221 protein-coding genes and 3 tRNA genes (1 of these 224 running past the window's edge) are annotated in these 222110 nt (G+C 73.3%); 70 read left to right on the plus strand and 154 right to left on the minus strand.

The window, feature by feature from the left end; all coding sequences use genetic code 11:
* Positions 1-703: IS481 family transposase (locus L6241_RS12120; protein WP_368246424.1), on the plus strand; the 703-nt coding region annotated here is incomplete at its 5' end.
* 13 nt (positions 704-716) lie between these two features.
* On the opposite strand, the gene pcrA is transcribed toward L6241_RS12120, so the two are convergent.
* The 4 genes from pcrA to L6241_RS12140 form a co-directional block, all read right to left on the minus strand.
* Positions 717-3137 (minus strand): DNA helicase PcrA, encoded by a 2421-nt coding sequence (gene pcrA, locus L6241_RS12125; RefSeq protein WP_368246425.1) that lies wholly within the window; start codon positions 3135-3137, stop codon positions 717-719.
* 71 nt (positions 3138-3208) lie between these two features.
* The gene (locus L6241_RS12130) at positions 3209-3601 is read right to left on the minus strand and encodes a rhodanese-like domain-containing protein (RefSeq protein ID WP_068274254.1); all 393 of its coding nucleotides are present in this window, start codon (positions 3599-3601) and stop codon (positions 3209-3211) included.
* Entirely contained in the window at positions 3598-4095 is a 498-nt protein-coding gene (locus L6241_RS12135) for a cysteine dioxygenase (protein ID WP_368246426.1), read from the minus strand. The genes L6241_RS12130 and L6241_RS12135 overlap by 4 nt, the downstream gene beginning before the upstream one ends.
* Entirely contained in the window at positions 4070-4210 is a 141-nt protein-coding gene (locus L6241_RS12140) for a putative leader peptide (protein ID WP_368246427.1), read from the minus strand. Before L6241_RS12140 ends, L6241_RS12135 begins: the two co-directional genes overlap by 26 nt.
* Positions 4211-4313: 103 nt before the next feature.
* Between L6241_RS12140 and ligD (L6241_RS12145) the strand changes: the two genes are divergently transcribed.
* The 3 genes from ligD (L6241_RS12145) to L6241_RS12155 are packed head-to-tail and all read left to right on the plus strand — an operon-like array spanning position 4314 to position 7116.
* The gene (gene ligD, locus L6241_RS12145) at positions 4314-5291 is read left to right on the plus strand and encodes a non-homologous end-joining DNA ligase (protein WP_368246429.1); all 978 of its coding nucleotides are present in this window, start codon (positions 4314-4316) and stop codon (positions 5289-5291) included.
* The gene (locus L6241_RS12150; RefSeq protein WP_368246430.1) at positions 5288-6112 is read left to right on the plus strand and encodes a uracil-DNA glycosylase; all 825 of its coding nucleotides are present in this window, start codon (positions 5288-5290) and stop codon (positions 6110-6112) included. The genes ligD (L6241_RS12145) and L6241_RS12150 overlap by 4 nt, the downstream gene beginning before the upstream one ends.
* A 5-nt stretch (positions 6113-6117) precedes the next feature.
* On the plus strand, positions 6118-7116 hold the full coding sequence (locus L6241_RS12155) for a quinone oxidoreductase (protein WP_368246431.1): 999 nt from the start codon (positions 6118-6120) through the stop codon (positions 7114-7116).
* 54 nt (positions 7117-7170) lie between these two features.
* On the opposite strand, the gene L6241_RS12160 is transcribed toward L6241_RS12155, so the two are convergent.
* From L6241_RS12160 to L6241_RS12170, 3 genes are read right to left on the minus strand one after another with little or no spacing between them, the layout of a single operon-like run.
* The gene (locus L6241_RS12160; protein ID WP_068273328.1) at positions 7171-7506 is read right to left on the minus strand and encodes a hypothetical protein; all 336 of its coding nucleotides are present in this window, start codon (positions 7504-7506) and stop codon (positions 7171-7173) included.
* 10 nt (positions 7507-7516) lie between these two features.
* The gene (locus tag L6241_RS12165; protein ID WP_368246432.1) at positions 7517-8254 is read right to left on the minus strand and encodes an NUDIX hydrolase; all 738 of its coding nucleotides are present in this window, start codon (positions 8252-8254) and stop codon (positions 7517-7519) included.
* Positions 8251-9435, minus strand: a complete 1185-nt coding sequence (locus L6241_RS12170; protein ID WP_368246433.1) for a glycosyltransferase family 4 protein — start codon at positions 9433-9435, stop codon at positions 8251-8253. Before L6241_RS12170 ends, L6241_RS12165 begins: the two co-directional genes overlap by 4 nt.
* A gap of 42 nt (positions 9436-9477) precedes the next feature.
* Between L6241_RS12170 and L6241_RS12175 the strand changes: the two genes are divergently transcribed.
* Both L6241_RS12175 and L6241_RS12180 read left to right on the plus strand, forming a co-directional pair.
* Entirely contained in the window at positions 9478-10353 is an 876-nt protein-coding gene (locus tag L6241_RS12175; protein WP_368246435.1) for a PIG-L deacetylase family protein, read from the plus strand.
* Positions 10350-11405, plus strand: a complete 1056-nt coding sequence (locus L6241_RS12180) for a YbhN family protein (RefSeq protein WP_368246436.1) — start codon at positions 10350-10352, stop codon at positions 11403-11405. The genes L6241_RS12175 and L6241_RS12180 overlap by 4 nt, the downstream gene beginning before the upstream one ends.
* Here L6241_RS12180 and L6241_RS12185 read toward each other — a convergent pair.
* The 3 genes from L6241_RS12185 to L6241_RS12195 form a co-directional block, all read right to left on the minus strand.
* Positions 11402-12196: a type 1 glutamine amidotransferase gene (locus L6241_RS12185; protein ID WP_285838004.1), complete on the minus strand. Its 795-nt coding sequence runs from the start codon at positions 12194-12196 to the stop codon at positions 11402-11404. The genes L6241_RS12180 and L6241_RS12185 overlap by 4 nt on opposite strands.
* The gene (locus tag L6241_RS12190; RefSeq protein WP_368246438.1) at positions 12193-13530 is read right to left on the minus strand and encodes a MurT ligase domain-containing protein; all 1338 of its coding nucleotides are present in this window, start codon (positions 13528-13530) and stop codon (positions 12193-12195) included. Before L6241_RS12190 ends, L6241_RS12185 begins: the two co-directional genes overlap by 4 nt.
* Before the next feature lie 92 nt (positions 13531-13622).
* Positions 13623-14318 (minus strand): 1-acyl-sn-glycerol-3-phosphate acyltransferase, encoded by a 696-nt coding sequence (locus L6241_RS12195; RefSeq protein ID WP_068273315.1) that lies wholly within the window; start codon positions 14316-14318, stop codon positions 13623-13625.
* Between the two features lie 49 nt (positions 14319-14367).
* On the opposite strand from L6241_RS12195, the gene L6241_RS12200 reads away from it, so the two are divergent.
* On the plus strand, positions 14368-14916 hold the full coding sequence (locus L6241_RS12200; protein ID WP_368246440.1) for a hypothetical protein: 549 nt from the start codon (positions 14368-14370) through the stop codon (positions 14914-14916).
* Between the two features lie 127 nt (positions 14917-15043).
* On the opposite strand, the gene guaA is transcribed toward L6241_RS12200, so the two are convergent.
* The 6 genes from guaA to L6241_RS12230 form a co-directional block, all read right to left on the minus strand.
* On the minus strand, positions 15044-16621 hold the full coding sequence (gene guaA, locus L6241_RS12205; protein WP_068273307.1) for a glutamine-hydrolyzing GMP synthase: 1578 nt from the start codon (positions 16619-16621) through the stop codon (positions 15044-15046).
* A 78-nt stretch (positions 16622-16699) separates the two neighbouring features.
* Positions 16700-17041, minus strand: a complete 342-nt coding sequence (locus L6241_RS12210; protein ID WP_068273305.1) for a DUF3817 domain-containing protein — start codon at positions 17039-17041, stop codon at positions 16700-16702.
* The gene (locus L6241_RS12215; RefSeq protein WP_368246441.1) at positions 17038-17808 is read right to left on the minus strand and encodes an SURF1 family protein; all 771 of its coding nucleotides are present in this window, start codon (positions 17806-17808) and stop codon (positions 17038-17040) included. The genes L6241_RS12210 and L6241_RS12215 overlap by 4 nt, the downstream gene beginning before the upstream one ends.
* A gap of 43 nt (positions 17809-17851) precedes the next feature.
* Positions 17852-19684, minus strand: a complete 1833-nt coding sequence (locus L6241_RS12220) for a GMC oxidoreductase (protein ID WP_368246442.1) — start codon at positions 19682-19684, stop codon at positions 17852-17854.
* Entirely contained in the window at positions 19681-21273 is a 1593-nt protein-coding gene (locus L6241_RS12225) for a succinic semialdehyde dehydrogenase (protein WP_368246443.1), read from the minus strand. Before L6241_RS12225 ends, L6241_RS12220 begins: the two co-directional genes overlap by 4 nt.
* Before the next feature lie 186 nt (positions 21274-21459).
* Positions 21460-22581, minus strand: a complete 1122-nt coding sequence (locus L6241_RS12230; protein ID WP_068273296.1) for a GuaB3 family IMP dehydrogenase-related protein — start codon at positions 22579-22581, stop codon at positions 21460-21462.
* A gap of 104 nt (positions 22582-22685) precedes the next feature.
* On the opposite strand from L6241_RS12230, the gene L6241_RS12235 reads away from it, so the two are divergent.
* Positions 22686-22967: an antitoxin gene (locus tag L6241_RS12235; RefSeq protein ID WP_068273294.1), complete on the plus strand. Its 282-nt coding sequence runs from the start codon at positions 22686-22688 to the stop codon at positions 22965-22967.
* A gap of 178 nt (positions 22968-23145) precedes the next feature.
* On the opposite strand, the gene L6241_RS12240 is transcribed toward L6241_RS12235, so the two are convergent.
* The gene (locus L6241_RS12240; RefSeq protein ID WP_368246445.1) at positions 23146-24171 is read right to left on the minus strand and encodes a dipeptidase; all 1026 of its coding nucleotides are present in this window, start codon (positions 24169-24171) and stop codon (positions 23146-23148) included.
* Between the two features lie 37 nt (positions 24172-24208).
* Here L6241_RS12240 and L6241_RS12245 point away from each other — a divergent pair, with 37 nt between their 5' ends.
* On the plus strand, positions 24209-25249 hold the full coding sequence (locus tag L6241_RS12245) for a P1 family peptidase (RefSeq protein ID WP_368246446.1): 1041 nt from the start codon (positions 24209-24211) through the stop codon (positions 25247-25249).
* Between the two features lie 21 nt (positions 25250-25270).
* Here the strand turns inward: L6241_RS12245 and guaB are convergent, their stop codons facing one another.
* Positions 25271-26827, minus strand: coding sequence for an IMP dehydrogenase (gene guaB, locus L6241_RS12250; protein WP_368246448.1), 1557 nt, complete (start codon positions 26825-26827; stop codon positions 25271-25273).
* Positions 26828-27128: 301 nt separating this feature from the next.
* Between guaB and L6241_RS12255 the strand changes: the two genes are divergently transcribed.
* Positions 27129-27416 (plus strand): WhiB family transcriptional regulator, encoded by a 288-nt coding sequence (locus L6241_RS12255; RefSeq protein WP_068273287.1) that lies wholly within the window; start codon positions 27129-27131, stop codon positions 27414-27416.
* A gap of 46 nt (positions 27417-27462) precedes the next feature.
* Entirely contained in the window at positions 27463-27708 is a 246-nt protein-coding gene (locus L6241_RS12260) for an RNA-binding S4 domain-containing protein (protein WP_368246449.1), read from the plus strand.
* Between the two features lie 71 nt (positions 27709-27779).
* Here the strand turns inward: L6241_RS12260 and L6241_RS12265 are convergent, their stop codons facing one another.
* Entirely contained in the window at positions 27780-28475 is a 696-nt protein-coding gene (locus tag L6241_RS12265) for an aspartate/glutamate racemase family protein (protein WP_123091201.1), read from the minus strand.
* 95 nt (positions 28476-28570) lie between these two features.
* On the opposite strand from L6241_RS12265, the gene serA reads away from it, so the two are divergent.
* Positions 28571-29770, plus strand: coding sequence for a phosphoglycerate dehydrogenase (gene serA, locus L6241_RS12270; RefSeq protein ID WP_368246452.1), 1200 nt, complete (start codon positions 28571-28573; stop codon positions 29768-29770).
* 107 nt (positions 29771-29877) lie between these two features.
* Here serA and L6241_RS12275 read toward each other — a convergent pair whose 3' ends face one another.
* Positions 29878-30774 (minus strand): EamA family transporter, encoded by an 897-nt coding sequence (locus L6241_RS12275; protein WP_368246454.1) that lies wholly within the window; start codon positions 30772-30774, stop codon positions 29878-29880.
* 73 nt (positions 30775-30847) lie between these two features.
* Between L6241_RS12275 and L6241_RS12280 the strand changes: the two genes are divergently transcribed.
* Complete coding sequence (locus L6241_RS12280; protein WP_191565022.1) at positions 30848-31735, plus strand: LysR family transcriptional regulator; 888 nt, start codon at positions 30848-30850, stop codon at positions 31733-31735.
* A gap of 104 nt (positions 31736-31839) precedes the next feature.
* Entirely contained in the window at positions 31840-32682 is an 843-nt protein-coding gene (locus tag L6241_RS12285; RefSeq protein ID WP_368246456.1) for a YgcG family protein, read from the plus strand.
* 209 nt (positions 32683-32891) lie between these two features.
* Here L6241_RS12285 and groL read toward each other — a convergent pair whose 3' ends face one another.
* The 3 genes from groL to L6241_RS12300 form a co-directional block, all read right to left on the minus strand.
* Entirely contained in the window at positions 32892-34502 is a 1611-nt protein-coding gene (groL, locus tag L6241_RS12290) for a chaperonin GroEL (RefSeq protein ID WP_251718682.1), read from the minus strand.
* Positions 34503-34600: 98 nt separating this feature from the next.
* Positions 34601-34894 (minus strand): co-chaperone GroES, encoded by a 294-nt coding sequence (gene groES / locus L6241_RS12295; RefSeq protein ID WP_068273266.1) that lies wholly within the window; start codon positions 34892-34894, stop codon positions 34601-34603.
* 164 nt (positions 34895-35058) lie between these two features.
* The gene (locus L6241_RS12300) at positions 35059-36045 is read right to left on the minus strand and encodes an ArsR/SmtB family transcription factor (RefSeq protein WP_368246459.1); all 987 of its coding nucleotides are present in this window, start codon (positions 36043-36045) and stop codon (positions 35059-35061) included.
* A gap of 426 nt (positions 36046-36471) precedes the next feature.
* Here L6241_RS12300 and L6241_RS12305 point away from each other — a divergent pair, with 426 nt between their 5' ends.
* Complete coding sequence (locus L6241_RS12305) at positions 36472-37713, plus strand: class I SAM-dependent methyltransferase (RefSeq protein WP_123091207.1); 1242 nt, start codon at positions 36472-36474, stop codon at positions 37711-37713.
* Between the two features lie 21 nt (positions 37714-37734).
* Here the strand turns inward: L6241_RS12305 and L6241_RS12310 are convergent, their stop codons facing one another.
* On the minus strand, positions 37735-38022 hold the full coding sequence (locus L6241_RS12310; protein ID WP_368246461.1) for a hypothetical protein: 288 nt from the start codon (positions 38020-38022) through the stop codon (positions 37735-37737).
* Here L6241_RS12310 and L6241_RS12315 point away from each other — a divergent pair.
* Positions 37988-39007, plus strand: coding sequence for a glycoside hydrolase family 3 N-terminal domain-containing protein (locus L6241_RS12315; RefSeq protein WP_368246463.1), 1020 nt, complete (start codon positions 37988-37990; stop codon positions 39005-39007). The genes L6241_RS12310 and L6241_RS12315 overlap by 35 nt on opposite strands.
* 162 nt (positions 39008-39169) lie before the next feature.
* On the opposite strand, the gene tsaD is transcribed toward L6241_RS12315, so the two are convergent.
* The 9 genes from tsaD to glmS all read right to left on the minus strand — a co-directional run bounded on the left by tsaD (position 39170) and on the right by glmS (position 48635).
* On the minus strand, positions 39170-40261 hold the full coding sequence (tsaD, locus tag L6241_RS12320) for a tRNA (adenosine(37)-N6)-threonylcarbamoyltransferase complex transferase subunit TsaD (protein WP_068273258.1): 1092 nt from the start codon (positions 40259-40261) through the stop codon (positions 39170-39172).
* Complete coding sequence (gene rimI / locus L6241_RS12325) at positions 40258-40752, minus strand: ribosomal protein S18-alanine N-acetyltransferase (protein ID WP_368246465.1); 495 nt, start codon at positions 40750-40752, stop codon at positions 40258-40260. The genes tsaD and rimI overlap by 4 nt, the downstream gene beginning before the upstream one ends.
* A complete protein-coding gene (gene tsaB / locus L6241_RS12330; protein WP_368246467.1) occupies positions 40749-41492 on the minus strand; it encodes a tRNA (adenosine(37)-N6)-threonylcarbamoyltransferase complex dimerization subunit type 1 TsaB in 744 nt (247 codons plus the stop codon). Before tsaB ends, rimI begins: the two co-directional genes overlap by 4 nt.
* A complete protein-coding gene (gene tsaE / locus L6241_RS12335; protein WP_368246469.1) occupies positions 41492-41974 on the minus strand; it encodes a tRNA (adenosine(37)-N6)-threonylcarbamoyltransferase complex ATPase subunit type 1 TsaE in 483 nt (160 codons plus the stop codon). The genes tsaB and tsaE overlap by 1 nt, the downstream gene beginning before the upstream one ends.
* Positions 41971-43098 carry an alpha/beta fold hydrolase gene (locus L6241_RS12340; protein ID WP_368246470.1) on the minus strand — a complete coding sequence of 376 codons (1128 nt, stop codon included), beginning with the start codon at positions 43096-43098 and terminating at the stop codon, positions 41971-41973. The genes tsaE and L6241_RS12340 overlap by 4 nt, the downstream gene beginning before the upstream one ends.
* Positions 43098-44291 carry an alanine racemase gene (gene alr, locus L6241_RS12345; protein WP_368246471.1) on the minus strand — a complete coding sequence of 398 codons (1194 nt, stop codon included), beginning with the start codon at positions 44289-44291 and terminating at the stop codon, positions 43098-43100. Before alr ends, L6241_RS12340 begins: the two co-directional genes overlap by 1 nt.
* A gap of 47 nt (positions 44292-44338) precedes the next feature.
* Positions 44339-45169, minus strand: coding sequence for a GNAT family N-acetyltransferase (locus L6241_RS12350; RefSeq protein ID WP_368246472.1), 831 nt, complete (start codon positions 45167-45169; stop codon positions 44339-44341).
* Positions 45166-46635 (minus strand): bifunctional ADP-dependent NAD(P)H-hydrate dehydratase/NAD(P)H-hydrate epimerase, encoded by a 1470-nt coding sequence (locus L6241_RS12355; RefSeq protein WP_368246473.1) that lies wholly within the window; start codon positions 46633-46635, stop codon positions 45166-45168. The genes L6241_RS12350 and L6241_RS12355 overlap by 4 nt, the downstream gene beginning before the upstream one ends.
* 140 nt (positions 46636-46775) lie before the next feature.
* Positions 46776-48635, minus strand: coding sequence for a glutamine--fructose-6-phosphate transaminase (isomerizing) (gene glmS, locus L6241_RS12360; protein WP_368246474.1), 1860 nt, complete (start codon positions 48633-48635; stop codon positions 46776-46778).
* 121 nt (positions 48636-48756) lie between these two features.
* On the opposite strand from glmS, the gene coaA reads away from it, so the two are divergent.
* Entirely contained in the window at positions 48757-49704 is a 948-nt protein-coding gene (gene coaA / locus L6241_RS12365; RefSeq protein ID WP_224766887.1) for a type I pantothenate kinase, read from the plus strand.
* A 113-nt stretch (positions 49705-49817) separates the two neighbouring features.
* Here coaA and L6241_RS12370 read toward each other — a convergent pair whose 3' ends face one another.
* The gene (locus L6241_RS12370) at positions 49818-50705 is read right to left on the minus strand and encodes a LysR family transcriptional regulator (protein WP_240341619.1); all 888 of its coding nucleotides are present in this window, start codon (positions 50703-50705) and stop codon (positions 49818-49820) included.
* Between the two features lie 95 nt (positions 50706-50800).
* On the opposite strand from L6241_RS12370, the gene L6241_RS12375 reads away from it, so the two are divergent.
* Entirely contained in the window at positions 50801-51820 is a 1020-nt protein-coding gene (locus tag L6241_RS12375; protein WP_368246475.1) for a YeiH family protein, read from the plus strand.
* A gap of 94 nt (positions 51821-51914) precedes the next feature.
* Here the strand turns inward: L6241_RS12375 and L6241_RS12380 are convergent, their stop codons facing one another.
* From L6241_RS12380 to L6241_RS12390, 3 genes are all read right to left on the minus strand, one after another.
* A complete protein-coding gene (locus L6241_RS12380) occupies positions 51915-52667 on the minus strand; it encodes a hypothetical protein (protein WP_368246476.1) in 753 nt (250 codons plus the stop codon).
* Positions 52668-52802: 135 nt separating this feature from the next.
* Entirely contained in the window at positions 52803-54161 is a 1359-nt protein-coding gene (locus L6241_RS12385; protein ID WP_368246667.1) for a PhoH family protein, read from the minus strand.
* A gap of 326 nt (positions 54162-54487) precedes the next feature.
* Complete coding sequence (locus L6241_RS12390; protein ID WP_068273231.1) at positions 54488-55243, minus strand: isoprenyl transferase; 756 nt, start codon at positions 55241-55243, stop codon at positions 54488-54490.
* A gap of 193 nt (positions 55244-55436) precedes the next feature.
* Between L6241_RS12390 and L6241_RS12395 the strand changes: the two genes are divergently transcribed.
* Positions 55437-56123 (plus strand): hemolysin III family protein, encoded by a 687-nt coding sequence (locus L6241_RS12395; RefSeq protein WP_068274242.1) that lies wholly within the window; start codon positions 55437-55439, stop codon positions 56121-56123.
* Between the two features lie 173 nt (positions 56124-56296).
* On the opposite strand, the gene mca is transcribed toward L6241_RS12395, so the two are convergent.
* The gene (gene mca, locus L6241_RS12400; protein WP_368246478.1) at positions 56297-57220 is read right to left on the minus strand and encodes a mycothiol conjugate amidase Mca; all 924 of its coding nucleotides are present in this window, start codon (positions 57218-57220) and stop codon (positions 56297-56299) included.
* A gap of 77 nt (positions 57221-57297) precedes the next feature.
* On the opposite strand from mca, the gene L6241_RS12405 reads away from it, so the two are divergent.
* Entirely contained in the window at positions 57298-57678 is a 381-nt protein-coding gene (locus tag L6241_RS12405; RefSeq protein ID WP_068273226.1) for a DUF4307 domain-containing protein, read from the plus strand.
* Positions 57679-57840: 162 nt separating this feature from the next.
* On the plus strand, positions 57841-58329 hold the full coding sequence (gene greA / locus L6241_RS12410; protein ID WP_368246480.1) for a transcription elongation factor GreA: 489 nt from the start codon (positions 57841-57843) through the stop codon (positions 58327-58329).
* A gap of 78 nt (positions 58330-58407) precedes the next feature.
* Here the strand turns inward: greA and L6241_RS12415 are convergent, their stop codons facing one another.
* Positions 58408-59217, minus strand: a complete 810-nt coding sequence (locus tag L6241_RS12415; RefSeq protein WP_368246482.1) for a hypothetical protein — start codon at positions 59215-59217, stop codon at positions 58408-58410.
* 146 nt (positions 59218-59363) lie between these two features.
* Here L6241_RS12415 and msrA point away from each other — a divergent pair, with 146 nt between their 5' ends.
* Both msrA and L6241_RS12425 read left to right on the plus strand, forming a co-directional pair.
* Positions 59364-60038: a peptide-methionine (S)-S-oxide reductase MsrA gene (gene msrA / locus L6241_RS12420; RefSeq protein ID WP_368246483.1), complete on the plus strand. Its 675-nt coding sequence runs from the start codon at positions 59364-59366 to the stop codon at positions 60036-60038.
* 76 nt (positions 60039-60114) lie between these two features.
* Positions 60115-60486 (plus strand): VOC family protein, encoded by a 372-nt coding sequence (locus L6241_RS12425; RefSeq protein WP_368246485.1) that lies wholly within the window; start codon positions 60115-60117, stop codon positions 60484-60486.
* 19 nt (positions 60487-60505) lie between these two features.
* Here L6241_RS12425 and L6241_RS12430 read toward each other — a convergent pair whose 3' ends face one another.
* Positions 60506-60982 carry a DUF1992 domain-containing protein gene (locus tag L6241_RS12430; RefSeq protein ID WP_251718702.1) on the minus strand — a complete coding sequence of 159 codons (477 nt, stop codon included), beginning with the start codon at positions 60980-60982 and terminating at the stop codon, positions 60506-60508.
* 36 nt (positions 60983-61018) lie between these two features.
* Positions 61019-63031: an FAD-dependent oxidoreductase gene (locus L6241_RS12435; protein WP_368246487.1), complete on the minus strand. Its 2013-nt coding sequence runs from the start codon at positions 63029-63031 to the stop codon at positions 61019-61021.
* A gap of 130 nt (positions 63032-63161) precedes the next feature.
* Between L6241_RS12435 and L6241_RS12440 the strand changes: the two genes are divergently transcribed.
* Both L6241_RS12440 and L6241_RS12445 read left to right on the plus strand, forming a co-directional pair.
* Positions 63162-64163: an SGNH/GDSL hydrolase family protein gene (locus tag L6241_RS12440; RefSeq protein ID WP_068273214.1), complete on the plus strand. Its 1002-nt coding sequence runs from the start codon at positions 63162-63164 to the stop codon at positions 64161-64163.
* A gap of 142 nt (positions 64164-64305) precedes the next feature.
* On the plus strand, positions 64306-65526 hold the full coding sequence (locus L6241_RS12445; protein ID WP_368246489.1) for an acetyl-CoA C-acetyltransferase: 1221 nt from the start codon (positions 64306-64308) through the stop codon (positions 65524-65526).
* 169 nt (positions 65527-65695) lie between these two features.
* On the opposite strand, the gene L6241_RS12450 is transcribed toward L6241_RS12445, so the two are convergent.
* Together L6241_RS12450 and L6241_RS12455 are read right to left on the minus strand one after the other, a co-directional pair.
* Complete coding sequence (locus tag L6241_RS12450) at positions 65696-65938, minus strand: hypothetical protein (RefSeq protein WP_368246490.1); 243 nt, start codon at positions 65936-65938, stop codon at positions 65696-65698.
* Between the two features lie 35 nt (positions 65939-65973).
* Positions 65974-66903: a Bax inhibitor-1/YccA family protein gene (locus L6241_RS12455; RefSeq protein WP_368246492.1), complete on the minus strand. Its 930-nt coding sequence runs from the start codon at positions 66901-66903 to the stop codon at positions 65974-65976.
* Between the two features lie 189 nt (positions 66904-67092).
* On the opposite strand from L6241_RS12455, the gene L6241_RS12460 reads away from it, so the two are divergent.
* Positions 67093-67401 (plus strand): hypothetical protein, encoded by a 309-nt coding sequence (locus L6241_RS12460; RefSeq protein WP_368246493.1) that lies wholly within the window; start codon positions 67093-67095, stop codon positions 67399-67401.
* 106 nt (positions 67402-67507) lie between these two features.
* On the opposite strand, the gene L6241_RS12465 is transcribed toward L6241_RS12460, so the two are convergent.
* The 10 genes from L6241_RS12465 to mfd all read right to left on the minus strand — a co-directional run bounded on the left by L6241_RS12465 (position 67508) and on the right by mfd (position 78879).
* A complete protein-coding gene (locus L6241_RS12465) occupies positions 67508-68686 on the minus strand; it encodes a cystathionine gamma-synthase (RefSeq protein ID WP_368246494.1) in 1179 nt (392 codons plus the stop codon).
* A 2-nt stretch (positions 68687-68688) separates the two neighbouring features.
* A complete protein-coding gene (locus tag L6241_RS12470) occupies positions 68689-70065 on the minus strand; it encodes a cystathionine beta-synthase (RefSeq protein WP_229300591.1) in 1377 nt (458 codons plus the stop codon).
* A 35-nt stretch (positions 70066-70100) separates the two neighbouring features.
* Positions 70101-70175: transfer RNA gene (locus L6241_RS12475), tRNA-Leu, on the minus strand.
* 136 nt (positions 70176-70311) lie between these two features.
* A complete protein-coding gene (locus tag L6241_RS12480; protein ID WP_368246495.1) occupies positions 70312-71286 on the minus strand; it encodes an exopolyphosphatase in 975 nt (324 codons plus the stop codon).
* Positions 71283-71864: a DUF501 domain-containing protein gene (locus L6241_RS12485; RefSeq protein WP_368246497.1), complete on the minus strand. Its 582-nt coding sequence runs from the start codon at positions 71862-71864 to the stop codon at positions 71283-71285. The genes L6241_RS12480 and L6241_RS12485 overlap by 4 nt, the downstream gene beginning before the upstream one ends.
* Positions 71865-72416, minus strand: coding sequence for a septum formation initiator family protein (locus L6241_RS12490; RefSeq protein WP_368246498.1), 552 nt, complete (start codon positions 72414-72416; stop codon positions 71865-71867). It lies immediately after the preceding gene.
* A gap of 3 nt (positions 72417-72419) precedes the next feature.
* The gene (gene eno / locus L6241_RS12495) at positions 72420-73700 is read right to left on the minus strand and encodes a phosphopyruvate hydratase (protein ID WP_252975060.1); all 1281 of its coding nucleotides are present in this window, start codon (positions 73698-73700) and stop codon (positions 72420-72422) included.
* 156 nt (positions 73701-73856) lie between these two features.
* Positions 73857-74645 (minus strand): MazG nucleotide pyrophosphohydrolase domain-containing protein, encoded by a 789-nt coding sequence (locus tag L6241_RS12500; protein ID WP_368246499.1) that lies wholly within the window; start codon positions 74643-74645, stop codon positions 73857-73859.
* Positions 74646-74647: 2 nt separating this feature from the next.
* Entirely contained in the window at positions 74648-75250 is a 603-nt protein-coding gene (locus tag L6241_RS12505; protein WP_354587579.1) for a hypothetical protein, read from the minus strand.
* Entirely contained in the window at positions 75247-78879 is a 3633-nt protein-coding gene (gene mfd / locus L6241_RS12510) for a transcription-repair coupling factor (RefSeq protein WP_068273190.1), read from the minus strand. The genes L6241_RS12505 and mfd overlap by 4 nt, the downstream gene beginning before the upstream one ends.
* A 64-nt stretch (positions 78880-78943) precedes the next feature.
* Here mfd and L6241_RS12515 point away from each other — a divergent pair, with 64 nt between their 5' ends.
* Both L6241_RS12515 and L6241_RS12520 read left to right on the plus strand, forming a co-directional pair.
* Positions 78944-80986 carry a TPM domain-containing protein gene (locus L6241_RS12515; RefSeq protein WP_368246501.1) on the plus strand — a complete coding sequence of 681 codons (2043 nt, stop codon included), beginning with the start codon at positions 78944-78946 and terminating at the stop codon, positions 80984-80986.
* 130 nt (positions 80987-81116) lie between these two features.
* Positions 81117-81833, plus strand: a complete 717-nt coding sequence (locus L6241_RS12520) for a PspA/IM30 family protein (protein ID WP_123091238.1) — start codon at positions 81117-81119, stop codon at positions 81831-81833.
* A 36-nt stretch (positions 81834-81869) separates the two neighbouring features.
* On the opposite strand, the gene pth is transcribed toward L6241_RS12520, so the two are convergent.
* The 3 genes from pth to L6241_RS12535 all read right to left on the minus strand — a co-directional run bounded on the left by pth (position 81870) and on the right by L6241_RS12535 (position 84452).
* Positions 81870-82490 (minus strand): aminoacyl-tRNA hydrolase, encoded by a 621-nt coding sequence (pth, locus tag L6241_RS12525; protein ID WP_368246503.1) that lies wholly within the window; start codon positions 82488-82490, stop codon positions 81870-81872.
* Positions 82491-82554: 64 nt separating this feature from the next.
* Positions 82555-83259: a 50S ribosomal protein L25/general stress protein Ctc gene (locus L6241_RS12530; protein ID WP_368246505.1), complete on the minus strand. Its 705-nt coding sequence runs from the start codon at positions 83257-83259 to the stop codon at positions 82555-82557.
* Positions 83260-83429: 170 nt separating this feature from the next.
* Positions 83430-84452 carry a DMT family transporter gene (locus L6241_RS12535; protein WP_368246507.1) on the minus strand — a complete coding sequence of 341 codons (1023 nt, stop codon included), beginning with the start codon at positions 84450-84452 and terminating at the stop codon, positions 83430-83432.
* An 80-nt stretch (positions 84453-84532) separates the two neighbouring features.
* Between L6241_RS12535 and L6241_RS12540 the strand changes: the two genes are divergently transcribed.
* Both L6241_RS12540 and L6241_RS12545 read left to right on the plus strand, forming a co-directional pair.
* Positions 84533-85090, plus strand: coding sequence for a CGNR zinc finger domain-containing protein (locus L6241_RS12540; protein WP_123091242.1), 558 nt, complete (start codon positions 84533-84535; stop codon positions 85088-85090).
* A gap of 165 nt (positions 85091-85255) precedes the next feature.
* On the plus strand, positions 85256-86137 hold the full coding sequence (locus tag L6241_RS12545) for an endonuclease domain-containing protein (RefSeq protein WP_368246509.1): 882 nt from the start codon (positions 85256-85258) through the stop codon (positions 86135-86137).
* An 84-nt stretch (positions 86138-86221) separates the two neighbouring features.
* Here the strand turns inward: L6241_RS12545 and L6241_RS12550 are convergent, their stop codons facing one another.
* From L6241_RS12550 to L6241_RS12560, 3 genes are all read right to left on the minus strand, one after another.
* Positions 86222-87202, minus strand: a complete 981-nt coding sequence (locus L6241_RS12550; RefSeq protein ID WP_123091244.1) for a ribose-phosphate diphosphokinase — start codon at positions 87200-87202, stop codon at positions 86222-86224.
* A 53-nt stretch (positions 87203-87255) separates the two neighbouring features.
* Positions 87256-88710, minus strand: coding sequence for a bifunctional UDP-N-acetylglucosamine diphosphorylase/glucosamine-1-phosphate N-acetyltransferase GlmU (gene glmU, locus L6241_RS12555; protein WP_201465609.1), 1455 nt, complete (start codon positions 88708-88710; stop codon positions 87256-87258).
* Positions 88711-88821: 111 nt separating this feature from the next.
* The gene (locus tag L6241_RS12560; protein ID WP_251718721.1) at positions 88822-89391 is read right to left on the minus strand and encodes a dienelactone hydrolase family protein; all 570 of its coding nucleotides are present in this window, start codon (positions 89389-89391) and stop codon (positions 88822-88824) included.
* Positions 89392-89456: 65 nt separating this feature from the next.
* Here L6241_RS12560 and L6241_RS12565 point away from each other — a divergent pair, with 65 nt between their 5' ends.
* Positions 89457-90017: an ArsR/SmtB family transcription factor gene (locus L6241_RS12565; RefSeq protein WP_368246512.1), complete on the plus strand. Its 561-nt coding sequence runs from the start codon at positions 89457-89459 to the stop codon at positions 90015-90017.
* 54 nt (positions 90018-90071) lie between these two features.
* Here L6241_RS12565 and L6241_RS12570 read toward each other — a convergent pair.
* From L6241_RS12570 to L6241_RS12580, 3 genes are all read right to left on the minus strand, one after another.
* A tRNA-Gln gene (locus tag L6241_RS12570) sits at positions 90072-90150 on the minus strand.
* A 50-nt stretch (positions 90151-90200) separates the two neighbouring features.
* Positions 90201-90560 (minus strand): glyoxalase, encoded by a 360-nt coding sequence (locus tag L6241_RS12575; protein ID WP_368246514.1) that lies wholly within the window; start codon positions 90558-90560, stop codon positions 90201-90203.
* On the minus strand, positions 90560-91360 hold the full coding sequence (locus tag L6241_RS12580) for a methyltransferase domain-containing protein (protein WP_368246516.1): 801 nt from the start codon (positions 91358-91360) through the stop codon (positions 90560-90562). The genes L6241_RS12575 and L6241_RS12580 overlap by 1 nt, the downstream gene beginning before the upstream one ends.
* An 84-nt stretch (positions 91361-91444) precedes the next feature.
* Here L6241_RS12580 and L6241_RS12585 point away from each other — a divergent pair, with 84 nt between their 5' ends.
* Entirely contained in the window at positions 91445-91951 is a 507-nt protein-coding gene (locus L6241_RS12585; protein WP_275898487.1) for a MarR family winged helix-turn-helix transcriptional regulator, read from the plus strand.
* Between the two features lie 28 nt (positions 91952-91979).
* Here the strand turns inward: L6241_RS12585 and L6241_RS12590 are convergent, their stop codons facing one another.
* From L6241_RS12590 to metG, 6 genes are all read right to left on the minus strand, one after another.
* Positions 91980-93797, minus strand: coding sequence for an ABC-F family ATP-binding cassette domain-containing protein (locus L6241_RS12590; RefSeq protein WP_368246519.1), 1818 nt, complete (start codon positions 93795-93797; stop codon positions 91980-91982).
* Positions 93797-94732: a 4-(cytidine 5'-diphospho)-2-C-methyl-D-erythritol kinase gene (locus L6241_RS12595; protein WP_252975072.1), complete on the minus strand. Its 936-nt coding sequence runs from the start codon at positions 94730-94732 to the stop codon at positions 93797-93799. Before L6241_RS12595 ends, L6241_RS12590 begins: the two co-directional genes overlap by 1 nt.
* Entirely contained in the window at positions 94729-95595 is an 867-nt protein-coding gene (gene rsmA / locus L6241_RS12600) for a 16S rRNA (adenine(1518)-N(6)/adenine(1519)-N(6))-dimethyltransferase RsmA (RefSeq protein WP_251718727.1), read from the minus strand. Before rsmA ends, L6241_RS12595 begins: the two co-directional genes overlap by 4 nt.
* Positions 95596-95735: 140 nt before the next feature.
* Positions 95736-96959 carry a resuscitation-promoting factor gene (locus tag L6241_RS12605; RefSeq protein ID WP_290125459.1) on the minus strand — a complete coding sequence of 408 codons (1224 nt, stop codon included), beginning with the start codon at positions 96957-96959 and terminating at the stop codon, positions 95736-95738.
* Between the two features lie 196 nt (positions 96960-97155).
* Positions 97156-98028 (minus strand): TatD family hydrolase, encoded by an 873-nt coding sequence (locus L6241_RS12610; protein ID WP_368246520.1) that lies wholly within the window; start codon positions 98026-98028, stop codon positions 97156-97158.
* 5 nt (positions 98029-98033) lie between these two features.
* On the minus strand, positions 98034-99848 hold the full coding sequence (gene metG / locus L6241_RS12615; protein ID WP_368246521.1) for a methionine--tRNA ligase: 1815 nt from the start codon (positions 99846-99848) through the stop codon (positions 98034-98036).
* A gap of 109 nt (positions 99849-99957) precedes the next feature.
* Between metG and L6241_RS12620 the strand changes: the two genes are divergently transcribed.
* Positions 99958-100557 carry a DUF4126 domain-containing protein gene (locus L6241_RS12620; RefSeq protein ID WP_368246523.1) on the plus strand — a complete coding sequence of 200 codons (600 nt, stop codon included), beginning with the start codon at positions 99958-99960 and terminating at the stop codon, positions 100555-100557.
* 15 nt (positions 100558-100572) lie between these two features.
* On the opposite strand, the gene L6241_RS12625 is transcribed toward L6241_RS12620, so the two are convergent.
* The 18 genes from L6241_RS12625 to L6241_RS12710 form a co-directional block, all read right to left on the minus strand.
* The gene (locus L6241_RS12625; protein WP_368246525.1) at positions 100573-101199 is read right to left on the minus strand and encodes a TetR/AcrR family transcriptional regulator; all 627 of its coding nucleotides are present in this window, start codon (positions 101197-101199) and stop codon (positions 100573-100575) included.
* Positions 101200-101303: 104 nt separating this feature from the next.
* Positions 101304-102146: a hypothetical protein gene (locus L6241_RS12630; protein ID WP_368246526.1), complete on the minus strand. Its 843-nt coding sequence runs from the start codon at positions 102144-102146 to the stop codon at positions 101304-101306.
* Positions 102147-102151: 5 nt separating this feature from the next.
* Positions 102152-102895, minus strand: a complete 744-nt coding sequence (locus L6241_RS12635; RefSeq protein ID WP_123091257.1) for a succinate dehydrogenase/fumarate reductase iron-sulfur subunit — start codon at positions 102893-102895, stop codon at positions 102152-102154.
* Positions 102895-104901, minus strand: coding sequence for a fumarate reductase/succinate dehydrogenase flavoprotein subunit (locus L6241_RS12640; RefSeq protein WP_123091258.1), 2007 nt, complete (start codon positions 104899-104901; stop codon positions 102895-102897). The genes L6241_RS12635 and L6241_RS12640 overlap by 1 nt, the downstream gene beginning before the upstream one ends.
* 22 nt (positions 104902-104923) lie before the next feature.
* Positions 104924-105640, minus strand: coding sequence for a succinate dehydrogenase cytochrome b subunit (locus L6241_RS12645; RefSeq protein WP_354587561.1), 717 nt, complete (start codon positions 105638-105640; stop codon positions 104924-104926).
* A 118-nt stretch (positions 105641-105758) separates the two neighbouring features.
* A complete protein-coding gene (gene hemL, locus L6241_RS12650; RefSeq protein WP_201465587.1) occupies positions 105759-107087 on the minus strand; it encodes a glutamate-1-semialdehyde 2,1-aminomutase in 1329 nt (442 codons plus the stop codon).
* Between the two features lie 52 nt (positions 107088-107139).
* Complete coding sequence (locus L6241_RS12655) at positions 107140-107622, minus strand: MarR family winged helix-turn-helix transcriptional regulator (protein WP_123091261.1); 483 nt, start codon at positions 107620-107622, stop codon at positions 107140-107142.
* Between the two features lie 7 nt (positions 107623-107629).
* Positions 107630-108649 (minus strand): porphobilinogen synthase, encoded by a 1020-nt coding sequence (hemB, locus tag L6241_RS12660; RefSeq protein WP_251718735.1) that lies wholly within the window; start codon positions 108647-108649, stop codon positions 107630-107632.
* Positions 108646-110295: a uroporphyrinogen-III synthase gene (locus L6241_RS12665; RefSeq protein ID WP_368246528.1), complete on the minus strand. Its 1650-nt coding sequence runs from the start codon at positions 110293-110295 to the stop codon at positions 108646-108648. The genes hemB and L6241_RS12665 overlap by 4 nt, the downstream gene beginning before the upstream one ends.
* The gene (gene hemC, locus L6241_RS12670) at positions 110292-111257 is read right to left on the minus strand and encodes a hydroxymethylbilane synthase (protein WP_368246529.1); all 966 of its coding nucleotides are present in this window, start codon (positions 111255-111257) and stop codon (positions 110292-110294) included. The genes L6241_RS12665 and hemC overlap by 4 nt, the downstream gene beginning before the upstream one ends.
* The gene (locus L6241_RS12675; RefSeq protein ID WP_368246531.1) at positions 111254-112525 is read right to left on the minus strand and encodes a glutamyl-tRNA reductase; all 1272 of its coding nucleotides are present in this window, start codon (positions 112523-112525) and stop codon (positions 111254-111256) included. The genes hemC and L6241_RS12675 overlap by 4 nt, the downstream gene beginning before the upstream one ends.
* Positions 112522-113196, minus strand: coding sequence for a redox-sensing transcriptional repressor Rex (locus tag L6241_RS12680; RefSeq protein ID WP_354587558.1), 675 nt, complete (start codon positions 113194-113196; stop codon positions 112522-112524). Before L6241_RS12680 ends, L6241_RS12675 begins: the two co-directional genes overlap by 4 nt.
* Before the next feature lie 152 nt (positions 113197-113348).
* Positions 113349-113603 carry a glutaredoxin family protein gene (locus tag L6241_RS12685; RefSeq protein WP_068273119.1) on the minus strand — a complete coding sequence of 85 codons (255 nt, stop codon included), beginning with the start codon at positions 113601-113603 and terminating at the stop codon, positions 113349-113351.
* Positions 113603-115189, minus strand: coding sequence for a 1-acyl-sn-glycerol-3-phosphate acyltransferase (locus L6241_RS12690; protein ID WP_368246535.1), 1587 nt, complete (start codon positions 115187-115189; stop codon positions 113603-113605). The genes L6241_RS12685 and L6241_RS12690 overlap by 1 nt, the downstream gene beginning before the upstream one ends.
* Entirely contained in the window at positions 115189-116238 is a 1050-nt protein-coding gene (locus L6241_RS12695; RefSeq protein WP_123091269.1) for an NAD-dependent epimerase/dehydratase family protein, read from the minus strand. Before L6241_RS12695 ends, L6241_RS12690 begins: the two co-directional genes overlap by 1 nt.
* 145 nt (positions 116239-116383) lie before the next feature.
* Positions 116384-116482, minus strand: coding sequence for an AURKAIP1/COX24 domain-containing protein (locus tag L6241_RS12700; protein ID WP_003792170.1), 99 nt, complete (start codon positions 116480-116482; stop codon positions 116384-116386).
* Positions 116483-116667: 185 nt separating this feature from the next.
* Positions 116668-116865, minus strand: a complete 198-nt coding sequence (locus L6241_RS12705; RefSeq protein WP_068273117.1) for a helix-turn-helix domain-containing protein — start codon at positions 116863-116865, stop codon at positions 116668-116670.
* A 183-nt stretch (positions 116866-117048) separates the two neighbouring features.
* Positions 117049-118239: an acetoin utilization protein AcuC gene (locus tag L6241_RS12710; RefSeq protein WP_368246569.1), complete on the minus strand. Its 1191-nt coding sequence runs from the start codon at positions 118237-118239 to the stop codon at positions 117049-117051.
* 45 nt (positions 118240-118284) lie between these two features.
* On the opposite strand from L6241_RS12710, the gene L6241_RS12715 reads away from it, so the two are divergent.
* The gene (locus tag L6241_RS12715) at positions 118285-118971 is read left to right on the plus strand and encodes a TrkA family potassium uptake protein (protein WP_191681011.1); all 687 of its coding nucleotides are present in this window, start codon (positions 118285-118287) and stop codon (positions 118969-118971) included.
* A gap of 45 nt (positions 118972-119016) precedes the next feature.
* Here L6241_RS12715 and L6241_RS12720 read toward each other — a convergent pair whose 3' ends face one another.
* The 10 genes from L6241_RS12720 to L6241_RS12765 form a co-directional block, all read right to left on the minus strand.
* The gene (locus tag L6241_RS12720; RefSeq protein ID WP_123091270.1) at positions 119017-119526 is read right to left on the minus strand and encodes a GNAT family N-acetyltransferase; all 510 of its coding nucleotides are present in this window, start codon (positions 119524-119526) and stop codon (positions 119017-119019) included.
* 53 nt (positions 119527-119579) lie between these two features.
* Positions 119580-120086, minus strand: coding sequence for an N-acetyltransferase (locus tag L6241_RS12725; protein WP_191563141.1), 507 nt, complete (start codon positions 120084-120086; stop codon positions 119580-119582).
* Positions 120083-120886 (minus strand): pyrroline-5-carboxylate reductase, encoded by an 804-nt coding sequence (gene proC / locus L6241_RS12730; RefSeq protein ID WP_368246572.1) that lies wholly within the window; start codon positions 120884-120886, stop codon positions 120083-120085. The genes L6241_RS12725 and proC overlap by 4 nt, the downstream gene beginning before the upstream one ends.
* 24 nt (positions 120887-120910) lie before the next feature.
* Positions 120911-121870, minus strand: a complete 960-nt coding sequence (locus tag L6241_RS12735; protein WP_368246574.1) for a hypothetical protein — start codon at positions 121868-121870, stop codon at positions 120911-120913.
* On the minus strand, positions 121867-122829 hold the full coding sequence (locus tag L6241_RS12740; protein WP_368246576.1) for a diacylglycerol kinase family protein: 963 nt from the start codon (positions 122827-122829) through the stop codon (positions 121867-121869). Before L6241_RS12740 ends, L6241_RS12735 begins: the two co-directional genes overlap by 4 nt.
* A 141-nt stretch (positions 122830-122970) precedes the next feature.
* A complete protein-coding gene (locus L6241_RS12745) occupies positions 122971-123705 on the minus strand; it encodes an ABC transporter permease (RefSeq protein WP_368246577.1) in 735 nt (244 codons plus the stop codon).
* A complete protein-coding gene (locus L6241_RS12750) occupies positions 123702-124427 on the minus strand; it encodes an ABC transporter ATP-binding protein (protein WP_368246579.1) in 726 nt (241 codons plus the stop codon). Before L6241_RS12750 ends, L6241_RS12745 begins: the two co-directional genes overlap by 4 nt.
* A gap of 32 nt (positions 124428-124459) precedes the next feature.
* Positions 124460-125074: a TetR family transcriptional regulator gene (locus L6241_RS12755; protein WP_354587551.1), complete on the minus strand. Its 615-nt coding sequence runs from the start codon at positions 125072-125074 to the stop codon at positions 124460-124462.
* On the minus strand, positions 125071-125862 hold the full coding sequence (locus L6241_RS12760; protein ID WP_068273099.1) for a sugar phosphate isomerase/epimerase: 792 nt from the start codon (positions 125860-125862) through the stop codon (positions 125071-125073). The genes L6241_RS12755 and L6241_RS12760 overlap by 4 nt, the downstream gene beginning before the upstream one ends.
* A gap of 29 nt (positions 125863-125891) precedes the next feature.
* Complete coding sequence (locus L6241_RS12765; RefSeq protein ID WP_123091278.1) at positions 125892-126821, minus strand: Ppx/GppA phosphatase family protein; 930 nt, start codon at positions 126819-126821, stop codon at positions 125892-125894.
* A 35-nt stretch (positions 126822-126856) separates the two neighbouring features.
* Between L6241_RS12765 and L6241_RS12770 the strand changes: the two genes are divergently transcribed.
* From L6241_RS12770 to L6241_RS12785, 4 genes are read left to right on the plus strand one after another with little or no spacing between them, the layout of a single operon-like run.
* Complete coding sequence (locus tag L6241_RS12770) at positions 126857-127678, plus strand: hypothetical protein (RefSeq protein ID WP_368246582.1); 822 nt, start codon at positions 126857-126859, stop codon at positions 127676-127678.
* Positions 127679-127735: 57 nt separating this feature from the next.
* On the plus strand, positions 127736-129121 hold the full coding sequence (gene radA, locus L6241_RS12775; protein ID WP_068273092.1) for a DNA repair protein RadA: 1386 nt from the start codon (positions 127736-127738) through the stop codon (positions 129119-129121).
* Between the two features lie 10 nt (positions 129122-129131).
* Positions 129132-130208 (plus strand): DNA integrity scanning diadenylate cyclase DisA, encoded by a 1077-nt coding sequence (gene disA, locus L6241_RS12780; RefSeq protein WP_123091281.1) that lies wholly within the window; start codon positions 129132-129134, stop codon positions 130206-130208.
* 23 nt (positions 130209-130231) lie between these two features.
* Complete coding sequence (locus L6241_RS12785; protein WP_368246585.1) at positions 130232-131122, plus strand: A/G-specific adenine glycosylase; 891 nt, start codon at positions 130232-130234, stop codon at positions 131120-131122.
* On the opposite strand, the gene L6241_RS12790 is transcribed toward L6241_RS12785, so the two are convergent.
* From L6241_RS12790 to L6241_RS12800, 3 genes are all read right to left on the minus strand, one after another.
* Entirely contained in the window at positions 131104-131652 is a 549-nt protein-coding gene (locus tag L6241_RS12790; RefSeq protein ID WP_229300563.1) for a gluconokinase, read from the minus strand. The two genes, L6241_RS12785 and L6241_RS12790, sit on opposite strands and share 19 nt — an antisense overlap.
* 21 nt (positions 131653-131673) lie before the next feature.
* Positions 131674-132177 carry an amino-acid N-acetyltransferase gene (locus L6241_RS12795; RefSeq protein WP_368246587.1) on the minus strand — a complete coding sequence of 168 codons (504 nt, stop codon included), beginning with the start codon at positions 132175-132177 and terminating at the stop codon, positions 131674-131676.
* A 119-nt stretch (positions 132178-132296) separates the two neighbouring features.
* Positions 132297-133715 (minus strand): LVIVD repeat-containing protein, encoded by a 1419-nt coding sequence (locus tag L6241_RS12800; protein ID WP_191563150.1) that lies wholly within the window; start codon positions 133713-133715, stop codon positions 132297-132299.
* Positions 133716-133921: 206 nt separating this feature from the next.
* Here L6241_RS12800 and L6241_RS12805 point away from each other — a divergent pair, with 206 nt between their 5' ends.
* Both L6241_RS12805 and L6241_RS12810 read left to right on the plus strand, forming a co-directional pair.
* Positions 133922-134596 (plus strand): DUF305 domain-containing protein, encoded by a 675-nt coding sequence (locus L6241_RS12805; RefSeq protein ID WP_368246589.1) that lies wholly within the window; start codon positions 133922-133924, stop codon positions 134594-134596.
* Between the two features lie 27 nt (positions 134597-134623).
* Positions 134624-135190, plus strand: coding sequence for a maleylpyruvate isomerase family mycothiol-dependent enzyme (locus L6241_RS12810; RefSeq protein WP_368246591.1), 567 nt, complete (start codon positions 134624-134626; stop codon positions 135188-135190).
* Between the two features lie 166 nt (positions 135191-135356).
* Here L6241_RS12810 and L6241_RS12815 read toward each other — a convergent pair whose 3' ends face one another.
* Both L6241_RS12815 and L6241_RS12820 read right to left on the minus strand, forming a co-directional pair.
* The gene (locus L6241_RS12815; RefSeq protein WP_368246592.1) at positions 135357-137885 is read right to left on the minus strand and encodes an ATP-dependent Clp protease ATP-binding subunit; all 2529 of its coding nucleotides are present in this window, start codon (positions 137883-137885) and stop codon (positions 135357-135359) included.
* A gap of 161 nt (positions 137886-138046) precedes the next feature.
* Complete coding sequence (locus L6241_RS12820; RefSeq protein WP_368246593.1) at positions 138047-138733, minus strand: DUF4328 domain-containing protein; 687 nt, start codon at positions 138731-138733, stop codon at positions 138047-138049.
* Between the two features lie 70 nt (positions 138734-138803).
* Between L6241_RS12820 and L6241_RS12825 the strand changes: the two genes are divergently transcribed.
* Complete coding sequence (locus L6241_RS12825; protein ID WP_354587544.1) at positions 138804-139391, plus strand: flavin reductase family protein; 588 nt, start codon at positions 138804-138806, stop codon at positions 139389-139391.
* A gap of 6 nt (positions 139392-139397) precedes the next feature.
* Here L6241_RS12825 and L6241_RS12830 read toward each other — a convergent pair whose 3' ends face one another.
* Both L6241_RS12830 and L6241_RS12835 read right to left on the minus strand, forming a co-directional pair.
* The gene (locus tag L6241_RS12830; protein ID WP_368246594.1) at positions 139398-140237 is read right to left on the minus strand and encodes an Fpg/Nei family DNA glycosylase; all 840 of its coding nucleotides are present in this window, start codon (positions 140235-140237) and stop codon (positions 139398-139400) included.
* Position 140238: 1 nt separating this feature from the next.
* Positions 140239-141231 (minus strand): Ku protein, encoded by a 993-nt coding sequence (locus tag L6241_RS12835; RefSeq protein WP_123091291.1) that lies wholly within the window; start codon positions 141229-141231, stop codon positions 140239-140241.
* Positions 141232-141373: 142 nt separating this feature from the next.
* Between L6241_RS12835 and L6241_RS12840 the strand changes: the two genes are divergently transcribed.
* Positions 141374-142261 (plus strand): hypothetical protein, encoded by an 888-nt coding sequence (locus tag L6241_RS12840; protein WP_368246595.1) that lies wholly within the window; start codon positions 141374-141376, stop codon positions 142259-142261.
* 77 nt (positions 142262-142338) lie between these two features.
* Here L6241_RS12840 and L6241_RS12845 read toward each other — a convergent pair whose 3' ends face one another.
* The 4 genes from L6241_RS12845 to L6241_RS12860 are packed head-to-tail and all read right to left on the minus strand — an operon-like array spanning position 142339 to position 147891.
* The gene (locus L6241_RS12845; RefSeq protein ID WP_368246596.1) at positions 142339-143466 is read right to left on the minus strand and encodes a CaiB/BaiF CoA transferase family protein; all 1128 of its coding nucleotides are present in this window, start codon (positions 143464-143466) and stop codon (positions 142339-142341) included.
* Positions 143463-144638, minus strand: a complete 1176-nt coding sequence (locus tag L6241_RS12850; RefSeq protein WP_368246597.1) for an acyl-CoA dehydrogenase family protein — start codon at positions 144636-144638, stop codon at positions 143463-143465. The genes L6241_RS12845 and L6241_RS12850 overlap by 4 nt, the downstream gene beginning before the upstream one ends.
* Before the next feature lie 31 nt (positions 144639-144669).
* Complete coding sequence (locus L6241_RS12855) at positions 144670-145653, minus strand: TAXI family TRAP transporter solute-binding subunit (RefSeq protein WP_368246598.1); 984 nt, start codon at positions 145651-145653, stop codon at positions 144670-144672.
* A 51-nt stretch (positions 145654-145704) separates the two neighbouring features.
* Positions 145705-147891, minus strand: coding sequence for a TRAP transporter permease (locus L6241_RS12860; RefSeq protein WP_368246599.1), 2187 nt, complete (start codon positions 147889-147891; stop codon positions 145705-145707).
* A 128-nt stretch (positions 147892-148019) separates the two neighbouring features.
* Here L6241_RS12860 and L6241_RS12865 point away from each other — a divergent pair, with 128 nt between their 5' ends.
* The 3 genes from L6241_RS12865 to L6241_RS12875 are packed head-to-tail and all read left to right on the plus strand — an operon-like array spanning position 148020 to position 150037.
* Complete coding sequence (locus L6241_RS12865; protein WP_368246600.1) at positions 148020-148679, plus strand: response regulator transcription factor; 660 nt, start codon at positions 148020-148022, stop codon at positions 148677-148679.
* 3 nt (positions 148680-148682) lie between these two features.
* A complete protein-coding gene (locus tag L6241_RS12870; protein ID WP_368246601.1) occupies positions 148683-149162 on the plus strand; it encodes a hypothetical protein in 480 nt (159 codons plus the stop codon).
* Entirely contained in the window at positions 149135-150037 is a 903-nt protein-coding gene (locus tag L6241_RS12875; protein WP_368246602.1) for a sensor histidine kinase, read from the plus strand. The genes L6241_RS12870 and L6241_RS12875 overlap by 28 nt, the downstream gene beginning before the upstream one ends.
* On the opposite strand, the gene L6241_RS12880 is transcribed toward L6241_RS12875, so the two are convergent.
* Complete coding sequence (locus L6241_RS12880; protein WP_368246603.1) at positions 150034-150975, minus strand: TAXI family TRAP transporter solute-binding subunit; 942 nt, start codon at positions 150973-150975, stop codon at positions 150034-150036. The two genes, L6241_RS12875 and L6241_RS12880, sit on opposite strands and share 4 nt — an antisense overlap.
* A 90-nt stretch (positions 150976-151065) precedes the next feature.
* On the opposite strand from L6241_RS12880, the gene ligD (L6241_RS12885) reads away from it, so the two are divergent.
* Positions 151066-151992 carry a non-homologous end-joining DNA ligase gene (ligD, locus tag L6241_RS12885; RefSeq protein ID WP_368246604.1) on the plus strand — a complete coding sequence of 309 codons (927 nt, stop codon included), beginning with the start codon at positions 151066-151068 and terminating at the stop codon, positions 151990-151992.
* Positions 151985-152860, plus strand: a complete 876-nt coding sequence (ligD, locus tag L6241_RS12890) for a non-homologous end-joining DNA ligase (RefSeq protein WP_252975104.1) — start codon at positions 151985-151987, stop codon at positions 152858-152860. The genes ligD (L6241_RS12885) and ligD (L6241_RS12890) overlap by 8 nt, the downstream gene beginning before the upstream one ends.
* A 148-nt stretch (positions 152861-153008) precedes the next feature.
* On the opposite strand, the gene L6241_RS12895 is transcribed toward ligD (L6241_RS12890), so the two are convergent.
* From L6241_RS12895 to L6241_RS12925, 7 genes are all read right to left on the minus strand, one after another.
* On the minus strand, positions 153009-153599 hold the full coding sequence (locus L6241_RS12895) for a (2Fe-2S)-binding protein (protein ID WP_368246605.1): 591 nt from the start codon (positions 153597-153599) through the stop codon (positions 153009-153011).
* 56 nt (positions 153600-153655) lie between these two features.
* Positions 153656-153991, minus strand: coding sequence for an Lsr2 family protein (locus L6241_RS12900; protein ID WP_252975106.1), 336 nt, complete (start codon positions 153989-153991; stop codon positions 153656-153658).
* A 127-nt stretch (positions 153992-154118) separates the two neighbouring features.
* Positions 154119-154430, minus strand: coding sequence for a hypothetical protein (locus tag L6241_RS12905; RefSeq protein ID WP_252975107.1), 312 nt, complete (start codon positions 154428-154430; stop codon positions 154119-154121).
* Positions 154430-155881 carry a lysine--tRNA ligase gene (gene lysS, locus L6241_RS12910; protein ID WP_368246668.1) on the minus strand — a complete coding sequence of 484 codons (1452 nt, stop codon included), beginning with the start codon at positions 155879-155881 and terminating at the stop codon, positions 154430-154432. Before lysS ends, L6241_RS12905 begins: the two co-directional genes overlap by 1 nt.
* Positions 155882-155983: 102 nt before the next feature.
* Positions 155984-156430: an aspartate 1-decarboxylase gene (panD, locus tag L6241_RS12915; RefSeq protein ID WP_123091303.1), complete on the minus strand. Its 447-nt coding sequence runs from the start codon at positions 156428-156430 to the stop codon at positions 155984-155986.
* Positions 156431-156480: 50 nt separating this feature from the next.
* Entirely contained in the window at positions 156481-157386 is a 906-nt protein-coding gene (gene panC / locus L6241_RS12920; protein WP_068273034.1) for a pantoate--beta-alanine ligase, read from the minus strand.
* Positions 157383-158306 carry a Rossmann-like and DUF2520 domain-containing protein gene (locus L6241_RS12925; protein WP_368246669.1) on the minus strand — a complete coding sequence of 308 codons (924 nt, stop codon included), beginning with the start codon at positions 158304-158306 and terminating at the stop codon, positions 157383-157385. The genes panC and L6241_RS12925 overlap by 4 nt, the downstream gene beginning before the upstream one ends.
* Before the next feature lie 45 nt (positions 158307-158351).
* Between L6241_RS12925 and L6241_RS12930 the strand changes: the two genes are divergently transcribed.
* The gene (locus L6241_RS12930; RefSeq protein WP_368246606.1) at positions 158352-159302 is read left to right on the plus strand and encodes an SAM-dependent methyltransferase; all 951 of its coding nucleotides are present in this window, start codon (positions 158352-158354) and stop codon (positions 159300-159302) included.
* Between the two features lie 98 nt (positions 159303-159400).
* Here L6241_RS12930 and L6241_RS12935 read toward each other — a convergent pair whose 3' ends face one another.
* On the minus strand, positions 159401-160297 hold the full coding sequence (locus L6241_RS12935) for a DMT family transporter (protein WP_368246607.1): 897 nt from the start codon (positions 160295-160297) through the stop codon (positions 159401-159403).
* Between the two features lie 84 nt (positions 160298-160381).
* Between L6241_RS12935 and L6241_RS12940 the strand changes: the two genes are divergently transcribed.
* Positions 160382-161269, plus strand: a complete 888-nt coding sequence (locus L6241_RS12940; protein ID WP_251720702.1) for a LysR family transcriptional regulator — start codon at positions 160382-160384, stop codon at positions 161267-161269.
* 48 nt (positions 161270-161317) lie between these two features.
* Here L6241_RS12940 and L6241_RS12945 read toward each other — a convergent pair whose 3' ends face one another.
* Both L6241_RS12945 and L6241_RS12950 read right to left on the minus strand, forming a co-directional pair.
* Positions 161318-162499 carry a cytochrome P450 gene (locus tag L6241_RS12945; protein WP_368246608.1) on the minus strand — a complete coding sequence of 394 codons (1182 nt, stop codon included), beginning with the start codon at positions 162497-162499 and terminating at the stop codon, positions 161318-161320.
* Between the two features lie 240 nt (positions 162500-162739).
* The gene (locus tag L6241_RS12950) at positions 162740-163933 is read right to left on the minus strand and encodes an SGNH/GDSL hydrolase family protein (protein WP_368246609.1); all 1194 of its coding nucleotides are present in this window, start codon (positions 163931-163933) and stop codon (positions 162740-162742) included.
* An 89-nt stretch (positions 163934-164022) separates the two neighbouring features.
* Between L6241_RS12950 and L6241_RS12955 the strand changes: the two genes are divergently transcribed.
* The 3 genes from L6241_RS12955 (at position 164023) to L6241_RS12965 (ending at position 167219) form a co-directional block, all read left to right on the plus strand.
* Positions 164023-165198, plus strand: coding sequence for an NADH-quinone oxidoreductase subunit D (locus L6241_RS12955; RefSeq protein WP_368246610.1), 1176 nt, complete (start codon positions 164023-164025; stop codon positions 165196-165198).
* Between the two features lie 101 nt (positions 165199-165299).
* A complete protein-coding gene (locus L6241_RS12960; protein ID WP_368246611.1) occupies positions 165300-166262 on the plus strand; it encodes a hypothetical protein in 963 nt (320 codons plus the stop codon).
* Between the two features lie 192 nt (positions 166263-166454).
* The gene (locus L6241_RS12965) at positions 166455-167219 is read left to right on the plus strand and encodes a class F sortase (RefSeq protein ID WP_201465509.1); all 765 of its coding nucleotides are present in this window, start codon (positions 166455-166457) and stop codon (positions 167217-167219) included.
* Positions 167220-167234: 15 nt separating this feature from the next.
* On the opposite strand, the gene L6241_RS12970 is transcribed toward L6241_RS12965, so the two are convergent.
* The 7 genes from L6241_RS12970 to tilS all read right to left on the minus strand — a co-directional run bounded on the left by L6241_RS12970 (position 167235) and on the right by tilS (position 173934).
* Complete coding sequence (locus L6241_RS12970; protein WP_368246612.1) at positions 167235-167717, minus strand: DUF3180 family protein; 483 nt, start codon at positions 167715-167717, stop codon at positions 167235-167237.
* Positions 167714-168583, minus strand: coding sequence for a 2-amino-4-hydroxy-6-hydroxymethyldihydropteridine diphosphokinase (gene folK / locus L6241_RS12975; protein WP_368246613.1), 870 nt, complete (start codon positions 168581-168583; stop codon positions 167714-167716). Before folK ends, L6241_RS12970 begins: the two co-directional genes overlap by 4 nt.
* Positions 168576-169406 (minus strand): dihydropteroate synthase, encoded by an 831-nt coding sequence (gene folP, locus L6241_RS12980; protein WP_368246614.1) that lies wholly within the window; start codon positions 169404-169406, stop codon positions 168576-168578. The genes folK and folP overlap by 8 nt, the downstream gene beginning before the upstream one ends.
* 2 nt (positions 169407-169408) lie before the next feature.
* A complete protein-coding gene (gene folE, locus L6241_RS12985) occupies positions 169409-169972 on the minus strand; it encodes a GTP cyclohydrolase I FolE (protein WP_224767024.1) in 564 nt (187 codons plus the stop codon).
* Between the two features lie 70 nt (positions 169973-170042).
* A complete protein-coding gene (gene ftsH, locus L6241_RS12990) occupies positions 170043-172178 on the minus strand; it encodes an ATP-dependent zinc metalloprotease FtsH (protein WP_368246615.1) in 2136 nt (711 codons plus the stop codon).
* A 171-nt stretch (positions 172179-172349) separates the two neighbouring features.
* Positions 172350-172901 carry a hypoxanthine phosphoribosyltransferase gene (gene hpt, locus L6241_RS12995; RefSeq protein ID WP_368246616.1) on the minus strand — a complete coding sequence of 184 codons (552 nt, stop codon included), beginning with the start codon at positions 172899-172901 and terminating at the stop codon, positions 172350-172352.
* 7 nt (positions 172902-172908) lie between these two features.
* Positions 172909-173934 (minus strand): tRNA lysidine(34) synthetase TilS, encoded by a 1026-nt coding sequence (gene tilS / locus L6241_RS13000; RefSeq protein WP_368246617.1) that lies wholly within the window; start codon positions 173932-173934, stop codon positions 172909-172911.
* A 36-nt stretch (positions 173935-173970) separates the two neighbouring features.
* Between tilS and L6241_RS13005 the strand changes: the two genes are divergently transcribed.
* Positions 173971-174462, plus strand: a complete 492-nt coding sequence (locus L6241_RS13005) for a hypothetical protein (protein ID WP_368246618.1) — start codon at positions 173971-173973, stop codon at positions 174460-174462.
* A 120-nt stretch (positions 174463-174582) separates the two neighbouring features.
* On the opposite strand, the gene L6241_RS13010 is transcribed toward L6241_RS13005, so the two are convergent.
* Positions 174583-175626, minus strand: a complete 1044-nt coding sequence (locus L6241_RS13010) for a zinc-dependent metalloprotease (protein ID WP_368246619.1) — start codon at positions 175624-175626, stop codon at positions 174583-174585.
* Positions 175627-175668: 42 nt separating this feature from the next.
* Positions 175669-177084, minus strand: a complete 1416-nt coding sequence (gene dacB / locus L6241_RS13015; protein WP_368246620.1) for a D-alanyl-D-alanine carboxypeptidase/D-alanyl-D-alanine-endopeptidase — start codon at positions 177082-177084, stop codon at positions 175669-175671.
* Positions 177085-177168: 84 nt separating this feature from the next.
* On the opposite strand from dacB, the gene L6241_RS13020 reads away from it, so the two are divergent.
* Entirely contained in the window at positions 177169-177789 is a 621-nt protein-coding gene (locus tag L6241_RS13020) for an inorganic diphosphatase (protein ID WP_068272998.1), read from the plus strand.
* 87 nt (positions 177790-177876) lie between these two features.
* Here the strand turns inward: L6241_RS13020 and L6241_RS13025 are convergent, their stop codons facing one another.
* Positions 177877-178326: an SRPBCC family protein gene (locus tag L6241_RS13025; RefSeq protein WP_368246621.1), complete on the minus strand. Its 450-nt coding sequence runs from the start codon at positions 178324-178326 to the stop codon at positions 177877-177879.
* Positions 178327-178372: 46 nt separating this feature from the next.
* On the opposite strand from L6241_RS13025, the gene L6241_RS13030 reads away from it, so the two are divergent.
* On the plus strand, positions 178373-179299 hold the full coding sequence (locus tag L6241_RS13030; protein WP_368246622.1) for an alpha/beta fold hydrolase: 927 nt from the start codon (positions 178373-178375) through the stop codon (positions 179297-179299).
* 43 nt (positions 179300-179342) lie between these two features.
* Positions 179343-180848, plus strand: coding sequence for a fatty acyl-CoA synthetase (locus L6241_RS13035; RefSeq protein ID WP_368246623.1), 1506 nt, complete (start codon positions 179343-179345; stop codon positions 180846-180848).
* Between the two features lie 95 nt (positions 180849-180943).
* On the opposite strand, the gene L6241_RS13040 is transcribed toward L6241_RS13035, so the two are convergent.
* Positions 180944-182158, minus strand: a complete 1215-nt coding sequence (locus tag L6241_RS13040; RefSeq protein ID WP_368246624.1) for an MFS transporter — start codon at positions 182156-182158, stop codon at positions 180944-180946.
* Between the two features lie 53 nt (positions 182159-182211).
* Between L6241_RS13040 and L6241_RS13045 the strand changes: the two genes are divergently transcribed.
* Positions 182212-182976 carry a DeoR/GlpR family DNA-binding transcription regulator gene (locus tag L6241_RS13045; RefSeq protein ID WP_368246625.1) on the plus strand — a complete coding sequence of 255 codons (765 nt, stop codon included), beginning with the start codon at positions 182212-182214 and terminating at the stop codon, positions 182974-182976.
* 182 nt (positions 182977-183158) lie between these two features.
* On the opposite strand, the gene L6241_RS13050 is transcribed toward L6241_RS13045, so the two are convergent.
* The 4 genes from L6241_RS13050 to tmk form a co-directional block, all read right to left on the minus strand.
* Positions 183159-183235, minus strand: a tRNA-Thr gene (locus L6241_RS13050).
* A gap of 64 nt (positions 183236-183299) precedes the next feature.
* Positions 183300-184829 (minus strand): alpha/beta hydrolase, encoded by a 1530-nt coding sequence (locus L6241_RS13055; protein WP_368246626.1) that lies wholly within the window; start codon positions 184827-184829, stop codon positions 183300-183302.
* Between the two features lie 13 nt (positions 184830-184842).
* Entirely contained in the window at positions 184843-186003 is a 1161-nt protein-coding gene (locus L6241_RS13060; RefSeq protein WP_229300520.1) for a DNA polymerase III subunit delta', read from the minus strand.
* Positions 186000-186644, minus strand: a complete 645-nt coding sequence (tmk, locus tag L6241_RS13065; protein ID WP_123091325.1) for a dTMP kinase — start codon at positions 186642-186644, stop codon at positions 186000-186002. The genes L6241_RS13060 and tmk overlap by 4 nt, the downstream gene beginning before the upstream one ends.
* Positions 186645-186694: 50 nt before the next feature.
* On the opposite strand from tmk, the gene L6241_RS13070 reads away from it, so the two are divergent.
* Entirely contained in the window at positions 186695-187642 is a 948-nt protein-coding gene (locus tag L6241_RS13070; RefSeq protein ID WP_368246627.1) for a serine hydrolase domain-containing protein, read from the plus strand.
* Positions 187555-188034, plus strand: a complete 480-nt coding sequence (locus L6241_RS13075) for a hypothetical protein (protein ID WP_368246628.1) — start codon at positions 187555-187557, stop codon at positions 188032-188034. The genes L6241_RS13070 and L6241_RS13075 overlap by 88 nt, the downstream gene beginning before the upstream one ends.
* A gap of 63 nt (positions 188035-188097) precedes the next feature.
* Here L6241_RS13075 and L6241_RS13080 read toward each other — a convergent pair whose 3' ends face one another.
* Positions 188098-189666 carry an AMP-binding protein gene (locus tag L6241_RS13080; protein ID WP_368246629.1) on the minus strand — a complete coding sequence of 523 codons (1569 nt, stop codon included), beginning with the start codon at positions 189664-189666 and terminating at the stop codon, positions 188098-188100.
* 74 nt (positions 189667-189740) lie between these two features.
* A complete protein-coding gene (gene topA, locus L6241_RS13085) occupies positions 189741-192554 on the minus strand; it encodes a type I DNA topoisomerase (RefSeq protein ID WP_368246631.1) in 2814 nt (937 codons plus the stop codon).
* Positions 192555-192716: 162 nt separating this feature from the next.
* Between topA and L6241_RS13090 the strand changes: the two genes are divergently transcribed.
* Positions 192717-193499, plus strand: a complete 783-nt coding sequence (locus L6241_RS13090) for a dioxygenase (protein WP_368246632.1) — start codon at positions 192717-192719, stop codon at positions 193497-193499.
* Positions 193500-193568: 69 nt separating this feature from the next.
* On the opposite strand, the gene L6241_RS13095 is transcribed toward L6241_RS13090, so the two are convergent.
* Positions 193569-193865 (minus strand): hypothetical protein, encoded by a 297-nt coding sequence (locus L6241_RS13095; protein ID WP_252975134.1) that lies wholly within the window; start codon positions 193863-193865, stop codon positions 193569-193571.
* A gap of 15 nt (positions 193866-193880) precedes the next feature.
* Positions 193881-195641 (minus strand): sodium:solute symporter family protein, encoded by a 1761-nt coding sequence (locus L6241_RS13100; protein WP_229300508.1) that lies wholly within the window; start codon positions 195639-195641, stop codon positions 193881-193883.
* A 158-nt stretch (positions 195642-195799) separates the two neighbouring features.
* On the opposite strand from L6241_RS13100, the gene L6241_RS13105 reads away from it, so the two are divergent.
* Positions 195800-196207: a DUF4878 domain-containing protein gene (locus L6241_RS13105; RefSeq protein WP_368246633.1), complete on the plus strand. Its 408-nt coding sequence runs from the start codon at positions 195800-195802 to the stop codon at positions 196205-196207.
* 27 nt (positions 196208-196234) lie between these two features.
* On the opposite strand, the gene L6241_RS13110 is transcribed toward L6241_RS13105, so the two are convergent.
* From L6241_RS13110 to L6241_RS13135, 6 genes are all read right to left on the minus strand, one after another.
* Positions 196235-198247 (minus strand): ABC transporter ATP-binding protein, encoded by a 2013-nt coding sequence (locus L6241_RS13110; RefSeq protein WP_368246634.1) that lies wholly within the window; start codon positions 198245-198247, stop codon positions 196235-196237.
* Positions 198244-199980, minus strand: a complete 1737-nt coding sequence (locus L6241_RS13115; protein ID WP_368246635.1) for an ABC transporter ATP-binding protein — start codon at positions 199978-199980, stop codon at positions 198244-198246. Before L6241_RS13115 ends, L6241_RS13110 begins: the two co-directional genes overlap by 4 nt.
* Positions 199977-200555 (minus strand): TetR/AcrR family transcriptional regulator, encoded by a 579-nt coding sequence (locus tag L6241_RS13120; RefSeq protein ID WP_191680662.1) that lies wholly within the window; start codon positions 200553-200555, stop codon positions 199977-199979. Before L6241_RS13120 ends, L6241_RS13115 begins: the two co-directional genes overlap by 4 nt.
* Before the next feature lie 54 nt (positions 200556-200609).
* A complete protein-coding gene (locus L6241_RS13125; RefSeq protein WP_368246636.1) occupies positions 200610-202151 on the minus strand; it encodes a methyltransferase in 1542 nt (513 codons plus the stop codon).
* A 69-nt stretch (positions 202152-202220) separates the two neighbouring features.
* Positions 202221-204623 carry a sodium-translocating pyrophosphatase gene (locus tag L6241_RS13130; protein ID WP_368246637.1) on the minus strand — a complete coding sequence of 801 codons (2403 nt, stop codon included), beginning with the start codon at positions 204621-204623 and terminating at the stop codon, positions 202221-202223.
* A gap of 77 nt (positions 204624-204700) precedes the next feature.
* Positions 204701-205054 (minus strand): STAS domain-containing protein, encoded by a 354-nt coding sequence (locus tag L6241_RS13135; protein ID WP_068272960.1) that lies wholly within the window; start codon positions 205052-205054, stop codon positions 204701-204703.
* A 113-nt stretch (positions 205055-205167) separates the two neighbouring features.
* Here L6241_RS13135 and L6241_RS13140 point away from each other — a divergent pair, with 113 nt between their 5' ends.
* Entirely contained in the window at positions 205168-207552 is a 2385-nt protein-coding gene (locus tag L6241_RS13140) for a DEAD/DEAH box helicase (RefSeq protein ID WP_368246638.1), read from the plus strand.
* Positions 207553-207627: 75 nt separating this feature from the next.
* The gene (locus tag L6241_RS13145; protein WP_368246639.1) at positions 207628-208077 is read left to right on the plus strand and encodes a hypothetical protein; all 450 of its coding nucleotides are present in this window, start codon (positions 207628-207630) and stop codon (positions 208075-208077) included.
* Between the two features lie 20 nt (positions 208078-208097).
* On the opposite strand, the gene L6241_RS13150 is transcribed toward L6241_RS13145, so the two are convergent.
* The 8 genes from L6241_RS13150 to L6241_RS13185 all read right to left on the minus strand — a co-directional run bounded on the left by L6241_RS13150 (position 208098) and on the right by L6241_RS13185 (position 213371).
* On the minus strand, positions 208098-208481 hold the full coding sequence (locus tag L6241_RS13150) for an Rv3654c family TadE-like protein (protein ID WP_368246640.1): 384 nt from the start codon (positions 208479-208481) through the stop codon (positions 208098-208100).
* On the minus strand, positions 208481-208864 hold the full coding sequence (locus L6241_RS13155) for a TadE family type IV pilus minor pilin (RefSeq protein WP_354587499.1): 384 nt from the start codon (positions 208862-208864) through the stop codon (positions 208481-208483). The genes L6241_RS13150 and L6241_RS13155 overlap by 1 nt, the downstream gene beginning before the upstream one ends.
* Positions 208833-209024: a DUF4244 domain-containing protein gene (locus L6241_RS13160; RefSeq protein WP_368246641.1), complete on the minus strand. Its 192-nt coding sequence runs from the start codon at positions 209022-209024 to the stop codon at positions 208833-208835. Before L6241_RS13160 ends, L6241_RS13155 begins: the two co-directional genes overlap by 32 nt.
* A 249-nt stretch (positions 209025-209273) precedes the next feature.
* The gene (locus L6241_RS13165; RefSeq protein ID WP_368246642.1) at positions 209274-209810 is read right to left on the minus strand and encodes a type II secretion system F family protein; all 537 of its coding nucleotides are present in this window, start codon (positions 209808-209810) and stop codon (positions 209274-209276) included.
* Entirely contained in the window at positions 209807-210466 is a 660-nt protein-coding gene (locus L6241_RS13170) for a hypothetical protein (protein WP_368246643.1), read from the minus strand. Before L6241_RS13170 ends, L6241_RS13165 begins: the two co-directional genes overlap by 4 nt.
* Positions 210463-211521, minus strand: coding sequence for a TadA family conjugal transfer-associated ATPase (locus L6241_RS13175; protein ID WP_368246644.1), 1059 nt, complete (start codon positions 211519-211521; stop codon positions 210463-210465). The genes L6241_RS13170 and L6241_RS13175 overlap by 4 nt, the downstream gene beginning before the upstream one ends.
* Positions 211500-212207 carry a hypothetical protein gene (locus L6241_RS13180; RefSeq protein WP_368246645.1) on the minus strand — a complete coding sequence of 236 codons (708 nt, stop codon included), beginning with the start codon at positions 212205-212207 and terminating at the stop codon, positions 211500-211502. The genes L6241_RS13175 and L6241_RS13180 overlap by 22 nt, the downstream gene beginning before the upstream one ends.
* A gap of 318 nt (positions 212208-212525) precedes the next feature.
* Positions 212526-213371 (minus strand): Fic family protein, encoded by an 846-nt coding sequence (locus L6241_RS13185; protein WP_368246646.1) that lies wholly within the window; start codon positions 213369-213371, stop codon positions 212526-212528.
* A 42-nt stretch (positions 213372-213413) separates the two neighbouring features.
* Here L6241_RS13185 and L6241_RS13190 point away from each other — a divergent pair, with 42 nt between their 5' ends.
* From L6241_RS13190 to L6241_RS13215, 6 genes are all read left to right on the plus strand, one after another.
* The gene (locus L6241_RS13190) at positions 213414-214607 is read left to right on the plus strand and encodes a sensor histidine kinase (protein ID WP_368246647.1); all 1194 of its coding nucleotides are present in this window, start codon (positions 213414-213416) and stop codon (positions 214605-214607) included.
* A gap of 10 nt (positions 214608-214617) precedes the next feature.
* The gene (locus tag L6241_RS13195; protein WP_368246648.1) at positions 214618-215376 is read left to right on the plus strand and encodes a LytR/AlgR family response regulator transcription factor; all 759 of its coding nucleotides are present in this window, start codon (positions 214618-214620) and stop codon (positions 215374-215376) included.
* Positions 215373-215744, plus strand: coding sequence for a hypothetical protein (locus tag L6241_RS13200; RefSeq protein WP_368246649.1), 372 nt, complete (start codon positions 215373-215375; stop codon positions 215742-215744). The genes L6241_RS13195 and L6241_RS13200 overlap by 4 nt, the downstream gene beginning before the upstream one ends.
* A gap of 22 nt (positions 215745-215766) precedes the next feature.
* The gene (locus L6241_RS13205; RefSeq protein WP_368246650.1) at positions 215767-217299 is read left to right on the plus strand and encodes a cation acetate symporter; all 1533 of its coding nucleotides are present in this window, start codon (positions 215767-215769) and stop codon (positions 217297-217299) included.
* A gap of 172 nt (positions 217300-217471) precedes the next feature.
* Positions 217472-217891: a DUF485 domain-containing protein gene (locus L6241_RS13210; RefSeq protein WP_191563064.1), complete on the plus strand. Its 420-nt coding sequence runs from the start codon at positions 217472-217474 to the stop codon at positions 217889-217891.
* 5 nt (positions 217892-217896) lie between these two features.
* Positions 217897-219534: a cation acetate symporter gene (locus L6241_RS13215; protein ID WP_368246670.1), complete on the plus strand. Its 1638-nt coding sequence runs from the start codon at positions 217897-217899 to the stop codon at positions 219532-219534.
* A 74-nt stretch (positions 219535-219608) separates the two neighbouring features.
* Here the strand turns inward: L6241_RS13215 and L6241_RS13220 are convergent, their stop codons facing one another.
* The 3 genes from L6241_RS13220 to L6241_RS13230 are packed head-to-tail and all read right to left on the minus strand — an operon-like array spanning position 219609 to position 221499.
* Positions 219609-220220 carry a CbiQ family ECF transporter T component gene (locus L6241_RS13220; protein ID WP_224766761.1) on the minus strand — a complete coding sequence of 204 codons (612 nt, stop codon included), beginning with the start codon at positions 220218-220220 and terminating at the stop codon, positions 219609-219611.
* Positions 220217-220906: an energy-coupling factor ABC transporter ATP-binding protein gene (locus L6241_RS13225; RefSeq protein ID WP_368246651.1), complete on the minus strand. Its 690-nt coding sequence runs from the start codon at positions 220904-220906 to the stop codon at positions 220217-220219. Before L6241_RS13225 ends, L6241_RS13220 begins: the two co-directional genes overlap by 4 nt.
* On the minus strand, positions 220906-221499 hold the full coding sequence (locus tag L6241_RS13230; RefSeq protein ID WP_123091347.1) for a biotin transporter BioY: 594 nt from the start codon (positions 221497-221499) through the stop codon (positions 220906-220908). The genes L6241_RS13225 and L6241_RS13230 overlap by 1 nt, the downstream gene beginning before the upstream one ends.
* A 120-nt stretch (positions 221500-221619) precedes the next feature.
* On the opposite strand from L6241_RS13230, the gene L6241_RS13235 reads away from it, so the two are divergent.
* Positions 221620-222110 carry the 5' portion of a TetR/AcrR family transcriptional regulator C-terminal domain-containing protein gene (locus tag L6241_RS13235; RefSeq protein ID WP_251720591.1) on the plus strand. 112 nt of this gene lie beyond the right edge of the window, so 491 of the gene's 603 nt are visible here — the first part of the coding sequence; the start codon lies at positions 221620-221622; its stop codon lies beyond the right edge, outside the window.

The following is a 222110-nucleotide window of genomic DNA, read 5'->3' on the forward strand; positions in this document are numbered from 1 at the left end:
GATCGGTCCCGAGCTGGGCGTGCCCGCGCGCACCGTCAGCCGGGTTCTGCGGCGCCACGGCGTGCCGTACCTGCGTGAGTGCGACCCGCTGACCGGCGAAGTGATCCGCGCGTCGAAGACCACCGCGGTGCGCTACGAACGCGACCGTCCCGGCGAGCTGGTCCACGTCGACGTCAAGAAGGTCGGCAAGATCCCCGACGGCGGCGGGTGGAAGGCCCACGGTCGAGCGATGGGATCGACCTCGGCGAAGAAGAAGGCCCGGATCGGCTACGACTACGTGCACTCCATGGTCGAGGACCACTCCCGACTGGCCTACAGCGAGATCCTGTCCGACGAGAAGGGCACCTCCTGCGCCGGGTTCATCCGCCGCGCCGCGGCCTACTTCGCCGACCACGGGATCACCCGGATCGAGCGAGTGATGACCGACAACCACTTCTCCTACAAGAACTCCCACGACGTGCGCGAGGTCCTCGACCAGCTCGGTGCCAAGCACAAGTTCATCAAGCCCCACTGCCCCTGGCAGAACGGCAAGGTCGAACGCTTCAACCGCACCCTGCAAACCGAGTGGGCCTACCGGCAGGTCTTCACCAGCAACCAGCAACGAGCAGACGCCCTTGCACCCTGGCTCGAGCACTACAACACTGAACGCCGCCACACCGCACTCGGCGGCCTCGCCCCGACCAGTCGACTGTCAACAACCTGACGGCCGAGTACATCTAGAGCTTGGTGAGCGGCGCGTAGCGCAGGAGCAGGCGCTTGACGCCGGTCTCGCCCCCGAAGTCGACGTGCGCCATGGACTTCTCGCCCTCGCCCTCGACGCGCACGACGGTGCCGAGCCCGAAGGCGTCGTGCGTCACCCGGTCTCCGGCGTCGAGCGCGATGACCGGGCGGTTGCCGGGCGAGCGCACCCCGGGACGGGCGGCGAGCCGGGCCACGGCGGGCTCGCCGCGCCGCGCGACCGGCGAGGTCGGCCCCGTGCGCTCCCACTCGAGCAGCTCCTCGGGGATCTCGGCGAGGAATCGAGAGGCGGGGTTGTACTGCGGGGTGCCGAAGGCCGACCGCACGCTCGCCCGCGACAGGTGGAGCCGCTCACGGGCGCGGGTGATGCCGACGTAGGCCAGGCGCCGCTCCTCCTCGAGCTCGCTCGCCTTGCCCAGGCTGCGCATGTGCGGGAAGGTCCCGTCCTCCATGCCGGTGAGGAAGACGACGGGGAACTCGAGCCCCTTCGCCGTGTGGAGGGTCATGAGGGTGATGACCCCTCGGTCCTCGACCTCGCCGTCGGGCTGGTCGGGGATCTCGTCGGCGTCGGCGACGAGGCTCACCTGCTCGAGGAAGTCGTCGAGGCTGATCTCCTCGCCGGTGGCGACCCGGGTCGCGTCGAACTCGCGGGCGACGGCGACGAGCTCGGCGAGGTTCTCCAGCCGGGTCTCGTCCTGCGGGTCTCGGCTGGCGCGCAGCTCGTCGACGTAGCCGGAGCGCTCGAGGACCTCGGTCAGCAGGTCGCCGACCCCCTCGCCGCTCTCGCGCACGCCCTGCAGCCCCTCGAGCAGCGAGGTGAAGCCACGGATGGCGGTGAGCGAGCGGGTGACGAGCCCCGGCGCGTCCTCGGCGCGGCCGAGGGCGGCGACGAAGGGGATCCGCTCGCGCTCGGCGAGCTGGGAGACGGCCGCCTCGGCCCGGTCGCCGATGCCGCGCTTGGGCACGTTGAGGATGCGCCGCAGGTTGACGGTGTCGGTCGGGTTGGCGATGACGCGCAGGTAGGCGAGCGCGTCCTTGATCTCGCGCCGCTCGTAGAAGCGCGTGCCGCCGACGACCTTGTAGGGCAGCCCGACGCGGACGAAGACCTCCTCGATGGCACGGGACTGCGCGTTGGTGCGGTAGAAGACGGCGACGTCGCCGGGCTTGACCCCGTGCTCGTCGGAGAGGGTGTCGATCCGCGTCGCGATGAAGGACGCCTCGTCGTGCTCGTTGTCCGCGACGTAGCCGACAATCGCGTCGCCCGCGCCGGACTCGGTCCACAGCCGCTTGGGGCGGCGCGACTCGTTGCGCTCGATGACGGCGTTCGCCGCGCGCAGGATCGTCTCGGTCGAGCGGTAGTTCTGCTCGAGCAGGATCGTGCGGGCGTCGGGGTAGTCCTGCTCGAACTCGGCGATGTTGCGGATCGTCGCGCCGCGGAAGGCGTAGATGGACTGGTCGGCGTCGCCGACGACGACGAGCTCGCTCGGGCCGACCGCGTGCTCGGCCGGCTCGTGGTCGGGGCTGCCGCCGACGAGGGTGCGGATGAGCATGTACTGCGCGTGGTTGGTGTCCTGGTACTCGTCGACCATGACGTGGCGGAAACGACGCCGGTAGTGCTCGGCGACGTCGGGGAAGGCCTGGAGGATGCCGACCGTCGTCATGATGATGTCGTCGAAGTCGAGCGCGTTGGCCTCGCGCAGGCGTCGCTGGTAGGCGGTGTAGACCTCGGAGAGCACCTGCTCCTGGTGCGTGCCGCCCGGCGCCTCGTCGTGCTCGCTGCCGACCCGACGGGCGAAGTCCTCCTCGTCGACGAGCTCGTTCTTGAGGTTGCTGATCTGGTGGCCGAAGGAGCGCGGCGGGTAGCGCTTGGAGTCGAGGTCGAGGTCGCGCATGACGAGCGCGATGAGGCGCTGGCTGTCGGCGGCGTCGTAGATCGAGAAGCTGCTGCGCATCCCGACCTTCGTCGCCTCGCGGCGCAGGATGCGCACGCACGCCGAGTGGAAGGTCATGACCCACATCGCCTTGGCACGCGGGCCGACGAGGTCCTCGACCCGCTCGCGCATCTCGGCGGCGGCCTTGTTGGTGAAGGTAATGGCGAGGACCTGGCCCGGCTGGACCCCGCGGGCTGCCAGCAGGTGGGCGATGCGGTGCGTGAGCACACGGGTCTTGCCCGAGCCGGCGCCGGCGATGATGAGCAGCGGGGAGCCCTCGTGGAGCACGGCCTCGCGCTGCTGCGGGTTGAGCCCCTCGAGCAGCTCGTCGGGGTCGCGCCCGCCGGGGTGGGCGGGGTGCGTCCCCGCCCGGGCCGGGCCCTCGTCGGTCATCGCCCAGGTGGGCACGCCGGAGTCGGTCACGGCGGTGGACCAGTCGTCGGGGAGGTCGTCGAAGAGGCTGCTCATCTCGGGTCCAACCCTACGTCGCGGCGCGGACAGCCCCGCCCACCGCGGGCGGGCGGGGCTCCCCCTTCGCCCTAGGGCCTGCGGACGGGCAGGCCCGCCTCGAGCCACGCGTCGAAGCCGCCGACGACGTCGGCCGCACGGTGGATGCCGACCTCGCGCAGGGTCTGCGCGGCCAGCGACGACGCGTAGCCCTGCTGGCACAGGACGAGCACCCGCAGGTCGGTCGACGCGATCGGCAGGCTGGCGCCCGAGGTGGGGTCGAGACGCCACTCGAGGACGTTGCGGTCGATGACGACCGATCCCGGCCCCTCCGGCAGCTCGCCGGTGGTCTCGCGCTGCGAGACCGGTCGGATGTCGACGACGACGGCGCCGTCCTCGACCTCGCGCCAGGCCTCCTCGGGAGTCACCCGGTCGATCTGGGCCCGGGCGGCCTCGAGCCGCCCCTCGATGCCGGGGGTGCTCACCACGCCTCCCGGCGCTCGACACCGGCCGGGCGCAGCTGGCCGTCGACGAGGTCGTAGTGGGTCATCTGCTCCAAGGACGGCGAGTACGCGTGGATGCTCACGGCCTCATCCTCGCCGAGGTTGACGACGTCGTGGACGTGGGAGGCCCCGAAGGCGCGCCCGTCTCCCGCGCCGAGGCGCTCCTCCTGCACCTGGGCGACGCGGGTGCGCTCGGTGAGCGCGCCCCGCACGACGGTGAAGGCGCCGACCGCGCGGCCGTGGTCGTGCCAGCCGGTCGAGGTGCCGGGTGGCCAGCGGATGAGCCAGACCTGCAGGTGCGGGGCGCCCGCGAGCTGGAGCCAGGTGCGCTCGTGGGGGTCGGCGTCGGGGCGGGCGGTCGCCTCATCGGCGATGCCGGGGCGGCCGGCGAAGAGCCGCGCGAGGCGCAGCAGCTGGACGGGGGTGAGGTCGCGGGCGTCGGCCGCGAGATCAGCGGTGGTGCTGTGGACGGGCATGGTCTCTCCTGGGGTGCGAGGTGTGCGGGCGGGGGCGAGGCCCCGGACACATCGCGGCGGAGAGGCGCATGAGGTCGACGTGCCGGCGTCGGTGCAGCGGCGTCGGCGAGGTCATGTCCCGATCCCACCACCCATCTCCTACAAGTTCAGTAGGCGTTCCGCATCGTGGACGCCCCCTTCGCCGCCACCGAGCACGCCGCGGCTCCTACGCTGCCCCCATGGCCAAGGGAGAGCACGGCGAGGACGTCCATCTCGAGGTCGGCGGGCGCGACGTGCGCATCTCCTCGCCGCAGCGGGTGTACTTCCCCGAGACGGGCGCGACGAAGCTCGACCTCGCGCAGTACTACGTCGCGGTCGGAGACGGCATCCTGCGGGCGCTGCGCGAGCGGCCGACGATGCTCCACCGCTTCCCGAAGGGGGTGTCGGGCGCGAAGGTGCACCAGAAGCGGCTGCCCCAGGGGGCGCCACCGTGGGTGGAGACCGTGCGCCTGCACTTCCCGCGCTACGGCCTGCACGCCGACGAGCTGTGCCCCACCGAGCTCGCGCAGATCGTCTGGGCCGTGCAGATGAGCACCGTCGAGCTGCACCCGTGGAACGTGCGTCGCAGCGACGTGGATCGCCCCGACGAGTGGCGCATCGACCTCGACCCGATGCCCGAGGCCGGGCTGGACCGGGTGCGTGAGGTGGCCGGCGTCGTCCACGAGGTGCTCGACGAGCTCGGCATCGTCGGCTACCCGAAGACCTCGGGCGGCGGCGGGCTGCACGTCTACGTGCGCGTCGAGCCGCGGTGGGAGTTCGGCGAGGTGCGGCGCGCGGCGCTCGCCTTCGCCCGCGAGGTCGAGCGGCGCGCGCCCGAGCTCGTGACGACGACGTGGTGGCGCAAGGACCGCGACCCCTCCGCCGTCTTCGTCGACTACAACCAGAACGCACGGGACCACACGATCGCCGCTGCGTACTCGGTGCGCGGCAACGCACGGGCGACGGTCTCGACCCCGATCACGTGGGACGAGATCACCGACGTGGAGCCGCAGGAGTGCACCATCGCGACCGTGCCGGCCCGCTTCGCCGAGCTCGGCGACCTCCACGCCGGCATCGACGACGTCGCCCACGACCTCACCCCGCTGCTCGAGTGGGCCGAGCGCGACGAGGCCGCGGGCGAGCAGGTGCCGCCCGACCCGGACGAGGACGACGCGTGACCCTCCTCCCCCACCCGGTGACGGGTGCCCCCTTCGCCAGCCCGGTCCCGCCGGGCACCGGCTGGCCCGGCGACCCGGCGACCGCGCAGACACCCGTCGCGCGCACGGCGGCCGGCGTGCGCCGGCTCGCGGCGACGCCCGACCCGGCCGAGCTGGCTGCCCGGATCACCGTGTGCCGTGCGTGCCCCCGGCTCGTCGACTGGCGCGAGGAGGTCGCGACGACCAAGCGCGCCGCCTTCGCCGACCAGCCGTACTGGGGCCGCCCGGTGCCCGGGCTCGGCCCGCTCGACGCCCGGGTGCTCGTCGTCGGGCTCGCGCCCGCGGCGCACGGCGCCAACCGCACGGGGCGCAACTTCACCGGGGACCGCTCCGGCGACTGGCTCTACGCGGCGCTGCACCGCGCGGGCTACGCGAGCCAGCCGCAGTCGTGGGCCGCCGGGGACGGCCTCGAGCTCACCGGCGTGCGCATCGTCGCGCCGGTGCGCTGCGCCCCGCCGGCGAACAAGCCGACCGGCGAGGAGCGGGCGACCTGCGCGCCGTGGTTCGAGGCCAGCCTGCGCATCAGCGAGCCGCACGTCGAGGCGATCCTGTGCCTCGGCTCGATCGGCTGGGACGCGACCGTCACCGCCCTGCGCGGCGCCGGGTGGCAGGTGCCGCGGCCCAAGCCACGCTTCGGGCACGGCGCGCGCGCGGCCGTCGCGACGCCGTCCGGCCGACCCGTCGAGCTCGTCGGCTGCTACCACGTGAGCCAGCAGAACACCTTCACCGGGAGGCTGACGCAGGACATGCTCGACGACATCCTCGCGTCTCTGCCAGGGTGAGCCGCATGACCGACATCCGTGCCCTCGTCGCCACGTCCACCGGTGGGGGCGCCGTCCTCGCCGTCGAGTCCCGGCTCGAGCCCTCCCCCGGACCCGGCGAGGTCGCGGTGCAGGTCGCGGCCGTCGGGGTGAACTTCATCGACGTCTACCAGCGCGAAGGGGTCTACCCGACGCAGACCCCCTTCGTCATCGGCAACGAGGGGGCGGGAGTCGTGCGCTCCGTCGGCGAGGGGGTCCACGACCTCACCCCCGGCGACCGGGTGGCGTGGCCCTTCACCCTCGGCTCGGCCGCCGAGGTCACCGTGCTCCCGGCGGCGCGGGTCGTCCCGGTGCCCGACGGCGTCGACCTCGAGATCGCCGCCGCCGCCCTGCTCCAAGGGCTCACCGCGCACTTCCTCACCCGCTCGACCTACGAGGTCCGGCCGGGCACGCTCGCTCTCGTGCACGCCGCGGCCGGCGGCGTCGGCCGCCTCCTCGTGCAGATGATCACCGACCTCGGCGGCACGGTCATCGCCACCGCGGGCGGCCCGGAGAAGTGCGAGATCGCCCGCGACCTCGGCGCACAGGAGGTCGTCGACTACCGCGAGGCGAAGGGGGACGACCTCGCCTCCGAGATCGAGGGCGCCGCCCACCGCCTCGGTCGGGAGGACGGCGTCGACGTCGCCTACGACGGGGTCGGGGCCGCGACCTTCGACGCCTCGCTGGCCTCGCTGCGACCGCGAGGGCTCATGGTGCTCTTCGGCGGGGCGAGCGGCCAGGTGCCCCCCTTCGACATCCAGCGCCTCAACTCCGGCGGCTCGCTCTTCCTCACCCGCCCGACGCTCGCCCACCACATCGCGACGACCGAGGAGCTGCGCGGCCGCGCCGCCGAGCTGCTCGGCGCCGTCGCCGAGGGCCGGCTCGACGTGCACGTCGGCGGCCGCTACTCCTGGGACGACGCCGCGAGCGCCTACGCCGACCTCGAGGGCCGGCGCAGCACCGGCAAGCTGCTCCTGCTCCCCTGAGTCTCAGCAGCACGCGCGTCGGACGGCACGGCGGTCACCGCCCGACGCGCGGGGTCACCAGAGGAAGGCGACGAGCGCGTTGACCACGGTGAGACCAGCCGCGGCGAGCATGAGCGGGCGGTGGCTCTCGCCACGGCGGGCGCGCGCGTTCGCGATCTCGGCGCAGGCGACGACGGCGAGCGCCACGAGCAGCTTCACGCCGATCTTCGTGTGGTTCAGGCTCGCGTCCTGCATCTCGAGGACGCCGACGAGCAGGAGCCCGATGAGCAGCTGGACCCGGGCAGCCCACACCTGGGTCGTGCGCCCGAGGGCCGCGACGAAGGGGGAGAGCACGATCGCCACCATCGCGATCATGTGCAGGACGTAGAGGACGAGGCGCAGGGCTTCCATGCCGCGGAGTTTACGGGCCGGGGGTATCGCCGAGGCGCCCGGCCTCGCGCAGCAGGAGCACGGTCGGCACGAGGCGCAAGGCGTCGATCTCGTCGAGCGGCACCCACCGGGCGTCAGCCGTCGAGCCGCCCACGTCGTGCACGACCGGGGCGCTCGGCGCGGCGACCCGGGCCCGGTAGACCAGGCGCACGGCGTGGAAGTCGTCGAGCGCACCGCTCGGCGCCCGCCCCACCCAGTGCTGCGTCTGCACGTCGAGCAGCCCGCCGATCTCGGCGTCCTGGCCGCTCTCCTCCCACACCTCGCGCACGAGCCCGGCGACCGGGTCCTCGCCGGGGTCGAGCCCGCCGCCGGGCAGGGTCCAGCGGCCGGGGGCGGCGTGCACCCGCGACGAGAGCTGGGTGAGCAGGAGCGCGCCCCCCTCGACGACGACGGCGTAGGCGGCGACCCGCTGGTGCGGCACGACCTCCTCGCCCGGTGCGAGGTCGAGACCGGCGTCGAGCGGTGCGACCGCCGGCACGAAGGGGGTGACCTCGCCACGACGGGCGGCCACCTCGATCTCGACGGTCTCGGGCTCGCCCGCCGGTCGGCTCGCGCCGAGCCAGCGCGGGTCGTGCCACCCCACCGCTGCGAGCGCGGCCCGCGGGTCCTCGCCGTGGCGAAGGGGGACGAGCGCGGTCGGGTCGCACTCGTCGAGCAGACCGGCCGCTCCCCCGGCGTCGGCGCAGACCCGCAGCAGCACCCTGCTCATCGCGCCCCCGCCCGCTCGTACTCCGCGAGCACCTCGGGCAGGACGTGCGACCACACCTGCCGCGGCGGGACGGTCCGGTTGTGCGCCGCCATCCGTGCGCGCAGGGCGTCGTCGGTGACGAAGCGGGCGACGGCACGCGTCAGCCCCGCGTCGTCGGGCACGAGCAGACCGGACACGCCGTCGTCGACGACGTCGTCCACCCCCGAGCCACCCATGGCGACGACGGGCAGCCCGGCGGCGCGGGCCTCGAGCACCGCGATGCCGAAGGCCTCGAGCCGGGTCGGCGCGAGGTAGCCGTCGGCGTCGGCGTAGAGCGCGCGCAGGTCCTCGCGGGGCAGCCGCCCGCGCACGACGACCTGCCCGGTGGGCAGCTCCGCGACCCGGTGCTCGAGCCGGGCGCGCAGCGGGCCGTCACCGACGACCTCGAGCCGCGCCCGGTCCCCCAGCCCCGCGGCGACGAAGGCGTCGACGAGCTCGAGGGGCCGCTTGCGCGGGGCCAGCCGCATCGTCGAGACGAGCCGGACCGGCCCCCCGTCGTCCGCCGTCGACCCCCCGTCGCCCGGCGTCGACCCCCCTTCGCCGCCGGCTACCACGCAGTACTGGTCGTCATCGCGACCAGTACTGCGTGGTAGGTGGGGGCGCCACCGGTCGAGGTCGATCGCGTTGGGGAGCACCGCCACCTGCGTGCCCGCGGGTGCGGCCGCGCGCACCTGGCCCGCGGCGAAGGTCGACACCGCCGACAGCACCGCTCCCCGCCCGGTCCACCGTGCGAGCACGCCCGACGCGCGGTACAGCGCCGTCGCCCGGTGCAGCACGCAGTGCCACGTGATCGCCGTCGGCAGCCCGAGACCCGTGCTCACCCGAGCCGCGTCCCACGCGAAGGGGCTGACCACCCCCACGTGCACGTGCGCCACGTCGAAGCTCCCCGCCGCCAGCCGGCGGCGCAGCTCGGGCACCGCGAAGGGGTTGACCGGCACCCGCAGCAGCGGCTCGGCGAGGCGGTGCACCCGCACCGGGCCCTCCTCGACGTCGCCGCGGGACTGACCCGCCGCGCCCGTCGTCGCCGTGAAGACCTCGACCTCGTGACCGTCGTCGACGAGATGCGCGGCGAGGTCGGCGACCTGCGACTCGATGCCCCCGACACGCGGGGGGTAGCAGTCGGTGAGCAGGGCGACCTTCACGGGTGCCAGGGTGCCACGGCCGGGTGTGGGAGGGTGTGGCCGATGACCTCGCAGCCCGCAGGCGGGGGCGGCCGCACGATCGTCGCCCTCCACGCCCATCCCGACGACGAGGCCCTCCTCACCGCCGGCACGATGGCCCGCGCGGCCGCCGAGGGCCACCGCGTCGTCCTCGTCGTCGCCACCGACGGGGCGCAGGGGCTGGCCGACGCCTCGGCCTACGGCGCGAAGGGGGACCACCTCGCCGCCACCCGGAGCCGCGAGCTCGCCGCGAGCGCCCGCGCGCTGGGCGTCGCCCGTGTCGTCGAGCTCGGCTACGCCGACTCCGGCAGCGACCCGCAGATGGAGCCCGACCCCGCGGGGGCCACCCGCTTCGCCCGGGTGCCCGTCGAGGAGGCCGCCGGGCGTGTGGCCGAGGTGCTGCTCGAGGAGCGCGCCGACGTCCTGCTCACCTACGACCGTCACGGCGGCTACGGCCACCGCGACCACGTCCACGTCCACGCCGTCGGCGCCGCCGCGGCGCAGCGCCACCGCGAGGCGAGCGGGCTCCCCCTTCGCGTCCTCGAGGCGACGGTCCCCCGCGACACGATCTGCCGGGCCCTCGACCTCGTCGGGCGCGTCTACCGCTTCCCCGACGCCTTCGACCGCGCGTCCTTCGACCGGGCCTACTCGGCGCGCTCCGAGATCACCCACCGCATCTCCGTGCGCTCCCACATCCGCGCGAAGCGGGCCTCCATGCGCGCCCACGCGAGCCAGACGAGCGACTCCGCCGGCGACGCCCGCACGCTCGGGATGCTGCTGCGCATCCCCCGCCCGCTCTACGACCTCGTCTTCGGCCGCGAGTGGTACCGCGACCCGGCCCTGCCCGCGGGCTCCCCCGTGCGCCGCGACCTCCTCGCCGACGTCGAGGCCGGCTCATGACGACCCAGGCCCCCGACCGCCGCCGCGTCCTCGTGCGCCGCGGGCTGCAGGTCACCCTCGGTCTCGGGCTCGCCGCCGTCATGCTCGTGTGGGGCCTGCCCTACTTCGCCAAGACGAGCTGGTCGGAGGTCTTCTCGGTGCTCGGCACCGTGCCGGCGACCTCCGCCCTGCTCTACATCGCCCTCGTCCTCGCCGGCCTGTACTGCTACACCTTCGTCATGGTCGGCGCCATGCCCGGCCTGAGCCACGGGCGAGCGCTCGTGCTCAACCTGTGCGGCTCGTCGGTGAGCAACCTCCTGCCCGGCGGCGGCGCCGTCGGCCTCGCCGCGACGTACACGATCGCGAAGTCGTGGGGCTTCTCCGCCGCCCGCGTCACGACGATGGCCGTCGTCACGGGCGTCTGGAACGTCCTCACCCGCGCCGCCCTGCCCGTCGTCGCGATCGCCGGGCTGTCCGTCGGCGCCACCGACCTGCCCACCTCGATGCGCGAGGCGTCGTGGGCGGCGATCGTCACCGGCGTCGTCGTGCTCGCGGTCTTCGCCCTCGCCGTCGCGACCGACCGAGGGGCCGCGCTCGTCGGCTCGGCCGTCGACCGCGCCATCCGCGTCGTGCGGCGTCGGCACGCCGACCAGGTCGAGCGGGCCGCGCGCGACCTGCGCTCGCGCATCGCCGAGACCTTGCGCACGGGCTGGCTGTCGATGACCCTCGGCATGGTCGGCTTCTTCGGGCTGTACTACGCGCTCTTCCTGCTCGTCACGCGCGCGACGGGCGTCGACCTGCCCTTCGGCCAGCTCTTCGCCGCGTACGCCATCGGGCGTCTGCTCACGGCCGTCGGCGTCACCCCCGGCGGCCTCGGGGTCACCGAGACCGGCACGGCCGCCGCCCTCGTCGCGTGGGGCGCCGACCCCGCCGCCGCGATGGCCGGCGTCGTGCTCTTCTCCGTCTTCACCCACCTCATGGAGGTGCCGCTCGGGGTTATCGGGTGGCTCGCGTGGACGGTCATGCCGCGCCGGGCGAGCACCGCCGACGACGACCTCGAGCCGGTCGCCTAGCCGACGAGGCGACGGACCTGGCGCTGCTGGGCCTCGCGCGCCGTCGAGTCGTCGAGCGTCTCTGGCACGAAGGGGGACCCCGTCGCGTGCTCGGCGGCCCACCCGACGAGCGTGTCAGCGAGGACCGGGTTCGCGGGCAGGATCGGCCCGTGGAGGTAGGAGCCGATGACGTGACCGGTGATCGCGCCCTCGGTGCCGTCGGAGCCGTTGTTGCCCAGACCGCTGCGCACCCGCCCGAAGGGGGCCTGCCCGGGCCCGAGGGTCGTCGAGCCGGAGTGGTTCTCGTAGCCGACGACGTCGCCGTGATCGGTGCTCAGCACGACGGGGCCGATCATCCGCTTCGCGTTGCCCTGGGTCGTGACGTCGAGGATGCCCAGCCCGGGCAGGCGCTGCCCGTCCACGGTGATGAAGGCGTTGCCGAAGAGCTGGTACATGCCGCAGATCATGAGCATCGGCACGCCCTGGTCGGCGAGCTCGCGCAGCCGGTCGGCGATCCGCTCGAGGTCGTCCTCGACGGTCACCTGGCCGGAGTCCTGCCCCCCGCCGCCGACGACGAGGTCGACGCGCTCCGGGAAGGGCTGGCCCGGGTGGTGCTGGTGGACGACCGGCACGTAGCCGTGCCGCCGGATCCGGGCGGCGAGGCAGCGGGTGTTGCCGAGGTCGCCGTAGATGCTCATCTCGCGCGGGTAGAGGTGGACGAGGTGGATCTCTCCCTTGCCCTCCCCGCCGGGGTCCGCCGGCAGCGACGAGCCGAGGGGCTCGCCGAGGATGGTGACGTCAAGATCGCTCATGCCTGACCTGCCTCGGGTGCGTCGGTGCCCATCTCGGGCACGTCGTAGCGCTCGCCGAGCATCCGGCGCAGGGCGAGCATCGCCGTGTACGTGCAGAAGACCCGCTTGGGCTCGTCGCGGTGCTCGGCGAGGAAGGTGCTCAGCCCCGCCTCGAGATCCGTGAGGGTGCGGCCCACCTCGACGTCGTCGTACTCGAGCCGCAGGGCCATGTCCCAGCCGCGCACGCCCGAGGTGAGGGCCACCCCCTTCGCCCGCAGCGGGGTGAAGTCGACGTCGTAGAGCCACGAGACGTCGCGGCCGTCGGCGTAGTCGTCGTTGATCGCGATCATCGACGCGACGGGCGTCGACCCGTACGTGCCGAGCGCGACGGTGAAGCCCGCGGGGTTCTTGACGAGCACGAGCTCGAGCGGCTGGCCGTCGGCGTCGATGACCTCGCCGCGGCCGAAGGGGGGAGCCACGGTGCGCAGCGCGTGCAGGGTCGCGTCCTCGCGGAAGTCCTCGCCGAGGAGCATCCGGGCGGTCGTCGTCGCGGCGGTCGCGTTGATCATCGCGGCGAGCCCGCGCTGCTTGAGGGTGACCGGCCCGAGGACGCCGCCCTCGTGCTCCTCGCCCCAGCGCACGAGCAGCTGCTGCTCGTCGATCGGGGCGAGCAGGCCGTCGACCGGCCCGGCCAGCGGCGGGGTGTAGGCGTCCTGGGCCCGGACGTCCTGCTCCTGCAGCTCGCCGAGCCGCGCGGCGATGCTCTCGTCGAGCCCGAACCACCTCACCTGCACGCCGTCGGCGAGCTCGGCGGCGATCCGGTTGACGTAGGAGTCGTCGCGGTTGAGCACGACGCCGGTCGTCGTCATGCCGGCGAGCTCGGTGAGCAGCCGCGCGGTGTGGTCGATCTCGGCGAAGCGGTCGAGCTGGTCGCGGGCGACGTTGAGCAGCAGGGCGTGGCTCGGGGCGACCGCCCGCGCGAAGTGCAGCGCGTGGGCCTCGTCGAGCTCGAGCACGGCGAGGTCGGCCTCGAGCCGGCCGCGCAGGGGCAGCTCCTCGAGCATCGCCGAGATGACGCCGCGGGTGAAGTTCGAGCCGGTGGGGTTGGTGAAGACGGTGCGCCCGTGGGCCCGCAGGAGCGCGACGAGCATCTTCGTCGTCGTCGTCTTGCCGTTCGTCCCGCTGACGACGACGACGCCGTCGCGCACCCCGGCGAGGGCGTGGGCGAGGAAGCCGGGGTCGACCCGCTCGGCGACGAGGCCGGGCAGCGCCGAGCCCCCGGACCCACCGCCCCTGATGCGGGCGGCGGTACGCGCGGCCTTGCCGGCGATGACGGCGGCGGTCGTCCTCAGCACGCGGTCAGTCTAGGAGGCGGGCCGGACGCCCGTGCGGCGCACCGGGGTCCGCGCGCCAGTGTCGCGCCCGGCAGGGTCAGGACGCACTGCGGTCAGGAGGCACTGCGGTCGGAGAAGCCGTCGGAGCGCTCCTGCGGCGAGCGCTGCGCGATCTCCTCCATCACCGCGTCGGTGATCGCCCGGTAGAGCCGGGTCTTCACGTGCTGGCGCTTGAGGCTCGCGACGTCGACCGGCGGGCCGAAGCGGACCGTCACCCGGTGCGGTCGCAGCCCGCGCGCGCCGACCGGCTGCACGCGGTCGGTCCCGACGAGGGTGCACGGCACGACGACGGCGTCAGTCGCGTCCGCGAGCCGGCCGACCCCGGTCTTGCCCTTGTGCAGGCGGCCGTCGCGGCTGCGCGTGCCCTCGGGGTAGATGCCGAAGGCACCGCCGGAGCGCAGGTGCTCCTCGGCGACCTCGAGCGACCGGGCGGCAGCTCGGGGGTCGTCGCGGTCGACCGGGATCATCCCGGCGAACTCGCCGAACCACAGCCGCTTGAGCCACCCCTTCGCCCCGGTGCCCTCGACGTACTCGGCCTTGCCGAGGAAGCCGACCTTGCGGCCCGCGGCGAGCGGGATGACCATCGAGTCGACGAAGCTGAGGTGGTTGCTCGCGATGATGACGGCGCCGGTGGCGGGCACGTGCTCGCGCCCCTCGACACGCATCCGCAGGTACGCCTTGAGCGGAGGCCCGACGAGCACCTTGCGCAGGATCACCTCGGCGACGTGGGTCGGCAGGTTGGCGGGCATGCGGCCAGGGTAGTCACCTAGGGTCGGGCCCATGTCGAGCCTTCCGCCCGTGGGACCGCCTCCGCCGCAGCAGCCCCCGCACCACCACCCCGGACCGCCCGCCCCGCCGCCCCAGCACCACCAGGCCCCGCACCACCCGTCCGGCCCTCCCGCTCCCCAGCCGCCGCAGGGCGGCGCGGTCATGCCGGTGCACGGCGAGCACGCCCGGACCATGGCGCCCCCACCCGGCTACGGCGCGCTCCTCGTCACCCTCCAGGGCAACGCGCTGACGACCGGTCTCACCCCGGCGGTCCACGTCGACGGGCACCGCGTGAGCGGCGCCTTCGGGGCGACGCTGTACCCCCTTCGCCCGGGCCGTCACCGCGTCGACGTGCACACCCAGTGGCTGCGCCGCTACGGCCAGGCCGGCATGGAGGTCGACGTCCGCGAGGGCCAGGTCGTCCCCGTCTTCTACGCCGTGCCGTGGCACCAGTTCACGACCGGCTCCATCGGGCACGAGACCCAGAAGCGCAAGGGCGTCGGCGTCCTCGTCGCGATGCTCGCCCTCGTCGTCCTCGTCGTCGCGCTCTGCGTCGGCGGCCCGATCCTGCTCAGCTGAGCGAAGGGGGACCCGCCTCGCCCTTGGCGTCGACGGGTCGCCGGGCGGTGGTGACGAACGACGCGACGGCGGTCGTGGTCGTCTTCGTGCGCGGTGGCGGCCCTCGTGCGCGGTGGCGGCGCCACGCTCACTCCCACTCGATGGTGCCCGGGGGCTTGCTCGTGACGTCGAGGACGACCCGGTTGACCTCTTCGACCTCGTTGGTGATCCGGGTGGAGATCTGGGCGAGCACGTCGTAGGGGACGCGGGTCCAGTCGGCGGTCATCGCGTCCTCGGAGGAGACGGGACGGAGGACGACCGGGTGGCCGTAGGTCCGGCCGTCGCCCTGGACGCCGACGGAGCGCACGTCGGCGAGCAGCACTACGGGGCACTGCCAGATCTCCTTGTCGAGACCGGCCTGCGTGAGCTCCTCGCGGGCGATCGCGTCGGCGCGACGCAGGATGTCGAGGTTGGTCTCGGTGACCTCGCCGATGATGCGGATGCCCAGCCCGGGCCCGGGGAAGGGCTGGCGGTCGACGATGGGGTCGGGGACGCCGAGCTCGCGGCCCACCTGGCGCACCTCGTCCTTGAAGAGCGCGCGCAGCGGCTCGACGAGGCTGAACTGCAGGTCGTCGGGCAGCCCGCCGACGTTGTGGTGGCTCTTGATGTTCGCCGCGCCCGAGCCGCCGCCGGACTCGACGACGTCGGGGTAGAGCGTGCCTTGGACGAGCCACTTCACGGGGTGCTCGGCGTCCCCACGATCCTCGACGACGTCGCGGGCGGCCTGCTCGAAGACCCGGATGAACTCTCGGCCGATGATCTTGCGCTTCGCCTCGGGCTCGGTGACCCCGGCGAGGGCACCGAGGAACTGCTCCTTGGCGTCGACGACGACGAGGTCGACCCCCGTCGCCGCGACGAACTCCTGCTCGACCTGCTCGGCCTCGCCCTGGCGCAGCAGGCCGTGGTCGACGAAGACGCACGTCAGCTGGTCGCCGACTGCGCGCTGGACGAGCGCGGCCGCGACGGAGGAGTCGACACCACCGGAGAGCGCGCACAGCACGCGGTCCTCGCCGACCTGCTCGCGGATCGCCGCGACCTGGTCGTCGACGACGTTGCTGGCGGTCCAGTCGGCGGAGAGACCGGCGCCGCGCAGGAGGAAGTTCTCGAGGACTCGCTGCCCGAAGGTCGAGTGCATGACCTCGGGGTGCCACTGCACGCCGTAGAGACGGCGCTCGTCGTCCTCGAAGGCGGCGACGGGGGCGCCGGAGGTCGTCGCGGTGACCCGCATGCCCTCGGGCGCCTCGATGACCGAGTCGCCGTGGCTCATCCACACCGACTGGTCCTCGGGCTGGCCGTTGAAGAGGGTGGACTCGCGGTCGGCGATGCGTGCGCGGGTGCTGCCGTACTCGCGCAGCCCGGTGCGCTCGACGGTCCCGCCGAGGGCCTGGACCATCGACTGGAAGCCGTAGCACATGCCGAAGACGGGGACCCCGGCCTCGAGCAGCTCGGCCTGCAGCTCGGGCGCGCCCTCCTCGTACACCGAGCTCGGGCCGCCCGAGAGGATGATCGCGGCCGGCTCCTTCGCGAGCAGGTCGGCGGCGCTCGTCTCGTGGGGGACGACCTCGCTGTAGACCTTCGCCTCACGCACCCGACGGGCGATGAGCTGGGCGTACTGGGCGCCGAAGTCGACGACGAGGACAGGGTGCTGCTTCAGCGATTCCGTCACGCGCCCAGGTTACCGGGGCGAGAGGGTGCGTCTCGCGCCCCCTTCGCCCGCTCGTCCACCCGCCCGAAGGGGGTGCGCTCAGCTGGTGAGCGGCGCGACCTCGCGCACGACGCGGCGCTCCTCGACGAAGGCGACGAAGGGGATGCACGCGAGGAGGAGGATCGCGACCATCCGGCCGATCCCCCAGCCCACCTTGAGACCGAGGTTGGCCGTCGCCGCGGCGAAGACCATGAAGATCAGGCCGTGGACGGGGCTCCACCACGTGAGCACGTCGTTGCCCATGCCGTACTTGAGGACCATCTCGAGGATGAGGACGAACATCGCCAGACCGGCGACGATCGCGCTCACCCGGAAGAAGGACAGCGCGCTCGCGACCTGGCGGGGGCTCGCCCCGGTGCCGGTCCTGCTCGTCTGGGTCATGACTCTCCTGTCTGCACGACCGCGCGCTCCTGCGCGGGCGTCTCGTCGCGTCGGGCCTCCTGACGCATCATCCGCCACCACATCCAGATCACGAAGGCGGCGATGACGTACCACTGGGCCGCGTAGCTGGCGTTGCGCCAGTCCAGCGAGGTGTCGGGCAGGGGCGGGGGCACCCGCTCCAGCCCGTCGGGCGGGGTGGCGCCGGACCCGCCGCGCTCGTCGACGACGAAGCCGAAGCCGTTGTACAGCTCGCCCGGCCAGTCGTTGACGAGGGCGGCGAGGTCGATGGTCGAGGCGGTGCCCGGGGCGAGCCCGGTCGCGGTGTCGGGGGCCTCGCCAGGAGCGAGCGAGGCGACGACGTCGACGGTGCCGGTCGGGGGCGAGGGGGGCTCCTCCCCCTTCGGCAGCCAGCCGCGCACGACGGGCAGGTTGGCCCCGGTCTGCTCGACGACGAGCCGCTCGACGGCCCAGCCGCCCTCGCGCCCGTCGAGCAGCCGGCCGACGACGACGAAGCCGCTGCCGGGCTCGTACTCGCCGGTGACGTCGACGCGCTGGCCGGACCCGTCGTCGGGGAAGCCCTCGTGGGGCGCGATGACGTCGGCGATCGGCTCGACGGGACGCTCCTGCACCTCGCGCACGGCCTCCTCGCGGGCCCGGTCGTGGGCGACGGCCCACTGCCAGCGCCCGGCGGTCACGGCGAGCGCGGCACCGAGGAGCGCGAGGACCAGCAGACCCAGCCACTTCGGGCGGGTCGCGGTCCTGAGCACCCGCCCAGGTTACGTCCCGCCCCTGAGGGCTCCCTGCACGGGCTCAGACGCTCGCGGTGCGCCAGTCGTCGGCGGGGCCGACGACGTCGACCTCCTCCGGCGGGGGCGCGACCCGGGGCATGCCGAGGTCGACCTGGCGCGACTCGACGTGGGTGAAGGCGGTGACGGCCGGGGTGCGCGCGGGCACCGGGTCGAGCCGGCGGTAGCCCTCGCCCTGGGCCGGTCGTGGGTCGTCCTCGCCGCGGTTGGGCCACAGCGCGAAGGCCCGCTCGGCCTGCGCCGTGATCGTCAGCGAGGGGTTGACCCCGAGGTTGGCGCTCACGGCGGAGCCGTCGACGACGCTGATCCCGGGGTAGCCCCACAGCCGGTGGTAGGGGTCGAGGACGCCCGACGCCGCCGTGTCGCCGATCGGTGCCCCGCCGAGGAAGTGCGCGGTGAGCGGGATGTCGAAGGCCTCGCTCCACGTGCCGCCCGGGTAGAAGGGGATGCCGATGCGCTCGGAGAGGCGGTGCGCCAGCGCCCGGATGCCGCGATGCCCGGCCTCGATGTACGTCGGGTTGGGCTCGCCGTGACCCTGCGTCGAGGTGAGCCTGCGACGGCCCCCCTTCGTCGTCAGCGAGGTCGTCAGCGAGTTGTCGAGCGACTGCATGACGAGACCGATGACCGTCGAGTCGGCGAAGTGGGTGCCGGGCGGCGCCCACGCCCTCAGCGCGGGCAGGTTGCGGGGCAGCTCGGCGAGCAGCCGCAGCCACCGGGGCGTGCGCCCGGTGCGCGGCGGGGCGAGGAGGGTCGTCAGCAGACCCATCGCGTCCGAGCCGCGGCCGTACCGGCAGTTCTCGACGTGCGTGTCCGCGTCGGGGTGGAAGGAGCTCGTGATCGCGACGCCGCGGGTGAGGTCGTGCTCGCCGGTCGGCGGGGTCGCCGCGAGCGCGCCGACGAGGGCCTCGGAGTTCGTGCGAGTCAGCTCGCCGACCCGGTCGCTCGTCGCGCTCAGCTCGCCCTCGGCGCGCATCTCGTGCAGGAGGTGCTGGGTGCCCCACGTGCCCGCGGCGAGGACGACGTGGCGGGCGGTGGTGACCCGTGCCGAGCGGTCGCCCCGGTCGTCGGTCGCCTCGTGGCGCACGCGGTAGGTGGGGGTCCCCCCTTCGCCGCCGGGCACGAGACCGAGCCGGGTCACCGTGCGAAGGGGGGTGACCCGCGCCCCGAGGCCCTCGGCGAGGGCGAGGTAGTTCTTCACGAGCGTGTTCTTCGCGCCCACCCGGCAGCCCACCATGCAGTTGCCGCACTCGGTGCACGTCGTGCGCTGCGGCCCGGCCCCGCCGAAGTACGGGTCGGGGATCGTGCGGCCCTGCTCCTCGGGGCGGTTGCCCTCTCCGAAGAGGACGCCGACGGGGGTCTTGCGGAAGGTGTCGCCCACCCCGAGGTCGTGCGCGGCGTCGCGCATCGCCTGCTCGACCGGGCCGTCGCACGGGTTGGTGACGACCCCGAGCATGCTCTGGCCGGTCGCGTAGTGCGGCGCGAGCTCGGCCTCCCAGTCGGTGATGTGCCCCCACTGCCGGTCCTCGAAGAAGGCCCGCGGCGGCACGTAGAGGGTGTTGGCGTAGTTGAGCGAGCCGCCCCCGACGCCTGCCCCGGCGAGGATCATCACGTCCTTGAGCAGGTGGATGCGCTGCACCCCGTAGCACCCGAGGCGGGGCGCCCAGAGGAAGTTCTTCAGGTCCCAGCTCGTGCGGGCGAAGTCCTCGTCGGCGAAGCGGCGACCGGCCTCGAGGACGAGGACGGAGTAACCCTTCTCGGCGAGACGCAGCGCGGCGACGGAGCCGCCGAAGCCGGACCCGACGACGAGGACGTCGACGTCGGGCTCGATCGCGCTCATGACAGCCCCACCGACTTCAGCGCGCGCAGCCCGAGCGTCATGACCTTCGCGTACCGGCGCTGGTCCAGCCCCATCGACGGCGCGATCGGCAGGACGTGCTGGGCCGTGACGTTCTGGCTCTCGGTGTACTTGAGGATCCCCTCGGCGCCGTGCCGGCGGCCGACACCGGAGTCCTTCATGCCGCCCATCGGGGCACCCATCGACGCCCAGGCGGCGGCGTAGGCCTCGTTGACGTTGACCGTGCCGGTGCGGATCCGCGCGGCGACCGCGCGCCCGCGGCGCACGTCACGCGTCCACACCGAGGCGTTGAGCCCGTAGTCGGTGTCGTTGGCGAGCGCGACCGCCGCGTCGTCGTCGGCCACGCGGTAGAGCGAGACGAGCGGCCCGAAGGTCTCCTCGTCGCGGCAGGTCATCGCCGAGGTCACCCCGTCGAGGACGGTGGGCTCGAAGACGAAGGGGCCGACGTCAGGCCGGGCGGACCCGCCCGCGAGGACGCGGGCCCCCTTCGCCACGGCGTCGCGCACGTGCTCGGTGACGGTGTCGAGCTGGGCCTGCGAGACGAGGCTGCCCATGTCGTAGCCGTACTCGAGCGAGGTGCCGAGGCGCAGCGCGCGGACGGCCTCGACGAAGGCGGGCACGAAGCGGTCGTAGATGCGGTCGTGGACGAGGACGCGCTCGGCCGAGATGCACAGCTGGCCGGCGGAGGAGAAGCACGCCCGCACCGCTCCCTCGACGGCCCGGTCGAGATCGGCGTCGTCGGCGACGTAGACGGAGTTCTTGCCGCCCAGCTCGAGGCTGTAGGACACGAGGCGCTCGGCGGCCGAGCGCGCGACGGAGCGACCGGTCGCCGTCGACCCGGTGAAGCAGACGTAGTCGCCGGCGTCGACGACGGCCTGCCCGGTCGACCCGCCCGGCCCGAGGACGACCTGGAGGACGCCGTCGGGCAGCCCGGCCTCGCGGAGCAGCTCGACGCCTGCGAGCGCGGTGAGCGAGCCCTGCTCGTCGGGGCGCAGCACGACGGCGTTGCCCGCCATGAGGGCGGGGATCGCGTCGGTGACGGCCAGGCTCAGCGGGTAGTTCCACGGCGAGACGATGCCGACGACGCCCTTCGGGTGGTGCAGGGTGCGCGCCTGGCTGAGCAGCGGCAGGGCGCCGAGGTGGCGGGTCGGCGCGAGGTAGCTCTCCGCCCGCGCGGCGTAGTGACGGGCGGCGATCGCGCAGTCGAGGACCTCCTCGAAGGCGTGCAGGCGCGCCTTGCCCGCCTCGAGCTGGACGAGGTCGAGCAGCTCGACCTGACGCTCGAGGACGAGGTCGTGGAAGCGGCGCATCACCCGCCGGCGGTCGTCGTGCGTCGTCGCCGCCCACCGCGGCTGGGCCGCGCGCGCGGACGCGAAGGCCCGGGCGACGTCCTCCGGGGTCGAGATCGGCAGGGCCGCCAGCGGCGCACCGGTCATCGGCGAGGTCCGCGTGAAGGTCTGCGCGCGCGGCGCCGCGACGACGCGGGCGGAGAGGCGGCGGGCTCGTGCCGGGTCGACGGCGTAGGCCGCGGTGGGGTCGAGCTCGGGATCGGCGATGATCTCGGACGTCATTACTCCACGGTAATGCTGTCGTCGCCCTTGCGCCTGTGGCTCTGCTCACCCGCACCGGCCCGAGGACGACAAAACCCTGCTGGCTGCCTCTTGATGTGCCAGGACCCTGTCGAAAGGGTCCTGGCACGTCGAAGGGCAGCCAGCAGGGTCTTGTCCGCCGGCCGGCACGGGCCGGGGCGAAGGGGGTCAGCTCGGCTGGTGCGGGGCGACGACGACGCCGATCCGCTGCAGCTCCTTGACGTCGGTGTACCCGGTCGTCGCCATCGCGCGGCGCAGGGCGCCCATGAGGTTCGTCGTGCCGTCGGAGTGGCGGCTCGGCCCGAAGAGGACCTCCTCGAGGTTCGCGACGGAGCCGACCTCGACCCGCGAGCCGCGGGGCAGCTCACCGTGGTGAGCCTCGGCGCCCCAGTGGTAGCCGCGGCCGGGGGCGTCGGTCGCGCGCGCCAGCGCGGCGCCGAGCATGACGGCGTCGGCGCCCACGGCGATCGCCTTGACGATGTCGCCGCTCGTGCCCAGGCCGCCGTCGGCGATGACGTGCACGTACCGGCCGCCGGACTCGTCGAGGTAGTCGCGGCGGGCAGCAGCGACGTCGGCGACCGCGCTGGCCATCGGCGCGTGGATGCCGAGGGTCTGCCGGGTCGTGTGGGCCGCTCCCCCGCCGAAGCCGACGAGCACGCCGGCCGCACCGGTGCGCATGAGGTGCAGGGCCGCCGTGTAGCTGCCCGCGCCGCCGACGATGACGGGGACGTCGAGCTCGTAGATGAAGCGCTTGAGGTTGAGCGGCTCGGCCCGGCTGCTCACGTGCTCGGCCGAGACGGTCGTGCCGCGGATGACGAAGAGGTCGACGCCGGCCTCGACGACGGTGCGCCAGTGCTGCTGGGTGCGCTGCGGGCTGAGCGCGCCGGCGACGGTCACGCCGGCCTCGCGGATCTCGCGCAACCGCTCGGTGATGAGCTCGGGGACGATCTCGGCGGAGTAGATCTCCTGCATCCGCGCCGTCGCGACGGCGGGGTCGAGGGTGGCGATCTCGGCGAGGACCGGCTCCGGGTCCTCGTAGCGGGTCCACACCCCTTCGAGGTCGAGGACGGGCAGCCCGCCGTGCTTGCCGAGGGCGATCGCGGTGGCCGGCGACATCACCGAGTCCATCGGCGCGGCGATGACCGGCATCTCGAAGTGGTAGGCGTCGATCTGCCAGTCCAGCGAGACCTCCTCCGGGTCGCGCGTGCGCCGCGTGGGGGTCACCGCGATGTCGTCGAAGGAGTAGGCCCGACGGCCGCGCTTGCCTCGCCCGATCTCGATCTCGTTCACCCGGTCAGCGTACGGGTAGCCCGATGGGCGGGTGCGCGGGGAGCAATCGGGCGCACCGCTGCGTTAGACATGGACGAAGCGTCCTCGACCCGAAGGAGAAGACCATGGCCAGGCTCGGCAGGATCACAGTGCTCGCCACGGCGGCGGAGGCCGCCCGTCAGTGGGCGAAGAACAACCCCGACAAGGCCGGCGCCTACATCGACAAGGCGGGCGCCGCCGTCGACAAGGGCACCAAGGGCAAGTACTCGCGCCAGATCACCTCGGCGACCGGCAAGGCGAAGGGCGCGGTCGGCGGCGGGCACCGCGGTGGCACCACCACCGCACCTCCCGCCCCGGGCACGACGCCCCCGCCCTCCTCGCAGACGCCGCCGCCCCCGGTGAGCTGACGCCACGTCCGACGAAGGGGCGACGCACCACGGTGCGTGGCCCCTTCGTCGTGCGTGGTGACCCGTCAGCAACGGGACCCGTGGAGGCCTGGCCCTCCACATGCCGGGGCAACCGCACCAGGAGTCCCGTTACTGCCGAGTAGCTGCGTCAGGTCCGCGCGCACGACCGCGCCCCGCGTCAGACCTCGGTGTCACGCAGGACGCGCAGGGCGTTGCCGTGGGCGAGCGCCTCGAGGTCGGCCCGTGACCAGCCACGCTCGGCGAGCGCGCCGAGCAGGTGGGGGTAGCGCGAGACGTCGCCGAGATCGGCGGGCAGCACGTCGACGCCGTCGAAGTCGCCGCCGAGACCGACGTGCTCGATGCCGACGACCTCGCGCAGGTGCTCGAGGTGCGCGACGACGTCCGTCGCGGTCGCCGGCGCCGGCGCCTCGCCCTTGAAGCCCCCGAGCCGCCACTGCGCCCAGTCCTCGCGCAGGAAGTACGGCACGAAGTTCGCCATGACGACCCCGCCGTTGTCGGGCATCCGCTCGAGGACGTCGTCGGGCACGTTGCGCGGGTGGGAGCACAGCGCGAGCGCGTTGCTGTGGCTGAAGAGCACCGGCCGGCTCGTCTCGTCGAGCGCGTGGTGCATGGTCTCGGCGCTCACGTGGCTGAGGTCGACGGCCACGCCGAGGGCGTTCATCGTGCGCACGACCTCGCGCCCGAAGTCGGTGAGGCCGCCGTGGACGCGCTCGTCGGTCGCGGAGTCGGCCCACGCGGTGTTGTCGTTGTGCGTGAGGGTCATGTACCGCACGCCCCGGGCGGCGAAGGCTGCGAGGTGCTCGAGCGAGCCGTCGATGCTGTGCCCGCCCTCCATGCCGAGCAGCGCCGCGTGACGCCCCTGCTCCCACACCCGCTCGACGTCGGCGGCCGTGCGGGCGAGCTCCATCTCCTCGTAGCGCGCGCACATGGCCTCGACGAAGTCGACCTGCTCGTGGGTCGCGGTCACCGCGGCCTCGCCCGGCAGCTCGCAGGGCACCCAGACCGACCACAGCTGGGCCGCGAGCCCGCCCGCGCGCATCCGCGGCAGGTCGGTGTGCAGCTCGGGCTGCTCGAGCGCGATGTCGCAGCGGTCGAGGTCGTACCCGGCGATCTCGCGGTGGTGCCACGGGAGGTCGTTGTGACCGTCGAGGACGCGGATGCCGGTGATGTCGGGGCTCGCCATGCCCGGCAGTCAACCAGCCGTCGAGCATGCTGGGCGCATGGACCTCGCCCCCGCCGGCCCGCTCGACGCCATCACCGACGTGCCCGGCGTGCGCGTCGGCCACGCGACCCGTGACGAGCCGGGCTGGCTCACCGGCACGACCGTCGTCGTGCCCCCCGTCGGCACCGTCGGCGGGGTCGACGTGCGCGGCGGCGGCCCCGGCACCCGTGAGACCGACCTGCTCGACCCCCGCCACACCGTCGACCTCGTCGACGCGGTCGTCCTCGGCGGGGGCAGCGCCCTCGGCCTGGCCGCCTGCGACGGCGTGAGCGCCGGCTTGCTCGCCGACGGGCGGGGGTGGCCGGCGGGCCCGGGCCCCGGCGAGGTCGTGCCGATCGTGCCCGGCGCCATCGTCTTCGACCTCGGCCGCGGGGGCGTGTGGGGTCATCACCCGGGGGCAGCAGAGGGCCGGGCCGCGTACGACGCGGCGACCACCGGCCCGGTGGACGAAGGGGTCGTCGGCGCCGGCACCGGGGCCCGCGCCGGGGGCCTCAAGGGCGGGGTGGGCACGGCGAGCGCCGTCCTCGCCGACGGCTCGACCGTCGCCGCTGTCGTCGTGGTCAACGCCGTCGGCTCCCCCGTCGCGCCCGACGGCAGGCTCCTCGGGGCTCACCTGCTCGGTCCGCAGGACGCGGCCGAGCTGCCCGTGCCCGACCCCGAGCGGGTCAGCGCCTACTGGTCCGCGCTCGAGCAGGAGCAGGCAGCCCTGCGGGCCGGCACCGCGACGACGATCGCGGTCGTCGCGACGGACGCGAGGCTCACCAAGCCCGCGACGTCGATGCTCGCCCGGGTCGCCCACGACGGCATGGCCCGGGCGATCTCACCGGTGCACACCGCCTTCGACGGCGACACGGTCTTCGCCCTCGCCACCGGCGAGGGGCCCACCCCCTCGCCGCTCGACCTCGTCGTCCTGCAGACCGAGGCGGCCCGTTGCGTGACCCGGGCGATCGTGTCCGCGATGCTCGCGGCGACCTCGGTCGACCGCAGCGCCGACGGCGGCGCGGTCCTGCGCTCCTACCGGGACGCCCTCGTCGGCTGAGCCGCGCTCAGCGCGCCCGGCTCAGCGGGCGGAGTAGTTCGGCGCCTCGACGATGCCCTGGAGGTTGTGCGGGTGGCTCTCCTTGAGCGAGGCGGAGGTGATCCGGACGAACTTCCCCTTCGCCTGCAGCTCGGAGACCGTGCGGGCGCCGACGTAGAACATCGACTGGCGCAGCCCGCCGAGCATCTGGTGGGTGACCGCCGAGACGGCGCCGCGGTAGGCGACACGCCCCTCGACACCCTCGGGGACGAGCTTGTCGTCGCTGTCGACCTCGGCCTGAAAGTACCGGTCCTTGGAGAAGGACTTCTTGCCGCGGCTGCTCATCGCGCCCAGGCTGCCCATGCCGCGGTAGGACTTGTACTGCTTGCCGTTGACGAAGATCAGCTCGCCGGGGCTCTCCTCGCAGCCAGCGAGCATCGAGCCCACCATGACCGAGTCGGCGCCGGCGACGATCGCCTTGGCGATCTCGCCGCTGTGCTGCATGCCGCCGTCGGCGATGACCGGCACGCCGGCCGGCTTGCACGCGAGCGAGGCGTCGTAGACCGCGGTGATCTGCGGGGCGCCGACACCGGTGACGATGCGGGTGGTGCAGATCGAGCCCGGACCGACGCCGACCTTGACCGCGTCGACGCCCGCGTCGACGAAGGCCTGGGCGCCCTCGCGGGTCGCGACGTTGCCGCCGATGACCTGCACGTGACGGGTCGCCGGGTCGGACTTCAGGCGGCCGACCATCTCGAGGAGCATCCGCACGTGGCCGTGGGCGGTGTCGGCGACGAGCACGTCGGCCCCGGCCTCGATGAGCGTCGTCGCGCGCTCCCACGCGTCGCCGAAGTAGCCGATGGCGGCGCCGACGAGCAGACGGCCGTCGGCGTCCTTGCTCGCGAGGGGGAACTGCTCGCTCTTGACGAAGTCCTTGACGGTGATGAGACCGGCGAGACGACCCTCGTCGTCGACGATCGGCAGGCGCTCGCGCTTGTGCTGGCGCAGCAGCGTCGTCGCGTCCTCCTGCGAGATGCCGACGGGGGCGGTGATGAGCGGCATCTTCGTCATGACGTCGCGTACGAGCGTCGTGGCCCACTCGGCGACGGGGGTGAAGCGCAGGTCGCGGTTGGTGATGATGCCGATGAGGTGCTCGCCCTCGTCGACGACCGGCAGCCCGGAGACACGGTACTCGCCGCAGCGCTGGTCGAGCTCCTCGAGCGTCGCGTCGGGCCCGATGACGACGGGGTTGGAGATCATCCCGGTCTGGGTGCGCTTGACGAGGTCGACCTGGTAGGCCTGGTCCTCGATGGAGAGGTTGCGGTGCAGCACGCCGATGCCGCCCTGCCGCGCCATCGCGATCGCCATCCGCGACTCGGTGACGGTGTCCATCGCGGCGGAGAGCAGCGGCGCGTTGAGCGAGAGCTCACGGGTCAGCCGCGTCGTCGTGTCGAGCTCGTCGGGCGCCAGGTCGCTGAAGCCGGGCAGGAGGAGCACGTCGTCGTAGGTGAGCCCCACCTTGGCGAAGGGGTCCGCCTGCGCCGCCGCCTGGGCGGCGAAGTCGTCGTGGCGAGGGTCGCAGGAGGAGCCGAGAGCCATTGGACAAGTCTAGGCCGCGTCGGCAGGTGGTCCGGACACCCCCACGACCGGGCTCGACCACGTCCGCGGGGCGGTCCCGTGACGTCCGCGAGGCGGTCGCCCCTAGCGCGATCGCGCCGACCCGCAACCCGGCATGACCATCTCTTGACGAAGACCCCCGATTTCTTGGGCGAATCCTGACGTCTAGGGGTGTTGGACCTGGGCGCCCTCTCCGTAGCGTTCCGTGCCACGAGGGCAGCCCGCCCAGGGGTCGACATGACCAGGGCCGCCCTAGATCAGCAGAGCAGAACGGGGTACCGCGATGGCCGACCTAGGACACCTGCCAGGACCGGTGGCGGACCTGTGGGAGTGGCAGTACGAGGGCCGCTGCCGCAGCATCGACACCGACGTCTTCTACCACCCGGAGGGCGAGCGAGGGGCTGCCCGCCGGCTGCGCGAGACGGCGGCCAAGGAGATCTGCGCGACCTGCCCGGTCATCGCGGCCTGCCGCGCGCATGCCCTCGCCACCCGCGAGACCTTCGGCGTGTGGGGCGGCATGACCGAGGACGAGCGCGAGCACCAGCTCGCCCGCGCCGCCCTCGCCGGCTGACCCGGCGGCGACCGCGGCACGCGCCGACCCGCCTACGCTGGTCCGCGTGAGCACGCACGAGTCCGTCTACATCCGCGACGACGTCATCCGGCTCGGCCAGCTGCTCAAGCTCGCCGGGCTCGTCGACGACGGCGCCACCGCCCGCGAAGTCATCAGCGAGGGCCGGGTGAGCGTCGACGGCGAGGTCGACATGCGACGCGGCGCCCAGATCCGCCCCGGCCAGGTCGTCACGCTCGACGGCCAGGAGGTCACCGTCGTCCAGGGCGAGCCGGAGATCGACGTCCCCTGGTGACGCCACCGACCCGGTCGAGGTGATGGGGCGAGCCCTGGCTCATGGGATCACCTCGACGCGGTGCGGGTCGCTCAGGAGCCGGCGAGCATCCAGTCGAGCGCGTCCGCGACGTGGATCTCCGTCGTGTCGTGCAGGGGCACCGGGCAGTCGTCGGGCTCGATGAGCAGCCCGAGCTCGGTGCCGGCGAGGACGACGGCCTCGGCGCCGCGGTCGACCATGCCCTCCATCACCTGACGCACCCGCTTGCGCGAGGCGTCCTTGATGACGCCGTGCACGAGCTCGTCGTAGATGAGCGCGTCGACCTCGGGGCGCTCGCTCTCCTCGGGGAGGATCACCTCGAGCCCGCGGGCCGACAGCGGCCCCGTGTAGAAGTCGGCGCCCATCGTCGTCGCCGTGGCGAGCAGGCCCACGCGGCTCTGGCGCTGCTCCTCGACCCGCCGGGCGGCGGACTCGGCGATGTGGAGCAGCGGGATGTCGACCGCGGCCGAGACCCGGTCGGCGACGGCGTGCATCGTGTTCGCCGCGATGAGCAGACCCTCCGCTCCCCCGCGCTCGAGCGAGCGGGCCGCGTCGACGAGGACCTCGGCCATGCCGTCCCAGTCGCCGGCGTGCTCGAAGTCCGTCACCGGCGCGAAGTCGACGCTGTGCAGGAGCACCCGCGCGCTGTGCAGACCACCCAGGCGCGCCTCCACCCCTTCGTTGAGCAGCCGGTAGTACTCAGCCGTCGCGGACCAACCCATGCCGCCGATGACACCCAGGAGCCTCATGGCACTCACCCTAACCACGGGGGGCCGGGGTGCGCGCGTCCGAGTGGCGTACACCCTGCGCACCGTCCTCCCCGGGCGATCTAGGCTCGTGCGACGTGAAGGTCCTGCTCCTCGAGAACATCCACGAGTGCGCCACCGCCGCGCTCACCGACGCCGGCTTCGAGGTCGAGACGCGCTCCGGCGCCCTCGACGAGGCCGAGCTGATCTCCGCGCTGGAGGGCGTGGAGATGCTCGGCATCCGCAGCAAGACGCAGGTCACCCGGGAGGTGCTCCAGGCCCGGCCGGAGCTGCGGGCCATCGGCGCCTTCTGCATCGGCACCAACCAGGTCGACCTCGACGCGGCCGCCGCGCACGGCACCGTCGTCTTCAACGCGCCCTTCTCCAACACGCGCAGCGTCGTCGAGCTCGCCATGGCGGAGATCATCGCGATGGCCCGTCACCTCACCGACAAGAACTCCGCGCTCCACGCGGGCGTCTGGGACAAGTCGGCGAAGGGGGCGCACGAGGTCCGCGGGCGCAGCCTGGGGATCGTCGGCTACGGCAACATCGGCAGCCAGCTCTCCGTCATCGCCGAGGCCTTCGGCATGCACGTCAGCTACTACGACGTCGACGACAAGCTGCCGCTCGGAAACGCGCGTCGCTGCGACAGCCTCGAGGAGCTGCTCGAGACCTGCGAGACGGTCTCGCTCCACGTCGACGGACGCGACGGCAACGCCGGGGTCTTCGGCGCCGAGCAGTTCGCCCAGATGCGACCGCGCAGCCTCTTCCTCAACCTGTGCCGCGGCTTCGTCGTCGACCTCGAGGCCCTGCGCGAGCACCTCGTGAGCGGTCACATCGCCGGCGCGGCGGTCGACGTCTTCCCCGAGGAGCCGAAGAAGGCGGGCGACCCCTTCGTCTCGATCCTTCAGGGTCTGCCGAACGTCATCCTCACCCCGCACGTCGGCGGGTCCACCGAGGAGGCGCAGTACGACATCGGGCGCTACGTCAGCGGCAAGCTGCGCGACTACGCCCACACCGGTGCGACGACGATGTCGGTCAACGTGCCGTCCGTCGCGCTCACGCAGTCGCCCGGAGACACCCGCATCCTCCACCTGCACCGCAACGTCCCCGGCGTCCTCGCCCGGGTCAACACGCTGCTCTCCGAGGGCGGGGCGAACATCGACAGCCAGCAGCTCTCGACGCGGGGCGAGTACGGCTACGCCGTCACCGACCTCGCCGGCTCCCTGCCCGGCGACGTCGAGCAGCGGCTGCGCGAGCTCGACGAGACCGTCGAGGTCCGCGTCATCACCTCCTGAGGCCTGCCCGTCCGGCGCGTCGGACGGCACCTCGGGCGGGCGAAGGGGGACGACCCGCCAGGGCTCGTCCGGTCGCCGGCGACCCGCCGTCCGACACGCAGGGCGGGTCAGCGGGCCGGGACGACCTCGGGCAGCACCGGGGCACGGCGCGCGCGGGCCTGGAGCAGCTGGGCCGCGGCCAGGCCGGTCATCGCGATGCCGGCACCGACGAGGTCGGTCGCCGAGGGCTGGTCGCCCTGCAGCACCCAGGCGAGCAGGATCGCTAGCGGCGGCACCGCGAGCACCCACGAGACGACGGTCGCGCTGGGGTTGCGGTGGAGCAGCGAGTAGAAGATCCCGTAGCCGACGAGCGTCGAGACGACCGCCGTCCATGCCGTCGACAGCAGCGGGCGCCAGCCGAGCCCGGAGAGGGCGTCGACGACGGTCGCCGGGCCGTCGACGAGCAGGGACAGCGCGAGCAGCGGCAGCGGCACGACGAGCGAGGACCAGACCGTCAGACCGAGGCCACCGGGCACCCCCTTCGCCCGCACGACGACGTTGCCGACCGCCCAGGACAGTCCGGCGAGCAGGGTGACGGCGAAGGGGAGCAGGCCGGCCGCTCCCCGGCCGAGGGCGACGACGGCGAGTCCGACGACGGCCACGCCCACACCGATCCCCACCGCCGGGGCGACCCGCTCGTGGAGGACGACGGCCGCGATGACGATGGTGAGGGGCACCTGGACCTGCAGGACGAGCGCGGACATCCCGCTCGGCATCCCGAGGTGCAGCGCGAGGTAGAGCATCGAGAACTGGCCCAGGCTCACGGTGAGCCCGACCGTGGCGAGCACCCGCCACGACACCGCCGGGCGCGGGACGAGGAAGATCGCCGGCAGCAGCACGAGGACGAAGCGCATCGCGGCGAAGAGCAGCGGCGGGACGTCCTGCAGACCCCACTCGATGACGACGAAGTTGCTCCCCCAGATGAGGGCCATGAGGGCGGCGAGCCCGGTGTCACGAGGGGTCATGGGTGCCAGTCTGCGCGCGACGACCTCGTAGCACCAGCAAATGATCTGCGTGCCGACCGTGTACCTTCGCTGCATGATCGATCTCGACGCCGTCCGCGCGCTGCGCGCCGTCCAGGACCACGGCACCGTCGTCGCCGCGGCGGAGGCGACCGGCTACACGACGAGTGCGGTCTCGCAGCAGGTCAAGCGGCTCGAGCGGGCCGTCGGCCTGCCGCTCCTCGAGCGCGTGGGGCGCGGCGTCATCCTCACCGAGCACGGCCGGCGGCTCTGCGACTCCGGTGGCGAGGTCCTGCGCGCCGTCGAGCAGGTCGAGGCCGGGCTGCAGGCCGCCGCCGACCGCGTCGTCGGCGAGCTGAGCGTCGCGGCCTTCTCGACGGCGCTGCGCGGGCTCGTGGCCCCGGTCGTCCGCGACGTCCTGCAGACCTGGCCCGACCTGCGCCTGCGCCTCAGCGAGAGCGAGCCGTGGCAGACCGTCGAGCTCGTCGCCGCCGGTCGGGTCGACCTCGGCATCACCCACTCGTGGGGGACGGTGCCGCTGTCGATCCCCGAGCACGTCGACGTCCGCCCGCTTCGCGAGGACCGGGCCGACCTCGTCGTCCCGGCGGGTCATCCCCTCGCCACGGCCCATGAGGTCCGCGCCGCCGACCTCGTCGACGAGAGCTGGGTGGCGACGCCCGAGGGGACGATCTGCCGCGAGTGGCTCGTCCACATGCATGCGCTGCACCGGTCTCGGCCGCGGGTCGTGCACGAGTCGGCCGAGTTCGACGCCCAGCTGGCGCTCGTGCGCGCCGGTCTCGGGGTCGCCCTCGTGCCGCGCATGGGCCGCTCCGAGCTCACGGCGGACCTCGTCGCGGTGCCCGTCGTCGACCCCGTGCCGACCCGCGAGGTGCTCGCGCTCTCGCGGGTGTCGATGCGCGAGTCCCCCGCCGTCCGCGTGCTCCTCGACGCCCTGACCTGCTGAGCCGGGCTCTCCTGCCCGCTGCGCGGCGACGAGCGGGGAGGTGCGGGAGCCGGTAGGTTCCGCACACGCGGGTGCAGGGCCCGCGATGTCGGCAGGGGGTCGTCATGAGCAGGTCCGTCCGTGCGCTGCAGGTGCTGCTTGCCGCGCTGCTGCCCCTGCTCGTGCTGGCGCCCGCCGCCGCGGCCGAGCGCGTGCCGGTGCCGCCGGCGCCCTCCTCGGCCACCCGCTTCGCCGACCCGGACGACGTGCTGACCTCGGGTCAGCGCAGCCGGCTCGCACGCTCGCTGCGCGAGACCGCCCGCTCCGAGCCCCGGGTCGTCGTCCGGGCGCTCGTCGTGCGCACGACCGGTGACGAGGACGTCGAGGCCTACGCCCGGCGGGTGGGGACGAGCTGGCGGGCCGGCGTCGGACGCGGGGTCCTCGTCGTCGTCGCGACCCAGGACCGCCGCATCCGGGTCCAGGTCGGCAGCCGCGAGCGGGCCCGGCTCACCGACCGCGAGGCGGCGCGCATCATCGGGCAGGTCCGACCTGCTCTGCGTGACGGGCGCTGGGAGACCGCGGTGGCCCGGGCCGTCGAGCTCGCCGCGGCCGAGGCCGGCAGCCCCGCCCAGCGCACCGGCGCCGACACCGAGAGCGACTGGGTCGAGCACGACGAGATGCTCGGCGGGCCGTGGGACGTCGGCGACGACGGGGTCGCGACGGGGCAGGACCTCTTCGGCGTCCCCTTCGCCGTCGTCGGGGGCCTCGTCGTCGTCCTCGGGCTCGTGGCCGTGGTGACAGGCGGTCGCGGGTCCTCGCGCCACCGCTCGAGCGCGGCCGGCGTCGCGCTCGGCATGTCGCACCACCATCACCATCACGGCGGGCACATGGGTGGCGGCTTCGACAGCGGGAGCGGCTTCGGCGGGGGCGGCGGAGGGGGCGACGGCGGGTCCTCGGGGTCCTTCTGACGAGGCGGGAGGGCCCGAACCCTCCCCGCCGTCTTGGCCCCAGAGATCCCGGCTCTCCCCCTTAGCTACCCAGCAGTAACGGGACCCCTGGTGCGGTTGACCCCGTATATGCGGGCCAGCACCCCCACGGGTCCCGTTGCTGCCGGGTCACCGGGACGACGACGGGGCGACGCACCGTGGTGCGTCGCCCCGTCGTGGGTGAGGTCGGGTCAGTGGTGGTGACCGTGGCCCGCGGCAGCGGGCTCCTCGTCCTCGGGCTTCTCGACGACGAGCGTGTCGGTGGTGAGGACCATCGACGCGATCGACGCGGCGTTGACGAGCGCGGAGCGGGTGACCTTGACCGGGTCGATGACGCCGGCGCCGACGAGGTCGCCGTACTCACCGGTCGCGGCGTTGAGGCCCTGACCCGGCTCGAGCTCGGAGACCTTCGAGACCGCGACGTAACCCTGGAGGCCGGCGTTCTCGGCGATCCAGCGCAGCGGCTCGACGGCGGCCTTGCGCACGATGCTCGCGCCGGTCGCCTCGTCGCCCTCGAGGGTGAGGGTGTCGATGACGGAGACGGCGTGCACGAGGGCGGAGCCGCCACCGGCGACGATGCCCTCCTCGATCGCGGCGCGCGTCGCGGAGATCGCGTCCTCGATCCGGTGCTTCTTCTCCTTGAGCTCGACCTCGGTGTGGGCACCGACCTGGATGACGCAGACGCCACCGGCGAGCTTGGCGAGGCGCTCCTGGAGCTTCTCGCGGTCCCAGTCGGAGTCGGTGCGCTCGATCTCGGCCTTGATCTGGTTGACCCGGCCCTCGACCTGCGAGCTCTCGCCCTGGCCGTCGATGATCGTCGTGGCGTCCTTGGTGATGACGACGCGACGGGCCTGGCCGAGGTCCTCGAGACCGGCCTGGTCGAGCTTGAGGCCGACCTCCTCGGCGATGACCTGGGCACCCGTGAGGATGGCCATGTCCTGCAGCATCGCCTTGCGGCGGTCGCCGAAGCCGGGGGCCTTGACGGCCGCGACGTTGAAGGTGCCGCGCATCTTGTTGACGACGAGCGTCGACAGCGCCTCGCCCTCGATGTCCTCGGCGATGATGAGCAGCGGCTTGCCCGACTGCACGACCTTCTCGAGGACGGGGAGGATGTCGGCGACCGTGGAGATCTTGCCCTGGTTGATGAGGACGTAGGCGTCCTCGAGGACGGCCTCCATGCGCTCGGCGTCGGAGACGAAGTAGGGGCTGATGTAGCCCTTGTCGAACTGCATGCCCTCGGTGAAGTCGAGCGAGGTCTCGGCGGTCGAGGACTCCTCGACCGTGATGACGCCGTCCTTGCCGACCTTGTCGAAGGCCTCGGCGATGATCCCGCCGATGGTCTGGTCCTGCGCGGAGAGCGAGGCGACCTGGGCGATCTCGTCCTTGCCCTCGACCTCGCGGGCGGTCTCGAGCAGACGCCCGGAGACGGCCTCGACGGCCTTGTCGATGCCGCGCTTGAGGCCGGACGGGGCGGCGCCCGCGGCGACGTTGCGCAGGCCCTCCTTGACCATGGCCTGGGCGAGGACGGTCGCGGTCGTCGTGCCGTCACCGGCGACGTCGTTGGTCTTGGTCGCGACCTCCTTCGCGAGCTGCGCGCCGAGGTTCTCGTAGGGGTCCTCGAGCTCGATCTCGCGGGCGATGGTCACGCCGTCGTTGGTGATCGTGGGGGCGCCCCACGCCTTGTTGATGACGACGTTGCGACCCTTGGGGCCGAGCGTCACCTTCACCGCGTTGGCGAGCTGGTCGACGCCGCGCTGGAGGGCGTCACGGGCGGAGTCGTTGAACTCCAGTTCCTTGGCCATGTCAGTCCTTTGTGTTGATCGAAGGGGGGAGGTCAGCGCGACGCCCCGGGGAGCCCGGGCGGGCCCGCACCCGGGGCGTCAGCGTGCTGAGAGGTGGGTCAGCCGACGATCGCGAGGACGTCGCGCGCCGAGAGGATGAGGTACTCGGTCCCGCCGTGCTTGACCTCGGTGCCGCCGTACTTGCTGTAGATGACGCGGTCGCCGACGGAGATGTCCATGGCGACGCGCTCACCGGCGTCGGACACGCGGCCCGGACCGACGGCGACGACCTCGCCCTCCTGGGGCTTCTCCTTGGCGGTGTCCGGGATGACCAGGCCGGAGGCCGTGGTCTGCTCGGCCTCGAGCGACTTGACGATGATGCGGTCCTCGAGCGGCTTGAGCGAAACCGACACGTTGGCTCCTTCGATGGAAGTTACTTCGCTTGTCTTCGGTGGTCAGAGCCGCTCGCCGTCGCGGGGGTCGACCGGCTCTGGTCCTGGCACTCACCAGTGGAGAGTGCCAAGCAGAAATCTAGGCCGCTCGTTAGCACTCGGTCAACCTGAGTGCCAGCAGGCGGTCAGCGCGGGCCGTGGTGGTGGGATCTGAGGACCTGGCGGCCCGTCGCGGTCGGTGCGTAGTAGACGCTGCTCCCCCGCCGGCTCGGCTCGAGCAGGCCGGCCCTCGTAAGCCACCGCAGGTGCTGGCCGGCGGCCGAGGTGGAGACGCCCAGGTGGCGACCGAGGGCGGTGCTCGTCGTCTCCAGGCCCACCGAGGACAGCGCCGCCGCTCGGGCCGGCCCGAGCAGGGCGGAGAGGTCGGGGCGGTGCGGTGCGGCCCCGAGCGGCACCGGACGCGCCGGGTAGAGGACGTAGGGCTGCGCCCCCTCGTGCACCGGGCAGGCCGGGAAGGGCGCGAAGAGGGTCGGCACGAAGACGAGCCCTCGCCCGTCGACGTCGGCCTCGAAGTTCGGCCCGTTGGGGTTGCGGCAGACGACCTGCGTCGCCGTGACCTCGAGATGGGGACTCAGCTGGTCGAGAGCCGGCAGCAGCCCCGCGGTCACCGCGACGTCGGAGCGCACGGCGATGTCCTCGCGCAGCGCGGCGCTGATCCGCTCCCACCACGGCGCGAAGCTGTGGGTCCAGTACGCCTGCATCGCGGCGACGACCTGGCGGTGCACGGCGACGTCCGAGCCCTGCAGCGCCACGGGGCGACGGTCGGGGAAGAGCACGTCGAGCTCGGCCCCGACGACCGCTGGGTCCATGCGGGCCAGCTCGCGCATCTCGGCGGTGAAGTCCGGTGCACCCGCGTGCGGCCGCGGGTTGAGGAACTCCGGGGTCGACATGTCGTCGGAGACGAGCGCGGCGAGGGTCTGCAGCACGGGCAGCGGCGTCGTCGCGAGCACGTGCCGACGCCACTCGCGCAGGTGCGGGTAGTCCTCCGGCCGACGGATGACGCGCAGCGAGAGGCAGGCCTCGGTGAGGGCGGAGATGCCGAAGCGCGACGTCATGAGCTCGGTCGGCGTGAGCCGGTACACGAGCTCGTCGGGCGCGGGCAAGGCCTTCAAGCGATTCACTTCATCTCTGCACGAAGGGGTGTGCTCCGTCAGAGCATGTCACCTGGACGAATCGCACCGAGACCACAGCCAGATCCGGGCGTGACCACATCATGACGTCACGCCGGTCTGCGCGGAAGGAGCCTCCCGAGCTGAGCTCGACCGCGTGACCCCGCTGGTGCGGGCGCGCGCAGGAGATCAGCCACCCGTCTGCCCGGCGCAGGGACCGTTGGCAGCCCCCGGAGGGACGAAGGGGGACCTCACTGGCGAAGGGGCCAGAGGGGTCCCCCTTCGCATGGGGTCTGGCCGATCGGAGGAGGTCCCAGGGGGCCGCGCCGACGACGGGTCCCCTTCGCGCAGCGCGCACGACGCCGGCACGGCCTGGGGAGGCCGGGCCGAGCGACGCACCGCGCGAAGGGGGGGTGAGAGGGTGGGGCGGTGGACGTCACGACGGTCAAGGCCCTCGCGGGTCCCCAGGGGCACGAGCTGCTGAGCTCGCTCCCCCCGTACGACGAGTCGCAGGTGCTCGCGGTGCAGGGCCGGCTGCGGGCGCAGGGGCACTCCCCCGAGCTCGTCGCGGCGGCCCTCACCCAGCACCGGCTGCGCCACCGCGCCCGGGACAAGTTCGGCGAGTTCGCCGACGGCATGCTCTTCACCCCCGACGGGCTCGAGCAGGCCACCCGGCTCGAGGTGGCCGCCACTCACGCCGCCCGCTTCGCCGCCGCCTCGCTCGCGACCGTCCACGACCTCGGCTGCGGCATCGGCTCGGACGCGATGGCGATGAGCTCTCTTGGCGTCACCGTCCAGGGCCTGGACCGGGACCCCGTGACCGCCGCCGTCGCCGACAGCAACCTGCGGCCGTGGCCGGACAGCCGCGCACGCGTCGGCCTGGCCGAGGACCTCCAGCCCCCGGCGGACCCGATCCACGCCCGGGTCGGCATCTGGCTCGACCCCGCGCGGCGCACCCCCGGGGTCGCCGACGCGCAGGGGCGCACCCGTCGGGTCTTCCGGCTCGAGGAGCTCTCGCCGTCGTGGGACCTCGTCCTCGAGCTGGCCACCGCCGTGCCGGCGACCGGGGTGAAGATGTCGCCCTCTCTGCCGCACGACGTGCCCCCGCTGGGCACCGAGGCGCAGTGGGTCTCCTACGACGGCACGGTCCTCGAGTGCTCTGTGTGGTGGGGCCCCCTCGTGCGCACCGCCGGGCGCAGCGCGCTCGTCATGCGGCACGGGGCGCCGAGCGTGCGGGTCGACCAGTCGCACGCCGACGAGGACCCGCCCGCCGTCGCCTCGCTCGGGGGGCTCGGCGCGCACCTCTACGAGGCCGACCGCGCGGTGGTGCGGGCCGGTCTCGTCGGCGCGCTGACCCGAGAGGTCGGCGGGGCGGAGGTCGAGCCCGGTCTGGGGCTCGTGACGAGCGAGAGCGCGCACGACGTCCCCTTCGCCCGCGGCTACCGGGTCGTCGAGGCGATGCCCTACAACGTGAAGGTGCTGCGCGCCTGGCTGCGCGAGCGCGGCATCACCGGGCTGACCATCAAGAAGCGCGGGATCCGGGTCGACGACGAGCAGCTGCGCCGCGGGCTGCGCATCGGCCGCGGGGCCGGCGACGGGGCCCAGGCGGTCGTCGTGCTGACGCGGGTGGCCGGAGAGAGCGCGGCGGTCGTCGTCGAGCCGCTCGCGTAGCGTGACCCGGGTGACGCACCGCTACCTCCTCGCCCCCGCGACCCTGGCGGTCCTCGCCCTCGCCGCGTGCTCGGGGGACTCCCCCGTCTCGAGCAGCACCGGCACGAGCAGCACGTCCTCCAGCAGCGCATCCTCCAGCGGCACCTCGAGCAGCACCTCCCCCAGCAGCGCCTCGAGCCCGAGCAGCAGCACCACCTCGAGCCCCTCGAGCGCCACGAGCAGCACGCCGAGCACCCCGGTCGTCTCGTCCTGCGTGAGGAGCACCGTCGCGGCGATGACGCCGACCCAGCACGCCGGCCAGCTGCTCATGGTCGCGCTCACCCCCCAGATGGGCACGAACGGTCTCGACGCCCAGCTCGCCGACGGGCTCGGCAGCATGCTCTACCTCGGCGGCTGGACCGGCCGGTCGAGCGTCGCCGCGACGAGCGAGCACCTGCAGGACTCCGCGGTGCGCGTCGGCGGCACCCGTGTCGGTGTCCTCGTCGCGGCCGACCAGGAGGGCGGCGAGGTCCAGCAGCTCACCGGCGAGGGCTTCTCGACCATCCCCTCAGGGCGTGAGCAGGGTGCCCTCGCACCGGCCGAGCTCACCCGGCAGGCGAAGGGGTGGGGAGCCGAGCTCGAGCAGGCGGGGGTCAACGTCAACCTCGCCCCGACGACCGACACCGTCCCCGCCGAGATCGGCCGGGGCAACGCCCCCATCGGGCAGTACGGGCGCGAGTACGGCTCGACCCCCGCGGCCGTGACGCGGGGCGCCACGGCCTTCGCGAAGGGGATGCACGCGGCGGGTGTCATGCCGACGACCAAGCACTTCCCCGGCATCGGCCGGATCACCGGCAACACCGACGCGACGGCCTCGGGCATCACCGACTCCACGGCGACGACCTCGGACCCGCACCTCGCCCCCTTCGCCGCCGCGATGCGGGCCACGCCGACGCTCGTCATGGTCGGGTCGGCCCGCTACCCGAAGATCGACGCCGACAACCAGGCGCCCTTCAGCCGGGCGGTCGTCACCGACCTGCTCCGCGAGCAGATGGGCTTCGACGGCGTCGTCGTCACCGACGACGTCGGGGTGGCCAGGGCGGTCGCGGACGTGCCCGTCGGCCAGCGCGCGACCCGCTTCATCGCCGCCGGCGGCGACGTCGTCCTCACCGCCGACGCGACCCAGACGCAGACGATGACCTCCGCGATCGTGCGCCGGGCGGCGTCCGACGAGGACTTCGCCGAGCAGGTGCAGGCCTCGGTGACGCGCGTCCTCACGCTCAAGGAGGACATGGGCCTGCTGCGCTGCGGCTGACCCCGTCCGCGCTCGCCCCTCCGCCGGCCCCCCCTTTCGCCGCCGGCTGCCGACCCGGCTACCACGCCGTACTGGTCGTGATCGCCCCACCTACGGCGTGGTAGGTGGAGGCGTAGCCGAGCACGAAGGGGAGCGCGGCGGGGCGCGAAGGGGGTGGCGGCCTCAGTGGGCGTGGTCGTGGTCGACGTGCACCGGCAGCCCGGACTGCACGTCGGTCACCGGCATCGAGGAGTCCGCGGGGAGCGACAGGTCGCTCGCCGGGCGGCCCTTGATCATCATCTGCGCGCCGAGGCTGGCGACCATCGCGCCGTTGTCGGTGCACAGCCCCGGGCGCGGGATGCGCAGCTCGATGCCGGCCGCGTCGCAGCGCTCCTGGGCCATCGCCCGCAGCCGCGAGTTGGCGGCGACACCTCCGCCGACCTGCAGCGCGGCGACGTCGTGCTCGGTGCACGCGAGGACCGCCTTGCGGGTGAGCACGTCGACGACCGCCTCCTGGAAGGACGCGGCGACGTCGGGCACGGAGATCGCGACGCCGTCGGCGCGCTGGTGCTCGACCCACCGCGAGACGGCGGTCTTGAGCCCCGAGAAGGAGAAGTCGAAGCGGTGGCGCTGCATGTCGCGACCGGTTGTCAGCCCTCGGGGGAAGTCGATGACGACCTGCCCGTCGCGCGCGGCCCGGTCGACGTGCGGCCCGCCGGGGAAGGGCAGCCCGAGCACCCGTGCGACCTTGTCGAAGGCCTCGCCGGCCGCGTCGTCGATCGTCGACCCGAGGCTGCGGATGTCGTGCGTGACGTCGGGGACGAGCAGCAACGAGGAGTGCCCGCCCGACACGAGCATCGCGAGGGTCGGCTCGGGCAGCGGCCCGTGCTCGACGATGTCGACGGCGACGTGGCTGGCGAGGTGGTTGACCCCGTACAGCGGGATGCCGAGGGCGACGGACAGGGCCTTCGCCGAGGCGACTCCGACCATGAGCGCGCCGGCCAGGCCGGGCCCGGAGGTCACGGAGATGCCGTCGAGGTCCTGCAGGCGCACACCGGCCTGGGCGCACGCACGCTCGAGCGTCGGGACCATCGCCTCGAGATGGGCGCGGCTGGCGACCTCGGGCACGACGCCGCCGAAACGGGCATGCTCCTCGACCGAGCTGGCGATCGCGTCGACGAGCAGCTCCTCGCCGCAGACGATCCCGATGCCGGTCTCGTCGCACGAGGTCTCGATGCCGAGGACGAGCGGGGTGGAGGTGGTGGGCGGGGTCATCGGCTCTCCGGTCCGTCGGGCGGCGAAGGGGTGTCGAGGTCGAGCCCGAGGACGAGCGCGTCGACTCCCCCGGGGTAGTAGCCGCGTCGGGTGCTCAGCAGCCTCATCCCGGCGGCCTCGTACATGGCACGGGCCGCGACGTTGTCGGCGCGCACCTCGAGCAGCAGGCGGGCGGCGCCCCCGGCCCGCGCACGGGCGACGAGCTCGTCGAGCAGTGCCCGACCGAGGCCGCGGCGGCGGCCGCGCGGCGCGACGGCGATCGTCATGACGTCACCCACCTCGCCGCCGTGGTCGAGACCGGCGTAGCCGAGCACGCCCTCGTCGTCCTCGACGATGACGTAGTCGCGGCGCGGACGCGCGGCGAGCTCGCCCCACCAGGACTGCTCGGACCACGCGTCGTCGGGGTAGATCTGCTGCTCGAGCGCGGCGAGCGCGGGGATGTCTCGCCACCCGACCGCGCGCCACGTCGGCGTCGTCGCGGTCGCGCTCACTGCTGGGTCGCCCCCGCGGGCCCGGCGGAGGCGGGGCCGGGCGTCTGCTCGTCCTGGCGCTGGGCGCCGATCGCCGAGCGTGGCACCGACGGGGTGGCGTCGGGGCGGCGCAGGTACAGCGGGTCGGTGGGCTGGTCGAGTCCGAGGCGGTGCCGGGCCAGGGCGACCCCGCCGAGCGCGGCGGCGGAGACGTCGAGCGGGCCGTCGGCGTTCGTCAGCGCCTCGGGGTAGAGCGAGGGACCACGCCCGGCGGTGGGCAGGACGCGCTCCGACTCGGGCAGGTCGACGGCGCGGCTCACGAGCGGACCGCGTGTCACCTGCCACGGCAGCGCGCTCTCGTCGCCCGCGGCCTGCGCGTAGACGCTCACGTAGACCTCTTTGCGGCGGGCGTCGGTCGCGACGAGCAGCGGGCCCCGACCTCCCGCGAGGTACCACTCGTGGGCGATCGCGTCGTGCGAGGGGACCCCGAGGACGGGCACCGAGCGGGCGAGGGCGAAGGTCCGCGCGGTGACGATGCCGACGCGCAGGCTGGTGAAGGGCCCGGGCCCGGTGCCGACCGCGACGAGCTCGACGTCGGCCGGCGTCGCACCGGCGGCGGCGAGCGCCCGCTGCACGAGCGGCGCGAGGAGCTCGGTCGTGCCCCGGGGGTCGACGACGTGCTCCTGCGCCAGCGGGCCGCCGTCGAGGTCGAGCAGGGCGACGGCGACGGCCGAGGTCGAGGTGTCGAGCGCGAGGAGCATCAGACCTCCGCGGTGAGGGATCGGACGAGCGCGTCGGCGGGCGCGCCGGCCCACCGGCCACGGCCGGTGAGGGTCAGCGTGCGCGCCTCCGTCTCGGGGTCGGCGGCGAGGGTGATCTCGAGACGGTCCTCGCTGAGGTCCTCGACGAGCCCGCTGCCCCACTCGACGACGGTGACGCTGTCGGTGAGGTCGGTGTCGAGGTCGAGGTCGTCGAGCTCGGCGGCGCCCCCGAGCCGGTAGGCGTCGACGTGCACGAGAGCCGGCCCGCCGACGAGGCTCGGGTGCACCCGGGCGATGACGAAGGTGGGCGAGGTGATCGGCCCGCGCACGCCCACCCCGTCGGCCAGGCCCTGGGTCATCGTCGTCTTGCCGGCGCCGAGGCCGCCGGTGAGCACGACGAGGTCGCCGGCACGCAGCGCCTCGCCGAGACGTCGGCCGGCCTCTCGGGTGCTCTGCGGGGTCGGCAGCAAGATCGAGGTCATGCGCTCGCCCCGACGCCCGCCCCGGTGTCGCGCACCTCGGCCCCCGCGGCGGAGCGGCCGCTGCGGGCCCGCGCGGCGACGCCGCGCTCGACGAGCGCGAGCAGCTCGCTCGTCACGACGTCGGGCCGCTCCATCGGCAGGAGGTGACCCGCGCCGGGCACGACGACGTGCACGCTCCGCGGCACGAGGTCGACGATGGCCTCGCTGTGCGAGGGAGGAGTCAGCTGGTCACGGCTGCCGCCGAGCACGAGCACCTCGGTGCGCGCCAGCCCGGGGAGCGCGTCGCGGACGTCGAGCTCGTCGAGCTGGGGCAGGAAGGCCGCGATCGTCGCCAGCGGGGTCGAGAAGATGACGTCGGAGAAGTACGACAGCGTCTCGTCGTCGGCCCGCTCGCCGAAGCCGTAGCGCTGGACCGCCGTGCGCTCGGCGTCACGACCGACGCGTCGCAGACCGCCCCAGACGCCGTCGCGCGAGCCGAGGCGGCGCAGCAGGCCCGGGCCGAGGCGCACGACGAGGCCGTCGAGCAGGGGCCCGAAGCCGACGCTCACGAGTCCGCCGCCGCCCGCGCTCGTCGACACCAGCCCGACCGCGCGCACCCGCTCCTCGACGAGCGCGGGCTGCTGCTGGGCCAGGCTCATGATCGTCATGCCGCCCATGGAGTGGCCGACGAGCACGACCGGGCCGCTCGGCACGACGGCCTCGAGCACGCTGCGCAGGTCCCGGCCGAGCTGCTCGATCGTGCAGTCCGAGAGGTCGCCCTGCCCGGACAGCCCGTGGTTGCGCTGGTCGTAGGTGACGACGCGGTAGCCCTCGAGCACGAGGCGCCGGCGCTGGTGCGCCCACGTCGTGAGGTCGATCGTGAAGCCGTGGACGAGGACTACGGTGGGACGACCGCGGCGGGTCGACCCCTTCGGCTCGTCGACCTCGACGTGCAGGACGGTTCCGTCGGTCGCGAGGACCGACTCCACCCGACCGGGGGTGAAGCCCCACGGGTGGGTGCCGTCGGGGTGCGAGGTGCGGACCGGGCCGTGACCGCGGCGAGCGGCGATCGCCCCGGCGCCCGCGGCGATGACGCCGGCGCCCAGCGAGGCCCCGAGCGCGGTCTTCGTGCGTCGCGAGGCCATCACGACCGCTCCCCCGAGCCGGCCCCGCCGAGGTAGACCCGCGGCACGCGGGCCCCGATGCGGGTGACCACCTCGTAGTTGATCGTGCCGGCCGCCTCCGCCCAGTCCTGCGCGGTCGGCTCGCCGTCGACGCCGCGACCGAGGAGCACGACCTCGTCACCGGGCTGCGCGTCGCTGCCCGGGCCGAGGTCGACGACAACCTGGTCCATGCACACGCGTCCGGCGATGCGCAGCCGGTCTCCCCCGACCTGGATCGGGCCGGCGTTGCCCGCGTGGCGCGGGATGCCGTCGGAGTAGCCGAGCGGCACGAGGCCGAGGCGGGTCGCCCGCGAGGTCGCGTACTCGTGGCCGTAGGAGACGCCCTGGCCGGCCGGGGCGTCCTTGACCGACACGAGGCGGGCGGTCAGCCGCATCGCCTCGCGCAGCCCGAGGTCCTCGGGCGACCCGAGGTCGGGCACCGGCGACAGCCCGTAGACCGCCAGACCAGGACGGACGAGGTCGAAGGCGGCGGAGGGGTTGGTGAGGGTCGCCGCGGAGTTCGCGAGATGACGAAGGGGGATCCGCAGCCCGAGCCGCTCGGCCCGCGCGCACGTCGTCTCGAAGACCTCCTGCTGCGCGCGCACCGTCGGGTGCTCGGGGGCGTCGGCCCAGGCGAAGTGCGACCAGATGCCCTCGACCTCGACGACCTGCTCGGTCGCGAGCTCGGCCGCCCGGCGCAGGACGTGCTCGAGGTCCTCGCCCCACGACCCGCCACGGCCCAGGCCGGTGTCGACCTTGAGGTGGGTGCGGGCGGTCAGGCCGGTCTCGCGAGCGGCACCGGCGATCGCCTCGAGCGCCCACGGGGAGCCGGCGGACAGGGTGATGCCCGCCCGGACCGCCTCGGTGAGGTCGTCGCCCGGGGCGAAGAGCCAGGTGAGCAGCGGCGCGTCGACACCGGCGCGGCGCAGCCCGAGGGCCTCCGCGAGCTGGGCGACGGCGAGGTAGCGCGCCCCGCCGGCGAGCGCGGCCCGGGCCGAGGGGACGAGGCCGTGGCCGTAGGCGTCGGCCTTGACGACGGCCATGACGCCGGCCTGACCGGCCCGGCGGTCGAGCTCGACGACGTTGTCGCGGATCGCGTCGAGGTCGACGCTCACGCGGCTCGTGCCGAGGTAGGGCGGGGCTGACGAGGTGGGCTCGAGCGAGGCGGTGGACATGGTCGTCCCATCCTAGGTCGGCCGCCCCGGGCGACCGCGCAGGCTGCTCAGCGGGTCCGGCGCCACTCGTAGGGGGTCGTCGTCGTCACCCGCACGAGGCCCGAGCGCTCGAGGATGGGCCGGGACCCCTCGGTCGAGTCCGAGTGGATCCAGCGCACCCCGCGCCGCATCGCCGAGCGGGCCCGCTCGGCGGTGAGCGCCCGGTAGACGCCCTGACGGCGCCACTGCGGCAGGGTGGCCCCGCCCCAGATGCCGGCGACCCCGCAGTCGCCCACCGGCTCGAGCCGGCCGCACGAGATCACCTGGCCGTCGTGCTCGGCGACCCACATCTCGAGGTCGTCGCGCCCCGACATCACCCGTCGCACGATCTCGTCGGCGATCCGGCGCGCGTCCTGCGGCGAGCTGTCGAAGACGGCAGCCGCGCACGCCTCGGCCGCGCGCAGCCCCCCTTCGTCCTCGACCCGACGGATGGTCACGCCGTGCGGCAGCGGCAGGGCGAGCGCGAGCGCGCTCGCCGCGCCGATCATCACCGACTCGACCTCCTGCGGCTGCAGGCCGTGCGCGCGCAGCGCCTCGTCGAGGCCCGGGGCCTCGTCGTGGCCGCGTGTCTTCCACTCGACGACGTCGACCGCCGGGTCGTCGAGGAGCGGACGCACGACCCGCGCGACGAGGTCGGCGACGCCGTCGGCGTCGAGACCGCCGAGGTCGCGGTAGGTGACGAAGCCTCGCTCGGCGCCGTAGCGCCCGACGAGGACCGGGCCGACCCGCTCGACGCGGTCGGCGGAGGGCACCTCGCCCTCGGCACGCAGGTGCTCGTCGTAGAGCGCGAGGAGCGCGGCCCGGTCGGGGGTGGCGGCGGCGAAGGGGGTGTCGGTCACCCCGGCGATGCTGCCAGGAGGCGCGCGAGGGTTCGACCGATTTCTTCGGCGACGGCGAGGGCCCGGACGGGCCCGCCGCCGCTCGCGTCGTGCGCGGCCTCGCCGTGGACGAGCGCGCCGAGGGCGCCGGCAGTTGCGGGGTCGAGCCCGCCGGCGAGCAGGGTGCCGACGAGCCCGGTGAGGACGTCGCCGGAGCCGGCGGTCGCGAGCCAGGCCGGGGCGCTGGACTGGACGAGGACCGGACCGCTCGGGGGCACGACGAGGGTGCTCGCGCCCTTGAGCAGGACCGTGGCGCCGGTGAGCTCGCCGATCCGCCGGGCGTGCGTCACCGGGTCGGCCTCGACGTCGGCACGCTCGACCTCGGGGCCCCCGAGCCGCGAGAGCAGCCGCGCGGCCTCGCCGGCGTGCGGCGTGAGCAGGGTCGGGGCGTCGCGGACCCCGGTGACGAGATCGAGACCGCCGGCGTCGAGGAGGACCGGCAGATCGGAGTCGAGGGCCTCTCGCGCGACGTCGAGCTGCGCCTTGGCCCCCTTCGCCCGGGACGCGACGTCGAGACCGGGGCCGATCGCCCAGGCCTGCACCCGTCCGGGCCCGTGGGTGGCCTCGGGCACGGCGGCGCGCACGAGCGCCTCGGGCTCGGGGGTGCCGACGTAGCGCAGCATCCCCACGCCCGCGGTGACCGCCGCCGTCGCGGAGAGCACCGCCGCCCCGGTGTAGGACTCGCCGCCGGCGACGAGCCCGAGGACGCCGCGGGAGTACTTGTCGTCTCCGCGCTGCGGGACCGGCCACAGGGCCGCGACGTCGTCGGGGTCGAGCGAGGTGACGGCCGGCTCGCCGGGCGCCCGGACACCGATGTCGATGACCGTGAGCAGGCCGGTCGTCGACTCGGTGGGCGGCAGCACGTGCACCGGCTTGGGCGCGACGAAGGTCACCGTCTCGTCGGCGAAGACCGCGTCGGGCACGACTGGTCCGCCGTCGACGGGCTGCCCGGAGGGGGCGTCGACGGCGATGACGTAGGCGCCGGGGTAGATCGCGTCGACCCAGTGCCTGGCGAAGAGCGGGACCCCCGGGCGCCCCCCGAGGCCCGTGATGCCGTCGAGGACGACGTGCGCGGCGGAGATCGTCGCGAGCGCCTCGGGACCGTCACCCGCGTGGAGCTGTGCGCCGGCGGCGGCCGCGGCCTCGGCGGCCTCCTGCTGGGCCGGCACCGCGGTGGTGTCGTGGACGACCGCGGCGACGTCGAGCCCCTTCTTCGCGAGCCGGTGCACGGCCCACAGGGCGTCGGCGCCGTTGTTGCCGGGGCCGACGAGCGCGACGACGCGCTGGCCGCCCTGCTCGCGCAGCCGGTGGCGGGCCACCTTCGCCAGCGCCTTCGCGGCGCGCCGCATGAGCTCGCCGGACTCGAGGAGCTCGGGCTCCCCCTGCTCGGCGGTGCGGACCTGGTCGGCTCGGTATCCGTGGATCACCCCGCCGACGCTATCCCCCTTCGCGCCGTGCGACCGCCCCCCGCCCCGACGCGACCGGCCCCCGCTGCGACGCGAGCTACCACGCAGTACTGGTCGTCATCGTGACCAGTACTGCGTGGTAGCTCGCGGCAGAGCCCGCGTCACTCGACGGTGACGGACTTCGCGAGGTTGCGCGGCTGGTCGACGTCGAGGCCCTTGGCCGTCGACAGGTGCAGGGCGAAGACCTGCAGCGGGATGACCGTGAGCAGCGGCTGGAGCAGCGGCGAGGTCTTCGGCACCCGGATCACCTCGTCGGCGAAGGGCACGACGTCCTCGTCGCCCTCCTCCGCGATGACGAGCGTGCGCGCCCCGCGCGCCCGGATCTCCTGGATGTTGGAGACGACCTTCTTGTGCAGGCCGTGGGGGGTGTCCGGGCCGGGCACGACGACGAAGACCGGCTGGCCGGGCTCGATGAGCGCGATCGGGCCGTGCTTGAGCTCACCGGCCGCGAAGCCCTCGGCGTGGATGTAGGCGAGCTCCTTGAGCTTGAGCGCGCCCTCCATGGCGATCGGGTAGCCGACGTGGCGCCCGAGGAAGAGCACCGAGCGGGAGTCGGCCATGAAGCGCGCGATCTCCTCGACGCGGTCGGTCGACGCGAGCAGGGTCTCGATGTGCTCGGGCATCTCGTGCAGCTCGGCCATGACCTGCTTCGCGTCGTCCGCGTAGGTCTGTCCGCGCAGCTGGGCGAGGTAGAGGCCGAGGACGTAGCAGGCGGTGATCTGGGCGACGAAGGCCTTCGTCGACGCCACGGCGATCTCCGGGCCGGCGTGCGTGTAGAGCACGGCGTCGGAGCCGCGCGGGATCGTGCTGCCGTGGGTGTTGCAGATCGAGATCGTGCGGGCCCCGAGGTCCTTGGCGTGCTTGACCGCCATGAGGGTGTCCATCGTCTCGCCGGACTGGCTGATCGACACGACGAGGGTGCGGGCGTCGACGATCGGGTCGCAGTAGCGGAACTCGTGGGCCAGCGAGACCTCGACCGGGATCCGGGTCCAGTGCTCGATGGCGTACTTCGCGACCATGCCCGCGTAGGCGGCGGTGCCGCAGGCGACGACGTAGATCCGGTTGACCTCGCGCAGCTCGTCCTCGGAGATGCGCAGCTCGTCGAGGACGAGCCGGCCGTCCTCGTCGGTGCGACCGAGCAGCGTGTCGCGCACGGCGGCCGGCTGGTCGTGGATCTCCTTCTCCATGAAGGTCTCGTACCCGCCCTTCTCGGCGGCCGCGGCGTCCCACGTGACCTCGTAGTCCGCGCCCTGCGCGGGCGTGCCGTCGAAGCCGACGATCGAGTAGCCCTGCGGGGTGATCGTGACGATCTGGTCCTGCTCGAGCTCGACGGCGTGCTTCGTGTAGCCGATGAAGGCCGCGACGTCGGAGCCGAGGAAGTTCTCGCCCTCGCCGACGCCGACGACGAGCGGGCTGTTGCGGCGGGCGGCGACGACCGTGTCGGCGTCGTCGGCGTGCACGGCGAGGAGGGTGAAGGCGCCCTCGAGCCGGTTGACCACGTCACGCATGGCCTCGGTGAGGTCACCGGTGGCGGCGAAGGCACGGGCCAGGAGGTGGGCGGAGACCTCGGTGTCGGTCTCGGAGGTGAAGGTGACGCCCTCGGCGAGCAGCTCGTTCTTCAGCGCGTGGAAGTTCTCGATGATGCCGTTGTGCACGACGGCGAGCTTGCCGTCGGGGCCGCCGCGGTGCGGGTGCGCGTTGGCGTCGGTCGGGCCGCCGTGCGTGGCCCAGCGGGTGTGCCCGATCGCGGTGCGCGACGTCGGCACCGTCGCGCCCTCGAGGGCGGCGGTGAGGTTGGCGAGCTTGCCGGCGCGCTTGGCGGTGAAGACCTCGTCCTGCGACACGAGCGCCACGCCCGCGGAGTCGTACCCGCGGTACTCGAGGCGCGCGAGCCCCTCCATGACGACGCCGAGCGCCTTGCCGTCGGTGTCCGGGCCGACATATCCCACGATTCCACACATGGGCCGAAGCGTATCTGCCACGGCCCGAAGGGGTCTCATCACGACGCGCGGGGGGGGACGCGCCGCCGTGCCGACGCGGCCGGTCAGCCGTCCCGGCCCGCCGGTGGGGCACACTGACCGCGTGTCACCGGCGCCCGTCCCCTCCCCGTATGTCGAGCTCGACCGACGCGACTGGGCGCGACTTCGCGAGAACCACCCGCTGAGCCTCGACGAGGCCGACCTCGCCCGGCTGCGCGGGCTCGGCGACCCGATCGACCTCGAGGAGGTCGAGGAGGTCTACCTCCCCCTGTCGCGGCTGCTCACCTTCTACGTCTCGGCGACGACCCGGCTGCACCGCATCACCTCGACCTTCCTCGGCGAGCGCCCCCCGCAGTCCCCCTTCGTCATCGGCGTCGCCGGCTCGGTCGCCGTCGGCAAGTCGACGACCGCCCGCATCCTGCGGGAGCTCATGCGCCGCTGGCCCGACACCCCGCACGTCGAGCTCATCACGACCGACGGCTTCCTGCTGCCCAACGCCGAGCTCGAGCGACGGGGCCTGCTGCAGCGCAAGGGCTTCCCCGAGTCCTACGACCGGCGCGCGCTGCTGCGCTTCATGGCCTCGGTCAAGGCCGGCCACCGCGAGGTCCGCGCCCCCGTCTACTCGCACCTCACCTACGACATCGTCCCCGGCGAGCACGTCGTCGTGCGCCAGCCCGAGGTGCTCGTCGTCGAGGGGCTCAACGTCCTGCAGCCCCCCATGGCGCGCGGCGACGGCCGGCCCGGCATGGCCGTCTCGGACTACTTCGACTTCTCGGTCTACGTCGACGCGCACGTCGAGGACATCCGGGCCTGGTACGTCGAGCGCTTCCTGCACCTGCGCGAGACCGCCTTCGCCGACCCGGCGAGCTACTTCCACCGCTACGCGGCCCTGTCCGACGACGAGGCCCGCGAGCGCGCGCTGCAGATCTTCCGCGACATCAACGAGCCCAACCTCGTCGACAACGTCCTGCCGACGCGCAGCCGAGCCACCCTCGTGCTGTCCAAGGACCGCGAGCACCAGGTCCGTCGGATCCGCCTGCGCAAGCTCTGAGGGCGGGCGAAGGGGGACCCGGCCCCGTCGGATCCGCCTGCGCAAGCTCTGAGGGCGGGCGAAGGGGGACCCGGCCCCGTCGGGTCCGCGTCCGCCGGCCGGCCGGTCGCGGGCTAGACCGCGGCCGCGAGGACCGAGGCGACCATGCCCGTCGGGCGGCGCGAGCCGGTCCACACGGCGCGCAGCTCGCGGGTGAGGTCGACGCCGTCGACGCGCACCTCGACGAGCTCGCCGCTCGCGAGCAGCCCGGCGACCGCGAGCTCGCTGAGCACCGCGGGCGACTGCGCCGACAGGGCGGCGATGCGCACGGCCGTGCTCGTCGTCAGCTCGAGCGCGGGCCGCACCGCGAGGCCGTGCTGCTCGAGGGCGTCCTCGAGCGCGACCCGCGTGCCCGACCCGGCCTCGCGGACGAGCAGCGCGGTGGCGGCGAGCTCCGACGCCGTGACCGGGAGGCGACGTCGTCGCGCCCACGGGTGCCCCGGCGCCACGACGACGACGAGCCGGTCGCTCGCGACGACCGTGCTGTGCAGCCCGCTCGGCACCCGCCCGTCCTCGACGAAGCCGATGTCGGCCTCGCCGCCGCGGACCGCACGGGCCACCTCCGTGGAGTTCGCCGCGACGAGGGCGACCTCGACGTCGGGATGGGCGGTGCGCAGCGGCACGAGCCACCGCGGCAGGAGGTACTCCGCGATCGTCATGCTCGCGGCGACGGTGACGGCGCTGCGGCCCGACACGAGGGTGCGCTGGGCGTCGGAGAAGCGGGCCGCCGCGGCGAGCAGGTCACGTGCCCAGTCGACGACGAGAGCACCCTGCGCGGTGAGCACCGTCCCCGACGGCGTGCGCTGCAGCAGGGTGACCCCGGTCCGGCGCTCGAGGCGCAGCAGCGAGCGGCTCGCGCTCGGCTGACCGGTGCCCACCGCGGCGGCGGCCGCGCCGATGCTGCCCGTCTCCGCGACGGCGACGAGCAGCTCGAGCACGGCGAGGTCGGGCCAGGTGGTCACGCGGCCACCGTATCCCTCGCCCATGCCCCGTAGGCATGGGTCCATGGCGGACGGGGGTCTGGCGCACCCCCGGCCACGAGACGAGCGTGGGGTGCATGACCCAGGCAGTGCTCGTCCCGGACCGCGCGCCGACCGCCACCCGTCACCGCACCGGCGCCGGTCCCGGCCTCCTGCTGGCCCTGTCGGTCGCGCTCCTCGCGCACGGCCTGCACGCCACGGTGCCGGCGGCGCACCCGTCTCTCGTGGCCGTCGCCGTCGGCGGGGCCGCCGGGCTCGCCGGTCTCGTCCCCCGCGTCGCCGCCCCCGGGGTGGCCGTCGCGGGCCGCACGGTGCTGCGCTGGGCGGTCGTGCTCCTCGGGCTCCAGCTCTCGCTCGCCGAGGTCGCCGGCCTGGGCCCCGGCGTGCTCGTCCTCGCCGTCGTCGTCGTGACCGGCGGCGTGGTGGGCACCCTCGCGATGGGTCGCGCGCTCGGGGTGCCGCCGGCGATGCGCCTGCTCCTCGCGTGCGGGTTCTCCATCTGCGGCGCGGCCGCCGTCGCCGGCGCGCGCGACCTCGCCGACGCCGACGACGAGGAGGTCTCGGCGGCCGTCGCGCTCGTCGTCGTCCTCGGCACCACGACGATGCTGCTCCTCCCCTTCGGCCTCGCCCTCACCCCGCTCGACGTCCACACCCGGAGCGTCGTCGTCGGCGCATCGGTCCACGAGGTCGCCCAGGTCGTCGTCGCCGGGGGCCTCGTCGGCGGCGCCGGCCTCGGGGCCGCCGTGGTCGCCAAGCTCGCCCGGGTCGTCCTCCTCGCGCCGACGCTGCTCGCCCTGCGACTGACGACCGCACGGCGGGGCGCTGCGGACGCGGCCCGCCCGCCGCTGCTGCCGTGGTTCGTCGCCGGCTTCCTCGCCCTGGCCGCCGGGCGCAGCCTCCTCGACGTGCCCCCGCCCGCGCTGGCCGTCGGCGAAGAGGTCCAGGGCATGGCCATGGCGGCCGCGATGTTCGCCCTCGGCTGCGGCCTGCGGCGCGAGACCCTGCGCCGGGTCGGGGCCCGTCCGGTCCTCCTCGCCGTCCTCGCGACGCTCCTCGTCCTCGCCCTCGCGCTCACCGGCGCCCTGCTCCTGGGGTGACACCCGGCGCCCCCCGGGCACGACGAAGGGGGACCGCTCGGCGGTCCCCCTTCGTCAGCTGCGAGCCGAGCTCGGTGCCGGCTGCGAGCCGGTCTCAGTACCAGTGCGGGTCGTTGTTGCTCCAGAACTGGTAGGCCGCGCAGGGCGAGCCGTAGGCGTCCTTGATGTACTTCATGCCCCAGCGCATCTGCGTCTCGGGGTTCGTGCGCCAGTCCGGGCCGGCGGTCGCCATCTTCTCGGCGGGCAGGGACTGCGGGATGCCGTAGGCGCCCGAGCTCGCGTTCGTCGCGTCCCACTCGAAGTCGCTCTCGCCGATCCACAGCGACTGCAGGCAGCCCCACTGGTCGTCGGAGAAGCCGTGGTCGCGCATGATCTCGATCGCGTACGGCTTGGGATTGGCCTGGACCGCCTTGAGCCGGTCGGTCTTGGCCTTCGCGGCGGCCTTGCGCTTGGCGAGCGCCTTCTGCGCGGCGGCCTTCTTCTTCGCGGCTGCCTGCTCCTTGGCCTTCTTCGCCTTGGCGATCCGCTCCTGCTCGCGGCTCTCGCTGCGGCTGGCGGCCGCGGAGCGGCGCTCGTCGGCGAGGCGCTGGGCGTCGGCCGACCCGGTGCTGTCGGTGAGCGCGGTGAAGGCGTCGCCCACGGGGGCGGCGCGCCCGGTGAGGGCGACGTCGGACTGCGGCGCGGCGGTGGCCGGTGTCTCACCGGTGCCGACGGCTGCGCCGACCGAGGCGATGAGGGCGACGGCGATGCCCGACCCGACGACGGGCCGCTTCATCGCGGCGGCCGACGGCATGCGCCGACCGCGGGTGCGCGTCACTCCGTGCCGCGGGGTGTAGTCCGTGCTCAACAGGTCCTCCCTCATGCAGCGACCACCCGCGCTCGCGGGTGATCGGCTGCCGTGCCGGTGGGCGTCCTCGTCGTGCAGGACGCTCCGTTACCGTTTCGAGACCTTACCGTCAGCCCCGGGGGGGACTCAAATCGGCTAGAGCTCGCCCCCTTCGAGCAGGTCCGTCACGAGCGCGGCGATCGGGCTGCGCTCGCTGCGGGTGAGGGTGACGTGCGCGAAGAGGGGGTGGCCCTTGAGCCGCTCGATGACCGCGGCGACCCCGTCGTGACGCCCGACCCGCAGGTTGTCGCGCTGGGCGACGTCGTGGGTGAGGACGATCTTGCTGTTCTGACCGATGCGCGACATCACGGTGAGCAGGACGTTGCGCTCGAGGCTCTGCGCCTCGTCGACGACGACGAAGGCGTCGTGGAGCGAGCGCCCCCGGATGTGCGTGAGCGGCAGGACCTCGAGCATCTCGCGGTCGATGATCTCCTCGACGACCTCGCGCGAGACGAGCGCGCCGAGGGTATCGTAGACCGCCTGGGCCCACGGACCCATCTTCTCGTCGCCGGAGCCGGGCAGGTAGCCCAGGTCCTGGCCCCCGACGGCGTACAGCGGGCGGAAGACGACGACCCTGCGGTGCTGACGGCGCTCCATGACCGCCTCGAGGCCCGCGCACAGCGCGAGCGCGCTCTTGCCGGTGCCGGCCCTCCCGCCGAGGCTGACGATGCCGACGTCGGGGTCGAGGAGGAGGTCGAGGGCGATCCGCTGCTCCGCGCTGCGGCCGTGCAGCCCGAAGGCGTCCCGGTCGCCGCGCACGAGGCGGACCTGGCGGTCGGCGGTGACCCGCCCGAGCGCTCCCCCGCGCGGCGAGATGAGCCGCAGGCCGGTGTGGCACGGCAGGTCGCCGAGGTCGTCGTGGCTCATCCGGCCGTGCTCGAAGAGCTCGTCGACCTGCTCGACCGTCACGTCGAGGTCGGTGATGCCGGTGAAGCCCGAGTCGATGACCGACTGCTCGGCGCGGTACTCCTGGGCGTCGAGCCCGAGGGCCGAGGCCTTGACCCGCATCGGCAGGTCCTTGCTGACGACGGTGACGCGACCGCCGTGCACCGACAGGTCCTGCGCGACGGCGAGGATGCGCGTGTCGTTGTCACCGAGGCGGAAGCCCGCGGGCAGCACCCCCGGGTCGGCGTCGCCGAGCTCGACCCGCAGCGTGCCGCCGTCGTCGCCGACGGGGATCGGTGCGTCGAGACCGCCGGCCTCGACCCGCAGGTCGTCGAGCAGGCGCAGCGCGGTGCGGGCGAAGTAGCCGAGCTCGGGGTGGTGGCGCTTGGCCTCGAGCTCGGTGATGACGACGACCGGGAGGACGACGTCGTGCTCCTTGAAGCGCAGCAGCGCCCGCGGGTCGGACAGGAGCACGGAGGTGTCGAGCACGTAGGTGCGGGTGGCCTCGTCCTGGTCGGGGAGCGGGACCGGGTCAGCCGCGAGGCGCTCGGACGGGGCGAGGTGGGTCATCATGGCCACTGCGATCTCCTCCGCACGCTCGCGCCGACCGGCGCCAGCGCGCCGTCAGTATCGGTGCGAGTGCCGGGACCGGGCCGCGGGCTGGAGCCGGGGCCGGGTCCGGCCCCGTCCTCGAAGCGAGTGCTCCATCGAAGGCCTCCCGGACGGGTCCCGCGGGAGTGCGGTGCCCGTCAGTCGTGACAGTAGGTCGACGACCTCGGCGACCGACCCCACGACACGGGCGTGTCGCGAAGTTCACCGGGTGCTGACGCGGGGTTCACGAAGGGGGTCGCCCCACCCGTCCCACGGGGCTCACGCGCCCCGTGCGCACCACCGGGTCAGGACCCGAAGCGGCGCTGGCGCTCCCCGTAGGCGCGCAGCGCGCGCAGGAAGTCGACCTTGCGGAAGTCGGGCCAGTAGGCCTCGCAGAAGTAGAACTCGCTGTGGGCGCTCTGCCACAGCAGGAAGCCCGAGAGCCGCTGCTCCCCGGACGTGCGGATGACGAGGTCGGGGTCGGGCTGACCGGCCGTGTAGAGGTGGTCGGCGATCGTCTCGGTCGTCACCGAGCGGGCGACGTCCTCGAGGCTCTCGCCGCGCTCGGCGGCTCGGCGCAGCATCTCGCGGACCGCGTCGGCGATCTCCTGGCGACCGCCGTAGCCGACGGCGACGTTGACGTGCAGGCCCTCGACGTCGGCGGTCTGCTCGGCGGCCCGGCGCAGGGCCGCGGCGGTCTCGACGGGCAGGAGGTCGAGCGCGCCGGCCGGGTGGACCCGCCAGCGGGCGCTCGCGGCGATGTCGCCGACGACCCCCTCGATGATCCGCAGCAGCGGCTGCAGCTCGTCCTGCGAGCGCGTGAGGTTGTCGGTGGAGAGCAGCCACAGCGTGACGACCTCGACACCGGCCTCCTCGCACCACTGGAGGAAGTTGGCGATGTTCGCCGCCCCCGCCCGGTGGCCGTCGTCGGTGCGGGCCCCGCGGGCCCGGGCGAAGCGACGGTTGCCGTCGACGATCATCCCGACGTGGCGGGGCACCCCGACACGGGCGACCTCCTTGGCGAGGCGGGCCTCGTAGGCGGCGTAGAGGGGATTGCGCACCCGCTCTCGCCTCCCTTCGTGGTCGATGACGCGAGCCTCGCGCGGACCGGGTCAACCTATCGCGCGGGTCTTCGACGACGCCGCCTCCCCTAGCCGGACGTCCGACCGTCGCGCGGGCCAGCCGTCTCACAGCCAGGTCCGATACCGTCTCCCCATGACCTTCGACGGCGAGCTGCGCGGACGCGCCCAGGAGATGGCCCGTGACGTCTCCGAGCACGTCGACGAGATCGTCGACGCGGTCAAGCCGCACCTGCGCGGCTGGCTCCACCTCGTCATGGCGCCGCTGGCGCTCGTCGGCGGGATGATCCTCATGACGACCGCCCCGACGATGCAGGGCCGGGTCGCGGCCTTCGTCTTCACCATCACCGCGGGCCTGCTCTTCACGACCTCCGCGGTCTACCACCGCGGTCGCTGGTCGACGAAGGTCGGCGCCGTGCTGCGCCGCTGGGACCACGCGAACATCTTCCTCATCATCGCGGGCAGCTACACGCCCTTCGCGATGCTGCTCCCCCGCGAGCAGGCGATCACGCTGCTGAGCATCGTGTGGTCCGGCGCGATCCTCGGCGTGCTCTTCCGCGTCTTCTGGATCGGCGCCCCTCGCTGGCTCTACGTGCCGGTCTACATGGCGCTGGGGTGGGTCGCCGTCTTCTACATCGGCCCGCTGCTCACCCACGGCGGGGTGCTCATCATGAGCCTCATCATCACCGGCGGGCTGCTCTACACCCTCGGTGCCGTCGTGTACGGCCTCAAGCGGCCCAACCCGTCACCGCGGTGGTTCGGGTTCCACGAGATCTTCCACGCCTTCACCATCCTCGCCTTCGTCGCCCACTTCGCGGCGGCGGCGCTGGCCCTCTACGGGCCGGTCGCCCAGGGCGCCTGAGACCTCCCTCTCGGCGCGACGCCCGCGCTCCTGGGCCTGACGGTCCGCCTCGGCCAGCCGCATCCGGCGCAGCCGCGTGAACATGCTGCGCATGAGCAGCCACAGCCCGACGGCGAGGAAGAAGAAGGCCACGAAGGCCCACCAGCCGGGGCCGACCTCGGTGCTCGGAGAGCTCATCGCCAGTCCTTCACGGTCGGCTCCGCGCGGTCGTCGCGCAGGAGGGTCGGACGGCCCGTCGCGAGCTCGTCGGCGCGCTGCGGGTCGATGCCCGCGAAGAGGTCGTCCTCGGTGTCGTCGGTCGGCACGTACGACATCGCGAGCTCGAAGTCGTCGGTCGGCCACACCTCGGCCTGGATGTCGTTGGTCACCGCGAAGAAGCTGCCCCCGGGGTCGACCTGCGTCGCGTGGGCGCGAAGGGCGTCGTCGCGCACGTCGAAGTACTCCGACGCGGGGACGCGCGTGGTGATCCGCCGGTCGGGGCGGTCCTCCCAGCGTGCGAGCCAGTCGGCGAAGGGGGACTCCATCCCCCGGTCGAGCAGCGCGCGGTGGTAGGTCTGCAGGCGCTCGCGGTGGAAGCCGGCGTTGTAGTACATCTTCAGCGGCTGCCACGGCTCGCCCGCGTGCGGGTAGCGCTCGGGGTCGCCGGCGGCGAGGAAGGCCTCGACGGAGACCCGGTTGGTCATGATGTGGTCCGGGTGCGGGTAGCCGCCGTTCTCGTCGTACGTCGTCAGCACGTGCGGGCGGAAGCGACGGATCTCGCGCACGAGCGCCTCGACCGGGGCGTCGAGCTCCTCGAGCGCGAAGCAGCCGGCGGGCAGCGGAGGACGCGGGTCGCCCTCGGGCAGACCGGAGTCGACGAAGCCCAGCCACGTGTGCTCGCAGCCGAGGATCGCCTGGGCACGGGCCATCTCGTCGCGACGCACCTGGGCGAGGTCACGGATGATGTGGGGGTTGTCCTTGAGCGCGGGGTTGAGCACGTCGCCGCGCTCTCCGCCGGTGCACGACACGACGAGCACGCGGTGCCCCTCGGCGACGTACTTCGCAGTGGTCGCGGCACCCTTGCTCGACTCGTCGTCGGGGTGGGCGTGCACGGCCATCAGGCGCAGTGGTTCCACTCTTCACTTCCTCGGTTTGGGACGATGGTCTCGATTCTCTCACCACCAGGAGCCCCCGCATGAGCACCGCCCCCGTCGACACCCCCGCCCAGCAGGGGCGCTCGCCCCGCTTCTGGTGGGTGCTCGGCAGCGTCCTCGTCGCGGCGAGCGTCGCCCTCGTCGTGTGGTTCGGCCTGTCGGGGACCAAGGGGGCGGTGACCGCCACCGACGTCGCCTTCACCCGCGAGCCGCGCGAGGTGACGATGGTCTTCGACGTCGACCGCCCCGTCGGCACCGTCGTCACCTGCCACGTCAAGGCGCTCGACTCCGACTACGCCACCGTCGGGTCCACCGACGTCGAGATCCCGGCGAGCCAGGAGCGCTCGACCCGTGAGAGCGTCGTCGTGCGCACGACGACGCAGGCGGTCACCGCGACCGTCGACGGCTGCCGACCCCTCTGAGCAGGCCCGACGGGCCGGGGGTACACCCCTTCGTGGCTGGGGTTGTCACCCCCGACGGGGTAAACTCGTGCGAATACCGAAGACGAGGTCTGGACCACGCGGTCCAGGCCTTCGTGCATACGGCCCCGGTGAGCGGGGTCATCGTGAGTGAGGAGCGAGACCGTGAGCGAGACCACCACGGCGTCATACCTGACCAAGGACGCGTACGAGCGTCTCCAGGCCGAGCTGCGCGAGCTCTCCGGCCCGGGCCGGACCGAGATCGCCAAGCGCATCGAGGCGGCCCGCGAGGAGGGTGACCTCAAGGAGAACGGCGGCTACCACGCCGCCAAGGAGGAGCAGGGCAAGATGGAGGCCCGCATCCGCCAGCTCACCCAGATCCTCAACACCTCGGTCGTCGGCGAGGCCCCGGCGGACGACGGCGTCGTCGAGCCCGGCATGGTCGTCACCGTGCGCATGTTCGGCGACGAGGAGAAGTTCCTCCTCGGCTCGCGCGAGATCGCCGGCGACAGCGACCTCGACGTCTACTCCGAGCAGTCGCCGCTCGGCGCGGCCATCAACGGCAAGAAGGCCGGCGACACGGCGACCTACGAGGCGCCGAACGGCAAGAGCGTCGACGTGGAGATCGTGTCGGCCACGCCCTACGCGGGCTGAGACGAGCCCGGCTGCGCCGGGAGCGACGAAGGGGTGGCCCCATCAGCTGGCGGGGCCACCCCTTCGTCGTGCCCTCGGCTAGCGCGGGCCGAGCCAGTCGCCGGTCGCGAGCCACGTCGGGTCGCCGACGACGTCGTCCCACCGGGTGATCTCGAGGGGGTCCCACGCCACGAGGTCCATGACCGGACGGCCGGGACCGGTCCACGAGATGTCACCTGTGCGCACGTCGTCCCAGAAGCCCTCGCCGGTGTCGGCGATCACGGGCATCGTCTCGAGCTGGCCGAAGGGGGGACGGCCGATGTCTGCGGGCTCCCACTCGCCGATGCCGACGACGGGGACGTCACCGACGAGGTGGGCCTCGTGCGCCGGGGCCCAGTGCGCCTCGCCGGCACGGCCGATCTCGGTGACCGGCTCGCCGTGGTCGCGACCGCCGCCGTCACGAGCCCGGCCGATCTCGGTGACCGGTCCCCCGTGGTCGCGCCCGCTGGCGTCGTGACCACCGCCGTCGGTGGGGCGGTCACCGCCCTGGACCGGTCCACCGTGGTCGCGGCCACCGCCGCTGCCGCTGCCCCCGCCGCCGCGGTGCCCGAGGTCGCCGGTGCCGCCGGACGGGCTGCTCGAGGAGCGGCGCTGGTCGTCGGACTCCATCGACAGCAGCTTCGCGTAGGCGCGGATGCCCTGCGCGGCCTCGTCGACCTGGCGGTGCGCCCGGCGCCAGCGCTTGGCGAACTCCTCGAAGTCCGGGCCGTCCCAGGCCGCTCGCAGCTTCTCCAGGTGCGCCGACCCACGGCCCCCGACGTCGTCGATGAGGTCGCCCTGGCGCCGCAGCGCCACGGCGACGTCGTCGAGCACCTCGGCATCTGCACCGTGACTCACCCGCTGGCCCATCGCACCTCCCTGACGTGACTGCCCTCAGGGTAGGCCGCGGTGCCGACAGGGTCGATGGGGAGCACTGCCCACCCCCCTTCGCCCAGGTCGGGTCCAGGCGCGGGTGAGATGATGGGGGCATGTTCGGTTTCCGATCGACTCCCGCCATGCCCACCTCCGAGACCGCCCTGCCGGGCCGGGCCGAGTACGGCTACCCCCTCCCCACCACCCACCGCGTCCTCGACGTCAGCCCGACCGGCCCGTGGCCCGAGGGCACCGAGGTCATGTACATCGCGATGGGCTGCTTCTGGGGCGCGGAGCGGATCATGTGGCGTCTGCCCGGGGTGCTCACCACCGCCGCCGGGTACATGGGCGGCTTCACCCCCCACCCGACCTACGAGGAGACGTGCACCGGCCAGACCGGGCACACCGAGAGCGTCCTCGTCGCCTACGACCCCGCGACGATCGCCCCCGAGCAGGTCCTTAAGGCCTTCTGGGAGAACCACGACCCGACGACGGCCAACCGTCAGGGCAACGACGTCGGCACCCAGTACCGCTCGGCGATCTACTGGACGACGCCGGCGCAGCAGGCCGCCGTCGAGACGACCCACGCGTCCTTCCAGCGCGAGCTCACCGAGCACGGCCACGGCGAGATCACGACCGAGGAGCGCCCGGCGAGCGAGGTCGGCACCTTCTACTACGCCGAGCCCTACCACCAGCAGTACCTCGACGCGAACCCCGGCGGCTACTGCAACCACGGGCCCAACGGGCTGACCTGCCAGGTCGGCCTCGTGCGCCAGGACCAGGTGCCCGCGCAGGTCGACGTCGAGCCGCCCGCCTGACCGGCCCTGGTGGGCTGTCGGTGCAGGGCCCTAGGTTGACCGGGGTCAGCGACGACCCGAGTCAGGAGTGCCCGTCATGCCCCACGGAGACATCACCCACATCGACATCCCGGTGAGCGACCTGGCCCGGGCCAGCGAGTTCTACAGCGGCCTCTTCGGCTGGCAGATCGCCGAGGTCCCCGGCTACGAGGGCTACCCGATGTGGCAGGCGCCGAACAAGATCAGCGGCGGTGGTCTCGCCCCGCGCGGCGAGGGCTTCACCCAGCCCCGCAGCTACGTCGAGGTCGACTCCATAGAGGAGACCCTCGCGAAGGTCCGCGAGAGCGGCGGCGCGGTGGTCATGGAGAAGTCCCCGATCAGCGAGACGAGCTGGTGGGCGGCCTTCACCGACCCCGACGGCAACGTCGTCGGCGTCTACGAGGGCGCCACGGACACCAGCGCGGGCTGACCGCCGGGCGCGACCCCGCTCAGCCCCGACGCCACCACCGGCGCCGGGGCGCGGGGGCCACGGCCTCCGCCGCGCCCTCGGTGGCGCCCGAGGGTGCCGCGGCCCGCCGGTCGCGCAGCTCCCGCCACTGCCCCACGACCTCGTCGACGTCGACGGTCGGGGCGAGCACCGGCGGGATCGGGCCCACGACGGGTCGCCGACGCTCGTCGACGACCCGCGCGTTGTAGTCGCGCAGCACCGCGCGGACCGCGTCCTCGCTGGTCAGGTCGAGCAGGCTCTCGGGGTACCCAGCGCGCTCGCGGCGCAGCTGCAGCGCCGGCGGGAGCACGTCGGCGGTGTCGAGCCCCTCGGCGGCCATCTTCCGCTTCGCCCACCAGTCGGGATCCGGGTCGTCCAGACCCGTCAGCGGGCGACCGGCCCCCGGCAGGTCGTCGAAATCGCCCCGTTCGGTGGCCTCGCGGATCTGCTTCTCCACCCACGACTCGTAGCGCTGCATCCCTCGATGATGCGCCGGTCGAGGCCCCGACGGGGCTCAGAGCGCAGCTGCGACCTCGGTGCCCTGCTTGATCGCCCGCTTCGCGTCGAGCTCGGCGGCGACGTCCGCGCCGCCGATGACGGTGACGTGGACCCCCTTCGCCCGCAACGGCTCGACGAGGTCGGTCACCGACTCCTGCCCGGCGCACACGACGACGTGGTCGACCTCGAGCACGCGTGGCTCGCCGTCGACGACGAGGTGCAGACCGGCGTCGTCGACCCGCTCGTAGGTGGCCCCGACCACCTGGTGCACCCCCTTCGTCTTCAGCGCCGCCCGGTGCACCCAGCCGGTGGTCTTGCCCAGACCGGCGCCGATCTTCGAGGTCTTGCGCTGCACGAGGTAGACCTCGCGCACCGGGACCTCGGGCACGGGGTCGACGAGACCGCCGCGGGTGCCGGACTGCGCGTCGATGCCCCACTCGCGCTGCCAGGCGTCGAGGTCGAGGGTCGTCGACTCCCCCGTCGTCAGGTACTCGGTGACGTCGACGCCGATGCCGCCGGCGCCGATGACGGCGACCCGTCGGCCGACCTCGACCTCGCCGCGCACGACCTGGGGGTACGTGAGCACCTTCGGGTGGTCCATGCCCTCGATCTGCGGCACGCGCGGCTCGACACCGGTCGCGAGGACCACCTCGTCGAAGTCGGCGAGGGTGTCCGCGTCGGCGCGGGTGCCGAGGTGCACCTTGACCCCCGCGAGGTCGAGCTGGGTGCGGTAGTAGCGGATCGTCTCGGCGAACTCCTCCTTGCCCGGGATGCGCATCGCGAGGGCGAACTGCCCGCCGATGTCGTCGCCGGCCTCGAAGAGCTCGACGCGGTGACCGCGCTGCGCCGCGGTGACGGCGCTCGCCAGCCCGGCCGGGCCCGCGCCGACGACGGCGACGTGCTTGACGGTGCGGGTCGGGCCGATGACGAGCTCGGTCTCGTGCGCGGCGCGCGGGTTGACCAGGCAGCTGGCCGTCTTGCGCTCGAAGGTGTGGTCGAGGCAGGCCTGGTTGCAGCCGATGCACGTGTTGATCTCCTGGGCACGACCCTCCTGGGCCTTGATCGCCCACTCGGCGTCGGCGAGGAAGGGCCGGGCCATCTGCACGAGGTCGGCCTTGCCCGCGGCGAGCACCGACTCGGCGACGTCGGGCATGTTGATCCGGTTCGAGGTGACGACCGGCACCCGTACGTGCTCGCGCAGGCGCGCGGCGACGTCGACGAAGGCGGCCCGCGGCACCGAGGTCGCGATCGTCGGGACCCGCGCCTCGTGCCAGCCGATGCCCGTCGAGATGATCGTCGCGCCGGCCGCCTCGATCTCCTGGGCGAGCGCCACGACCTCCTCCCACGTCTGGCCGTCGGGCACGAGGTCGAGCACGGAGAGGCGGTAGAGGATGACGAAGTCGTCGCCCACCGCGGCCCGAGCCGTCCGCACGATCTCGACGGCGATCCGCCGCCTGTTCTCTGCCGACCCTCCCCAGCCGTCCTCACGGTGGTTGGTGCGCGGCGCGAGGAACTGGTTGATGAAGTAGCCCTCGGAGCCCATGATCTCGATGCCGTCGTACCCGGCCTCCCGGGCCAGCTCCGCGGCCCGGCCGTAGGACCGGATCTGCCGGCGCACCCCGCGCTCGGAGAGCGCCCGCGGCACGAAGGGGGTGATCGGGCTCTTGATCGCCGACGGGGCGACCTTGAGCGGGGAGTAGGCGTAGCGGCCCGCGTGGAGCAGCTGCAGCGCGATCTTGCCGCCCTCCTTGTGCACCGCCTGCGTGATCTGGCGGTGCCGGCGCGCCTCGCGGTGCGTCGTCAGCTTCGACGCCCCGGGGTAGAAGGAGCCCTCGACGTTGGGCGAGAAGCCGCCGGTGACGATGAGGCCGGCTCCCCCCTTCGCCCGCTCGGCGTAGAAGGCCGCGAGCCGCTCGAAGTCCCGCCCCCGGTCCTCCAGACCGGTGTGCATCGACCCCATGATCGTGCGGTTGCGCAGGGTCGTGAAGCCGAGGTCGAGCGGCTCGAAGAGGTGCGGGTAGTCAGTCATGGGCCCTTCTCGTCAGGCGTGCCGGAGGTCATGAAGAGCGGAACGCCGTGCAGCAGCAGTTCGTTGGCATCATCGACCTCGAGGATGTCAGCGTGCCTACTCTGGCCGGACCAGCCCCGAAAGGAAACCGATGACCAGCGTGACCCGTCTCGCAGCGCGCACCGCGACGGTGTCCGGCGCGACCGCCGCCGGGCTCGCCACGCTCGCCGGGCTCGGGTACGCCCTCATCCAGGTCGAGGCGAGGATCGCGCGCAAGATCGTCGGCCAGCCCTTCGAGGGGGCCCCGGACGACGACGGCCTCTACGGCGCCGCCCCCGGCGAGCCGGTCGAGCTGCTCGTGCTCGGTGACTCCACGGCTGCGGGCATGGGTGCCGACCACCGCTTCCAGACGATCGGCGGCATCCTCGCGACCGGTCTCGCGGCGATCATGGGCCGCCCGGTGCGGCTGACCAACGAGGCCGTCATCGGCGCCGAGTCCAGCGACCTCACCGGTCAGCTGTCGAAGGCGCTCGGCCGGGTCGACTCCCCCGACGTCGCCGTCGTGCTCGTCGGCGCCAACGACGTCACCCACCGCATCGACCGGAGTACCTCGGTCGGCCACCTCGAGCGCACCGTGCGCTACCTGCGCACCCTCGACGTGCCCGTCGTCGTCGCGACCTGCCCCGACCTCGGGACCGTCGAGCCCATCCCCTTCCCGCTGAGCGCGCTGCTGCGGCGCTGGAGCCGTGAGCTCGCCGCCGCGCAGACCGTCGCCGTCGTCGAGGCGGGGGCGCGCAGCGTGTCCGTCGGTGGCCTGCTCGGCGCGGAGTTCGAGGCGAGCCCGGCCGTGATGTTCAGCCAGGACCGCTTCCACCCCTCGCCGGCCGGGTACGCCCGGGTGGCGAGCGCGCTGCTGCCCTCGGTCGCGGCCGCCGTCGGTGCGTGGCCGGCCGGCGCGAGCGGCGACACCGAGCCGGAGGCGGCCCGGGGCGAAGGGGTCGGCACGATCGACGACGCCGCCGGGCGGGCCGTGCACCGGCCCGGCACCGAGGTGAGCGCGGCGACCGTCGACGGCCGTCAGGCCGGGCCCCGCGGCCGCTGGGCGATGCTGCGCCGTCGTCTGCCCGGCCCCGTGCACGACGGCGCGATCTGAGCGCAACACTCGTCGGCGGCGCGAGGTCGGGTGCCCCCGCGGGTGAGCGTGCCCACGGCCCCCTCGTCAGGGGCTGAGCGGGCGCTTAGTATCGGTGGGGCCGCGGCGCGACCGCCCGGCTCCGCTGACACCTGGAGGACCAGTGACCGACGCCGTCATCGTCTCGACCGCCCGCTCCCCCATCGGACGCGCCTTCAAGGGCTCCCTCAAGGACGTGCGACCCGACGACCTCTCCGCGCAGGTCGTCGCCGCGGCGCTCGACGGCGCCGGGATCGACGCCTCGCACATCGAGGACCTGCACTGGGGCTGCGCCGAGCCCAGCCACAAGCACGGCTCGAACATGGCCCGCGTCGTCGCCGTCCTCGGCGGGCACGACCACCTGCCCGGCACGACGGTCAACCGCTTCTGCGCCTCGTCGGTGCAGACGACGCGGATGGCCTTCCACGCGATCAAGGCCGGCGAGGCCGACGCGATCATCTCCGGCGGCGTCGAGTGCGTCTCGCAGTACCAGAGCTTCTCCGGGGCCGGTGGCTCCGACGAGGAGGCGATGAACCCGCTCTTCGCCGACGCCCGGGCCCGCACCGCGCGCATCGCGGCGGAGAACTCCCCGTGGACCGACCCGCGTGAGGAGGGCCTCGTCCCCGACATCTACATCGCCATGGGTCAGACGGCCGAGAACGTCGCGACCCTGCGCGGCATGGACCGCCTGCGGATGGACGAGTGGGGCGTGCGCAGCCAGAACCGCGCCGAGCAGGCCATCGCCGACGGCTTCTTCGCCCGTGAGATCGCCCCCGTCACCCTCGCCGACGGCACGGTCGTCTCGACCGACGACGGCCCGCGCGCCGGCGTCACGCTCGAGGCCGTGCAGTCCCTCAAGCCGGTCTTCCGCGAGGACGGCGTCATCACCGCCGGCAACTGCTGCGCCCTCAACGACGGCGCGGCCGCGCTCGTCGTCATGAGCGACACGAAGGCCGCCGAGCTCGGCCTGACCCCCCTCGCCCGCGTCGTCTCCACCGGCGTCTCGGCGCTCTCGCCCGAGATCATGGGCATGGGCCCGGTCGAGGCCAGCCGGCGCGCGCTCGCCAAGGCCGGCATGTCGATCTCGGACATGGACCTCTACGAGATCAACGAGGCCTTCGCCGTGCAGGTGCTCGCCAGCGCCGACGACCTCGGCATGGACGAGGACAAGCTCAACGTCCACGGCGGGGCGATCGCGCTGGGTCACCCCTTCGGCGCCACCGGTGCCCGCATCACGGCGACCCTGCTCAACGGGCTGCGCGAGACCGACGGCACCTTCGGTCTCGAGACGATGTGCGTCGGCGGCGGTCAGGGCATGGCGATCGTCTACGAGCGCCTCTCCTGAGCCCACCCGCAGGCACGACGAAGGGCCCGGATCCGATCGGATCCGGGCCCTTCGTCGTCGTGGTCGAGGTGCGACGGCCCTGCTCTCGCTGGTCGAGGTGCGACGGCCCCGCTCTCGCTGGTCGAGGTGCGACGGCCCCCTGGGGCCGGAGCCTCGAGACCACCGGACCTTAAGCCGACCACCCGAGCCGCAGCGCGCCGAGCCGCTCCGCGAGACCCGGCACCTCCCCTTCGTCGCACCGGTCGTGCACGACGACCCGCAGCTGGTCCATGAGGACAGCAGGACCGAGATCCGGCGGGATGTCGCCGGCGAGCTCGCCGAGCAGCTCGCGCACGCCCGCAGACGCAGCGACCGCGCGGTCCAACGGCAGCTGGTGCCACCGTCGGACCGCGCGGTCGAGCTCGGCTGCCACGTCGTCCGGGATGGGCGAACGGGGCAGCACCGAGGTCACTCCGAGCGCAGGCGGCCGAGGAGCCGCAGGATCTCGAGGTAGAGCCACACGAGCGTGGCGAGCAGACCCAGCGCGAGGGTCCAGGAGTAGGACTCCGGGGCGTTGGTGCGCAGGGCGGTCTCGATGCTGTCGAAGTCGAGCATGAGCGTCACCGACGCCAGGCCGACGGCGAAGACCGAGATCGCGATGCCGATCGGGCCGGAGCCACCGATGCCGAACGGGGTGTCGGTGATCATCGCGAAGCCCAGGTTGATGAGCGCGAAGACGAAGTAGCCGAGCACCATCATCGAGACGACGGCGCGGAACTTCTGGGTCACCTTGACCAGACCGCTGCGGTAGAGGAAGAGCATCGCGCCGAAGACGCAGACGGTCGCCAGGACGGCCTGGAAGACGATGCCCTGGTGGATCGGCACGTTGGTCGCGCCGGTCACCTGGTAGTCGAAGATGCGGGAGTAGCTCTGGCTGATCGCGCCGACGAAGAGGCCCTGGAAGGCGGCGTACGCCACGGCGACGGCCGGGTGCACGGCCTTCTTCGAGAACATGAGGTAGAGCGCGATGCCGAGCCCGCCGACCAGGCCGACGCCCCAGATCATCGGGCCGAAGGTCGGGGAGAGGAACCACGCGGGGACCGCGACGGCGATCATGACGGCGAAGAGCGCGCCGGTCTTCATGATGACGTCGTCGATGGTCAGCGCACGACCGCCGCCGCCACCGCCCCAGCCACCGCCCTGCGCCGGGGGCTCCTGGGGAAAGCCAGGCTGCGCCTGGCCGTAGCCGCCCTGCTGGGGGTAGCCCTGCTGCGGGTATTCCTGCTGGGGGTACTGGGTCTGCTGGTAGCCGCCCTGCTGGGCCCGGGCGTCGTCGCGGAATCCGACGTACCCGTTGCGAGCGTCCTGCTCGACGCGGCCGAGGATGGGGTTGGACATGGGTCGGGCCTTCCTGTAGGTCCGTGAGGTCTTACCAAGACTAAGGGTCGCCGTACCCGCGGCATTCCGCGGGACGGCAGGTGTTGCGGTGCCGTGACCAGGCCCAGCCCTGGACAGACCTCGGCCGACGCCGCAGCCGAGCTGGCCGGCCGTGCCACGCTCGACGCACCCGACAGAGACGAGGACGTCATGACCACTCCCCCTAAGGGTGTGCAGGAGGCGGCGCAGCGTGCCGTGCGATGGATCGAGGACGGCAAGGCCGGCCAGGGCTTCACCGACACCGGCCGGGACCGGGCCCACCAGCTGGCGACGGGAGATGACGTGCCCGAGGCCGACCTGAAGAAGATGCACGCGTACTTCGAGCGGCACGCGGGCGACGCCGACGCGGAGGGCTGGTCGCAGGGCGAGGACGGATTCCCCTCCCCCGGCCGCGTCGCGTGGGACGCCTGGGGCGGCGACGAGGGCCGCCGCTGGGCCGCGAAGGAGGTCGGGGACTGACTCCCCCTTCGCCCGCCCCTGCCCGCTCCCCTCCGATGCGAGCTACCACGCAGTACTGGTCGCGATCGCGACCAGTACTGCGTGGTAGCCGGCGGGGTAGCGGGCGTCAGACGCCGTCGAGCGCCTGGACGAGGTCGGCGAGCAGGTCGGCCTCGTCCTCGATGCCGACGGACAGGCGCACGAGGTCGTCCGGCACTTCGAGCATCGAGCCCGCGGTCGACGCGTGGGTCATCGCGCCCGGGTGCTCGATGAGCGACTCGATGCCGCCGAGCGACTCCGCGAGGGTGAAGATCTCCGTCCGCGCGCACAGCCGCTGCGCGGCCTCGGGCCCACCGGCCATGCGCACCGAGATCATGCCGCCGAAGCGGCGCATCTGCCGGGCCGCGACCTCGTGGGCCGGGTGCTCCCGGAGCCCCGGGTAGAGGATCGAGGAGATCTCCGGGCGCGACGAGAGCAGGTCGACGACGGCCTCGGCGTTGTCGCAGTGCCGCTCCATGCGCACGCCGAGCGTCTTGATGCCCCGCATCGTCAGGTACGCGTCGAAGGGCCCGGGCACGCCGCCCGAGCCGTTCTGGATGAAGGCGATGTCGCTGTCGAGCTGCTCGTCGTCGGTGACGAGCAGCCCGCCGACGACGTCGCTGTGCCCACCCATGTACTTCGTGCTCGAGTGGAGCACGACGTCTGCCCCGAGCGAGAGCGGCTGCTGCAGGTACGGGCTGGCGAAGGTGTTGTCGACGACGAGCCGCGCCCCTGCCTCGTGGGCCAGCTCCGCGCTCGCGGCGATGTCGCCGATGGTGAGCAGCGGGTTGGTCGGGGTCTCGAGCCACAGGAGCTTGGTCGTCGGGCGGATCGCCGCGCGGATGGCGTCGAGGTCGCCCACCGGTGCGGGCGTGTGCTCGACGCCCCACTGCGAGAAGACCTTGTCGATGAGGCGGAAGGTGCCGCCGTACGCGTCGTCGGGGATGACGAGGTGGTCGCCCGGGCGCAGCGTGGCGCGCAGGAGCGCGTCGGTCGCCGCCATGCCCGAGGCGAAGGCGCGCCCGTGGCGTCCCCCTTCGATCGAGGCGGCGTTGGCCTCGAGCGCCTGACGGGTCGGGTTGCCCGTGCGGGCGTACTCGAAGCCGCCGCGCAGCCCGCCGACGCCGTCCTGGGCGAAGGTGGAGCTCGCGTAGATCGGGACGTTGACCGCCCCCGTCAGCGGGTCCGGGGAGTACCCGGCGTGGATGGCCCGGGTCGAGAAGCCCTGGCTCGCGTGCGCGTCGAGCGCGCTCTCGTGCTCTCCCATGATCAGCCCTTCGTCCGCGCGGAGATGTGCCCGAGGAGGTCGGCGCGGGTCACGACCCCGATCGGCTTGCCGCCGTCGACGACGAGCAGGGCGTCGTCGTGCTCGAGCGCCTCGACCGCGGACGCGGCGCTCTCGCCGGTCCCGATCTGCGCCAGCTTGCGGCTCATGTGCTTGCTCACCGGGTCGGCGAGCGTGGCGCGCCCCTCGAAGACGGCGTCGAGCAGCTCGCGCTCGGTCACCGCGCCGGCGACCTCGCCGAGGACGACGGGCGGCTCGGCGTTGACCACGGGCATCTGCGAGACGCCGTACTCGCGCAGGATCTCGATCGCGTCGCGGACGGTCTCGGTGGGGTGCGTGTGGACGAGGGCCGGCATGTCGCCGCTCTTGACGCGCAGGACGTCGCCGACGGTCGTCGTGTCCTCCTCGCCGCTGGTGAAGCCGTAGCTCGCCATCCACTCGTCGTCGAAGATCTTGCCGAGGTAGCCGCGGCCGCCGTCGGGGAGGATGACGACGATCTTCGCGTCGGGCTCGCGCTCGGCGACGCGCAGCGCGCCGACGACGGCCATGCCGCAGGACCCGCCGACGAGCAGGCCCTCCTCGAGGGCGAGACGGCGGGTCATCGCGAAGGACTCGGCGTCGCTCACGGCGATGACCTCGTCCGGGACGGACGGGTCGTAGGCGCCGGGCCACATGTCCTCGCCGACGCCCTCGACGAGGTAGGGGCGGCCGCTGCCGCCGGAGTAGACCGAGCCCTCGGGGTCGACGCCGACGACCTTGACGCGGCCCTGCGAGATCTCCTTGAGGTAGCGCCCGGTGCCGGTGATCGTGCCACCGGTGCCGATGCCCGCGACGAGATGGGTGATCTCGCCGTCGGTCTGCGCCCAGATCTCCGGGCCGGTGCTCTCGTAGTGGCTCGCCGGGCCGTTGGGGTTCTCGTACTGGTTCGGCTTCCAGCCGCCGGGGGTCTCGGCGGCGAGCCGGTCGGAGACGGAGTAGTAGCTGTCCGGGTGCTCGGGGGCGACGGCCGTCGGGGTCACCCGCACCTCGGCGCCGTACGCGCGCAGGACGTCGATCTTGTCCTGGCCGACCTTGTCGGGGCACACGAAGATGCACTTGTACCCGCGCTGCTGCGCGACGAGGGCCAGGCCGACCCCGGTGTTGCCCGACGTCGGCTCGACGATCGTGCCGCCGGGCTTGAGCAGCCCCTCGGCCTCCGCCGCGTCGACCATCTTCTTGGCGATCCGGTCCTTGATGCTGCCGCCGGGGTTGAGGTACTCGACCTTGGCGGCGACGAGGGCGGACCCGGACGGGACGACGGCGTTGAGCCTGACCAGCGGGGTGTTGCCGATGAGCTCGGAGATGTGGTCTGCGATCTGCATGTCCACATCGTGGCACGAGCCCCTACCGGCCCTCGCACCCCCGACGGGACTCGAACCCGCACCCGGGGCGATTTTAAGTCGCTTGCCTCTGCCAGTTGGGCCACGGGGGCGAGACCCAGCCTAGATGGAAGGGCTCTAAGCCACTTTCCCGCCCAAGGCGGGAAGATTCGACCTCGGGCAAGAACGTTTCCTTCCCGAGGTCGAGCTTTCCCGCCCTGGGCGGGAAAGCTGAGGCGGGGCGGGGGGTCAGGCAGGGCCGCTGGCGGCGGAGAGGGCGATCCCGTCGAGGATGTCCTTCTCGCTGGTGACGACCGGGATGCTCGGGCCGGTCACCTCGACGACGCGGGCGACGAGGTCGTGCCAGATGAGAGCGCCCGCACCGATGACGTCGACCCGGCCGGGGTGCATGTACGGCATGGCGGCCCGGGTGTCGCGGTCGGCCGAGACGATCTCCGCGGCGGCGACGAGCACCTGCTCCGGGGTGAGCCGGGCGAGGTGGATCCGGGCGGAGTCGTAGCGCTCGAGGCGAAGGGCGTGCGCCGTCACCGTGGTGATCGTGCCGGCGAGCCCGATGATCGCGCCGAGACCGCCGACGCCGACGCGGGTCTCGGCCCGGTCGAGCGCCTCGGCGATGTCCCAGCGGGCCGCCTCGACCTCGCTGGGCTGGGGCGGGTCGGAGAAGAAGTGCCGCTCGGACAGGCGCACCGAGCCGATGTCGAGGGAGATCTCCTCGTAGACCGCGTCCGTGCCGCGGACGAGCTCGGTCGAGCCGCCGCCCAGGTCGACGACGAGGTAGGGCCCCTCGACCCCGGCCTCGGCGAGCCCCGCCGTCGCACCGGCGAAGGACAGCTGCGCCTCCTCGGTGCCGGAGACGACCTCCGGGCTCACCTCGAGGCCGTGCGCGGCGAAGGCCTGCTGCACGCCCACGACGAAGTCCGCCGCGTTGCTCGCGTCCCGCGACGCCGAGGTGGCGACGAAGCGCATCGCCTCGACGCCGAGCTCGGCGCAGGTCCTCCCGTACTCGTCGGTGACCGCCAGGGTGCGGCGCAGCGCCTCGGGGTCGAGCGTGCCGGTGCGGTCCACGCCCTGGCCCAGCCGGACGACCTCGGTGCGTCGCCCGACGTCGACGAGGGCGCAGCGGCCGTCCTCGTCCGGCTCCCCCACGTCGGCGACGAGCAGACGGATCGAGTTCGTGCCGCAGTCGACGGCGCCGACCCTCATCGTGACTCCTCGGTGGTGTGCTCGGCGGCATCGGGGCCGGTCACCCCGGCGGCACCCGGCACGACGCCGCAGCAGCCGTTCTCCCACCACGGCGGCAGCATGGCGAGCGCCTCGTCGCCGGGGAGGTTCACCCCTTCGCCCACCGCCATCGAGTGCGCGACGACGACATGGAGGCACTTGACGCGGGTCGGCATGCCGCCCGCGGAGATGCCGGCGACCTCGGGCACGTCGCCGAGCTCGCCGCGGCGGGCGAGGTAGTCCTCATGGGCGGCCCGGTACGAGGCCGCGTAGTCCTCGTCCTCGAGCAGCCGGGCGCTCATCCGCGCCATGACGCCCTGGCTCTCCAGCGTCGAGATGGCGCCGGTGAGCCGGGGGCAGGTCGCGTAGAAGGACGTCGGGAAGGGCGTGCCGCCGGGCAGACGGGGCGCCGTGCGCACCACTGCGGGGCAGCCGCAGGGGCAGCGGGCCGCGATCTCGACGACCGCGCGCGCCTGTCGCCCGAGCTGGGCGGTCACGGCGTCGAGGTCGGCCTGGGTCACGCGGTCGAGGTCGTTGCCGTGCTCGTCGTAGGTCGCCATCTAGCGGCCGGCCCCCGAGCGTGCGTCGGCGGCCTCGACGGAGGTGCCGAGCCGCTCGTACCAGGGGCCGTGGTCCTCGCCGGTGGCGGTGCCCGTCTCCGGGTCGACGTCGCTGGCGGCGGGGTCGGCGTCGATGACGGTGTAGGACTTCTCGCCGACCTTGACGAACTTGAGCCGCTCACGGGCCTGCGCCTCGACGTACTCGTCGGTCGACCACAGCTCCTTCTGGCGCTGCAGCGCGGCGACGTCGCGCTCCTGGGTGGCGACCTGGGTCTCGAGCGCGTCCATCCGCGAGCGCTGGTCGAGATAGCTCTTCGCCGTGGGCAGCAGCATCATCGTCATGAGGAAGCCCACGGAGACGAGCGCGACCCATCGGCGCGGGGTGAGGGCGACGCGGCGACGCGGGCCCTGGGTGGTCGAGGTGACCCGACCGCGACCGGACGCACGAGCGCCCGCCCCGCCCTGGCCGCGGCCACGGGGGCGGGTCGGGCGCGGGGTGCGGCCGGCGGGCCCCGAGGAGCCCGCCGGACGGCGACCGGTCGGTCGAGCCACGCGTCAGCCCTGGAAGCGCGGGAAGGCGCCGGCGCCGGCGTAGACGGCGGCGTCGTCGAGCTCTTCCTCGATGCGCAGGAGCTGGTTGTACTTCGCGACGCGCTCGGAGCGCGCGGGCGCCCCGGTCTTGATCTGGCCGCAGTTCGTCGCGACCGCGAGGTCGGCGATCGTGACGTCCTCGGTCTCGCCGGAGCGGTGGCTCATCATGCAGCGGTAGCCGCTGCGGTGCGCCAGGGCGACGGCGTCGAAGGTCTCGGTCAGCGTGCCGATCTGGTTGACCTTGACGAGCAGGGCGTTGCCCGCGCCCTCGGCGATGCCGCGGCCGAGGCGCTCGGGGTTCGTGACGAAGAGGTCGTCGCCGACGAGCTGCACGAGCGACCCGAGGCGCTCGGTGATGGCCACCCAGCCCTCCCAGTCGTCCTCGTCCAGCGGGTCCTCGATGGACACGAGCGGGTAGGCGTCGACGAGCTCGGCGTAGTACTCGACCATGTCCTTCGCGGAGCGCTTCTTGCCCTCGAAGGTGTACTTGCCCTTCTCGCAGAACTCGCTGGCCGCGACGTCCAGCGCGAGCGCGATGTCCTTGCCGGGCGTGAAGCCGGCCTTCGTGATGGCCTCGACGATGAGGTCTAGCGCGTCGCGGTTGCTGCCGAGGTTCGGCGCGAAACCGCCCTCGTCGCCGAGACCGGTCGACAGGCCCTTGTCCTTGAGCACGGCCTTGAGCTGGTGGTAGACCTCCGTGCCCCAGCGCAGCGCCTCGCGGAAGGAGGGGGCGCCGATCGGCGCGATCATGAACTCCTGGATGTCGACGTTGGAGTCCGCGTGGCTGCCGCCGTTGAGGATGTTCATCATCGGCACGGGCAGGACGTGCGCGTTCGGACCGCCGAGGTAGCGGAAGAGCGGGAGCTCGCTGGACTGCGCCGCGGCGTGGGCGAGGGCCATGGAGACGCCGAGGATGGCGTTGGCGCCGAGGGTGCCCTTGTTGTCGGTGCCGTCGATGGCGAGCATCTCGTTGTCGACGATGCGCTGGTCGCTGGCCTCGTAGCCGAGGAGCTGGGGCATGAGCTCCTCCTCGACCGCGCGGACCGCGTCCTGGACGCCCTTGCCGAGGTAGCGCTTCTTGTCGCCGTCGCGGCGCTCGACCGCCTCGAAGGCGCCGGTGGAGGCACCGCTGGGCACGGCCGCACGGCCGATGCTGCCGTCGTCGAGGGCGACCTCGACCTCGACGGTCGGGTTGCCGCGCGAGTCGAGGATCTCGCGGGCGCCGATGGCTTCGATGGTGGCCACGTCTGTCACTCCTGTCGGATGGGCGAAGGGGGCAGGTGCTCCCCCTGCGAGCCTAGGGCCGAGGGTATCGAGCGGCCCAGCCGGTCTCGGGCGCACACGCCGGACGGCCCCCTCCCGATCCCGCGTGCCACGCGCGCCGGGTGGCGCGGACGGCGGTTAGGCCTCGCGGCGGGCGGCGCGGTCGGCGCGCTCCTGGGCCTTGATCTGGGCCCACTGCTCCTCGACCTCGGCGGGGGTGCTCGCCGTCGAGTCGCCGAAGACGTGGGGGTGGCGGCGGACCATCTTCGCGACGAGGGTCGCGGCGACGTCGTCGATGTCGAAGGGGGCGTCGGCCGCCGTCGGCCCCGGCTCGGCCTCGGTCGCGACCCGGGCGTGGAAGAGCACCTGAAGCAGCAGGTCCCCGAGCTCGTCGCGCAGGTCCTCGTAGCGGTGGCTGCCGTCGGCGAGGCCGGCGACCGCCTCGGCGACCTCCTCGGCCTCCTCGAGCGCGTACGGCACGAGCGACTCGTGGGTCTGCTCGGCGTCCCACGGGCACCCGCCCGGGCTGCGCAGGCGGTCCATGACGGCGACGGCGTCGAGCAGCCGCGCGCCCGGCACGTCCCACGACCCGACGAGCACCTCGATCTCCGGCGGGTCAGCCAGCGCCGACAGCTCTGCGGCGAGCGCGTCGGACAGCCCGGGGTCGCCGTCGGCCGACCCGACCCAGACGACCTCGCGCCCGCCCTGCGTCGCCGCGACGAGCCGGCGGGCGAGGACGGGAGGGGTCACCCCTTCGTCGACGCTCTCGACGGGCAGACCGGCCGAGCGCACTGCGCCGGCGAGCGCCTCGTCGTCCGAGCGGCACCACCGCGAGGACGCGCCCTCGAGGCAGCGCCACGCATCACGGCTGAGCAGGCCCGGGGCGACCCGGGGGCTGCTCGACAGGAGGACGACGCGGGCGGTCACGCTCAGGGAGCGGGCGTGGGCTCGGGGGCCCCGGGCGCCTGCTGCTGCGGTGCCTGCTGCTGGGCGTCCTGCTCGGGCAGCGGCTCGAGCCAGTCCGGCGAGCCCTGGGTGAGGCCCTGGTCGGCGCTGAAGGTGCCGTAGCGCGGGTTGACCCTGACGTCGGCGTCGCCGAGCAGCTCCGCGACCTGCTGCGACTGCTCGGGGGTGAGCTGCTCGCGCACGCTCTGCGCCCGGATGAACTCGACGGTGCCCGCCGACGGCTCGATGCCGAGGTCGCGCAGGACGCGCTCGACGGTCGCCCTCGTCGGCACCTGCGCCTGGGCACCCTGGGCCGCCTCGATGATCTGCGGTGCGAACATCAGCGTCGAGAGCACGTCGCGCGTCGTCAGCTGCTGCTGACCGCCCTGCTCGCGGATGAAGGCGTTCGTCCCCTTCGTCGCCTCCTGGACGTCGCCGACGGTGACCGTGTGGTCGCCCACCGTCGCGGCGGCCTCGGACGGCCAGGTCTGACCGACCTCCTCGACCTGCTCGGAGCCGCAGCCGGCCAGGCCGACGGCGAGGGCCAGCGCGAGGGGCGCGAGGGCGAGACGGGGGCGTCGGGTCACGACGAGGTCCTTTCGGGTGCTGCGCGTCGGGGGCTCTGCGCCCCAGTGTCCATCACATCATCGAGCATCACCGTACGGATCAGCTCGGCGGCCCAGTCGAGCACCGCCTGGTCGCGAAGGGGGGACCCCCCGATCCGCGCCGTCGTCGGGCGGGGCACGAGGACCGTGCCGGTGCCCTCCTTGTACAGCGACTTCGGGTAGACCCGGGCCAGGCGCAGCTGCTGGGACTCCCGCAGCCGGACCGGCGCGAGCCGGACGTTCTGCCCCTGGGCGACGACGTCGGTGAGGCCCGCGCGACGCACGACGACGCGCAGCCGGGCGACCGCGACGAGGTTGCGCACCGGCTCGGGCAGCGGCCCGTAGCGGTCGACGACCTCCTCGACGATCTCGTCGATGTCGGTCTCGGTCTGGGCGCCGGCGAGCTTCGCGTAGGCCTCGAGCCGCAGCCGCTCCCCCGGGATGTAGTCGTGCGGCAGGTGGGCGTCGACGGGCAGCTCGATGCGCACCTCGGCCGGGGCGGCCTCGCCCTCGCCCTTGAAGTCGGCGACGGCCTCGCCGACCATCCGCACGTAGAGGTCGAAGCCGACGCCGGCGATGTGCCCGGACTGCTCGCCGCCGAGCAGGTTGCCCGCGCCGCGGATCTCGAGGTCCTTCATCGCGACCTGCATGCCGGCCCCGAGATCGGTGTTGGCCGCGATGGTCTGCAGCCGGTCGTGCGCCGTCTCCGTCAGCGGCGCCTCGCTCGGGTAGAGGAAGTACGCGTAGGCCCGCTCGCGGCCTCGACCGACGCGGCCGCGCAGCTGGTGCAGCTGGCTCAGGCCCAGGCGGTCGGCCCGGTCGAGGATGAGGGTGTTGGCGTTGGAGATGTCCAGGCCGGTCTCGACGATCGTCGTGCACACGAGGACGTCGAAGCGGCGCTCCCAGAAGTCGAGGACGACCTGCTCGAGCCGGTGCTCGCCCATCTTGCCGTGGGCGGTCTCGACCCGGGCCTCCGGCACGAGCTCGCGGATGTGCGCGGCCGTGCGCTCGATCGAGCTCGTGTTGTTGTGGACGTAGAAGACCTGGCCCTCGCGCATGAGCTCGCGCCGGATCGCGGCGGCGACCTGCTTGTCCTCGTGCGGCCCGACGAAGGTGAGCACCGGGTGGCGCTCCTCGGGCGGCGTGGCCAGGGTCGACATCTCGCGGATGCCGGTGACCGCCATCTCCAGCGTGCGCGGGATCGGCGTCGCCGACATCGCGAGGACGTCGACGGCGGTGCGCATCGCCTTGAGCTGCTCCTTGTGCTCGACGCCGAAGCGCTGCTCCTCGTCGACGACGACGAGGCCGAGGTCCTTGAACTTCACCTCGGAGCCGAGGAGGCGGTGGGTGCCGATGACGAGGTCGACGGACCCGTCGGCGAGCCCGGCGATGACCTCCTTCGCCTGCTTGTCGCTCTGGAAGCGGCTCAGCGAGCGCACGACGACGGGGAATCCGGCGTACCGCTCGGAGAAGGTGTTGAGGTGCTGCTGGACGAGCAGGGTCGTCGGCACGAGCACGGCGACCTGCTTGCCGTCCTGGATCGCCTTGAAGGCGGCGCGCACGGCGATCTCGGTCTTGCCGTAGCCGACGTCGCCGCAGATGAGGCGGTCCATCGGGACCGCCCGCTCCATGTCGGTCTTGACCTCCTCGATCGTCCCGAGCTGGTCGGGCGTCTCGACGTGGGCGAAGGCCTCCTCGAGCTCGCGCTGCCACGGGGTGTCGGGACCGAAGGCGTGCCCCTTCGTCGCCATCCGCGCGCTGTAGAGGCGGATGAGCTCACCGGCGATCTGCTTGACGTACTTGCGCGCCTTGGACTTCGTCGCCTTCCAGTCGCTGCCACCCATCTTGTTGACCGTCGGGGTCTCGCCGCCGACGTAGCGGGTGATCTGGTCGAGCTGGTCGGTCGGCACGAAGAGCCGGTCGCCGGGCTGACCGCGCTTGCTCGGTGCGTACTCGAGCACGAGGTACTCGCGGGTCGCGCCCTGCACGGTGCGCTGGATCATCTCGACGAATGCGCCGACGCCGTGCTGCTCGTGCACGACGTAGTCGCCGGGCTGCAGCTCGAGGGGGTCGACCTGCTTGCGCCGCTTCGAGGGCATGCGCCGCATGTCGCGCGTCGATCCGGTCGACCCGCTCGAGCCGAGCAGGTCGGCCTCGGTGAGCATCGCGAGGCGGTCCTCCTCGGCGACGAAGCCGGTCCCGAGCGAGGCGACCGCGACCGCGACGACGCCGGGCTCGAGCGAGGTGCCCTCACGGGTGGGGATGTCGTGGTCGCGCAGGACCTCGCGGACGCGGTCGGCCAGGCCGGTGCCGTCGGTCGCGACGAGCACCCGCCAGCCCGCGTCGTGCCAGGTGCGCAGCTGCTCGACCGCGGCGTCGGTGTTGCCGCGGAAGCGCGGCGGCTCCACCGCGGGCACGTGGAGGGCGACGTGCTCGTGCTCGACGGCGTCAGCCATCTGGTCGGCGAGCTCGGTGTCGGCGGCGAAGGGGGTGAGCGTCCACCAGCCGAGCCCGAGGTCGACCGCGTGGTCGCGAGCCTGGGCGAGGGTCCAGTGCGAGGCGGTGCCGAGGACCCCTTCGAGGTCGACGGGGACGGCGTTGCCGCTCGCGGCGTTCGCCCACGAGGCCTGGAGGAACTCCTCGCTCGTCGAGACGAGGTCGTGGGCACGGGTGCGCACGCGCTCGGGGTCGCTGACGACGACCCGTGCGCCCTCGGGCAGCACGTCGAGGACGGACTCCATGCCCTCGACGAGAGCGGGCGCGAGGGACTCCATGCCCTCGACGGCGATGCCCTCGGCGACCTTGTGGAGCATGTCGGCGACGCCGGGCAGCTGCTCGGCGAGCTCGGCCGCCCGGGCCCGCACGGCCGGCGTGAGCAGCAGCTCGCGGCACGGCGGGGCCCACACGGCCGGGGCCTCGCCGAGGCTGCGCTGGTCGGCGACCTTGAAGTGCCGGATGGACTCGACCGTGTCGCCGAAGAGCTCGACCCGGACGGGGTGCTCCTCCGTCGGGGGGAAGAGGTCGAGGATCCCGCCGCGTACCGCGAAGTCGCCGCGCCGCTGCACGAGGTCGGTGCGGGTGTACGCCGCGGCGGCCAGCGCGTCGACGAGCTGGGCGAGGGGGCGCTCGTCGCCGACGGCGATGCGCACGGGCTCGAGGTCGCCGAGCCCCTTCGCGATCGGCTGCAGGACGGCTCGCACGGACGCGACGACGACCTGCACCGGGCCGTGCTCGGCGTCGTCCGGCGAGGGGTGGGCCAGCCGGCGCAGCACGGCGAGGCGACGTCCGACCGTGTCGCTGCGCGGGCTGAGCCGCTCGTGCGGCAGCGTCTCCCAGCTGGGGAAGGTGAGGACGGAGGGCTCGTCGAGCAGGCAGCGCAGGGCGCTCGCGAGGTCGTCGGCCTCACGAGCGGTGGCCGTGACGACGAGGAGGGGGGCCACCCCCGTCGCCCCGGGGTCGACCGGACGGCTCAGGAGGGACACGACCGGGGCCCGCAGGCCCGGGGGCACGGAGAGGTCGACCTCGTCGGTGCGGTGTGCGTGGGACAGCAGCTCGGTCACGACCGGGAGGTCGGCGACGGCTGCGCGAAGGGGAGTCAGGGTCTCGCTCATACCGGGGTCCAGTCTGCCGCACGCCCGGCCCTGCAGCGCCCGTGCGGTGTGGCAGGGTCAGGGCATGGGGTGCCGGGCACGCACAGGGACGACCGAGAGCACGGCGGGCGGCGTGCGCCGCTGGCCGGCCGCAGCCGCCGTGATGATCGCCCTCGGGGCGGGCCCGGCGTGCGCCGCGGCCGCCGCCGCTCCCCCACCCGTGAGCGCCGCACCCGCCGCCCCGACGACCGAGCCGATGGACCTGCGCGAGCAGGTCACCGACGAGGCCGGCGTCCTCGGGGACCTCGGCCAGTACGACGAGGCCCTGCAGCGGGCCCGTGACGCGGGCATCCAGCTCTTCGTCGTCTACGTCGACTCCTTCGACGGCACCGAGGGCTCGGCCTGGGCGCAGCAGACCTACGAGCGCTCGGGCATGGGCGGCGACGACGTGCTCCTCGCCGTGGCCGTCGAGGACCGGCGCTACGGCACGTGGGCGAGCGAGGAGTCGGGTCTGTCCGAGAGCGACGACCAGCAGGTCCGCTCGCAGGACATCGAGCCGGCCCTCGGCCGCGACGACTGGGGCGGGGCGGTCGTCGCGGCCGCCGACGGGTACGCCGACGCCCTCACCGGCAGCAGCATCCCGGGCTGGCTGCCCTTCGCCGGGATCGCGGGCGCCGCGGGCGTGGGCGGGCTGCTGCTCAGCCGCCGCCGCTCGCGGACCGGCGCCACCGGGGGCCCGGGCGTCGACGCCCCGCCGGAGCAGGCCGAGCCGCTCGAGTCGGTCCGCTCACGGGCGGGGACCGCGCTCGTCGACCTCGACAACGCCCTGCGTGCCTCGTCCGAGGAGCTGACCTTCGCGCAGGCGCAGTTCGGCACCCAGGCCACCCTGCGCTTCGAGCAGACCCTCGCCGCGGCCCGGGCCCAGGCGAGCGAGGCCTTCGGCGTGCAGCGCGAGCTCGACGACGCGCAGCGTCAGGGCACGCTCGACCCCGCTCGCGCCCGGGCCGGCTACGAGCGCATCCTCGCCCTGGCCGCCGACGCCGACGCCCGGCTCGACGCCGAGGAGGAGGAGTTCGTCCGGCTGCGCGACCTGCAGTCGCGGGTGCCCGAGGTGCTCGCCGACCTCGACGTGCGCGCCGGTGAGGTCGAGCAGCGCATCCCCGTCGCCGAGCAGGAGCTCGCCGGGCTGCGCGCCACCCACCCGCCCGAGGCCCTCGTCTCGGTCGGGCACGACGTCGAGCAGGCTCGTGGCCTCGTCGCCTCGGCCCGCGAGCTCGTCGCCACCGGACGCGAGCACCTCGCCCAGGGCGACAACCGACCCGCCGCCGTCGCTGCCGCCCGAGCGGCGGAGGACGCCCTCGGGCAGGCGGTGGCCGCTCTTGACGCCGTCTCCGGCGCGCAGGGCGTGCTCGCCGACGCGGCGGGGCACCTCGACCGGGCGCTCGCCTCGATCACCTCCGACGTCGCCGACGCCGAGCGCCTCGGCGCGCACGACCAGCTGACGACCACCGCGCTCGCCGCGGCCCGCACGGCGATCGACGACGGGGTGCGCGCCCGCTCCGGCGGCGACCCCCTCGCCGCCCTCAGCGCGCTGACGAGCGCCGAGCGCGACCTCGACGCCGCGCTCGCCCCGCACCGCGAGGCCGACGAGGTGCGCCGGCGCGCCGCGGACCTCGTCGCACGCCGGGCGCAGACCGTGCGCGCGCGGCTCGACTCGATCCAGGCGACGATCTCGCGCACCCGGGGCGCCGTGTCCGTCGAGGCCCGCACCGACATCGACCAGGCCTACCAGCTCCTCGCGCAGGCAGAGCAGGCCACCGCCACGGACGCCGACCGTGCGGACGACCTCCTCGGCCAGGCCGAGCGCCTCGGCGAGCGGGCCCTGTCCACCGCCCGGAGCGACGTCGACGACTGGCGCAGCGGCGGCCGGGGCGGCTACGGCGGGGGCTTCGGGGGCGGCAGCCGTGGGCTCGACCCCACCTCGATCATCCTCGGCGGCATCCTCTCCGGGGGCTTCGGAGGCGGCAGCCGCGGGGGCGGCTGGGGCGGCAGCTCCGGCGGCTTCGGAGGAGGCTTCGGCGGCGGGGGTGGCGGAGGCGGCGGCTTCGGCGGGGGTGGTCGCTTCTGACCCGCTCCCCCGGCCCGCCGGCGCGGCACCCCCTTCGCCGGACGACCACGACGACCCACCACCTCGACCGCACCACACCCATCCGCAGCACCACCACCGGCGCGACCGCGCCGAGACAGGAAGGCCAACGATGACCCAGAAGCAGACCCTCCTCGGCCGCGTCGCCCAGCTGGCGAAGGCGAACATCAACTCGATGCTCGACCGGGCCGAGGACCCCGAGAAGATGCTCGACCAGCTCGTGCGCGACTACACGAGCTCGATCGCCGAGGCCGAGGAGGCCGTCGCGCAGACCATCGCCGGGGTGCGCCTGGCCGAGGCCGACCTCGAGGAGGACCGCGCCGCGGCCACCGAGTGGGGCCGCAAGGCCGGCGCCGCGTCGAGCAAGGCCGACCAGCTGCGCGGGGCGGGCGACACCGCCGGCGCCGACAAGTTCGACGGGCTGGCCCGGGTCGCCCTGCAGCGCCAGATCCAGTTCGAGGGAGAGGTCACCGAGGCCGAGCCGCGCATCCAGGCGCAGAACGCGACGGTCGAGCAGCTCAAGGGTGGGCTGACCCAGATGCGCACGAAGCTCGAGGACCTCAAGGGCCGTCGCGACCAGCTCGTCGCGCGGGCCCGCTCGGCCGAGGCCCAGGAGCGGGTGCAGGGCGCGATCCGCTCGATCGACGTCATGGACCCCACGAGCGAGCTGTCCCGCTTCGAGGACAAGATCAAGCACCAGGAGGCGATGGTCGCCGGCCGCGCCGAGGCCCAGTCGACGAGCATCGAGGACCAGTTCGCCGAGCTCGAGGACCACTCGCACGACGCGGAGATCGAGGCGCGCCTCCAGCAGCTCAAGGGCGGCGCCTGAGCCACCCCTGCTGCGGGCCTGCCGTCGCGGACGAGGTCAGGGGCGCGGGGCGTGGACGACCTGCTGGGCGTCGGTGAGCCCGCGGTGCACGAGCAGCTCGACCGCGTCGGCGGCGTCGTCGAGCAGGAAGGGCAGCTCGGGGCGCTCGGTGCTCGAGAAGTCCTTGAGGACGAAGCTCGCCGGGTCCATGCGGCCCGGCGGGCGGCCGATCCCGACCCGCACCCGTAGGTAGTCCTTCGTCCCGAAGGAGCTCGTGATCGAGCGCAGGCCGTTGTGGCCCCCTTCGCCGCCGCCCTGCTTGAGCCGCACCTCGCCGAAGGGGATGTCGAGCTCGTCGTGGACGACGACGAGGTGGTCGACGTCGGCGGAGAAGAAGCTGACGAGCGCCTTCGTCGGGCCTCCGGAGACGTTCATGTACGCCGTCGGCACGCCGAGCACGACGCGCGGCCCGAGACCGCCGCCGGGCGGCGCGAGGCGGGTGGACTCGGCGCGGGCCCCGGCCTTGTGGGCCCGCAGGCTCGTCCCCGCCCGCCGGGCCAGCTCCTCGACGACCATCGCCCCGACGTTGTGGCGGTTGCCCGCGTACTTCTCCCCGGGGTTGCCCAGGCCGACCACCAGCCACGTCTGCTCGCTCACGAGGCGCAAGCGTAGACACATGACGAAGGGGGAGCCGAACCCGCTCGGGCTCGGCTCCCCCGTCGTCGAGGTGCGTGTCGGAGGATCAGGCCTCCGGGTTGCCGTCCTCGGGGGACTCCATGGGGGCGTCGCCCTCGGCGAGCTGCTTGTCGCTCGGCGAGCCCTCGGTCTCGTCCTCGGACTCGTCGCGCTCGACACCGGCCTCGGCCTCGGCCTCGGCGAGCTCGGCCTCGAGGGCCTCGGCGGAGATCTGCTCGGTGATGTTGACGACGAGCGTCTCGGGGTCGGTGACGAGGGTGGAGCCCTTGGGGACCTCGACCTCGGAGGCGAGGACCTGGGTGCCGGCCTCGAGGCCCTCGACGGAGACGATGATCGACTCGGGGATGCTCGTGACGTCGGCCTCGACCTCGAGGGTCTGGGCGTCGACGGTGACGATGGTCTCCGGACCGGCCTCGCCCTCGACGTGCACGGGGACCTCGACGGTGACCTTCTCGCCCTTCTTGACGACGACGAGGTCGACGTGCTCGATCCACGGCTTGAGGACGTGGCGCTGCACGTCCTTGGCCAGGGCGTACTCCTGCTGGCCGTCGACGACGATCGTGAGCAGCGCGTTGGCGTTGTACTTCAGCGCCATCATCGTGTCGTGACCCGGGAGGGTGATGTGGCGGGGCTCCCCGCCGTGGCCATACATGACGGCGGGGATCTTGTCGGCGCGGCGGATGCGGCGGGCCGCGCCCTTGCCGAACTCGGTGCGGATCTCGGCGTCGATGCGGATCTCGTCGCTGGACATGCGGGGCTCCTTCAGCTGGGGGACGACCCGTGTCAGCGGGTCGCGTCATATCGGGCGGTGGGCCTCGACGTGGGGCGCAGCACGGACGGCAGCAGGACACGGAGGTCCACCGCGTCGATCACGGATCGCTGCGACTGTGCAACGTCCCTCGCCGAGGCAACCCGGTGATCCTAGTGGACCTGCGCGGAGGGGCCAAAACCGGCCGGCTGGTCTTGCGCCGTCCCGTCGGCCTCGCTCACGGCGACGTCGGTCGCACCGGCCTCGCTCGCGGGAGCCGGCGGCTCCCCCTCGCCGAGCTTGACCGCGGCGACCCCGGCGAGGATGGCCAGGCCGCCGAGGACCTGGATCGGCGCCATGGCCTGACCGACGAGCACCCAGGCGAAGACGATGGCGAAGAGCACCTCGCTGAGGCCGACGAAGGAGGCGATCGTCGCCCCGAGCATCCGGGCGGCCGCGATGCCGCTGACGTAGGCGACCGCGCCCGCGACGACGGCGAGCTCGGCGATGGCGACCCACCACGGGGCCGACCAGCCGGCGAGGTCGACCCAGCCGGTCGGGGCGGCGAGCGGCAGCACGCCGACGAGGGCCGCGGCCCCCAGGCTCAGCGCACCGATGACGAGTCCGGCGCCGGCGTAGGTCATCGGGGGCAGCGCGTCCTCCTCGTCGGAGGAGAGGAGGAAGAAGACGACGAGCCCGACGGCGGCGAGCAGGCCCCACATGACGCCGACGAGGTCGACGCGCGCCCCCGAGAAGACGTCGAGGACGAGCACGAGACCGAGCACCGCGGCGGCGACGCCGGCGATGGTCAGCCGGCTCGGGCGGCGGCCGTGGCGCAGCCACATCCAGCCGACGATGAGGACAGGCGCCAGGTACTCGAGCAGCAGCGCGACGCCGACCGAGAGGTGGTCGACGGCGTTGAAGTAGGCGAGCTGGCAGCCGGCGACGGCGACGACGCCGTACGCGGCGACCTTGGGCAGGTTGCGGCGCAGCAGGGCCCAGCGGCCGCGCAGGGCGACGAGCGCCGGCACGAGCATGAGCAGCGCGGCACCGGTGATGCGCGCGGTGACGATCGCCCCGGGCGTCCAGCCGGCCTGCATGAGCGAGGCGCCGAAGGTGCCGGACGAGCCGAAGGTCGCTGCGGAGAAGAGGGCCACCGCGAGACCGGCGACGAAGGGGGTGGAGCGCTGGGTCACGGGGACCTCCTCGAGGGATCGTCATGAGTGACATAGACTGATGGTGATGACGATATGCGTCCCCGACGTCAGGAGTCAAGATGTCTTTTGGTCATGACACCAACGATGCGCTGCGCGGCACCGCGGCCCTGGTCAACACCGCCGTCGGGGCCTTCCCCGACGCCGACGGCGACACGCTCTCGAGCGTCGCGCAGCTCGAGGACTTCTTCGGGCACTGGGGCTGGACCGGGCGGCGGGTCGGCGACGAGGCCGAGCTCGAGCAGGTGCGGGCGCTGCGGCCCCGGCTGCGCGAGGTGTGGCTGGCCGCCGACGACCCGGAGCGGGTCGTCGACCTCGTCAACGCGCTGCTGCGCGACGGCCAGGCCCTCCCCCAGCTCGTCGACCACGACGGCTACGGCTTCCACATCCACGCGACCTCGCCCGACGCGCCGCTCGCCCGACGCATGCAGGTCGAGGCGGCGATGGCCTTCGTCGACGTCATCCGGGCCGACGAGCTCGGCCGGCTGCGCATCTGCGCGGCCGACGACTGCGACGACGTCGTCGTCGACCTCTCGCGCAACCGCTCGAAGCGCTACTGCGAAGGGGGCTGCGGCAACCGCCTAGCCGCCGCCGCCTACCGCTCCCGCCAGGGCGACTGACTCCCCCTTCGCCCGGGCACCCCCACCCCGGCTCGCCCGCCCCACCCTCCCGAGGGTGAGCACGAATCGCCGCTACGACGAGTGCGTAGCGGCGATTCGCGCTCACCGGCCGTTGCTGTGGACAGCCCGTCGGCGCCCACCGGGCTTCTCGGCACCATCGAGGGCATGCCCCGCGCACCGCGGCCGCTCCCCAGGTCACTGGGACGGGCCTTCACGAGCGCTGATGCCGGCGTCGCCGGCGTCGCCGACCAGAGGCTGCGCCGAGGTGACCTCGTCGCGGTGACCCACGGGGTCCACAGCCTCGATCGCCTCGACGGCGACGCCCGGCTGGCTGCCGTCGCGCTCGGGATGCCCGCCCCCTTCGCCTACTCGCACCTCACCGCCGCACGGATCTGGGCTCTGCCCCTCCCGACCTGGACCGACGCCGACGAGCGGCTCCACGTCATCAGGCCCACGGCGCAGGCTCAGGTGCGCCGACCCGGCATCACCGGGCACCGTGGTCTCGAGACGCGGGCCACGACGTCAGTGCGCGGGCTGCCCGTCACGACCCGTGCTGAGACGTGGGCGGACCTGGGTGCCGTGGGCCTGACCCGCGACGACCTGGTCGCCATCGGCGACTGCGTCGTGCGCGGTCGGCCCGAGCTGCTCGCTGGCTTGCACCGGGTCGCCCGCACGCGGCGTCTCGGATCGGCTCGTCTGCGCGACGCGGCTGCGCTCGTCCGCGTCGGGTCACGCTCGGTGATGGAGACGAGGACGCGGCTCGCGCTCGCTCAGGCGGGCCTGCCGGAGCCGCTCCTCAACGCACGGATCTGCACCGACGACGGCGAGGAGGTGGCCTGCTGCGACCTGGTCTGGCCGGATGCGAAGGTCGTGGTCGAGTACGAGGGCGACCACCACCGGACAGATCGGGCCCAGTGGCGGCTGGACATCACCCGGGTACGACGGCTCGAGTCCCTCGGCTGGCGCGTCCTGCGGATCACTGCGGACGACCTCCGGGGGTCTCGCCTCGCAGACCTCGTGTCGCTGCTGCGGGGCCTGCTCGGCTGAGCGGCCGGGTGAGCGCGAATCGCCGCTACGTCCTGGCCGTAGCGGCGATTCGTGCTCACCTCTGCGAGGTGGGGCGAAGGGAGGTCAGGCGCGGCCCTCGAAGAGGGAGGTCACCGACCCGTCCTCGAAGACCTCACGGATCGCGGCCGAGATGAGCGGCGCGATCGACAGGACGGTCAGCCCCTCGAAGTGCTGCTCGGGCGTCAGCGGGAGGGTGTTGGTCACGATGATCTCCTCGGCCGAGCACGCGGTCATCCGCTCGACGGCCGGTGGGGAGAAGATCGGGTGGGTCGCGGCGATGACGACGCCCGCGGCGCCCTCGGCCATGATCGCGTCGGCGGCCTTGGTGATCGTGCCGGCGGTGTCGATCATGTCGTCGACGAGCACGCACAGACGGCCCTCGACCTCGCCGACGACGCGGTTGGCGACGGTCTCGTTCGGGCGCGAGATGTCACGCGTCTTGTGGATGAAGGCCAGCGGCGCCCCGCCGAGCTGGCGCGACCACTGCTCGGCGACCTTGATCCGGCCGGCGTCCGGGGAGACGACGGCGAGCTGGCGGTCGCCGTACTTCTCGCGGACGTGGCGGGCGAGGATCGGCATCGCCATGAGGTGGTCGACGGGGCCGTCGAAGAAGCCCTGGATCTGGTCGGTGTGCAGGTCGACCGAGATGAGCCGGTCGGCGCCGGCGGTCTTGAAGAGGTCGGCCATGAGCCGGCCGCTGATCGGCTCGCGCCCCTTGTGCTTCTTGTCCTGGCGCCCGTAGCCGTAGAAGGGCTGCACCACGGTGATCCGCTTCGCGCTCGCGCGCTTGAGGGCGTCGACCATGATGAGCTGCTCCATGATCGCCTCGTTGATCGGCGTCGCGTGGCTCTGGATGACGAAGGCGTCGCAGCCACGCACCGACTCCTCGTAGCGCACGTAGATCTCGCCGTTGGCGAACTCGTAGGCGCTCGTGGGCACGAGGTCGGTGCCCAGGGAGGCCGCGACCTCTTCGGCGAGCGCGGTGTGGGTGCGCCCGGAGAAGACCATGAGGTTCTTCTCGGGGGTCTTCTGGATGCCGGTCACGGTGCCTCGACTTTCGTGCGGTGCTGCAGGGGGTGTGCGGAGGGCGGAGGGGGTCAGCTGGTGTGCGGGGCAGACTGCGCCGCCTGCGCGGCCTGGGCGGTCGCGGTGCCGGCGCGGCGACGCTCGACCCAGCCGTCGACGTTGCGCTGCTGGCCGCGGGCGATGGCGATCTGGCCGGGCTCGACGGCCCCGGTGATCGCGGACCCGGCGGCGACGTAGGCGCCGTCGGCGATGTCGAGCGGTGCGACGAGGACGGAGTTGCTGCCGACGAAGGAGTGGGCCCCGACGTTCGTGCGGCCCTTGCTCACCCCGTCGTAGTTGGCGAAGATCGTGCCGGCGCCGATGTTGGCCCCGTCTCCGATGACCGCGTCGCCGCAGTAGGTGAGGTGCGGGACCTTCGCCCCGGCGCCGATCTTCGCGTTCTTCGTCTCGACAAAGCCGCCGATCTTGCCCTTCGCACCGAGCTCGGTGCCGGGGCGCAGGTAGCTGTACGGGCCGACGGTCGCGCCGGCGCCGATGACGGCGAGGTGGGCCTCGGCACGCTTGACCTCCGCGCCGTCGTGGACCTCGGTGTCGACGAGTGTGACGTCGGGGCCGACGACGACGTCCTCGCCGATGCTCGTCGCGCCGAGCAGCTGGGTGCCCGGGCGGATCACGGTGTCAGCGCCGATCGTCACGTCGACGTCGATCCACGTCGTCGCGGGGTCGACGATCGTCACGCCGGCCCGCATGTGCCGCTCGCAGACCCGGTCGTTGAGCACCCGGCCGAGCTGGGCGAGCTGGGTGCGGTCGTTGACGCCCTCGGTCTGCCACAGGTCCTCGAGGACGTGCGCGATGACGTGGCCGCCCTCCTCGCGGGCGAGCGCGATGACGTCGGTGATGTACTTCTCGCCCTGCGCGTTGTCGGTGCCGACGCGCGGCAGCTGACGACGCAGCACGTCGAGGTCGAAGGCGTAGATGCCGGAGTTGATCTCGCGGACCGCGCGCTCGGGCTCCGTCGCGTCCTTGAACTCGACGATCCGCTCGACCGAGCCGTCGGCGCCGCGGATGATCCGGCCGTACATCTTCGCGTCCTCGAGGACGGAGGTCATGACGGTCGCGACGGCGCCGGCCTCGACGTGAGCGGCGGTGAGGGCGGAGATCGTCTCGGCGGTGAGCAGCGGGACGTCGCCCATCGTCACGACGACGGTGCCCGTGAGGTCCGCCGGCAGGGCGTCGAGACCGCACTCGGCGGCGCGGCCGGTGCCCTTGACCTCGTCCTGGTCCGCGACGATCACCGGCGTGCCCGACGAGGCGTTGCGCTCCTCGACGTAGGCCGCGACCCGGTCGCGCTGGTGGCGGATGACGACGACGGTCGAGTCGGCGCCGGCACCGCTGGCCGCCCGCATCGCGTGCCCGAGGAGGGTGTCGCCGCCGATCGGGTGGAGGACCTTCGGGGTCTTGCTCTTCATCCTCGTGCCCTCGCCGGCGGCGAGGATGATGACGGCGGACGGGCGGGCGTCACTCACGTGCTGCTCCCAGCTGCTCGGGTCAGGGATGTCCCGTCGGGACCTCGACACTCTACCCAGGGGCGAAGGGGGCGGCCGAACCGACGATGCCAGGCGGCCCCCCTTCGCCCCTCAGAGCGGGGCGAGGAAGGCGCGGACCCGCTCGAGCAGCAGCGCGGCCGCGTCGGGGTCGTAGGCGTCGAGCGAGGAGTCGGCGAAGAGGTGCTCGTCGCCGGGGTAGACGAAGAGCTCGGCCCGCTCGCTCGACGCGACGAGCTCGCGGGCGGCGGGCAGGTCCTCGTCGAAGAACTCGTCCCCCTCCTTGCCGTGCACCTGCACGGGTACGTCCTGCGGCCACCGCTCCCCGTACTCGGCCACGGGCATGCACGAGCAGAGCAGCAGGGCGCCGCGGGCGCCGGGTCGCGTCTGGGCCAGCTGCTGGGCGATCGTCACGCCGAAGGAGAACCCGGCGTAGACGAGCGCCTCCCCCAGCCCGTCGACGGCGTCGGCACCCCGTCGGCGCACGACGTCGAGCCCGACCTCGCGGGCGTACCCGAAGCCCTCCTCGATGCTCGCGAAGGTCCGTCCCTCGAAGAGGTCGGGCGTGTGCACGGTGTGCCCCGCCTCGCGCAGGGCGTCGGCGAAGGCGACGACGCCCGGCGTCAGCCCCTGGATGTGGTGGTAGAGCAGCACCTCGGCCATGTGACGTCCTCCTCGACGAATGATCCACTGATGTGGAACGTTCGACGACGGTAGTCTCGTGCGGCATGGAGGACAACCCCCCGGGCCGCGAGCTCGCCGACCGGATGGCGCTCACGCAGCCCGCCCAGGTGCGTGCGCTCGCCCACCCCCTGCGCACGACGATCCTCCAGCTGCTCCTCGAGCGCGCGGCGTCGGTGACCGAGCTGGCGAGCGCCCTGGACCGCCCGAAGAGCACCGTCGCCCACCACGTCGCCGTCCTCGTGCGCGCCGACCTGCTCCGGGTCGTGAGCACCCGGCGCGTCCGGGCCGTCGAGGAGCGCCTCTACGGGCGGACAGCACGGCTCTTCTACGTCGCCCCCCAGGGCTCGTCGGGCGAGGAGATGCCGCGGGACTTCAACGACTTCGAGGTGGCGGCCGCCGAGTCGGGGCCGGCCTTCGAGCGTGGCGAGCTGTGGGGCTTCGTCCGGCACGCGCGCATCGCGCCCGAGCAGGCATCGGCCTTCTGGCAGCGGATGAGCGAGCTCGTCGACGACTTCGACCGCCTCCCGCGCTCCGGCGAGACGACGTACGGCTTCGCGGTCGGGATCTACCCCACCGACCACCCGCGGCTGCCCCCGCTGACCTGACCGGGACCCCGGGCGAAGGGGTGACGCCCCGGGCGCGACGCGCCCGCACCTGCGCTCCCCGGGCAGGAGTCGAACCTGCGTCGCTTGTCCTGATTCAAAGTCAGGCGGGCCCTGCCGGCAGACCAACCGGGGAACGCCGCCGTGCGGCGGCGCCCCCAGGGTAGTTGACGGGTCGCCGACCCCTCAGACCTGCTGGATCTCGACGCGGTTGCCCACCGGGTCGTCGGTGTGGAAGCGCCGGACACCGGGGATCGCCTCGTCCCACCGCACGGGCCTGCCGGCTGCGTCGACGGCTGCGGCCACCTCGTCGACGGCCTCGACGAGCAGGCACGGGTGCGCCTTGCGGGCGGGTGCGAAGCCTTCCTCGACACCGCAGTGCAGCTGCTGGTCGCCGACGGCGAACCAGACCCCTCCGCGGGCGGCGAGGACGGGCGGCTTGGGGACCTCGGGCAGACCGAGCACGGAGCCGTAGAAGGCGCGCAGGTCGTCCTCGCTGCCCCGCGGGCAGGCGATCTGCACGTGGTGGAGGCCGACGGCGACCATCAGGCGACCTTGTGGCCGACGGCGAAGACCCGTCGGAAGGGCAGGAGCACCCCGGCCGGGGTGCGGGGGTAGGCCTGGGCGACGCGCTCGCCGTACTCGGCGAGGAAGGCCGAGCGCTCCTCGTCGTCGGTGAGGACGTCGAGGATCGGGCGCAGCCCGGTCCCGCTCACCCAGTCCAGGACAGGGTTGTCCTGCTCACCGGCCGGGTCGAGGACGTGCGTGTACGTGGTCTCCCACGCGTCGACCTCGAGACCGCGCCCGGTGAGGATCTGCAGGTAGGTGCTCGGCTCCCCCGCACCGAAGCGCTTCGTCGCGGCCTCGAGCTCGGCCGCCCGTGGGTGCGCGACCGCCATCTCGCGCATGATCGCGTGCGTCGGCGAGGCGAAGTTGCCCGGCACCTGCAGCGCGAGCCAGCCGTCGGGGGCGAGGGCGTCGGCCCAGCCCTCGACGACGCGCAGGTGGCCCGGCACCCACTGCAGCGTCGCGTTGCTCACGACGACGTCGGGCGCCTGGCCCAGCGACTCGAGCGTCCACGTCGACAGATCGCCCTCGACCCACTCGACGCGGCCGTCGAGGTCCTTCGCCCGGGCCGACTCGAGCATCGAGGTGCTGCTGTCGACCCCGACGACGCGGGCCTGGGGCCAGCGCTGCGCGAGGGTGAGGGTCGCGATCCCGTTGCCGCACCCGAGGTCGGCGACGAGCCGCGGCTCGCGCGCGCCCACCCGGGCGGTGAGATCGGCGAAGGGTCGTGCCCGCTCGCTCGCGAACTTCTCGTACAGCGTGGGGTCCCAGCTCGGCATCGTCGGCCTCCTGCGTCGAATGCCCCGATCCTAGGAGAGATGTCTCTCGACGTGAAGATACTTGGCAGGCCGTATTCTTGACGGGTGCCCGAACGTCACCCCATCCACGACGACGTCGACGAGATCGTCGACGCCTGGCGTCGTGAGCGTCCCGACCTCGACCCCGAGCCGATGCACGTCATGTCGCGCATCTCGCGGCTGGCCCGCCGGCTCGACCTCGACCGGTCCAGCGCCTTCGCCCGCCACGGGATGGACGGCTGGGAGTTCGACGTCCTGTCGACGCTGCGCCGCGCCGGCCCGCCCTACGAGCTCTCCCCCGGTGACCTCGTGCGGGCCACCCTCGTCACGAGCGGCACGATGACCAACCGGATCGACCGGCTCACCGCCCGCGGCTGGGTCGAGCGCGCACCGTCTCCGCGGGACCGTCGCAGCGTCATCGTCCGGCTCACCGACGACGGGCGCACCGCCGTCGACGCCGCCCTGGCCGACCTGCTCGAGCGTGAGCGCGACATCCTCGCCGACCTCGGTCCGGGCGACCAGGCCGACCTCGTGGCGCAGCTGCGCCGCCTCCTCGCCCCCTTCGAGGGCTAGGACGAACGAGGGGTAGGACGAAGGGGGGTCAGCCGACGACGTCGGCGGCCTCCAGCCACTCGAGCTCGAGGCTCTCGCGCTCCTGGGCGGCCACCCGCAGGGTCTCGTGCAGCTCGCGCAGGCGCTGGTGGTCCTCGGCCTGCTCGGCCATCTGCGCGTGGACCTTCGCCTCGCGCTCCTCGATCTTCGCCAGCTGCTTCTCGACCCGCGCCATGACCTTGCGCGCCTCTCGCACCTCGGCCGGGCTCGGCCCGTCGACCACCGGGCTCCCCGCAGCGGCCGGTGCGGGCGCCGCGGACCCGCGCATCGCGGCGGCCGGTCCGGCGGCACCGCGCAGCTGCAGGTACTCCTCGACCCCGCCGGGCAGCTGACGCACCCGCCCGTCGCCGAGCAGCGCGACCTGGTGGTCCGCGACGCGCTCGAGGAGGTAGCGGTCGTGACTGACGACGACGAGCGTGCCGGCCCAGCCGTCGAGCAGGTCCTCGAGCTGGGTGAGCGTCTCGATGTCGAGGTCGTTGGTCGGCTCGTCGAGGAGCAGGACGTTCGGCTCGGACATGAGCAGGCGCAGGATCTGCAGGCGGCGTCGTTCGCCACCGGAGAGGTCGCCGACACGCGTCTGCTGACGCCCGCCGCTGAAGCCCAGGCGCTTGGCGAGCTGAGAGGCCGAGACCTCCTTGCCGTCGAGCATCGTCACCTTGCGGATCTCCTCGACCGCCTCGATGACGCGGTGCTCGCGCAACCGGTCGAGCTCGCGCACCTCCTGCGAGAGGTGGGCGACCTGGACGGTGACGCCCTCCTTCCGCTTACCGGAGTCGAGCGGGATCTCTCCGCCGATGACGCGCAGCAGCGTCGACTTGCCCGCCCCGTTGACGCCGACGACGCCGACGCGCTCCCCCGGCGCGAGATGCCAGGTGACCCGGTCGAGCAGGGTGCGCTCGCCGACGGTGACGGTGACGTCGAGCAGGTCGACGACGTCCTTGCCCAGACGGGTCGACGCGAAGCGCACGAGCTCGACGTCGTCGCGCGGCGGCGGCTCGTCGGCGATGAGCGCGTTCGCGGCGTCGATGCGGAACTTCGGCTTCGAGGTGCGAGCGGGCGGGCCGCGGCGCAGCCAGGCGAGCTCCTTGCGCAGGAGGTTGTCGCGCCGCTCGGCGGTCACCGCCGCGATCCGCTGGCGCTCGGCCTTGGCGAGCACGTACGCGGCGTACCCGCCCTCGTACTGCTCGACCCGCCCGTCGATGACCTCCCACGTCCGGTCGGCGACGGCGTCGAGGAACCACCGGTCGTGGGTGATCGTCACGAGCGCCTTGCCGCGCGCGGTGCGCTGGCGGGTCAGGTGGTCGGCGAGCCAGGCGACCCCCTCGACGTCGAGGTGGTTGGTCGGCTCGTCGAGCATGAGGACGTCGGGGTCTTCGACGAGGGCCGCGGCGAGCGCGACGCGGCGGCGCTCGCCGCCGGACATCGGGCCGATCGTCGCGTCGAGGCCGCCGACCCCTTCGCCCTCGTGACCACCGAGGAGGCCGTCGAGGACGTCACGCACCCGGGGGTCGCCCGCCCACTCGTGCTCCGCGAGACCGCCGAGGACGACCTCGCGCACCGTGGCGGAGGGCGAGAGGACGTCGGCCTGCGACAGCAGGCGGACCGTCGTCACCGAGTTGCGCGTCAGCCGGCCGTCGTCGAGCTCGAGCTCACCGGCGAGGACGCGCAGAAGGGTCGACTTGCCGCCGCCGTTGCGCCCGACGACGCCGATGCGGGCGCCCTCGTTGATGCCCAGCGTGATCCCGTCGAGCAGCTGCGCCGTCCCGAGCGCCAGACGGCCGCGCTCGAGGGAGAGGAGGTTGGCCATCAGGTGAGTCGTGGGGCGGGGATGACGTGAGCGCCGGCGACCGGGCCGATCGCCCGGATGACGTCGGCGGCCGCGCCCGAGGCGGTGAGCGAGACGGCGAGGTCGATCGCCCCCTCCTGCCCGGCGGCGAGCAGCGCGACGGTCGGGCCGGACCCGGAGACGATCGCGCCCAGGGCGCCGAAGGACATCGCGGCGTCCATGACGTCGCCGATCTGGGGCTGCAGGCGCACGGCGGCGGCCTGGAGGTCGTTGGACAGCACGGCGCCGAGCGCCTCGGGCTCGCCCTGGCGCAGCGCGGCCATCATCGCCGGGCTCGGCTCCGGGTCGGGCACGTCGTGACCGGCGGAGAGCTCGTCGAAGGCCGCGTAGACCTCGGGCGTCGACAGCCCCGAGGCCGGCGTCGGCACGAAGACCCAGTGGTAGCTGCCCCGCGCGAGCACGGGGGTGACGAGCTCGCCGCGCCCGGAGCCCACGGCCGTGCCGCCGTGCAGGAGGAAGGGGACGTCGCTGCCGAGCTCGGCGGCGATCGGGTCCAGGCCCGAGCGGCCGAGGCCGAGGTCCCACAGGGCGTCGCAGGCGACGAGGGTGGCGGCCGCGTCGGCGGAGCCGCCGGCCATCCCGCCCGCGACGGGGATGTCCTTGTGGATCGAAACATGCACCGGCTCGACGGCGGCGCGCTCGGCGAGGAGCATCGCAGCGCGCAGCGCGAGGTTGCTCTCGTCGGTGGGCACGAGCTCGGCGTCGCGACCGCGCACGCTCACGCCCCACTCGTCGGCGGTCGCGACCGTGACCTCATCGAAGACGCCGACGGCCTGGTAGACGGTCGACAGGGTGTGGAAGCCGTCGGGGCGCAGCGCCCCCACGCCGAGCTCGAGGTTGACCTTCGCGGGCGCCCGAGCGGTGACGGCGGAGGCCGTCTCGAGCACCGAGGTCATGCGGTCACCCTAGTGCGGGCGGCGGCCAGGGCCGCGAACTGCTCGACGTCGAGCTGCTCGCCACGGGTCCGGGGGTCGATGCCCGCCTCGACGAGGGCGGCCTCGGCGGCGTCGGCCGAGCCGGCCCAGCCCTTGAGTGCCGCGCGCAGGGTCTTGCGGCGCTGGGCGAAGGCGGCGTCGACGCACGCGAAGACCTCGGCGCGGCTCACCTCGACCGCCGGTGGCTCGCGCCGGTCGATGCGCACGAGACCGGAGTCGACGTTGGGCACCGGCCAGAAGATGCTCCGCGAGACGGTGCCGGCCAGCCGCACGTCGCCGTACCAGGCGGCCTTGACGCTCGGCACGCCGTACGTGCGCGACCCGGGCCGGGCGGCCAGCCGCTCGGCGACCTCGAGCTGGACCATGACGAGCACCCGCTCGATGCTCGGGAAGGTCGCGAGCAGGTGGAGCACGACGGGCACGGAGACGTTGTAGGGCAGGTTCGCCACGAGAGCGGTCGGCGCCGGTCCGGGCAGCTCGGCGACCCTCAGGGCGTCGCCGTGGACGACCTCGAGGTCGTCGGCCCGCGACGGGGCCATCGCCGCGACGGTCTCGGGCAGTGCCTGGGCCAGGCGGGGGTCGATCTCGATGGCGACGACCCGGTGCGCCTGCTCGAGCAGGGCGAGGGTGAGGGAGCCCAGACCGGGCCCCACCTCGACGACGACGTCCTGCGGGCCGACGTCACCGGCGCGCACGATGCGGCGCACGGTGTTGGCGTCGACGACGAAGTTCTGCCCCCACTGCTTGGTGGGGGCCACCCCGAGCCGCCCGGCGAGCTCGCGGATCGCCGCGGCGCCGAGGAGCTGCACGTCCGAGCCGGTCATGCCCCGAACCCTACGGCCTGCGCGGGCGTGGGCCGTCCTGCGTCGTCCGAGGCTGCTGCGTCGCGACCGGAGCGGCGGCGGGGACGCGGCGACCCCCGCCGACCGGGTGGTCGACGGGGGTCGCTGCGGTGGTGCTGCGGTCAGGCCGCGTGGGCGCAGCCCCAGGGCTGCAGGCCACGGTCGGCGTAGACACGGTTGGCCACGGTGATCTGCTGCTCGCGGCTGGCGAGATCGGCGCGCTGGGCGAAGTCGCCACCGCCGGCACCGAGCCAGGTCTGGATGTCGAACTGCAGGCCGCCGTAGTAGCCGTTGCCCGAGTTGATCGACCAGTTGCCGGTCGACTCGCACTGGGCGATCCGGTCCCACATCGCGGCGTTCGAGGTGTCGAGACCCGCGCCGCTGCTCTTCGTCGTCGTCGGCGCCGGGCTCGGCGTCGAGGACTTCGGGGCGGGCGTGCTCGGGGTCGAGGGCTTCGGCGCGGGTGCGGGCTCGGGGGCCGGCGCCGGCTTGGGCTGCGGCTTGGGCTTGGGCTTGGGCTTGGTGCCCTGGAGCACGACGCGGTCGACCGGGTTGGCGGTGACCGTGCTGCCCGTGCGCTTGGTGAAGACGGGTTTGCCGTTCTTGTAGGTCACCGTGTAGCGGTTGGTGCGCGACCCGGCGCTGCCCTCGGTCTTGACCTTCGTCGTGCCGACCGTGAGCGAGGAGTCCTTCTGGACGACCGTGTCGAAGGGGATGGCCACGGTGCGGCTCGTGCCCTTGCGGTCGACCTTGTCGACGCGGATGGTCATGCCGTCGGTGACGTCGGCCCACTTGCCGGGCTTGATCTGGTCGTTGCCGTCGACGGCGACCTCCATGCCGCGCAGCGCCTGGCTGACGTTCTGGCCGGTGGTCGTCTTGGCGGACTTCTTGCCGCCGACGACGAGGGTGACGTCCTTCGGCGTGGCCATGGAGAAGGCGAGGCCGTCACGGCCGACGCTCTTGCTGCGCGAGGCGGACAGGATCGCGCCGTCGCCGCGCAGACCGAGCTGGTCCATCGCCTCGCCGACGGTGCTCGCCGTCGTCCAGTAGGTCTTCTTCTCGCCGTCGACGGTGATCGTCAGCTGCCGGGCGTACCGCACGACGATCTCCTGGCCGTCCGCGACGGGGGTGTCGAGCGACGGGGTGACCTGGTCGCGCTCGCCGAGGTCGACGCCCTGCTTGTCCAGGACGTCGGCGACCGTGCCGCCGAAGGCGTGGGCCGAGCTCTGCTGGCCGTCGACGTCGAGCGCGACGGACTTGTCCATGACGGCGACTCCGGAGACGCCGAGCACGAGAGCGCCGACGACGCCGGCCTGGGTGATACGGCGAACCGCGGTTGAAGACAAGAGAGATCCTTCGTCGTGCGTCCCGGGCACCGGTGCAGCGCCTCCCGCACGAGCACGCCCGTGCTGAGCACGGGCGTGGATCGACGGTGGTCGAGGCGCTGTCAGGGGAACCGGCCCCGGCCATCAGTCATCTACGGTGCACTGCGAGCCGGTCGAAGGTCAAGTTTTGATAACGGGCGCGCGACGAACGGCCACCTCACCAGGGTCCGTAGACCGTCTCCGAGGTGTCCGAGAGGGTCGCGCAGAGGGTCGCGACGTCCACCGAGAGCAGGTCGGCCATCCGCCGCACGGTGTGCGGCACGAGATAGCTGGCGTTGGCCGACCCGCGGTAGGGCGACGGGCTGAGGTAGGGCGCGTCGGTCTCGACGAGGAGCCGGTGGAGCGGGGTGATCGCGACCGCGTCGCGCAGACCCCGCGCGTTCTTGAAGGTCACGGTCCCGGCGACGGAGAGGTAGTAGCCCCGCTCCGCGCACTCGCGGGCCATCGCGACGTCACCGCTGAAGCAGTGCAGGACGGTGCGCTCGGGCGCGCCCTCCTCGGCGAGGATGCGCAGGACGTCGTCGTGGCTGTCGCGGTCGTGGATCTGCAGGGCCTTGCCGGTGCGCTTGGCCAGGTCGATGTGCCAGCGGAAGGAGTCGTGCTGCGCGGCCACCCCGTCCTCGCCGGTGCGGAAGTAGTCGAGCCCGGTCTCGCCGATCGCCCGGACGCGGGGGTGGGCGGCGAGCGCCTCGATCTCGGCCTGGGCCTCGGCGAGCGCGCCCTGGGCCGCGAGGCGAGGAGCCTCGTTGGGGTGCAGGGCGACGGCGCCGAGCATCGCCGGGTGGTCGTCGAGGACCGACACCGTCCAGCGGGCGCTCTCGAGGTCGCACCCCACCTGCACGACGCGGTCCACGCCGACGCTCGCCGCGAGCGCGAGCGCCCCGGCGACGCGCTCGTGCCCGCCGGCCACGAGCGGCTCCGGCAGGTCGTCGCGGACGATGTCGAGGTGCGTGTGGTTGTCGACGACGGGCACCGGGAGCGGGTCGGGGACGGGCGCGGGCTCGCCGTGCGAGCGGTCGTGAGGGGCCATCGGGCTCAGGCGCCCTCGACCTCGGCGAGCTCCTCGCTGACCACCGACTCGTCGAGCTTGGTGAAGACCGGGGTCGGCTTGGCGACCGGGGCTCCCACGCGCACCGGCCGCGACTCCCACGCGGGGGTCGAGCTGTACTCACCCGTGATGACCGGGTAGGTGCGACCCTCGTCGCCGGCGTCGAGACCCGTGACCTCGCGCAGCTCGGGCATCGGCATGAAGGCGCCCTCGCCGCCGATGACGCCGTGGACGACGTTCGACGAGTGCGGCAGGACCGGCGCGAGCATCGTGTTGAGGTCGCTCACGCACTGCACGAGCGTGTGCAGCACCGTCGCGAGCCGCTCGCGCTGGTCCTCGCCCTTGAGCCGGAAGGGTTCGGTGTCCGTGACGTACTTGTTGACCTCGCCCACGGCGCGCATCGCGGCGGCGACCGCGGCCTTGATCCGCTGGCGCGCGAGCAGCGAGCCGACCTCGTCGAAGGCGGCGAGCGTGCGCTCGCGGATCGCCTCGTCGACCGGCTCGAGGGTGCCCGGCGCAGGGATCTCGCCGAAGCTCTTGGCGATCATCGACGCGGTGCGGTTGACGAGGTTGCCCCAGCCGGCGACGAGCTCGGAGTTGTTGCGCTGGACGAAGTCGGCCCAGGTGAAGTTCGCGTCCTGGCTCTCCGGGCCGGCCGCGCAGATGTAGTACCGGATCGCGTCCGGGCCGTACTTCTCAAGGACGTCGCGGATGTAGATGACGTACCCGCGAGAGGTGGAGAACTGCTTGCCCTCCATCGTCAGGTACTCGCTCGAGACGACCTCCGTCGGCAGGTTGAGCACGCCGAAATCGCCGGGCTCTCCCCCCTTCGTCCCCCGGCCGGCGTACGCGAGGAGCTCGGCGGGCCAGATCTGGGAGTGGAAGGTGATGTTGTCCTTGCCCATGAAGTAGTACGACTCCTGGGCGTCGGGGACCGCGCCGTCGACCCACCACTCACGCCACCGCTCGGGCTCGCCGATGCGGCGGGCCCACTCCACCGACGCCGAGAGGTAGCCGACGACCGCGTCGAACCACACGTAGAGCCGCTTGCTCGGGTTGTCGCGCCAGCCCTCGAGCGGCACCGGGATGCCCCAGTCGATGTCACGCGTCATCGCGCGCGGACGGATGTCCTCGAGGATGTTGAGGCTGAACTTGATGACGTTCGGGCGCCACGTGCCCGATGCCTCGCGCTCCTCGAGCCAGGCCCGCAGGGAGTCGGCGAGCGCGGGGAGGTCGAGGAAGAAGTGCTGCGTCTCGACGAACTGCGGGGTCTCGCCGTCGATCTTGCTGCGCGGCGAGATGAGGTCCTCGGGCTCGAGCTGGTTGCCGCAGTTGTCGCACTGGTCGCCGCGGGCGTCCTCGTAGCCGCAGATCGGGCAGGTGCCCTCGATGTATCGGTCGGGCAGGGTGCGCCCGGTCGACGGCGAGATCGCGCCCTTCTGGGTCTGCTCGACCATGTAGCCGTTCTCCCAGCAGCGCTCGAAGAGCTCCTGGGCGACCGCGGTGTGGTTGACCGTCGTCGTGCGGGTGTACAGGTCGTAGGAGCAGCCGAGGTCGGTGAGCTCGCCGGCGATGATCGCGTGGTTGCGGTCGACGAGGTCGTGGGCCGTCGTGCCCTCCTTGTCGGCGAGGACGAGGATCGGGGTGCCGTGCTCGTCGGAGCCGCTCACCATGAGCACGTCGTGCCCCGCCATGCGCATGTACCTGCTGAAGACGTCGGACGGGACGGCGAAACCGGCGACGTGGCCGAGGTGCCGGGGGCCGTTCGCGTAGGGCCAGGCGACAGCGGAGAGGACCTTCATGACGGCAATCCTAGGCGGCGCCCCTCCCCCGGGATGACGCCGTCTGCGCGTAGCGTTCTGGCACCAGACGCGGGACCGCACCGGTGCCGCCCGACCTCGAGGTGACCTCGTGATCGCTGCTCTCACCGGCATGGGGCTGTCCGCGGCCGCCGGGCTCAACGCCTACGTCCCCTTCCTCGTCATGGCCCTGCTCGCGCGCTTCACCGACGTCGTCACTCTCCCGGCGGGCTGGGAGTGGATGCAGTCGTGGTGGGCGATCGGCATCGGCGCGGTGCTCCTGCTCACCGAGATGACGCTCGACAAGATCCCTGCGGTGGACTCGCTCAACGACGCCGTCCAGACCGCCATCCGCCCCGGGATGGGCGGGCTCATGGGTGCCGCGGCCGCGAGCGCCCAGGACCTCGACGGCTCGGCCTTCATGCAGGAGAACCCCTGGGTCGGCGTCGTCCTGGGCATCGTCGTCGCCGCCGTCGTGCACGGCACGAAGGCGGCCGCCCGCCCCGTCGTCAACGCCGGCACCGCGGGCCTGGGAGCCCCTGTGGTCTCGACCGCCGAGGACGGCGCCGCGATCACCGTGAGCCTGCTCGCGGTCTTCGCGCCGGTGCTCGTCGTCGTCGTGCTCGTCGTGCTCGCCGTGATGGTCTGGTGGGTCGCCCGGGCCTGGCTGCGGCTGCGCCGCCGGCGGGCCGGGCGGCGGGTGGCCGTCTAGGCGAAGGGGGGCGGCTCAGACCGCGCGCAGCGAGCGCTCGGTCGTCGCGAAGGCCTCGACGATCGTGCGCATGACGGTGCGGGCGTAGTCGCCGCGGATGTCCTCGGGGTAGGACATCGCCGCGCTGAGCACCCCTTCGCCCGCGGCCAGGACGGCCCGCGCGCGGACCTCGGGCTGCGGGGCGCCGAGCCGCTCGAGCATGACGGCGATGAGCTCTTCGGTCGTGTCCCGCGCCAGGCACACGACTCGGGCGACCTCGGGGTGCCGGTTGGCCTCGGCGGCGAGCTCCTGGCGGGCGAGGAGGAGCGCGGGATGGGCCAGCCAGCTGGCGAAGAGCTCGATGACCTCGCCGACGACCTGCTCGTCGGTGGGAGGACGCGCGTCGAGACGGTGGGCCAGGCCGGTGACGCTCTCGTCGAAGATCGCCATGACCCGATTGGTGACCGCCACGGTGAGGGCGAGCCGGGTGCGCAGGTAGCTCGACGTGCTGCCCGGTGGCAGGCCCGCCTCCGCGTCGACGGCTCGGTGCGTCAGGCCGCGCAGACCACCGCGCGCGGTGACCTCGATCCCGGCGTCGACGATCTCGCGCATGCGCGGTGACAGCGCCGCGTGGCGCGCGGAGGAGATGTCTGTCGGGGTCACGGGGCCGCCCTCCTGCCTCAGGTGCTCGACCTCGTGACGATACGTGGACCTGTCGGCCTGCGTCCCGCGATTGTCCAGACTCACCCCTGAGGGTGGTCGACATCTCACAGGTCGGAGAAGTCGACCTTCTTCGCGCCCTGGGGACGCTCCGAGGGCAGTGGGGTCGTGCCCCACTTCGAGAAGACGATGCTCGTGCGCGTCTGCACGTCTCCGGTCTCGTAGCGCAAGAAGCGGTAGGGGTCGTCATTCGTCACCCACACCGTGCGGACGACGTCCTTGGTCTCGTCCGTCGCAGGGCGGACGAGGACGCCGTACACCTGCTCGCCGTCGAGCTCGCGCTGGTCGAGGATGGCGTAGCGCATGTCCTGCTTCTCGAGCTCGCCGGCGAAGAAGCTGTTCCGGATGATGCGGTACGGGGTGTAGTCCTCGACGTATCGCTTCTGGCTGTACGTCCGCACCCACCGGCCCTCGTTGCGCACGAGCTGCGACTGGAGGTCGATGTCGAAGGGCTTGCGGACGTCGCCGTCCTCGAGGCGCAGGTAGAGCTCGCCGTTGCCCAGGTCGCGCTGCTCGAGCGAGGAGCCGTCGGGCATCGAGATCGTCAGCTCGCTCCTGTTGCCGGCCGTGCTGCCGCTGCTGCGGACCGTCATCGGACCCTCGACGCCGAGGTCCTCCGCGAGAGGGTAGACGGCGGAGATCGTCACCGACCTCGCCCCTCCCTCCAGGGCGTTGCTCTTCGCGCTCTCGAGGACCTGGCTGGCCAGGGGCAGGGTCGCGGGCTGCTGGCCGACCGGCGCCGTGTCCGCGCTCGGGGCCGTCGTCGTCGTCGACGGGGCGACGTAGGTCGGCTCGGCCTGGGGGCCCCCGCCGCCGAGGACGGAGCACGCAGAGAGCACGACGGTGGTGGCGCCCGCCGCAGCGAGCACCACCACCGTGCGTCGGCTCATCGTCGTCAGCGACGCGCGCGCGACGCGACCCGCAGGTCCTTGTTGAGCTGCGAGATGACGTCGAGCGGGATCTCCTTGGGGCAGGAGGCCGCGCACTCGCCGATGTTCGTGCACCCGCCGAAGCCCTCGTGGTCGTGCTGGGCGACCATGTCGACGACGCGCGCGCTGCGCTCGGCCTGGCCCTGCGGCAGCTCGCCGAGGTGGGTGATCTTCGAGCCGAGGAAGAGCATCCCCGACGCGTTGGGGCAGGCGGCGACGCAGGCGCCGCAGCCGATGCAGGTCGCGGAGTCGAAGGCCCGGTCGGCCTGGACCTTCGGGACCTGGGTCGCGGCGGCGTCGGGAGCCGCGCCGGTGTCGACGGAGATGAAGCCGCCGGCCTGGATGATGCGGTCGAAGGCCCCGCGGTCGACGACGAGGTCGCGGATCACCGGGAAGGCCGAGGCCCGCCACGGCTCGACGGTGATCTCCTCGCCGTCGCGGAAGCTGCGCATGTGCAGCTGGCAGGTCGTCGTGACCTCCGGCCCGTGCGCCTGGCCCGAGATCATCAGGCCGCACATGCCGCAGATGCCCTCACGGCAGTCGCTGTCGAAGGCCACCGGCTCCTGGCCGGCGTCCTGCAGCTGCTCGTTGAGCTCGTCGAGCATCTCGAGGAAGCTCATGTCCTCGGAGATCTCGTCGACCGTGTAGGTCTCGAAGCCGCCCTTGTCCTGCGGGCCGGCCTGGCGCCAGATCTTCAGTGTCAGTCGCATTACTTGTAGCTCCGCTGCTTCATCTCGATGAACTCGTAGACGAGGTCCTCCTTGTGCAGGACCGGCTCGAGATCGGTGTCGTCGCCCCGGGTGGCGTACTCCCACGCCGCCACGTAGGCGTACTCGTCGTCATGACGCAGGGCCTCGCCGTCCTCCGTCTGCGACTCGGCGCGGAAGTGACCGCCGCAGGACTCGCGGCGGTGCAGCGCGTCGATGCACATGAGCTCGCCGAGCTCGAGGAAGTCGGCGACGCGGCCGGCCTTCTCGAGGCTCTGGTTGAGCTGCTCGTTGGTGCCCAGGACCTTGACGTTGGTCCAGAACTGGTGCTTGAGGTCCCGGATGAGGCCGATCGCCTTCTTCAGGCCCTCCTCCGTGCGCTCCATGCCGCAGTACTCCCACATGATCGCGCCGAGCTCGCGGTGGATCGAGTCCACGGTGCGCTCGCCGTCGCAGCTGAGGAAGTGCTGGATGCGTCGCTCGACGTCGGCCCGGGCCTCGACGACCTCCGGGGAGTCCTCGGTGATCGGCTGGTAGGGCCCGTCGGCGAGGTAGTTGCGGATGGTGTTCGGCAGGACGAAGTAGCCGTCGGCCAGCCCCTGCATGAGCGCGGAGGCGCCGAGACGGTTCGCACCGTGGTCGGAGAAGTTGGCCTCGCCGGTGACGAAGAGACCGGGGATCGTCGACTCGAGGTCGTAGTCGACCCACAGCCCGCCCATGACGTAGTGGACGGCCGGGTAGATCCGCATCGGGGTCTCGTACGGGTCCTCGCCGGTGATCCGGGCGTACATGTCGAAGAGGTTGCCGTACTTGCTCTCGACCGCGTCACGGCCCAGCCGCGAGATGGCCTCGGCGAAGTCGAGGTAGACGCCGCGGCGGACCTGGCGCTCCTCGCCGTCCGGGCCGACCTCGGTGACCGACGGGCCGACGCCGCGGCCCTCGTCGCACATGTTCTTGGCCTGGCGCGAGGCGATGTCGCGGGGCACGAGGTTGCCGAAGGAGGGGTAGATCCGCTCGAGGTAGTAGTCGCGGTCCTCCTCGGGGATGTCGCGGGGGTCCTTGTCGCAGTCCGCCGCGTCCTTGGGGACCCAGATCCGGCCGTCGTTGCGCAGCGACTCCGACATGAGGGTCAGCTTCGACTGCTTCGTGCCGTGCTGCGGGATGCACGTCGGGTGGATCTGCGTGTAGCAGGGGTTGGCCATGTGGGCGCCCTTGCGGTGGGCGCGCCATGCGGCGGTGACGTTGGAGCCCATGGCGTTGGTCGAGAGGTAGAAGACGTTGCCGTAGCCGCCGCTGGCCAGGACGACCGCGTCGGCGAGGTGGGTCTCGATCTCGCCGGTGACCATGTCGCGCGCGATGATGCCGCGGGCCTTGCCGTCGACGACGACGAGCTCGAGCATCTCGTGGCGGTTGTACATCTCCACGGTGCCCTTGGCGATCTGGCGCTCGAGGGCCTGGTAGGCCCCGATGAGCAGCTGCTGACCGGTCTGGCCGCGGGCGTAGAAGGTGCGGGAGACCTGGACGCCGCCGAAGGAGCGGTTGTCGAGCAGACCGCCGTACTCGCGGGCGAAGGGGACGCCCTGGGCGACGCACTGGTCGATGATGTTCGGGCTGACCTCGGCCAGGCGGTAGACGTTGTTCTCGCGGGCGCGGTAGTCACCGCCCTTGACCGTGTCGTAGAAGAGCCGGTAGACGGAGTCGCCGTCGCCCTTGTAGTTCTTCGCCGCGTTGATCCCGCCCTGGGCCGCGATCGAGTGCGCGCGGCGCGGGGAGTCCTGGTAGCAGAAGGACTTCACGTGGTAGCCGGCCTCGCCGAGGGTCGCCCCGGCGGACGCGCCGGCCAGACCGGTGCCGACGATGATGACGGAGAGCTTGCGGCGGTTGGCCGGGTTGACGAGCTTGTTGCTGAACTGGTGACGCTCCCACCGGGTCTCGATGGGACCGTCGGGGGCCTTCGTGTCGGCGATGGGCTCGCCGGTGCGGTACAGGCCGTCGATGAGGTCAGTCATGGTGTGTGGGTCTCTCCCCCGGTCAGAGGTTCGTGAAGTAGAGGTAGAAGGGCGGGATGAGGAACCCGACGACGACGAGCGCGGCCAGCGCGGCGGCGATCGTCTTGGCCCGGGCCCGCGCCGCGACGCTGCTCGTGAGGCCGAGCGTCTGCTGGGCGCTCCACACCCCGTGGAAGAGGTGCATGCCGAGCGCGATCATCGCCAGCGTGTAGATCGCGACGACCCACAGCAGCGAGAAGCTCGCGGACACCATGACGAAGGGGCTGTCCTTGATCGCCGCCGCGTCGGCCGAGCTGTTGAAGTTCGGCTTGACGAGCGTGAAGTGGATGAGGTGGAAGACGACGAAGAGCAGCAGCGCCACCCCGCCCCAGCGCATCGTGCGGCTGGCCAGCGAGGAGCTGACGGCCTTGCGGACCGCGTAGCGCTGCGGCCGTGCGGCGCTCGCGCGCTTCCACAGCGCGAAGGCGGAGTAGGCGTGGGCGACGAGGGCGACGATCAGCACGACGCGCACGAGCCACAGCAGACCGCCGTAGGGGAGCATCGGCTCGCCGAAGGTGCGCAGGTGGTGCGCGTACTCGTCGAAGGCCTGCTGCCCGGCGAGCACCTTGAGGTTGCCGTACATGTGCAGGAGGACGTACAGCACGAAGACAATCCCCGAGACCGCCATCATGATCTTCAGGCCGATGGTGGAGCGGGTCACCCCCCGCTGCGCCGGCGCGTGCGTTGTCGAAGATGCCACGGCGTCAAGATACCCCGACGTGAGCGGGCTCACGGACCCGGTGACGCCCGTCGCGGTGTGACAAATCCCCGGTTACCGACGTGTAATGAGCAACGCCGGTGGCGCGTAATTCGCCGGCTCAGCCCGCTGCCGCGGCCCGTGCCGCCCCGGGGAGGGCGGCGAGGACGGTCTCGACGGCCTCGTCGTCGTGGGCGCCGCTGACGAACCACGACTCGTAGGCGCTCGGGGGCAGGTGCACCCCGGCGTCGAGCATCGCGTGGAAGAAGCGCCCGAAGGCGGCCGTGTCCTGGCCCTGCGCGTCGGAGTACCGCTCGACCGGGCCGTCGGTGAAGAAGATCGAGAACATCGACGAGGCCCGCTGGAGGGTGTGGGGCACGCCCGCCTGCGTCAGGGCGTCGGACGCGGCCGCCCCGATCGTCTGCGACACCTCGGCGAGGTGGTCGTAGAGCGACGGGGTGCACCCGCGCAGGGTCGCCAGGCCGGCAGCCGTCGCGACGGGGTTCCCCGACAGGGTGCCCGCCTGGTAGACCGGGCCGTCGGGCGCGAGGTGGGCCATGAGGTCGGCCCGGCCGCCGAAGGCCGCTGCGGGGAAGCCGCCGCCCATGACCTTGCCGAAGGTGAAGAGGTCGGGGGCGCCGGACGGGTAGCCGCCGGGGTGCTCTCCCCCGGCGCGGGTCTCGTGGCCGTACCAGCCCGACGGGCTGCAGCGGAAGCCGGTCATCACCTCGTCGCTGATGAGCAGCGCGCCGTGCGCGGCGGTGATCCGACGCAGGCCCTCGGTGAAGCCGGGAGCGGGGGGCACGACCCCCATGTTGCCGGCGGCGGCCTCGGTGATGACCGCCGCGATCTCCTCGCCGCGCTCGGCGAAGGCGGCCTCGACGGCGGCGAGGTCGTTGTACGGCAGGACGATGGTCTCCCCCGCCGCGCTCGCCGGCACCCCGGCGGAGTCCGGCAGGGCGAAGGTGGCCACCCCCGAGCCCGCGTGGGCGAGGAGGGCGTCGACGTGCCCGTGGTAGCAGCCGGCGAACTTCACGACCGCGCTGCGACCGGTGGCCCCGCGCGCGAGGCGCAGCGCCGACATCGTCGCCTCGGTGCCGCTGCTCACGAGACGCACCTGCTCCAGCGGCTCGACCCGCGCGACGATCTCCTCGGCGAGGGCGACCTCGTTCTCGCTCGGCGTGCCGAAGGAAAAACCACGGGACGCGGTCTGCGCGACGGCGTCGAGGACGTCCGGGTGCGCGTGGCCGAGGATCATCGGCCCCCAGCTGCTGATGAGGTCGACGTAGCGCGTGCCGTCGACGTCGGTGAGCCAGGCCCCCTTCGCCGAGGCGACGAAGCGCGGGGTGCCGCCGACGCCGCGGAAGGCGCGCACGGGAGAGTTGACCCCGCCCGGCGTCACCGCCCGGGCGCGCTCGAAGAGTGCGGCGGACTGGCTCGTGTCGCTCATGCACCCAGTCTCGCCCACGGATGACGACGCACGGCTGCGGGGTGCCGCTCGCTCAGTCGTCGATGCCGATCTCGTGGTGGTCCGGCGCGAGGTGGTCACGGATCGCGGCCATCGCCTCGCCGAGCACCATGAGCTGCTCGTGGTCGAGGACGTCGACGAGGCGCGCGCGCACCGAGGCGGCATGCCTCGGGGCGAGCTCGAGGAGGGCACGCATGCCCGCGTCGGTGAGCATGATGTCGACACCGCGGCCGTCGTCGTGCGAGCGCTCGCGCCGCACCCACCCTCGGCGCTCGAGACGGCTGGCGGTGTGGGTGACGCGGCTGCGCGACTGGATGATCGTGTCGGCGAGCTCGGACATCCGCATCCGGCGCCCGGGCGCCTCGGAGAGCATGGAGATGAGCTCGTACTCGGTGAGCTGACAGGTGCCGCCGAGGTCGTCGTCGAGCGCCTCCTCGAGCAGCCGCGACCCGCGCAGGTAGGCCCGCCACGCCAGCTGCTCGTCGTGGCGCAGCCAGGGGTCTCGGGCCGGGCTCATCTGCGCATCATGCCAAGTCGCGACGCAACACGTCCGCCACCTCGAGGGCGAAGTACGTGAGCACGATGCCCGCGCCCGCCCGTCGGATGTGCATGACGGACTCCATGATGCTGCGCTCGCGCTCGATCCAGCCGCGCTCGGCCGCGGCGACGAGCTGGCTGTACTCGCCGGAGATCTGGTAGGCCGCGACGGGCACGGGCGACATCGCCGCGGCGGCGGCGATGACGTCGAGGTGCGGGCCGGCCGGCTTGACCATGACGATGTCGGCGCCCTCGGCGATGTCGAGCTCGAGCTCGCGCACCGACTCCGTCGCGTTCGCCGGGTCCTGCTGGTAGGTCGCCCGGTCACCGGTGAGCGAGGACTGCACGGCCTCGCGGAAGGGCCCGTAGAGCGCGGAGGTGTACTTCGCCGAGTACGCGAGGATCGACACGGAGGTCAGGCCCTCGCGGTCCAGGACCCCGCGCACGAAGCCGACCTGGCCGTCCATCATCCCGGACATGCCGAGGACGTGGCTGCCGGCGCGGGCCTGGGCGAGGGCCATGTCGGCGTAGCGCTCGAGGGTCGCGTCGTTGTCGACGACGACGGAGCCGTCCGGGCCCTGGGCGAGCACCCCGCAGTGGCCGTGGTCGGTGAACTCGTCGAGGCAGAGGTCGGTCATGACGACGAGGGAGTCGCCGACCGCGTCGACGACCGCGCGGGTCGCGACGTTGAGGATGCCCTCGGGGTCGTCGGCGCCCGAACCCCGGGCGTCCTTGTGCTCGGGCACGCCGAAGAGCATGATCCCGCCGATGCCGGCGGCGACGCACTCGCGGGCGAGCTCGACGAGGCTGTCGACCGTGTGCTGCTGCACCCCGGGCATGCTCGAGATCTCGACCGGGGCGTCGATGCCCTCGCGCACGAAGGCGGGCAGGACGAGGTCGGCCGGGTGCAGCCGGTGCTCGGCGACGAGGCGGCGCATCGGCACCGACACGCGCAGCCGGCGCGGCCGCACGAGGATCGGGTCGACCTCCCCGGAGGGGGCGCTCATCCCTTCGCCTTGGCCCGGCGCCGCGACGTGGACTGCACGCGCTCGCTCGGACGGCGCACGGGCTCGCCGTCGGCGACAGCCGCCGCGAGGAGGCCGCGGGCGTGCTCGGCGAGGTCGTCGACGAGGGTGATGGCGCTGGCCTCGCTCGCGACGACGTCGACGCGCAGCCCGAGCTCCTCGGCGGTCTTCGCGGTCGCGGGGCCGATGCACGCGACGACCGTGCTCGGGTGCGGCTTGCCGGCGATGCCGATGAGGTTGCGCACCGTCGACGACGACGTGAAGGCGACGGCGTCGAAGGCTCCGGCCTTGATCGCGTCGCGGATCGGCGCGGGCGGCGGGGCGGCGCGCACGGTGCGGTAGGCCGTGACGTCGTCGACCTCCCAGCCCATGTCCTGCAGCCCGGCGACGAGCGTGTCGGTCGCGATGTCGGCGCGGGGCAGGAAGACCCGGTTGATCGGGTCGAGCACCTCGTCGTACGGCGGCCACTCGGCGAGCAGACCGGCCGCGGACATCTCGCCCTCGGGGACGAGGTCGGCGACGAGACCCCAGTCGAGCAAGGCCTGGGCGGTCGTGCCGCCGACGGCTGCGATCTTCAGACCGGAGAAGGCGCGGGCGTCGAGCCCGATCTCCTCGAACTTCTCGCGCACGGCGCGCACGGCGTTGACCGAGGTGAAGCCGACCCACTCGTAGCGGCCGGTGACCATGCCGCGCACGGCGCGCTCCATGGCCTGCGGGGTGCGCGGCGGCTCGACGGAGATCGTCGGCACGACCTCGCTCGTCGCGCCGTAGTCGCACAGGCGCTCCTGCATCGAGCCGGACTGCTCCTTCGTGCGCGGCACGAGCACCTGCCAGCCGAAGAGCGGCTTGGTCTCGAACCACGACAGCTGCTCGCGCAGGTCGACGGGCGGGCCGACGATGGCCAGCGCCGGCACCTCGAGACCGGCGAGCAGACCGGGCGCGTCGGCGAGGGTGCCGGTGACGGTGGCCTGACGGGTCGTCGTGCCGCGCTCGGTGACGGCGACCGACGTCGTCTCGGGGCGACCGCTCTCGCGCAGCGCGACGAGGGCGGCGCCGAGGTTGTCGGGGGTGCCGAGCAGCACGACGGTGACGTCGGGCGCGACGGAGCCGGACAGGTCGGGGACCCGGCCGCTCGTCACCGAGACGACGTGGATGCTCGTCGCCGCACCGGTGGTGAGAGGGACGCCGGCGTAGGTGGGCACGGCGCTGACCGCGGAGACGCCCGGCACGACCTCGTAGTCGATGCCGGCCTTGGCCAGGGCCTTGGCCTCCTCGGCGAGGCCGTTGAAGGTCGCGGGGTCGCCGTCCATGAGCCGCACGACGTGGCCGCCCTTGTGGGCCTTCGCGGTCCGCACGACGAGCTTGGCGCGGGAGGCGTGGGTCAGCTGCTGGCCGTGCTCGCCGTGACCGGCGTCGACGACCTCGACGCCCTCGGGCAGGTGCGCGGCGACGAGGTCGTCGTGGGCGGAGGTGTCGATGATCACCGCGTCGGCCCGACCGAGGTGACGCACCGCGGCGAGGGTGAGCAGCGAGGGGTCGCCGGGCCCGGCCCCGACGAAGGTGACGCTCGCGGGGCGTCGCGACGCGGCGCTGGCGGGGTCGGGCGGCTGGGTTGCGCGGGGGCTCACTGTGCACTCTCCGTGGAGCTGGTGGGGTGGTCGGTGGACGAAGGGGTGGTCGGCCCGACGTCGGCGATGTCGCCGGCGCCGTCCGCCAGGAAGATCTCGGCGAGCTCGCGCCCGATGCGCTCGGCCTCGTCGGCCGGTCCGGTCAGCGAGCGCCGCAGGTCGTGCTCGCCGTCGAGCGAGGCGACGACCGCGCGCATCGAGATCACCGCGCCGTCGACGTCGTCGACGACCTCGGCCAGGGCCCCGACCGGCGCGGCGCAGCCGGCCTCGAGACGGGCGAGGAGGGCGCGCTCGGCGGTGACCGCCGCGCGGGTGTCCGGGTCGTCGAGCGGCGCGAGGGCCGCGATCGTCGTCTCGTCGTCCTCGCGGCACTCGACGGCGAGGGCGCCCTGCCCCGGGGCAGGGAGCATCTGGATGGGGTCGAGGTGCTCGGTGACGACGTCGGTCATGCCCAGACGGGTGAGCCCGGCGGCGGCGAGGACGACCGCGTCGACCTCGCGCCCGACCATGTCGAGGCGCCGCCCGACGTTGCCCCGGATGTCGCGGAAGTCGAGACCGAGGCCGAGGGCCGCGAGCTGGGCCCGGCGACGGGGCGAGCCGGTGCCGACGACCGAGCCCTCCGGCAGCTCGCCGAGGGTGAGCCCGTCGCGGGCGACGAGGCTGTCGCGGGGGTCGACCCGGGGCGGGATCGCGGCGATGGTCAGGCCCTGCTCGGGTGCGGTCGGCAGGTCCTTGAGGGAGTGCACGGCGACGTCGACCCGGCCGTCGCGCAGGGCGTGGCGCAGCGCAGAGGCGAAGACCCCGGTGCCGCCGAGCAGGCTCAGCGGAGCGCTCGTGACGTCACCCTCCGTCGTGATCTCGACGATCTCGACGTCGTGCCCGGCCGCTCGCAGGGCGTCGGCGACGTGGCCGGTCTGCGTCGTCGCGAGGGCACTGCGACGGGTCCCGATCCGCAAGGTCACGACAGCTCGCTCCCGTGCAGGTCGAAGAGGGCCCGGATCGCGTCCTCGTACTCGACGATGCGCCCGTCGATGGCCATCTCCTTGACGCGCACCGTCGGGCGGTGGAGGAGCTTCTCGACGACCCGGTGGATGGCGAGGTGGACCTCGGCGCGCTCGGCGTCGGTGAGGTCGGGCGTGCGCTGGTCGACCCGCTCGAGCTCACGGGTGACGACCTCGGCGGCCGCGGCGCGGATCGCGGTGACCGTCGGGGCGGCGACCTGCGCGGCGCGGTCGCTGAGGTGGCGGTGCACGGCGTCGGCGACGACACCGCGCGCGGCGCTCACCTCGGGCAGCTCGGTGCCGCGGCCGAGGGCCTGGCCGAGCTCGGCGAGCCCGAGACGGGTGACGCCGCGCAGCCCGCCGACCTCGACGGCCACGTCGTGGGGCATCGCGAGGTCGAGGTAGACCTGGGCGCGACCGGAGCGGGCGACCTGGGCGTCGGCGGCGGCGGCGAGGTCGACGACGAGACCGGTCGAGCCGGTGCACGAGATGACGACATCGGCCTGGGCGAGGGCGGCCTCGATCTCGGCGATCGGGCGCGCCTGCGCGTCGAGCCGGGTGGCGAGCGCGACGGCCCGCTCGTGCGTGCGGTTGACGACGGTGATCGAGCCGGCGCCGAGGCGCGAGGCGGTCGACGCGGCGAGCGAGCTCATCGAGCCCGCCCCGACGACGAGCACGTCGAGCCCCTCGACCGCGCCGAGCAGGTCGCGGGCGAGCTCGAGACCGACCTCGACGAGGGAGCGCGAGACGCGGTCCAGGCCGGTCTCGGTGCGCACGCGCTTGCCGGTGCGCAGGGCCTGCTGGAGCAGGTGGTTCAGAGCCGGGCCGGCCGCGCCGCTGTCCTGCCCGACGGCGAGCGCGTCGCGCAGCTGCGCGACGATCTGGGCCTCGCCGACGGCCATGGAGTCCAGCCCGGCGGCGACGTTGAAGACGTGGGCGACGGCGGCCTCGCCGTACTGGAGCTCGAGGTGCTCGACGAGGTCGTCCTGGGTGACCCCGGTGACACCGGTGAGGGCGGTGGTGAGATCGGCGACGGCGCCGTGGAAGGCGCTGACCTCCGCGTACACCTCGGTGCGGTTGCACGTCGAGACGACGACGACCTCGCTGATGTCCGGGCTCTCGAGGGCCGACTCCGTGAGCCGGGCCGCGACGTCCTGGCCGAGCGAGACCCGCTCGAGCAGCTGGATGGGCGTGCGGTGGTGGTTGAGACCGAAGACGACGGTGCTCATCGGGCGACCTCCAGGTCCGCACCGGGGCCGGTGCGGCGCTGCTCGTGGTAGGCGAGGATCTGCAGCTCGGTCGCGAGGTCGACCTTGCGGACCTGCACGTGGTCGGGCACCGAGATCACGCCGGGGGCGAAGTTGAGGATCGAGGAGAAGCCGGCGGCGACGAGCTGGTCGGCGACGTCCTGCGAGGAGGCGGCGGGGGCGGCGATGACGCCGATCGCGGCCTGGCCGCCCTCGGTGAGGCTCGGCAGCACCTCCATCGGCTGCACGACGAGGTCGCCCACCCGCTGGCCGACGAGCGCGGGGTCGCGGTCGAGGACGGCGACGACGGTGAAGCCCTGGGGCGCGAAGCCGCCGTACGAGGCGAGCGCGCGGCCGAGGTTGCCCATGCCGATGATGGCGACCGGCCAGTCCTGGGTGAGGCCGAGGGCCCGCGAGATCTGGTAGCGCAGGTGGCCGACGTCGTAGCCGACGCCGCGCACGCCGTAGGAGCCGAGGTGGCTGAGGTCCTTGCGCAGCTTCGCGCTGCTCACCCCCGAGCTCGTCGCGAGCTCCTCCGAGGAGACCGAGCCGACGCCCTGCGCCACGAGCCCGTCGAGTGCCCTGAGGTACCCGGGCAGGCGCGCCACGGTCGCGTCGGGGATCCCGCGCTTGGCTGCGCTGGTGGCGGTCACGATCGACTCGCTGCTCCTCTCTGCGCCGCGAGCACAGGTGGCGCGAGCGGCGACCAACTCAGGCTAACGGCTTGTGAACATTTGCACAAAGTCACGACGACCCGTGGTCGTGGCCACGCCCGAAGGGGTGGGCGGGCTCCCCCTTCGGCCCGTCAGGACCGCTCGAGGGCCGCCCGGAGGCGGGTCTCGTCGACCCGCCAGTAGTCGTGCTGCGCCCCGTCGACGAAGGTCACCGGGACCTCCTCCGAGTACCGTGCGAGCAGCTCGGGGTCGCGGTCGACGTCGACGACCTCGACGTCGAGGTCGTGCTCGGCGGCGACCCGGCGCACGGTCTCGAGCGCGACGACGCACAGGTGGCACCCCTCACGGGTGACGACGGCCAGGCGACCGGCAGGAGCCCAGGCCATCAGAAGAAGACCGAGCGACGGGTCATGAGCACGGAGTACAGCGTCTGCTGGATCGTCTCGCGCACCTGGTCGGTGAGGTCGAAGACGAGCGCGGGGTCGTCGGCGGCCGTCGGGCCCAGGCTCGCGGTGTCGACGGGCGGGCTGAACTCGATGATCCACTTGCTCGGCAGCGGCACGAGGCCGAGCGGGCCGAGGAGCGGGAAGGTCGGCGTGATCGGTGCGTACGGCGCGCCGAGCAGCCGGGCGAGGGTCTTGGCGTTGCCGACCATCGGGTAGATCTCCTCGGCCCCGACGACCGAGCACGGGATGATCGGCACCTCGCTGCGGATCGCCGCTGCGACGAAGCCGCCCCGGCCGAAGCGCTGCAGCTTGTAGCGCTCGCGGAAGGGCTTGCCGACACCCTTGAAGCCCTCGGGCCACACCCCGACGAGCTCGCCGGAGGTCATGAGGCGCTCCGCGTCCGGGTTCGTCGCCAGCGTCGCGCCGGTCTTGCGCGCGAAGTCGCCGACGACGGGCAGCGCGAAGACGAGGTCGGCCCCGAGCATGCGCAGGAAGCGGTGCTGCGGGTGCGCGTCGTGGATCGCCAGCTGGGTCATCACCGAGTCGAGGGCGATGGTGCCGGAGTGGTTGGAGACGACGAGCGCGCCGCCGGTGGCCGGGATGTTCTCGATGCCGCGGACCTCGACGCGGAACCACCGGTCCTTGAGCAGGCGCAGCACCGGGAAGGCGGTGTGCAGGGTGAAGTCCTCGTCGAAGCCGAAGTCGTCGACGCTGTAGTCGCCCTGGACCCGGCGGCGCAGGAAGGACAGGACCTCGCCGAGTCGGCGCTCCCACTCCTCGCCCGCCGCGTTGCTCACCGCCCCGCCGATGGTGCGCGACGCGACCTGGCCGGCCGAGAGCGCGACGGAGAGCAGCTCGGCGACGCCCGGGGCGAGCGCGGTGCCGCTGCTCGGGGTGCCCTCGGCGGGTGCCGACGCGGGCGAAGGGGTCGTCGGCGCGGTGGCCACGCGCGGCCTCGGGGTGGTCGCCCGCCGGGGGCGACGGGTGCCCGTGCCCTCGCCGTCGACGACGCGCAGGGCCGGGGCGCCCGCGGCGCGGGTGGTGCGCGTCGTGCGGGCCGGTCGCGACGCCCCCTTCGTCGTCCCTGACGTCGGGGCGGAGCCGCCGACCGCGGCGGCCGGGCGGCTCGCCCGGCGGGAGGCGGTCGGGCGCGAGGCCGACGACGCGGTGGTCTTCTTCGTCGGGGGCGCCGTCGTCTCGCTGCCGGCGAGCAGGGGGGTCGAGCGGCGTCGGGCCCGCTCGCCGCCGGCGCGCTCGGCCGCCGCGGCGACCGCGGAGCGCGGGGCGGCGGTCTTCGTGGTCGACGCCTTCTTCGCGGTGGGCTTGGGGGCCGTGGTCTTCTTCGCGGCGGCGGTCTTCTGCGTGGTGGCCTTCGTCGCGGCAGCGGTCTTCCGCGTGGTGGTCTTCTTCGCGGCGACAGTCTTGCGCGTGGTGGCCTTCGTCGCCGCCGTCTTCTTCGCGCTCTTCGCGGGCGTCGCAGCCCGCGCGGTCTTCTTCGTCGTGCTCGACGGTGTGCGCTGCGCCATCAGTCCTTCTTCCCGGGGCGGTCGATCACGGACATGGCGCGCTCGGCGGCCTCGGCGGCCCGCCAGCTCGAGCGGGTGCCCCCGCCGGGCAGCACCATCCGGTGCCGCAGGGTCTGCGCGAAGGACTCGAAGGCCTCTCGCGTCGTGTACCGCGGCTCGAAGTGCAGCTCGCGGCGCATCTTCGTCGTGTCGAGACCGCGCCCGAAGGCGAGCAGGTCGAGCTGGTCGACGCTCGCGTCGACGACCCCGGCGCGCTGGAGCGCCCCCGCGACGAGACCGGTGCCGATGCGGGGCACGGGGACGAAGGGGCGACCGGCGATGTTCGCGGCCTGGCTGGCGGTGATGATCCCGTCGCCGGCGATGTTGACGCTGCCGACGGCGGGTGCGGTCACGGCGTGCGCGAGGGCGTCGGTGACGTCGTCCTCGTGGACGAACTGCAGACGCGCGTCGTAGCCCAGCGGCAGCGGGACGACCGGCAGCGAGAAGTGGTCGGTCATCGCCGTGCGCACCCGGGGCCCGATGACGTTGGCGAAGCGCAGCATGGTGATCTCGACGTCGGGGCGGCGGCGGGCGAAGCCCCGCACGTAGCCCTCAACCTCGACCGAGTCACGGCCCCAGCCCCCGGAGGGCAGCCGGCGTGCCGAGTACTCCTCGCGGAACATCGCGGGGTCCTTCGGGCTCGACCCGTAGATCGCCGCCGTCGACTTCACGACGAGACGACGCAGCGCGGGCGCCTTCTGGCAGGCCGCGAGGAGCTGCATCGTCCCGATGACGTTGATCTCCTTCTGCGTCGTGCGCCCGCCGCTCGCCGCCGGGGTGGCGATGACCGCCATGTGCACGACCGTGTCGACGTCGTGGTCGGCGATGATCCGCGCGATGAGCGGGCTGCGGATGTCGGCCCGGACGAACTCGGCCCGGCCGATGCCGTGGCGCGGGGGCACGACGTCGACGCCGATGATCCGCCCCACGGACTCCTCCGCGCTCAGCCGGCGGGCGTAGGCGCCTCCGAGGTGGCGGGACACCCCGGTGATGAGCACGGTGCTCGCCACGGATCACTCCTTCTGGTCGACGTCGCGTCGAGCGTAACCAGCGGCACGCCGCGATGTGCGCCGCGCGCGGGCACGGGCTGGGTGAGTCGTCCCACCCCAGGTGCGCGAAGGGGCCCCGACCGGCGGTCGGGGCCCCTTCGGGCGCTCACTTCTTGTTGCGGCGCTGGTGACGCGTCTTGCGCAGCAGCTTGCGGTGCTTCTTCTTCGCCATCCGCTTGCGGCGCTTCTTGATGACAGAACCCATGCAACGTCCTTCGTGGTCGGTCGGCCGCCGTGAGGCGACCTCTGGTGCTCCTCGGCCGGCGGCGGTGCAGGCGCGCGATGTGCTGCAGCACGCCGTGCCGACCGGTAGTCGTGAGAGTCGGTCGCCAAGCCTATCCGGCCCCGCTCCGTGCCCCAAACGTGGGGCCGCGACCGCTCCCCCTTCGCTCAGGCGGTCTCGACGAAGGAGGAGTCGAGGTAGTCGTTGACCGCGTCCTGCGGGACGCGGAAGGAGCGACCGACGCGCACGGCGGGCAGCTCGCCGTTGTGGACCATCCGGTAGACGGTCATCTTCGAGACCCGCATGATCGAGGCCACCTCGGCAACAGTGAGGAATCGGACCTCACTGAGTCGGTCGTCGGACATCTGGCCACCTCGGTCTCTGCACGGTCGTAGCGTTGGCGCACGTCACCAACGGACGGCTACGTCCTGTGCAGGGTAACCATAGGGGCACATGTGACGGCTGGGAAGTGGGTGTGAGAAATCGGTGGGCCCACGTCCACCCGACACGCCGTGGAGCGCCGAGAAAGTCCCGGTGGGATCGGGCGGTCAGTCGACCCAGACGTCGAGACCGTGCGCGGGGAAGACCGCCTCGCGGGTCGCCATGATCGCCCGGTCGACGTCGCTGTGCGGGTTGTAGCCCATCGACCACGGCTGCACCCAGATGGGCAGCTCGCCCGCGGGCAGGTCACCCATCGTGCGCGGCGGCTCCGAGCCGGCGACCTGCAGCACGTGCTCCGCGTACTCCTGCGGGACGCTCGTCGCGGGGTCGACCGGGGCGTGGGCCGCGATGGCCGTGAGGTGCGTCCAGGCCCGGGGAACGACGCCGACGAGGTCGTAGCCCCCGCCGCCGAGCGAGATCCACCGCCCCTCGCTCACCTCGTGCGAGAGACGGTGCATGAGGACCATCGCGTGCCGCTGCGCGTCGAGCGAGAGCGCCATGTTCGACAGCGGGTCCGCCTCGTGGGTGTCGCAGCCGTGCTGGGTGATGAGCACCTGGGGCTGGAAGGCCCGCACGACGGGGATGATCGCCGACGAGATCGCCCTCAGCCGCGGGGAGTCGCGCACGCCGGGCGGGAGCGCGACGTTGACCGCGCTCCCCTCGGCGGCGGGGCCACCGGTGTCGGCCGGCCAGCCGGTGCCCGGGAAGAGGGTGCGACCGGACTCGTGCACCGAGCAGGTGAGCACGCGCGGGTCGTCGTAGAAGATCTCCTGCACGCCGTCGCCGTGGTGCACGTCGACGTCGACGTAGGCGACCCGCTCGACGCCCTCGTCGAGCAGCCACTGGATGGCGACGGCGATGTCGTTGTAGACGCAGAAGCCCGAGGCCCGGTCTCGCATCGCGTGGTGCATGCCGCCGGTGAAGTTCACCCCGTGCTCGGCCTCTCCGCGCCACACCCGCTGCGTGACCGCGAGCGTGCCGGCGACGATCCGGGCGCTCGCCTCGTGCATCCCGGCGAAGGCCGGCACGTCGTCGGTGCCGATGCCGAAGGTGGTGTCGGCGAGCGAGGGGTCGGCCGCGAGCTGCTCGACCCGGCGCACGTAGGCGGGGTCGTGGACCGTCAGCAGGGTCTCGTCGTCGGCGACGCCGGGGTCGATGACCTCGACGTCGTCGAGCACGCCGAGGGAGCGGGCCAGCCGCGCCGTGAGGTCGATGCGCAGGGGCGCCATCGGGTGACCGACGCCGAAGTCGTACCGCGTGAAGTCCTGCCCCCAGACCACGCACGCCTGTGTGCTCATGCGTGGCACGCTACCCGCACTAGGCTCGGCCCGGATCACGCACCTATGGAAGCGGAGGACGCCGTGGGCAGGCTGCGGCTGCACAACGAGGACATCCTCGTCATCGGGCTGGGTCGCTTCGGCGGCGCTGTCGCCACCGAGCTGCACCGGCTCGGCAACAGGGTGACCGCCGTCGAGCTCGACCACGAGCTCGCCGAGTCCTACCTCGGACGGGTCGGCAAGATCGTCCAGGGCGACGCGACGTCGGTGACCTTCGTCGAGGAGCTGCGCCCGCAGGACTTCTCCGCCGCCGTCCTCGGTGTGGGGTCCTCGGTCGAGACCTCGGTGCTCGCCGCGGTCAACCTCATCGACGCGGGCTGCCCGAAGGTGTGGGCGAAGGCGGTGAGCCCCGAGCACGCGCGCATCCTCGACCGGATCGGCGTGCAGCAGGTCCTCTCCCCCGAGATCGAGTCGGGGCGCCGGACGGCTCACCTCATCGGCGGCAAGCTCATCGACTACATCGAGTTCGACGACGGCTTCGCCATCGTCAAGATGCTCCCGCCGCAGGAGACCATCGGCTTCACCCTCGAGCAGTCGGCGATCCGCAGCAAGTACGGCGTGACCGTCGTCGGCGTGAAGTCGCCGGGCGAGGACTTCACCTACGCCAAGCCCGACACGAAGGTGCACTCCGGCGACACGCTCATCGTCAGCGGCCCGACGACCCTCATCGACCGGATGGCCGCACGGCCGTAGCGGTCCCGCGTCAGCCGACGCGGGACGACGAGGGCGAAGGGGGCGTCAGCCCCGGTCCTCGCCGAGCGGGAGGACCATGGCGATCTCCTCCTCGCTGTCGCCCTGGACGCGCATCGGACGACGCTTGTCGGAGGGGCGGAAGCCGAAGCTGCTCGCGAAGGCGACGGCGCGGGCGTTGTCCGTGCCGACCCAGTAGAAGACGTGGGTGAGACCGCGGCCGGTGGCCTCCTTCGCGGCCTCGCGCACGAGCGAGGCGGCGACGCTGCGACCGCGCCAGTCGGGGTCGACCCACAGGCCGAAGAGCTGGCCGACCTCGTCGGAGCCGGACTCCGGGGCGGCGCCCAGGCTCACGACGCCGACGGCGTCGCCGTCGACCTCGGCCAGCAGCCGCTGACTGCGGGTCATCCGCTCGCGCCAGAAGTCCTCCGGCTCGTCGGACTCCTCGGCGTGCGTCGCGACGAAGGCATCCGGAGATTCTTCGAGCGCGGCCAGACGGACCTGACGGTAGGTCTCCCACTCGTCCTCGGTCAGCGCGCGCACGGTGATCTCGCTCATGGGCCCTACTCTGTCATGCCGCGACGAAGGGGGCCTGGGCAGTCACCGGAAGTTCACATGGCGGGCGGCGAGAGCCGGTGCGCCATGGTGATCTCGCAGATGTGCGGGTGCGTGCGCGACGCCCCGCTCTCCCCCGTCGGCTCGAAGCCCAGGCGCGAGTACGCCCGCGCCGCACGGGCGTTCGCCTCCGCCACCTCGAGGAGCACCCGCTGCAGACCGGCACGCCGCGCGTGCTCGAGGAGGGCGCCGACGAGCTCGTCGGCGACCCCGCGCCCCCGGGCGTGCGGTGCCACCCACATGCCGACGAGCCAGCTCTCGTCCGGCGCCTGGTCGGGGGCGTGCCACAGGGTCACCAGACCCACGGGCAGGACGTCGCCGGTCGCCCCGGTCTCGTGCGCGACCCACGTCGTGCCGGCCGCACGCTCGCGCCACAGCGACTCCGGGTAGTCGCGCTCGCGGGCGTAGGTGCTGCCGAAGGCGAGGGGCGTGTCGAGCAGCATCGCCAGGCGCAGCGCGCGCAGGTCGGCCCAGTCCTCCTCGCGGGTGCGCCGGACCGTCATCGTCCGGCGGAGCGGTCGGTGCAGGCGCGCACGGCCCGGGCGAAGGTCTCGCGCAGGCCGCCCGCCTCGAGCTCGCGCAGGGCGGCTGCGGTCGACCCGCCCGGCGAGGTCACCTGGGCGCGCAGGAGCACCGGCTCGAGGTCGCTCTCGCGCATCATCGACCCGGCGCCGAGCGCGGCCTGGACGGCGAGGTCGGTCGCGGTCGCCCGCGGCAGGCCGCCCGCGACGCCGGCGTCGACGAGCGCCTCGACGACGAGGTAGAAGTAGGCCGGCGCCGAGCCGGAGAGCGCGGTCGCGACGTCCTGCTGGGCCTCGGGCAGCACGACCGAGCGACCCGTCGGGGCGAGCAGCGTGCGCACCGTGTCGAGCTGGTCGTCCGAGACGTCGTCGCCCACGGACAGCACGGTCATCCCCTGCCCGACGCGGGCCGGGGTGCTCGGCATGCCGCGCACCGCGGCCACGCCGTCGGGGAGCGCGCCGCGCAGGTCCGCGAGGCTGATGCCCAGCGCGAGGCTCACGACGACCGACCCCGGGCGCAGCGCGTCGTGCAGCGGGCGCAGCAGGTCGAGGACGTCGTAGGGCTTGACGGTGACGAGGTGCACGTCAGCCTCCGCCGCGGCCTCCTCGGCGCCGACCGCGCGGACGCCGTCCCGGGAGTCGAGCTCGGCCGCCTGGTCCGCACGCCGGACGACGGCGAGGACCTCGGGGTCGTGCGGCTCCCGGGCGGACAGCAGCCCGTCGAGGATCGCGCCCCCCATCGAGCCGACGCCGTAGATGGCCGCACTTCGCTGCTCAGTCACCCGGGCAGCGTAGTGGCGGCCCGCTCACCCCTGCCCGCCGAGCACCCCGACGAGCCGGCGCAGCGTCGCGGGGCGCTCCGCGAGGTCGGCGAGGTAGTCGTACCACTCGCGCCCGTAGGGCACGAGCACGCGCACGGTCTGCCCGGCGTCGGCGGCGAGGACCTGCCGCTCGGGCTGGGCGCCGAGGTACATCTGGTACTCGATGTCGTGCGCCCGGCCGCGGTGCTCGGCGAGCGCGTCGGTCACCTCGAGCAGCGCCGGGTCGTGCGTGGCGACCATGGGGCGCGGGCCGGCGGCGATGAGCGTGCTGAGGCAGCGCACGTAGGCCAGGTCGGCTTCGTGACGGTCCGACCAGGCTGTCCGGGCGCTCTCGCGCGGTCCGCCGCGCACGAGCCGTACGGGGATGCCGAGGTCGCTGAGCCGGGCGCAGTCGTGCTCGCCACGATGACGGCGGGCGAGCACCGAGACCCGCAGCGGGAGCGGCTGGGAGCTCGCGGCCCACATCGCCTGGACGCACCCGTGCAGGTCGTCCTCGTGCTCGGTCGCGGCGGTCCGCAGGGTGACGCCGACCCCGCCGTCCGCAGCCCGTCCGACGACCTCCTCGAGCGCGGAGCGCACGGTGCTCGTCGGGTGCGACCCGAGGCCGAGGGCGGCGGGCACGAGGACGACGCCGAGCGGAGAGGTGGCGCGGGGGTCCCCCTTCGCCGCGGTGGCCGCACCGACCGCCTCGAGCGCCATTGCGAGCGCCTCGCGGCGCGTGGCCTCGTCGACGACCGGGCGGCACAACGGCTGGATCGAGGCGCGCCGACCGGTCGTGCCGAGGCCGAGGGCGACCTCGACCGCCTGGTCGACCTCCGGGCCGGCGACGAAGCGGTCGCGGGCGGCGACGAGCGGCGCCGAGCGCTCGAGCCGACGACGCACGGGCGCGGTGGTGAGGACGTCGAGCACGGCGCCGCGGGCCGGGTCGAAGCCCACGGGCGTCACGCCGGCGGCTCCGTGTCGGGCACCGTCGGCTCGACGCCGGCCGGCACGTGCAGGCGGTAGGCCGCGGCCTGCACGCGCCACGTCGTGCGCAGCACCGGGTCGAGCAGCTCGCCGTCGGCGTTGACCCCGAAGTGGCGACCGGTCATCGACTCGACGCGCACCTCCGACCCGCGCAGCCGGCGCACGCCCTTGAGGCTCCCGTGCCGTCCGGACTTCAGGCGCAGCGCGTAGCGCAGCCGCTCGGCGCGGGTGCGCGCCTCGGCGATGACGACGTCGCCCAGGCCGTCGCCCGGCGCCGCCGCGGGGGCGAGCTCGGCTCCCCCGCCGATGCTCGTGCCGTTCGCCATGCCGACCTGCATGAGTCGCGTCTGCCCGTCGCTGACGACCGTGCCGTCGACGGTGACCCGCAGCTTCCACCCGCCCTTGCGGGCGCCCGCCATGACGCTGCCGACGACGTACCCGAGGGGGCCGAGGCCGACCCGGCCGAGGCGCTCCTTCCACGGCTTGGCGAGCCGCCCGGCCTCGTCACCGGCGCCGACGTGCACCGCGTTGACGATCACGCGGTCGGCGTCGTCGCGGATGACGTCGATGGGGCGCAGCGGCCCGTCGAGGACGATGCCCGCCGCCGCCCGCACGTCGGTGGGGATCGAGACCGCCCGGGAGAAGTCGTTGCCCGTGCCGAGGGGCACGAGGCCGACGACGGGAGCGGTGTCGTCCTCGGGGTCGAGCCGGTCCTCGAGGCACAGGGCGGTGAGCACCGCGTGCAGCGACCCGTCGCCCCCGCAGACGACGACCTCGGAGTCCTCGCGCGCGGCGAGGGCGCTCGTGAGGTCGTCCATCGACGAGGTCCGCACGACGTCGACGTGCGCCCGCTCGGCGAGCACCTGCCGCGCCGTCTCGACGACGTCGTCCTGGCTCGTGCCCGCGGCGTCGTTGACGATCATGAGGAGTCGGCGCATGAGCGCAGCCTAGGGGCGCCGCCGGTACAGGCCCATGGCACCTCGACCCCGACCATGGGAAGGAAGCGTCGACCTCGGGAAGGAACCTTTCTTGCCCGAGGTCGAGCTTTCCCGCCCTGGGCGGGAAAGCTGGGGCTGGGGTCAGGCGGTGCGGCGGCGCAGGGTGAGCGCGCCGACGACGAGCGCCGCGACGACCCACCCGAGCATGACGACGACGGGCTCGGCGAGGTCGGACCAGGGCTGCGGCTGCGTGGCGATGACCCGTCCGGCGTCGACCGCGTACGACAGCGGCAGGACGTCCGAGACGAGCTCCAGCACCCGCGGCAGCTGCGCCCTCGGCACGAGCAGCCCGCACAGGAGCAGCTGCGGCAGCACGAGCGCTGGCATGAGCTGCACCGCCTGGAACTCCGTGCGGGCGAAGGCGCTGGCGAGCAGGCCCAGCGCCGTGCCGAGCAGGGCGGAGAGGACGACGAGGCCGACGAGGGCCCACGCCGGCCCCGCGACGTCGAGCCCGCAGACCCACAGCGCGAAGGCGGTGACGACGACCCCCTGGACGAGCGCCATGAGCCCGAAGGCGAGCGCGTACCCGGTCATCAGCTCGGCCTTGCCGAGCGGGGTGGTGAGCAGGCGCTCGAGCGTGCCGGAGGTGCGTTCGCGCAGTGTCGTCACCGAGGTGACGACGAACATGACGACGAAGGGGAAGATCCCGACGAGCATCGGGCCGACCCGGTCGAAGAGCGGGCCGCCCTCGTAGACCCAGGCGAGCAGCCCGATGAGCACGCACGGCACGAGGAGCATGAGGGCCACGGTGCGGTGGTCGCCGCGCAGCTGGGCGAGCACCCGGGCCGCCGTGACGACCGCGCGCCGGGGGCTCATCGTGCGCTCCCCTGCTCGACGAGGGCGAGGAAGGCGCCCTCGGCGTCGTGGGCACCGGTGCGCTCGAGCAGCCCGGCCGGGGTGTCGTCGGCGAGGAGCGCGCCGTCGCGCAGCAGGAGCAGGCGGTCGCAGCGGGCCGCCTCGTCCATGACGTGGCTCGAGACGAGCAGCGCGGCGCCGTCGGCGGCGAGCCGGTGGAAGAGCTCCCACAGGTCGCGGCGCAGCACCGGGTCGAGGCCGACCGTCGGCTCGTCGAGCAGGAGCAGCTGCGGGTCGCCGACGAGCGCGCCGGCGAGCGAGGCCCGGCTGCGCTGGCCGCCGGAGAGGGTCGCGACGAGCCGGTCGGCGTGCGAGCCGAGGTCGACCTGGGCGATCGCGCGCTCGGCGGCCCCGGCGGGGTCGCTCACGCCGAGCAGCCGGGCGAGGTGCACGACGTTGGCCCGGACCGTGAGGTCCGGGTAGACGCTGGGCGCCTGGGTCACGTAGGCCACCCGGTCGCGCAGGTCCGGCGACCCGGCGGGTCGGCCGAGCACCTCGACCTCTCCCCCGGCGACCCGCTGCACCCCCGCGACGGCACGGATGACCGTCGACTTGCCCCCGCCGCTCGGCCCGAGGAGACCGACGACCTCGCCGCGGCCGACGGCGAAGGACAGGTCGGCCAGGACGGTGCGCCCGCCCCGGGCGACGCGGAGGTGGCGCACCTCCACCGCGCTTTTCATCATGTGATGAAAAGTAGCACCGCCCCCGGTCGCTGTCAGCCCCCGACGAGGTGCCGCTGCAGCACCGGGGCGAGCCGGGCGACGAGCTCGTCGACCTCGACGTCGACGAGGGCCGGCACCTCGAGGACGTAGCGCAGCAGCCCGACGCCGACGACCTGCGCGGCGGCCAGACCGGCGCCCAGGGCAGCGTCGTCGGCGCCTCGCCCCGTGCGCGCGGCGAGCTCGCCGGCGACCCGTCCGAAGATCTCGCGCACGACGAACTCCTGCACCATCCGCGACGCCCCCTCGAAGCCCACGGCCGCACGGATGACCCCCTGGAAGCGCATCCGCCCCTCGGGCGGGTCCCACACGGAGAAGAAGGTCCGGGCGAGCGCCTCGCCGACGTGCTCCTGCGGGCCGGCGAGGACGTGCGAGACGAGCGCCGCGGGGTCGGCCGGCATGCCGATGACCTCGGCGAAGAGGGCGCTCTTGCCCTCGAAGTAGTGGTGCACGAGCGCCGGGTCGACCCCGGCCTCGCGCGCGATGCCGCGAAGGGAGGTCGCGTCGTACCCCTTCGCCGCGAAGTGCTCGAGGGCGACGGCGAGGATCTCGGCGCGGGTGTCGGCGTCACCGCCGCGGCGGCCGCGCCGCGCGGGCGGTCGCGCGCTCATCCGACGAGCTGGCCGAGGTGCTCCCGGGCGAAGCGCAGGGACTCGGCGAGATCGCTCTCGCGCTCGGACTGCGGGCGACGACGGGTGCCGACCTCGAGGACGACCGCCCCCTCGAAGCCGCTCGTCGTGAGCTCGCCGAGGACCTCCGCGCACGGCTGCCCGCCGCGCCCCGGCACGAGGTGCTCGTCGCGGATCGTCTCGCCGCTGCCGTCCGCGAGATGCAGGTGCGACAGGCGAGGGCCGAGGTCACGGACCATCTGCAGGGCGTCCGAGCCGGCCGAGGCCGTGTGGGAGAGGTCGAGCGTCACGTGGTCGTAGGGCTGGGGCACGGGGTCCCAGTGGGGCAGGTAGGCCTCGACCTGGCGGCCGCGGGCCGTCCACGGGTACATGTTCTCGACGGCGAGGACGATGTCGCGGTCGTGCTCGCGCTCGGCGACCCCGTCGGCGAACGCGCGCGCGTACTCCTTCTGCCACCGGAAGGGCGGGTGGAGCACGACGACGGGCGCCCCGACGTCGTGCGCGAGGTCGATGGACCGGTCGACCTTCGTCCACGCGTCCGGCCCCCACACCCGCTGCGTGAGGAGCAGGGTCGGTGCGTGGACGGACACGACGGGCATCTCGTGGTGCTCGGACAGACCGCGCAGCGCGGCCGCCTGCTGGCTCACCGGGTCGGTCCACACCATGACCTCGACCCCGTCGTAGCCCAGCCGCGCTGCGGTCTCGAAGGCCGAGGACGTCGTCTGCGGGTACACGGACGCCGAGGACAGCGCCACGGGGATGCGCGGCATCTGCCGAGCGTAGACCGGCAGCCCCCGGCTCAGGTGTCGAGGTGGTCGAGGTAACGCAGGATGACCCCTTCGCGCAGGGCCCACGGGCAGATCTGCAGGCTGTCCACGCCGAGCAGCCCCATGGCGGCCTCGGCGACGACCGCACCACCGAGGAGCTGGTGGGCCCGAGACGCCGAGACGCCGGGCAGCCCGGTGCGCTCGGCCGAGGTCATCGGCGTGATCGTCGCGATCGTGCGGGTGACGTCCTCGAGGGTGAGGACGCGGCTGACGTAGGGGCCCTCGGCCGAGGGGGCGGCGCCGGCGATGCGCGCGAGCGAGCGCATCGTCTTGCTCGTGCCGACGACCCGGTCGGGGGCGCCCGCCTTGGCGAGCGGGCGGATGTGGCGGGCCAGCTCGGCCCGGACCGCCTTGCGCGCGGCACGCACCTCGGCGGGCGAAGGGGGATCCCCCGCGAGCAGCTCTCGGGTCACCCGACCGGCGCCGAGGAGGAAGGACAGTGCGACGTCGGGGTCCTCGTCGGTGCCGACCGCGACCTCGAGCGAGCCGCCGCCGATGTCGAGGACGAGGAGCTTGCCCGCGGACCAGCCGGCCCACCGCCTGGCGGCGAGGAAGGTCAGGCGCGACTCGTCCTCGCCGGACAGGACCCGCAGCTCCACCCCGGTGCGCTCGCGCACGTGGGCGAGGACCTCCTCGCCGTTGGGTGCCTCACGGATCGCGCTCGTGGCGAAGGCGAGGGTCTCCTCGACGCCCTGCTCGTCGGCCACCTCGAGGCACTCGGCGACGAAGCGGGTGAGGCGCTCGGTGCCCGAGTCGCGCACGCGGCCGTCGTCGAGGACGTGCTCGGCGAGCCGGAGCTCGATCTTGTGCGACGTCGCCGGCAGCGGTTGCGCGCCGCGGTGCGCGTCGACCACGAGCAGGTGGACCGTGTTGGATCCGACGTCGATGACCCCGAGGCGCATGGGTCGACACCCTACGGGCCGTAGGGTGATCCGCGATGAGCGAGCACGCAGGCGAGACGCCCCTGGGCACCCCGCGGACCTGGGTCGAGTTCGACGACCCCGGGCAGGAGGGCCAGCGCCTGCGCTGCGACCTCACCTGGCTCACCTCGCGCTGGACCTGCATCTTCGGGCAGGGCTGCTGCGGGATCGACGCCGATCACCCCGACAACGGCTGCTGCACCCTCGGCGCGCACCTCACCGACGACGACGACGTCGAGCGGGTCCGGGCGGTCGCGACGCGGCTCGGCGAGGACGAGTGGCAGCTGCACCCCGGATCGACCCGCCTCACGGCGTGGACCGAGCGCGAGGACGGCGCCCGCAAGACCAAGGTCGTCGACGGCGGCTGCATCTTCTTGAACCGCCCGGGCTTCCCCGCCGGGGCGGGCTGCGCCCTGCACCAGCACGCGGTGCTCGAGGGTGTGCCGCCGCACACCGTCAAGCCCGACGTGTGCTGGCAGCTGCCGATCCGGCGCACCTACCGCACCGTCGAGCTGCCCGACGAGACGAGCTATCTCGAGGTGAGCATCGGCGAGTACGACCGGCGCGGCTGGGGCCCCGGCGGGCACGACCTCGACTGGTACTGCTCGGGCAGCCCCGACGCGCACGTCGCGGCCGACCCCGTGTACGTCACCGAGCGCGACGGTCTCGTCGAGCTCATGGGAGCCCCTGCCTACGCGGCCCTCGTCGAGCACTGCGAGGCCCACCTCGCGCTCGTCGACGCGGTGCGCGCCCCCTCCGGGCGCACCTCGCCGCAGGGCCGAGCCCTGCTCCCCCTCCTCGTCCACCCGGCGACGCTGGCGGCCGACGCGAAGGGGTGAGCGCCCCTTCGCCCGGGGCCGCCGGGGCTGTCGGGCCGCCCACGTAGGTTGACCGGCATGGCAGCGACGAAGTCTCCCGGGTACCGGTGCTCCGAGTGCGGGTGGACCACCGTGAAGTGGGTCGGCCGCTGCGGCGAGTGCCAGGCCTGGGGCACGCTCGTCGAGATCGGCGCGGCCACCGTGCGCACCGCCGCGGCCCGCCGGGTCGAGCGGTCCGCCCAGCCGATCGCGCAGGTCGCCGCCGAGGACGCGCAGTCCTGGAGCACCGGGGTCGGCGAGTTCGACCGGGTGCTCGGCGGGGGCATCGTGCCCGGCTCGGTCGTCCTCGTCGCGGGCGAGCCCGGCATCGGCAAGTCGACCCTGCTGCTCGACGTCGCCGCGCGCGCGGCAGCCCACCGGCCCGTGCTCTACGTGAGCGGCGAGGAGTCGGCGGCGCAGGTGCGGGCCCGGGCCCAGCGCATCGGCGCCCTCGCCGACGAGCTCTACCTCACGAGCGAGACCGACCTGGGCACCGTCCTGGCGCACCTCGACGAGCGCGCCCCGGCGCTGGCCGTCGTCGACTCCGTGCAGACCCTCGCCTCGGGCGAGGTCGACGGCGCGGCGGGCAACGTCAGCCAGGTGCGCGAGGTGGCCGGGGCCCTCATCCAGCGGGCGAAGGCCGCGGGCATCGCGATGCTGCTCGTCGGCCACGTGACGAAGGACGGCTCGATCGCCGGGCCACGGATGCTCGAGCACCTCGTCGACGTCGTCGTGCAGTTCGACGGCGACCGCCACTCGCGGCTGCGGCTCGTGCGGGCGGTGAAGAACAGGTACGGCCCCACCGACGAGGTCGGGTGCTTCGACCTCACCGACACCGGCATCCACGGGCTCGAGGACCCGAGCGGGCTCTTCCTGTCCTCGCGGCACGTCACCGTGCCGGGCACCTGCGCGACCGTCACCCTCGAGGGGCGCCGTCCGCTCGTCACCGAGATCCAGGCCCTCGTCGCCCCCTCGGAGATCCCCACCCCGCGCCGGGCGAGCGTGGGGCTGGACTCCTCGCGGGTGGCGATGATCATGGCGGTGCTCGACCGCCGCGCCGGTGCCCCCGTCGGGCGTGCCGACACCTACGTGAGCACCGTCGGCGGGGTGCGCATCACCGAGCCGTCGAGCGACCTCGCCGTCGCCCTGGCCATCGCGAGCGCCGTCCAGGACCGGCCCCTGCCGCACACCCTGCTCGCGCTCGGCGAGGTCGGGCTCTCGGGCGAGGTGCGACCGGCCGTCGGGGTGTCCCGCCGTCTCCTCGAGGCCTCGCGCCTGGGCTTCACGACGGCGCTCGTGCCGGTGGGGGCGCTCGCCGACAGCACGCCCCCGCCCCGGATGGAGGTCGTCGAGGTGAGCGACCTCTCGAGCGCCATCGAGCAGGCCCGCTCGCGCTCGTCGGCGAGCGCACCCGCGGGGACCTAGACTCACGCTCGTGTCCGACCACGACGACGACCTGCTCCGGGCGACCCTGGCCGCGGTCGCGCCCGGCACCGAGCTGCGCGACGGCCTCGAGCGCATCCTGCGCGGCAACACCGGGGCCCTCGTCGTCCTCGGTCACGACCGGGTCGTCGAGCAGATCGCGACCGGCGGATTCCCCCTCGACATCGAGTTCTCCTCGACGCGTCTGCGTGAGCTGGCCAAGATGGACGGCGCGATCGTCCTCGACCGCGGCTCCAACCGCATCCTGCGGGCCGGCACCCAGCTGCTGCCCGACCCGAGCATCGAGACACAGGAGTCCGGCACCCGGCACCGCACCGCCGAGCGGGTCGCCCGCCAGACCGGTCACCCCGTCGTCTCGGTGAGCCAGTCGATGCGCATCATCGCGCTCTACGTCGGCGGACGTCGCCACGTCGTCAAGCCCGCCTCCGAGCTCGTGTCGTACGCCAACCAGGCCCTGCAGACCCTCGAGCGCTACAAGGCCCGGCTCGACGAGGTGACGAGCACCCTCTCGGCGCTCGAGATCGAGGACCTCGTCACGGTCCGCGACGTCGCCTCGGTGCTGCAGCGCCTCGAGATGGTGCGCCGCATCAGCGAGGAGATCGAGAGCTACGTCGTCGAGCTGGGCACCGAGGGTCGTCTGCTCACCCTCCAGCTCGAGGAGCTCACCGCCGGCCTGCAGGACGACCTCATGTGGGTCGCGCGCGACTACGCGCCGAGCGCCTCGAACCCGCCGACGGTCGAGGAGATGATGGCCTCGCTCGCCGCGCTCGACCCGACGGCGCTGCTCGACCTCGGCGCGTGCGCGAAGACCCTCGGCTTTTCCATCGTCGGCGAGAACCTCGACGCGACGGTCAGCCCGCTCGGCTTCCGCATCCTGTCGAAGGTCCCCCGTCTGCCGGGCCTGATCATCGAGCGCCTCGTCCACCAGTTCGGCGGGCTGCAGCGCCTGCTCGCCGCCGGCATCGACGACCTCATGACCGTCGAGGGCGTCGGCGAGGGCCGCGCCCGCCTCGTGCGCGAGGGGCTGTCTCGCCTGGCCGAGACCTCCATCCTCGAGCGCTACGTCTGACCCGGTCGGGGGCGAGGTCCGTCGTGAGCACCGCTGAGACCGAGCTGGCGCACGTCCACCGACGGGTGCTGAGCTGGTTCGACGAGCACGCCCGCGACCTGCCGTGGCGGGCACCCGGCACGACGCCCTGGGAGGTCTTCGTCTCCGAGGTGATGTCGCAGCAGACCCCGGTCGCCCGGGTGGTGCCGATCTGGCAGGAGTGGATGCGTCGGTGGCCGACGCCCGCCGACCTGGCAGCCGCTGGTCCCGGCGACGCGGTGCGGCTGTGGGGGCGGCTGGGCTACCCGCGCCGCGCGCTGCGGCTGCGCGAGGCGGCGGTCGCCATGGTCGAGCGGCACGACGGCGAGGTGCCCACGAGCCCGCAGGACCTCCTCGCCCTGCCCGGGGTGGGCGCCTACACCGCGGCCGCCGTGGCGTCCTTCGCCCACGGCCTGCCCGAGGTCGTCGTCGACACGAACGTGCGCCGGGTGATCGCCCGGGCGCTCGAGGGGGACGCCCAGGCCGCTCCTGCCCTCACCGCGCACGAGGCCCGGCTCGCCGCGAGCGCGATGCCGCCCGAGACGGACGACGCCAACGCGTGGAACGCCGCGGTCATGGAGCTCGGGGCGCTCGTGTGCACGGCCCGCGCCCCGCGCTGCGAGGAGTGCCCGGTGAGCGACCTGTGCGCCTGGCGCCGGGCGGGGTCACCGGCCCACGACGGACCCGTGCGGCGCGGTCAGGCGTGGCACGGCACCGACCGGCAGGTGCGCGGGCGGGTCGTGCAGCTCCTGCGGGAGAGCACCGGCTCGGTGAGCCGCGAGCAGGTCGCGCAGGTATGGCCGCAGGACCCGGCGAAGGTGGACCGCTGCCTCGCCGGTCTCGTCGAGGACGGGCTCGTCGAGCCCGACGGCGAGGGCTACCGGCTGCCCGTGTGAGCCGGCTGCTCGGGCAGCCCGAGCAGCTCGAGGGTCTCGCGCAGGGCCTCGTCCTCGTCGCCGTCGGAGCGCAGGGTGCGTGCGGGCTCGTCCGCCCCGAAGGGCTCGAGCGTGTCGAGCTGGGAGCGCAGCATCGACGCCTTCATGTAGTGGCCCTCGCGGGTCTCGAGCCGCCGGTACAGCTCCTCCTCGGGGACGTCGAGGAGGAAGAACTCGACGTGCTCGCGCCCCTCGCGCAGGAGGTCGCGGTAGGAGCGCTTGAGCGCCGAGCACGCGATGACCGCGCTCTCCCCCTTCGCCTCGCGGTCGCTGATCCACTCCCCGATCGCCCGCAGCCACGGCCAGCGGTCCTCGTCGGTCAGCGGGTGGCCGTCAGCCATCTTCGCGATGTTGGCCTCGGGGTGCAGCCGGTCGCCCTCGAGGAAGGCCCAGCCGGTCGCGGCGACGACCCCCTCGGCGAGGGTGGTCTTCCCGGCGCCGGACACCCCCATGACGACGACGTGACGGATCGGCTGCGCGTCGGTGCTCATCGCGCCAACCTACCCAGGACCTCAGAGCTGACGGAGCATCCGGGTGTTGCCCAGGGTGTTCGGCTTGACCCGCTCGAGGTCGAGGAACTCGGCGACGCCCTCGTCGTAGGAGCGCAGCAGCTCCGCGTAGACCTCCGGGTCGACCGCGCGGCCCTCGATCTCGGTGAAGCCGTGCCGGGTGAAGAAGTCGGTCTCGAAGGTGAGGCAGAAGATCCGCTCGACCCCGATCTCGCGGGCGTCCTCGAGCAGCGCCCGCAGCAGCGTCCCGCCGACGCCGTGCCCGAGGTGGTCGCGCGAGACGGCGAGCGTGCGGATCTCGGCGAGGTCCTCCCACATGACGTGCAGCGCCCCGCAGCCGACGACGACGCCGTCGATCTCGGCGACGCGGAACTCCTGGATGCCCTCGAAGTAGGCGACGGCGTCCTTGCTCACGAGCACCCGGCTCTCGGCGAGCGGGGCGACGAGGTCGCGGATGGCGCGGACGTCGGGGGTTCGGGCGCGACGGATCTCGGGCTGGCTGGGCACCGGCCCAATGTACGCGCGGCCGGGGCCGTCCTCGGCGCCGCAGGGCGCGACGAAGGGGGCGCCCCGGCACCTGGCCGGGACGCCCCCTTCGCGTCAGTGATCGTCTCGCCGAGCGGGGCTCAGCGGACCTTGTACTTCGGCTGGCTCTGGACGTTGAGCTCGTCCATGATCTGCTTGTCGATCTTCTTGGTCGACGGGTCGACCCACTTGAGGACGTCGAAGCCACGGGCGATGTCCGAGGAGTACATGTGGCCGTTGTAGTAGTACGTCGACCACGTGCCGCCGGTGCCGGCGCCCTCGGGGAGCGGACCGCGCTCGAAGTAGCCGAGCTCCTCGGGGTTCTCGGAGTCCGTGAAGTCCCAGATGCTCACGCCGCCCTGGTACCAGGACTGGACCATGAGGTCGCGCCCGGCGACGGGGATGATCGAGCCGTTGTGCGCGACGCAGTTCTCCGTCGGGCCCTGGTGGCGGTCGATCTTGTAGTACGACTTGAAGTCGAGACGGCCGTACTTCGAGATGTCGTAGATCGCGTTCGCGCCACGGTTCGGGCCGATGGCCGCGTTGCAGGTGGCGGCGCCGCCACCACCGAGCTCGTCGGTGAAGATCACCTTGGAGGCGTCGGCGTTGAAGGTGGCCGAGTGCCAGAAGGCGAAGTTCTCGTCGTCACGGACGCGCTCGATGACCCGCGGCTTCTCGGGGTTCTCGATGTCCATGATGATGCCGTCACCCATGCACGCGCCGGCCGCGAGGTCCTTGTGCGGCAGCGCGGTGATGTCGTGGCAGCCGGTCGTGGCCGAGCGGCTCGCGATCGGGGTCGGGCCGGGGCCACCGGGGTTGCCGCCGTCGGGGAAGAGGTTCGGCGTGGCGATGACCGCGGCCGAGGTGGGGTTCTTCGTGTCGACCTTGACGATGGAGATGAGGTCGTGCGGCGTCTTGCAGTCCGGGAAGGTGTCACGCGGCGAGTAGCTCGACACGTAGAGGTAGTCGGTCTTGTTGTTCTTGCCCTTGCCCGGCACGAGCGTGTGGGTGTGCGACCCGCAGGCGGTCTCGACGGACTTGATGTACTTCGGGTTCTTCACGTCGGAGATGTCGAAGATCTTGATGCCCTCCCAGCTCTCCTTGATCGTCGCGGACTGCGACGTCGAGGCGCAGGAGTCGTCGCTGCGAGAGGAGTCGGTCGAGAGGTAGAGCAGGTCGCCGGAGACGGAGATGTCGTTCTGGCTGCCGGGGCAGCTGACCTGGACGATCGTCTTGGGCTTCTTGGGGTTACGGATGTCGATGATCGAGAAGCCGTCGTAGTTGCCGACGAAGGCCTTGTCGTCCTGGAAGGCCAGGTCGGTCCCGACCCCCTGCGCCAGCACGCCCGAAGGGGCGATGTTGGCGAGGTGCTTGACGTTGGCGCTGCGCCCGATCTCATCGGTCTTGAGGTCGGTGCCGGACACGCCGACCCGGTCATCGGGTCCGACGGCTAGTGCGGCGCCGGCGCCCGAGGTGACCAGGGCTGCTGCCGCAGCGATGGCCAGTAGTGGCTTACGCATGTTTCCTCCGCTCGGTGGCTCCCGAACGAGGGTGGCGGCCCTTGGACGGGTCTTCAAGGTTCGCTCAGCCTCTCCTGACCTGTGAGTCGGCCGAAAGGTGACGAAGGTCAGGGATGGGTCAGCGTTGGGTCAAGACCCCCGGTCGCGCGGCGCGAAGATGCCGCCACCCCTTCGCAGAGCACCCCAGCCCCGGTTACCGTCGGCTCGTGCGCAGCCTCCGAACGACAGCGATCGCGTCCGCCCTCGCCCTGGCTCTCGCCGGCTGCTCGGGCGGCGACACCGAGCCCGTGCCGACGGCGTCGGCGACCTCCCCCGACGCGCCCGTCCTCGAGCCGGGCACCCCCGGTCAGCCGAACTCGACGCTCACCGGCAGCGACGCGATCGCCACCCCGTCGGTCTCGCACAACGACGCCGACGTCACCTTCCTCACCGACATGATCAGCCACCACGCGCAGGCCATCGTCATGAGCGACATCGTCAAGGGGCGGCTCACCGACAGCAAGGTCAAGGGCATCGCCAGCCGCATCGCTGACGAGCAGAAGCCGGAGATGGAGGGCATGGCCACGACCCTGCGCTCGTGGGGCGAGGAGGTGCCGCCCGAGGCCAAGAACCCCAAGCTCGTCACCCAGCACGGCTCCCACCACTCGATGCCCGGCATGGCGACACAGCAGCAGCTCACCGCGCTGGAGAACGCGAGCGGCACCGAGCTCGACCGTCAGTACCTCGACCTCATGGTCGCCCACCACAAGGGCGCGCTGACGATGTGCGACACCCACGGGGAGAAGGGCATGGACGAGCGCACCGGCGAGCTCGCCGACGACATCAACGTCACGCAGACCAAGCAGATCGAGCAGATGCAGCAGATGCGCAAGCGGCTCTGAGCCGGCGCACCCGCAGACGAGGACGACATGAGCGACACCGCTGCCGACCGTTTCCGCACCGCCGCCGAGCGCTTCTCGGCACTCGTGGGCGGCACCACCGACTGGTCGGCGCCGACGCCCGTGGACCAGTGGCGGGCGCGCGACGTCGTCGAGCACCTGACGACCTGGCTGCCGGGCATGCTCGCCGGCTGCGGGGTCGCCCTCGACCCGGGGCCGTCGGCGCAGGACGACCCCACCGCCGCGTGGGAGCACGTGCGGGGGCAGGTGCAGGGCCTCCTCGACGACCCGGGGCGGGCCGGGCAGGAGGTCACCCAGGAGCACCTGGGCACCCTGCCGCTCGAGCGCCTCGTCGACACGTACTACACGCCCGACGTCGTCATGCACTCCTGGGACCTCGCGCGCTCGAGCGGTCAGGACGACACCATCGACCCGGACTTCGTGCGCGAGGCGCACGCGGGGATGCTCTCCATGGAGCCGATGATCCGGGGCTCGGGGCAGTACGGCGAGCGGCGCCCCGAGCCGGAGGGCGCGAGCGAGCAGGAGCGCTTCCTCGCCTTCATCGGCCGCGACCCCCGCTGGTCTCCCCCGACCTGACCCTGAGTGGTCTCGAGGCTCCTCCGTCGCACCTCGACCAGCGAAGGGTCGGCGGGTGGTCTCGAGGCTCCTTCGTCCCACCTCGACCGGCGAGGGGTCCCGAGGACGACGAAGGGGGCGACGCACCGTGGTGCGTCGCCCCCTTCGTCATGGGGTCAGGCGGGGATCACTCCGAGCCGGGGTCGCTCTCGCCGCCGACCGTGATCGGCAGGTCGATGGCGGTGGCCTTCGGCGCACCGGTGAAGGTGAACCGCGCCTCCTTGCCCTCGCCCTCGACGTCGACGCCGACGATCTCGCCGGAGCCGATCTCGCCGTAGAGGATCTTCTCGGACAGCACGTCCTCGATCTCGCGCTGGATCGTCCGCTTGAGCGGGCGGGCGCCGAGGACCGGGTCGTAGCCGCGCTTGGCGAGCAGGGCCTTGGCCGCGGGCGTGAGCTCGATGCCCATGTCCTTGTCCTTGAGCCGCACGTCGAGCTTGGCGATCTCCAGGTCGACGATCTCGACGATCTCGTCCTGGCTCAGCTGCGGGAAGACGATGGTGTCGTCGACGCGGTTGAGGAACTCCGGACGGAAGTGCTGCTTGAGCTCGTCGGTGACCTTGGCCTTCATCCGCTCGTAGTCGGTCCGGCCGTCGTTGCCGGGGGCGAAGCCCATGGTGCCCTTGGAGATGTCCCGGGTACCGAGGTTGGTCGTCATGATGATGACGGTGTTCTTGAAGTCGACCATGCGGCCCTGGCTGTCGGTCAGACGGCCGTCCTCGAGCACCTGCAGCAGGCTGTTGAAGATCTCCGGGTGCGCCTTCTCGACCTCGTCGAAGAGGACCACCGAGAAGGGCTTGCGGCGCACCTTCTCCGTGAGCTGACCGCCCTCGTCGTAGCCGACGTACCCGGGCGGGCTGCCGAAGAGACGGCTGACCGTGTGCTTCTCGGAGTACTCCGACATGTCGAGGGTGATGAGGCTGTCCTCGTCGCCGAAGAGGAACTCGGCGAGCGCCTTGGCGAGCTCGGTCTTGCCGACGCCCGTGGGGCCGGCGAAGATGAACGAGCCACCGGGGCGACGCGGGTCCTTCAAACCGGCGCGGGTGCGACGGATCGCCTGCGAGAGACCCTTGATCGCCTCGTCGTTGCCGACGACGCGCTTGTGGAGCTCGGCCTCCATGTTGAGCAGCCGCGAGGACTCCTCCTCGGAGAGCTTGAAGACGGGGATGCCGGTCGAGGCGGCGAGCACCTCGGCGATGAGCTCCTCGTCGACCTCGGCGACGACGTCCATGTCGCCGGCTTTCCACTCCTCCTCACGCTTGGCCTTCTCGCGCAGCAGGGTCTTCTCGTCGTCCCGCAGGCGGGCGGCGAGCTCGAAGTCCTGGCCGTCGATGGCCGACTCCTTCTCCATCCGCACGCCGGCGATCTTCTCGTCGAACTCCTTGAGGTCCGGCGGCGCGGTCATCCGACGGATGCGCAAGCGCGCGCCCGCCTCGTCGATGAGGTCGATCGCCTTGTCCGGCAGGAAGCGGTCGTTGACGTACCGGTCGGCCATCGTCACGGCGCCGACGATCGCGGCGTCGGTGATGGTCACCTTGTGGTGCGCCTCGTACCGGTCGCGCAGGCCCTTGAGCATCTCGATGGCGTGCGCCAGCGAGGGCTCGGCGACCTGGATCGGCTGGAAGCGACGCTCCAGGGCCGAGTCCTTCTCGATGTGCTTGCGGTACTCCTCGAGCGTCGTCGCGCCGATGGTCTGCAGCTCGCCACGGGCGAGCATCGGCTTGAGGATGCTCGCGGCGTCAATCGCGCCCTCGGCGGCACCCGCACCGACGAGGGTGTGGATCTCGTCGATGAAGAGGATGATGTCGCCGCGGGTCTTGATCTCCTTGAGCACCTTCTTCAGGCGCTCCTCGAAGTCACCGCGGTACCGGCTGCCCGCGACGAGCGAGCCGAGGTCGAGGGTGTAGAGCTGCTTGTCCTTGAGCGGCTCGGGCACGTCGCCGCGCACGATGTCCTGGGCCAGGCCCTCGACGACGGCGGACTTGCCGACGCCGGGCTCGCCGATGAGGACGGGGTTGTTCTTCGTGCGGCGCGAGAGCACCTGCATGACCCGCTCGATCTCCTTCTCACGCCCGATGACCGGGTCGAGACCGCCGTCACGGGCGGCCTGCGTGAGGTTGCGACCGAACTGGTCGAGCACGAGCGAGCCCGCGGGCTGGCCCTCGGCGGGACCTGCGCCGACGCCGGCACCGGCCGCGGCGCCCTCCTTCGAGCCACCCTGGTAGCCCGAGATGAGCTGGATGACCGTCTGACGGACGCGACCGAGGTCGGCGCCGAGCTTGACGAGGACCTGGGCGGCCACCCCTTCGCCCTCACGGATGAGGCCGAGGAGGATGTGCTCCGTGCCGATGTAGTTGTGACCCAGCTGGAGCGCCTCGCGCAGCGAGAGCTCGAGGACCTTCTTGGCCCGCGGGGTGAAGGGGATGTGGCCGCTGGGGGCCTGCTGACCCGGGCCGATGATGTCCTGCACCTGCTCGCGGACCTGCTCGAGCGAGATGCCGAGGGACTCGAGCGCCTTGCTGGCGACTCCCTCGCCCTCGTGGATGAGTCCGAGGAGAATGTGCTCGGTCCCGATGTAGTTGTGGTTGAGGAGGCGGGCCTCCTCCTGGGCGAGCACGACCACGCGCCGGGCTCGGTCTGTGAACCGTTCGAACATGGGGACACCCCTTCTGGCTTGGCTGCCTGAAATGCTAACTGGCTCTGCCCCAGATCCCCGGTGCGTCCGCACCCAGGAGGGGGTCGAGTCGATCTGCACTGCACAACGTCACCGGGTGCTCCCCTGTTCCGCCGGGGGACGGCGGGTCCGCGTGTTCGCTGTCAGCGGACAGGACCGGCGAGCCCGGCGGCTGCCAGACGCCCGGTCCCGGAGGCCACCCGGCGCACGAGGACGAGCCACGGCACGAGGGCGACGGCGAGCGCGAGACCGGCGACGAGGTCGAGCCGGGCCGCGAGGACCAGCGACTCGACGGTGGGCTGCTCGTCGACGAGCCACAGGCCCGCGGTGTCGACGACGACGACCACGAGCCAGGCGGCCCACCACCAGGCGAGGAGCCGGCGCGGCCGCTCGCCGACCGCCCGGAGCACGTCACGGACGTACCGGAAGGGGAACCACCAGCAGACGACGGGCGTCACCCATGCCCACCAGGCCCACGGCCGGGACAGCGAGTGCGTCGTCGGCGCCATCGCGTCGCAGACGCGTCGTGAGCGCGCGAGCCACACCGAGGTGCACGCCCACAGGACGACCAGCAGGCACGCCTCGACGGCAGCGGGCACCCAGCTGTCGACCGTCGTCACCGCCACCATCGGCTCGCCCCCGCCGTCGACGACCCACCGCTCGATCGCGCGGAGCGAGACGAGGCGGGCGACGGCCGCGCCCACCCGGACAGCGGTCCACAGGACCGCGAGCGACACCACGGCGGCGAGGAGGACCCGACCCGGAGGGCGGACCGTGAGGCCGGGCAGAGGTCGCGCGAGCGGCACCCCGAGCGGCGGCGTGGTCGACATGGCGCGAAACCTAGCGGCTGAGCGGGCATCCCGCGCGAGATCCTCCACAGCCCCGTCGTAGCGTCTGACCATGCGCACCGTCTTCGACGTCAGCGACCCGGCGACCGACGCCTACGACCTGCTCACCTCGGTCGTCGTGCCCCGCCCGATCGCGTGGATCAGCACCGTGGGCGCGGACGGGGTCGGCAACCTCGCACCGCACTCCTTCTTCTCCGTCGCGTGCGCGCGACCGCCGGTCATCAGCTTCACCTCCGTGGGGCGCAAGGACACGCTGCGCAACGTGCTCGCGACCGGCCACTTCGTCGTCAGCGTCGTCGGCGAGGACCAGCGCGACCTGGCGAACGCGAGCAGCGCCCCCTTCGACCCCGAGGCCGACGAGGCGCAGGAGCTCGGCATCGCCCTCGAGCCGAGCGACCTCGTGCCCGTGCCCCGCGTCGCCGGGTCCGCGGCCTCGGTGGAGTGCCGGCTGCACTCGAGCATCAAGCTCGGCGACAGCCATCTCGTGCTCGGCAGCGTCGTCGCGGTCACCGTGCGCACCGACGCCCTCGAGGACGGGCGCCCGACGATGGAGGCGCTGCGGCCGATGTCGCGCCTGGGCCGCGACGAGTGGGGCCTGCCGCCCGAGGTCATCCGGCTCGAGCGTCCCGGCAGCGCCTGAGCCCGCTCAGGTGCCGGTCTGGCAGACCGTGCACCAGTAGAGCTTGCGACCGGCGAGGTCGCGCATGCTCACCGGTGTGCCGCACGCCCGGCAGGGCTCGCCGGTGCGCCGGTAGACGTACGAGGTGCGCTCGGTGAGGTGAGGGGTCTCCCCCTTCGCCATCGCCTCCTCGACGACCTCGACCTGGTCCTCGCGGGTGACGATCCGCCCGGTGACGACGCCGAGCGGCATGAGGCGGCGCAGGTCCGCCCAGATCGCGTCCCACGTGTCGCGGGCCAGGGCGCGACCGGGTGTCGCCGGGTCGACGCGGTGACGGAAGAGGACCTCGCAGCGGTAGACGTTGCCGATCCCCGCGACGACGGACTGGTCCATGAGGAGCGCGGCGACCTCCTTGCGCGAGCGGGTGACCCGCTCCCACCCGCGCTCGCCCGAGTCCTCGCGAAGGGGGTCCGGCCCGAGCCGGTCGCGGATGCCCGCCTCCTCCTCCGGCGTGATGACGGCGCACACCATCGGGCCGCGCAGGTCGGCGACGTGGCCCTCGCCCTCGATGCGGCAGCGCACCTGCCCGACGACCGGCTTCTCGCCGACGAAGGCGACCTCGTCGATGGTGAAGGTGCCGATGAGACCGAGGTGCACGTGGAGCACCCGCGGCTCGGGCGACCCCGGGGGCTCGACCTCGACGAAGAGCTGCTTGCCGTGCGATCGGGCCTCGCGCACCACTCCCCCGTCGAGCAGCTCGGCGCCCGCGGCGAAGCGGCCCTGCGGTGAGCTGACCTGGACCTCGCTGCCGGCGAAGGCGGCGTCGAGCGCGCCGGCGATGCGCGCCAGGGTGTGCCCCTCGGGCACCTCAGCCGGCCTTCTTCTTCGGCGCCGACTTCTTGGCGGTGCTCTTGCTGGTGGTGGTCTTGGCAGCGGTCTTCTTCGCCGGGGCCTTCTTCGCGGCACTCTTCTTCGCGGTCGTCTTCTTCGCCGTGGTCTTCTTCGCGCCGGAGCCCTTCGCGCCCGACTCGCTGCTGTCCTTCGACCCGCCGTCGGAGCCCGTGGCCGACGATGACTCGCCGCGCCGGGTCTTGGCCCGCTCGACCGACTTCGCGAGCGCCGCGAGCAGGTCGACGACCTCGCCCCCTTCGTCCTCCTCCTCGGGGGCGGCCTTGACCTCGCCACCCTCGACCTTGGCCCGGACCAGCTCCTTGACGGCGAGCGCGTAGTCGTCCTCGTAGTCGTCGGGCTCGAAGTCGTCGGCGAGCTGGTCGATGAGGACCTGCGCCATCGACATCTCCTTCTCGGTGGCCTTCTCGTCCGCGCCGAGGTCGCCGAAGGCCCCGGCGTCGCGCACCTCGTCCGGCCACAGCATCGTCTGCATGACGATCATGCCCTCGCGCACGCGGAGCACGGCGAGGGTCATCCGGGTGCGGATCGCGACCGTCGCGACGGCCATGCGGTCCTCGCCCTCGAGCGCGTCGCGCAGCAGGACGTAGGGCTTGACCGCGGACTTGTCGGGCTCGAGGTAGTACGTCTTGTCGAAGTAGATGGGGTCGATCTGGTCGCTCGGCACGAACTTCTCGACGCTGATCTCCTTGCTGCTGCGCGTCGGCAGGTCGGCGAAGTCCTCGTCGGTGAGGACGACCATCTCGCCGTCCTCGGTCTCGTACCCCTTCGCGATGTCGTCGTAGGCGACCTCGTCGCCGTCGATGCTGCAGACGCGCTTGTAGCGGATGCGCCCGCCGTCGGCGACGTGCACCTGACGGAACTGCACGTCGTGGTTCTCGGTCGCGGAGTACAGCCGCACGGGGACGTTGACCAGCCCGAAGGAGACCGCACCCTTCCAGATCGCTCGCATGGGTCCAGCATGCCCTCCCGGGCCGCCTCGAGGTCACGATCGCGTCACCGCGATGGCGAAGGGGGAGCCACGCACCCCGTCGTCCGCCTAGCATCCGGCGAGCCCTCGTCGGCCCACCCCCTCCACACGAAACGGATGCTCCATGCCCCGCCACCTCCGCAGCGCCGCCGCCGGCCTGCTCGCCGCCGCCGCCGCTCTCGCCACCGCGGGCAGCGCGACCGCGGCCCCTGTCGTCCCCGGTGCACCCCGCGTGGCTGGGGGCTCTGCGTCGGCCTCGATCGCCGGCATCCCCTCGAGCTGCTGGGCTTTCGCGTCCTACCTCCAGGACGACCGCATGTACTCGGAGATGGGTCTGAGCGGGAGCCGTGTGCGCTTCGCCTTCCCCGAGACGGAGTCGGGCCGCCTCAGCTACGTGCCGATCGCCCAGGTCGTCCGCACGAGCCAGGAGACCCGGACGGGAATCCGGCTCGAGGGCTACGCGGTGAGCCCCGGTGGCACGGTCCAGCACGTCGTGCGCGACTGGTCCGACGGGGGCGTCATGCGCACGACGCGTCGCACCGTCCTCAGCGGCTGGTCGAAGGCCCGGGCGCTCTCCGCCGGCTCGGGCGTCGTGTACGCCGTCATCGGCGACAAGCTGCGACGCTACGACGTCTCGAGCACCGGCTCGCTCGTCGACGGGACGACGCTCTCCACGGCCTTCGGCGACGTGCAGACGATCGCCCTGTCGGCGTGGTCGAGCTACGGCGACACCCTCGTCGCCTCCACCTCCAGCGGCAGCCTCGAGCGGGTCAAGACCTCCTTCGCCAAGGACACCGCGACCCGCACGGTGATGCGCCCCTCCGGCTTCGCCGGCTTCAAGGCGGTCTCGACCGGCAACTGCGGCGGTACGGGTGAGGCCATGCTCGGCATCTCGGCTGCGGGCAAGATCTACGCCTACTACGACCGCGACGGGTTCCTCAAGGATGGCTACCAGCCGAGCGGGCGTCTCGCGAGCACGCAGATCGCCGACGTGCCGACCTACAGCAACTGACGCGACCAGCCGGCACGAACGGGTCGAGGTGATCCGCGGCGACCTCGTCGGCGTGGATCGCCTCGACCCGTGCTGGGTCAGCTCGGCAGGCGCGGCGGCGGGGTCCGGTAGGTCGCCGGGGTCCGCGACAGCGTGATCGGGTGGGCCACGGTGGGCATCGGCGCCCGACCGGGCTCGGTGACCTCGTGGACCGGCGCCAGGCCGAGCCGGTCGGCGAGCGCGAAGGCCTGACCGAGGTCGTTGATCGGCCCGCACGGCACTCCGAGCTGCGAGAGCACCTCGAACCAGTGGTCCGCGGGCTGCTCGCGCAGCACGTCCTCGAGCTCGGCCACGAGCACCTGGCGGTGGGCGACGCGGTCGCTGTTGCGCGCGAAGCGCTCGTCCTGCGCGAGAGCCGGGCGGCCCACCCCCTTCGCCAGCAGCCCGAAGAGCTTGTCGTTCGCCGCTGCGACGGCGAGCGGGCGGTCCGCGGTCCGCAGGACCTCGTACGGCGCGATGCTCGGGTGGACGTTGCCCATCGCCTGCGGCACCTGGCCGGTGACCGCGTGCGCGGAGGACTGGTTGACCATCGCCGAGAGCAGCGAGGACAGCAGGTTGACCTCGACCCGCTGGCCCTCACCCGTGCGGTCACGGTGCCGCAGCGCCGCGAGGATGCCGGTCACCGCGTGCAGCCCGGTGATGACGTCGACGAGCGCGACACCCACCTTCGTCGGGCCCGACTCGGGCGACCCGGTGACCGACATGAGCCCGCCGACCGCCTGCACGACGAGGTCGTACCCGGGCAGGTGAGCACCCTCGCCGGAGCCGAAGCCGGTGACGGAGCACACGACGAGACCGGGGTGACGGGCGAGCAGCTCGTCGGGCCCCAGACCCAGGCGGTCCATCGTGCCGGCGCGGAAGTTGTCGACGACGACGTCGCAGCTCGCGACGAGCGCCAGCGCCTCCTCCCGGCCCTGGGAGCTGCCGAGGTCGACCGCCCGTGACTCCTTGTTGCGGTTGACCGACAGGAAGTACGTCGACTCCCCCTCGTCGGACCACGGCGGGCCCCACGAGCGGGTCTCGTCGCCCACCCCGGGGCGCTCGACCTTGACGACCTCGGCCCCGAGGTCGGCGAGGAGCATCGTCGCGTACGGCGCGGCGAGCACCCGGCCGAAGTCGGCGACGCGGACCCCCGCGAGGGCCCCGGGGGCGAGCTCGTCGGTCACCGGAAGGCTGCCTCGCCGGTGAGCGCCCGGCCGATGATCAGCTGGTGCACCTCGCTCGTGCCCTCGTAGGTGAGGACCGACTCGAGGTTGTTCGCGTGCCGCATCACCGGGTGCTCGAGGGTGATGCCGGCGGCGCCGAGGATCGTGCGCGCCTCGCGGGCGATGGCGATCGCCTCGCGCACGTTGTTGAGCTTGCCGAGAGAGACCTGCTCGTGGCGCAGCTGGCCCTCGTCCTTGAGCCGCCCGAGGTGCAGGGCGAGGAGCATGCCCTTGCCGAGCTCGAGGGTCATGTCGGCGAGCTTGGCCTGGGTCAGCTGGTAGGCCGAGAGGGGGCGGTCGAAGATCGACCGGTCCGCGCTGTAGGTCAAGGCCGACTCGAGGCAGTCGCGCGCCGCACCCAGCGAGCCGAAGACGATGCCGAAGCGGGCCTCGTTGAGGCAGGACAGCGGCCCCGACAGCCCGGTCACCTCCGGCAGCACGGCGTCGGCGGGCAGACGGACCCCTTCGAGCACGAGCTCGGAGGTGACGCTCGCCCGCAGCGAGACCTTGCGCTTGATCTCCGGCGCGCTGAAACCGGGGGTGTCGGTCGGCACGACGAAGCCGCGGATCGTGCCCTCGGCCTGCGCCCACACGACGGCGACGTCGGCGATCGACCCGTTGGTGATCCACATCTTCGCGCCGTCGAGGACCCAGTCGTCCCCGTCGCGCACGGCCCTCGTGCGCATGCCGCCGGGGTCGGACCCGAAGTCGGGCTCGGTGAGGCCGAAGCAGCCGATGGCCTCGCCGGAGGCCATCCGCGGAAGCCACTGCTCCTTCTGCTCCTGCGACCCGTGCTTCCAGATGGCGTACATCGCCAGCGAGCCCTGCACGGAGACGAGGGAGCGCAGCCCCGAGTCCCCCGCCTCGAGCTCCATGCACGCGAGGCCGTACGCGGTCGCGCTCGTGCCGGCGCAGCCGTAGCCCTCGAGGTGCATGCCGAGCACCCCGAGCGAGCCCAGCTCGCGGGCGAGGTCACGGGCGGGGATCTGCCCCGACTCGAACCAGCCCGCGATCTCCGGGCGGATCCGGTCGTCGACGAAGCGGCGCACCGTGTCACGGATGTCGCGCTCCTCCTCGACGATGAGGTGGTCGGTCCCGAAGAGCCCGAGGGGGGTCTGGGCGCGGGTGCTCACTGGTGGTGCTCCTTCGTCTGGGTCACGGCGGTCAGCTCTTGTCCTCGAGCGCGCGCTCCGAGCCGTCGTGCAGCGGGATCGGGCCGGTCTCGCTCATCGTCTTCGGGTCGATCTCCTTCGCGGCCGGGTGGACCTTCACGAGCTCGTCCTTCTTGTCGACCATGAGCGAGGTGAGGGCGCACGCCATGTTGGCGGGCATGTCCTCGCGCACGACGAGCACGTTCGGCACGGCGATCGTCGGGACGTCCTCGTCGAGCTCGTAGGTGGCGGCGGGGATCGTCGCCTCCTCGTAGACCTCGTTGACGGCCTGCATGTCCTTGAGCTGGTCGGTCACGTCGATGAACTTCACCTTGTCACCCATCGAGGTGAAGAGGTCGGTGACGGCGGGGGTCGGCAGACCGCCGGACCACACGAGGCCGTCGATCGAGCCGTCCTTCATGCCGTCGACGGTCTTCGTGAGGTCGAGGCGCTGGCGCTTGACGTCGCCGAGGTCGAGACCGGCGGTCTCGATGAGGCGGTTGGCGATGACCTCGGTGCCCGACTTGGGCGAGCCGGTCGAGATGCGCTTGCCCTTGAAGTCCTCGACGGAGTCGATGCCCGAGGACTCGCTGACCACGACGTGGGTGTAGTTGGAGTAGATCCGACCGAGGGTGCGGATGCTCTGCTTCTCCTTGAAGTCGCCCTTGCCGTTGACGGCGTCGGCGGCGGAGTCGGCGAGCGAGAAGCCGATGTCGTAGTCGCCGGCGACGACCTGCTCGATGTTCTGCACGGAGGCGCCGGTCTCGGCCGAGGTGGCCCGCAGCTCGGTCTCGTCGTTGACGAGCTTGGCCAGCCCGCCGCCGACCACGTAGTAGACGCCGGTGGAGTTGCCGGTGGCGATGTTCAGACGGCCCTGGCCCGCGTCGCAGCTCGACTCGTCCGCGCCGTTGGAGGCGCTGCGGTCCTGCTGGCCTCCGCACGAGCTGAGCAGCAGGGCGGCGACGGCGGCGGCGCCGGTGATGGTGGTGATGCGCATGTCAGGACTTCTCTCTGTTGGGTGATCGACGGTGATCGGGTGTCGGGAGGTTCAGGTGGCCGGAGTCGGCTCGTCGGCGCGGTCGCCGGTCGGGGCCGGTCGGCCCCTGCCGGATCGGATCCGCACGACGTGGATGACGAGGGCCAGGGCGAGCAGCGCGAAGCCGATGGCGATGGAGAGCGGCACGAGGTAGAGCAGCAGCAGGGCCGCCGGCACGCACAGGGCCCGCTCGAGCTTCGTCGTCGGCCCGAGCACCCAGCCCGTGGTGGCGATGGCGAGCGCCGCGACCGCGCACCCGGCGACGACGAAGGCCCACGCGATGTCGAGGAGGTCGCCCTCGGCGATGAGCAGCGCGCCGTTGTCGGTGACGACGAAGGCCATCGGGGCGAGGAAGGCCGGGAGCGTGTACTTGCAGGCCTGCATCATCGTGGGGATGACGCGTCCTCCGGTGATGGCCGCCGAGGCGACCGCCGCCAGGGCTGTCGGCGGCGACACCTCCGACAGGACCGCGTAGTAGAAGATGAACATCGCGACCTGAGGGGCCTCGACGCCGAGCGTGATGAGCGCCGGCCCGATGATCACCCAGCTGAGGATGAAGGACGCCGTCACCGGCACCGCGAGACCCAGCACGAGGATCGCGACCGCCGAGAAGAGCGCCGACAGGACGATGAGCGAGGCCTGGTTGAAGGACAGCGCGTCCGCAGCGGCGACGAGCAGCTCCGAGAGGATCTGGCCGAGCCCGGTCTTGGCGATGACCGAGGTGATGACGCCCGCCGCGGCGCAGACCGCGATGACCGGCAGCGCCGAGCGGATGCCCGAGCTGAGGGCCATGAAGAGGCGGGTCGCGTAGTCGCGCAGCGAGACGCCGAGCGGCATGCGCTCGAGCTCCTCGTCGTAGTCGTCGAAGCCGGTGACGACGCGACGACGCGACAGGACGGCCTCGGCGAGCCCGAAGAGGGCGGCGACGCCGGTCGCGTACACGACCGCCTTGAAGGGCGGGACGTCGATGGCGAGGAAGAAGACGATGACGCCGAGGCTGACGAAGTGGTAGCCGGAGCGGGCGAGGAGGCGAAGGGGGTTGCCGATGGCCAGCTCGACCCGGCGGGCGCCGAAGCGCCGGGCGTCGATCTCGACGGCGAGGAAGATGCCGAGGTAGTACAGCAGGGTCGGGACGATCGCCCAGATGAGGACTTCGACGTAGGGGACGCTGAGGTACTCGGCGATGATGAAGGCCGCGGCGCCCATCGTCGGCGGCGAGAGGATCGCGCCGATCCCGGAGGCGGCGAGCATGCCACCGGCGGCCTCACGGGGGTAGCCGGCCCGCTTGAGGATCGGCCAGGCGAAGGAGCCGAGGGTCACGGCGGTCGCCGTGCCCGACCCGGAGACCGTGCCGAGCAGGAAGCCCGAGGTCGCGACGGTGCGGCCGGGGGCCGAGCCGGAGCGGCGGAAGAGCGAGAAGCTGAACTCGACGAAGAAGCGTCCGGCGCCCATCTTGTCGATGACCGCGCCGTAGATCGTGAAGAGCACGATGTAGGTGGCGGCCACGTCGAGCGGGACCCCGAAGAAGCCCGAGGCCTCGTTGTAGAGCGCGTTGACGATCTGGGAGAGGTCGAGGCCGAGGTGGCTGATCCGCCAGTCGACGGGCAGGAAGCCCCCGTAGTACGCGTAGGCGAAGAAGGCGACGCAGACCGCGGGCAGGACGAGGCCGGTCGTGCGGCGGGTGGCCTCGAGCACGAGGATCATGAGCAGGGCGCCGGCCACCACGTCGAGCGTGACGAGCGAGCCCTGGCGGTCGAGGAAGCCCTTGTACCCGCCGAAGCCGATCTCCGACAGCGGGATGGGCAGGACCGGGTAGAGGGCGACGAGGAGGGCGACCGCGGCGAGGACCCAGTCGACGGCACCCGGGTTGTCGGAGCGGTCCGTGGCCCCCGGCGTGCGTGCCGCCCCGGGGTCGACGTCGCTGCCCTCGGCCCGCCCGCGCATGCGGTAGGTGAGGAAGACCAGCGGCAGGGTCAGCCCGAGGAACCACACGAGGTAGTACTGGCTGCCCAGCTCGAGCGGTGCGAAGACCTGACGGATGACGAAGATCGCGACGCCGAAGCACCACAGGACGACGAGGCGCTCCAGCCCCCGGGACAGGGTCCGGGAGGGCTTCTCCTCGTCGTACTCGGCGGTGAGTGCAGCGACGTCGGGGGTGCCCGGCTCGGGATCCCGACTCGTGGTAGACGACGTTGTCATGCCCGGTACCGTAGGAGCGAGCCAGGTCGGGTCATCTCGCCGGCCGCGAGACTTTACACAGATCTGACCTTCGTCACCAGGGGCTGGGCACGCCCGACCAGGGGGTGCGGGGAGCGCGAGGAGGCGCCATGAGGGTCCTGCTCGTCGAGGACGACGACCGGGTGGTCGCGGCCCTCACCCCCGCCCTGCGCCGGGCCAACCTCGACGTGCGTCGCGCGCCCACCGCCGCTCGGGCCCTCGAGGCCGTGGGCGAGGCGGACCTCGTCCTGCTCGACATGGGCCTGCCCGACCAGGACGGGCTCGTCCTGTGCCGTCACCTGCGCGAGACCACCGACATCCCGATCATCGCGGTGACGGCCCGACGCGACGAGGCCACGGTGGTCAACGCGCTGCGCGCCGGGGTCGACGACTACGTCACCAAGCCCTACCGCCTCGCCGAGCTCATGGCCCGCATCGACGCCGTCATGCGGCGCTCGCTCGTCCACCTCCCCGACCCCGTCGAGCAGGTCGGCGAGATCCGCCTCGACCACGGCTCGCGGCAGGTGTGGGTCGGCGAGCAGGAGATCCGCCTCACCCGCAAGGAGTTCGACCTGCTGCGGATGCTCGTCCAGGCCGAGGGCGCGGCGGTCACCCGCGAGGCCCTCATGTCCTCGATCTGGGAGACCGCGTGGGTGGGTGCGTCCCGCACCCTCGACGTGCACGTCTCCGCCCTTCGCTCCAAGCTGGGCTGCCCGGCGATGATCGAGACGGTCCGCGGCGTCGGGTACCGCATCGCGGCGAAGGGGTGAGCCGTGCGGCGACGGATGCTCATCGTCTCGCTCGTGCTCGTCGGCGCGATGCTCGTCGCGCTCATGACCCCGCTCGTCGTCACCCACGCCGCCGAGCGCACCCAGGACCTCTTCGCCGAGCGGCTCGGTGACGCGACGCGCTTCGCCGTCGTCGCCGAGGATGCGCTCGAGGAGGACACCTTCACCGGGCTGTCGGCCGACCTGCAGCGCTACACCGAGGTCTACGGCGGCTCGGTCGTCGTCGTCAACGCCAACCGCGAGGTCGTCGCCGGGCCGGTCCCGGTGGCGACGACCCCCGGGTGCGGGCCGCGACCGCCGAGGCGCTCGACGGCGCCGGAGCCCAGCCCCCGCCGACCGCCTGGCCCTGGCGGGAGGACTCCATCGTCATCGGCTCCCCCGTCGGCCGCGACTCGCAGGTCCTCGGAGCGGTCGTCCTGTCGGCACCGACGCAGGGCGTGCACGAGGACCTCTCGCGCGGCATGACGTGGCTGGCCGTCCTCGGCCTGGTCACCCTGCTCCTCACGAGCTACGGGGTCGTCATCCCCTTCGTCGGCTGGGTCCTGCGGCCGGTGCGGCGGCTCGACGAGGCCGCCGTGCGCCTCTCCGACGGGGACCTCACCTCGCGGGCCACCGAGGACGGTCCGCCCGAGCTGCGCCACCTCGCGCGCTCCTTCAACGTCATGGTCGACAGCGTCGAGGCCTCGCAGCGCCAGCAGCGCGAGCTCGTCGCCGACGCCGCGCACCAGCTCGGCAACCCGCTCACCGCGCTGCGGCTGCGCGCGGAGGGGCTCGCAGAGGAGGGCGCCGAGCCGGGCTCCGTCGGGCTCGTCCTCGAGGAGGCCGACCGGCTGAGCGCCACGGTCGAGTCGTTGCTGCACCTCAGCCAGGTCGGCGCTGTCCCCGTCACCCCGGCGCCCCTCGACGTGGCCCAGGTCGTGCGCGGGCGGTGCGAGATGTGGGCGCCGGTCTTCGACCCCTTCGACGTCGACGTGCCCGCGCAGGCCCTCGCGCTCGCCACGCCCGAGGTCCTCGACGTGGCTCTCGACGCGCTCCTGGACAACGCGGCGAAGTTCGCCCCCGGATCTCTCGTCCGCGTCGCCGTCGACGAGGTGAGCGACCCGGAGGGCCGGTGGGTGCGCGTCAGCGTGCGCGACCACGGCGCCGGGCTGCACCCGGAGGACGTGCCGAAGGTGGGGGCCCGCTTCTTCCGCGGGCGCACCCACCAGAACGTCGCGGGCACCGGTCTGGGTCTCGCGATCGTCCAGGCGCGGCTGGCCGACGTCGGCGGCCGGATGCACGTCACCGCGCCCGAGAGCGGAGGCCTCTCGGTCGTGCTGCTCCTGCGGGCTGCGCCCTAGGCGCGCTGCTCGCGGAAGTAGCGGGCCGCACCGGGGTGCAGGGGCAGGGGCGAGGTGAAGATCGCGGCGCCGACGTTCGGCTGGGGGACCCCCGGTGCGATGCGGTCGATCGCGGCCTGGTCCTCGAAGACGACGCGGGTGATGGCGTATGCGAGCGCCTCGTCGAGACCGGGCCGCACGACGAGGTAGTTCTTGACGCTCACCGTCTCGACGGCGGGCACGTCGTACGTGGAGGCGGGCACCCCGCCCGGGGTGAACTCCGCGCCGTAGCGCCGCGACAGGGGGCGGACGAGGTCCCCGAGGTCGACGAGGCGGATGTCGCGGCGCTCGGAGAGCTCGACGACCGCGGTGTTCGGCAGCCCGCTGACGAAGAAGAAGGCGTCGATCTCGCCCTGGGCGAGCGCGTCCACCGACGGCTGCAGGCTCTCCTCGACGGGGTCGAGGTCGTCCTCGCGCAGCCCGACCGACGACATGAGCCGCCACGCGACGACGCGGGTGCCCGACCCCGGCGCCCCGATGCTCACCCGGCGGCCGCGCAGGTCGCGCAGCTCGCTGATCGAGGAGCCGGCGCGCACGACGAGGTGGACGAAGCTGTCGTAGGTCCGGGCGAGGGCGGCGAGGTCGAGCGGCTCGTCGGTGCTGCCACGTCCGGCGATCGCGTCGGCCGCGACGTCGCCGAGCGAGAAGCCGAGGTCGGCCCGTCCGCGGTGCACCTCGCGCAGGTTGGTCACCGAGGCGTCCGTGCGCAGGGTGCGCACCGACACGCTGGGCAGGCGGCGGTGGAGCACCTCGGCGAGGGCCTCGCCGTACAGGTCGAAGACCCCACGGCGGTTGCCGGTCGCGATGGTGACGCTCGTCGCCGCGACCTCCTGCCACGAGGGCCCGAGGCACCCGGCGGTCGTCCCGGGCAGGAGCACCCCCCCGAGTCCGGCGAGCACAACGCGACGAGCCGGGAGCCCCGACGTCTCGCCCGCACCCGCACGCACCATGGCGCCAGCATCTCACCGGCCGTGCGGCACGATGACGACATGCGTCCGATGCTCGCCGTCACCGCCGACCACGTGCCCCGGGGTGCGGCGTGGGTGCACGAGGTGAAGTGGGACGGCATGCGGGTGCTCGTCGACGTCCACGACGGGCACCTCACCCTGCGCTCGCGGACCGAGCGCGACGTGACGACCGCCTACCCCGAGCTCACCGGGCTGGCCGACCTCTACGACGACCTGCTCCTCGACGGCGAGGTCGTCGCGCTGCGTGACGGCGTCCCCTCCTTCGCCGCGCTCGCCGACCGGATGCACGTGAGCTCCGCCCGCCGGGCCGAGCAGCTCGCCGCCGCCGCACCGGTGACCTTCATGGCCTTCGACCTGCTGCGCGTGCTCGGTCAGGACATCACCACCCAGCCGTGGAGCGCGCGTCGCGCGCTGCTTGAGCAGCTCGACATCGACACCGCCCGGTGGCAGGTCCCCCCGGTCTTCGACGACGGCGAGCAGCTCCTCGCCGCGACCGCGGAGCAGGGGCTCGAGGGCATCGTCAGCAAGCGACGCGACGCGCCATATGTCGCCGCCCGCCGCTCGTCGGACTGGCAGAAGATGCCGCACCGGCGCACGACCTCGGTCGTCGTCGGCGGGTGGCGGCCGGAGACGTCGGGCGCCGACCGTCTCGGCGCGGTCCTCGTCGGCGTGCCCGGCCCGGAGGGCCTGCACTTCGCAGGGAGGGTCGGGTCCGGCCTCGGCGGGCGGGCAGGCGACCGGCTGCGCGAGCTGCTCGACCCGCTCGCGACGGCTGGGTCCCCCTTCGCCGAGGAGCTGCCGCGGCTCGACGCCCGCGGGGCACGCTGGGTGACCCCGCGGGTCGTCGTCGACGTCGCCTCGCTCGGCCACACCGACGGCGGCCGGCTGCGCCAGCCCGCCTTCCAGCGCGTGCGACCCGACCTCGACCCGGAGGATCTCGATGCCTGACCCGCAGGTGACCCGTGTCGAGGTCGAGGGCCGCACCCTGCGGCTCACCTCGCTCGACAAGGTCATGTACCCGGCGACCGAGACGACGAAGGGGGAGGTCCTCGCCTACTACGCGCAGGTCGCCCCGGTCCTCCTGCCGCACCTCGCCGACCGGCCGGTGACCCGCGTGCGCTGGCCGCACGGCACCGGAGACGCGTCCTTCTTCGAGAAGAACGTGCCCTCGGGTGCGCCCAGCTGGCTGCCGCGGGTGCAGGTCGACGACGTCACGTACCCCCTCGTGCCCGACCAGGCGACCCTCACCTACCTCGTCAACCTCAACGCGCTCGAGCTCCACGTGCCGCAGTGGACCGTCGTCGACGGCGAGCCGCAGCACCCGAACAGGCTCGTCATCGACCTCGACCCGGGCCCGCCCGCCGGGCTGCACGAGTGCGCGCGCGCGGCGCTCGTCGTCCGGGAGCGGCTGGAGCGCCTGGGGATGGAGCTCTACCCGGTCACCTCCGGGAGCAAGGGGATGCAGCTGTACGCCGGGCTGGGCGGCGACCTCAGCTCGGCGCAGGTGCGAGACCTTGCCCAGCAGCTCGCGCAAGAGCTGACCGGCGAGCACCCGGACCTGCTGCTGTGGCGGATGACGAAGACGCTGCGCCCGGGCAAGGTCTTCCTCGACTGGAGCCAGAACGTCGCCGCGAAGACGACGATCAGCCCGTACTCCATGCGTGGCCGCGACGACCCGTGGGTCGCCGCCCCGCGGACGTGGGAGGAGGTCGAGGAGGGCGCCGAGGACCCCGAGGCTCTGCGCCAGCTGGAGACCCACGAGGTGCTCGAGCGCCTCGACCGCGACGGCGACCTCCTCGAGGACCTGCTGGGCTGAGCCGCTCGGTGGTCGAGGTGCGACGAAGGAGCCTCGAGACCACGACGTCGGCAGACGGTCTCGAGGCTCAGGCCCTGGGGGCCTTCGCACCTCGACCAGCAAGAGGCTCGGGCCGCGGCGGCCTTCGCACCTCGACCAGCAAGGGCGCTCAGATGCGGGGGCAGCCGCCGCAGGGGTGCATGGCGGGCAGGGCGTAGAGCAGGCAGCACGACTCGCGTCGGGGCAGCGGGCCGCCGAGCAGGCGGTGCAGCGCTCCGCGCCACATGTCGCGACCCATCCCGAGGCGCTGACGAGAGGACATGCGGTGCGCCGCAGGGAAGGCCGTCGCGATCTCGGCCGCGGCGACGAGGTAGCCGGCCTGCGCACGGCGGACCCGCTCCCCCAGGTCCGCGACCTCGGCGGATTCCCCCTTCGCCACCCGCACCGCGAGGGGGTAGCCGAAGGTGGGCTCGAGCCGGACGGCCCAGCGGGAGGGGTCGGCGTCGAGGACCCAGGTGCCGCGCACGGCGGCCGTGGCGACGACCTGCGCGAGGGGGTCGAGGTGGTGCTGCAGGACGAAGGCCGACGGCATCCCGGGCGGGGCGACGCCGGACTGCGACCGGGTGATCTCGGCGTAGCGCTCGACCCACCGCCGGGTGAGGTCCGGGTCGTGCAGGGGCGCGTCGAGGGGCAACCAGCCCGGCCCCCGGGCCGCCGGCCCGTCGGGGACGACGTCGAGATAGGCGAGGTGGCCCCGCAACGACAGCAGACCGGCGGCGAAGTCGTGCTCCGCGCCGGTCCGCTGCTGCTGATGGGTCAGCTGGTGGCCTTCTCGTAGGCCTCCTTGACCTCCGCGCTGATCCGTCCGCGCTCGCTGACCTCGTAGCCGTTGGCCCGGGCCCACTCGCGGATCTCGCTGGTGCCGCTGCTGCTCCTCGAGCCGCTGTCGCTGCTCTTGCGACGGGTGCTGCGACGCCCGCCCGAGCGGCGACCGGCGCCGACGTAGGCCGCCATCGCGTCACGCAGGGCGGCGGCGTTGCGCTCGTTGAGGTCGATCTCGTAGGTCGCCCCGTCGAGACCGAAGGTCACGGTCTCGTCGGCGGGACCGCCGTCGATGTCGTCCTCGAGGATGACTTGGACTCGCTGAGCCATGGAATTCCACCGATCATTCTCGTGCGTCAGCGCCCGAACGAGCGCCGACCATTTATGTGGGGCACGAGCAATGTATTACCGATGGGGTCGAAAAGCCACTTCCCGACAAAGGTGCAGGTGGGAGCGTTCAGGCTTTCGGGTCGTCCGTGGACGCATTTGTCGAATTGTCGCCGGACGACGCCGAGCCGTCCGCCGAAATAGACCCGTCGTCCTCGGGACGCTCCTGAAGGTCCTGCGCCGAGCCGGCCTCGGGCTCCGCGCCCCGCGCCACCGAGCCGCGGTTGGGGTCGTTGCGCTCGTGCTCCTTGCGCCACGACGCGAGCGCCTTCCGCTCACGGCGGTCGGCCTCGATCATGTACCGGATGATCCAGTAGAAGAGGAATGCCACCCCAACGGTCGGCAGGAGCGTCGCGACATAGGGCGAGATCGCGTCGAGCATCACGCCTCCGGCTTCAGGTGCGGGAAGAGCAGGGTCTCGCGGATCGAGGCCCCGGTGAAGAACATCACCATGCGGTCGATGCCGATCCCGATACCGCCCATCGGCGGGGCGCCGTACTCGAGCGCGCGCAGGAAGTCCTCGTCGAGCTGCATCGCCTCGGGGTCGCCCGCGGCGGCTGCGAGCGACTGCGCGGTGAGCACCTCGCGCTGCACGACCGGGTCGACGAGCTCGGTGAAGCCGGTGCCGCGCTCGACCCCGGCGATGATGAGGTCCCACGCGTGGATGAGCCGCGGGTCGTCGTCGTGGCGACGGGCCAGCGGCTGCGCCTCCGCCGGGTAGTCGTGGACGAAGGTCGGCGCGAGGATGCCCGGCTCGACGATCTCGCCGAAGAGCTCGATGACGACCTTGCCCGCCGGCCACGCCGGGTCGATCTCGACGTCGTGCTCGGCGGCGATCGCGACGAGCTCGGCGAGCGGGGTGTCGGGGGTGATCTCGCGGCCGACGGCCTCGCCGAGGGCCGGGTAGACCGCCAGCCAGCGCCACTCGCCGTCGAGGTCGACGACCCCCTTCGGCGTCTCGACCTGACGCGAGCCCAGGGCGTCGGCCACGGCGAGGTAGATCCGGCGGGTGAGCTCGGCGACCGTGCGCTGGTCGCCGTAGGCCTCGTACGCCTCGAGCATCGTGAACTCCGGGCTGTGCGTGGAGTCGACGCCCTCGTTGCGGAAGATCCGGCCCATCTCGTAGACCCGGTCGACCCCGCCGACGACGGCCTTCTTGAGGTTGAGCTCGAGCGCGATGCGCAACGACATGTCCTGGTCGAAGGCATTCATGTGCGTGCCGAAGGGGCGAGCGGCGGCACCGCCGTGGACGAGCTGGAGCACCGGGGTCTCGACCTCGACGAAGCCGTCGGCGTCGAGGGTGGCCCGGACCGCGCGCAGGACGGTGGCCTTGGTGCGCACGACGTCACGGGCCTCCTGGCGCACGACGAGGTCGGCGTAGCGCTGGCGCACGCGGGCCTCCTCGGAGAGCTCCTTGTGCAGCACCGGCAGCGGGCGCAGCGCCTTGCTCGCCATCGCCCAGCTCGTCGCCATGACCGACAGCTCGCCTCGACGGCTGCGGATGACGCGACCGGTGACGGCGACGTGGTCGCCGAGGTCGACGTCGGACTTCCAGGCGGCGAGCGCGTCCTCGCCCACCTCGGCGAGCGAGAGCATGACCTGGAGGCGGTCGCCGACGCCCTCCTGGAGCGAGGCGAAGGCGAGCTTGCCGGTGGTGCGCACGAACATCACGCGCCCGACGACGGTGACGACGTCCTGGGTCTCCTCGCCGGTCTCGAGGTGGGCGTAGCCCTCGACGACCTCGCGCAGGGAGTGGGTCCGGCCCACGCTCACGGGGTAGGGGGCGACACCCTGGGCCAGGAGCCGGTCGCGCTTGTCCCGGCGGACCCGCATCTGCTCGGGGAGGTCGACGTCGGGAGCGGGTGCAGCGGGGGTGTCGGTCACCCCCCGAGGATATCGAAGGGAGAACCGCCTCCCGTCGCCCGCCCGGTCGGGCTAGGCGCCGGCCCCGGGGCCGTGCGGGTGCGGGCGCGCAGTGACGGCGGAGGTCGACAGCCCGAAGCCGTCGGGCACGTCACCCGGGTCGTGCTCGACCTCGACGACCCGGTTGTCGGCGTCGACGAAGACGACCTGCGGCTCGAAGGTGCGCGCCTCCTCGTCGTCCATCGCCGCGTACGCGATGACGATGACGACGTCGCCGGGCGCGACGAGACGGGCGGCGGCGCCGTTGATGCACAGGATGCCGCTGCCGCGCTCGCCCTCGATGGCGTAGGTCGTCAGGCGGTTGCCGTTGTCGACGTCGACGACGTCGACCTGCTGGCCCGGCAGCAGGTCGGCCGCGTCCATGAGGTCGCGGTCGATCGTCAGGGAGCCGACGTAGTGCAGGTCGGCCTGGGTGACGGTGGCGCGGTGGATCTTGCTGTGGAGCATGAAGCGCTGCACGGGGAGGTCCTTCGTCGTCGGGCGGGGCTCGTGGCGGCGGTGCGGGTCGGTCAGACGGCGGCGGCTGCGCTCGCGGTGTCGCTGAAGACCTGCCGCGCTCCCCCACCGGGACCGACGAGCACGGGGGTGTTGTCGATGAGCCGGGTCGTGCCGACGCGGGCAGCCACCGCCAGCAGCGCCTCGCCGTGGTACCACTCGGGCACGTCCTGCAGGGTCGTCGGGTGGACGAGCACGAGGTAGTCGACGAGCGCGAGCGGCTCGGCGACGAGAACCTCGCGCGCGGCGCGGCGGATGGCGGACGGCCCCTCCTCGGCGCGCTGGGCGCCCTCGTGCAGGGCACGTGACAGGGCGAGGGCGACCTCGCGGTCGGTGTCGGTGAGGTAGGTGTTGCGGCTGCTCAGGGCCAGTCCGTCGGCCTCACGGACCGTGGGCACCGAGACGACCCGCGCCGGGAAGTCGATGTCACGCACCATGCGGCGGATGAGGAGCAGCTGCTGGGCGTCCTTCTGCCCGAAGTAGAAGCTGTCACCGCCGGTGAGGTGCATGAGCTTGGCGACGACGGTGAGCATGCCGTCGAAGTGGCCGGGGCGGGCCTGGCCCTCGAGGACGTCGCCGAGGGGGCCGGCGGAGATGCGCACGCCGGGGTCGCCGTCGGGGTAGATGACGTCGGGGGTGGGGGCGAAGACGACGTCGACCCCTTCGGCACGGCAGATCTGCATGTCGTCGTCGAAGGTGCGCGGGTACTTCGACAGGTCTTCCTTCGGCCCGAACTGGAGGGGGTTCAAGAAGATCGTCACGACGACGTGCTCGGCCTCGCGCCGCGCCTCACGGATGAGGGTCGCGTGCCCCTCGTGGAGGGCGCCCATCGTCATGACGACGGCGGTCTGCCCGGTGAGGGCGACCCGCGCGGTGCGCAGCTCGTCGCGGGTGCGGGCGACGACCGGTGCGGCGGTCATGGGTTCTCCTCGGGGTCGGGGGAGGTGACCGCGCGCTCGGTGCGGTCGAGGATCGGGCGGGCGAGGTCGGGGCGCAGCCGCCCGACCCGCTGGGCACGACGGGCGGTCGCGCTGGCGTGAGCGGCGTAGGCCGGCCGGATGTCGGGAGCGAGGTCGGCGAGCACCCTCAGGTGCGTCTCGACGGTGCCCACGTCGCCGCGGGCGACGGGGCCGGTGAGCGCGGAGTCGCCCGAGGCGAGGGCGCCGTCGAGGCTGGCCTGCAGGAGCGGGCGCAGCAGCCGCTCCCCGTTGGAGATGCCGGCCTCGGCGAGGATCTCGCGGGCCTGCGCGACGAGGGTGACGAGGTGGTTGCTGCCGTGCGCGAGAGCCGCGTGGTAGAGCGGCCGGGCCTCCTCGGGCACCCACACCGGCTCGCCACCCATCTCCATGACGAGGGCCTCGGCGACGGCGCGCAGCGGCTCAGGGGTGGTGATCCCGAAGCACGCCTCGTGCAGCCGCGCGAGGTCGAGCGAGGTGCCGGTGAAGGTCATCGCCGGGTGCAGGGCGAGGGGCACGACGCCCATCTGCGTCGCCGGGGCGAAGGGGGCGATGCCGTGGGCACCCGAGGTGTGGGCGGCGATCTGCCCGGGGCGCCAGACCCCGGTGGCCGCGAGCCCGGTGACGAGACCGGCGAGGGCGTCGTCGGGCACGGCGAGCAGGACGAGGTCGCCCGCGGCGACGACCTCCTCGACCGGCAGGACCGGCACGTCGGGCAGGAGCAGCTCGGCGCGCTCACGACTGGCCTCGCTCACGGCGCTCACCGCGACGACGCGGTGCCCGGCGGAGGCGAGCGCGGCGCCGAGGACGGCGCCGACGCGTCCGGCGCCGACGACGCCGACCCGCAACCAGGGGCGCGGGTGCTGCATCGGGTCGGGTGCCATCACGGGCAGACGGTACCCGCCGGGCCGGGCCTAGGCTGATCGCGCATGAGCACCTGGGCCCGCGCGTGGCACGACGCGCTGTACGGCGAGGGCGGCTTCTACCGCCGCGCGGAGGGACCGTCCGGGCACTTCGAGACCGCGACCCACGGGCCGGTGGGGCGAGCCCTCGCGACGACCTTTCTCGGCCTGGCGCGTGACGCCGGCGCGCACGCGGTCGTCGACGTCGGCGCCGGCCGCGGCGAGCTGCTGCACGCCCTGCGCGAGGCGGGCCACGAGGGACCGCTCGTCGGGGTCGACGTCGTCGAGCGCCCGGCAGGCCTCGACCCGTCATCGGGGTGGGTCCGCTCCCCCGGTGGCGCCGCGCTGCCGAGCGCCCGTCACGTCGAGGAGTCCCTGGGGGCACCCCTCGACGGCGCACTGGTCGTCGCGCACGAGTGGCTCGACGTCGTGCCGTGCGTCGTCGCCCAGGTCGACGACGAGGGCCGCCTGCGCGAGGTGCACGTCGGTCCCGACGGCGCCGAGACCCTCGGCGAGGACGTCGGGGCGGACGACCTCGCCTGGGCGCAGCGGTGGTGGCCGGCCCGCGAGCCCGGTCAGCGCGTCGAGGTCGGACGAGCCCGTGACGACGCCTGGTCGGGGATGCTCGACGCCTGGCGGCCCCGAGCGGCGGTCGCCGTCGACTACGGCCACGTCCGCACCCAGCGCCCCGAGTCGGGCACCCTCTCGGGGTACCGCGACGGCGCGGTGACCGCTCCGACGCCGGACGGCTCCTGCGACGTCACCGCTCACGTGGCCGTCGACTCCCTGCGCCATGACGAGCTCGTCATGGGCGCCGACGCCGTGCGCCGGTGGGGGCCCTCGGCCGCCTCGCCGGAGCACGACCTGGCGCGGCGGGACCCCGTCGGCTACCTCGACGCGCTCGCCCGGGCCAGCGCCGCCGGAGCCCTGCTCGGCCCGCCCTACGGCGACTTCTGGTGGGTCGTCGCGCGGGGCTGACTCCCCCTTCGCCCCCCCTTCGACAAGCTGCTGCAGGCAGCACCTCGTCGCGCGTGCCGCAGCTCGTGCTGCTGCCCGCGCGACGAGGTGCTGCTGGGTCAGGCGCCGGTCGAGGCGGGCGGCAGCTCGCGGGCGCCGTAGCGCTCTGCCCCGACGCCCGCGGCGACGACGCACGCGACCCCGACGACGGCGAGCGGGTGCGGCACCTGGTGCAGCACGACGAGCCCGATGACGACCGCGATGGCGGGCTCGACGCTCATGAGCGTGCCGAAGGCTGCCGTCGTCAGGCGGCGCAGGGCGAGCATCTCGAGCGCGAAGGGGACGACCGGCACGAGGAGCGCCAGGCCGATCCCCACGACGGCGAGCTGCCAGGTGAGGTGCTCGACCGTCGACGGCGCGGCGACGAGCGTCGAGAAGAGCCCGGCGACGGGGAGCGCGATCGCCAGCCCGGTCACCCCGCCGACGAGGTCGCCGACCCGCTGGCTGAGCATGATGTAGGCCGCCCAGCAGCAGGCCGCGGCGAGCGCGAGGCCGACCCCGACGAGGTCGACGTCGCCGGCCCATGGCCGGGTGAGCAGCAGCACGCCGAGCGCGGCGACGAGTGCCCAGGCCCGGGCCGGTCCCCGACCCCGCACGACGGCCACGCCGAGCGGGCCGAGGAACTCCAGCGCGCTCGCGGTGCCCATCGGCAGCCGGGTGAGCGCCGCCATGAAGAGCATGGTGATGCCGGCGATGACCACCCCGAAGGTGATGCACGCGCGCCATGCCTCGCCGCTCAGGCCGCGCAGCCGCGGGCGCAGGACGACGAGCATGATCGGGCCGGCCCACACGAGACGCAGCCAGGCCGCGCCGAGGGCCCCGACGTCGTGGGAGAGGTCGACAGCCAGCGCGACACCGACCTGGACGCTGAGCATCGCGGCGAGCGCCATGAGCGCGCCCTGGCGGGACGAGGTCGCCTGCGTGGCGGGGGCCGGACGGGTGGCGGTGTCGGTCATGACTCGAAGTGAAGCGCGCACCGACCGTCCGCGTCCACGTGAGATGGCTGGACATACCGTTCGTCGATCCGTGACGATCGGGCCATGGACCTGCGCCGGCTCGAGCTGCTCGTCGACCTCTCGCGCCTGGGCTCGATGCGCGCGGTGGCGCACGAGCACGCGACGACGACGTCGACCGTCTCGCAGCAGCTCGCCGCCCTCGCCCGGGACGTCGACGCCACGCTGCTCGAGCCCGACGGCCGGCGGGTGCGCCTCACGCCCGCAGGGCGCCGTCTCGCCGAGCGGGCGGTGCGCATCCTCGCCGAGGTCGAGTCGGCCCGCAGCGAGCTCGACCCGCACGCCGAGCCGACGGGCACGGTGCGGGTCGGCGGCTTCGGGTCGGCCCTGCGCCGCACCGCCCTGCCCGCCGTCGAGGCGCTGCGCGAGAGCGCACCGGGCCTGCGCTTCGAGCTCACGGAGTGCGAGCCGCCCGAGGCCTACGAGCTGCTGCTCCACGACGACCTCGACCTCGCGCTCACCTACGACTACCAGGTGGCCCCGGCGAGCGTGCCGACCCGGCTCGTCACCCACCCGCTGTGGCAGGCGCGGTGGGGCGTCGCCGTGCCCGCCGCGGACGCGCACCTCGGCCTGGCCGACCTCGGCGACCGGGCGTGGATCACCAACTCGCGCAACACCGCCGACGAGATCGCCGTCCGATTCCTCGGCGGCCTCGCCGGGATCGCCCCCCGCGTCACCCACCGCATGGACAGCCTCGACCTCGTGTGCGACCTCGTGCGCGACGGCCACGGCGTCGGGCTGGTCCCGCAGTGGTACCCGCTGCCTGCCGGCGTCGCCCTCGTCATCCTCGACCCACCGGTGAAGATGACCGCGTACGCCGTGCACCAGGAGGGCCGGGACGTATGGCTCCCCCTTCGCACCCTCCTCGACGCCGTCGGCGCCCCCGCACGAGCTGCTGCAGGCAGCACCTCGTAGCGCCAGCAGCACCTCGTGCTGCGGCCGGGCCGACGAGGTGCTGCCAGGTCAGGCGTCGGCGAGGACGAGGCGCTCGAAGCCCCGCAGCACGAAGGTCGGGCGACGCACCGCCTCGACGACCCCGAGGCGCGGGTGGCGCCGCAGCAGCGCGCGCACCGACTGCTGCAGCTCCAGACGCGCGAGCGGCGCCCCGATGCAGAAGTGGATCCCGAGCCCGAAGGCGAGGTGCGGGTTGGGGTCGCGCCGCGGGTCGAAGCGGTCGGGCTCGGCGAAGACCGCCGGGTCGCGGTTGGCCGCGCCGAGCAGCACGTGCACGCGCTCCCCCTCGACCACCGGCCGGCCGTCGATCTCGAGATCGGCGGTGGCCGTGCGCTCGAAGAGATGGAGCGGGCTGTCGTGCCGCAATAGCTCCTCGACGAGCAGGGCGAGAGCGGCGTCGTCCTCGACGTCGACGGCGGGCGAGCCCGCGGTGATCCACGAGTGGATGCCGTTGCTCAGCCCGTTGACGCTCGCCTCGTGGCCGGCGTTGAGCAGGAGCACGACGGTCGCGACGAGCTCGTGCCGGCTCAGCGCGTCACCGGCGTCGCGCGCCTGGACGAGATCGGTGAGCAGGTCCTCACCGGGGTGGCGGGCCCGGTGCGCGGCGAGCTCGTCGACGTACGCGGCGAAGTCCGAGGACGCCCGCAGGGCCTCCGCGCGCGCCTGCTCGCCCGGGTCGACCTCGTACATCGCGACGATGGCCTGGCTCCACGGGCGCAGCAGGTGGCGGTCGGCGTGCGGCCAGTCGAGCAGCTCGGCGATGACCGTCACGGGCAGCGGCTCGGCGACGGCCTCGACGAGGTCGAAGGGGCCCGGGCCGGCCGCGTCGACGAGCTCCTCGGCGATCGCCCGGATCCGCGGCTCGAGCCGGGCGACGTGCCCCCGCCCGAAGGCCCCGGCGACGAGGCGGCGCAGCCGCGTGTGCTTCGGCGGCTCGCTGTCGAGGATCGAGTCGGCGTGCAGCCAGTTGAAGGTCGCCCAGTCCTGCGCCGGCTCGCGGTCGCGGTAGACCCGACCCAGCCGGCGGTCGCGCAGCGCCGCGCTGACCTGCGCGTGGCCGCTCGCGACGTGAGCCTGCAGCCCCTCGTGCCAGACGAAGGGGTCGTGCGCCCGCAGCGCCGCGAGGTGCGGGTAGGGGTCGCGCAGGACCTCGGGGTCGGAGAGGTCGAGGAGCTCGCTCGGCGTCGCCATGGGGGGGGAGCCTGCCACGGCCCCCGCCGCCGCTCGCGACGACCCTCCCGACCCGGCGAAGGGGGCTGCCGAGGTATGGAGATCGGCCGGCACCCACCCCTTCGCGACAGCAGATCGCCATACCTCGGCGAGGGGGCCCGGCGAAGGGGGCTGCCGAGGTATGGAGATCGGCCGGCGCCCACCCCTTCGTGGCGACGGATTGCCATACCTCGGGGATGGGGCCTGGCGAAGGGGGGCCGCTCAGCGCGTCGTCGACGGCACCGGCAGCACCGGGCCGGGCGGGGTGAGCACGCGGGTGAGGGTCTCGGCGATGATCACCTGACCGACCCGTCCGGGGTGCAGGGCGTCGAGGTAGACCCCGCGCGGTGCGCCGACGACCGGGGGCATCGCGGCACCGGCGTCGACGTAGGCGACCCCGTCCTCCTCGGACATCGAGCGCAGCGCCTCTCGGTACCCCGACCACGAGCGGTCGAAGAAGGCGGGCGGCGGCGCGTGCCACGAGACGAGCAGGACCGGGCCCTCGTAACCCATCCGGCGCGACGTCGCGACGATCGTGCGCAGGCTCTCGCGCAGCTCGTCGGGCGTCTGGCCCGCGCGGGCGTCGTTGAAGCCGAGCGGGACGACGAGCAGGTCGGGGTTCATCGACAGCGAGTCGCGGATGTACTCGACGCGCTCGCTCACCGAGCGGGCGGAGATCCCCGAGTGCGACGCGTCGACGACGTGCACGCACCGGTCGCGGTCCCCGCGGAAGGGCGTGAGGTCGGTGACCGTGACGGTGCGGTCCGGGCTGAGGTTGCGCACGGTCCACGTGCGCTCGTCGAGGTCCTGGCTCTGCGAGTGCCACACCCGGCGCTCGTCGACCGGGTCCTGCGTGACGACGCGGCGTCCCGCGAGGGTCTCCTGGCCGTCCGCGGTGATCTCGAGATCACCTCCCGCCGGCCCGGTGCGGTAGCCGACGGCCACCTCGCTCGCGCTCACCCGCCACGACACCGTGGCGCCCGGCCCGAGGACGAGCGCGCGCCCGCCGGGTCCGACGGTGCCGATCTCGCGCACCTGACCCGTCGTGCGGGCGTCGGGCAGGGTCGGCGCCGCGTACCACGCGGGCACGAGCGAGGTCGTGCCGTGGAAGCCGCTGGGCCCGGTCGGGCAGTCGCTCGTCGCGCCCTGCCCGCGCAGCGCGTCCTGGAGCCGCGACACCCAGCGCACCGAGAGGTCCTCGCCGAGCCCGTAGCCCTCGCTCACGGAGTCGCCCATGACGACGACCGTGGCCGGCGCCCGGTCGGCCTCGGCGAGCGCGGTGTACCAGGGCTGCAGGACGGCGGCGTGGGCGACCGTCGCGCCCTCGCGACGCTCCGGCGGACCGGGGGCGGCGACGACGAGGGCCAGCCCGACGGCCGCGAGAGCCCCGGCGAGCAGGGCGCGGGCCGAGCTCACCGAGCCGCGGCGGGCCGGAGGTCCATGACCCGACGATAACCACGCGCCGCTCGTCGCGGCCCCCCGGCACCGGTGGCATGCTCGGCTGCATGCCCACCCCGCCGACCACCGAGCCCCGTGAGGTCACCCTCGGCGTCGGGTCCGCCGTGCACAGCACCGACATGGTGCTCAACATCGGCCCGCAGCACCCGGCGACCCACGGCGTGCTGCGCCTGCGCGTCGTGCTCGACGGCGAGCGGCTGCTGCACGCCGACCCGGTCGTCGGCTACATGCACCGCGGCGCGGAGAAGCTCTTCGAGGTCCGCGACTACCGCCAGATCACCGTGCTCGCCAACCGTCACGACTGGCTCTCCGCCTTCGGCAACGAGCTCGGCGTCGTCATGGGCGTCGAGGCGATGCTCGGCATGGAGGTGCCCGAGCGCGCGGTGTGGGCGCGGACCCTGCTCGCCGAGCTCAACCGCGTGCTCAACCACCTGATGTTCCTCGGCTCCTACCCGCTCGAGCTCGGCGCGATCACCCCGATCTTCTACGCCTTCACCGAGCGCGAGGAGATCCAGGCCGTCATGGAGGAGATCTCCGGCGGGCGCATGCACTACATGTTCAACCGCGTCGGCGGTCTCAAGGAGGACCTCCCGGCCGGCTGGCTCGACCGCGTCGAGGCGGCCGTCGCCGCCGTGCGCGGCCGGCTCCCGCAGCTCGAGGGGCTCCTCGTCGGCAACGAGATCCTCCAGGCCCGCACGAAGGGGGTCGGCGTCCTCTCCCCCGAGCTCGCCTGCGCGTACGGCGTCTCCGGACCCATCGCCCGGGCGAGCGGCGTCGACCTCGACCTGCGTCGTGACGCCCCGTACCTCGCGTACGGCGAGCTCTTCGCGCCCGGTGGGCCCGGCCGGGTCGTCACGCGCACCGACGGCGACTGCCTGGCGCGCCTCGAGGTGCTGCTCGAGCAGACCCACGTGAGCCTCGACCTCGCCCAGGCGTGCGTCGAGCGCCTGCGCGAGCTCCCCGCGGGGCCGGTCAACCAGCGCCTGCCCAAGGTGCTCAAGGTGCCCGAGGGCGAGCGGTACACCGCGACCGAGAACCCCCTGGGCATCAACGGCTACCACCTCGTCAGCCGCGGCGAGAAGACCCCGTGGCGGCTCAAGCTGCGCTCGGCGTCCTTCAACAACGTCCAGGTGCTCTCGCAGCTGCTGCCCGGAGAGCTCGTCGGCGACCTCGTCGCGATCCTCGGGTCGATGTTCTTCGTCGTCGGCGACGTCGACAAGTAGCCGACCGACCTCCTTCCGCCCCGGATGGTGCAGCCGGTAGGTTGTGCCCGACCGAGGGGGACGAGCAGGCGTCCGCTCGACTTCGCAGGGGAGCTCATCGCATGGCACGTCGCCACGTCCGCACGTCCGCCGGGGCCGCCGCCCTCGCCGGCATCGGCATCGCCGCCGTCGGCCTGGCCGCTCCGGCCCAGGCCGTCACCATCACCCAGGACTACGAGTGCACCTACGAGGTGCTCAACCTGGGTCAGATCGCCGGCGACCCGGCCGTGAGCGTCAGCTACACCGTCGACCTGCCGACGAGCGTCGAGGAGGGCGAGCAGATCACCTCCGACGTCACCGCGGTCGTGACGATCCCTGAGTCCCGCCGCGACTCGCTGTACTCCCTGCTCAACGTCCGCGCGGTCGACGCGCCGAGCGACCCGCTCAACGCGGCCGGCGTCTCCGTGAGCGACGGCACCGACAGCGTCGACGGCGACATCGCCTTCACCTCTCCGCTCACCGACGTGCCCGCGTCCGGCGAGCTCGTCGTCACCGCGACCGGCTCGGTCTCCGTGCCCGCCCCGAGCGCCGGCACCTACGACGTCGAGGCCACCGACCTCACCGCCTTCATCCGCGGGTACGCCGACGCCGACGGCCAGTCGTACACGACGAACGTCACCCTCCGGTGCACCAACGTCTCCGAGAGCACCTCCGTCGGCACGATCGAGGTGACCGAGGCCGACTCCGAGCCGACCCCGACGACCGACGAGCCCACCACGGACGAGCCGACGACCGACGAGCCCACCACGGACGAGCCGACGACCGACGAGCCCACCACCGACGAGCCGACGAGCGAGGACCCGGACCCGACGACGAGCGAGGACCCGGACCCGACGACGAGCGCCGACCCGACGGCGACCTCGGGCAGCCCGACGAGCGTGCAGACCCCGGCGCTGGTCCAGACCGACGCGACCCAGGGCGGGTCCGGCCAGAGCCCGGCGCTGCTCCTCGGCGGCGGCCTGCTCGCCGCGGTCGGCGGCCTCGGCCTGGCCCTCACCCGCCGCCGGGCCTCCGCGCGTCACTGAGGACACCCGCCCTCTCAGCAGCACTGAGGGCACCCGCCCTCCCAGCAGCACCGAGGGCACCCGTCCGAGACGAAGGGGGCGACCCACCCGGACCACCGGTGGGTCGCCCCCTTCGCGCCGGTCGCCGCCCCTGCGATACTTGACCGGTCCGTCCCCGACGCGTGACCCGCGCCGACCCCAGGAGCCCGAAGCGTGGCCCGTACACCCCGCAGCCCGCAGCACGGCGAGACCCTCGCGATCCGCGTCCTCGCGAGCCTGCTCGGCGTCGGCACCCTCGGCGCGATCGCGCTCGGCGCGTGGTGGCTGACGAGCGACGACAGCGTCGCGCCGGGCACCTACGTCGCCCCGAGCGAGATCTCGACCTCGTCGAGCACGAGCGAGCCCTCCGCGACCTCGAGCCGCACGAGCCGTCGCTCGTCCTCGTCCTCGTCCGCGACGACCCCCGCGCGCCGCTCCACGTCGACGACGACCCCGCCGGCCCCGTCGGCCACCGCAGCCCCGGCCGGGGACCCGACCCGCGTCACCGTCACCTCGGGCGGGCGCACCCTCGTCGACGCGTCGCTGCAGGCGACCTACCTCGACGCCGACGACGTCCTCGCACCCCCCTTCGGCACCGCGGGCTGGTACGCCGAGTCCGGGTGGCCCAAGCCCGGTCAGACCGGCGCGAGCATCCTCGTCGGCCACATCAACCACGGCAGCGAGCCCGACGTCTTCTGGAACCTCCCGCAGGTCAAGATCGGCGACCGCGTGACCGTCACCTACGGCAGCGGGCGCGAGGTGGCCTGGCGGATCACCCGCTCGTCGGCCGCGAGCAAGACCGAGGTGCCCCAGGACGACACGATCTGGGACCATGACAACCCGCGGCCGGTCCTGCGCCTCATCACGTGCGACCCGACGACCCCGCTGCAGGGCGGGCACTACGAGGGCAACTGGGTCGTCTGGGCCGACCCGGCCTGAGCGAAGGGGGACGCCTCAGCGGCGACCGGACGACCCCTCGGCGGGGTCGGAGCGGTCCTCGTCGCGGATGCGGCACCAGCCCTGGGCGACGTGCCCGGCGACCGCGACGAGCGCACCGGCCAGGGCGGCGGCGCCGAGGCGCAGCGCGAGCTCGGCGTGGCTGCCGAAGCCGAGGTCGGGCAGCAGGACGAGCGCGTGCCCGAGGTAGAGCCCGCAGACGACCGCGCCGGTGAGCGCTCCGGCCTGGGCCAGGCCGAGGATCCGGGCGGCCCGCAGCGGGGCGACCGCTGTGCCCTCGCGGCGGTAGCGCCGCATCGGCCAGGCGACGACGAGCAGCGCGAGGGCCATGACGACCAGGAGCGCGCCGGCCAGCCACGGCGTCTGGACGACCCGCTCCCCCGATGCGACCCACCAGCGGCTGAGCAGCCACGACACGACGGTGGTGACGAGCCCGGTGACGAGCGTCGTGCGCCAGCGCAGGCCCTCGATCATCATCATCGGCCGTCCACCGCCCGCACGCCGGTCGTGTCGAGGGCGGTGACGAGCTCGGCGACGGCACGGACCTCGCCGTCGACGCGCAGCCGGGCGTCGGGGTCGGCGTCGAGCCACGGCACGAGGACGAAGGCCCGCTCGTGCGCGCGGGGGTGCGGCACGGTGAGGACCGGGGCGTCGAGGCGGGCCTCGTCGGCCCCGCCGGTCGTGCCGTAGGCGACGAGGTCGAGGTCGAGCGTGCGAGGCCCCCAGCGCACCTCACGGGTGCGGCCTTGTCCGGCCTCGATGCCGTGCAAGGCCGCCAGGAGCGCCCACGGCGTGAGCGAGGTCGTGCCCACCGCGACGGCGTTGACGTAGTCGGGCTGCTCCGGGCCCCCCACGGGCTCGGTCGCGTAGCTGCGGCTCACCGCGGTGAGGTCGACGTGCGCGCGCAGCGCGTCGACCGCGTCGTGGAGGGTCTGGGTGGAGTCGCCGAGGTTGCTGCCGAGGGCGACGACGACGGCGCTGCGCCGGGTGCGGCGCACCCGGACCCGCACGTCGCCGAAAGGGACGCCCACCGGCGCCTGCGGCTTGTGCACGACGACCTCGACGTCGCCGATCTCGGGGCGGAGCAGGACGTCACCGGCGATGCGCTCGGCGAGCGCCTCGATGAGGTCGAGGGGCTCGCCCTCGATGCGGGCGACGACCGCTGCGGCGATCTCGGCGTAGCTCACGGTGTCGGCGAGGTCGTCGCTCGCCCCCGCGCGTGAGAGGTCGGTGCCCATGAGCACGTCGACGACGAAGTCCTGCCCGTCGCGCCGCTCGAAGTCCAGGACGCCGTGGTACCCCTTCGCCCGGACCCCGAGCAGCTCGATGACGTCACGATCAGGCACGGTGGGCCTCCAGGGCGTCGACGACGTCGAGGGCGTCGACCGAGTCGACGACGTCGTGCACGCGGACGGCCCACACGCCGGTGCGGGCGGCGAGGGCCGTCGTCACGGCGGTCGCCGTGTCGCGCTCGACTGGCGGGCGCTCGGCGCCGGCGGCGCGGCCGACCTTGCCGAGGAAGCCCTTGCGCGAGGTGCCGAGGAGCACCGGGCGGCCGAGCGCGACGACGCGCTCGAGGCCGGCGAGGAGCTCCCAGTTGTGCTCGGCGGTCTTCGCGAAGCCGATGCCGGGGTCGAGGACGAGCTGGTGCTCGCCGAGACCGGCCGCGAGGAGGACCTCGACGCGCTGCTCGAGCTCGGTGCACACCTCGCCGACGACGTCGTCGTAGCTCGCGGCCGCGTACATGTCGGTCGAGTGGCCCCGCCAGTGCATGACGACGAAGGGGATGTCGCTCCCGGCGACGACGGAGGCGATCTCGGGCTCGGCGAGCCCGCCGCTCACGTCGTTGATGACGGCAGCACCGGCCTCGACCGCGGCGGCCGCGACCCGCGTGCGCATGGTGTCGACCGAGACCGCGACGCCCTCGTCGGCGAGGCGGCGCACGACGGGCACGACGCGGCGCACCTCCTCGTCCTCGTCCGGGCGGTGCGCGCCGGGACGGGTGGACTCACCGCCCACGTCGACGAGCGTCGCGCCCTGCGCGACGAGCTCGAGCCCGTGCGCCACCGCGGCGTCCTCGTCGTACCACCGTCCCCCGTCGCTGAAGGAGTCCGGGGTGACGTTGACGATCCCCATGATCGCGGGGCGCTCGCCTCGCTGCAGGAGCACGGTCAGCGAGCCCCCATGAGCAGGGACATCGCCTCTGCACGGGTCGCGGGGTCGCGCAGCTGGCCGCGCACCGCCGAGGTGAGGGTGCGCGCACCCGGCTTGCGCACGCCGCGCATCGACATGCACAGGTGCTCGGCCTCGACGACGACGATGACGCCGGTGACGTCGAGGCACTCGACGAGCGCGTCGGCGACCTGCGAGGTGAGGCGCTCCTGCACCTGGGGGCGGCGCGCGTAGACGTCGACGAGGCGGGCGAGCTTGGACAGCCCGGTCACCTGGCCGCTGCGCCCGGGGACGTACCCGACGTGGGCGACCCCGTGGAAGGGCACGAGGTGGTGCTCGCACGTCGAGTACAGCGGGATGTCACGGACCATGACGAGCTCGTCGTGGTCGATGTCGAAGGTCGTCGCGAGGATCTCGGCCGGGTCCTGGTGCAGCCCGGCGAAGGTCTCCGCGTAGGCCCGGGCGACCCGCGCGGGGGTCTCGAGGAGCCCCTCGCGGTCGGGGTCCTCCCCGACCGCGATGAGGATCTCGCGCACCGCGGCCTCGATCCGCGGCAGGTCCATCGCCGCGGCGACCGGGCCGGTGCCCGCCCCGGCCTCGAGGGCCTCGGCCTCGTGCTGGCTCATCGTCACCTCAGTGACGGCCGTCGGGGTCGACCTGGCCGCCGTCGGGCACCTCGCGGACCTCGGCCGCCGGGTGCTCCTCCGGGTAGGGGGTGGCCCCCTCCTCCGCCGCCTTGTCGATGGCGGCCGCCGTGCCCGGGTCACCGGGCTGTGCGCCGACACCGGCCGGCGGGGCGCCGGTCGGGCTGGCGGCCGGTGCCGAGCCGTTCGAGCGGGCCGCGAGAGCGGCCTCCTCGGCGGGTGTGAGGACCGGGGGCCTGTCGGAGATCGTGCGGTTCTCCGCGGAGAGCCACGTGGGGCGACGGGGGCGCTTGCGCACGTCGGCGAAGACCGCCGCGATCTCCTTCGGGCCGAGCGACTCGTGCTCGAGCAGCTCGAGGACGAGACGGTCGAGGACGTCGCGGTTGTCGTTGATCGCGTGCCAGGCCTCGTCGTGGGCGGCCTCGATGAAGCGGCGCACCTCGTCGTCGACGACGCTCGCGATCTCCTCCGAGTAGTCGCGCTGGTGACCCATGTCGCGGCCGAGGAAGACCTCGCCCTGGCTCTGGCCGAGCTTGACCGCGCCGATGCGCTCGCTCATGCCGAACTCCGTGACCATCTTGCGGGCCATCGCGGTGGCCTTCTCGATGTCGTTGGCGGCGCCGGTCGTCGGGTCGTGGAAGATGATCTCCTCCGCGACGCGGCCGCCGAGCGCGTAGGCGAGCTGGTCGAGGATCTCGTTGCGCGATGTCGAGTACTTGTCGTCGGTCGGCAGCACCATCGTGTAGCCGAGCGCGCGACCGCGCGGCAGGATCGTCACCTTCGCGACGGGGTCGGTGTGGTTCATCGCCGCGGCGACGAGCGCGTGACCGCCCTCGTGGTACGCGGTGACCTTGCGCTCCTGGGCGCTCATGATCCGGGTGCGCTTCTGCGGACCGGCGATGACGCGGTCGATCGCCTCGTCGAGGACGTGGTCGTCGATGAACTGACCGCCCCCACGGGCGGTGAGCAGCGCCGCCTCGTTGAGCACGTTGGCCAGGTCGGCGCCGGTCATGCCGGGGGTGCGACGGGCGACGGCGAGCAGGTCGACGTCGGGGGCCATCGGCTTGCCGGCTGCGTGCACCTCGAGGATGCGGTGGCGACCGATCATGTCGGGGTTCTCGACACCGATCTGGCGGTCGAAGCGGCCGGGGCGCAGCAGCGCCGGGTCGAGGATGTCGGGGCGGTTGGTGGCCGCGATGAGGATGACGTTGGTCTTGACGTCGAAGCCGTCCATCTCGACGAGCAGCTGGTTGAGCGTCTGCTCGCGCTCGTCGTGACCGCCGCCGAGACCCGCACCGCGGTGACGACCGACGGCGTCGATCTCGTCGACGAAGACGATGGCGGGGGCGTTGGTCTTGGCCTGCTCGAAGAGGTCGCGCACTCGCGAGGCGCCGACACCGACGAACATCTCGACGAAGTCCGAGCCGGAGATCGAGTAGAAGGGCACGCCCGCCTCGCCGGCGACGGCGCGCGCGAGGAGGGTCTTGCCGGTACCGGGCTGGCCGTAGAGCAGCACGCCCTTGGGGATCTTCGCTCCGACCGCGAGGAACTTGCTCGGCTCCTTGAGGAACTCGACGATCTCGTGCAGCTCCTCGACGGCCTCGTCGGCGCCGGCGACGTCGGAGAAGGTGACCTTCGGCGCCTCCTTGCTCGCGAGCTTGGCCTTGGACTTGCCGAACTGCATGACGCGGTTGCCGCCCTGGGCCTGGCTCATCATGAACCAGAAGAGGCCGACGAGCAGGAGCAGCGGGAGCAGCGAGAAGAGCAGCGAGCCCCAGATGCTCGGCTCCTCGATCGTGTCGTTGATCGTGCCCGGGACCTTCTCGTCGACGAGGGTCACCATGTGCTCGGCGCGCGCCTCGACGAACTCCGTCTCGACCTGCGTCGCGTCGGTGACCGCGTCGCCGTCGGAGAAGGTCTGGCCGTCCTTGAGGTCGAGCTGGAGGGTGTTGTCGCTCGTGAAGTGCGCCTCCTGCACCTTGCCCTCGTCGATGAGCTTCTCGGCGGCGGAGGTGTCGATGCGGGCGTAGTCACCCCCGCTGCCCAGCTGGAAGACGAGCATGAAGATGACGAGCAGTGCGAGCGCCCAGAAGAGCGGGGCGCGGAAGAGCTTCTTGGCGTTCATGCGGCTTCGGGTCTGCCCGATCTTCCTGGTCGACGACGGCCGCCCCTCGGGCGGCAGGATCAAGAGACGAAACTACCCGACCACGTGGTCAGGATCCGTCCCACCTCCAGGGCCAACGCGCGGGCCGACGGGGGTGTTCCCCACCCCCTCGCCGTCCCCCTTCGCGGGAGGTCAGCTGTAGACGTGCGGCGCGAGGGTGGCGACCTCGCGCAGGCCGCGGTAGCCCTCGGCATAGTCGAGGCCGTAGCCGACGACGAACTCGTTGGGGATGTCGAAGCCGACCCAGCGGGTCTCGACCTCGACCTTCGCGGCGTCGGGCTTGCGCAGCAGCGTGAGGACCTCGACCGACGCGGGCGAGCGCGAGAGGAGGTTGGTGCGGATCCACGACAGCGTCAGGCCCGAGTCGATGATGTCCTCGACGATGAGCACGTGCTTGCCCGTGATGTCGGCGTCGAGGTCCTTGAGGATCCGCACGACGCCGGAGGACTTCGTGCCGGAGCCGTAGGAGCTCACCGCCATCCAGTCCATCGGCGCGGAGCCGGGCAGGTGGCGCATGAAGTCGGCCATGACCATGACCGCCCCCTTGAGCACCCCGACGAGGAGGAGGTCCTCGCCCTCGTAGTGCTCCCAGACCTCCTGGGCCAGCTCGGCCAGGCGCTCCTGGATCTGCTCCTCGGTGCACAGCACCCGTACGAGATCGGCCTCGATGCTGTTGGCGTCCACGGGGCTATCAGACCAGACCTGCACCGGTGATGGACAGCCGGGCCTGCCGACCGGTGCCCACCCGGGTGACCTCGACCCCCGGCAGGTGCAGCGGGCCACGACCGCGCGGAGCGGTGACGAGGGCGTCGACCGCGGCGAGATGAGCGGCGGACAGGTCGCCCGGGCGGGCGCCACCGGCGAGCAGGAGCCGGCGCAGGACGCGGGCGCGCAGGGCCGTCGGCAGGACGGCCAGGTCGGCGGTGCGCGGCTCGGCGACGGCGGCGAAGGGGGCGGACGCCTCGTCCGCGAGGGCGTCGAGGTGGTCGGCGTCGGCGCGCAGGAGGTCGGCGGTGCGGGCAAGCGCCTCGGGCAGACCGGGCCCGAGGTCCTCGGCGAGGGTCGCGAGGACCGCTCGCGCCCGGGAGCGGGCGAAGGCGGGGTCGACGTTCGTCGGGTCGTGCCAGGGGTCGAGGCCGGCGGCGGCGCACGCCGCGCGGGTCGTCGCCCGGTCGACCTGCAGGAGCGGGCGGGCGAAGGGGACGCCCCCTCGCGTCGTCGTCGCGGGCATGCCGGCCAGGGAGCGGGCGCCGGAGCCGCGCAAGAGCCCCAGGAGGACCTGCTCGGCCTGGTCGTCGCGGGTGTGGCCGAGGAGCACGAGCGCGGCGTCGAGGTCGCCGGCCGCGGCGGCGAGCGCGGCGTAGCGGGCCTCGCGGGCGTCGGCCTCGGGGCCGGAGCCAGTGCTGGCGACGCGGACCCGGCGCACGACGACGACCTCGTGGGCGCGGCCGTCGGGGGCGCGCATCGCCCGGCACTGCTCGGCCGCACGCTCGGCGACCTCGGCCGACCCGGGCTGCAGGTCGTGGTCGACGACGACGACGCCGGTGCGGGTGGGTCCCCCTTCGTGCAGGAGGGCGTGGGCGAGGGCGAGGGAGTCCGCTCCCCCGCTGACGGCCGCGAGGACGAGGGGGTCCGACCCTTCGGTAGCGTCGTGACCGGCCACGCAGGTGCGCACCGCACGTCGGAGCGCTGCCTGCGCCGGATGTCCTGCTGCCACCGCCCCATGATGACCCGTCACAGTGAAGGCCTGCCGATGCGCGTCCGCTCCCCCTTCGTCCTTATCCTCGCCGCCGTCGCCCTCGCGGGCTGCGGCTCGGACGACCCGGCCCCCGCCGCGACGGGCTCGTCGAGCAGCAGCTCGACGTCGTCGACCTCTGCGTCGAGCAGCTCGACACCCGCGGCCGAGGAGGACCACGACGACGAGCACGAGGGCGAGGACGGCCACGAGCACGAGGCCGACGACCACCTCGACGTCGCGTGCGAGGCGGAGCTGTCGCAGATGCAGGGCGAGGGGGGCTCGGGGCAGGTGCTGTCGGCGTCGGTCGAGCCCGACCTCACGTGCGCGCAGGCCGTTCCCGTGGTGACCGCGATCAGCGCGCTGCACCCCGTCGGCGAGGCCCCCACGACGCTCACGGCCAAGGGCTTCGAGTGCGAGGTCGAGCAGGACGACCCCGACGGGATGCAGGTCGAGGTCTTCCGCTGCACCGACGACCGCGGTGTCGTCGTCTGGGCCCGCACCGCCTGATCCCACCGCCTCAGCTTTCCCGCCCAGGGCGGGAAAGCTCGACCTCGGGAAAGAAATGTTCCTTCCCGAGGTCGAATGTTCCCGCCCTGGGCGGGAAAGTGGCGACAGGGGCGAAGGGGGTCAGCCGTGGACGCGGCGGACCCAGGCCCCGGGGTCGGTGATCTCGGCGGCGCGCGGGAGGGTGCCGGGCGAGGTCCAGATCGCGTTGAAGCCCTCGACGCCGACGCGCTCCTGCACCCCCCGCACGAAGGCTGCGCCGTCGCGGTACTGGCGCATCTTCGCCTCGAGCCCGAGCAGCCGGCGCAGGACACGGTCCACCGACCCGGCGCCCTGACGGCGCACGTCGAACTTGCGGCGGATCTCCTCGACGCTCGGCACGTGCTCGGGGCCCACGTCGTCCATGACGACGTCGGCGTGCCCCTCGAGCAGCGACATCACCGCGGTGAGCTCGGCCATCTCGGCCCGCTGCTCCGGGGTGGCGAAGACGTCGGTCAGCCCCGCCCCGTCGCCGCGGAAGGCACGCGGCAGCTCCTTGGCGAGCTGCTCGAGGCGGGTGCGCACCGAGTCGACGTCGGGCACCATGTCGCTCGCCAGCGCCTGAGCACGCTGGACGACGTGGTCGCGCAGCCACGGCACGGCCGTGAACTGCACCCGGTGGGTCTCCTCGTGCAGGCACACCCAGAAGCGGAAGTCGGTCGGGTCGACGCCGAGCTCGCGCTCGGTGTGGACGAGGTTCGGGGCGACGAGCAGCAGCGAAGGGGTGCCGCCCGGCGCGAGGTCGTACTGGCCGAGGACCTTCGTGCTGAGGAAGGCGAGCAGCCCGCCCGCCTCGGCACCGGTGACCTTGCTGCCGATCGCCTGCGCGACCGGGCCCGGCGCCTGCTTCTGCCGGGCGCTGATCCGGGCGACGACGGGGTCGAGCATCGCCGACATCGAGTCGGCGTTGACCGCGATCCACGTGGGGCGGTCGACGACGACGGGCGGCGGGGCGTCACCGGGCGCGCGCAGCCGGGATGTCTCGGCCACCGGCTCGACCGCCCGGGCGGCCAGCGAGCGGATCTGCTCGACGATCTCGACGGCCTCGGCCGCTGAGACATCAGGCCCGGAGGGCGCGAGGCGGGCCCCCGTGCTCGTCGCGAAGCTCCAGTCGACGTACTGGGTCATCAGTGGCCCTTCCGTGGTGGGGACGTGGCGGTGCCGCGTCGGTCAGCGGCACCCGCACGTCGTGAGGGTGCCGACGATCTCGTCCAACACCGCACGGGCCCCGAGAGTTCCCGTCGTGCTCGGCACCTGGTCGGCGAGCAGGACGTAGGTGAGCACGCGGCCGTCGGCGGTGGTCGTCGTCCCGGCGAGACCGGACACCCCGGTGAGGGTGCCGGTCTTGGCCCGCGCGACGCCGACGGCGGGCACGGCCTCGGGCTCGGTGAAGCGCTCGTGCAGCGTGCCGGTGAAGCCGGCGACGGGCAGACCGAGGAGCACGCCGCGCAGGCTCTTCGCGCTGCCGGTGATGCCCAGCTGCATGACCTCGCTCATCGTGTCCGCCGGCACCCGCTGACCGCGGCTCAGCCCGGAGGCGTCGAGCAGACGCGTGCCGGACATGTCGACGCCGGCGTCGGTGAGGGTCGAGCGCACCCACCGCGCGACGTCCTTCGCGTCACCGCTGCGCGCGCCGTCGGCGAGCGCCGCCTGACGGGTGAGGTTCTCGGTGAGGGCGTTGTCGCTGCTCGACAGCGCCTCGGCGAGCACCTCGCCGAGCGGCGCGGACTCGACCGAGCCGAGCTCCGTGGCACCCTCCGGCGCGGCCGTGCGCCAGGTCGACGCGCTGTCGTCGACGCGCACGTCGAGACCGGCGCGCGTCAGCTCGGCGCGCAGCGCAGAGAGGGCGGAGCGCTCGGGGTAGCGGGGCGAGGGCTGGTAGGGCTCGGGGCGCTCCCCCGCCAGCCCGATCATCGTCACGGCCTGGGTGAAGCCGTTCGTCAGGTCGGTCGGGTCCCACGTCGAGGGCACCCGCGGGCCGGCCGCGTAGGTCGCGTCGAGGCGAAGGGTGAGCCGCTCCCCCTTCGCCTCCGGGCCGAGCGAGCGGGCGACCTGACGGGCGAGGTCGCGCATGCCGGCGCGGCCCTCGACCGCGGTCGGGTCGCCGGCCCCCTTCGCGATCATCGTGTCGCCCCCGGCGACGAGGACGACCTCGTCGGCCGAGGCGCCGGTGACGACGCGGGTCGTCATCGTGCTCGACAGGTCGCTCGTCTCGGCGACGGCGGCGCCAGCGAGGATCTTCTGCGTCGAGGCGGGCACCATCGGCGCGCTGCCCCGGTGGTCGTAGAGCACCTCGCCCGTGAGCGCGTCGCGGACGACGACGCCGGCGCGGCGGCCCAGCCAGGCGTCCTCGACGAGGGGGTCGAGCTCGCGGGCCAGGGCGCCCGTCGACGGGCGGGGGGCCTTCGTCGAGGCGGCGGGGGCGACCGCGCCCACCGGGCCGGGCTGCGGGCCGGGGGTGATCTGGGCCACGTCGGCGGCCACGTCACGGGTGAGCACACCGGGCACGACGTCGGCCACATCGGCTGCGCCGTAGGCGATCGCGCCGACGACGACGGCGCTGGCGGCCGCAGCGAGTCGGCGCACGTGGACTCCCCCCTGGTGCCGGAGCGGTCGGTGATGGTGGAAACTGATCCCCGAGCCTAGGTCATCCACGTGAAGGGGCAGTTCATGGAGTTCGACGTCACGATCGAGATCCCGAAGGGTCATCGCAACAAGTACGAGGTCGACCACGAGACCGGTCGCATCCGTCTCGACCGCCTCCTCTTCACCGCGATGTCCTACCCGAGCGACTACGGGTACATCGAGGACAGCCTCGGCGAGGACGGCGACCCGCTCGACGCGCTCGTGCTCCTCGACGAGCCCACGTGGCCCGGCTGCCTCGTGCGCGCGCGGCCGATCGGCATGTTCCACATGCGTGACGAGGCCGGCGGCGACGACAAGATCCTGTGCATCCCGGCGGGCGACCCGCGCAAGGACCACATCAAGGAGCTCGAGGACATCTCCGAGTTCGACCGCCTCGAGATCCAGCACTTCTTCGAGACCTACAAGGACCTCGAGCCCGGCAAGTCCGTCGAGGGCGCCCACTGGGCCGGCCGCGTCGAGGCCGAGGCGACGATCAACGAGGCCATCCAGCGTGCGACCGACGCCGGCATGAGCACCGCGCGCTGGAAGGCGCCCTTCAGCGCCGCCGCCCAGAGCGTCGCCCGCTCCGAGGAGGACCACGCGGTCGCCTCGCAGCGTGCGCGCGAGGAGCTCGCGACGAAGGACAAGCCGCTCTCCGACGACTGAGACGTCCGCCGCGGGTCACCGCGAGACGACGAAGGGGTGCCGACCAGCTGGTCGGCACCCCTTCGTGCGTCTGCCGGCGGGCCGCCCTCAGGCGGCGAGGTACTCGCCCAGGCCCTGCTGACCGCCCCGCATCATCGCGTCGTGGTTGGCCCGGATGACCCGGACCCCGATCAAGGGCACGGCGGCGACGAGCTTGAAGAAGGGGTGCGCGATCGAGACCTCCTGCGTGTACGCCACGCGGCACCCGCCGGGGACCGCAGCGACGTGCCACTGGCTCCACCCGCGCAGGTCGCCCTGCACGCGCACGCGCAGCAGCCCGATCTCGGGCAGCTCGGCCTCGCGGGTGATCGTCATGCGCAGGCTGATCGGGATGCGCGAGCACACCCGCAGCTGGCCGTGCTCGGCGTCGACGCGCTCGATCTCCTTGATCTGGGGCCACCACCGTATGTACGAGTCGACGTCCGCGAGCACGCGCAAGACCTCGTCGGCGGGGTGCTCCATCTCCCAGGCGTCGGTGAAGGCCAGGCGGGAGATCATGAGGGCAAGGGTGCCTCACGGGAAGGCCCATCTGTACGTTGAGCGGGTGCGCTACTTCTCCCGTGACGGGCTGACCTTCGACCTCGACGACTCCGCCGGCGACGACGCCGCTGCCGTGACCGACGGCCAGGAGGTCGTCGTCCTGCTCCACGGCTGGCCGCAGGACCGCCGTGCCTGGCGGGGCATCACGCCGGCGCTCGTCGAGGCCGGCCTGCGCGTCCTCGCCCCTGACCTGCGCGGATACTCCCCCGGCGCTCGTCCTCCTCGAGCCTCCGACTACGTCATCGGCGAGTCCGTCGCCGACGTCATCGCCCTCGCCGACGCGGTGGGCGCGCAGCGCGTGCACGTCGTCGGTCACGACTGGGGCGGCGCGCTCGCGTGGACCGTCGCCTCGCGACACCCCGACCGCGTGGCCAGCCTCACGGTGCTCTCGACGCCGCACCCGACCGCGATGGCGTGGGCCTTCAAGCACGGCGACCAGGCCCGGCGCAGCGCCTACATGGCCTTCTTCGCGCTGCCCGTCCTGCCGGCCGCCCTCTTCCGCCGGCTCACCCGGCCCTTCCTCGTGCGCACCGGCCTGCCGCAGGACCTCGCCCAGCAGTACGCCGACCGGATGGCCCAGCCGGGCGCGGCGCAGGCGAGCCTCAACTGGTACCGCGCCGCGCTGCCCCTCAAGCACATGGTGGCCGAGCGGGTCCGCGGGTCGAAGAGCCCGGCTCGCCCCGAGCGCGTGCGCACCGCGGCCGACGTCGTCCCCACGACCTTCGTGTGGGGTTCGCGCGACGCCGCGCTCGGGCGGGCCGCGGCAGAGCGCACCGGCGTCGTCGTGCGCCGGGCCGCGGAGAAGGCCGGCGTCGACCCCGGCGCGGCGTACCGCTTCGTCGAGGTGAGCGCCGGGCACTGGCTGCCCGAGAAGCGGCCGCAGGAGGTCACCGAGGCGATCCTGTCGCGGGTGCGCTCGGTCTCGTCCTGACGAGCCCTTGTCAGGCACTGCCCGATCGAGCACCCTTCGGGCCATGAGCCTCATGCGCAGCAGCACGATCGACGGTGTCGTCCGACGCAGCGCCCGCGCCTTCGGCGACCGGGTGGCCCTCGTCTTCGGCGAGCGGGAGTGGACCTACCGCGAGCTCGAGGAGGCGACGAGCCGGGCGGCCGCGGCGCTGCTCGCGCAGGGCCTGACGAAGGGGGATCGCGTCGCCGCCTTCGGGCGCAACAGCGACGCGTACCTGCTCGGCTTCCTCGCGTGCGCCCGCGCCGGGCTCGTCCACGTGCCGCTCAACTACAACCTCACCGGGTACGAGCTCGAGTACCTCGTGACGCAGTCCGGCAGCTCGCTCGTCCTCGCCGACCCCGACCTCGTGCCCCGGCTCGACGACCTCGAGGCGCCGGTGCCCTCGCTCCCCCTTCGCGACGCCGAGGGCTCGCTGCTCGACGCCGCGCGCACGGGTGAGGTGCCGGAGGTCGACGTCGAGGTCGCCGACGACGACCTCGCCCAGCTGCTCTACACCTCGGGCACGACGTCGCGGCCCAAGGGCGCGATGATGACGCACCGCTCCCTCGTCGCCGAGTACCTCAGCTGCGTCGTCGCGCTCGACCTCGCGCAGGACGACGAGCCGCTGCACGTCATGCCGCTCTACCACTCGGCGCAGATGCACGTCTTCCTCCTGCCGTGGCTCGCGGTCGGCGCCCGGAGCACGCTGCTCGAGGTGCCCGACCCCGGCGAGATCCTCGCCCGCATCGAGCGCGAGGGGCACCGGGCCTTCTTCGCCGCGCCGACCCTGTGGGTGGCGATGACCAACCATGCCGACTTCGCCGGGCGCGACCTGTCCTCGCTGCGCAAGGCCTACTACGGCGCGTCGATCATGCCCGGCCCGGTCGTCGAGCGGCTCCGGGCGACGATGCCCGACCTCGGCCTGTACAACTGCTTCGGGCAGTCCGAGATGGGTCCCCTGTGCACGGTGCTGCGGCCCGAGGAGCACGCAGAGCGGCCCGACTCGGCCGGGCGACCGGTCCTGCTCACCGAGATGCGGGTCGTCGACGGCGGGGGGCGCGACGTGGCGCCGGGCGAGATGGGCGAGGTCGTCTACCGCTCGCCCCAGCTGTGCCTGGGCTACTGGGACAAGCCGCAGGAGACGGCGGAGGCCTTCGTCGACGGGTGGTTCCACTCCGGCGACCTCGTCCGCGTCGACGAGCAGGGGTACATCACCGTCGTCGACCGGATCAAGGACGTCATCAACTCCGGCGGCGTCCTCATCGCCTCGCGCGAGGTCGAGGACGCCCTCTTCAGCCACCCCGCCGTCGCCGAGGCCGCCGTCATCGGCACCCCGGACGAGCGCTGGGTCGAGGCGGTGACCGCGGTCGTCGTGCTGCAGGACGAGGTGAGCACCGCCGACCTGCTCGAGCACGCCCGCACCCGGCTCGCGGGATTCAAGGTGCCGAAGTCCGTGCACGTCGTCGACGCCCTGCCGAAGAACACCTCCGGCAAGATCCTCAAGCGTCAGCTGCGCGACGAGCTGGCCTGACCATGGCTACCCGGCAGTAACGGGACTCCCCGGGTCGTCGCCCGCCATATGAGGGGGCAGCGCCCCCATGGGTCCCGTCGGTGCCGGCGGCCGCATCAGATCCGGACCTGAGCCCGCCGCTGGCCGTGCGCCACGGCGGCGGCGACGAGGCCGGCGACGACCGGGACGAGCAGCCCGGCGCGCAGGCTGGTGAGGTCGGCCACGGACCCGATGGCCGGGGAGGTGACGAGGAAGCCGATCCGCATGAGCCACCCGAGGACGGCGATGCCGGTGCCCTCCGGCAGCCCCGGGACCCGTCCCGCGGCGGCGAAGGCTGCCGGCACGAGGGTCGCGCTGCCGAACCCGGCGACCGCGAAGCCGCCGAGCGCGACGACGTACGTCGGGGCGAGGACGACGAGCAACGAGCCCGACGCCACGAGCAGACCGCCTGCGCGAGCCACGGCGATGCGGCCCCACCGGTCGGTCATCGGGTCTCCGAGGACGCGGCCGACGAACTGCGCGCCGAGGGCGGCGCTCAGCCCGAGCCCGGCGACCGCGGTCGGCGCAGCGACGACGTCACCGAGGTAGAGGACGGCCCAGTTGTTCGCGACGTCCTCGACGAGGGTGCCGCAGATGGCGAGCACGACGAAGGGGACGAGCAGGCGCCAGGCGTGCCGGCGCACCGAGGAGGACCGGCCGGCCGCGTCTTCGCCGGCAGGGGCAGCCTCGTCGGCGCGCAGCTGCGAGCGCACGTGCTCCGGCACCACCGCGAGACGGCACGCGACGAGGGCCACGACCACCCAGACGGCGCCGTTGACGACCATCTGCGTCGAGATCGACACCCCGGAAGCAGCCGCCATCGCACCGACGAGACCACCGGTCGTGGCTCCGACCGACCACAAGGCGTGGAAGGAGTTCATCGCCGACCGACCGCGCCACTGCTCGACGAGGACCCCTTGGACGTTCTGGGCCGCGTCGACGAGGGCGTCGACCGCACCCGCGAGGAGGAGCATGGCCGCGAAGGACCACACCGAGCCGCTCGCCGCCGCCACCGCCAGCGCGACGGCGAGGAGCACCGAGCCGACCGCGTTCGTGCGCAGGACGCCGAGCCGGCGGATGACCCGCCCTCCGAGACCGGCGGCGACGAGCGCCCCCGTGGGGAAGGCGACGACGAGCAGCCCGAACTGGCTGTTGGTCAGGTCGAACGCCGCCTTGATCTCCGGGTAGCGGGGCAGGAGGGCGCTGAAGAGCACGCCGTTGGTGAGGAACATCAGCGAGACGCCCGTGCGGGCACGCGCCGGCGAGGCGGGACGGAGCAGGAGGCTGGGCACGACGGTGACCGTAGGTGCTTGGATGTCACGTGCAACGATCACGACGACACCGGATGATCATCCGGGCGGTCGAGTCCGGGGCGACCGTGTCCGTCGAGGCCCTCAGCGAGCTCACCGGCGCGTCCGCCGTCACCGTCCGCCGGGACCTCGCCCAGCTCGACGCGCAGGACGCGGTGCGGCGCGTGCGTGGCGGGGTCACCCGGGCGCACGCCCGGGGGGCGCCCATGCCCTTCGCCGTCCGACTCGACGAGGACCGCGACCGCAAGGCCGCCCTGGCCGCGGCGGCCGCATCCCTCGTCGAGGACGGCTCGTCCCTCGTGCTCGACAACGGCACGACCTGCTACGCCGTCGCGACGCACCTCGCCGGGCGCCCGGTGACGGCGCTGGCGCTGTCGTTGCACGCGGCCGCGGCGATGGCGACGCTGCCCGGCGCCTCGGTCGTCGTGCCCGGCGGTCCGGTCGAGAACGACACGCTCGCCTTCACCGGCCACCCCGCGGTGCGCGCCCTCGAGGACACGCACGTCGACGTCTCGATCATCGGCACGTGCTCCGCGCGCCCGAGCTTCGGGCTGACCTCGACGACCTACGAGGACGCCCAGGTCAAGCGGGCCTGCCTGGCCGCAGGCGCGCGCCGCGTCCTCGTCATCACCCCCGACAAGCTCTCCCGCACCTCGACCTTCCGCTTCGGCGAGATCGCCGACCTCACCGACCTCGTGACGACGACGGACGCCGACGGCGCGGCGCTCGCCCAGGTCCGCGCCGAAGGGGTGAGCGTCCACCTCGTCGAGACCGGCCCCGCCCCGCCGGCGCAGACGTGACGACGTCCCCACCCCGACCGGACACCCAGACTGACAAAACCCTGCTGGCTGCCTCTTGATGTGCCAGGACCCCTTCGAAAGGCACCTGGCACGACGAAGGGCAGCCAGCAGGGTTTTGTACGACCCCGGGCAGCACGAAGGCCCCCGGCCGGAGCCGGGGGCCTTCGTCGTGCTGTCCTGCGTGGAGCCGCCTGTCGGAGTCGAACCGACGACCTATTCATTACGAGTGAATCGCTCTAGCCGACTGAGCTAAGGCGGCAGGTGCGCCATGGGATCGCCAGGACGCGAGTGCGAGTATACGGACGGCCCCCGGCCGCGCGAAATCAGGAGCAGGTGATGTCCTGCTCAGGGAGCTCGCCCGTGAGCCAGAAGTCGTCGACGGCCGAGTCCACGCACGAGTTCTGCCGCATGTACGCGGTGTGCCCGTCGCCCTCGTGGGTGACGAGACGGCTCTCGTCGAGCTGGTCGTGGAGCCGCTGCGCCCACGCGTACGGCGTCGCCGGGTCACGGGTCGTGCCGATGACGAGGATCGGGGCGGCTCCCTTCGCCGAGATCGTGTGCGGCTCGACGACCGGCTCGTAGGGCCAGCTCGCGCACGGGCCGGACCCGCCGGCGATGACCTCTCCCCAGATCGGGGCGTCCTTCTTCGCCTGCTCGATCATCTGCTCGCGCTCGTCGCCCTCGGGCTCGGGGTGGTCGAGGCAGTTGACCGCGTAGATGACCTCCATGATGTTGCCGGCGTACTGCCCGTCGGGGTTGCGGTCGGCGTACTGGAAGGCGAGCTGCATGAGGTCCTTGCCGTCGCCGCCCTGCACCGCGACGAGCGCGTCGGTCAGCGTGCTCCACGCGCCCTGGTCGTACATCGCCTGGGCGATGCCGAGGCTGGCCCAACCCTCGGTGAGCTCGAGGTCACCGGCGCCGGGGATCGGGGACTCGTCGAGGTCGTCGAGGATGCCCTGCATCGTCTCGATCACCTCGTCCTCGGTGCTGCCGAGGGCGCAGTCGTCCTCGGCGCACGAGCGGGCCCATGCCCGCGTCGCGGTGTCGAAGCCCTTCGCCTGACCGATGTTCATCTCCGCCGTCGTGAGGTCGGGGGCCACGACGCCGTCGAGGACGAAGCGGCCGACCTTGTCGGGGAAGAGCTCGGCGTATGTCGCACCGAGGTAGGTGCCGTACGACTTGCCGAGGTAGGTCAGCTGGCTCTCGCCGAGCGCGGCCCGCAGCACGTCCATGTCACGAGCCGCCTCGGGGGTCGACACGTGCGGGGCCACGGTCCCGGACTTCTGCTCGCAGCCCTGGCCCATGGCCTTGCCCGAGTCGACGAGGGCCTGCTCCTCGGCGGCGTCGTCCGGCGTCGGGTCCTGACCGAGGAAGTCGTCGAGCGCGCTGTCGTCGAGGCAGTCGACCGGCGCCGAGCGCCCCACGCCACGCGGGTCGAAGCCGACGACGTCGAAGCGGTCGCGCACGTCGCCGCTGACGACGTAGTCGGCATAGCTGGCGTACTCGGTGCCCGACCCGCCGGGACCGCCCGGGTTGACGACGAGGCTGCCCTGCTTCTTGCGCTTCGCCGCCACCTTGAGCACCGCGATCTTCAGCGTCTCGCCCTCGGGGTCCTCGTAGTCGACGGGCACCTCGAGCTCGGCGCACTCCCCCTCGGCCCCGCCCTCGCAGTCGCCCCACGACAGGTCCTGCTCGTAGTAGCGCGCGAGGTCCTCCTGCCCCTGCGGCGGCACGGTCGCGCTCGGGTCGGCCGCCGTGGGCTCGTCCTGGCCGGGCAGGAAGGAGCAGCCCGACAGGAGCAGCGCGGACGCGGCGCCCGTGGCGACGAGACGGGCGAGGAGGGGGCGGCTCATGCGAGCACGCTACCTAAGGCAGCGTGAGGTCGATCGCCATGGCCTCGAGCGCGAGGAGGGGCGCGACGTTGGCCTCGATCCGCCGGCGGGCGACGCCGATCGCGTCCATCGCGAGGAGCAGCCGCTCGGCGCTCAGCGCGCGCGCGACGTCCTCGACGACCTCGCGCGAGTCCTCGTTGACGAGCGCGACGGCCTCGCCGGTGCGCAGGACGAGCGCGTCGCGGTAGACCGAGAGGAGGTCGGTGAGCGAGCGGTCGATCATGTCGCGGGTGAAGCGGGTGGCTCGCGTCTTCTGCGACTTCTCCAGACCGGAGATCTGCGAGCGGACGTGCGGGGGCTGGGTGCGCGCCCCCGCCTCGGCGCCCAGGGTGGCGAGCAGCTTGGCCTTCTCCTCGGCGTGCCGGTCGACGAGGACCTTGTCGCGCTCCTCCTCGGCGATGCGCACGAGGTCGGCGGCCGCCGAGACGGCGTCGGCGACCCCGCGGATCCGGGTCGTCAGCGAGATCGTGTCGTACCGGCGGGTCCGGGTGCCCTCGTCGGTCGCGAGCCGGCGAGCCATGCCGATGTGGCTCTGGGCGGCTCGGGCCGCGTGGACCGCGGCCTGGCGCTCGACGCCGTCGCGGCGCACGAGCAGGTCGGCGACGTCCTCGACCGACGGGGTGCGCAGACGGACGTGCCGGGCGCGCGAGCGCACGGTGACGAGCACGTCGTCGGTCGCCGGTGCGCACAGCAGCCACACGGTACGCGGCGTCGGCTCCTCGAGCGCCTTGAGCAGGGCGTTGCCGGACTGCTCGGTGAGCCGGTCGGCGTCCTCGACGAGGATGACCCGCCAGCGCCCGACCGACGGCGAGCGGCCGGCGAGCTGGACGAGCTCACGGGCCTGGGCGACACCGATCGACAGCGCCTCGGTGGCGAGCACGTCGACGTCGGCGTGGGTGCCGTCGAGCGCCGTGCGGCACTCGCGGCACTCCCCGCACCCGCCCGCGGCGCACATGAGCGCCCCGGCGAATGCTCGGGCGGCGACGGATCGCCCCGACCCGGGCGGCCCGGTGAAGAGCCAGGCGTGAGTCATCGCCGCGTCGTCGGAGACGGCCCGGCGCAGGACCTCGAGCGCCGGCTCCTGCCCGACGACGTCGCGCCACACCCCGGGCGCAGCCCCGGTCGTCACGCTCACGCCGTCACCAGCCCGTCGGCCAGCCCGCGCTGCTCGAGCGCGGCGAGCACCTCGCCGTGGACGTCCTGCGGGTCCTGCCCGCCGTCGACGACGACGTAGCGCTCGGGCTCCCCCTGCGCCATGGCGAGGAAGTGCGCGCGCACCGCCTCGTGGAAGGCATCGCCCTCTGACTCGAGCCGGTCGTGCACCTCGCCGCGTCGAGCCCTGCCCTGCTCGGCGGTGACGTCGACGACGACGGTGAGATCCGGCAGGAGGTCGCCGACGGCCCACATCTGCACGGCGTGGACCTCGTCGTGCCGCAGCTCGCGCCCGGCCCCCTGGTAGGCGACGGAGGAGTCGGTGTAGCGGTCGGTGACGACGACCTCGCCCCGCTCGAGGGCCGGACGGACCACCTCGGCGACGTGCTGGGCCTTGTCGGCGGCGAAGATCAGCGCCTCGGCACGGGCGGCCATGGCCGAGCCGTGGAGCACGAGGTCGCGCAGCTGGGAGCCGAGCGCCGTGCCCCCGGGCTGACGGGTCGTCACGACCTCCCGGCCGGCGGCACGCAGCGCCTCGGCGAGCAGCCCGACCTGCGTCGACTTGCCGGCCCCGTCTCCCCCTTCGAAGGCGATGAAGAGGCCAGGTCGGGTGGGGTCGCTCACCCGGCCGAGCCTAGGCCACGGGGCCGACGGCCCACGGATACCGTGGCGCCATGCCCTTCGCCGACACCACCGCCCGCTCGCTCGACCTGCTCGCCCACGACGCCCAGCGCGACGGGCGCGTGCCCGGGCTGGCCGCCGGGGTGGCGCGCGCCGGGCAGCTGCAGTGGTTCCGCGGCATCGGCACGACCGACCTCGAGCAGCCCGACGCGACGCCCGACGAGGACACGCAGTACCCCGTGGCGAGCAACAGCAAGACCTTCACCGCGGTCGCCGTCATGGCGCTGCGCGACGAGGGCCGGCTCGACCTCGACGACACGGTCGACGCGCACGTGCCCGGCAGCACCCACGAGCGGGTGACGATCCGCCAGCTCCTCTCGCACACCTCGGGGATGCAGCGCGAGCCCGTCGGCGGCGTCTTCGACACGATGGTCATGCCCGAGCGCGACGAGCTCGTCGCGGGCTGGAGCCAGGCCGAGCGCGTGGGTCGCCCGCACGACCGCTGGCACTACTCGAACCTCGGCTACTCGCTGCTCGGAGAGATCGTCGCCCGGCTCGACGGCTGCGAGTGGCACGAGGCGATCCAGCGCCGCATCCTCGACCCCCTCGAGATGCGCCGCACCTCGACGCGCGGCAGCGGCCGCCGGGCGAAGGGGTACTACGTGCCGCCCTTCACCGACGTGCCGCTGCCCGAGCCCGACTTCGACGCGAAGGCCCTCGACCCCGCCGGTGGCCTGCGCTCGACGGCCGCCGACCTGGCCCGCTGGGGCGGCTTCGTCGCCGACCCCGTCGAGGAGGTGCTCTCCCCCGACACGATGGAGGAGATGTGCCAGCCGCAGACGATGGCCGACCCCCGCGGCTGGACCCTCGCGTGGGGCCTGGGCTGGATCCTCCAGCGCCACGAGGGGCGCACGTGGGTCGGCCACACGGGCGGGTGGCCGGCTCGGTCACCGGGGTCTTCACCGAGCGCGAGAGCGCGACGACCGGCGTCGTCCTCATGAACAACACCGCCCCGGTCTCGCCCTCGGTGGCCGCGATCGGCATGGGCACCCGGGCGATCGAGCTCGAGCCGGTGGCTCCGGATGCGTGGGTGCCCGGCACGAGCGTGCCCGAGCAGCTCCTCCCGCTCCTCGGCCACTGGTTCTCCGAGGGCAGCGGCTTCGTCCTCTCCGTCCGCGAGGGGGCGCTCGAGGCGCAGGCCGTGGGCGCGCCGAAGGGGACCCCGCCCTCGGTCTTCGAGCCCGCCGGCGAGGACTCCTACCGGACCGTCTCGGGCCGCGAGCGCGGCGAGCGCCTGCACGTCCACCGCGACGCGTCGGGCGGCGTCAGCCACCTCACGTGGGCGACCTACCGCTTCACCCGCGAGCCCCTCGCCTTCGGGCAGTGGCTCTGACCGCTCGCCCGAGCGAGGCATGACGAAGGGGGCCGCGCGGACGGCCCCCTTCGCGCACGTGGCTCAGGCGAGGCGCTCGCGCAGCTCGCGCGCCAGGACCTTGCCGGTGGCGTTGCGCGGCAGCTCGTCGACGAGCACGACGTCGCGCGGCACGCAGTGGCGGGCCCGCTCGGCGCGCACCATGGCCCTGACCTCGTCGGCGTCGATCGAGTGACCGGGCCGCACGGCGACGAAGGCGGCCAGGCGCTGCCCGAAGTCGGGGTCGGGCACCCCGACGACCGCGACCTCGCGCACCGCCGGGTGCTGGACGAGGAGCGACTCGACCTCGCTGGGGTAGACGTTCTCGCCGCCGCTGACGATCATGTCGTCGTCTCGCCCGGCGACGAAGTAGAGCCCGTCGCGCACCGAGCCCATGTCACCGGTGGAGACGAGGCCGTGGAGGCGCTCCTTGGTGCGGCCGTCGGTGTAGCCGTCGAAGACGAGCTCGTTGCCGGCGAAGATCCGCCCCGTCTCCCCCGGCGTCACCTCGTGGCCGTCGTCGTCGAGGACGAGGACACGGGTGCCCAGCGGCGGGGTGCCGGCCGTGTCGGGGTCGCGGCGCAGGTCCTGCGGGGTCGCGATGCACACCCACGACGCCTCGGTCGACCCGTAGAGGTTGTAGAGGACGTCGCCGTACTCGTCCATGAAGGTCGTCGTGAAGCCGCTGGGGTAGGCCGACCCCGACGTCGCGACGACCCGCAGCCGCCGACGCTCGCGGGCCCCGGGGTCGGGCGGCAGCTCCATCATCCGCTGGAGCATCACCGGCACGGCGAACATCGCGTCGATGTCGTGCTCCTCAAGGGCGGCGCGGGCCGCCTGCGGGTCGAAGCGGCGCTGGAGGACGATCGTCGCCCGCATCGCGACGGATAGCTGCATCGCGGCGTAGCCCCACGTGTGGAAGAGCGGCGCGGAGACGAGGATGCGGTCGCGCGCCCGCAGCGGGATGCGCTCGATGATCGAGATGAGCGGGCCGAAGCCGCCCGGGGTCTTGCGGGCCGCCCCCTTCGGCGTCCCGGTCGTGCCCGAGGTGAGGATGATCGTGCGGCCACCGCGCGCCGGCGGACGAAGGGGGGCCGGCTGCGGCGTGCGCTCGACGAGCGCCTCCAGCTCGGACTCGCCGATCCGCTCGACCTCGGCGCCGAGCCCGGTGACGCACTCGGCGAGGTCGTCGTCGTGCACCACCCCCCGCACGTCCTGCTGGCCGGCGACGAGCGCGAGCTGCTGCGGGGGCAGGCCGGTGTTGCCGAGGACGACGTCGACCCCGATGGCGGCGGTCGCGCACATGACCTCGATCGCGCCGACGTGGTTGCGCGCCAGGAGGAGCAGCCGGTCGCCGGGCCCGTAGCCGCGGTCGAGCAGCACCGCGGCGACGCGCTCGGAGCGGGCGAGCAGCTCGGCGTAGGTCACCGCCCCACGACCCTCGTCGACGACCGCGACGACCTTCGGGCTGCGCGCGGCGGCCTGGCGCAGCTCGCCGGCGAGCCCGAACCCCCAGCGCCGCAGCGCCGCGAGCTGGCTCACCTGCTGGTGGGGCGGCCCCGGGGCGAGCATGCCGCGCCGGGCCATCGTGCTGACAACGGTCAGGGGGTTCATCGGTTCACCTTCGAGTCGACGACCCGGCCGACCTTACCGGCCGGTAGCCGGCTCACCCCCGCCCGTAGCGAGCATCACGCCTTCTTCGCGGTCGCCTTCGTGCGGGTCGACGTCTTCTTCGCGGCGGTCTTCTTCGTCGCCGCCTTCTTCGTCGTCGCCTTCTTCGTCGTCTTCTTGGCCGCCGACTTCTTGCGGGTCGTCGGCCCCTTCGCCCGCTTCTCCGCGAGCAGCTCGAAGGCGCGCTCCTGGGTGATCGTCTCGGGCTCGTCGTCGCGGCGCAGCGTCGCGTTCGTCTCGCCGTCGGTGACGTACGGGCCGAAGCGACCCTCCTTGACGACGACCTTCTTGCCGCTCGCCGGGTCCTCGGCGAACTCGCGCAGCGGGGGCTTCGCGGCCGCCCGGCCACGCTGCTTGGGCTGGGCGTAGATCGCCTCGGCCTCCGCGAGCGTGATGTCGAAGAGCTGCTGCTCGCTCGTCAGCGACCGGCTGTCCGTGCCCTTCTTGAGGTACGGGCCGTAGCGGCCGTTCTGCGCGGTGATCTCGACCTGCTGCTCCGAGGTCGAGCCGTCGTCGCCGGTGACCGTCTCGGTGACCGTGCCGACGACGCGCGGCAGCGAGAGCAGGCGAAGGGCGGTCGGCAGCTCGATCGTCGCGATGTCCATGTCGGCGAAGAGCGAGGCGGTGCGCGGCTTGACCTTCGCCTTGCCCTTGAGCTCGGCCTCCTCGTCGGTGAGGACCTCGGTGACGTACGGGCCGTAGCGCCCGGCCTTGGCGACGACGACGCGACCCGACTCGGGGTTCGTGCCGAGCTCGCGACCGTCCTCGGCGGACTGGGCGAGCAGCTCGCGACCCTTCTGCGGGGTCATCTCGTCGGGGGCGATGTCCTCGGGGACGTTCGCGCGCCGGGGCTTGTCCGCCTCGCCCTCGGGCAGGCTCGCGCCCTCGGCGACCTCGCCGGTGCTCGGGTCGACGCCCTGCGGCGCGACCTCCTCGACGTACGGGCCGTAGCGACCGACGCGCACGACGACGCCGTCGCCGATCTCGATCGTGCTGATCCCCTTCGCGTCGATCTCGCCGAGGTCCTCGACCATCTGCCGCAGGCCCTCGGCGTCGCCGTCGCCGTCGTAGAAGCGGGCGAGCCAGGCGACGCGGTCGGCCTGGCCGGCGGCGATCTGGTCGAGGTCCTCCTCCATCCGGGCGGTGAAGTCGTAGTCGACGAGACGGGGGAAGTGCACCTCCATGAGACGCGTCACGGCGAAGGCGAGCCACGTCGCGACGAGCGCGGAGCCGACCTTGCGCACGTAGCCGCGGTCCTGGATCGTCGCGACCGTCGCGGCGTACGTCGAGGGCCGGCCGATGCCGAGCTCCTCCATCCGCTTGACGAGGCTGGCCTCGGTGTAGCGCGGGGGCGGCGAGGTCTCGTGGCCGGCGGCGACGGCGTCGAGCACGTCGAGGGCGACGCCCTCGGACAGGCGGGGCAGACGACGCTCCTCGTCGTCCGCGGCGCCGCGGCTCTCGTCACGGCCCTCCTCGTAGGCGGCGAGGAAGCCCTTGAAGGTGATGACGGTGCCCGAAGCCGTGTACTCGGCGCTGCTGCCCGCGGGGCAGCCGGTGATGTCGGCGACGATCTTGATCGTCGCGGTCGACCCCTTCGCGTCGGCCATCTGCGAGGCGATGGTGCGCTTCCAGATGAGCTCGTAGAGGCGGAACTCGTCGCCGCGCAGCTCGCCCTGGACCTGGGCCGGGGTGCGGAAGCGGTCGCCGGCGGGGCGGATCGCCTCGTGCGCCTCCTGGGCTCCCTTCGCCTTCTTGCCGTAGACGCGGGGCGACTCGGGCACGTAGTCCGCGCCGTACATGTCACGCGCCTGGCCGCGGGCGGCGCTCACGGCCGACTGCGACAGGTTCGTGCTGTCGGTGCGCATGTAGGTGATGTAGCCGTTCTCGTACAGCCGCTGGGCCACGCGCATCGCCTCGCGGCTGCCCAGGCGCAGCTTGCGCGAGGCCTCCTGCTGCAGCGTCGAGGTGGTGAAGGGGGCGTACGGGCGGCGGGTGTACGGCTTCTCGCTCACCGAGGCCACGCTCGCGCTGGCGGCGCTCGTCGCGCTCGCGACGGCCGTCGCGGCAGCCTCGTCGAGGTGGACGACGTCGCTGCGGCGCAGCGTGCCGTCGTCGGCGAAGTCGCGACCGCTCGCGACGCGCGAGCCGTCGACCGCCGAGAGCCGCGCGGAGAAGTCCTCGCGCGAGCTCGTCGGGGTGAAGCTGCCGGTGACGTCCCAGTAGCTCGCGGAGCGGAAGGCCATCCGCTCGCGCTCGCGCTCGACGACGACGCGGGTCGCGACGCTCTGCACGCGGCCGGCGGACAAGCCCTGCTTGATCTTGCGCCACAGCACGGGGCTGATGTCGAAGCCGTAGAGACGGTCGAGGATGCGCCGCCCCTCCTGGGCGTCGACGAGGTCCATGTCGATGTCGCGGGTCGACTGCACCGCGCGCTGGATGGCCTCCTTGGTGATCTCGTGGAAGACCATCCGCTTGACGGGGACCTTGGGCTTGAGCGCCTCGAGGAGGTGCCACGCGATGGCCTCGCCCTCGCGGTCCTCGTCCGTGGCGAGGTAGAGGGTCTCGGCGTCCTTGAGCAGACGCTTGAGCTCGGTGACCTTCTTCTTCTTGTCCGCGTCGATGACGTAGTACGGCTCGAAGGAGCGGTCCTCGACGTTGACGCCGAAGCGGCCGAAGGGGCCCTTCTTCATGTCGGCGGGCAGCTCGCGAGGCTGCGGGATGTCGCGGATGTGACCGACGGAGGCCTCGACGACGTAGTCGGGGCCGAGGTAGCCGGCGATGGTCTTGGCCTTGGCCGGCGACTCGACGATGACGAGGTTGGGGGCGCTCATGGGGGACTCCTTGCCTCGCGCCCCGTGCCGCGGATTCGTCGCGGCTCTCGGCGGGGTGCGCGATCCGAACCGTAGCCCACGGCGGGGACGGGCCCGCAGCCGAGGTCACGGCGCGGAACAGGGTTGTTGCTTTAACTTGATGGATCAACTATCCTGGCCGTCATGACCGCTCCCGTCCTCTACCTCAGCCACGGCGCCCCTCCCCTGGCCGACGACGCCCGCTGGACCCAGCAGCTCGCCGACTGGTCCTCGAGCTTCACGAAGCCGACGAGCATCCTCATGATCTCGGCGCACTGGGAGGACGTGCCGGTGACGGTGAGCCCGACCCAGCGCCAGGTGCCGCTCACCTACGACTTCTACGGCTTCCCGCAGCACTACTACGAGGTCGAGTACGCGCCCCCGCTCGCCCCTGCTCTCGCCGACGAGGTGACCGGCCTGCTCGGCGGCCGTGGCCTGGAGGTGCGCCGCGACGAGACGCGCGGCCTCGACCACGGCGCGTACGTGCCGCTCGTGGAGATGTACCCCGATGCGGACGTCCCCGTGCTGCAGATGTCGATGCCGACCCTCGACCCGACGACCCTCTTCGAGATCGGGCGCACGCTCGCCCCCCTTCGCGACCAGGGCACGCTCGTCGTCGGCTCGGGCTTCACGACGCACAACCTGCGGTGGTTCAACCCCCGGGCCGGCGCCGACGCGCCCCCGCCGGCCGCCTCCGCCGAGTTCGACCACTGGGCCCAGGAGGCGGTCGAGACGCAGGACGTCGACGCCCTCGTCAACATGCTCGACGTCGCCCCGGCCGCCCACGAGGCGCACCCGCGCACCGAGCACTGGGCGCCGCTCTACCTCGCCCTCGGCGCCGCGCACGCCTCCGGCGCGACGGACGTCGAGAGCACGGTCGACGGCTTCTGGTACGGCCTGAGCAAGCGGTCCTTCACCTTCAGCTGAGCCGCCGCGGGCATGACGAAGGGGGACCCCGCCCGGGGTCCCCCTTCGCGCTGCCGGTCCGGCGGCCGGCTAGTGACCGCGCTGCTTACGCCGCGGCGCGGGTCGGGTCGGGTCGTCCCCGGCCGGCTCGACGTGCTCCGGCACGACGATCGGGCGCAGCCGCGCCCAGCTGATGAAGGCGATGCCGATCACGAGGAGGGCGAGCCCGGTCCAGAGGTTGGCGTTGATGCCACCCGTCTTCTCGAGCTCCTTGTCCCCGAAGATCCCCATGAGGGTGAGGATGAGGCCGTACAGCCCGAGCAGGGAGCCGATGAAGGTCCGGATGTCGAAGGCGCCGGCGGTCTTGCGGCCTGCGGTGTCTGCCATGACGATCAGCGCTCCTTAGAAGGCGAAGTTGAGGACGACGACGATGAGCAGCGCGATCCCGGCGAGCGGGACGGTGCGCTGGTAGAAGGGACGACCGGCCTCGTGCGGGTCGACGAGGTCCTCCTTCGGCGTCTCCGAGTAGACCAGGCCCTTGAGCTCGCTGGCCGGCTTGGGCTTGGTCACCATCGTCACCGCGACGCTGACGACGACGTCGACGACGAAGGCGGTGCTCGCGGCGGCGAAAGCCAGGCCCTGCCCCGGCAGCTCGAAGAGGGCGAGCATGTCGGGGTTGCCGCAGACCCACAGCGCGACGGCCGAAAGGGTGCCCGCGACGAGACCGGTCCAGCCGGCCGTCGGGGTCATCCGCTTCCAGAACATGCCGAGGATGAAGGTCGCGAAGAGCGGTGCGTTGAAGAACCCGAAGAGCGTCTGCAGGTAGTCCATGATGTTGGAGAAGCCACCCGCGATGGACGCCGTGAAGATCGCGATGATCGTCGCCGCGACGGTGGCCAGACGGCCGATCCGCAGGTAGTAGTCGTCGCTGCGGTCCTTGCGGACGTAGCGCTCCCAGATGTCGTAGCTGAAGACGGTGTTGAAGGCCGAGATGTTGGCCGCCATGCCGGCCATGAAGGCCGCGAGCAGACCCGCGATCGCCAGGCCGAGCAGACCGTTGGGCAGCACGTCGCGCATGAGGAGCAGGAGCGCGTCGTTGTACTTGACGTCGCCGCTCGCCCCACCGGTCGGTGTGCCGCCGTTCTTGAGGTCGATCATCTCGGTGACGAGCACCGCCGAGACCATGCCCGGGATGATGACGATGAAGGGGATGAACATCTTCGGGAAGGCGCCGATGATCGGCGTCTTGCGGGCCGAGGAGATCGAGTCCGAGGCGAGCGCGCGCTGCACCTCGACGAAGTTCGTCGTCCAGTAGCCGAAGGAGAGCACGAAGCCCAGGCCGAAGACGATGCCGATGACCGACAGGATCGGCGAGTCGAAGCCGGACAGCGCCTGGCCGGGCCACGAGTCGAGCTGCTGGCTCGCGGAGGCGACCCCGGCGTCGGACGGGGCGTTCTGCGCGGCCGCCGTGATCTTGTCGTTGAGCCCGCCCCAGCCGCCGACGCGGTGCAGGCCGATGAGGGTCAGCGGCAGCAGCGCGGCGACGATGACGAAGAACTGCAGGACCTCGTTGTAGATCGCCGCCGACAGCCCGCCGAGCGTGATGTAGGACAGGACGATCGCGGCCGCGACGATGAGCGCCACCCACAGCGGCCAGCCGAGCAGGGCCTGGACGATCGAGCCGAGCAGGTAGAGGTTGACGCCCGCGATGAGCAGCTGGGCCAGCGCGAAGGAGAAGGCGTTGACGACGTGCGCACCGGTGCCGAAGCGGCGGTACATGAACTCGGGGACCGAGCGGACCTTCGAGCCGTAGTAGAAGGGCATCATCACCACGCCGAGGAAGAGCATGGCGGGGACCGCGCCGACCCAGAAGTAGTGGAAGGTCGGCATGCCGATCTCGGCGCCGTTGGCCGACATGCCCATGATCTCGACGGCACCGAGGTTGGCCGAGATGAAGGCCAGGCCGGTCACCCAGGCCGGCAACGAGCGGCCCGAGAGGAAGAAGTCGACGGAGTCGCTCACCGAGCGACGGGCCATGATGCCGACGCCGAGGACGAAGGCGAAGTACAGGGCGACGAGCAGGTAGTCGACGGCGTTCGCGTCGATGAGGGTGTCTGCAGCCGGCGGCATGAGCGCCGGCAATGACGTCAGTGGCGGCGTCATGGGTCTCCTTCCAGGTCGCGTCCCCGGGGGGACGGCCCTGGCAACCTACGCCCATGTCCCGGCCCCGGCGACCGGGGAGTCCTCCCCAGTTACCGCGGGCCGGATCGTGGCTATCCTCGCCGCAGACCGGCCGCCGTGGTCGGTGACGAGACAGGGGTATGACAGCGATGACCAAGACGATGATGACCGCCGGCCTCGGTGCAATGCTCGCCCTCGGCCTCAGCGCCTGCGGCAGCAGCGACGGCCCGGAGGACGCGGTCGAGGAGTTCGCGAACGCCGCGGCGGACAAGGACTACGCGAAGGTCTGCGAGATGCTCGACCCCGAGTTCGTCAAGACCGTCGAGTCGGCCGGCGAGGGCGGCTGCGCCGAGACGATGAAGAAGTCGGTCGAGGAGGGCGGCGGCGGCGAGGAGCTCGTCGCCGACCCCGACAAGCTCGACATCGGCGACGCCACCGTCTCCGAGGACGGCAACAGCGCCACCGTGAAGACGACCTACGACGGCAAGGACAGCGACGTCAAGCTCATCAAGGTCGACGACGCCTGGAAGATCACGCTCGGCATGTGACCGACCGGTGGGCGTCGGCACCGCGGGTCACACCGCGGAGCCGGCGCCCACTGCTGCGTCCGGGTCGACCGCCCCGGAGAACTGCGCCGCGTAGAGCGCCGCGAAGGCGCCGCCGGCGGCGAGCAGCTCGGAGTGCGAGCCCTGCTCGACGATGCGCCCCTCCTCCATGACGAGGATGAGGTCGGCGTCGCGGATCGTCGAGAGCCGGTGGGCGATGACGAAGCTCGTCCGGTCGCTGCGCAGCGCGGCCATCGCCTGCTGCACGAGCAGCTCGGTGCGCGTGTCGACCGAGCTCGTCGCCTCGTCGAGGATGAGGAGCGAGGGCTGGGCGAGGAAGGCCCGCGCGATGGTGACGAGCTGGCGCTCCCCCGCGCTGAGGTTGCCGGCCTCGGCGTCGAGGACCGTGTCGTAGCCGTCGGGCAGCGCGTGCACGAAGCGGTCGACGAAGGTGGCCCGGGCCGCCTCGAGGACCTCGTCGTCGCTCGCCCCGGGACGCCCGTAGGCGATGTTCTCGCGGATGGTCCCGGCGAAGAGCCAGGTGTCCTGGAGCACCATCCCGATCCGGCTGCGCAGGCCCGTGCGCGTGAGATCGGTGATGTCGACGCCGTCGAGGGTGATCCGCCCGCCGTCGAGCTCGTAGAAGCGCAGGACGAGGTTGACGAGGGTCGTCTTGCCCGCGCCCGTGGGCCCGACGATGGCGACGGTCTGCCCCGGCTCGACGACGAGGTCGAGGTGCTCGATGAGCGGGGTGCCCAGGGTGTAGGAGAAGGACACGTCCTCGAAGGCGACCCGGCCGTGCGGGTCCTCGATGGTCGTCGGCGTCCGTGCCTCGGGCTCGTGCTCGGGCGCGTCGAGCACCGCGAAGACGCGCTCGGCGGACGCGACCCCGCTCTGCATGAGGTTGGCCATCGAGGCGACCTGGGTGAGCGGCTGGGTGAACTGGCGCGAGTACTGGATGAAGGCCTGCACGTCGCCCAGGCTCATCGTGCCGCTCGCCACCCGCAGCCCGCCGACGACGGCGATCGCGACGTAGTTGAGGTTCCCGATGAACATCATCGTCGGCATGATGACGCCGCTGATGAAGGAGGCCCGGAAGCTCGCGTGGTGCAGCTCGTCGTTCTTCACGGCGAAGTCGCGTGCCGACTGCTCCTGACGACCGAAGACCTTGACGAGCTCGTGCCCGGTGAAGGTCTCCTCGACGACGGCGTTGACCTCGCCCGTGCTCTTCCACTGCTGGACGAAGTGCCGCTGGCTGCGCTTGCCGATGGCGGCGGTGACGAGCATCGTCACCGGGATCGTCACGAGCGCGATGAGCGCGAGCAGCGGCGAGATCCACAGCATCATCGACACGACGGCGACGACGGTGAGCAGCGAGGTGAGCAGCTGGCTGAGGGTCTGCTGCAGGCTCTGCGCGACGTTGTCGATGTCGTTGGTCACCCGGCTCAGCAGCTCGCCGCGGGGCTGGCCGTCGAAGTACGGCAGCGGCAGCCGGTGCAGCTTGTCCTCGACGTCCTCGCGCAGCCGGTAGATCGTGCGGTTGACCGCCCCGGTGAGCAGCCGGCCCTGGACGAGCTGGAGCACCGCCGCCACGACGTAGATCGCGAGGACGCCGAGCAGCACCCGGCCGAGCGCTCCCGAGTCGACGCCCTGCCCGGGCACGACGTGGTCCATCGCGGCGAGCACGTCGGCGACGCGGTCCTCGCCGCGGGCCCGGAGCTGCTCGACGGCCTGCTCCTGGCTGACCCCGGCCGGGATCTGCCGCCCGAAGGACCCGGCGAAGACGAGGTCGGTCGCGCGGCCGAGGACCTTCGGCCCGATCGCGTTGAGCACGACGCTGCCCACGGCGAGGACGACGGTGGTCCACACGACGAGCCGCTCGGGACGCAGCAGCCCCAGGACCCTCCGGGCGCCCGCGACGAAGTCCTGCGAGGTGTCGGTCGGGACGCCGATCGCGGCGTGCGGGGGGCCGCCGCGGTGGGCCGACCCCGGTCCGCGCCGCTCCTTGGCCGCCCGCTCCTCCGCGGTGCCGAGCTCGCTCATGCTGCCTCCTGCGTCGCCTGCTGGCTCGAGACGATCTCTACGTACGTCGGGCACGACGCGAGCAGCTCGTCGTGCGTGCCCTGACCGACGACGACCCCGGCGTCGAGGACGACGATCGAGTCCGCGTCGACGATGCTCGACACGCGCTGCGCGACGACGAGGACGGTCGCCTCGCGGGTGACCGGGCGAAGGGCGGCGCGCAGGCGGGCGTCGGTCGCGACGTCGAGGGCCGAGAAGGAGTCGTCGAAGAGGTAGACCGACGGGCGGCGCACGAGCGCCCGGGCGATCGCCAGGCGCTGGCGCTGGCCGCCGCTGACGTTCGTGCCGCCCTGGGCGATCGGGGCGTCGAGGCCCTCGGGCATCGCCCGGACGAAGTCCTCCGCCTGCGCGACGCGCAGCGCCTGCCACAGCTCGTCGTCGGTGGCGTCGGGGTCGCCGTGCCGCAGGTTGCTCGCCACGGTGCCGGTGAAGAGGTAGGGGCGCTGGGGCACGAGGCCGAGCCGGCTCCACAGGTCCTCGGGGTCGGCGTCTCGCACGTCGACCCCGCCGACGAGCACCTGGCCCCCGGTGACGTCGTGCAACCGGGGCACCAGGCCGACGAGGGTCGTCTTGCCGGCGCCGGTCGAGCCGACGACCGCGGTCGTCGTACCGGGCCGGGCGACGACGCTGATCTCGCGCAGCACGGGCTCCTGCGCCCCCGGGTAGGCGAAGCTCACGCCGCGCAGCTCGACCCCGACCGGCCCGGCGGGCAGCGCCACCGGCTCGTCCGGGGCACGCACCGTCGGCTCGGTCTCGAGGACCTCGGTGATGCGCCCGGCCGAGACCGCGGCGCGCGGCACCATCATCGCCATGAAGGTCGCCATCATCACCGACATGAGGATCTGGATGAGGTAGGCCATGAAGGCGGTGAGCGCCCCGACCTGCATCTGACCGCTGTCGACCCGCATGGCGCCGAACCAGATGACGGCGACCGTCGAGGCGTTGAAGATCACCATGACGAGGGGGAAGGCGAGCGCCATGAGCCGCCCGACCGCGAGCGCCGTGCCGGTGTACGTCTCGTTGGCCCGGGCGAAGCGCTCGCGCTCGACGTCCTCGCGCACGAAGGCCCGCACGACCCGCACGCCGGTGATCTGCTCGCGCAGGATGCGGTTGACCGAGTCGACGGCCCGCTGCATCGCCTGGAAGTGCGGGATCATCCTCGCGATGATGACGCCGATCGCCGCGGCGAGCGCGGGCACGGCGACCGCGACGAGCCAGGACAGCCCGGCGTCCTCGCGCAGCGCCATGATGATGCCGCCGACCATCGTCAGCGGTGCCGTGACCATCATCGCCAGCGCCATGTAGACGACCTGCTGCACCTGGGTGACGTCGTTGGTGCTGCGGCTGATGAGCGTCGGCGCCCCGAAGCGCGAGAGCTCCTGGGCGGAGAAGGCGCCGACCCGGGCGAAGACCGAGGCCCGCACGTCACGCCCGAGCGAGGCCGCGGTCTGCGCGCCGATGCGGGTGGCCCCGATCGTCGCGACGACCTGGACGAGCGAGACGACGAGCATCGCCGTGCCGGCGGCGAGGATGAAACCGGTGTCGCCGACGGCGACGCCCTCGTCGATGATCCGGCCGTTGAGGCTCGGCAGGTAGAGCGAGGCGAGGGTGCCGGCGAGCTGGAGGCCGAGGAGGAGCACGAGCACCGCGGCGTAGGGCCGCAGGTGGGTGCGCACGAGGCGGACGAGCGTCACGAGGACCTCCGGGTGCCGTCGAGGACGACGTCGACGATCTCGGCCGCGTCGAGGCGCCGGGCCGACATCAGCGGGTGGACGCTCGACAGCGCGAGCAGCTGGAGCAGCCCGACGACCTCGTCGACGGGCTTGCGCAGGGCGCCGGCGTCGTCGCCGACGAGAGCGGTGAAGGCCGCGTCGAGGGCCGGGTCGCCCGGCCCGCGGTGCCGGGCCTTGTCCACCGGCGGCACGACACCGGCGTGGTGGAGGACGGAGATGAGCGCGACGACCTGCTCGACGTGGCGCTGCACGACGGCCACGCCGGCGACGAGCCGGTCGTCGAGCGGCAGCGACGGGTCGACCTCGCCGAGCTCGGCGACCGCTGCCGCCGGGTCGAGGACGGCCGTCGCGCAGGCCTGGACGAGCTCGTCCTTGCTGCCGAAGGCGCGGAAGAGCGTGCCCTCGGCGATGCCGGCCGCCTCGGCGACCTGCCGGGTCGTCAGACCCGGGCCGTGCTCGCGCAGCAGGGGGATGGCGACGTCGACGATGGCCGCCCGCCGGTCGTCGGGGCTCATCGCGGGGGCACGGGGGGTCACCCGGTCGACGATAGATGAGTGAGTGCTCACTCACAAGCGTCGAGCCCACGGCGGTCAGCGCACGAGCAGCCCGTCCGCCACCGCCTCGCGCACGAAGGGCACGACCTCCGCGCGCACCGCGTCGGGGTCGAGGTCGAGCAGCCCGGCGATCGCCCCCGCGGCGACCCCGGCGGTGAGCTCGCCGTCGCACACCGACACGAGCGCCGCGGTCACCGTGCTCAGCTGGATGACCCGCCCCAGACCGCCGCCCTGGCGCAGGACGATGACCGTCGGGTCCGCCTCGCCCGGCCGGGTGTGCCGCTCCTCGGTGACATCGGGCGGGCAGCTCCACGCGACGTCGAGGACGGCGGCGTCGTCGTGCTCGGCGAGCCAGGTGCGGGCCCGCATCCCGGCGAGCACCGACGCACCCATGGGCGTCGCGACGGGTCCGCGGTGGTCGACGAGGTCGCGGAAGGTCGGGCGCTCCCCCACCGGCCGCTGGAGGGTGATGACGCCGAAGCCGACCCGCTCGACCCCCCGGGCCGCGAAGTCCTCGAGCCAGGCCAGGCTCATCCCTTCGTGCTCGGGCGTGCCCGCACGCTGCCCGCCGTCGCGCGACCACGTCGCGGCGTACTCGGCGGGGTCCTGCTCCTCGCGCTGGACGACCCAGGCGTCGACGGGATGACCGGCCGCCTCGGCGGCGTCGAGCCAGCCACCGACGACGTCGCGCCAGTCCTGCCCCTCGCGCACCTCCCAGTTGCCGAGCAGCTGGGCCAGGCCCCCCGGCTCGAGGTGCGCGCCGAGGTCGCGCACGAGCGAGGCGACGACCTCGTCGCCGACGGCCCCGCCGTCGCGGTACTCGTAGAGCGGCACGTCGGCACGTCGGGGGGTGATGACGAAGGGCGGGTTGCTCACGACGAGGTCGAAGCGCTCCCCCGTCACCGGCTCGAGCATCGAGCCCGCCCGCAGGTCGAGGTCGAGCCCGGCGAGCGCGGCGTTGACCGCGGCGTACCCGAGGGCCCGCTGCGACAGGTCGGTCGCGACGACCTCGCCCACGTGGGTCGACAGGTGGAGCGACTGCACCCCGCAACCGGTGCCGAGGTCGAGGGCACGGCGCACGTCCGGCCGAGGGGTCCACGCGGCCAGGGTCGTCGACGCGCCACCGATGCCGAGGACGTGGTCGACGGGCAGCGAGGTCCCCAGCGCCGTCTCGCCGTGGTCGGACAGGACGTACCAGGTGCGGGTCTCGTCGCCGTAGGGGCGTACCTCGGCGGTCGAGCGCAGCGAGGTCCCGCTCTCCCGGGCCAGACCGAGCTCGACGAGACCGGCGGCGGTGAGGGTCGGCAGCAGCTCGTCGACCTCGGCGGGGTCGACCGGGTCGCCGAGGGTGAAGAGGCGCACGAAGGTCGCGAGCGGGCCGTCGACGTCGCGCAGCCGCCACCGGGCGGGCAGCGGGTCCTCGCGGTGCAGCGCGCCGGAGGCGACCGGCCCGAGCAGCTCCGTGAGAGCGTCCACGTCCAACCCCGCCTGGTCGAGGTCGGCGCGCAGCCGGCCGAGGAGCTCGAGGTCGAGGGCGGGCGCGGGGTGGTCGGGGGTCATCGGCGCGGCGGACGTCACGACGACCCAGCCTACGGGCGGGGCGGGCGCTCCCCCTTCGCCGCGGGACCGGGCGAAGGGGGGACCCGCTCAGGCCTGGGTGGGAGCGGCGTAGACCTCGCGGCCGTCGTCGTCCGGGGCGTCGTCGCCGGCGATGGCCAGGTCGCGCCGCTTGGTGATCATCAGCGCGACGACGATGATCGCCAGCGCGACCCCGGCGATGAGCAGGCGCGCCCACGTCATCGGCTCCTCGCGCACGGTGAGCACGACGATCGCGGGGGCGATGAGCACCGAGACGAGGTTCATCACCTTGATGAGGGGGTTGATCGCCGGGCCGGCGGTGTCCTTGAAGGGGTCGCCGACGGTGTCGCCGATGACGGCGGCCGCGTGGGCGTCGGAGCCCTTGCCGCCGTGGTGGCCGTCCTCGACGATCTTCTTCGCGTTGTCCCACGCCCCGCCGGAGTTGGCGAGGAAGACCGCCATGAGCGCTCCGCACGCGATGGCGCCGGCGAGGAAGCCGGCGAGCGCCCCGATGCCGAGGCCGAAGCCGACGACGACGGGGGTGAGGGCGGCGAGCAGGCCGGGGGTCGCGAGCTCGCGCAGCGAGTCCTTGGTGCAGATGTCGACGACCCGCGCGTACTCGGGCTTCTCCGTGCCCGCCATGATGCCGGGGTGCTCGCGGAACTGACGGCGCACCTCGAAGACGATGGCACCGGCGGCGCGGGTCACCGCGTTGATGGCCAGGCCGGAGAAGAGGAAGACGACCGCCGCGCCGAGGAGCAGCCCGACGAGCGTGTGGGGGCTGACGATCTCGGAGGCGGCACTGACGTTGAAGTCGTCGATGCTCTGCTGGATGCCGGGGATGGCGCCGGCGTCGATGGACCCTTGGGAGATCTCGTCGCCGAGCGCGGTCGCGGTGGTCTCCAGCTGAGCGCTCCAGGCGTCGGTGTAGGACCCGAAGAGAGCCGTGGCGGCGAAGACCGCGGTGGCGATGGCGATGCCCTTGGTGATCGCCTTCGTCGTGTTGCCGACGGCGTCGAGCTCGGTGAGCACCTGGGCGCCCTCCGCGTCGACGTCCCCCGACATCTCCGCGATGCCCTGGGCGTTGTCCGAGACCGGGCCGAAGGTGTCCATCGCGACGATCACGCCGACCGTCGTGAGGATGCCGCAGCCGGCGAGCGCGATGAAGAAGAGCGAGAGCGTCACCGACCCGCCGCCGAGGAGGAAGACGAGGTAGATGGCGATGGCCATCGTGGTGACCTTGTAGACCGCCGACTCGAGGCCGAGCCCGATGCCGGAGAGGACGACCGTCGCGGCGCCGGTGAGCGTCGTACGGGCGACGTCCTTCGTCGGACGCTTGTCGGTGCCGGTGTAGTAGCCGGTGAGCCACAGGATGACGGCGGCCAGGACGATGCCGAGGAGCACCGCGAGGAGCGCGGCGAGCCGGGGGTCTCCGGACATCGCGGCGATCTCCTGGTTGCGGCTCCCGAGCTCGGCGTAGCTGCTCGGCAGGTAGACGAAGGCGACGACCGCGGTGAGCACGGCGGAGATCGCGGCGGTGATGTAGAAGCTGCGGTTGATCGCCGCGAGGGCGTCGCCCCCGGGTGCCGCCCTGGTGATGAAGACGCCGAGCAGCGCGGTGAGGGCGCCGACGGCGGGGATGAGCAGCGGGAAGACGAGCCCGCTCTCGCCGAAGGCCGCCGAGCCGAGGATGAGGGCGGCGACGAGCATGACGGCGTAGGACTCGAAGAGATCCGCGGCCATGCCCGCGCAGTCGCCGACGTTGTCGCCCACGTTGTCGGCGATCGTCGCGGCGTTGCGCGGGTCGTCCTCGGGGATGCCGGCCTCGACCTTGCCGACGAGGTCGGCGCCGACGTCGGCGGCCTTGGTGAAGATGCCGCCGCCGACGCGCATGAACATCGCGAGGAGGGCCGCGCCGAAGCCGAAGCCCTCGAGGACCTTCGGGGCGTCACCCTGGTAGGCCATGACGACGACGGCCGCGCCGAGCAGACCGAGCCCGACGGTGAACATGCCGACGACGCCGCCGGTGCGGAAGGCGATCCGCATGCCCTCGTCGCGCCCGGAGGTCCGGGCGGCCTCGGCGACGCGGACGTTGGCCTTCACCGCCAGGGACATCCCGAGGTAGCCGATCGCGGCGGAGAAGCCGGCGCCGAGGAGGAAGAAGCCGGATCGACCCCAGCGCACCCCCGCGGAGTCCGCGGGCAGGGCGAGCAGGAGCACGAAGACGATGACGACGAAGACGCCGAGGGTGCGGAACTGCCGGCGCAGGTAGGCGTGGGCGCCCTCCTCGACGGCGGCACCGATCTCGCGCATGCGCTCGGTGCCGGGGTCGGCGGCGAGCACCTGGGAGCGGAAGACCAGCCCCATCGCGATGCACACGACGCCGATGAGGGCGACGCCGGCGGTCAGGTAGAGGTTGCCGCTCGACAGGTCGAGCGTGTCAGCTGCTACGGCGTAGGGGTAGACCGCCATCCCATCCTCCTCGATGGTTCGCGCGCACGAGCGCCCACCGGCTGAGGTGGGCGAGTGGCCGTCACCCTACTCCGAGGTCACCCCGTCGTCTCGGCAGCGGCGCGAGCCGCGTCGGCGGGGTCGCGGTAGAGCACGAAGACCTTGTCGAGACCGGTGATCTCGAAGACCCGGCGCACCCGCTCGGCGGTCGCGGCGATGGTCAGCGTGCCGCCCTCGCGGCGCAGGGTCTTCAGCCGGCCGACGACGACGCCGAGACCGGTCGAGTCCATGAAGCTCACGCCGGTCATGTCGATGGCGACGCTGCGGCTGCCGCCGAGGATGACCTGCTGGACCGCGTCGCGCAGCTGGGACGCGGTGGACACGTCGATCTCGCCGGTGCAGTGCACGACGACCGCTCCATTGCTGTTGCTGGTGCTGATCGTCAGAGCCACTGGTACCGCCTCCTGGCCAGGGCGCCCGGGCGGGCGCCTCACGTACGGACGTCTCCGCAGGTCGCGCGGGGTGTCGGTCCCGCCCTGATCGTCCGCGCTTACCGTAGACCACCGTGAGCGGCAGCACCGAGCCCAGAGCGCAGACGGGCGGCCCCTGTCCAGGGCGAAGGGGGACCGCGCCCGGCCGCGCCGGCGCCGGCGCGGCCCGGGAGGACGGGCGTCTGCGCGCCCTGGAGAGCCGGCTGCCGGGACGGGTCCGCCATGCGGAGCACCTGCCGGCCCGGGCGGCCCAGCACGCACCGATGCCGGGGTGGGTCGCGCCGGCCGTGCGCGGGGCGCTCGCGGGCGCCGGGGTCGAGCAGCTGTGGTCGCACCAGGAGCAGGTCGCCCAGCTCGCGCACGCCGGTCACGACGTCGTCGTCTCGACGGGCACGGCCTCGGGCAAGTCGCTCGGCTACCTGCTGCCGGCGCTCACCGCCGCGATCGAGGGACCGCCGAGCGGGCGGCACTCGATCCGCGGGGGGACGACCCTCTACCTCGCGCCGACGAAGGCGCTCGCCGCCGACCAGCTGGCCCGGGTCGAGGCGATGGCGGTGCCCGGTGTGCGGGCGGCGACCTACGACGGCGACACCCCGACCGACGAGCGGCGCTGGATCAGGGAGCACGCCCAGATCGTGCTCACCAACCCCGACCTCGTGCACCACTCGATGCTGCCCGGGCACCGCGGGTGGGCGCCCTTCTTCCGGTCCCTGTCCTACGTCGTCGTCGACGAGTGCCACGCCTACCGCGGGGTCTTCGGCACCCATGTCTCGCTCGTCCTGCGGCGCCTGCTGCGCGTGGCCGAGCGCTACGGGGCGCACCCGAGCGTCGTCCTCGCCTCGGCGACCGTCGCCGAGCCCGCCCGGCACGCGCACGCCCTCGTCGGTCGCGAGGTCGTCGCCGTGACCCACGACGGCTCCCCGCGCGCCGGCCGCACCTGCGTCCTGTGGGAGCCGCCGGAGCAGGCCGACGGGTCGCGCCGCTCGCTCACCGCGGAGGCGGCCGACGTCGTCGCGGCCCTCGTCGGCGACGACGTGCAGACCCTCGCCTTCGCCCGCTCGCGGGCCGGCGTGGAGTCGCTCGCCGCGCAGGTCAGCGACCGTCTCGAGCTCGCCCGCCCCGATCTCGCCGGGCGGGTGGCGGCCTACCGCGGCGGGTACCTGCCGGAGGAGCGCCGCGAGCTCGAGCAGCGGATGCGCTCGCGCGACCTCATGGCGGTCGCCGCGACGAACGCGCTCGAGCTCGGCGTCGACATCACCGGCCTCGACGCCGTCGTCGTCGCCGGCTGGCCGGGGCGCCGGGCCTCGTGGTGGCAGCAGGCCGGACGAGCAGGACGCGACGGGGGCGGCGCCGGGCGCGACGCGCTCGTCGTCTCGGTCGCCGCCGACGACCCCCTGGACAGCTGGGTGCTCCAGCACCCCGAGTACGTCTTCGGCGACCCGGTCGAGGCGATCGTCATGGACCCGGGCAACGTCCACATGCTCGCGCCGCACGTGGCCGCGGCCGCCGCCGAGGTGCCGGTCACCCTCGAGGACGAGCGGTGGTTCGGGCCCGGTCTCGCGGGCGTGCTCGAGGTGCTCACGGACCGCAAGGTGCTCCGCCGCAGACCCGCGGGATGGTTCTGGGCCCGGGAGGACCGCCCGGGCGACCACCTCTCGCTGCGCGGTGCCGGCCCGGTGGTCAGCGTCGTCGAAGGGCGCACGGGCCGGGTCGTCGGCACGGTGGACGCGGCCGCCGCGCACACCTCCGTGCACACCGGCGCGGTCCACGTGCACCAGGGTCAGACCTACGTCGTCACCGACCTCGACCTCGACGGGTCGACCGCCACGGTGGTGCGCGGCGACCCCGGGTGGTCGACGACGGCGCAGTCCCGCTCCTCCTTCGACATCGTCCGCGAGGAGTCCTCGGCGACCTTCGGCCGTATGCGGCTGTGCCGCGGGGTCGTGCGGGTGCGCCGCCAGGTGACCTCCTTCGTGCGCCGGCTCCCAAGCGGCGAGATCATCGGCACCCACCAGCTCGAGCTGCCCGAGCAGGTCCTCACGACACGTGGCGTGTGGTGGACGATGACGCCCGACCTGCTGACCGAGGCCGGGGTCGACGAGGCCGACGTGCCCGGGGCGGCCCACGCGGCGGAGCACGCCGCCATCGCGACCCTGCCCCTGCTCGCGACGTGCGACCGGTGGGACATCGGCGGGGTCTCGACCGACGTCCACCCCGACACGGGGCTGCCGACGGTGCTCGTCTACGACGGGTACCCCGGCGGCGCGGGCTTCGCGCACCGGGCGCACGACATGGCGCCGACGTGGTGGCGCACCACCCTCGAGCTGGTGCGTGACTGCCCCTGCGAGCGGGGCTGCCCGCGGTGCGTGCAGTCGCCCAAGTGCGGCAACGGCAACGAGCCCCTGGACAAGGATGCTGCGGTCGCGCTCCTGGGCGCGATCCTTGCCGAGCGGGGCTAGTGTGCTCGACGCACCGCCCGCACGACGGCCCCCGGTCCCGGGAGGCCGACGCCTCCCCCGAACGGAGCTCTCGTCATGGTCGTCCTGGGTCTGATCATCCTCGTCGTCGCGATCCTCGTCGGTGTCGTCCTCGTCATGGGCACGGGCTCGCCCGACGTCGCCGGCCAGAAGGTCGACATCTCGTTGCTCGACACCGTCACCGTCTCGCTCAACCCGCTCGCGTTCGTCGTCGCCGGCATGGCCGTGATGTTCCTCGCCTGGCTCGGTCTGGTCCTCATGCGCTCGGCCCTCGCCCGCAAGGCGCGGCTGCGGCGCGAGCGCAAGGAGCTCGAGCGCGAGGCCCAGCAGCGTCGCGCCGAGGACGAGGCCGCCCGGGTGCGCGAGCGCGAGGAGCTCGACCGTCAGCACGAGCGCGAGCTGCACGACCAGCACCTGGCGACCGAGACGGCGCGCGAGCGTGCCGCGGTCGCCGAGGAGGACGCCCGCCGCGGCCGCCCCGACGGCGGGCTCCCGCCCCGCGCCTGAGCACGGGACGCAGGACCTCGTCACCGCTGCCCCGGCGCCGGTCCGGCTCTGGCCCGTCCCGGCATCGACCGTGGCGTGACCCCCGAGACGTGGAGAGGGACGGCGACGACGACCTCGACGTCCACCACGCCGTCGGACCCCACCACGCACGACCGCAGCGTCGCGCCGTTGACGCGCGCGAGGTCTGCGGCCACCCCGCAGGCCGTTGCCGACGACGCCCCGTCGACCGCCTCGCCCGCGGCCGCGAGCGCGCTGAGGTCGGCCGCCCCGCGTGCGCGGTGGGCCGCCGCGAGCGCGCCGGCGAGGACGAGGGTCGCGGTGAGCACGACGAGCACCGCGGCGACCATGCCGAGGACGAGGACGCTCCCCGAGCCCCGCTCCCCCGCACCGCGGCGCGCCTGCATCAGGTGACCTCCTCGACCCGCGCCGTCGACGTGCACCGCGGCCCGGAGCCCACCCCGATGCCGCGCAGGGCGGACGGCGGCGGGACGCTCACGGCGACGACGACCCGGTCGCCCGACCGGCTGGCGGTCACGCTCGACCCCCGTGGCAGCGCCCGCCGGGCGTCGGAGACGGCCCGCTGCTCGCTCTCGCCGCGGGCGAGCTCGCGCGCGCCGACGCGGGCTGCATCCTGGCAGCGCACCGAGTCGGCGCCGAGGGCGATGCCGGACAGCGCGAGCGAGAGGACGAGGACGACGGCCGGGACGGCGACCGCGATCTCCGCGGTGACCGTCCCGGCGGCGCCCCGCCACCGCTCAGCGCAGGCCCAGCGCCTCGGCGATGACACCGGCGAGCCCGGACTTCACGGCGCCGGACTTCACCACGGCGAGCAGGACGAGGGCGAAGGTCACCGCCGCCAAGGTCCCCACCGCGTACTCCGCAGTGGTCATGCCGGCCTCGCAGGCCAGCCGTCCGCGCCGCACGGCGCGGGTCAGTGTCGCTCTCATGTCTCCTCCATCGGGTCGCGCGGCACCTGGTGCGCCGCGGCACCTCCAGCGAAGTCGGTGAGCTGCGGCGACGCCGCCCCCCGTCGTGCTCCTGTGGACCGGAGCCCGCGAAGAGCACGGGGTGTGGACGGCTCGCGCCGATGCCGGCACCCGGTCGAGGTGATCGCGCGTGCCCTGGCTCGCCCGGATACCTCGACCCGCGCGGGACCCGCGGAGGACCAGCGGAGCACCAGCAAGGGGGGCGCCGGCTCAGCGCAGGCTCTGCCCGAGCAGGACGACGAGCATCGGCACGACGGCCATGGCGACGAAGGCGGGCAGGAAGAGCAGACCGAGCGGCACGACGAGCAGCACGCCGGCGCGCGCAGCTGCGGCCTCGAGCCGGAGGGCCTCGGCCTCGCGGATCCGCGCGGCTGCCCCCGCGAGCACCTCGCTCGCGGGGGCGCCGCACTCCGAGGAGACGACGAGCGCCGTGGCGACCGGGGCCCAGCCCGGGCTCGCGTAGGACCACGCGGCGCGCATCTCCCGCCCCCACCGCAGCGCGGCTCCCACCCGTCTGAGGTCGAGCGCCACGGCCGGGTCGCTGACGTCGGCGACGGCGTCGAGCGCCTCGGTGATGCCACGACCGGCGACGAGCGAGAGCGCGAGGAGGTCGGTCGCGTCGGCGACCTGGGAGAGCAGAGGTGCCGGGGCCTCGTCGGCCGGGCGAAGGGGGCCGGGCACGGCGCGCGCCCGCGGCGGCCACAGAAGCACCGCGGCGAGCACGAGCGCCACGAGAGCGGGTGTCACGCCGATCTCGGTCTCGTCGCCCGGCGCAGGACGGCCCGGCTCGTGGCCCAGCCGAGCGCCGTGAGCACGACGCCCGTCGCCAGGCTGGTGAGAGCCGCGGGCGACCCGAGCAGCGCCGCCGGCGAGACCCCGAGGGCCAGCCCCGCCAGCAGGCCGACGAGGGGCAGCAGGGTGAGCAGCCCCATCGTCGCGCGCGCACCCGCGCTCGCGGCGTCGAGCCGGCGCCGGGCCGACAGGGCCGCTCGTGACGAGCACGCCGCCTGCTCCAGCGCGGGGGCGAGCGGCACCCCGCACCGCTGGCTCAGCCGCCACGCCGAGGCGCACGGGGCCAGGGCCTGGTGCTCGGCGGCCCACCTCGTCCACGTCTGCTCGCCGGTCCGGCCCGCCCCCAGCTCGTGGCGCAGCTCGTCGAGCAGGACCTGAGCGGCGCCCGGCGCGTCCGGGGCGACGACCTCGACGACCCGGGAGGGCGCTCCCCCGCTGCGCAGGCCCATCGCGAGGAGCTCGGCGAGCGCTGCGGCCTCCTCGAGGCCGAGCTCGTCGCGTCGGCGCACCCGCCGCAGGCCCGCCGCCGACCACGTCCGCCCGCCCGGCGTCGCCCGGCCCGGCCAGGTCAGCGCCGCGAGGACGAGCAGGACGACGACGGCCGGGGTCATCGGCCGACGAGGTCGCCCATGGCGACCACCTCCTCGACCCGGCGTCCCCGCGGGCCCCGGCGCAGGTGGACGACGAGGTCGACGGCGAGTGCGACCTGGGCGCGCGTCACCTCGGGTGCCATGCCGGCGAGGGTCCCGAGCGCCTCGAGACGGGCGGGCACGTCGGCCGCGGCGTTCGCGTGGACGGTCCCGCAGCCGCCCTCGTGGCCCGTGTTGAGCGCCATGAGGAGCTCGCGCACCTCGGGGCCACGCACCTCGCCGACGACGAGCCGGTCGGGCCGCATCCGCAGCGCCTGGCGCACGAGCTCGTCGAGACTGACCCGCCCCACGCCCTCGGTGTTGGCGCTGCGCGACTGCAGCCGGACCGTGTGCGGGTGATCGACGCTCATCTCCGCGACGTCCTCGACGAGCAGGATCCGCTCGTCGGCGGGCACGCATGCGAGCATCGCGGCGAGCAAGGTGGTCTTGCCGGTGCCGGTGCCCCCGCTGACGACGACCGAGCGACGCTGCGCCACGGCCTGGCGCAGCCGCTCGGCGGTCTCGTCGTCGAGCATGCCGGTGCCGACGAGGTCGTCGAGGTCGCGGTGGCGGTGGCGCGGGATGCGCAGGCTGACGTGGGCTCCCCCGTCGACGAGCGGCGGGAGCACGGCGTGCAGGCGGGACCCGTCGGGCAGCAGGCCGTCGACCCACGGCTGGGCGTCGTCGAGACGTCGGCCGGCCAGCCCGGCGAGACGGGTCGCCAGGCGCCGCACGTCGACCGGGTCGCCGACGACCACCGGGGCGCGCTCCACCCCTTCGCCGCGGTCGACCCATACCTGACCGTCGCCGTTGACGAGGACGTCGGTCACCGAGGGATCGGCGACCACGGGCTCGAGCGGGCCGAGACCCACGAGGGCCGAGCGCAGCTCGTGCTCGCGACGCCGCACGCCCCGGTCGCCCAGGCGCACCGACTCCGCGCGCGCGACCTGCCCGATCGTCGGGACGCTCGGCGTCGCCCCGCGCCGGATGAGCTCGTCGGGCGCGCCCGACCCGCTCAGCCCGCCCTGCGCAGCCATCGCAGCTCTCCGCCCCCGTCCGCCCCGGGCACGACCTCGCCGATCTCGCGGGCGACCCGTCCGAGCGGACCGCGGGCCCGCGGGGGGCAGCCGGCACCCTCGTCGCGCGGCACGCCCGGGTGGTCCTCGAGGTGGTCGAGCCAGGGCGCCTGCAGGTGCCCTGCGACCTCCTGCCCCGCCGGCTCTGCGCGGCGCGAGCCCCGGGTGACGAGATGGGCGTCGAGGCCGTGCTCGCGCAGCGACCCGACGACGGCCGCGGCGTCGCGCACCTGTCGCGGGCGCAGGCCGCAGAGCACCACGGCGACGTCGGCGACGGCGAGCCACGGCTCGGCCCGGTGGACGGCCGCGGGCAGGTCGACGACGACGGGGGCCGCCTGGCGCAGGGCGGCGAGCGCGCACCGCACCGCGTCCGGTCCCACCCGGCCCGGGCCGGCCGCCGAGAGCACGGGTGGTCGGGTGCCTGGCAGGTGACGCACGAGCCGGGCGGGGTCGACGTCGCCGTCGAGACCGGCGAGGTCGGGCCAGCGCAGCCCGGGCTCGTCCTCGAGCACGAGGGTCGTGTCGGCGCCGGACCCGTCGAGCAGCCCGTCGACGAGCGTGCCGTCGAGGTGCTGGGCGAGGACCGCCGCGAGCGTCGAGGCGCCCAGACCGCCCGAGGCGCCGATGAGCAGCAGGACGGGATGCATGCCCGACACGCTCCCCTGGCCACCGCAGGCCCCGCGCGCCCGCCGCCGGGCCTGTGGACGGCGGACGCGGCGGCGTCGCCCCTGTGGACGAGCCGGTCGGAGACGCGGCACGTCGGCAGGAGGCAGACATAGCGGTGGCCCCGGTCGGGGGGGATCGACCGGGGCCACCTCACGCGCCAGACCCCGGGGGGAGGGAGCTCTGGTGCGCTCGCCGCTACGACCTCCGAAGAGGGAGCGACGTCATCGACTCTACATTCGCAGAAGGATCCGCATCAGAGAGGGGCACAATCCGTTTGTAAGGCTTTGGTAAAGCCGCTGTCACACAAGGCGACCCGCGCGCACGGAGTCCGCGACCCGGGCACCCTCCTGGGCGGCCTCGACCATCGAGTCGCCGCAGTGGCGCAGCCACAGGCGCACCCCGTCGCTGCTGCCCTGGGCGTAGCCGGTGAGCGATCCCAGGTAGGCCGGCCCACCCTGCGAGCCGTGACCGGCCTCGGGCACGGCGACCCCCGTCGGGTCGAGCCCGGTGGCCCGCACGAGCACCCGCTCGACGGCGCGGGCGACGAGGGCGTTGCCGACGACGAAGGGGCGGATCGTCGCGATCTCGGCATGGACCACCGCGGCGACGACGAGCGCGGGCGCCTGGTCGGCGCTGCTCATGAGCTCGACGACGCCCGCCAGGCGCACCCTTAGCTCCTCCCCCTGGGGGGCGGGGCCGAGATCGACGAGCTCGTCGCAGCCCTCGTCGGCGCGCCGCGGCCGGCCGAGCTGCTCGCGGTCCGTCACGAGCTCCGCGGCGGCGACGGTGTGCAGACGGGCCAGCACCTGACCGGGCGCGGAGAGGGCGAGCGAGCCGAGGTGCTCGGTCTCCGCGGTCGCGGCCATGGCGCCGTGGATGACGCGCTCGGCGGGGTCGGGGTGCGGGGAGCGCTCCCGGGCACCGCGCATGAGGTCGCGCACGATTGTGGCGCTGGAGCGCGCCCCGTCGAGCTCGGCGCTCGCCCAGGCACCGCGCACCCGCGACTCGGCGGCGGCCTCCGGGGTGCGACGGCGCAGGCCCTCGTGCCAGCGCAGCGCGGTGCACGCCTCGCGGGCGCGCTCGCTGGCCGCCGCGACGTCCTCGAGCTCGGCGAGACGATGCAGGGCAGAGACGATCTCGGGCACGACGCACACCCTACGGCGGGCTCGCCCGTAGGCTGTCCGCCCATGACGGGGCTCGACCTGCCGACGGCGCTCGTGGTGGCCGCGGCGGCCGCCGCGCTCGTCGCGCTCGTCACGCTGTACCGCGCGCGCTCGAGGCCCCGCGGCTTCATCTCCGTCGGCGACCAGGCCACGTACGAGACCCTCCACACCGCCTCGTTGGCCGCTCGTCATCTCGCCGACGGCCTCACCGACGACGGCTGCACCCGGGCCGCGCCCTTCCTCCGCGCGCTCATGGCCACCCCGGCCCTGGCGATCTGCGACCGGACCTCGGTCATCGTCTGGGAGGGCGAGGGCCGTCATCACCTGCCCGCCGTCGTCGACCAGGCCGCGGCAGCCCTGTCCGGGCGCACCGTCGTCCTCGGGCCCGACGAGGTGACGTGCACCTCGACCGAGTGCCCGGTCCGGGCCGCCGTCATCGCCCCCATCCAGCTCGACACCGGCGTCGTCGGAGCCCTCGCGGTGTACGCGCCCCGCACCTCCGCGGGGCTGACCCGCGCGGTCGAGGAGCTCGCCGGGTGGGTCGCGACGCAGGTCGAGCTCGCCGAGCTCTCCTTCGAGCGCACACGCGCGATGGAGGCCGAGCTGCGTGCGCTGCGTGCCCAGATCAGCCCGCACTTCATCTACAACTCCCTGGCCGCCATCGCCTCCTTCGTGCGCACCGACCCCGCCCGGGCGCGCGAGCTGCTCCTCGAGTTCGCCGACTTCACCCGCTACGCGCTGCGTCGCGGCGGCGCGTACACGACCCTGCAGGAGGAGCTGCGCAACGTCGAGCGCTATCTCGTCCTCGAGCAGGCACGCTTCGGCGAGCGCCTCGGGATCACCCTTCGCGTCGCCCCCGAGGTGCTCCCGGTGCAGCTGCCCTACCTCGCGATCCAGCCGCTCGTCGAGAACGCCGTGCGGCACGGCCTGGCCGCCAAGGACGGGCCCGGCACGGTGACCCTGTCGGTCGCCGACCTCGGCTCCGAGGCCGAGATCAGCGTCGAGGACGACGGGGTCGGGGCGGACCCCTCGGCCATCCGCAAGATCCTCGACGGGCAGAGCCGCAGCGACTCCGTGGGCCTGGGCAACGTCGACGCCCGGCTGCGCCAGGTCTACGGCGAGGGCTACGGGCTCGTCGTCGAGACGGCCCCCGGTGCCGGCATGCGCGTGTCCTTCCGGGTGCCGAAGTTCTCCCCGGCCGTCACCGGCTCGTCCTAGGGTGACACCCATGGCCGGAGGGAGCGAAGCACCTGGCGACGGCCTCGTCGTCCTCGTCGTCGACGACGAGGCGCCTGCTCGCGGAGAGCTCGCGTGGGTCCTCGACCAGGACCCGCGGGTCTCCCGTGTGCTCGCAGCCCCCAGCGGCACCGCCGCGCTGGCGGCGCTCGAGCACGAGAGCATCGACGTCGTCTTCAGCGACATCTCCATGCCCGGGCTCGACGGCATGCAGCTCGCCCGGGTCATCAAGCGCTTCGCCGACCCGCCCGCCGTCGTCTTCGTCACCGCCCACGACGCTCACGCGGTGGACGCCTTCGACCTCGACGCCGTCGACTACGTCATGAAGCCGGTGCGCCAGGAGCGGATCGGCGAGGCCGTGCGCCGCTGCCTCGTGAGCATCGAGCGGGCCGACCGCACGGGCGAGGACGACGACGAGATGATCCCCGTCGAGCTCGGCGGGGTCACCCGCTTCGTCTCCCGGGCCGACATCCGCTACGTCCAGGCTCACGGCGACTACGCGCGGCTGCACACGGCGACCGGCTCGCATCTCGTGCGCGTGCCGCTCGCCTCGCTCGAGGAGCGCTGGTCCGAGGCCGGCTTCGTGCGCATCCACCGCAGCACGATCGTCTCGACCCGCCACGTGACCCAGGTGCGCATGGACCAGGGCCGGTGCACCGTCGTCGTCGACGGCGACGTCGAGCTGCAGGTCTCACGACGTCATACCCGCGCCCTGCGCTCGACCTTGCTGCGCCTCGGCGAGCGACCGTGACCCATCCTCCTCAACGGGTCCGGGTCACCCGGACCCGGACGGGTACCACCCGACCGCGCCGGCCCTCCCTCCACGAGGAGATCGGGCAGCAGAGCCCGCTCGGCGCCGCCTACCTCGACTCCCTCGTGCGCGCGCAGCTGCGCCTGGCCCTCACCGTCGTCGCCAGCCTCGCGCTCGTCCTCGGCCTGCTGCCGGCTCTCTTCGCCCTCGTGCCCGCGGTGCGCGGTGCCCAGGTCGCCGGTCTGCCGCTGCCGTGGCTCGTCCTCGGCCTGCTCGTCTACCCCGCGGCGGTGCTCTCGGCGCGCCAGTACACGCGGGCCACCGAGCGGATCGAGGCGCAGTTCGCCGACGTCGTCGCCGACCGGTGAGCGGGGGCGACGGGGTGGCGCGGTGCGCCTGACCGAGGTGGCGACGGGGGCGAGCCTGCCCAGCGTCGGCGCCATCGTCCTCGTGTGCGTGGCGACGCTGACGTTGGGCGTCCTCGGCATGCGCCTGGCCCGCGGCACGAGCGACTTCTACGTCGCCGGGCGGGCGGTGAGCCCGTGGCGCAACGCGAGCGCCATCGGCGGCGAGTACCTCTCGGCCGCGAGCTATCTCGGGGTCGCCGGTCTCGTCTACACCCAGGGTGCCGACATGCTGTGGCTGCCGGTCGGCTACACCATCGGCTACCTCGTCCTCCTCGTCCTCGTCGCGGCCCCCCTTCGCCGGTCCGGGGCCTACACGCTGCCCGACTTTGCCGAGGTCCGCCTGCGCTCCCAGCCCGTGCGCCTGCTGAGCGCCGGTCTCGTCGTCGGCATCGGCTGGCTCTACCTCCTGCCGCAGATGCAGGGGGCCGGGCTCGCGCTGCAGCACGTGAGCGGGCTGCCGACGTGGGTCGGCGGGGTCGTCGTCGCCGCCGTCATCACCGCGGGCGTCGTCGGCGGCGGCATGCGCTCGATCACCCTCGTCCAGGCCTTCCAGTACTGGATCAAGCTCTCGGCGATCGCCGTGCCCGCCTTCGTCCTCGTCGTCGTCTGGCTGCGCGACGGCGCCCCCTCCCCCGTGGCGGACGACCACTGGTGGGAGCCGCTCACCGGCCCGCGCGAGGACCACCGGCTCTACACGACGTACAGCACCCTGCTCGCCCTGTGCCTGGGCACGATGGGTCTGCCCCACATCGTCGTGCGCTTCTACACCAACCCCGACGGCCGGGCCGCCCGCCGCACGACCGTGGCCGTGCTCGCCCTGCTCGGCCTCTTCTACGTCTTCCCACCGGTCTACGGCGTGCTGGGCCGCGTGTACCTGCCGGCCGGCGGGGTGCGCGCGGACGAGGTCGTCCTCGGCCTGCCCCAGGCCGTCGTCCCGGGCCTGAGCGCCGACGTGCTCACCGCGATGCTCGCCGGCGGGGCCTTCGCCGCCTTCCTCTCCACCGCGTCCGGGCTCGCCCTGTCCGTCGCCGGTGCCCTCGACCAGGACGTCCTGCGCCGCGTCGTGCTGCGGCGCACCGCCGGTGACGCGCACCCGGTCCAGACCTTCCGCGTCGCCGCGGTCGTCGGCGTCCTCGTGCCGCTCGTCATCAGCCAGCTCGTCGACCCCGTCGGCATCTCGCTCGCCGTCGGCCACGCCTTCGCCATCGCCGCCTCGACCTTCGCGCCGCTCGTCATCCTCGGCGTGTGGTGGCGCCGGCTCACCCCGCCCGGCGCGGCGGCCGGCATCCTCGTCGGCGGCGTCTGCTCGATCGGCGCGGCGAGCCTGAACATCCTCGGCGGCGGCACGAGCGGCTGGTCCGCCCCCCTGCTCGAGGCGCCCGCGGCGTGGTCCGCTCCCCTGGCGGTCGTCGTCATGATCGGCATCTCGCTGGCGACGCCGCGCTCGGTGCCGACCGCGACGGCGTCGGTCATGGCCCGGCTGCACACCCCCGAGGCCGTGCTCCCCGACCGCTGAGCGCGTCGGACCGACCGCTCGTCGCCGGCCCACCAGCCGCACGGCGTGCGGCGGCGCCCACCGGGCGCGCCACGCGCCGCAGCAGGAGACACGGACCTGCCCTCGCCGTCAGGGTGAGCCCAGCCGCGCACGCCGATGTGCGCGCGTCACCCACACCCGGAGGTGATCCCCCATGAGCAACGAGGCTCATGATCTCGGCGAGCGCTACATCGCCGTCCAGGAGTCGAAGGAGTTCGCCGACCTGCGGCGCAGCTTCCGAGGCTTCGTCTTCCCCGTCACCGCGTTCTTCATCACGTGGTACTTCGCCTACGTGCTCCTGTCGATCTTCGCCCCGGGCTTCATGGGCACGAAGGTCGCCGGCAACGTGACGATCGGCCTGATCTTCGGGCTGCTCCAGTTCGTCACGACCTTCGCGATCACCTTCGCGTACGCCCGCTGGGCCAACCGCACCTTCGACCCGAAGGCCGACGCCGTCGGCGCGATGATGGAGCAGGGCGCGAGCCGCGACTTCGAGAGCTCGGGCGACTGGGCCCCGGGTGACGTCGAGCGCGCGCTCGAGGCCGAGCGCCTCGACGACAAGGACCGCAGGTGAGCACCGTGATCGCACTGACCCCCGTCGCCGCCACCTCGGTCGGCAACCCGACCCTCAACATCTCGATCTTCGCCGTCTTCGTCCTCGTGACGCTGACCATCGTCATCAAGGTCGCGGGCGGCAAGAAGACCGCCGGTCAGATGTACACCGGCGGCGCGTCCTTCTCGGGTCGCCAGAACGGCATCGCCATCGCCGGTGACTACCTCTCGGCGGCGTCCTTCCTCGGCATCGCCGGCGCCATCGCGCTGCAGGGCTACGACGGCTTCCTGTACTCCATCGGCTTCCTCGTCGCCTGGCTCGTCGCGCTGCTGCTCGTCGCCGAGCTCATGCGCAACACCGGCCGCTTCACCATGGCCGACGTCCTGTCCTACCGCCTGCGCCAGCGCCCCATCCGGGTCGCCGCAGCCACCTCGGTGCTCGCGGTCTCCTTCTTCTACCTCCTCGCGCAGATGGCCGGCGCCGGCGGCCTCGTCTCGCTCCTCCTCGGTGTCGACGGCGCGGCCGCGCAGAACATCGTCATCGCCGTCGTCGGCGTCGTGATGATCGCCTACGTGATGATCGGCGGCATGAAGGGCACCACCTGGGTGCAGATCATCAAGGCCGTCCTGCTCATCACCGCGACGGCGATCATGACCGTCTGGGTGCTCGGCAAGTTCGGCTTCAACCTCTCCTCGCTCATGCAGCAGGCCGTCGACCGCAACCCCGCGGCCGGCGAGAAGCTCCTCGAGCCGGGGCTGAAGTACGGCGTCAACACGACGACGAAGATCGACTTCATCTCGCTCTCGCTCGCCCTCGTGCTCGGCACCGCGGGTCTGCCGCACGTCCTGCAGCGCTTCTACACCGTCCCGACGAGCCGCCAGGCCCGCAAGTCGGTGGAGTGGGCGATCTGGCTCATCGGTGGCTTCTACCTGCTGACGCTCGTCATCGGCTACGGCGCCGGCGCCCTCGTCGGCCCGGAGGAGATCGCCAACGCCCCGGGCAAGGCCAACGCGGCGGCACCGCTGCTCGCCAACGCCCTCGGCGGATCGGTCCTGCTCGGCATCGTCTCGGGCATCGCCTTCGCGACGATCCTCGCCGTGGTCGCCGGTCTGACGATCACGACGAGCGCGACCTTCGCCCACGACCTGTACAACCAGGTCTTCAAGAACGGCAAGGCCACCTCCGAGCAGGAGGTCAAGGTGGCGCGCTACGCGGCCCTCGGCGGCGGCATCATCGCGATCCTCGGCGGCATGCTCGCCAAGGACCAGAACGTCGCCTTCCTCGTGGCGCTGGCCTTCGCCGTCGCCGCGAGCGCGAACCTCCCGACCATCCTCTACAGCCTCTTCTGGCGTCGCTTCAACACCCGCGGCGCGCTGTGGTCGATGTACGGCGGTCTCATCTCCGCGATCGGCCTCATCGTCTTCAGCCCGGTCGTCTCCGGCAAGCCGGTCGACCCGCTGACGGGCAAGAGCCCGTCGATGCTCCAGAGCGTCGACTTCCACCTCTTCCCGCTCGACAACCCGGGCCTCGTCTCCATCCCGCTGGGCTTCTTCCTCGGCTGGCTGGGCACGGTGACGAGCCGCGAGTTCAACCGCGCGAAGTACGCCGAGATGGAGGTGCGCAGCCTTACCGGTCACGGCGTGGCCGAGGCGATCGAGCACTGATCGGCCCTGCGTCGACCGGCGAAGGGGGAGGCCACGGCCTCCCCCTTCGTCGTGCCCGCGGCAGGTCGGGCGGGTCAGTCGTCGCCGATGCCGCGGGCGTGGAGGGCCTCGCCGGTCGCGTGCGCGTCGGCGACGACCCGGACGACGAAGGGGGTGAGCCGGGCGCGCAGGTCGCGCTCGAGACCGCGGGCGAGGGCGGCGTCGCGGGTCTCGTGGGCCAGGTCGACGGTCGCGGGGACCGCCCGGAGCACGAGCGAGCAGGCCAGGGCGACCCGCTCGGCGTCGACGCCGAGCGGGCGAAGGGGGCGCAGCACCCGGACGAGGGTGTCGAGCATCGCGTCGACGGGGGTGGTCGTCGTGAGGACCCCGGCGAGGACGACGAGGGCGAGCAGGTCGCCGACCGTCTCGACCGCGCGCGGCCACCCGGACTGCACGACGAGCCAGCCACCGAGCAGCACGGCGACGAGGACGAGGCCCCGCAGGCTGCGCCCGAGCTCGCGCAGCGGGGTGCGCGCGAGCACGGCGAGGGCCAGCGCGACCACGAGCGTGACCACCGCGAGCTGCCAGCTGCGCACGACCGCGAGGACGAGGCTGACGACGACGAGGGCGAGCAGCTTCGCGCCCGCCGGGGTCCGGTGGAGCACGGTCCGGCCCGGGCGGTGCGCCCCGAGGAGCAGAGTGCTCACGCGGTGCGCCGGTAGTGCTCGACGACCTCGGCCGCCTCGCCGTCGGCGGCGACCCGCCCGTCGCGCACGAGCAGGGCGCGGTCGCAGCGCGCGGCGAGCTCGAGGTCGTGGGTGACGAGCAGCAGCTGCTGCGGCAGGCCGAGGAGCACCTCGGCGACGTGCCGGGCGTTGCCGAGGTCGAGCAGGGTCGTCGGCTCGTCGGCCACGAGCACGTCGGGCCGGGTCGCCAGGACGCTGGCCAGGGCGAGCAGCTGGGCCTGGCCCCCGGAGAGGGCGTGGACGCTGCGGTCGTGCAGGTCCTCGAGACCGAAGCCGCGCAGCGCCTCGCGCGCCGCCTCGGCCCGGGCGTGCTTGTCGCGGTGCGAGCGGCGCAGCGACAGGGCGACGTCCTCCCCCGCCGTCGGCATGACGAGCTGGGCCCGCGGGTCGGTGAAGGCGAAGGCCACCCGTCGCCTCACCTCGCGGCCGTGCTCGGCGACGTCGAGGTCGTCGACGCGCACGGTGCCGCTGCTCGCGGGGACGAGACCGTTGACGAGCCGCACCATCGTCGACTTGCCGGCGCCGTTGGGCCCGACGAGCGCGACCCGGCGCTCGGCGAGCACCACGCTCGTGTCGTGCAGCGCGACGATCTCGCCGTCGGCGGTCGTGCGCCGCACGCTCACCCCGTCGAGGGTGATGCGGGCCATCAGGCGCCGCGGCGCAGCAGCGCCGGGAAGGCGCGGTGCACGGCGGCCGCGACGAGCGCCGTCGCGACGAGCTTGACGAGGTCGCCGGGCACGAAGACGACGTCGACGGCGGCGGCGGCCGACCAGGAGAGGTCCGCGCGCAGGTGCAGCCCGACGATGCCGAGGACGTGGAGGACGACGAGGGCGGGGATCCCCGCGGCGGCGACGAGGACCGGCTGGGTCGCGCGCCCGCGACGGGCGAGGCGCTCGACGAGCAGACCGCAGGTCGCGACGGCGAGGACCATGCCGACGAGGTAACCGCCGGTGGGCCCGGCGAAGACCCCCAGCCCCGCCTTGCCGCCCGCGAAGACCGGCATGCCGATCGCGCCGACGGCCATCCACAGCAGGACGGCGAGGACACCGCGCCGGGCCCCGAGGACGGCACCGGCGAGCAGGACCCCGAAGGTCTGCAGGGTGATCGGCGCGAAGGTCGAGACGTTGATCGCCGGGAGGATCGAGCACACCGCGACGAGCGCGGCGAAGGAGGCGACGAGCGCCAGGTCGACGGTGGTGGAGCGCGCCTGCACCGGCGACTTCGAGAGGGTGGTCATCATCTGCCTGTCGGTTGGCTGAACGGCGTTCAGTCGGGGGTGAACGGCGTTCAGGCTAGAGTCACCGGAGCGCGGCGTCAACGCGGCGCGCACGCACCCGCGACCCAGCCGAAGGGGGGACCCGTGCCCGCAGCGACCCGACGCCCGGTCCGTCGGCGCGCCGACGTCGTCGCCGCGGCGCTGGACCTCCTGGCCCGGGTCGGGCTGCCGGACCTCACGATGCGCGCCCTCGGCGCCGAGCTCGGGGTGCAGCAGAGCGCGATCTACCACCACGTCGAGAGCAAGCAGGCCCTCCTCGGCGCCGTCGCCGACGAGATCCTCGCCCGCGGGCCCCGTCGACGTCCGCGGGCCGACGACGGTCCGCTCGACGTCCTGCGGCTGCGCTGCGAGGACGTCCGCGCCGCGGTGCTCGCCTACCCCGACGGCGCCGACGTCGTCATGAGCATGTGGGCCTTCGGCCTGGGCGGGCGCTCCCCGGTCGCCGAGGTCGACGCGCTGCTCGAGTCCGCGGGCGTGCCGGCCGAGCACGTGACGACGGCCGGGCGCACGGTGCTGCACTTCGTCTACGGGCACGCCTACGACGAGCAGTCCCGCGCCCAGGCGGCCCGGGCCGG

It is taken from the genome of Janibacter sp. Y6 (assembly GCF_040900765.1).
Classification (GTDB): Bacteria; Actinomycetota; Actinomycetes; order Actinomycetales; family Dermatophilaceae; genus Marihabitans; species Marihabitans melonis.

Excerpts from the sequence above, each read along its gene's own strand:
- pcrA (WP_368246425.1), bottom strand. The coding sequence starts at position 3,137 with ATGAGCAGCCTCTTCGACGACCTCCCCGACGACTGGTCCACCGCCGTG.
- L6241_RS12135 (WP_368246426.1), bottom strand. The coding sequence starts at position 4,095 with ATGCCCGTCCACAGCACCACCGCTGATCTCGCGGCCGACGCCCGCGAC.
- L6241_RS12140 (WP_368246427.1), bottom strand. The coding sequence starts at position 4,210 with ATGACCTCGCCGACGCCGCTGCACCGACGCCGGCACGTCGACCTCATG.
- ligD (WP_368246429.1), top strand. The coding sequence starts at position 4,314 with ATGGCCAAGGGAGAGCACGGCGAGGACGTCCATCTCGAGGTCGGCGGG.
- L6241_RS12155 (WP_368246431.1), top strand. The coding sequence starts at position 6,118 with ATGACCGACATCCGTGCCCTCGTCGCCACGTCCACCGGTGGGGGCGCC.
- L6241_RS12160 (WP_068273328.1), bottom strand. The coding sequence starts at position 7,506 with ATGGAAGCCCTGCGCCTCGTCCTCTACGTCCTGCACATGATCGCGATG.
- L6241_RS12165 (WP_368246432.1), bottom strand. The coding sequence starts at position 8,254 with ATGAGCAGGGTGCTGCTGCGGGTCTGCGCCGACGCCGGGGGAGCGGCC.
- L6241_RS12175 (WP_368246435.1), top strand. The coding sequence starts at position 9,478 with ATGACCTCGCAGCCCGCAGGCGGGGGCGGCCGCACGATCGTCGCCCTC.
- L6241_RS12180 (WP_368246436.1), top strand. The coding sequence starts at position 10,350 with ATGACGACCCAGGCCCCCGACCGCCGCCGCGTCCTCGTGCGCCGCGGG.
- L6241_RS12185 (WP_285838004.1), bottom strand. The coding sequence starts at position 12,196 with ATGAGCGATCTTGACGTCACCATCCTCGGCGAGCCCCTCGGCTCGTCG.
- L6241_RS12195 (WP_068273315.1), bottom strand. The coding sequence starts at position 14,318 with ATGCCCGCCAACCTGCCGACCCACGTCGCCGAGGTGATCCTGCGCAAG.
- L6241_RS12210 (WP_068273305.1), bottom strand. The coding sequence starts at position 17,041 with ATGACCCAGACGAGCAGGACCGGCACCGGGGCGAGCCCCCGCCAGGTC.
- L6241_RS12220 (WP_368246442.1), bottom strand. The coding sequence starts at position 19,684 with ATGAGCGCGATCGAGCCCGACGTCGACGTCCTCGTCGTCGGGTCCGGC.
- L6241_RS12225 (WP_368246443.1), bottom strand. The coding sequence starts at position 21,273 with ATGACGTCCGAGATCATCGCCGATCCCGAGCTCGACCCCACCGCGGCC.
- L6241_RS12235 (WP_068273294.1), top strand. The coding sequence starts at position 22,686 with ATGGCCAGGCTCGGCAGGATCACAGTGCTCGCCACGGCGGCGGAGGCC.
- L6241_RS12240 (WP_368246445.1), bottom strand. The coding sequence starts at position 24,171 with ATGGCGAGCCCCGACATCACCGGCATCCGCGTCCTCGACGGTCACAAC.
- L6241_RS12245 (WP_368246446.1), top strand. The coding sequence starts at position 24,209 with ATGGACCTCGCCCCCGCCGGCCCGCTCGACGCCATCACCGACGTGCCC.
- guaB (WP_368246448.1), bottom strand. The coding sequence starts at position 26,827 with ATGGCTCTCGGCTCCTCCTGCGACCCTCGCCACGACGACTTCGCCGCC.
- L6241_RS12255 (WP_068273287.1), top strand. The coding sequence starts at position 27,129 with ATGGCCGACCTAGGACACCTGCCAGGACCGGTGGCGGACCTGTGGGAG.
- L6241_RS12265 (WP_123091201.1), bottom strand. The coding sequence starts at position 28,475 with ATGAGGCTCCTGGGTGTCATCGGCGGCATGGGTTGGTCCGCGACGGCT.
- L6241_RS12275 (WP_368246454.1), bottom strand. The coding sequence starts at position 30,774 with ATGACCCCTCGTGACACCGGGCTCGCCGCCCTCATGGCCCTCATCTGG.
- L6241_RS12280 (WP_191565022.1), top strand. The coding sequence starts at position 30,848 with ATGATCGATCTCGACGCCGTCCGCGCGCTGCGCGCCGTCCAGGACCAC.
- L6241_RS12285 (WP_368246456.1), top strand. The coding sequence starts at position 31,840 with ATGAGCAGGTCCGTCCGTGCGCTGCAGGTGCTGCTTGCCGCGCTGCTG.
- groL (WP_251718682.1), bottom strand. The coding sequence starts at position 34,502 with ATGGCCAAGGAACTGGAGTTCAACGACTCCGCCCGTGACGCCCTCCAG.
- L6241_RS12315 (WP_368246463.1), top strand. The coding sequence starts at position 37,988 with ATGACGCCGACCCAGCACGCCGGCCAGCTGCTCATGGTCGCGCTCACC.
- L6241_RS12310 (WP_368246461.1), bottom strand. The coding sequence starts at position 38,022 with ATGAGCAGCTGGCCGGCGTGCTGGGTCGGCGTCATCGCCGCGACGGTG.
- tsaD (WP_068273258.1), bottom strand. The coding sequence starts at position 40,261 with ATGACCCCGCCCACCACCTCCACCCCGCTCGTCCTCGGCATCGAGACC.
- tsaB (WP_368246467.1), bottom strand. The coding sequence starts at position 41,492 with ATGCTCCTCGCGCTCGACACCTCGACCTCGGCCGTCGCCGTCGCCCTG.
- tsaE (WP_368246469.1), bottom strand. The coding sequence starts at position 41,974 with ATGACCTCGATCTTGCTGCCGACCCCGCAGAGCACCCGAGAGGCCGGC.
- L6241_RS12340 (WP_368246470.1), bottom strand. The coding sequence starts at position 43,098 with ATGGCCTCGCGACGCACGAAGACCGCGCTCGGGGCCTCGCTGGGCGCC.
- alr (WP_368246471.1), bottom strand. The coding sequence starts at position 44,291 with ATGTCCACCGCCTCGCTCGAGCCCACCTCGTCAGCCCCGCCCTACCTC.
- glmS (WP_368246474.1), bottom strand. The coding sequence starts at position 48,635 with ATGTGTGGAATCGTGGGATATGTCGGCCCGGACACCGACGGCAAGGCG.
- L6241_RS12375 (WP_368246475.1), top strand. The coding sequence starts at position 50,801 with ATGACCCAGGCAGTGCTCGTCCCGGACCGCGCGCCGACCGCCACCCGT.
- L6241_RS12385 (WP_368246667.1), bottom strand. The coding sequence starts at position 54,161 with ATGACCCACCTCGCCCCGTCCGAGCGCCTCGCGGCTGACCCGGTCCCG.
- L6241_RS12395 (WP_068274242.1), top strand. The coding sequence starts at position 55,437 with ATGGCCCGTGACGTCTCCGAGCACGTCGACGAGATCGTCGACGCGGTC.
- mca (WP_368246478.1), bottom strand. The coding sequence starts at position 57,220 with ATGGCCGTGCACGCCCACCCCGACGACGAGTCGAGCAAGGGTGCCGCG.
- L6241_RS12405 (WP_068273226.1), top strand. The coding sequence starts at position 57,298 with ATGAGCACCGCCCCCGTCGACACCCCCGCCCAGCAGGGGCGCTCGCCC.
- L6241_RS12415 (WP_368246482.1), bottom strand. The coding sequence starts at position 59,217 with ATGGGCCAGCGGGTGAGTCACGGTGCAGATGCCGAGGTGCTCGACGAC.
- msrA (WP_368246483.1), top strand. The coding sequence starts at position 59,364 with ATGCCCACCTCCGAGACCGCCCTGCCGGGCCGGGCCGAGTACGGCTAC.
- L6241_RS12425 (WP_368246485.1), top strand. The coding sequence starts at position 60,115 with ATGCCCCACGGAGACATCACCCACATCGACATCCCGGTGAGCGACCTG.
- L6241_RS12430 (WP_251718702.1), bottom strand. The coding sequence starts at position 60,982 with ATGCAGCGCTACGAGTCGTGGGTGGAGAAGCAGATCCGCGAGGCCACC.
- L6241_RS12435 (WP_368246487.1), bottom strand. The coding sequence starts at position 63,031 with ATGACTGACTACCCGCACCTCTTCGAGCCGCTCGACCTCGGCTTCACG.
- L6241_RS12440 (WP_068273214.1), top strand. The coding sequence starts at position 63,162 with ATGACCAGCGTGACCCGTCTCGCAGCGCGCACCGCGACGGTGTCCGGC.
- L6241_RS12455 (WP_368246492.1), bottom strand. The coding sequence starts at position 66,903 with ATGTCCAACCCCATCCTCGGCCGCGTCGAGCAGGACGCTCGCAACGGG.
- L6241_RS12460 (WP_368246493.1), top strand. The coding sequence starts at position 67,093 with ATGACCACTCCCCCTAAGGGTGTGCAGGAGGCGGCGCAGCGTGCCGTG.
- L6241_RS12465 (WP_368246494.1), bottom strand. The coding sequence starts at position 68,686 with ATGGGAGAGCACGAGAGCGCGCTCGACGCGCACGCGAGCCAGGGCTTC.
- L6241_RS12470 (WP_229300591.1), bottom strand. The coding sequence starts at position 70,065 with ATGCAGATCGCAGACCACATCTCCGAGCTCATCGGCAACACCCCGCTG.
- L6241_RS12480 (WP_368246495.1), bottom strand. The coding sequence starts at position 71,286 with ATGAGGGTCGGCGCCGTCGACTGCGGCACGAACTCGATCCGTCTGCTC.
- L6241_RS12485 (WP_368246497.1), bottom strand. The coding sequence starts at position 71,864 with ATGGCGACCTACGACGAGCACGGCAACGACCTCGACCGCGTGACCCAG.
- mfd (WP_068273190.1), bottom strand. The coding sequence starts at position 78,879 with ATGAGCGAGACCCTGACTCCCCTTCGCGCAGCCGTCGCCGACCTCCCG.
- L6241_RS12515 (WP_368246501.1), top strand. The coding sequence starts at position 78,944 with ATGGGGTGCCGGGCACGCACAGGGACGACCGAGAGCACGGCGGGCGGC.
- L6241_RS12520 (WP_123091238.1), top strand. The coding sequence starts at position 81,117 with ATGACCCAGAAGCAGACCCTCCTCGGCCGCGTCGCCCAGCTGGCGAAG.
- pth (WP_368246503.1), bottom strand. The coding sequence starts at position 82,490 with ATGTGTCTACGCTTGCGCCTCGTGAGCGAGCAGACGTGGCTGGTGGTC.
- L6241_RS12530 (WP_368246505.1), bottom strand. The coding sequence starts at position 83,259 with ATGTCCAGCGACGAGATCCGCATCGACGCCGAGATCCGCACCGAGTTC.
- L6241_RS12540 (WP_123091242.1), top strand. The coding sequence starts at position 84,533 with ATGTCTTTTGGTCATGACACCAACGATGCGCTGCGCGGCACCGCGGCC.
- L6241_RS12545 (WP_368246509.1), top strand. The coding sequence starts at position 85,256 with ATGCCCCGCGCACCGCGGCCGCTCCCCAGGTCACTGGGACGGGCCTTC.
- L6241_RS12560 (WP_251718721.1), bottom strand. The coding sequence starts at position 89,391 with ATGGCCGAGGTGCTGCTCTACCACCACATCCAGGGGCTGACGCCGGGC.
- L6241_RS12565 (WP_368246512.1), top strand. The coding sequence starts at position 89,457 with ATGGAGGACAACCCCCCGGGCCGCGAGCTCGCCGACCGGATGGCGCTC.
- L6241_RS12575 (WP_368246514.1), bottom strand. The coding sequence starts at position 90,560 with ATGGTCGCCGTCGGCCTCCACCACGTGCAGATCGCCTGCCCGCGGGGC.
- L6241_RS12580 (WP_368246516.1), bottom strand. The coding sequence starts at position 91,360 with ATGCCGAGCTGGGACCCCACGCTGTACGAGAAGTTCGCGAGCGAGCGG.
- L6241_RS12590 (WP_368246519.1), bottom strand. The coding sequence starts at position 93,797 with ATGGCCAACCTCCTCTCCCTCGAGCGCGGCCGTCTGGCGCTCGGGACG.
- L6241_RS12595 (WP_252975072.1), bottom strand. The coding sequence starts at position 94,732 with ATGACCTCGGTGCTCGAGACGGCCTCCGCCGTCACCGCTCGGGCGCCC.
- rsmA (WP_251718727.1), bottom strand. The coding sequence starts at position 95,595 with ATGACCGGCTCGGACGTGCAGCTCCTCGGCGCCGCGGCGATCCGCGAG.
- L6241_RS12610 (WP_368246520.1), bottom strand. The coding sequence starts at position 98,028 with ATGGCCCCTCACGACCGCTCGCACGGCGAGCCCGCGCCCGTCCCCGAC.
- metG (WP_368246521.1), bottom strand. The coding sequence starts at position 99,848 with ATGAAGGTCCTCTCCGCTGTCGCCTGGCCCTACGCGAACGGCCCCCGG.
- L6241_RS12630 (WP_368246526.1), bottom strand. The coding sequence starts at position 102,146 with ATGAGCCGACGCACGGTGGTGGTGCTCGCTGCGGCGGGCGCCACCACC.
- L6241_RS12635 (WP_123091257.1), bottom strand. The coding sequence starts at position 102,895 with ATGCGACTGACACTGAAGATCTGGCGCCAGGCCGGCCCGCAGGACAAG.
- L6241_RS12640 (WP_123091258.1), bottom strand. The coding sequence starts at position 104,901 with ATGACTGACCTCATCGACGGCCTGTACCGCACCGGCGAGCCCATCGCC.
- hemL (WP_201465587.1), bottom strand. The coding sequence starts at position 107,087 with ATGAGCGACACGAGCCAGTCCGCCGCACTCTTCGAGCGCGCCCGGGCG.
- L6241_RS12655 (WP_123091261.1), bottom strand. The coding sequence starts at position 107,622 with ATGAGCCCGGCCCGAGACCCCTGGCTGCGCCACGACGAGCAGCTGGCG.
- hemB (WP_251718735.1), bottom strand. The coding sequence starts at position 108,649 with ATGAGCGCCCCCTCCGGGGAGGTCGACCCGATCCTCGTGCGGCCGCGC.
- L6241_RS12675 (WP_368246531.1), bottom strand. The coding sequence starts at position 112,525 with ATGAGCACCGTCGTCTTCGGTCTCAACCACCACCGCACGCCCATCCAG.
- L6241_RS12685 (WP_068273119.1), bottom strand. The coding sequence starts at position 113,603 with ATGGCCTGGGCTCCTGCCGGTCGCCTGGCCGTCGTCACCCGTGAGGGG.
- L6241_RS12690 (WP_368246535.1), bottom strand. The coding sequence starts at position 115,189 with ATGGCGCAGCGCACACCGTCGAGCACGACGAAGAAGACCGCGCGGGCT.
- L6241_RS12700 (WP_003792170.1), bottom strand. The coding sequence starts at position 116,482 with ATGGGTTCTGTCATCAAGAAGCGCCGCAAGCGGATGGCGAAGAAGAAG.
- L6241_RS12705 (WP_068273117.1), bottom strand. The coding sequence starts at position 116,865 with ATGTCCGACGACCGACTCAGTGAGGTCCGATTCCTCACTGTTGCCGAG.
- L6241_RS12710 (WP_368246569.1), bottom strand. The coding sequence starts at position 118,239 with ATGAGCACACAGGCGTGCGTGGTCTGGGGGCAGGACTTCACGCGGTAC.
- L6241_RS12715 (WP_191681011.1), top strand. The coding sequence starts at position 118,285 with ATGGAAGCGGAGGACGCCGTGGGCAGGCTGCGGCTGCACAACGAGGAC.
- L6241_RS12720 (WP_123091270.1), bottom strand. The coding sequence starts at position 119,526 with ATGAGCGAGATCACCGTGCGCGCGCTGACCGAGGACGAGTGGGAGACC.
- L6241_RS12725 (WP_191563141.1), bottom strand. The coding sequence starts at position 120,086 with ATGACGGTCCGGCGCACCCGCGAGGAGGACTGGGCCGACCTGCGCGCG.
- L6241_RS12740 (WP_368246576.1), bottom strand. The coding sequence starts at position 122,829 with ATGCGCCGACTCCTCATGATCGTCAACGACGCCGCGGGCACGAGCCAG.
- L6241_RS12745 (WP_368246577.1), bottom strand. The coding sequence starts at position 123,705 with ATGAGCCCCCGGCGCGCGGTCGTCACGGCGGCCCGGGTGCTCGCCCAG.
- L6241_RS12750 (WP_368246579.1), bottom strand. The coding sequence starts at position 124,427 with ATGATGAAAAGCGCGGTGGAGGTGCGCCACCTCCGCGTCGCCCGGGGC.
- L6241_RS12755 (WP_354587551.1), bottom strand. The coding sequence starts at position 125,074 with ATGAGCGCGCGACCGCCCGCGCGGCGCGGCCGCCGCGGCGGTGACGCC.
- L6241_RS12760 (WP_068273099.1), bottom strand. The coding sequence starts at position 125,862 with ATGCCGCGCATCCCCGTGGCGCTGTCCTCGGCGTCCGTGTACCCGCAG.
- L6241_RS12765 (WP_123091278.1), bottom strand. The coding sequence starts at position 126,821 with ATGCGCCTCGGGGTCATCGACGTCGGATCCAACACGGTCCACCTGCTC.
- L6241_RS12770 (WP_368246582.1), top strand. The coding sequence starts at position 126,857 with ATGAGCGAGCACGCAGGCGAGACGCCCCTGGGCACCCCGCGGACCTGG.
- radA (WP_068273092.1), top strand. The coding sequence starts at position 127,736 with ATGGCAGCGACGAAGTCTCCCGGGTACCGGTGCTCCGAGTGCGGGTGG.
- L6241_RS12790 (WP_229300563.1), bottom strand. The coding sequence starts at position 131,652 with ATGAGCACCGACGCGCAGCCGATCCGTCACGTCGTCGTCATGGGGGTG.
- L6241_RS12800 (WP_191563150.1), bottom strand. The coding sequence starts at position 133,715 with ATGCGTAAGCCACTACTGGCCATCGCTGCGGCAGCAGCCCTGGTCACC.
- L6241_RS12810 (WP_368246591.1), top strand. The coding sequence starts at position 134,624 with ATGAGCGACACCGCTGCCGACCGTTTCCGCACCGCCGCCGAGCGCTTC.
- L6241_RS12815 (WP_368246592.1), bottom strand. The coding sequence starts at position 137,885 with ATGTTCGAACGGTTCACAGACCGAGCCCGGCGCGTGGTCGTGCTCGCC.
- L6241_RS12820 (WP_368246593.1), bottom strand. The coding sequence starts at position 138,733 with ATGTCGACCACGCCGCCGCTCGGGGTGCCGCTCGCGCGACCTCTGCCC.
- L6241_RS12825 (WP_354587544.1), top strand. The coding sequence starts at position 138,804 with ATGCGCACCGTCTTCGACGTCAGCGACCCGGCGACCGACGCCTACGAC.
- L6241_RS12835 (WP_123091291.1), bottom strand. The coding sequence starts at position 141,231 with ATGCGAGCGATCTGGAAGGGTGCGGTCTCCTTCGGGCTGGTCAACGTC.
- L6241_RS12840 (WP_368246595.1), top strand. The coding sequence starts at position 141,374 with ATGCCCCGCCACCTCCGCAGCGCCGCCGCCGGCCTGCTCGCCGCCGCC.
- L6241_RS12855 (WP_368246598.1), bottom strand. The coding sequence starts at position 145,653 with ATGCGCATCACCACCATCACCGGCGCCGCCGCCGTCGCCGCCCTGCTG.
- L6241_RS12860 (WP_368246599.1), bottom strand. The coding sequence starts at position 147,891 with ATGACAACGTCGTCTACCACGAGTCGGGATCCCGAGCCGGGCACCCCC.
- L6241_RS12865 (WP_368246600.1), top strand. The coding sequence starts at position 148,020 with ATGAGGGTCCTGCTCGTCGAGGACGACGACCGGGTGGTCGCGGCCCTC.
- ligD (WP_368246604.1), top strand. The coding sequence starts at position 151,066 with ATGCGTCCGATGCTCGCCGTCACCGCCGACCACGTGCCCCGGGGTGCG.
- ligD (WP_252975104.1), top strand. The coding sequence starts at position 151,985 with ATGCCTGACCCGCAGGTGACCCGTGTCGAGGTCGAGGGCCGCACCCTG.
- L6241_RS12900 (WP_252975106.1), bottom strand. The coding sequence starts at position 153,991 with ATGGCTCAGCGAGTCCAAGTCATCCTCGAGGACGACATCGACGGCGGT.
- L6241_RS12905 (WP_252975107.1), bottom strand. The coding sequence starts at position 154,430 with ATGCTCGACGCGATCTCGCCCTATGTCGCGACGCTCCTGCCGACCGTT.
- lysS (WP_368246668.1), bottom strand. The coding sequence starts at position 155,881 with ATGCGGGTCCGCCGGGACAAGCGCGACCGGCTCCTGGCCCAGGGTGTC.
- panC (WP_068273034.1), bottom strand. The coding sequence starts at position 157,386 with ATGACCGCCGCACCGGTCGTCGCCCGCACCCGCGACGAGCTGCGCACC.
- L6241_RS12925 (WP_368246669.1), bottom strand. The coding sequence starts at position 158,306 with ATGGCACCCGACCCGATGCAGCACCCGCGCCCCTGGTTGCGGGTCGGC.
- L6241_RS12930 (WP_368246606.1), top strand. The coding sequence starts at position 158,352 with ATGAGCACCTGGGCCCGCGCGTGGCACGACGCGCTGTACGGCGAGGGC.
- L6241_RS12935 (WP_368246607.1), bottom strand. The coding sequence starts at position 160,297 with ATGACCGACACCGCCACCCGTCCGGCCCCCGCCACGCAGGCGACCTCG.
- L6241_RS12940 (WP_251720702.1), top strand. The coding sequence starts at position 160,382 with ATGGACCTGCGCCGGCTCGAGCTGCTCGTCGACCTCTCGCGCCTGGGC.
- L6241_RS12945 (WP_368246608.1), bottom strand. The coding sequence starts at position 162,499 with ATGGCGACGCCGAGCGAGCTCCTCGACCTCTCCGACCCCGAGGTCCTG.
- L6241_RS12955 (WP_368246610.1), top strand. The coding sequence starts at position 164,023 with ATGCCCACCCCGCCGACCACCGAGCCCCGTGAGGTCACCCTCGGCGTC.
- L6241_RS12960 (WP_368246611.1), top strand. The coding sequence starts at position 165,300 with ATGGCACGTCGCCACGTCCGCACGTCCGCCGGGGCCGCCGCCCTCGCC.
- L6241_RS12970 (WP_368246612.1), bottom strand. The coding sequence starts at position 167,717 with ATGATGATGATCGAGGGCCTGCGCTGGCGCACGACGCTCGTCACCGGG.
- folE (WP_224767024.1), bottom strand. The coding sequence starts at position 169,972 with ATGGACCTGCCGCGGATCGAGGCCGCGGTGCGCGAGATCCTCATCGCG.
- ftsH (WP_368246615.1), bottom strand. The coding sequence starts at position 172,178 with ATGAACGCCAAGAAGCTCTTCCGCGCCCCGCTCTTCTGGGCGCTCGCA.
- L6241_RS13005 (WP_368246618.1), top strand. The coding sequence starts at position 173,971 with ATGCGCGTCCGCTCCCCCTTCGTCCTTATCCTCGCCGCCGTCGCCCTC.
- L6241_RS13010 (WP_368246619.1), bottom strand. The coding sequence starts at position 175,626 with ATGACCCAGTACGTCGACTGGAGCTTCGCGACGAGCACGGGGGCCCGC.
- L6241_RS13020 (WP_068272998.1), top strand. The coding sequence starts at position 177,169 with ATGGAGTTCGACGTCACGATCGAGATCCCGAAGGGTCATCGCAACAAG.
- L6241_RS13025 (WP_368246621.1), bottom strand. The coding sequence starts at position 178,326 with ATGATCTCCCGCCTGGCCTTCACCGACGCCTGGGAGATGGAGCACCCC.
- L6241_RS13035 (WP_368246623.1), top strand. The coding sequence starts at position 179,343 with ATGAGCCTCATGCGCAGCAGCACGATCGACGGTGTCGTCCGACGCAGC.
- L6241_RS13045 (WP_368246625.1), top strand. The coding sequence starts at position 182,212 with ATGATCATCCGGGCGGTCGAGTCCGGGGCGACCGTGTCCGTCGAGGCC.
- L6241_RS13055 (WP_368246626.1), bottom strand. The coding sequence starts at position 184,829 with ATGAGCCGCCCCCTCCTCGCCCGTCTCGTCGCCACGGGCGCCGCGTCC.
- L6241_RS13070 (WP_368246627.1), top strand. The coding sequence starts at position 186,695 with ATGCCCTTCGCCGACACCACCGCCCGCTCGCTCGACCTGCTCGCCCAC.
- L6241_RS13080 (WP_368246629.1), bottom strand. The coding sequence starts at position 189,666 with ATGAACCCCCTGACCGTTGTCAGCACGATGGCCCGGCGCGGCATGCTC.
- topA (WP_368246631.1), bottom strand. The coding sequence starts at position 192,554 with ATGAGCGCCCCCAACCTCGTCATCGTCGAGTCGCCGGCCAAGGCCAAG.
- L6241_RS13090 (WP_368246632.1), top strand. The coding sequence starts at position 192,717 with ATGACCGCTCCCGTCCTCTACCTCAGCCACGGCGCCCCTCCCCTGGCC.
- L6241_RS13095 (WP_252975134.1), bottom strand. The coding sequence starts at position 193,865 with ATGGCAGACACCGCAGGCCGCAAGACCGCCGGCGCCTTCGACATCCGG.
- L6241_RS13100 (WP_229300508.1), bottom strand. The coding sequence starts at position 195,641 with ATGACGCCGCCACTGACGTCATTGCCGGCGCTCATGCCGCCGGCTGCA.
- L6241_RS13105 (WP_368246633.1), top strand. The coding sequence starts at position 195,800 with ATGACAGCGATGACCAAGACGATGATGACCGCCGGCCTCGGTGCAATG.
- L6241_RS13110 (WP_368246634.1), bottom strand. The coding sequence starts at position 198,247 with ATGAGCGAGCTCGGCACCGCGGAGGAGCGGGCGGCCAAGGAGCGGCGC.
- L6241_RS13130 (WP_368246637.1), bottom strand. The coding sequence starts at position 204,623 with ATGGCGGTCTACCCCTACGCCGTAGCAGCTGACACGCTCGACCTGTCG.
- L6241_RS13145 (WP_368246639.1), top strand. The coding sequence starts at position 207,628 with ATGGTCGTCCTGGGTCTGATCATCCTCGTCGTCGCGATCCTCGTCGGT.
- L6241_RS13150 (WP_368246640.1), bottom strand. The coding sequence starts at position 208,481 with ATGCAGGCGCGCCGCGGTGCGGGGGAGCGGGGCTCGGGGAGCGTCCTC.
- L6241_RS13160 (WP_368246641.1), bottom strand. The coding sequence starts at position 209,024 with ATGAGAGCGACACTGACCCGCGCCGTGCGGCGCGGACGGCTGGCCTGC.
- L6241_RS13170 (WP_368246643.1), bottom strand. The coding sequence starts at position 210,466 with ATGACCCCGGCCGTCGTCGTCCTGCTCGTCCTCGCGGCGCTGACCTGG.
- L6241_RS13175 (WP_368246644.1), bottom strand. The coding sequence starts at position 211,521 with ATGGCTGCGCAGGGCGGGCTGAGCGGGTCGGGCGCGCCCGACGAGCTC.
- L6241_RS13180 (WP_368246645.1), bottom strand. The coding sequence starts at position 212,207 with ATGCATCCCGTCCTGCTGCTCATCGGCGCCTCGGGCGGTCTGGGCGCC.
- L6241_RS13190 (WP_368246647.1), top strand. The coding sequence starts at position 213,414 with ATGACGGGGCTCGACCTGCCGACGGCGCTCGTGGTGGCCGCGGCGGCC.
- L6241_RS13195 (WP_368246648.1), top strand. The coding sequence starts at position 214,618 with ATGGCCGGAGGGAGCGAAGCACCTGGCGACGGCCTCGTCGTCCTCGTC.
- L6241_RS13210 (WP_191563064.1), top strand. The coding sequence starts at position 217,472 with ATGAGCAACGAGGCTCATGATCTCGGCGAGCGCTACATCGCCGTCCAG.
- L6241_RS13225 (WP_368246651.1), bottom strand. The coding sequence starts at position 220,906 with ATGGCCCGCATCACCCTCGACGGGGTGAGCGTGCGGCGCACGACCGCC.
- L6241_RS13230 (WP_123091347.1), bottom strand. The coding sequence starts at position 221,499 with ATGATGACCACCCTCTCGAAGTCGCCGGTGCAGGCGCGCTCCACCACC.